193 protein-coding genes, 2 tRNA genes, 1 rRNA gene, 2 pseudogenes and 1 riboswitch (2 of these 199 cut by a window edge) are annotated in these 230,218 nt (G+C 58.8%); of the genes and pseudogenes, 100 read left to right on the top strand and 98 right to left on the bottom strand.

Annotation, left to right across the window (positions count from 1 at the left end; all coding sequences use genetic code 11):
* The 7 genes from V6L79_RS01020 to V6L79_RS00990 all read left to right on the top strand — a co-directional run.
* Positions 1 to 170: the 3' portion of a carbamoyltransferase gene (locus tag V6L79_RS01020; RefSeq protein WP_261740013.1), read on the top strand. It extends 1,588 nt beyond the left edge of the window; only the last 170 of its 1,758 coding nucleotides appear in the window; the start codon falls outside the window, past its left edge; it ends in the stop codon at positions 168 to 170.
* Positions 154 to 1,284 (top strand): glycosyltransferase, encoded by a 1,131-nt coding sequence (locus V6L79_RS01015; RefSeq protein ID WP_321837266.1) that lies wholly within the window; start codon positions 154 to 156, stop codon positions 1,282 to 1,284. Before V6L79_RS01020 ends, V6L79_RS01015 begins: the two co-directional genes overlap by 17 nt.
* On the top strand, positions 1,284 to 2,180 hold the full coding sequence (locus V6L79_RS01010; RefSeq protein WP_261740011.1) for an antimicrobial resistance protein Mig-14: 897 nt from the start codon (positions 1,284 to 1,286) through the stop codon (positions 2,178 to 2,180). The genes V6L79_RS01015 and V6L79_RS01010 overlap by 1 nt, the downstream gene beginning before the upstream one ends.
* A 123-nt stretch (positions 2,181 to 2,303) precedes the next feature.
* Positions 2,304 to 3,758, top strand: coding sequence for a PIG-L family deacetylase (locus tag V6L79_RS01005; protein WP_338579692.1), 1,455 nt, complete (start codon positions 2,304 to 2,306; stop codon positions 3,756 to 3,758).
* Positions 3,755 to 4,906, top strand: coding sequence for a glycosyltransferase (locus tag V6L79_RS01000; RefSeq protein ID WP_261740009.1), 1,152 nt, complete (start codon positions 3,755 to 3,757; stop codon positions 4,904 to 4,906). The genes V6L79_RS01005 and V6L79_RS01000 overlap by 4 nt, the downstream gene beginning before the upstream one ends.
* Complete coding sequence (locus V6L79_RS00995) at positions 4,903 to 5,787, top strand: glycosyltransferase (protein ID WP_261740008.1); 885 nt, start codon at positions 4,903 to 4,905, stop codon at positions 5,785 to 5,787. The genes V6L79_RS01000 and V6L79_RS00995 overlap by 4 nt, the downstream gene beginning before the upstream one ends.
* A gap of 15 nt (positions 5,788 to 5,802) precedes the next feature.
* Positions 5,803 to 6,423: a CatB-related O-acetyltransferase gene (locus V6L79_RS00990; protein WP_321834897.1), complete on the top strand. Its 621-nt coding sequence runs from the start codon at positions 5,803 to 5,805 to the stop codon at positions 6,421 to 6,423.
* Positions 6,424 to 6,468: 45 nt separating this feature from the next.
* Here V6L79_RS00990 and V6L79_RS00985 read toward each other — a convergent pair whose 3' ends face one another.
* Entirely contained in the window at positions 6,469 to 8,331 is a 1,863-nt protein-coding gene (locus V6L79_RS00985) for an O-antigen ligase family protein (protein ID WP_338579691.1), read from the bottom strand.
* A gap of 157 nt (positions 8,332 to 8,488) precedes the next feature.
* Here V6L79_RS00985 and msbA point away from each other — a divergent pair, with 157 nt between their 5' ends.
* Complete coding sequence (gene msbA / locus V6L79_RS00980) at positions 8,489 to 10,297, top strand: lipid A export permease/ATP-binding protein MsbA (protein ID WP_338579690.1); 1,809 nt, start codon at positions 8,489 to 8,491, stop codon at positions 10,295 to 10,297.
* 222 nt (positions 10,298 to 10,519) lie between these two features.
* Positions 10,520 to 11,941 carry a bifunctional D-glycero-beta-D-manno-heptose-7-phosphate kinase/D-glycero-beta-D-manno-heptose 1-phosphate adenylyltransferase HldE gene (gene hldE / locus V6L79_RS00975; protein ID WP_261740004.1) on the top strand — a complete coding sequence of 474 codons (1,422 nt, stop codon included), beginning with the start codon at positions 10,520 to 10,522 and terminating at the stop codon, positions 11,939 to 11,941.
* Between the two features lie 48 nt (positions 11,942 to 11,989).
* Here hldE and V6L79_RS00970 read toward each other — a convergent pair whose 3' ends face one another.
* From V6L79_RS00970 to V6L79_RS00955, 4 genes are all read right to left on the bottom strand, one after another.
* Positions 11,990 to 12,943, bottom strand: coding sequence for a metal ABC transporter ATPase (locus V6L79_RS00970; protein WP_261740003.1), 954 nt, complete (start codon positions 12,941 to 12,943; stop codon positions 11,990 to 11,992).
* Positions 12,944 to 12,984: 41 nt separating this feature from the next.
* A complete protein-coding gene (locus tag V6L79_RS00965) occupies positions 12,985 to 13,797 on the bottom strand; it encodes an aldo/keto reductase (RefSeq protein WP_261740002.1) in 813 nt (270 codons plus the stop codon).
* Complete coding sequence (locus V6L79_RS00960) at positions 13,794 to 14,969, bottom strand: FAD-binding oxidoreductase (protein ID WP_261740001.1); 1,176 nt, start codon at positions 14,967 to 14,969, stop codon at positions 13,794 to 13,796. The genes V6L79_RS00965 and V6L79_RS00960 overlap by 4 nt, the downstream gene beginning before the upstream one ends.
* A 201-nt stretch (positions 14,970 to 15,170) precedes the next feature.
* Positions 15,171 to 15,503, bottom strand: a complete 333-nt coding sequence (locus V6L79_RS00955) for a multidrug efflux SMR transporter (protein WP_261740000.1) — start codon at positions 15,501 to 15,503, stop codon at positions 15,171 to 15,173.
* Positions 15,504 to 15,648: 145 nt separating this feature from the next.
* Here V6L79_RS00955 and waaA point away from each other — a divergent pair, with 145 nt between their 5' ends.
* Positions 15,649 to 16,926, top strand: coding sequence for a lipid IV(A) 3-deoxy-D-manno-octulosonic acid transferase (gene waaA / locus V6L79_RS00950; protein ID WP_338579689.1), 1,278 nt, complete (start codon positions 15,649 to 15,651; stop codon positions 16,924 to 16,926).
* Here the strand turns inward: waaA and V6L79_RS00945 are convergent.
* The 3 genes from V6L79_RS00945 to V6L79_RS00935 form a co-directional block, all read right to left on the bottom strand.
* The gene (locus V6L79_RS00945; RefSeq protein ID WP_338579688.1) at positions 16,891 to 17,682 is read right to left on the bottom strand and encodes a hypothetical protein; all 792 of its coding nucleotides are present in this window, start codon (positions 17,680 to 17,682) and stop codon (positions 16,891 to 16,893) included. The two genes, waaA and V6L79_RS00945, sit on opposite strands and share 36 nt — an antisense overlap.
* Position 17,683: 1 nt before the next feature.
* A complete protein-coding gene (locus tag V6L79_RS00940; RefSeq protein ID WP_338579687.1) occupies positions 17,684 to 21,019 on the bottom strand; it encodes a dermonecrotic toxin domain-containing protein in 3,336 nt (1,111 codons plus the stop codon).
* A 299-nt stretch (positions 21,020 to 21,318) separates the two neighbouring features.
* Positions 21,319 to 22,755: a TolC family outer membrane protein gene (locus V6L79_RS00935; protein WP_261739997.1), complete on the bottom strand. Its 1,437-nt coding sequence runs from the start codon at positions 22,753 to 22,755 to the stop codon at positions 21,319 to 21,321.
* Between the two features lie 172 nt (positions 22,756 to 22,927).
* Positions 22,928 to 23,033, top strand: a riboswitch (TPP riboswitch).
* A 154-nt stretch (positions 23,034 to 23,187) separates the two neighbouring features.
* Between V6L79_RS00935 and thiC the strand changes: the two genes are divergently transcribed.
* Both thiC and cytX read left to right on the top strand, forming a co-directional pair.
* Positions 23,188 to 25,077, top strand: a complete 1,890-nt coding sequence (gene thiC, locus V6L79_RS00930; protein ID WP_321834889.1) for a phosphomethylpyrimidine synthase ThiC — start codon at positions 23,188 to 23,190, stop codon at positions 25,075 to 25,077.
* 138 nt (positions 25,078 to 25,215) lie between these two features.
* Positions 25,216 to 26,508, top strand: a complete 1,293-nt coding sequence (cytX, locus tag V6L79_RS00925) for a putative hydroxymethylpyrimidine transporter CytX (RefSeq protein WP_338579686.1) — start codon at positions 25,216 to 25,218, stop codon at positions 26,506 to 26,508.
* 117 nt (positions 26,509 to 26,625) lie between these two features.
* On the opposite strand, the gene V6L79_RS00920 is transcribed toward cytX, so the two are convergent.
* Complete coding sequence (locus tag V6L79_RS00920) at positions 26,626 to 27,372, bottom strand: RsiV family protein (RefSeq protein WP_261739994.1); 747 nt, start codon at positions 27,370 to 27,372, stop codon at positions 26,626 to 26,628.
* 221 nt (positions 27,373 to 27,593) lie between these two features.
* Between V6L79_RS00920 and V6L79_RS00915 the strand changes: the two genes are divergently transcribed.
* The 9 genes from V6L79_RS00915 (at position 27,594) to V6L79_RS00875 (ending at position 36,890) form a co-directional block, all read left to right on the top strand.
* Entirely contained in the window at positions 27,594 to 28,211 is a 618-nt protein-coding gene (locus V6L79_RS00915; RefSeq protein WP_261739993.1) for an NUDIX domain-containing protein, read from the top strand.
* Complete coding sequence (locus V6L79_RS00910; RefSeq protein ID WP_261739992.1) at positions 28,202 to 28,654, top strand: DUF1249 domain-containing protein; 453 nt, start codon at positions 28,202 to 28,204, stop codon at positions 28,652 to 28,654. Before V6L79_RS00915 ends, V6L79_RS00910 begins: the two co-directional genes overlap by 10 nt.
* Positions 28,655 to 28,755: 101 nt before the next feature.
* The gene (gene cpdA / locus V6L79_RS00905) at positions 28,756 to 29,571 is read left to right on the top strand and encodes a 3',5'-cyclic-AMP phosphodiesterase (RefSeq protein WP_261739991.1); all 816 of its coding nucleotides are present in this window, start codon (positions 28,756 to 28,758) and stop codon (positions 29,569 to 29,571) included.
* 95 nt (positions 29,572 to 29,666) lie between these two features.
* The gene (locus tag V6L79_RS00900) at positions 29,667 to 30,275 is read left to right on the top strand and encodes a YqiA/YcfP family alpha/beta fold hydrolase (protein ID WP_261739990.1); all 609 of its coding nucleotides are present in this window, start codon (positions 29,667 to 29,669) and stop codon (positions 30,273 to 30,275) included.
* 52 nt (positions 30,276 to 30,327) lie between these two features.
* On the top strand, positions 30,328 to 32,232 hold the full coding sequence (gene parE, locus V6L79_RS00895; protein WP_261739989.1) for a DNA topoisomerase IV subunit B: 1,905 nt from the start codon (positions 30,328 to 30,330) through the stop codon (positions 32,230 to 32,232).
* Positions 32,232 to 33,212, top strand: a complete 981-nt coding sequence (locus tag V6L79_RS00890; protein ID WP_261739988.1) for an esterase-like activity of phytase family protein — start codon at positions 32,232 to 32,234, stop codon at positions 33,210 to 33,212. Before parE ends, V6L79_RS00890 begins: the two co-directional genes overlap by 1 nt.
* Positions 33,209 to 33,730: a TIGR02281 family clan AA aspartic protease gene (locus V6L79_RS00885; RefSeq protein ID WP_261739987.1), complete on the top strand. Its 522-nt coding sequence runs from the start codon at positions 33,209 to 33,211 to the stop codon at positions 33,728 to 33,730. Before V6L79_RS00890 ends, V6L79_RS00885 begins: the two co-directional genes overlap by 4 nt.
* An 11-nt stretch (positions 33,731 to 33,741) precedes the next feature.
* Complete coding sequence (gene parC / locus V6L79_RS00880) at positions 33,742 to 36,006, top strand: DNA topoisomerase IV subunit A (protein ID WP_261739986.1); 2,265 nt, start codon at positions 33,742 to 33,744, stop codon at positions 36,004 to 36,006.
* Between the two features lie 179 nt (positions 36,007 to 36,185).
* The gene (locus tag V6L79_RS00875; RefSeq protein ID WP_261739985.1) at positions 36,186 to 36,890 is read left to right on the top strand and encodes a membrane integrity-associated transporter subunit PqiC; all 705 of its coding nucleotides are present in this window, start codon (positions 36,186 to 36,188) and stop codon (positions 36,888 to 36,890) included.
* A gap of 68 nt (positions 36,891 to 36,958) precedes the next feature.
* Here the strand turns inward: V6L79_RS00875 and V6L79_RS00870 are convergent, their stop codons facing one another.
* A complete protein-coding gene (locus V6L79_RS00870) occupies positions 36,959 to 38,509 on the bottom strand; it encodes an AhpA/YtjB family protein (protein WP_338579685.1) in 1,551 nt (516 codons plus the stop codon).
* Between the two features lie 132 nt (positions 38,510 to 38,641).
* Here V6L79_RS00870 and serB point away from each other — a divergent pair, with 132 nt between their 5' ends.
* The gene (serB, locus tag V6L79_RS00865; RefSeq protein WP_261739983.1) at positions 38,642 to 39,853 is read left to right on the top strand and encodes a phosphoserine phosphatase SerB; all 1,212 of its coding nucleotides are present in this window, start codon (positions 38,642 to 38,644) and stop codon (positions 39,851 to 39,853) included.
* 109 nt (positions 39,854 to 39,962) lie between these two features.
* On the opposite strand, the gene asd is transcribed toward serB, so the two are convergent.
* The 3 genes from asd to V6L79_RS00850 are packed head-to-tail and all read right to left on the bottom strand — an operon-like array spanning position 39,963 to position 43,242.
* Positions 39,963 to 40,829, bottom strand: a complete 867-nt coding sequence (gene asd / locus V6L79_RS00860; protein ID WP_261739982.1) for an archaetidylserine decarboxylase — start codon at positions 40,827 to 40,829, stop codon at positions 39,963 to 39,965.
* Positions 40,830 to 40,838: 9 nt separating this feature from the next.
* Positions 40,839 to 41,666 (bottom strand): rhodanese-like domain-containing protein, encoded by an 828-nt coding sequence (locus V6L79_RS00855; protein WP_321837253.1) that lies wholly within the window; start codon positions 41,664 to 41,666, stop codon positions 40,839 to 40,841.
* 37 nt (positions 41,667 to 41,703) lie between these two features.
* Positions 41,704 to 43,242, bottom strand: coding sequence for an HDOD domain-containing protein (locus V6L79_RS00850; RefSeq protein ID WP_261742511.1), 1,539 nt, complete (start codon positions 43,240 to 43,242; stop codon positions 41,704 to 41,706).
* A 166-nt stretch (positions 43,243 to 43,408) separates the two neighbouring features.
* On the opposite strand from V6L79_RS00850, the gene motA reads away from it, so the two are divergent.
* Positions 43,409 to 44,260: a flagellar motor stator protein MotA gene (gene motA, locus V6L79_RS00845; protein ID WP_261739980.1), complete on the top strand. Its 852-nt coding sequence runs from the start codon at positions 43,409 to 43,411 to the stop codon at positions 44,258 to 44,260.
* Between the two features lie 3 nt (positions 44,261 to 44,263).
* A complete protein-coding gene (gene motB / locus V6L79_RS00840; protein ID WP_261739979.1) occupies positions 44,264 to 45,244 on the top strand; it encodes a flagellar motor protein MotB in 981 nt (326 codons plus the stop codon).
* 111 nt (positions 45,245 to 45,355) lie between these two features.
* Here motB and rsgA read toward each other — a convergent pair whose 3' ends face one another.
* Positions 45,356 to 46,387, bottom strand: a complete 1,032-nt coding sequence (gene rsgA / locus V6L79_RS00835) for a small ribosomal subunit biogenesis GTPase RsgA (RefSeq protein ID WP_019826259.1) — start codon at positions 46,385 to 46,387, stop codon at positions 45,356 to 45,358.
* A gap of 106 nt (positions 46,388 to 46,493) precedes the next feature.
* Here rsgA and orn point away from each other — a divergent pair, with 106 nt between their 5' ends.
* Positions 46,494 to 47,036: an oligoribonuclease gene (orn, locus tag V6L79_RS00830; RefSeq protein WP_133076648.1), complete on the top strand. Its 543-nt coding sequence runs from the start codon at positions 46,494 to 46,496 to the stop codon at positions 47,034 to 47,036.
* A gap of 180 nt (positions 47,037 to 47,216) precedes the next feature.
* The gene (locus V6L79_RS00825; RefSeq protein ID WP_016783297.1) at positions 47,217 to 47,828 is read left to right on the top strand and encodes a trimeric intracellular cation channel family protein; all 612 of its coding nucleotides are present in this window, start codon (positions 47,217 to 47,219) and stop codon (positions 47,826 to 47,828) included.
* A 34-nt stretch (positions 47,829 to 47,862) separates the two neighbouring features.
* On the opposite strand, the gene queG is transcribed toward V6L79_RS00825, so the two are convergent.
* A complete protein-coding gene (gene queG / locus V6L79_RS00820; RefSeq protein ID WP_261739978.1) occupies positions 47,863 to 48,930 on the bottom strand; it encodes a tRNA epoxyqueuosine(34) reductase QueG in 1,068 nt (355 codons plus the stop codon).
* Positions 48,931 to 48,992: 62 nt separating this feature from the next.
* Here queG and V6L79_RS00815 point away from each other — a divergent pair, with 62 nt between their 5' ends.
* From V6L79_RS00815 to V6L79_RS00765, 11 genes are all read left to right on the top strand, one after another.
* Positions 48,993 to 49,853: an NAD(P)H-hydrate dehydratase gene (locus V6L79_RS00815; protein ID WP_338579684.1), complete on the top strand. Its 861-nt coding sequence runs from the start codon at positions 48,993 to 48,995 to the stop codon at positions 49,851 to 49,853.
* The gene (gene tsaE / locus V6L79_RS00810) at positions 49,841 to 50,311 is read left to right on the top strand and encodes a tRNA (adenosine(37)-N6)-threonylcarbamoyltransferase complex ATPase subunit type 1 TsaE (RefSeq protein WP_261739976.1); all 471 of its coding nucleotides are present in this window, start codon (positions 49,841 to 49,843) and stop codon (positions 50,309 to 50,311) included. The genes V6L79_RS00815 and tsaE overlap by 13 nt, the downstream gene beginning before the upstream one ends.
* Before the next feature lie 2 nt (positions 50,312 to 50,313).
* Positions 50,314 to 51,738 (top strand): N-acetylmuramoyl-L-alanine amidase, encoded by a 1,425-nt coding sequence (locus V6L79_RS00805; RefSeq protein WP_261742510.1) that lies wholly within the window; start codon positions 50,314 to 50,316, stop codon positions 51,736 to 51,738.
* Entirely contained in the window at positions 51,735 to 53,648 is a 1,914-nt protein-coding gene (gene mutL, locus V6L79_RS00800) for a DNA mismatch repair endonuclease MutL (RefSeq protein WP_405046607.1), read from the top strand. The genes V6L79_RS00805 and mutL overlap by 4 nt, the downstream gene beginning before the upstream one ends.
* Positions 53,648 to 54,628, top strand: a complete 981-nt coding sequence (gene miaA, locus V6L79_RS00795) for a tRNA (adenosine(37)-N6)-dimethylallyltransferase MiaA (RefSeq protein ID WP_261739975.1) — start codon at positions 53,648 to 53,650, stop codon at positions 54,626 to 54,628. The genes mutL and miaA overlap by 1 nt, the downstream gene beginning before the upstream one ends.
* Positions 54,629 to 54,718: 90 nt before the next feature.
* Positions 54,719 to 54,979, top strand: coding sequence for an RNA chaperone Hfq (hfq, locus tag V6L79_RS00790; RefSeq protein ID WP_003439025.1), 261 nt, complete (start codon positions 54,719 to 54,721; stop codon positions 54,977 to 54,979).
* 12 nt (positions 54,980 to 54,991) lie between these two features.
* The gene (gene hflX, locus V6L79_RS00785; protein WP_261739974.1) at positions 54,992 to 56,293 is read left to right on the top strand and encodes a ribosome rescue GTPase HflX; all 1,302 of its coding nucleotides are present in this window, start codon (positions 54,992 to 54,994) and stop codon (positions 56,291 to 56,293) included.
* A gap of 96 nt (positions 56,294 to 56,389) precedes the next feature.
* Positions 56,390 to 57,568: an FtsH protease activity modulator HflK gene (gene hflK, locus V6L79_RS00780; protein ID WP_261739973.1), complete on the top strand. Its 1,179-nt coding sequence runs from the start codon at positions 56,390 to 56,392 to the stop codon at positions 57,566 to 57,568.
* Complete coding sequence (hflC, locus tag V6L79_RS00775) at positions 57,568 to 58,446, top strand: protease modulator HflC (RefSeq protein WP_261739972.1); 879 nt, start codon at positions 57,568 to 57,570, stop codon at positions 58,444 to 58,446. The genes hflK and hflC overlap by 1 nt, the downstream gene beginning before the upstream one ends.
* 413 nt (positions 58,447 to 58,859) lie before the next feature.
* Positions 58,860 to 60,047, top strand: a complete 1,188-nt coding sequence (locus V6L79_RS00770; protein ID WP_261739971.1) for an ATP phosphoribosyltransferase regulatory subunit — start codon at positions 58,860 to 58,862, stop codon at positions 60,045 to 60,047.
* 54 nt (positions 60,048 to 60,101) lie between these two features.
* A complete protein-coding gene (locus tag V6L79_RS00765; RefSeq protein WP_261739970.1) occupies positions 60,102 to 61,391 on the top strand; it encodes an adenylosuccinate synthase in 1,290 nt (429 codons plus the stop codon).
* 269 nt (positions 61,392 to 61,660) lie between these two features.
* On the opposite strand, the gene V6L79_RS00760 is transcribed toward V6L79_RS00765, so the two are convergent.
* Positions 61,661 to 63,775: an FAD-binding oxidoreductase gene (locus V6L79_RS00760; RefSeq protein WP_338579683.1), complete on the bottom strand. Its 2,115-nt coding sequence runs from the start codon at positions 63,773 to 63,775 to the stop codon at positions 61,661 to 61,663.
* 757 nt (positions 63,776 to 64,532) lie between these two features.
* Here V6L79_RS00760 and V6L79_RS24720 point away from each other — a divergent pair.
* Together V6L79_RS24720 and V6L79_RS24715 are read left to right on the top strand one after the other, a co-directional pair.
* A pseudogene (locus V6L79_RS24720) lies at positions 64,533 to 65,243 on the top strand (methyl-accepting chemotaxis protein); the annotation flags it as partial.
* A gap of 21 nt (positions 65,244 to 65,264) precedes the next feature.
* A complete protein-coding gene (locus V6L79_RS24715; protein ID WP_395247920.1) occupies positions 65,265 to 66,149 on the top strand; it encodes a methyl-accepting chemotaxis protein in 885 nt (294 codons plus the stop codon).
* Positions 66,150 to 66,199: 50 nt separating this feature from the next.
* Here V6L79_RS24715 and V6L79_RS00750 read toward each other — a convergent pair whose 3' ends face one another.
* The 4 genes from V6L79_RS00750 to V6L79_RS00735 all read right to left on the bottom strand — a co-directional run bounded on the left by V6L79_RS00750 (position 66,200) and on the right by V6L79_RS00735 (position 69,326).
* Complete coding sequence (locus V6L79_RS00750; protein WP_338579682.1) at positions 66,200 to 67,753, bottom strand: iron ABC transporter permease; 1,554 nt, start codon at positions 67,751 to 67,753, stop codon at positions 66,200 to 66,202.
* Positions 67,753 to 68,775, bottom strand: a complete 1,023-nt coding sequence (locus V6L79_RS00745; RefSeq protein WP_261739966.1) for an iron ABC transporter substrate-binding protein — start codon at positions 68,773 to 68,775, stop codon at positions 67,753 to 67,755. The genes V6L79_RS00750 and V6L79_RS00745 overlap by 1 nt, the downstream gene beginning before the upstream one ends.
* Positions 68,776 to 68,978: 203 nt before the next feature.
* Positions 68,979 to 69,065 (bottom strand) — tRNA-Leu (locus V6L79_RS00740).
* A gap of 174 nt (positions 69,066 to 69,239) precedes the next feature.
* Positions 69,240 to 69,326: transfer RNA gene (locus V6L79_RS00735), tRNA-Leu, on the bottom strand.
* Positions 69,327 to 69,553: 227 nt separating this feature from the next.
* Here V6L79_RS00735 and rnr point away from each other — a divergent pair.
* From rnr to V6L79_RS00695, 8 genes are all read left to right on the top strand, one after another.
* Positions 69,554 to 72,217, top strand: coding sequence for a ribonuclease R (gene rnr / locus V6L79_RS00730; RefSeq protein WP_321834857.1), 2,664 nt, complete (start codon positions 69,554 to 69,556; stop codon positions 72,215 to 72,217).
* Entirely contained in the window at positions 72,214 to 72,981 is a 768-nt protein-coding gene (gene rlmB, locus V6L79_RS00725) for a 23S rRNA (guanosine(2251)-2'-O)-methyltransferase RlmB (RefSeq protein ID WP_048360323.1), read from the top strand. The genes rnr and rlmB overlap by 4 nt, the downstream gene beginning before the upstream one ends.
* A 303-nt stretch (positions 72,982 to 73,284) precedes the next feature.
* Positions 73,285 to 73,710 carry a 30S ribosomal protein S6 gene (rpsF, locus tag V6L79_RS00720; protein WP_003439045.1) on the top strand — a complete coding sequence of 142 codons (426 nt, stop codon included), beginning with the start codon at positions 73,285 to 73,287 and terminating at the stop codon, positions 73,708 to 73,710.
* Positions 73,711 to 73,738: 28 nt separating this feature from the next.
* A complete protein-coding gene (gene rpsR / locus V6L79_RS00715; protein ID WP_003171373.1) occupies positions 73,739 to 73,969 on the top strand; it encodes a 30S ribosomal protein S18 in 231 nt (76 codons plus the stop codon).
* Between the two features lie 36 nt (positions 73,970 to 74,005).
* Entirely contained in the window at positions 74,006 to 74,902 is an 897-nt protein-coding gene (locus V6L79_RS00710) for a hypothetical protein (protein WP_321837248.1), read from the top strand.
* A gap of 19 nt (positions 74,903 to 74,921) precedes the next feature.
* The gene (gene rplI / locus V6L79_RS00705) at positions 74,922 to 75,368 is read left to right on the top strand and encodes a 50S ribosomal protein L9 (protein WP_003439047.1); all 447 of its coding nucleotides are present in this window, start codon (positions 74,922 to 74,924) and stop codon (positions 75,366 to 75,368) included.
* A gap of 135 nt (positions 75,369 to 75,503) precedes the next feature.
* Complete coding sequence (dnaB, locus tag V6L79_RS00700; protein ID WP_338579681.1) at positions 75,504 to 76,898, top strand: replicative DNA helicase; 1,395 nt, start codon at positions 75,504 to 75,506, stop codon at positions 76,896 to 76,898.
* Between the two features lie 203 nt (positions 76,899 to 77,101).
* Complete coding sequence (locus V6L79_RS00695; protein WP_261742508.1) at positions 77,102 to 79,408, top strand: YgiQ family radical SAM protein; 2,307 nt, start codon at positions 77,102 to 77,104, stop codon at positions 79,406 to 79,408.
* 278 nt (positions 79,409 to 79,686) lie between these two features.
* Here the strand turns inward: V6L79_RS00695 and V6L79_RS00690 are convergent, their stop codons facing one another.
* The gene (locus V6L79_RS00690; protein ID WP_261739963.1) at positions 79,687 to 79,887 is read right to left on the bottom strand and encodes a hypothetical protein; all 201 of its coding nucleotides are present in this window, start codon (positions 79,885 to 79,887) and stop codon (positions 79,687 to 79,689) included.
* Positions 79,888 to 80,281: 394 nt separating this feature from the next.
* Here V6L79_RS00690 and azu point away from each other — a divergent pair, with 394 nt between their 5' ends.
* Complete coding sequence (gene azu, locus V6L79_RS00685; RefSeq protein ID WP_261739962.1) at positions 80,282 to 80,728, top strand: azurin; 447 nt, start codon at positions 80,282 to 80,284, stop codon at positions 80,726 to 80,728.
* A gap of 56 nt (positions 80,729 to 80,784) precedes the next feature.
* Here azu and V6L79_RS00680 read toward each other — a convergent pair whose 3' ends face one another.
* The 4 genes from V6L79_RS00680 to V6L79_RS00665 all read right to left on the bottom strand — a co-directional run bounded on the left by V6L79_RS00680 (position 80,785) and on the right by V6L79_RS00665 (position 85,287).
* Entirely contained in the window at positions 80,785 to 81,807 is a 1,023-nt protein-coding gene (locus tag V6L79_RS00680; protein WP_338579680.1) for a DUF1338 domain-containing protein, read from the bottom strand.
* A gap of 208 nt (positions 81,808 to 82,015) precedes the next feature.
* Positions 82,016 to 82,843, bottom strand: coding sequence for an ammonia-dependent NAD(+) synthetase (gene nadE, locus V6L79_RS00675; RefSeq protein ID WP_261739960.1), 828 nt, complete (start codon positions 82,841 to 82,843; stop codon positions 82,016 to 82,018).
* Positions 82,844 to 82,846: 3 nt separating this feature from the next.
* Positions 82,847 to 84,061 (bottom strand): nicotinate phosphoribosyltransferase, encoded by a 1,215-nt coding sequence (pncB, locus tag V6L79_RS00670; RefSeq protein WP_261739959.1) that lies wholly within the window; start codon positions 84,059 to 84,061, stop codon positions 82,847 to 82,849.
* A gap of 329 nt (positions 84,062 to 84,390) precedes the next feature.
* A complete protein-coding gene (locus tag V6L79_RS00665) occupies positions 84,391 to 85,287 on the bottom strand; it encodes a LysR family transcriptional regulator (RefSeq protein WP_261739958.1) in 897 nt (298 codons plus the stop codon).
* A gap of 156 nt (positions 85,288 to 85,443) precedes the next feature.
* Between V6L79_RS00665 and V6L79_RS00660 the strand changes: the two genes are divergently transcribed.
* The 9 genes from V6L79_RS00660 to V6L79_RS00620 all read left to right on the top strand — a co-directional run bounded on the left by V6L79_RS00660 (position 85,444) and on the right by V6L79_RS00620 (position 96,525).
* Entirely contained in the window at positions 85,444 to 86,934 is a 1,491-nt protein-coding gene (locus V6L79_RS00660) for an aldehyde dehydrogenase family protein (RefSeq protein WP_261739957.1), read from the top strand.
* 163 nt (positions 86,935 to 87,097) lie between these two features.
* Positions 87,098 to 88,381 carry an FAD-binding oxidoreductase gene (locus V6L79_RS00655; RefSeq protein WP_338579679.1) on the top strand — a complete coding sequence of 428 codons (1,284 nt, stop codon included), beginning with the start codon at positions 87,098 to 87,100 and terminating at the stop codon, positions 88,379 to 88,381.
* Positions 88,382 to 88,744: 363 nt separating this feature from the next.
* Positions 88,745 to 89,881, top strand: coding sequence for a branched-chain amino acid ABC transporter substrate-binding protein (locus V6L79_RS00650; protein ID WP_261739955.1), 1,137 nt, complete (start codon positions 88,745 to 88,747; stop codon positions 89,879 to 89,881).
* 236 nt (positions 89,882 to 90,117) lie between these two features.
* Positions 90,118 to 91,032 (top strand): ABC transporter permease subunit, encoded by a 915-nt coding sequence (locus tag V6L79_RS00645; protein ID WP_261739954.1) that lies wholly within the window; start codon positions 90,118 to 90,120, stop codon positions 91,030 to 91,032.
* A gap of 2 nt (positions 91,033 to 91,034) precedes the next feature.
* Entirely contained in the window at positions 91,035 to 92,318 is a 1,284-nt protein-coding gene (gene livM, locus V6L79_RS00640) for a high-affinity branched-chain amino acid ABC transporter permease LivM (protein WP_261739953.1), read from the top strand.
* Between the two features lie 11 nt (positions 92,319 to 92,329).
* Complete coding sequence (locus V6L79_RS00635; RefSeq protein ID WP_261742507.1) at positions 92,330 to 93,205, top strand: ABC transporter ATP-binding protein; 876 nt, start codon at positions 92,330 to 92,332, stop codon at positions 93,203 to 93,205.
* Positions 93,202 to 93,918, top strand: coding sequence for an ABC transporter ATP-binding protein (locus tag V6L79_RS00630; RefSeq protein WP_261739952.1), 717 nt, complete (start codon positions 93,202 to 93,204; stop codon positions 93,916 to 93,918). The genes V6L79_RS00635 and V6L79_RS00630 overlap by 4 nt, the downstream gene beginning before the upstream one ends.
* An 863-nt stretch (positions 93,919 to 94,781) precedes the next feature.
* Positions 94,782 to 95,549 (top strand): SDR family oxidoreductase, encoded by a 768-nt coding sequence (locus V6L79_RS00625; protein ID WP_261739951.1) that lies wholly within the window; start codon positions 94,782 to 94,784, stop codon positions 95,547 to 95,549.
* Positions 95,550 to 95,619: 70 nt separating this feature from the next.
* Entirely contained in the window at positions 95,620 to 96,525 is a 906-nt protein-coding gene (locus V6L79_RS00620) for a cation diffusion facilitator family transporter (RefSeq protein WP_261739950.1), read from the top strand.
* A 116-nt stretch (positions 96,526 to 96,641) separates the two neighbouring features.
* Here the strand turns inward: V6L79_RS00620 and V6L79_RS00615 are convergent, their stop codons facing one another.
* The 6 genes from V6L79_RS00615 to V6L79_RS00590 form a co-directional block, all read right to left on the bottom strand.
* Positions 96,642 to 97,775, bottom strand: a complete 1,134-nt coding sequence (locus V6L79_RS00615) for an AGE family epimerase/isomerase (protein ID WP_321834826.1) — start codon at positions 97,773 to 97,775, stop codon at positions 96,642 to 96,644.
* 169 nt (positions 97,776 to 97,944) lie between these two features.
* Positions 97,945 to 98,556 (bottom strand): urease accessory protein UreG, encoded by a 612-nt coding sequence (gene ureG, locus V6L79_RS00610; protein ID WP_261739948.1) that lies wholly within the window; start codon positions 98,554 to 98,556, stop codon positions 97,945 to 97,947.
* 9 nt (positions 98,557 to 98,565) lie between these two features.
* Positions 98,566 to 99,240 carry an urease accessory protein UreF gene (locus V6L79_RS00605; RefSeq protein ID WP_261739947.1) on the bottom strand — a complete coding sequence of 225 codons (675 nt, stop codon included), beginning with the start codon at positions 99,238 to 99,240 and terminating at the stop codon, positions 98,566 to 98,568.
* A complete protein-coding gene (ureE, locus tag V6L79_RS00600) occupies positions 99,237 to 99,737 on the bottom strand; it encodes an urease accessory protein UreE (protein WP_261739946.1) in 501 nt (166 codons plus the stop codon). The genes V6L79_RS00605 and ureE overlap by 4 nt, the downstream gene beginning before the upstream one ends.
* Positions 99,738 to 99,898: 161 nt before the next feature.
* Positions 99,899 to 100,531: a TetR family transcriptional regulator gene (locus tag V6L79_RS00595; protein ID WP_046809184.1), complete on the bottom strand. Its 633-nt coding sequence runs from the start codon at positions 100,529 to 100,531 to the stop codon at positions 99,899 to 99,901.
* A 162-nt stretch (positions 100,532 to 100,693) separates the two neighbouring features.
* Positions 100,694 to 100,966 (bottom strand): hypothetical protein, encoded by a 273-nt coding sequence (locus V6L79_RS00590; protein WP_261739945.1) that lies wholly within the window; start codon positions 100,964 to 100,966, stop codon positions 100,694 to 100,696.
* Between the two features lie 254 nt (positions 100,967 to 101,220).
* Here V6L79_RS00590 and V6L79_RS00585 point away from each other — a divergent pair, with 254 nt between their 5' ends.
* A complete protein-coding gene (locus V6L79_RS00585) occupies positions 101,221 to 103,287 on the top strand; it encodes an AsmA family protein (RefSeq protein ID WP_338579678.1) in 2,067 nt (688 codons plus the stop codon).
* Between the two features lie 124 nt (positions 103,288 to 103,411).
* Here V6L79_RS00585 and V6L79_RS00580 read toward each other — a convergent pair whose 3' ends face one another.
* The gene (locus tag V6L79_RS00580; RefSeq protein ID WP_261739943.1) at positions 103,412 to 104,287 is read right to left on the bottom strand and encodes a DMT family transporter; all 876 of its coding nucleotides are present in this window, start codon (positions 104,285 to 104,287) and stop codon (positions 103,412 to 103,414) included.
* A gap of 96 nt (positions 104,288 to 104,383) precedes the next feature.
* Between V6L79_RS00580 and V6L79_RS00575 the strand changes: the two genes are divergently transcribed.
* From V6L79_RS00575 to V6L79_RS00565, 3 genes are all read left to right on the top strand, one after another.
* Entirely contained in the window at positions 104,384 to 105,169 is a 786-nt protein-coding gene (locus V6L79_RS00575; protein ID WP_338579677.1) for a helix-turn-helix transcriptional regulator, read from the top strand.
* A 64-nt stretch (positions 105,170 to 105,233) separates the two neighbouring features.
* The gene (locus tag V6L79_RS00570) at positions 105,234 to 105,515 is read left to right on the top strand and encodes a PsiF family protein (RefSeq protein ID WP_261739941.1); all 282 of its coding nucleotides are present in this window, start codon (positions 105,234 to 105,236) and stop codon (positions 105,513 to 105,515) included.
* Between the two features lie 245 nt (positions 105,516 to 105,760).
* Positions 105,761 to 106,771, top strand: a complete 1,011-nt coding sequence (locus tag V6L79_RS00565; RefSeq protein ID WP_261739940.1) for an AI-2E family transporter — start codon at positions 105,761 to 105,763, stop codon at positions 106,769 to 106,771.
* A 170-nt stretch (positions 106,772 to 106,941) separates the two neighbouring features.
* Here V6L79_RS00565 and V6L79_RS00560 read toward each other — a convergent pair whose 3' ends face one another.
* Positions 106,942 to 108,207, bottom strand: a complete 1,266-nt coding sequence (locus V6L79_RS00560; protein WP_261739939.1) for an Hsp70 family protein — start codon at positions 108,205 to 108,207, stop codon at positions 106,942 to 106,944.
* A gap of 291 nt (positions 108,208 to 108,498) precedes the next feature.
* Between V6L79_RS00560 and cbpA the strand changes: the two genes are divergently transcribed.
* Both cbpA and V6L79_RS00550 read left to right on the top strand, forming a co-directional pair.
* On the top strand, positions 108,499 to 109,410 hold the full coding sequence (cbpA, locus tag V6L79_RS00555; RefSeq protein ID WP_261739938.1) for a curved DNA-binding protein: 912 nt from the start codon (positions 108,499 to 108,501) through the stop codon (positions 109,408 to 109,410).
* A 2-nt stretch (positions 109,411 to 109,412) separates the two neighbouring features.
* Positions 109,413 to 109,715 carry a chaperone modulator CbpM gene (locus tag V6L79_RS00550; protein WP_338579676.1) on the top strand — a complete coding sequence of 101 codons (303 nt, stop codon included), beginning with the start codon at positions 109,413 to 109,415 and terminating at the stop codon, positions 109,713 to 109,715.
* Between the two features lie 78 nt (positions 109,716 to 109,793).
* Here V6L79_RS00550 and V6L79_RS00545 read toward each other — a convergent pair whose 3' ends face one another.
* From V6L79_RS00545 to urtA, 12 genes are all read right to left on the bottom strand, one after another.
* On the bottom strand, positions 109,794 to 110,936 hold the full coding sequence (locus V6L79_RS00545; RefSeq protein WP_338579675.1) for a HAMP domain-containing sensor histidine kinase: 1,143 nt from the start codon (positions 110,934 to 110,936) through the stop codon (positions 109,794 to 109,796).
* Between the two features lie 105 nt (positions 110,937 to 111,041).
* Positions 111,042 to 112,742, bottom strand: coding sequence for an urease subunit alpha (gene ureC / locus V6L79_RS00540; protein ID WP_261739935.1), 1,701 nt, complete (start codon positions 112,740 to 112,742; stop codon positions 111,042 to 111,044).
* Positions 112,743 to 112,895: 153 nt separating this feature from the next.
* Positions 112,896 to 113,204: an urease subunit beta gene (locus V6L79_RS00535; protein WP_261739934.1), complete on the bottom strand. Its 309-nt coding sequence runs from the start codon at positions 113,202 to 113,204 to the stop codon at positions 112,896 to 112,898.
* Complete coding sequence (locus V6L79_RS00530) at positions 113,201 to 113,734, bottom strand: GNAT family N-acetyltransferase (protein ID WP_261739933.1); 534 nt, start codon at positions 113,732 to 113,734, stop codon at positions 113,201 to 113,203. Before V6L79_RS00530 ends, V6L79_RS00535 begins: the two co-directional genes overlap by 4 nt.
* Positions 113,731 to 114,264 (bottom strand): GNAT family N-acetyltransferase, encoded by a 534-nt coding sequence (locus V6L79_RS00525; protein WP_261739932.1) that lies wholly within the window; start codon positions 114,262 to 114,264, stop codon positions 113,731 to 113,733. Before V6L79_RS00525 ends, V6L79_RS00530 begins: the two co-directional genes overlap by 4 nt.
* Positions 114,265 to 114,273: 9 nt before the next feature.
* A complete protein-coding gene (gene ureA, locus V6L79_RS00520) occupies positions 114,274 to 114,576 on the bottom strand; it encodes an urease subunit gamma (protein ID WP_261739931.1) in 303 nt (100 codons plus the stop codon).
* Between the two features lie 138 nt (positions 114,577 to 114,714).
* Positions 114,715 to 115,554, bottom strand: a complete 840-nt coding sequence (locus V6L79_RS00515; protein ID WP_338579674.1) for an urease accessory protein UreD — start codon at positions 115,552 to 115,554, stop codon at positions 114,715 to 114,717.
* 33 nt (positions 115,555 to 115,587) lie between these two features.
* Complete coding sequence (gene urtE / locus V6L79_RS00510; protein ID WP_338579673.1) at positions 115,588 to 116,286, bottom strand: urea ABC transporter ATP-binding subunit UrtE; 699 nt, start codon at positions 116,284 to 116,286, stop codon at positions 115,588 to 115,590.
* A gap of 138 nt (positions 116,287 to 116,424) precedes the next feature.
* The gene (urtD, locus tag V6L79_RS00505) at positions 116,425 to 117,270 is read right to left on the bottom strand and encodes an urea ABC transporter ATP-binding protein UrtD (protein ID WP_261739928.1); all 846 of its coding nucleotides are present in this window, start codon (positions 117,268 to 117,270) and stop codon (positions 116,425 to 116,427) included.
* Positions 117,267 to 118,346: an urea ABC transporter permease subunit UrtC gene (gene urtC, locus V6L79_RS00500; protein WP_261739927.1), complete on the bottom strand. Its 1,080-nt coding sequence runs from the start codon at positions 118,344 to 118,346 to the stop codon at positions 117,267 to 117,269. The genes urtD and urtC overlap by 4 nt, the downstream gene beginning before the upstream one ends.
* Positions 118,346 to 119,848, bottom strand: a complete 1,503-nt coding sequence (gene urtB, locus V6L79_RS00495; protein ID WP_261739926.1) for an urea ABC transporter permease subunit UrtB — start codon at positions 119,846 to 119,848, stop codon at positions 118,346 to 118,348. Before urtB ends, urtC begins: the two co-directional genes overlap by 1 nt.
* Positions 119,849 to 119,996: 148 nt before the next feature.
* Positions 119,997 to 121,262, bottom strand: a complete 1,266-nt coding sequence (gene urtA / locus V6L79_RS00490; RefSeq protein ID WP_261739925.1) for an urea ABC transporter substrate-binding protein — start codon at positions 121,260 to 121,262, stop codon at positions 119,997 to 119,999.
* A gap of 361 nt (positions 121,263 to 121,623) precedes the next feature.
* Between urtA and V6L79_RS00485 the strand changes: the two genes are divergently transcribed.
* A complete protein-coding gene (locus V6L79_RS00485) occupies positions 121,624 to 125,055 on the top strand; it encodes a DUF4329 domain-containing protein (RefSeq protein WP_338579672.1) in 3,432 nt (1,143 codons plus the stop codon).
* Here V6L79_RS00485 and V6L79_RS00480 read toward each other — a convergent pair.
* The 14 genes from V6L79_RS00480 to cbiE all read right to left on the bottom strand — a co-directional run bounded on the left by V6L79_RS00480 (position 125,052) and on the right by cbiE (position 139,068).
* A complete protein-coding gene (locus V6L79_RS00480) occupies positions 125,052 to 126,062 on the bottom strand; it encodes an iron ABC transporter permease (protein WP_261739923.1) in 1,011 nt (336 codons plus the stop codon). The two genes, V6L79_RS00485 and V6L79_RS00480, sit on opposite strands and share 4 nt — an antisense overlap.
* Positions 126,059 to 127,009 carry an ABC transporter substrate-binding protein gene (locus tag V6L79_RS00475; protein ID WP_261739922.1) on the bottom strand — a complete coding sequence of 317 codons (951 nt, stop codon included), beginning with the start codon at positions 127,007 to 127,009 and terminating at the stop codon, positions 126,059 to 126,061. Before V6L79_RS00475 ends, V6L79_RS00480 begins: the two co-directional genes overlap by 4 nt.
* On the bottom strand, positions 127,006 to 127,794 hold the full coding sequence (locus V6L79_RS00470) for an ABC transporter ATP-binding protein (RefSeq protein ID WP_261739921.1): 789 nt from the start codon (positions 127,792 to 127,794) through the stop codon (positions 127,006 to 127,008). Before V6L79_RS00470 ends, V6L79_RS00475 begins: the two co-directional genes overlap by 4 nt.
* A gap of 87 nt (positions 127,795 to 127,881) precedes the next feature.
* Positions 127,882 to 130,008, bottom strand: a complete 2,127-nt coding sequence (locus V6L79_RS00465) for a TonB-dependent siderophore receptor (protein WP_338579671.1) — start codon at positions 130,006 to 130,008, stop codon at positions 127,882 to 127,884.
* Between the two features lie 164 nt (positions 130,009 to 130,172).
* Positions 130,173 to 131,549: a PepSY domain-containing protein gene (locus tag V6L79_RS00460; protein ID WP_261739919.1), complete on the bottom strand. Its 1,377-nt coding sequence runs from the start codon at positions 131,547 to 131,549 to the stop codon at positions 130,173 to 130,175.
* A 140-nt stretch (positions 131,550 to 131,689) separates the two neighbouring features.
* Positions 131,690 to 133,768 (bottom strand): TonB-dependent copper receptor, encoded by a 2,079-nt coding sequence (locus V6L79_RS00455; RefSeq protein WP_338579670.1) that lies wholly within the window; start codon positions 133,766 to 133,768, stop codon positions 131,690 to 131,692.
* Between the two features lie 93 nt (positions 133,769 to 133,861).
* On the bottom strand, positions 133,862 to 134,233 hold the full coding sequence (locus V6L79_RS00450) for a DUF2946 domain-containing protein (RefSeq protein ID WP_338579669.1): 372 nt from the start codon (positions 134,231 to 134,233) through the stop codon (positions 133,862 to 133,864).
* 48 nt (positions 134,234 to 134,281) lie between these two features.
* Positions 134,282 to 134,776 carry a copper chaperone PCu(A)C gene (locus V6L79_RS00445; RefSeq protein WP_261739916.1) on the bottom strand — a complete coding sequence of 165 codons (495 nt, stop codon included), beginning with the start codon at positions 134,774 to 134,776 and terminating at the stop codon, positions 134,282 to 134,284.
* Positions 134,777 to 134,825: 49 nt separating this feature from the next.
* Positions 134,826 to 135,224 carry a DUF2946 domain-containing protein gene (locus V6L79_RS00440; protein ID WP_321834787.1) on the bottom strand — a complete coding sequence of 133 codons (399 nt, stop codon included), beginning with the start codon at positions 135,222 to 135,224 and terminating at the stop codon, positions 134,826 to 134,828.
* Between the two features lie 104 nt (positions 135,225 to 135,328).
* Positions 135,329 to 135,652: a DNA-binding protein gene (locus V6L79_RS00435; RefSeq protein WP_261739914.1), complete on the bottom strand. Its 324-nt coding sequence runs from the start codon at positions 135,650 to 135,652 to the stop codon at positions 135,329 to 135,331.
* 5 nt (positions 135,653 to 135,657) lie between these two features.
* On the bottom strand, positions 135,658 to 135,996 hold the full coding sequence (locus tag V6L79_RS00430; protein WP_321834785.1) for a type II toxin-antitoxin system RelE/ParE family toxin: 339 nt from the start codon (positions 135,994 to 135,996) through the stop codon (positions 135,658 to 135,660).
* 48 nt (positions 135,997 to 136,044) lie between these two features.
* The gene (locus V6L79_RS00425) at positions 136,045 to 136,773 is read right to left on the bottom strand and encodes a cobalt-precorrin-6A reductase (protein ID WP_338579668.1); all 729 of its coding nucleotides are present in this window, start codon (positions 136,771 to 136,773) and stop codon (positions 136,045 to 136,047) included.
* Positions 136,770 to 137,867 carry a cobalt-precorrin-5B (C(1))-methyltransferase gene (locus V6L79_RS00420; RefSeq protein ID WP_338579667.1) on the bottom strand — a complete coding sequence of 366 codons (1,098 nt, stop codon included), beginning with the start codon at positions 137,865 to 137,867 and terminating at the stop codon, positions 136,770 to 136,772. The genes V6L79_RS00425 and V6L79_RS00420 overlap by 4 nt, the downstream gene beginning before the upstream one ends.
* Entirely contained in the window at positions 137,860 to 139,068 is a 1,209-nt protein-coding gene (cbiE, locus tag V6L79_RS00415) for a precorrin-6y C5,15-methyltransferase (decarboxylating) subunit CbiE (protein ID WP_338579666.1), read from the bottom strand. Before cbiE ends, V6L79_RS00420 begins: the two co-directional genes overlap by 8 nt.
* Before the next feature lie 287 nt (positions 139,069 to 139,355).
* Between cbiE and V6L79_RS00410 the strand changes: the two genes are divergently transcribed.
* The 6 genes from V6L79_RS00410 to cobJ all read left to right on the top strand — a co-directional run bounded on the left by V6L79_RS00410 (position 139,356) and on the right by cobJ (position 148,985).
* Complete coding sequence (locus V6L79_RS00410) at positions 139,356 to 141,419, top strand: dermonecrotic toxin domain-containing protein (RefSeq protein ID WP_338579665.1); 2,064 nt, start codon at positions 139,356 to 139,358, stop codon at positions 141,417 to 141,419.
* A complete protein-coding gene (locus V6L79_RS00405) occupies positions 141,364 to 144,552 on the top strand; it encodes a dermonecrotic toxin domain-containing protein (protein ID WP_338579664.1) in 3,189 nt (1,062 codons plus the stop codon). The genes V6L79_RS00410 and V6L79_RS00405 overlap by 56 nt, the downstream gene beginning before the upstream one ends.
* A 90-nt stretch (positions 144,553 to 144,642) precedes the next feature.
* Positions 144,643 to 145,974: a precorrin-3B synthase gene (cobG, locus tag V6L79_RS00400; protein ID WP_338579663.1), complete on the top strand. Its 1,332-nt coding sequence runs from the start codon at positions 144,643 to 144,645 to the stop codon at positions 145,972 to 145,974.
* Positions 145,967 to 146,593, top strand: coding sequence for a precorrin-8X methylmutase (locus V6L79_RS00395; protein WP_261739908.1), 627 nt, complete (start codon positions 145,967 to 145,969; stop codon positions 146,591 to 146,593). Before cobG ends, V6L79_RS00395 begins: the two co-directional genes overlap by 8 nt.
* Positions 146,593 to 147,324, top strand: coding sequence for a precorrin-2 C(20)-methyltransferase (locus tag V6L79_RS00390; RefSeq protein WP_261739907.1), 732 nt, complete (start codon positions 146,593 to 146,595; stop codon positions 147,322 to 147,324). Before V6L79_RS00395 ends, V6L79_RS00390 begins: the two co-directional genes overlap by 1 nt.
* Positions 147,321 to 148,985, top strand: a complete 1,665-nt coding sequence (cobJ, locus tag V6L79_RS00385) for a precorrin-3B C(17)-methyltransferase (protein ID WP_338579662.1) — start codon at positions 147,321 to 147,323, stop codon at positions 148,983 to 148,985. Before V6L79_RS00390 ends, cobJ begins: the two co-directional genes overlap by 4 nt.
* 165 nt (positions 148,986 to 149,150) lie before the next feature.
* Here the strand turns inward: cobJ and V6L79_RS00380 are convergent, their stop codons facing one another.
* The 14 genes and pseudogenes from V6L79_RS00380 to V6L79_RS00315 all read right to left on the bottom strand — a co-directional run bounded on the left by V6L79_RS00380 (position 149,151) and on the right by V6L79_RS00315 (position 167,986).
* Positions 149,151 to 149,747 carry a MarC family protein gene (locus V6L79_RS00380; protein ID WP_261739905.1) on the bottom strand — a complete coding sequence of 199 codons (597 nt, stop codon included), beginning with the start codon at positions 149,745 to 149,747 and terminating at the stop codon, positions 149,151 to 149,153.
* Between the two features lie 57 nt (positions 149,748 to 149,804).
* Positions 149,805 to 152,585 carry a response regulator gene (locus V6L79_RS00375; RefSeq protein ID WP_338579661.1) on the bottom strand — a complete coding sequence of 927 codons (2,781 nt, stop codon included), beginning with the start codon at positions 152,583 to 152,585 and terminating at the stop codon, positions 149,805 to 149,807.
* Between the two features lie 99 nt (positions 152,586 to 152,684).
* Positions 152,685 to 153,983: a phosphoribosylamine--glycine ligase gene (gene purD, locus V6L79_RS00370; protein WP_321834774.1), complete on the bottom strand. Its 1,299-nt coding sequence runs from the start codon at positions 153,981 to 153,983 to the stop codon at positions 152,685 to 152,687.
* Positions 153,984 to 154,163: 180 nt separating this feature from the next.
* Positions 154,164 to 155,771 carry a bifunctional phosphoribosylaminoimidazolecarboxamide formyltransferase/IMP cyclohydrolase gene (gene purH, locus V6L79_RS00365; RefSeq protein WP_261739902.1) on the bottom strand — a complete coding sequence of 536 codons (1,608 nt, stop codon included), beginning with the start codon at positions 155,769 to 155,771 and terminating at the stop codon, positions 154,164 to 154,166.
* A gap of 81 nt (positions 155,772 to 155,852) precedes the next feature.
* A complete protein-coding gene (gene fis / locus V6L79_RS00360; RefSeq protein WP_019408796.1) occupies positions 155,853 to 156,173 on the bottom strand; it encodes a DNA-binding transcriptional regulator Fis in 321 nt (106 codons plus the stop codon).
* Positions 156,170 to 157,183 (bottom strand): tRNA dihydrouridine synthase DusB, encoded by a 1,014-nt coding sequence (gene dusB / locus V6L79_RS00355; protein ID WP_261739901.1) that lies wholly within the window; start codon positions 157,181 to 157,183, stop codon positions 156,170 to 156,172. Before dusB ends, fis begins: the two co-directional genes overlap by 4 nt.
* Positions 157,184 to 157,400: 217 nt before the next feature.
* The gene (locus tag V6L79_RS00350; RefSeq protein ID WP_338579660.1) at positions 157,401 to 158,627 is read right to left on the bottom strand and encodes a DUF3426 domain-containing protein; all 1,227 of its coding nucleotides are present in this window, start codon (positions 158,625 to 158,627) and stop codon (positions 157,401 to 157,403) included.
* Between the two features lie 77 nt (positions 158,628 to 158,704).
* Positions 158,705 to 159,583, bottom strand: coding sequence for a 50S ribosomal protein L11 methyltransferase (gene prmA / locus V6L79_RS00345; RefSeq protein WP_261739899.1), 879 nt, complete (start codon positions 159,581 to 159,583; stop codon positions 158,705 to 158,707).
* A 285-nt stretch (positions 159,584 to 159,868) separates the two neighbouring features.
* Positions 159,869 to 161,227 (bottom strand): acetyl-CoA carboxylase biotin carboxylase subunit, encoded by a 1,359-nt coding sequence (accC, locus tag V6L79_RS00340; protein WP_046810401.1) that lies wholly within the window; start codon positions 161,225 to 161,227, stop codon positions 159,869 to 159,871.
* A 17-nt stretch (positions 161,228 to 161,244) separates the two neighbouring features.
* Complete coding sequence (accB, locus tag V6L79_RS00335) at positions 161,245 to 161,703, bottom strand: acetyl-CoA carboxylase biotin carboxyl carrier protein (RefSeq protein WP_095001030.1); 459 nt, start codon at positions 161,701 to 161,703, stop codon at positions 161,245 to 161,247.
* 25 nt (positions 161,704 to 161,728) lie between these two features.
* The gene (gene aroQ / locus V6L79_RS00330; protein WP_048360251.1) at positions 161,729 to 162,184 is read right to left on the bottom strand and encodes a type II 3-dehydroquinate dehydratase; all 456 of its coding nucleotides are present in this window, start codon (positions 162,182 to 162,184) and stop codon (positions 161,729 to 161,731) included.
* 130 nt (positions 162,185 to 162,314) lie between these two features.
* Complete coding sequence (locus V6L79_RS00325; RefSeq protein WP_321837216.1) at positions 162,315 to 164,081, bottom strand: protein-disulfide reductase DsbD; 1,767 nt, start codon at positions 164,079 to 164,081, stop codon at positions 162,315 to 162,317.
* A 220-nt stretch (positions 164,082 to 164,301) separates the two neighbouring features.
* Positions 164,302 to 164,817, bottom strand: a pseudogene (locus V6L79_RS24710) (methyl-accepting chemotaxis protein); the annotation flags it as partial.
* Positions 164,818 to 166,342: 1,525 nt separating this feature from the next.
* Entirely contained in the window at positions 166,343 to 167,986 is a 1,644-nt protein-coding gene (locus tag V6L79_RS00315; RefSeq protein ID WP_338580292.1) for a PleD family two-component system response regulator, read from the bottom strand.
* 258 nt (positions 167,987 to 168,244) lie between these two features.
* Between V6L79_RS00315 and V6L79_RS00310 the strand changes: the two genes are divergently transcribed.
* The 4 genes from V6L79_RS00310 (at position 168,245) to speA (ending at position 172,644) form a co-directional block, all read left to right on the top strand.
* Positions 168,245 to 169,312 (top strand): DUF2333 family protein, encoded by a 1,068-nt coding sequence (locus V6L79_RS00310; RefSeq protein WP_261739895.1) that lies wholly within the window; start codon positions 168,245 to 168,247, stop codon positions 169,310 to 169,312.
* A 3-nt stretch (positions 169,313 to 169,315) separates the two neighbouring features.
* Complete coding sequence (locus tag V6L79_RS00305) at positions 169,316 to 169,858, top strand: NUDIX hydrolase (protein ID WP_261739894.1); 543 nt, start codon at positions 169,316 to 169,318, stop codon at positions 169,856 to 169,858.
* A gap of 288 nt (positions 169,859 to 170,146) precedes the next feature.
* Complete coding sequence (locus V6L79_RS00300) at positions 170,147 to 170,518, top strand: translation initiation factor Sui1 (protein WP_261739893.1); 372 nt, start codon at positions 170,147 to 170,149, stop codon at positions 170,516 to 170,518.
* A gap of 206 nt (positions 170,519 to 170,724) precedes the next feature.
* Positions 170,725 to 172,644 (top strand): arginine decarboxylase, encoded by a 1,920-nt coding sequence (gene speA, locus V6L79_RS00295; RefSeq protein WP_261739892.1) that lies wholly within the window; start codon positions 170,725 to 170,727, stop codon positions 172,642 to 172,644.
* Positions 172,645 to 172,721: 77 nt separating this feature from the next.
* On the opposite strand, the gene V6L79_RS00290 is transcribed toward speA, so the two are convergent.
* On the bottom strand, positions 172,722 to 174,065 hold the full coding sequence (locus V6L79_RS00290) for an MATE family efflux transporter (protein ID WP_338579657.1): 1,344 nt from the start codon (positions 174,063 to 174,065) through the stop codon (positions 172,722 to 172,724).
* Positions 174,066 to 174,314: 249 nt separating this feature from the next.
* Between V6L79_RS00290 and V6L79_RS00285 the strand changes: the two genes are divergently transcribed.
* Positions 174,315 to 179,204 carry an alpha-2-macroglobulin gene (locus tag V6L79_RS00285; RefSeq protein WP_261739890.1) on the top strand — a complete coding sequence of 1,630 codons (4,890 nt, stop codon included), beginning with the start codon at positions 174,315 to 174,317 and terminating at the stop codon, positions 179,202 to 179,204.
* A 180-nt stretch (positions 179,205 to 179,384) separates the two neighbouring features.
* Here the strand turns inward: V6L79_RS00285 and V6L79_RS00280 are convergent, their stop codons facing one another.
* Positions 179,385 to 179,678: a hypothetical protein gene (locus V6L79_RS00280; protein ID WP_261739889.1), complete on the bottom strand. Its 294-nt coding sequence runs from the start codon at positions 179,676 to 179,678 to the stop codon at positions 179,385 to 179,387.
* 12 nt (positions 179,679 to 179,690) lie between these two features.
* On the opposite strand from V6L79_RS00280, the gene pbpC reads away from it, so the two are divergent.
* The 3 genes from pbpC (at position 179,691) to V6L79_RS00265 (ending at position 185,525) form a co-directional block, all read left to right on the top strand.
* The gene (gene pbpC, locus V6L79_RS00275) at positions 179,691 to 182,054 is read left to right on the top strand and encodes a peptidoglycan glycosyltransferase PbpC (protein WP_338579656.1); all 2,364 of its coding nucleotides are present in this window, start codon (positions 179,691 to 179,693) and stop codon (positions 182,052 to 182,054) included.
* Between the two features lie 319 nt (positions 182,055 to 182,373).
* Positions 182,374 to 183,651: a collagen-like triple helix repeat-containing protein gene (locus V6L79_RS00270; protein WP_338579655.1), complete on the top strand. Its 1,278-nt coding sequence runs from the start codon at positions 182,374 to 182,376 to the stop codon at positions 183,649 to 183,651.
* A 191-nt stretch (positions 183,652 to 183,842) separates the two neighbouring features.
* Positions 183,843 to 185,525: a POTRA domain-containing protein gene (locus tag V6L79_RS00265; RefSeq protein ID WP_338579654.1), complete on the top strand. Its 1,683-nt coding sequence runs from the start codon at positions 183,843 to 183,845 to the stop codon at positions 185,523 to 185,525.
* Between the two features lie 133 nt (positions 185,526 to 185,658).
* Here the strand turns inward: V6L79_RS00265 and V6L79_RS00260 are convergent, their stop codons facing one another.
* Together V6L79_RS00260 and V6L79_RS00255 are read right to left on the bottom strand one after the other, a co-directional pair.
* A complete protein-coding gene (locus V6L79_RS00260) occupies positions 185,659 to 186,066 on the bottom strand; it encodes a response regulator (protein WP_261739885.1) in 408 nt (135 codons plus the stop codon).
* Between the two features lie 49 nt (positions 186,067 to 186,115).
* Positions 186,116 to 186,337 (bottom strand): Flp family type IVb pilin, encoded by a 222-nt coding sequence (locus tag V6L79_RS00255; RefSeq protein WP_261739884.1) that lies wholly within the window; start codon positions 186,335 to 186,337, stop codon positions 186,116 to 186,118.
* 330 nt (positions 186,338 to 186,667) lie between these two features.
* On the opposite strand from V6L79_RS00255, the gene cpaB reads away from it, so the two are divergent.
* From cpaB to V6L79_RS00215, 8 genes are read left to right on the top strand one after another with little or no spacing between them, the layout of a single operon-like run.
* Positions 186,668 to 187,594 (top strand): Flp pilus assembly protein CpaB, encoded by a 927-nt coding sequence (gene cpaB, locus V6L79_RS00250; protein WP_338579653.1) that lies wholly within the window; start codon positions 186,668 to 186,670, stop codon positions 187,592 to 187,594.
* Between the two features lie 39 nt (positions 187,595 to 187,633).
* Positions 187,634 to 188,860 carry a type II and III secretion system protein family protein gene (locus V6L79_RS00245; RefSeq protein ID WP_321834731.1) on the top strand — a complete coding sequence of 409 codons (1,227 nt, stop codon included), beginning with the start codon at positions 187,634 to 187,636 and terminating at the stop codon, positions 188,858 to 188,860.
* Complete coding sequence (locus V6L79_RS00240) at positions 188,857 to 190,056, top strand: pilus assembly protein (protein WP_261739881.1); 1,200 nt, start codon at positions 188,857 to 188,859, stop codon at positions 190,054 to 190,056. Before V6L79_RS00245 ends, V6L79_RS00240 begins: the two co-directional genes overlap by 4 nt.
* On the top strand, positions 190,053 to 191,327 hold the full coding sequence (locus tag V6L79_RS00235) for a CpaF family protein (protein ID WP_261739880.1): 1,275 nt from the start codon (positions 190,053 to 190,055) through the stop codon (positions 191,325 to 191,327). The genes V6L79_RS00240 and V6L79_RS00235 overlap by 4 nt, the downstream gene beginning before the upstream one ends.
* 9 nt (positions 191,328 to 191,336) lie before the next feature.
* A complete protein-coding gene (locus V6L79_RS00230; RefSeq protein WP_321834727.1) occupies positions 191,337 to 192,221 on the top strand; it encodes a type II secretion system F family protein in 885 nt (294 codons plus the stop codon).
* 1 nt (position 192,222) lies between these two features.
* A complete protein-coding gene (locus tag V6L79_RS00225) occupies positions 192,223 to 193,107 on the top strand; it encodes a type II secretion system F family protein (protein WP_261739878.1) in 885 nt (294 codons plus the stop codon).
* Between the two features lie 14 nt (positions 193,108 to 193,121).
* Positions 193,122 to 193,811, top strand: coding sequence for a lipopolysaccharide assembly protein LapB (locus tag V6L79_RS00220; RefSeq protein WP_261739877.1), 690 nt, complete (start codon positions 193,122 to 193,124; stop codon positions 193,809 to 193,811).
* A 17-nt stretch (positions 193,812 to 193,828) separates the two neighbouring features.
* On the top strand, positions 193,829 to 194,095 hold the full coding sequence (locus tag V6L79_RS00215) for a DUF3613 domain-containing protein (protein ID WP_261739876.1): 267 nt from the start codon (positions 193,829 to 193,831) through the stop codon (positions 194,093 to 194,095).
* A gap of 118 nt (positions 194,096 to 194,213) precedes the next feature.
* Here V6L79_RS00215 and V6L79_RS00210 read toward each other — a convergent pair whose 3' ends face one another.
* Together V6L79_RS00210 and V6L79_RS00205 are read right to left on the bottom strand one after the other, a co-directional pair.
* A complete protein-coding gene (locus V6L79_RS00210) occupies positions 194,214 to 195,002 on the bottom strand; it encodes a response regulator transcription factor (protein ID WP_321834725.1) in 789 nt (262 codons plus the stop codon).
* A 117-nt stretch (positions 195,003 to 195,119) separates the two neighbouring features.
* Positions 195,120 to 195,593: a prepilin peptidase gene (locus V6L79_RS00205; RefSeq protein ID WP_261739874.1), complete on the bottom strand. Its 474-nt coding sequence runs from the start codon at positions 195,591 to 195,593 to the stop codon at positions 195,120 to 195,122.
* Between the two features lie 71 nt (positions 195,594 to 195,664).
* Between V6L79_RS00205 and V6L79_RS00200 the strand changes: the two genes are divergently transcribed.
* Together V6L79_RS00200 and V6L79_RS00195 are read left to right on the top strand one after the other, a co-directional pair.
* Positions 195,665 to 196,111 (top strand): TadE/TadG family type IV pilus assembly protein, encoded by a 447-nt coding sequence (locus V6L79_RS00200; protein WP_321837208.1) that lies wholly within the window; start codon positions 195,665 to 195,667, stop codon positions 196,109 to 196,111.
* Positions 196,098 to 198,845, top strand: coding sequence for a PAS domain S-box protein (locus V6L79_RS00195; RefSeq protein ID WP_338580291.1), 2,748 nt, complete (start codon positions 196,098 to 196,100; stop codon positions 198,843 to 198,845). Before V6L79_RS00200 ends, V6L79_RS00195 begins: the two co-directional genes overlap by 14 nt.
* 36 nt (positions 198,846 to 198,881) lie before the next feature.
* Here the strand turns inward: V6L79_RS00195 and V6L79_RS00190 are convergent, their stop codons facing one another.
* From V6L79_RS00190 to V6L79_RS00160, 7 genes are all read right to left on the bottom strand, one after another.
* Positions 198,882 to 200,801 (bottom strand): pilus assembly protein TadG-related protein, encoded by a 1,920-nt coding sequence (locus V6L79_RS00190; protein ID WP_338579652.1) that lies wholly within the window; start codon positions 200,799 to 200,801, stop codon positions 198,882 to 198,884.
* 244 nt (positions 200,802 to 201,045) lie between these two features.
* Complete coding sequence (locus V6L79_RS00185; RefSeq protein ID WP_261739871.1) at positions 201,046 to 201,633, bottom strand: DUF4136 domain-containing protein; 588 nt, start codon at positions 201,631 to 201,633, stop codon at positions 201,046 to 201,048.
* 20 nt (positions 201,634 to 201,653) lie between these two features.
* A complete protein-coding gene (locus tag V6L79_RS00180; protein ID WP_261739870.1) occupies positions 201,654 to 202,268 on the bottom strand; it encodes a DUF4136 domain-containing protein in 615 nt (204 codons plus the stop codon).
* Between the two features lie 20 nt (positions 202,269 to 202,288).
* Positions 202,289 to 203,038: a methyltransferase domain-containing protein gene (locus tag V6L79_RS00175; protein ID WP_261739869.1), complete on the bottom strand. Its 750-nt coding sequence runs from the start codon at positions 203,036 to 203,038 to the stop codon at positions 202,289 to 202,291.
* Entirely contained in the window at positions 203,035 to 203,340 is a 306-nt protein-coding gene (locus V6L79_RS00170; protein ID WP_261739868.1) for a nucleotide pyrophosphohydrolase, read from the bottom strand. Before V6L79_RS00170 ends, V6L79_RS00175 begins: the two co-directional genes overlap by 4 nt.
* A 154-nt stretch (positions 203,341 to 203,494) precedes the next feature.
* Positions 203,495 to 204,349: a MaoC/PaaZ C-terminal domain-containing protein gene (locus V6L79_RS00165; protein WP_338579651.1), complete on the bottom strand. Its 855-nt coding sequence runs from the start codon at positions 204,347 to 204,349 to the stop codon at positions 203,495 to 203,497.
* A gap of 3 nt (positions 204,350 to 204,352) precedes the next feature.
* On the bottom strand, positions 204,353 to 205,705 hold the full coding sequence (locus V6L79_RS00160) for a 3-oxoacyl-ACP reductase (RefSeq protein ID WP_338579650.1): 1,353 nt from the start codon (positions 205,703 to 205,705) through the stop codon (positions 204,353 to 204,355).
* 122 nt (positions 205,706 to 205,827) lie between these two features.
* On the opposite strand from V6L79_RS00160, the gene V6L79_RS00155 reads away from it, so the two are divergent.
* Entirely contained in the window at positions 205,828 to 207,102 is a 1,275-nt protein-coding gene (locus tag V6L79_RS00155) for an acetyl-CoA C-acetyltransferase (RefSeq protein ID WP_338579649.1), read from the top strand.
* A 138-nt stretch (positions 207,103 to 207,240) separates the two neighbouring features.
* Here the strand turns inward: V6L79_RS00155 and V6L79_RS00150 are convergent, their stop codons facing one another.
* Positions 207,241 to 208,293: a bile acid:sodium symporter family protein gene (locus V6L79_RS00150; protein ID WP_338579648.1), complete on the bottom strand. Its 1,053-nt coding sequence runs from the start codon at positions 208,291 to 208,293 to the stop codon at positions 207,241 to 207,243.
* 82 nt (positions 208,294 to 208,375) lie between these two features.
* Between V6L79_RS00150 and V6L79_RS00145 the strand changes: the two genes are divergently transcribed.
* Together V6L79_RS00145 and V6L79_RS00140 are read left to right on the top strand one after the other, a co-directional pair.
* The gene (locus V6L79_RS00145) at positions 208,376 to 209,170 is read left to right on the top strand and encodes a helix-turn-helix transcriptional regulator (protein WP_321834712.1); all 795 of its coding nucleotides are present in this window, start codon (positions 208,376 to 208,378) and stop codon (positions 209,168 to 209,170) included.
* 126 nt (positions 209,171 to 209,296) lie between these two features.
* Positions 209,297 to 210,190: a PA4780 family RIO1-like protein kinase gene (locus tag V6L79_RS00140; RefSeq protein ID WP_261739862.1), complete on the top strand. Its 894-nt coding sequence runs from the start codon at positions 209,297 to 209,299 to the stop codon at positions 210,188 to 210,190.
* Positions 210,191 to 210,288: 98 nt separating this feature from the next.
* Here the strand turns inward: V6L79_RS00140 and V6L79_RS00135 are convergent, their stop codons facing one another.
* Positions 210,289 to 211,152, bottom strand: a complete 864-nt coding sequence (locus V6L79_RS00135; protein WP_261739861.1) for an MBL fold metallo-hydrolase — start codon at positions 211,150 to 211,152, stop codon at positions 210,289 to 210,291.
* Positions 211,153 to 211,244: 92 nt separating this feature from the next.
* Here V6L79_RS00135 and V6L79_RS00130 point away from each other — a divergent pair, with 92 nt between their 5' ends.
* From V6L79_RS00130 to V6L79_RS00120, 3 genes are read left to right on the top strand one after another with little or no spacing between them, the layout of a single operon-like run.
* Positions 211,245 to 211,574, top strand: coding sequence for a metalloregulator ArsR/SmtB family transcription factor (locus tag V6L79_RS00130; RefSeq protein ID WP_133079610.1), 330 nt, complete (start codon positions 211,245 to 211,247; stop codon positions 211,572 to 211,574).
* A gap of 43 nt (positions 211,575 to 211,617) precedes the next feature.
* Positions 211,618 to 213,183 (top strand): TIGR01244 family sulfur transferase, encoded by a 1,566-nt coding sequence (locus V6L79_RS00125; RefSeq protein WP_338579647.1) that lies wholly within the window; start codon positions 211,618 to 211,620, stop codon positions 213,181 to 213,183.
* A gap of 8 nt (positions 213,184 to 213,191) precedes the next feature.
* The gene (locus V6L79_RS00120) at positions 213,192 to 213,989 is read left to right on the top strand and encodes a sulfite exporter TauE/SafE family protein (RefSeq protein ID WP_338579646.1); all 798 of its coding nucleotides are present in this window, start codon (positions 213,192 to 213,194) and stop codon (positions 213,987 to 213,989) included.
* Between the two features lie 158 nt (positions 213,990 to 214,147).
* On the opposite strand, the gene cueR is transcribed toward V6L79_RS00120, so the two are convergent.
* From cueR to V6L79_RS00105, 3 genes are all read right to left on the bottom strand, one after another.
* Complete coding sequence (cueR, locus tag V6L79_RS00115) at positions 214,148 to 214,564, bottom strand: Cu(I)-responsive transcriptional regulator (protein WP_261739858.1); 417 nt, start codon at positions 214,562 to 214,564, stop codon at positions 214,148 to 214,150.
* Between the two features lie 13 nt (positions 214,565 to 214,577).
* Positions 214,578 to 216,965: a heavy metal translocating P-type ATPase gene (locus V6L79_RS00110; protein WP_338580290.1), complete on the bottom strand. Its 2,388-nt coding sequence runs from the start codon at positions 216,963 to 216,965 to the stop codon at positions 214,578 to 214,580.
* An 84-nt stretch (positions 216,966 to 217,049) separates the two neighbouring features.
* Positions 217,050 to 217,430 (bottom strand): hypothetical protein, encoded by a 381-nt coding sequence (locus tag V6L79_RS00105; protein WP_338579645.1) that lies wholly within the window; start codon positions 217,428 to 217,430, stop codon positions 217,050 to 217,052.
* A 146-nt stretch (positions 217,431 to 217,576) separates the two neighbouring features.
* Between V6L79_RS00105 and V6L79_RS00100 the strand changes: the two genes are divergently transcribed.
* Positions 217,577 to 217,777: a heavy-metal-associated domain-containing protein gene (locus tag V6L79_RS00100; RefSeq protein WP_261739856.1), complete on the top strand. Its 201-nt coding sequence runs from the start codon at positions 217,577 to 217,579 to the stop codon at positions 217,775 to 217,777.
* A 264-nt stretch (positions 217,778 to 218,041) separates the two neighbouring features.
* Positions 218,042 to 219,238: a multidrug effflux MFS transporter gene (locus V6L79_RS00095; RefSeq protein ID WP_321834703.1), complete on the top strand. Its 1,197-nt coding sequence runs from the start codon at positions 218,042 to 218,044 to the stop codon at positions 219,236 to 219,238.
* Between the two features lies 1 nt (position 219,239).
* On the opposite strand, the gene V6L79_RS00090 is transcribed toward V6L79_RS00095, so the two are convergent.
* Together V6L79_RS00090 and V6L79_RS00085 are read right to left on the bottom strand one after the other, a co-directional pair.
* Entirely contained in the window at positions 219,240 to 219,410 is a 171-nt protein-coding gene (locus tag V6L79_RS00090) for a hypothetical protein (RefSeq protein WP_261739854.1), read from the bottom strand.
* 123 nt (positions 219,411 to 219,533) lie between these two features.
* On the bottom strand, positions 219,534 to 220,547 hold the full coding sequence (locus V6L79_RS00085; RefSeq protein WP_321837201.1) for a zinc-binding alcohol dehydrogenase family protein: 1,014 nt from the start codon (positions 220,545 to 220,547) through the stop codon (positions 219,534 to 219,536).
* A 124-nt stretch (positions 220,548 to 220,671) separates the two neighbouring features.
* Between V6L79_RS00085 and V6L79_RS00080 the strand changes: the two genes are divergently transcribed.
* Positions 220,672 to 221,577, top strand: coding sequence for a LysR family transcriptional regulator (locus V6L79_RS00080; protein ID WP_261739852.1), 906 nt, complete (start codon positions 220,672 to 220,674; stop codon positions 221,575 to 221,577).
* Between the two features lie 124 nt (positions 221,578 to 221,701).
* Here the strand turns inward: V6L79_RS00080 and V6L79_RS00075 are convergent, their stop codons facing one another.
* From V6L79_RS00075 to V6L79_RS00055, 5 genes are all read right to left on the bottom strand, one after another.
* The gene (locus V6L79_RS00075) at positions 221,702 to 222,655 is read right to left on the bottom strand and encodes an adenosine deaminase (RefSeq protein ID WP_261739851.1); all 954 of its coding nucleotides are present in this window, start codon (positions 222,653 to 222,655) and stop codon (positions 221,702 to 221,704) included.
* A gap of 95 nt (positions 222,656 to 222,750) precedes the next feature.
* Positions 222,751 to 223,437: an SDR family oxidoreductase gene (locus V6L79_RS00070; protein WP_321834700.1), complete on the bottom strand. Its 687-nt coding sequence runs from the start codon at positions 223,435 to 223,437 to the stop codon at positions 222,751 to 222,753.
* A 157-nt stretch (positions 223,438 to 223,594) separates the two neighbouring features.
* A complete protein-coding gene (locus tag V6L79_RS00065; protein ID WP_338579644.1) occupies positions 223,595 to 224,197 on the bottom strand; it encodes a YigZ family protein in 603 nt (200 codons plus the stop codon).
* A gap of 13 nt (positions 224,198 to 224,210) precedes the next feature.
* Entirely contained in the window at positions 224,211 to 224,861 is a 651-nt protein-coding gene (locus V6L79_RS00060; protein ID WP_261739848.1) for a TetR/AcrR family transcriptional regulator, read from the bottom strand.
* 42 nt (positions 224,862 to 224,903) lie between these two features.
* Positions 224,904 to 225,824 (bottom strand): LysR family transcriptional regulator, encoded by a 921-nt coding sequence (locus V6L79_RS00055; RefSeq protein WP_019825763.1) that lies wholly within the window; start codon positions 225,822 to 225,824, stop codon positions 224,904 to 224,906.
* Between the two features lie 124 nt (positions 225,825 to 225,948).
* Between V6L79_RS00055 and V6L79_RS00050 the strand changes: the two genes are divergently transcribed.
* From V6L79_RS00050 to V6L79_RS00040, 3 genes are all read left to right on the top strand, one after another.
* Entirely contained in the window at positions 225,949 to 227,298 is a 1,350-nt protein-coding gene (locus V6L79_RS00050) for an aspartate aminotransferase family protein (protein WP_261739847.1), read from the top strand.
* 82 nt (positions 227,299 to 227,380) lie between these two features.
* On the top strand, positions 227,381 to 228,874 hold the full coding sequence (locus V6L79_RS00045) for a CoA-acylating methylmalonate-semialdehyde dehydrogenase (protein WP_261739846.1): 1,494 nt from the start codon (positions 227,381 to 227,383) through the stop codon (positions 228,872 to 228,874).
* A 567-nt stretch (positions 228,875 to 229,441) separates the two neighbouring features.
* Positions 229,442 to 230,218: ribosomal RNA gene (locus tag V6L79_RS00040) — 16S ribosomal RNA — on the top strand (it continues 760 nt past the right edge of the window).

The following is a 230,218-nucleotide window of genomic DNA, read 5'->3' as shown; positions in this document are numbered from 1 at the left end:
CCGGCAACGGCGTGTCGCTGAACACCTCGCTCAACCGCCGTGGCGAACCGATGGTTTGCTCGCCGACCGACGCGCTGAACATGTTCTTCGGTTCCGATCTGCAGTACCTGATCATGGAAGATATTTTGGTAGTTAAAGACGGCGCCGAGACTTATGAATCGCTCGACTGAGCGTCATGTGCTGCAGTTCTGCCACGGCTATGACGGGCCGTTTCTGGACTGCGCGCGCCAGTACGCCAGCCTGTTTGCCGGCACCGGGTACAAGGTCACCACGGTCTTTTTGACCGGGGCGGCCGACCCGCAAGTGGCCGCAGGCTGTGCGTCTGATGAAGTGCTGTTTATGGAGTTCAGCTCCAAGGCCATTCGCGGCCTCAAGCTGGGCGCCATCCGCGAGCTGCGCAAGATCGCCGCTTCGCGCAATTTCAGTTTTTGCATCGCCCACCGCTTCAAGCCGATTTATGTCGCCTTGTTGGCCACCGGCTTGCCGGTGATCGGCGTGCATCACGCGTTTGGCGACTATCAGCGTCGCAGTCGCAAGCTGTTTGCCCACCTGTTTCGCAAGCGCCTGAGCCTGCTCGGTGTCTCGGACGCGGTGCGTGACGACATGCGCAAGTGCCTGCCCAAGTGGCCAACGGGTCGCATCAGCACGCTCTACAACCGCATCGATATCAATACCGTGCAAGCCGAGCAATTGTCTGGCACTCCGGCGCGTGAAGCGCTGGGGCTGTCGGTCGATGGCTTTATTGTGGGTAATGTCGGGCGTCTGCATCCGGACAAGGACCAGGCCACGTTGATCCGTGGTTTCGCCAAGGCGCTGCCCAATCTGCCGACTGACAGTCAGTTGGTGATTATGGGCAAGGGCCGTTTGGAGCAAGACCTCAAAGAGCTGGCCAGAGAACTCGGGGTCAGCCCACAGGTGCTGTTTCTGGGCCAGGTGCCCGATGCGCGGCGTTATTTCCGGGCCTTTGATGTGTTTGCGTTGAGTTCCGATCACGAACCGTTCGGCATGGTACTGCTGGAAGCCATGGCGGCTGGCGTGCCGTTGCTGGCCACGGCCTGTGGCGGCGCCAAGGAAGTGGTCGAGGGCGTGGGGGTATTGTTCCCGCTGGGCGATGCCGAGCATCTGGCCCAAGGCCTGCAACACTTGGCGCAACTCGATGACGAGCAGCGCCTGGCCTGCGCCGAACTGATGCTTGAACGCTTGCACGAGCGCTTCAGCGATCAGGCGGTACGCAATACATTCTGGCACTTGGCGCAAGTCACCGACCTGACTGCGGAGTCCTGATGCTCAATCGATTTCAAGGCTGGCGCGAGCGCGGCTGGAGCGTTGTGGATGCTGGCACCTATGCCGATGCCTGGCAGCGTTTTGGTGGCAGTGTTGCCACCCATCCGCTGGTGGTCGAGCGTTTGGCTCAGTTGGCTGGCATCCCGGTGCGCTATCTGGCCTGGGAGCAGGGCGGCGAGCTGAAAGCGGCAATCCCGACCTGGGGTCGCGACCTGGCCCTGTCCAAGGACGTGCTCAAGCGTCACGGCAAAAAAGGCCTGTTCGATCTGGGCAATGCTGAGCTGATCCTGCCTGCAGCGGCTGATGCGGCAGCGCCTTTGCGTCACCGTGGGCGTTATCTGTCGCAGCTCTGCGAAGGCCGGTTCAGTACCCTCAAGCCACAGGCCGAGCAGTTGGCCATGGCTCGCACGCCCGAAGAGCTATCGAAGAAATTCCGCTATAACCAGCGCCGCGAACTGCGTTTGCTGGAAGAGGCGGGCGGCGTTGTGCGCCCGGTTTCGGAGTTTTCCAGCGTTGAACTGGCGAGTATCTATTGCGATTTGTTTCTGCGGCGCTGGGGTTTTGTCGCCACGGGAGCCGAGCGTATGGCTGAGGTCATTGAGCTGTTGCGCGAGCTATTGATTGGCTCGGTGGTTTTCCTCAATGATGCGCCGATAGCCATTCAGCTGGTGTACCGCGCTGAGTCGCCAGAGTGGATCAGTGTCGAATACGTCAATGGTGGCGTCGATCCCCAAACCCGCGAATTCAGCCCTGGTAGCGTGTTGAGCTTTATCAATACCCAGGCTGCCTGGGAGCAGGCCCGTAGCGTCAACAAGCCTTTGCGCTTCTCGTTCGGCCGTGCCGATCGCGAGTACAAGGAGCGTTGGTGTAATCCGGTGCCGGTATTCAGGGTCTGAAACACAAATCTTGTGGGAGCGGGCTTGCTCGCGATGGTATCACTGCGATCTTTCATGCATAGCGCAGCGCCTGCATCGCGAGCAGGCTCGCTTCCACAGGAGCTTAATCACAAGAGCCGAACTATGAGCCAACCCGCCTCGCGCAAACAACAGCTCCTCAAGCGTCATCGGCGCAACAAGCGCATCAGCCTGCTGATCGGCCTGCTGGTGCTGATTGCCAGCGGTGTGCTGCTGGCCTGGTGGCTGCCGCCGGTACTGGCGGTGCTGGGCTGGGTGGCCCATGAAGCCTGGTTTGCCGACCATCTGTTCTATTCGCCCAAAGACGATTACCAGTACAACTTTGCGGCAGACAGCCAACGCCCGCCCGTACGTCTTGTGGGCGAAAAACTGATTGTGGATCAGCCGCTGAGCCTGGCTGGCGACGAAACCCTGATCCTGGCGATCAAGGTTAAAAGTGGCTGGTTGGGGCGTTTTCTCGATCCGTACGTGCAGCTGTCGGACGGTGAGTCGGCTGACCGGCAGACCTTCGAGCGTGGGCTCAATGGCCTGCGCTACCTGAACTTGAGCGGTTTTGGGGCAGCCCTGATCGACGGCAAACTGCATATTCGCGGGCGTTTTTGCCGCGTTATGGGCTCGCCGCAGTTGTGGGTGTTCAGCCAGCCCGACTACCGCAATCAGCGTGTGATGGTGATTGCGCCCCACGCCGACGATGCTGAACTGGCCGCTTTTGGGCTGTACAGCCAAGCCAGGGAAGCCTGGATTGTGACCCTGACCGCAGGCGAAATCGAAGCCGAGCATTATCAGCAGATGGGCCTCGAGCGCGCCCAGGCGGCTCGTCTCAAGGGTCGTTTGCGTGCTTGGGACAGCATGGCCGTGCCGCGCTGGGCCGGTGTGCCGCAAGACCATTGCGCGCAGCTGGGGTACTTCTGCCTGCAGTTGCCTGCCATGCAGGCCGCGCCCGACCAGCCGATGGCTTCGCGAGAGGCTGACTTGAACGACATTCGCCTGTTTCGCCAGTTCAACCCGTTCCCGCTGCCCGGTGATCTGGACGGCGCACCGACCTGGCTTAACTTGCTGGCTGATCTGCGGGCGTTGATTCTGCGCGCCCGCCCTGAAGTGATCGTGCTCCCGCACCCGTCAATCGACCCGCACCCGGATCATATCTGTGCGCACGCGGCAGTGATCGAAGCCCTCGAAGGCCTGGAGTGGCAACCGACCACCGTACTCGGTTACGCCAACCATCTGCATGACAACGACCGTTGGCCAATGGGCAATAGCGGCGATGGCATTGCGTTGCCGCCGGTATTCGATGCCTCGCTCAGCCTGCGCCCTTGCAGCCTGGCGCTCAACCTTGAGCAGCAGCGCGACAAAGCGATGGCGTTGGGCATGATGCATGACTTGCAGCCCCGAGCTGTGCTCAAGCGTCGAGTGCGCCGTTCGATACAACAGCTCTTGGCAGGCAGAAAACCATCGCCTTATGGCGAAAATGAATTTTTTCGCAAAGCGGTTCGGCGTCATGAACTGTTTTGGGTATTGAAAGAACATGCTGCAAACGGACTTCATCGGGGAGAGTTATGAAGCGTTCCAAGGTTTTGCAATTACAGCCCGATTACAACGTCAAATCCCATGACTTTGCCGACCTTGCCGAGCAGATCGTGCGGGCGCTGCCCAGTGAACGTTACGAAGTGACGGCGGCATTCTTGCGTGGTCGTCCAGGCCCCGGCGAACCGGTGAGCAAGGCCGATCATTCGGTGTATTTCGAGTTTAGCGACAAGTCGCTCAAGGGCATGCGTCTGCGCGCCATGTGGGCGTTGTACAAGTTCTGCCGCAAAGAGCAGTTTGATGTGGTGATTTGCAACCGCTTCAAACCGGTAAACATGATGTTGCAGCTTAATCGTTGGCTGAAAATCCCGCTGTGCGTGGGTATCTCCCATGGATTTGGCGAATACGACCGCTTTTATCGGCGCAGTCAGGCTAAACGCCTGATCGACAAGGCCTGGCGCTTTGTCGGGGTGTCACCTGCGGTCAAACAGTACCTGCTGGACTGCAAGTGCGGTTTCACTGAGCAAAATACTTTCGCTATCACCAATGCCATCGATATCGAGCAAGCCGAAGCCTTGCAGCTGCCACGCCAGCAGGCGCGTGAAAAGCTTGGTCTGGATCAGGATGCACGGATGATTGGCGCACTGGGTCGACTGGTGCCGATCAAGGGTCATCGCTTTTTGCTGCAAGCCTTCGCTGCGCTGAAAGACAAATACCCCAAGGCACAACTGGCAATTATTGGTGCTGGGCGTGAAGAGACGCGCTTGCGCGAGCAGATCGGGCAGTTGGGTCTCAATGGCCGGGCGCATCTGCTGGGCTTTCAGGAGAACGCCCTGCAGTACGTTCGTGCTTTCGACATCTGGACCATGCCTTCGCTGGCTGAAGGTCTGGGGTTGGCACTGCTCGAAGGCATGAGTGGGCACTTGCCGGTGATTGCCAGCGATGTGCCAGCCATGCTGCCACTGATCGAGGGGGCCGGTGGTCTGGCCGTCAAGCCCAGCGATGTGGCAACGCTGACGGCCGCGCTGGATGAGTACCTGGCCTTGTCGGATGAAGCATTGCAGGCCAAGGGCGAGCAGGCATATCGCTACTTGCAGGAACACCACGATATTGAGGTGTTCCGTCAGGAGTATCTGGATTTGATCGACTCGGGATTGAGTCAGGCACGCAAGGAGCATTCATGACCGACTCGCAACCTTTGGTGACGGTAATTATCGCCTCCTACAACCATGGCCCGTATATCGAGCAGAGCATTCAGAGTGTTCTGGATCAGACCTATCCCAATATCGAGTTGTTGGTGATTGATGACGGCTCGCCTGATGACAGCGTGGAGCGTATTCAACGTTTGCAGGCCGCGCATGGTTTTGATTTTCGGGTGCAGCAGAATCAGGGGCTGACCAATACGCTTAACGGCGCTATCGCCCGGGCCAAGGGCAGTCTGATCGTACCGTTCGGCTCCGATGACATCATGATGCCGGACCGCATAGCGGTTCAGGTTGCCTACATGGATGGCAAACCTGAAGTGGGCATTTGCGCGGGCAATATCGAGTTGATCGATGCTGATGGCAATCTGTTTCCGGAAAAGCGTCAGCGCCGTGATGTGCCGTTCCGGCGTCTGGATTTCGATGACATGTTCCTGGAGCGCAAGCCTTATCCGCCCGCACCTACCCTGATGATCCGCCGCGAAGCGCTGGACAAGGTGGGGGGGTTTGACCCGAGTATTCGCCTTGAAGACTTGTATATCGAGCTGAAAATTACCCATGCCGGGTACTTTATCGACGGCCTGAACGTGGTGATGGCACGCTATCGCAAGCACGCCACCAATTCGTACAAGAATCATCGCTTCATGATCGACAGCATCTTGCGCATCTATGCTCAGTTCAGCGATCACCCGCTCTATGACGAGGTGCGCTACAAGTTCCTCAACTCCATGTTCCTGAAAACCTCCAACCGCAATCGCGCTCTGGCCCGTGAGCTGTTGGCGCAGATCCCGTTCAAGCACTGGACGGGTAAAACCTGGCGTGGCCTTGGGCGGTTGTATTTTTCGCCGTTGGAAAAAGACTAAGACGAGGGGCGCGCTGTGGGCTGGATTGAACGTTTTCGGGAGAAGCGCGCCAAGCGTGCGATCCGCAAATTACCGAAAATCGAGCGGGGAGTGGCCCGTTTCAAACAGTGCTATCCCGACTACGAGATCGGCCGGGGCAGCTATGGCCTGCCCTTGGTACACGACTGGAAAGAAGGCTCAACCCTGCGCATCGGGGCGTTTTGCTCGATTGCCGAAGGGGTGAATATCTTTTTGGGCGGGCACCATCGGGCCGACTGGGTTACGACCTATCCCTTCCCGGCCATGCTCAAGGCGGCGCAGCACATTACCGATTACAACGGCACCCGTGGCGATGTGGTGGTGGGCAGTGATGTGTGGCTGTGCTCCAACAGCACCGTGCTGTCGGGCGTCACCATCGGCCACGGCGCAGTTGTGGCGGCCGGTGCGCTGGTCACGCGTGATGTCGAGCCGTATGCGGTGGTGGGTGGTAACCCGGCAAGGTTTCTGCGCTGGAGGTTCCCGCAGGAGCAGCGTGAGGCCTTGTTGCAGGCAGCCTGGTGGGAATGGCCGCAAGCCGATATCGAGCAAGCGGTCGGCCAACTGTGCAGCGACAATATTGAAGGTTTTTTGGCTTACGCCGCCAAGCGTCAGGCCTGATCGCGGTCGGGGCAGGGAGCACCTGGAGGTGCTCCCTTTAATGTGTCAGACCGCAGCTTGCGCAGTACTCAATTGCTTGATCTGCTGGCTCAGGCTGTTAACGGCGACAGGGTCCGCGAGGCTGGCGTAACCGTCGAGCAGCGCTTGCAACTGCTCATCGAACAGCCAGCGACGGTCTTCCGGGTAACGCTGCATGTGGCGCAAGTTGCGCTGGCGCAATGCGATCCTCAGCGGTGACGGGTAGAGGTGCAGGTCGGCAATGTCGATCAGGGCAAACTCGCCGTCGTCCATCAGCAACACATTGCCCAAGTGCAGGGAGCGGAAGTAAACGCCCTTGTCGTGCAACACCGCGAGGAACTTGCCGAAGCGCTCCACCAGTGCATGGCGAACGGCCGGCGAACCCATCGATTGCATTACCTGACGCAGGGTCTGGCCCGGCAGCGGCTGGTACAGAACAGCCGTGCTGCCATCGCGCAATTGATACAGGTCGAGGATCTTCGGCGCGGGGATACCCATGCCCTGCAAGCGTTCGCTGTTGATGGCAAAACGTTCTGAGTACGGGTTGAAGCTGCCGGAGGTATAGCATCGGCGCTGGCGGAACAGCTTGAGGAAGTTGCCGTTTTCCAGACGCAGGACTTTTGGCCCCAGGCCGTCTTCTTCAATGATCTGAGCATGCGCCTGAAGCGTGTTGAGCGCCGCTGCAGAGAGGCTGCGTACAGGTCGGTCGCGCAGAATCCTGAGGCGCTGGTTGATGCTTAGTGCAGCGATCAAGGCCAGAGGGATCCACAGCAGATACCAGTGTTCCTTGGGCCTCGGCAGTATGCCGCCGCCTTCGGTCAGCCCGGCGCCAATGCCGTACACCAGCAATGCCGAAGCCAGGATGAACAACGGCTGCACGCGATGGCGCCAGCTGCTGTACAAGGCCCAGACCTGCATGAACAGCCAAGGCGTGAAGCCCAGAATGCCGGTGTAATACAACACGCCCAGGGCGAAGTTGTGAGGCTCGCTCAGCAAGAAGCCCGCCCCAGGGTCCAGGCTCAGGGTCGATTCGTAACCATGCCCGATCCAGGGCATCAGCTTGATTTGCTCCAGCACCAACTGCCACAGCTCAAAGCGGAACGAGCTGCCACGGCTCATGATCATTTCGGAGAACAGTGCCATCACCAGGATGCCGCCTGCGACCAGCATGCTCATCAGTGCGAGTGAGCGTCGGTTCCAGCAGACCAGGCTCAGCCAGATCATGGCCATGACCACGGCCACTAGCGGGGTTCTGGAGCCGGTTGCCAGTAGCGCAGCGAACATGATGGTAAAGGCAGGTACTGCGATAAGCAGGGTGTACGGGCGTTTGCAGGTCATGCTCAGCGTGAGCCAATAAATGCAAAAGAAGCCAAACGCGTGGGAGCTGAGCAGTGGGTTGTCGAATGCACCAGCGCCGATCATCCGGTCTTCCGGGGCGTAATGGCTGATGAACATGTACAGGTTATAAAGGGTAGCGATCAGGGCAATGATTGCAGCAGCAAAGAACACCGGCTGCAGGCTTTCACTGCGATATTTGGTCAGCAGCGTGCAGCCCCAAAACAGCATCAGCAAGTGCAGGGCCGGTTTGAGCGAGCCCATGACGTCTTCTTCGCCGTTGGTCCAGATCAAGGTGACCATCGCCCACGCGGCAAACAACATAAAGCCCAGGATGAGCGGTTCACGCAACATGTCCTTCAGCTCTTTAGGCCGCAAGATGATCGCGATCAGGGTCGGAATGCTGAACAGGGCGTAATACAGCTTGTGATGAATACTTCGCCCAGGCAGGAAATAAAGGTCGGATAAGAGTAATAAAAGGCCAACGGGGAGCAGCCATAGGCAAATGAAATCAAACACCCGCTGCTTTGAATAATTTAAGTAACTGAATTGCATGCTGAAAGGTTCATTCCAGGTTTTGGACGGCCATACTAGCGTACTGGCCCTGTGGTGTCGTTTTTACTGCCCCACGAAGGCGGGCTTCAAGCGTTAGGCAGTACACCAGAGAAGCTGTGATAAAGTCAGCTTCCTTTTTGACTAACCGCCGCGTGATATGACCGAATCCAGCCCCAGCACAAGCGAATCGAGCTTGAAGATATATCTGCGCCTGCTCAGCTATGTCCGGCCTTATGTCGGCCTTTTCCTGCTGAGTATCGTCGGGTTTCTTATTTTCGCTTCGACCCAGCCAATGCTTGGTTACATCCTCAAGTATTTTGTCGATGGCCTCTCCAACCCGGACGCAGTGCTGTTTCCCACTGTCCCATATTTGCGTGACCTGCGCCTGTTACAGGTCGTGCCGATACTGATTGTATTGATCGCCGCCTGGCAGGGCCTGGGTTCTTTCCTGGGCAACTACTTCCTGGCCAAGGTCTCCCTGGGTCTGGTGCATGACTTGCGGGTGCAGTTGTTCAACAACCTGCTGGTACTGCCCAACCGCTATTTTGACAAGCACAACTCGGGCCATCTGATCTCCCGTATCACCTTTAACGTGACCATGGTCACCGGCGCTGCCACCGATGCGATCAAGGTCGTTATTCGTGAAGGCATGACGGTGGTGTTCCTGTTTGGTTCGTTGCTGTGGATGAACTGGCGCCTGACGCTGGTAATGGTCGCGATCCTACCGCTGATCGCGGTTATGGTGAGTACTGCCAGTAAAAAATTCCGCAAGCAAAGCAAGAAAATCCAGGTGGCGATGGGCGACGTGACGCACGTGGCCTCGGAAACCATCCAGGGCTATCGCGTTGTTCGCAGCTTTGGCGGTGAGGCTTACGAGCGTAAACGCTTCCTGCAGGCCAGCCAGAGCAACACCGACAAGCAACTGCGCATGACCCGCACTGGTGCGATTTATACGCCGATGTTGCAGTTGGTCATCTACGTCGCGATGGGCGTGCTGATGTTCCTGGTGCTCTACCTGCGCGGCGATGCTTCGCCGGGCGACATGATTGCCTACATCACCCTGGCCGGTTTGCTGCCCAAGCCGATTCGTCAGTTGTCCGAAGTCAGCTCGACAATCCAGAAGGGTGTGGCGGGCGCTGAAAGCATCTTCGAGCAACTGGACGAGAAGCCGGAAGTCGACACCGGGACTATTGAGCGTGACCAGGTCAGTGGTCGTCTCGAAGTGCGTAACCTCAACTTCACCTACCCGGACACCGAGCGCCAGGTGCTCAAGGACGTGACGTTCACGGCTGAGCCAGGGCAAATGGTGGCACTGGTGGGGCGTTCCGGTAGCGGCAAGTCGACACTGGCGAACCTGATTCCGCGCTTCTATCACCACACTTCGGGCGAAATCCTGCTGGATGGTGTGGATATCGAGGACTACCGCCTGCTCAACCTGCGTCGTCATATCGCCCAGGTGACGCAGCATGTGACCCTGTTCAGCGACACCGTGGCCAACAACATTGCCTACGGCGACCTGGCGGGCGCCCCGCGTGCCGACATCGAGAAAGCCGCGCGTGATGCCTACGCGATGGACTTTATCGAGCAATTGCCACAAGGCCTGGACACTCAGGTCGGCGAGAACGGCGTACTGCTTTCCGGCGGTCAGCGCCAGCGTCTGGCCATTGCCCGTGCATTGCTCAAGAACGCACCGTTGCTGATTCTCGATGAAGCGACCTCGGCGCTGGATACCGAGTCTGAGCGTCACATCCAGGCGGCACTCGACCACGTCATGAAAGGTCGCACCACACTGGTGATCGCGCACCGTCTGACCACCATCGAGAAAGCCGATCTGATCCTGGTGATGGATCAGGGCCAGATTGTCGAGCGCGGCACCCATGCCGAGCTGATGGCGCACAACGGTTACTACGCGCGCCTGCACTCGATGGGCCTTGATGCCCCGCAAACCTCTGGCGATATCGCCTAGCAGGTGCCGTCGCCGCAATCCATTTGCAGTCGCTGGCGCAGGCTGCGATGGATTGCGCAGCGATCCTGACCTGGAGCCTGCGGCCCGTCGCAGTCTTTGGCAGCGGCTACAGATAACTTTCGCTTTGCCTGATTCTCATTCGCTGCGATTAATACCGTGAACTGACCAGCGTTCACCCTGTGTTAATATCGCGCCCCTGTTCATTTTGTATGTGGGTTCTCCATGAAGTTGTCCATGCCGCGATTCGATCAAGCCCCTGTCTTGGTGGTAGGCGATGTCATGCTCGACCGTTATTGGCATGGCGGGACCTCACGGATTTCCCCTGAGGCGCCGGTGCCGGTGGTCAAGGTCGAGCAAATCGAAGACCGTCCAGGCGGCGCTGCCAACGTTGCGCTTAACATTGCTGCTCTCGGTGCGCCTGCTTCGTTGGTAGGTGTGACCGGTGACGACGAAGCTGCCGACAGCCTGGCCAACAGCCTCAAGGGCGCGGGCGTTCATGCACTGTTCCAGCGCATTGCGCACCAGCCGACCATCGTCAAACTGCGGGTCATGAGCCGTCACCAGCAACTGCTGCGTATCGACTTCGAAGAACCGTTCGCCACCGACGCTCTGGCGTTGGGTGCTGAAGTTGAAAACCTGCTTGAAGGCGTCAAGGTGCTGGTGTTGTCCGACTACGGCAAAGGCGCCCTGAAAAACCATCAGGTGCTGATCCAGGCCGCACGTGCCAAAGGCATTCCGGTGCTGGCCGATCCCAAGGGCAAGGATTTTTCGATCTACCGTGGCGCAAGCCTGATCACGCCAAATCTCAGTGAGTTCGAAGCCATTGTCGGTGGCTGCACGGACGAGGCCGATCTGGTGGCCAAAGGTGCCAAGCTGATGTCCGACCTGGACCTTGGAGCCTTGCTGGTTACCCGTGGCGAGCATGGCATGACCCTGTTGCGTCCGGGCTTTGCGGCCATGCACTTGCCGGCCCGGGCCCGTGAAGTGTTTGACGTTACCGGGGCTGGCGATACCGTTATTTCGACCTTGGCCGCGGCCATCGCAGCCGGTGAAGAACTGCCGCACGCCGTGGCGCTGGCTAATCTGGCGGCCGGTATTGTGGTTGGCAAGCTGGGTACGGCGGCCATCAGCGCGCCGGAACTGCGCCGGGCGATTCAACGCTCGGAAGGTTCGGAGCGCGGTGTTCTGAGCCTCGACCAGCTGTTGCTGGCCATCGAGGATGCGCGGGCGCACAACGAGAAAATCGTCTTCACCAATGGTTGCTTCGACATCTTGCATGCCGGGCATGTGACCTATCTGGAGCAAGCGCGGGCCCAGGGCGATCGTCTGATCGTTGCGGTCAACGATGATGCTTCAGTGAGCCGTCTGAAAGGCCCTGGGCGCCCGATCAACAGTGTTGACCGGCGCATGGCGGTACTGGCAGGTTTGGGCGCGGTGGACTGGGTTATCAGCTTCCCCGAGGCTACCCCGGAAAACCTGCTGGCCCAGGTCAAGCCTGATGTGTTGGTCAAGGGCGGTGATTACGGGATCGACCAGGTAGTCGGCGCCGATATCGTGGCGGCTTATGGCGGCACGGTGAAAGTGCTGGGGCTGGTTGAAAACAGCTCGACCACGGCGATTGTCGAGAAAATCCGCGGTCAGTGAATGCAGCCCTTACCCTCACCCTCTCCCGGAGGGAGAGGGTGAGAGGCTTTAGCTCTTCACCACTTTCCTGAAAATCTGCCGCGCCTTGCCGGTCAGGCGCTTGAGCCTGGACTCCGGTGTCGGCGGGTTCAGGCCCTGTTGCTTGACCCAATCCTTCCAGCGAATCCGCTCGTCGTGCACCACCCAGCCGTCCTGCGGTGCAAAGCTCTCGGCCAAGCGCACGCCCCGAGTACTGGCTGGCTGTAACCGATCTTTGCTCAGGGTGTATAACTCGGCGCAGGGCTGGCCCTCGGTCAGCGGGATCAAGTACAGGTCCGGGCGCTGGCGATCAAGGCGAGCGACCAGTTGATCGCCCTCCAGCCGCTCGTCGACATGAAACAGGCTCAGGGACTTGGCCTCTTTGGGCACTTCCAGACGCAGGTCGTAAATCAGTTGCAACGATGCAGTTGGCAGGTGTACGTAGGCCCGTGGTCGCTCCAGCAGTGGCTGAGCGCCACAGCGAACGGGCCGCGCTGCACCAGACAAGGGCGTAAGACGAAAGGGCAGAGCTTCACGGTAATGCAGCGCTGCGGAGTAGGGCGCCGGTAACCATGTGTCGTTGAAGCGCCCGCTTAGCCAACCCTCCGGGGTTTCCAGCAAGCACTCTTCGGCAATCTCCTGGATGGCCGTATGCAGGGGCAGGTTGACCTCATGGGCAGGCACATAGCCCGAAATCAGTTTGAGCACCACATCACCCCGATCCTGGCGCCGCTGGCGCACCAGCACCCAGTAATCGCGGCCTTGCCAGTTCAAGGTCAGGCGGACCGATACCCCAAGGTTGGCCAGTTCCAGCGAAAAGCGCTCAGTGTCGGCAACCTTCACCGGCCGGCGCTTTTGCAGGGTTTGGGTAAAGTTCAGGGGCATGCCAACGCTTTGGTAGCTCAGGCCCTCGGGTGTTGCTTCGACATACAGCGGCAGGGTCTTGAAGTCACTGGGGTTCTTGCGGATCAGCATGCGCGGCATGTCGGCTCCTCCTTGCGTCGGGGTCGGCCGCCTTGGCGGCTTCAGGTTTTACGCAGAACCTGCGCAACAGTCGCCACGTTATGGGCCAAGTGCAGCGGATTGATGGTGCCGACAATAGCACTGGCAACCCCGTGATGGCCAAACACCAGTTCGAAGCTGGCACGCACCGGATCAACCCCTGGGCTCAAGCAGACATGCCCGCTGGCCAGGGCCTTTTTAACCAGAATGGCCTTGCCGTGGGTAGCGGCGTAATCGATGACAGGCCGCTCGGCCTGTTCATTGAGGTTGTAGGTGACCATCGCGCAGTCACCGGTTTCAAGGGCTTTGAGCCCGCCTTCAACAGTTTTGCCCGATAAGCCGAAGCCGCGAATTTTGCCTTCACGTTTCAGTTCGGCCAGCGTCTCGTAGACCTCGCACTCGTTGAGAATCGCAAGGTCATTGCCGTCTGAGTGAACCAGCACCAGATCGATAAAATCCGTTTCCAGACGTTGCAGGCTGCGCTCCACCGAGCGCCGTGTATGGGCCGCGCTGAAATCGTGGCTCGACTGGCCGTCGACGAACTCTTCGCCCACTTTGCTGACAATCACCCAGTCCTGACGCTGGCCACGCAAAAGCGGGCCAAGGCGTTCTTCACTGCGCCCGTAGGCGGGTGCGGTGTCGATCAGGTTGATGCCCAGGTCGCGGCTGAGCTTGAGCAACATCCGCGCTTCGTCGTCGTCCGGGATCTGAAAGCCGCTGGGGTATTTAACCCCTTGGTCGCGGCCCAGCTTGACAGTCCCCAGCCCCAGTGGCGAAACCAGCAGGCCGGTACTGCCCAGCGGGCGATGCAGTTCGTGCAGCGTCGGCTGGCTCATGGCAACAGTAGCTCCCAGGCAGTTTTGCCCAGAGGCGGGCGCGGCAGCGGCGGCAGGGCCGGGGCATTACTCGGTTGGATAGCGTCTTGCTCCAGCGCTTTGAGCACCCGGTCAGCGAAGTCAGGTGCGAGTGCCAGCTTGGTCGGCCAACCCACCAGCAGACGGCCTTGATCCGCGAGGAAGGCGTTGTCCGGACGCACCAGGCCCGACTGCGCGGGCTCGGCCCGGTTAACCCGAAACGTGGCCCACTGTGCCTGGCTCAGGTCGACCCACGGTAGCAAATTGCCCAGTTCTTTTTGCGCCACGGCGATTTGCTCGGCCGGTTCGCGGGCAACGCCATCAGCCTCGGCGATTTCACCGCCCAGATACCACACCCACTCGCCATCGGCGGCCGGGTGGGTGGTCACGGTAACGCGCGGTTTGGAACCACCGCCCAGGCAGTGTGCATACAGTGGCTTGAGGCTTGGGCCCTTGACCAGCACCATGTGCAGCGGGCGCAGTTGCTGGGCCGGGACGCTGATACCGGCGCAGGCCAACAGTTCGGCATTGCCTGCACCTGCGCTGAATACAATGCGCTGGGCATGAATATCGCGTCCATCGACCCGCAGGCCGATCAGTTCGTTGTTTTCAAGCAAAGGTTCGATGGATTGACCAGCCAGCAGGCCATCACCGGCCAGTTCGGCCAGACGCTCGATCAGGCTCGGGACATCGACTACCAGCTCCGCCAGGCGATAGACCTTGCCCTTGAAACGCGGATTCTGCAGGGCGGGCGGCAATTGGTCGCCCTTGACCTGATCAACCCGGCCGCGCACAGCCTTGCTGGCAAAAAAGCTGGTGAGATTGCCCGCCAGCGTGCCGGGCGACCACAGGTAATGGGCTTCGGAGAGCAGGCGCACGCCGCTCAAATCCAGCTCGCCGTTACCGGCAAGGGCTTCGCGCCAGCGGCGTGGCATATCGGCAATGGCTTCGGAAGCACCGGTCAGGGCACCGTGCAGCGCGTATTTGGCGCCGCCGTGAATGATCCCTTGGGATTTCAAACTTTGACCGCCGCCCAGGCTTTCGCGCTCGACCACCACCGTGGAAAACCCCAAGCGGCGCAGGCGGGCATTGAGCCAGAGGCCGGCAACACCAGCGCCGACAATCAGCACGTCGGTGGAAATAACAGATGGCATGGGCGACCTCAGCGTTTAAAGACAAAGCTGAGAGTATACAGCCAGATCTTGAAGCTGGGTCTGAGTGCACAAAACCGTGTTGATACTCTGTTCCAGGTCAAGCCCCGCAGTGGGAGCGAGCCTGCTCGCGAATGATCTTCGCGAGCAGGCTCGCTCCCACGCTTGAAGTATCTCTGCCGCAGGCAAAGGGACGAGTCGGGCTCAGTGTCCCGCCGTTTTCGAGAACAGCTGGATCACCACCACGCCCAGCACGATCAGGCCCATGCCGAGCATTGCCGGGATGTCGAGCTTTTGCCCGTAGATAAACAATGCCGCGATGCTCACCATCACAATCCCCAGGCCCGCCCATACGGCGTAGGCCACGCCCACGGGAATGGTGCGCACCACCAGGGTCAGCATCCAGAACGCTGTGGCGTAACCGGCGATGACCAGAATAAGTGGCAGCGGTGTGCTGAAGCCTTTGATCGCTTTCATGGAGACGGTTGCAATCACTTCGGCGCAAATGGCGATGGCCAAATAGTAGTAGGCGTTCATGGTGGAGTCCTGAGGTTGGTGCGGGGCAATTTAACAGCAAGACATTCTAGGGTCTGTAAAAGTGTGTAGTGCGTTCTGATTGCGACACGACGGAGGTGATTCGGTGCCATCATCGTGAATACTTTTTCAAGTAAACTCCGCGCCCATGAATAGAACTCTCTACACCTTGCTGTTTCATCTTGGGCTGCCGCTGGTGGCGATTCGTTTGTGGCTGCGGGCGCGCAAGGCGCCAGCCTATGCCAAGCGCATTGGTGAGCGTTTCGCCATCAATTTGCCTTCCATGCAGCCGGGCGGGATCTGGGTACATGCCGTGTCGGTGGGCGAGAGCATTGCCGCGGCGCCGATGATTCGGGCGCTGCTCAAACGTTATCCACAGCTGCCGATTACCGTGACCTGCATGACGCCGACCGGCTCCGAGCGGATCAAGGCCCTGTTTGCCAATGAGCCGCGTGTTCAGCATTGCTACCTGCCTTACGATTTACCGTGGGCGGCGGCGCGCTTTCTGGACCGGATCAAGCCCAAACTTGGCGCCATCATGGAGACCGAGTTGTGGCCCAACCATATCCACCAATGCGCCAAGCGTGGCATTCCGGTGGCGCTGGCCAATGCCCGACTTTCCGTACGCTCGGCCAAAGGCTATGCCCGCTTTGCCGGTCTTACCCGGCCGATGCTTGAGGAAATGAGCCTGATCGCGGTGCAGACCGAAGCTGAAGCCGAGCGCTTTCGGCTGCTGGGCGCGCGACCGGAATGCGTTGAAGTCACGGGCTCGATCAAGTTCGACCTGAGCATTGATCCGCAACTGCTGATCAATGCCCGGGAATTGCGTGAGCAATGGCATGCCCAGCAGCGTCCGGTGTGGATTGCTGCCAGTACCCACGAGGGCGAAGACGAGGTGGTGCTGGCGGCTCATCGGCAATTGCTCGGCCATTACCCTGATGCGCTGCTGATTCTGGTACCGCGTCATCCCGAGCGTTTCAATTCGGTTTTCGAGCTGTGCCAGCGCGAAGGTTTTGCCACCGTGCGCCGTTCCAGTGGCGAGGCGGTTGCCGCTCATACGCAAGTGCTGCTGGGCGACACCATGGGCGAATTGCTGTTTTTGTATGCTCTGGCAGACACCGCCTTTGTTGGCGGCAGCCTGGTGCCCAACGGCGGGCACAACCTGCTGGAACCGGCAGCGTTGGCCAAGCCGGTGCTGAGCGGGCCGCATCTGTTCAACTTCCTCGAAATCGCCGCCAAGTTGCGTGAAGCCGGGGCACTTGAAGAGGTCGATGACGCGCAAGGCCTGGCCGTTGCGGTGCAGCGTTTGTTTGAATTGCCACAAGACGCGCAGCGCATGAGCGACGCGGGTCTGAAAGTAATGCTGGCCAATCAGGGTGCCTTGCAACGTTTACTGGACGGGTTGGGGCGCCTGTTGTCGCGCTGATCCATCCAGCGGCAGGAACCAGCGCTCGGCCAGCGCTTTACCGATCTGGCCACGATGTACGTTGACAATGGCTTGCCCGCCTTGTGCATTGGCCAGTTGCGAGTAGTAGCTCAGCTTGCGTTGTGCTTTGGTTTTCAAATGGGCGACGGTGTAGTTCTGCCTGGGAGCATCCGCCTGCTCATAATGAAAATGCGCATACCAGAGCGGATAACCCTGAGAGTCGTTGATGGCGTACTCCTGGATAAAGTCCCGGTTCTCACCCTGCAGCTGTATCCGCTCGCCCAGCCCCGCGATCTGCACCCGCTCATGAGCCAGCAGGTAGCGCAGGTTACCGTCGGTCGGCGGCAACTGCAGACTCAACTGGGTGCGCAATTCCTGGCCTTGGCTGATCAGGCGCCTGGCACCGTCGCGCATATTGTCGACCAGCACTTGGTCGCTGGGTAGGCGTGATGCCAGTGGCTGCGACTGAAGGGCAAAGTGCAGTTCGGTGGCCAGCTTGTCGAGTTTCGTGGCCTCATGAGTGTGCAACTCTTCGACTTCTATGGGGTGTCTGCAACGGACCTTGAACTGCCGACCTTGGCGCAGAAGCTCGTCAAACCGGTCGAACAATTTTCGCGCATCGCCCTTGATCACATTCAATGCGCGTGTCGCTGGCGGTATTTCAGGTTGCACGGTGCGGATTTCAACCCACTCGTCGCCGTGCTGCGAGTAAGTCGAGAGCAATTGGTTGTCGTAGCCGGAGCGTATTTCAATCACCTCAATCGGCCACTCGTTCCCGGCGGGTTCGCAGTTCGAGCCGGTCAATGGTGCGCTCGTTGAGTGCAACCAGAGCCTTGATAAACAGTCTGAAGCCTTGAGGATCCAGGTCAGCCGCTTGTTCCATCTCGGGCCCCGGTCTGGTGAACTGCGGCCATTGCTTGATGATGGTTTCTTTCTCGTATTTCGAACTGGCCAAGGCGCTGACCCGGTTGTCGAACAGGCTTTCCAGCAGGGAAATCACAATCCTTTCGTGAAAGGGTATCTGCAGTTCAATACGCTCCTGGTTGCTATCAAGCATGTGCTGGTAATAGTTGAGTGACGCTTGCAACGCGTCGTCGAATTTTTCGCGAAACCTGGCGAGTTGTTCATTGGTAAAACGCGTATCGCCCTGGGCGCGTTGCAGGGCCGCATGTGTTATCTCGACGGCTTTTTGCAGCGGGTCTTCCTGTCTGAAGGAAGCTTGCAACTCGGCCTCCAGTTGTTTTATGCGCTCTGCCTTTTTTTGTTGAAGAGCGGCTATGCGGCTGGGGGCCATGCCTCCTTGCAGTCGCAGGCGCAAGTCCAGCGACCAGTTGCCGTTGCCATCCGATTTCAACGCAGGGCCTTGTTGGCGGGTATCCGTGGGGGCCACGATCACGGCCGAGCCTCCCTGATCGATATAAACCGGGTACAGCTCATGATCGAGCAGGACGTGCCAAGACTGTTGAATGCGGTATAGACCTTTGTGCGCTCCGTTCAATGCTGCGGGGGGCAGTGAACCGCGAAGCGCCACCTTGAACCGATCCAGTCGCTCACGCTGGCTGGGGGTCAGACGATTACGGGCACTGCTGAAACTGAAGTCGAGCACCGTGCTTTGCGCATTGGGAAATTCGCCCGCCAGGGTCACGGCTCCCTCGACGATTTTGGGCGGTGGCGGCTCGGGCCACTGCTCGGCGATACGAGCAGGTGCGAAGGGGCGCAAGGCTTTGGCCTTCAGCGCCTTGGCCCGGTGTGTGTCACGGGTTACTGCGCCTGCGGCCAAGTGGAACAGCAGCATGCCGACGTTGAGCAACACATCGGCCGCCGCCAGTTCGCGTGCGCTCGGGTCATCACTGGCGAGTTCGGGGATATCCTGGCTGGCCGAACTCGCCAGGCTCAGCAGCCAACCTGTCAGCATCAGTGGTCGTGGCAACGCAGGTAACAACAAAAGGCTGTTGAAAATCAGCCCTGCGCCCTCAAGTAACACGCCCCAGCGGCTTTCACTGTTGGACACTGAATCGGCATTCGCCTGGTCCACCAGGGCCCGGGCGGTATTGCCATATAAAAGCTGCATCAACTGACCGTTATGCAGGTATTGCAGCAGTTCGTTATTGCTGGCGCTGGTCGCAAGCCGGGCGGGCTGCGGGACTTCGATGGGTGCGAATTCACTGCCCAGGCCAAACCGCACGTAATGGGGCTCCTTGAACCCGCCGTTGTCGTAGATCGGCCGGGCGAGGTCACTCAACCAGATCAGGACGCTGTCTTGCACCTCGCCAGGTTGCGCGATAGCGTCCAACAGCGCGGCGCGAGTAGGGTATTGGATCAATGATTGCGCGTAGAGCGGCCGATACAGCAGGTGCGGGCCGACATCCATGTTGTCGGGTTCAATGATGTACATATTGCTCACGACATCTGCCACAGCCTCGGGTTTGCGCGCCAGTGCCAGGTTTCTGATGACCACCGGTTGCCCATCAACCTCTCGATCCTCGGCCAGGGTTTTGACCAGTGCACCGACATGGCGTGCGCCGAGCGGGGTCACTCCACTCTCTTGTTTGAGGCTCAGTTCCAGAGCCTGTAACGGCAGTTGCACACGCAAGTGCCGGGCGAACAGTTGCTCGCGCTTCCTGGCATCGAGGGTGTTGCCCAGTAGCAGGTCTTCGAGCCGTTGGGGGTAAACCTTGCCGATGTCGACTTGTTCGATAAGGCCATTACGCCGAGTGATGTAATCGGGCGTAAGCCATTCGGGCAGCGAAAGTCCAAGACGATGTCGCAGGGTTAATGAGCCTTTTGGGCGTGCGAACAAGTTTTTCAGGGCCAGGTCGGTCAGGCTCATCTTGACCCGTTCCACCATGCCGATGGTGCCCGCAAACCCGGCCGCGGTATGAAAGGTCAGTTCAATATCGTCGGGATTCAGGGTTTGTTTGGCGGCATGCAGGTCCAGGTGTTGCTCAAACCGTAGCTGTTCACGTTGCATCTGCTGCTGCAGGGCATCGGCGGCGTAGCTGCGAATGTCGGCGATGTCGCTGAGGAAGGTGCGTCCGTTACTGCTTTTTTTTGTGCAGGCCCAGGCCACGCTGTATTGGCGGTAAAGGGCTTGCTCTGCAAGGGATGCATTTTTCAGCCATGCGGGCAGAAGCTGCTTTAGCGCTTCAAGGGTTTGCGGACTGGCTTGCGGGGCGTTGAGAAAAAACGCCGAGGGATCGGTGATGTCCCGATAGACCGTTTGCAGCGCCTGCCAACCGATACCGGCTGGCAGTTTCAGGTTGCTCAGATCCTCCAGTTGACGGTTCAGCAGGGCGGCGGCATGGGCGTCAAACACGTTGCCGTCAATCTCGAAGGATCTGACGCGAATTTCTTGCGCCACATATCTTTTACCGATCCAGGAGGACCAGTCTTTGGCAACCTGGTCCAGATTTTTGAATAACAAGGTGCTGGCGTTCGCTTTCCAGATCAGTGCCAGGTCTGTGCCTGTCAGTACGATTCTTTGGCTCAGTACGGATTTGCTCACCCCGGCATTGATGATTGTCACCCTGAGCCAATAGGCGCGGATCGCGTTTTCACCGTATTGACGGATTCGATCTTCGCGCTCTGGGCAATTGATCACCTGGTCAATGGCCTGGCGAGCCTTGTCAGCCAGATCGGGTTGTTGCAGGGCGCCGATGCTCAGGGTGTCCCTGATTACATCGCTGAGCCACTGCCAGCGGCTGATGCCAGTGTCGGAGCGGTCTGCCCAAAAATCGCTCAGTGCATTCTGCAAGCTCAGAGGCAAGCGCCAGCTCAGTTGTTTGACCAGGGTCTCGATGACTTTCATGTCCGGTTCATCTTCACCGGATTTGAGCCATGCGGGTGGGGCATCGGACAGGTAGAAGGATTGAGCGTTGACGGGGCTTAAGTCCAGCGCAGTGCCGCTGCCCAGATAGTCCAGAACCCGTGGCATGAAAGGCTCCATAGCCCAACCGCCTTGCGCGCGGGGAGTGGCCAGCCGGGTGCGCTGCAGGTCGATTTTCAGTGAGGGATACTGGTGTGCAATGGCCTCGCCGAGCACTGTACGCACGATTGATTCGAGGTCGGGAGGGTTGGCGAATTGGGCCTTCACGGCGTTTATCGCGGGTACTACAGACGGTAAAGAGGGTTGAGCCGAAGAGGGTAGTGACATGGGAGTGCCTGTCTTGAGTTCAAGGAGGTCAACAGACCGGAGTCGTATTTACCTCTGGAGCTCTCAAAAACAGGTGGTATCGGGATATACCGGCACAAACGTGGGAGCGAGCCTGCTCGCGACGCTCTTGAGAGCTTCGCGAGCAGGCTCGCTCCCACAGTTGCGGTCACACGGCGCTTAAGTGAACAGCACTGCGCAGGTTGCGATCTTTGCAGCGAAAAGATCGCAACCTGCGCCAGTCAATTACCCGGCGAACGCATATTGGCTTCGGCCGCCTTGGCCAGATCCGGTGGCAGGAAGTCCTTGTCCGGGTTGTAGTCGGCTTTCAGGTAACGCGACAGCGCTTCCAGATCCCCAGGGTTCAGGGTGCCCGCTGCCTGCTTGAGGCGCAGGTTATCGAGGATGTAGTCGTAGCGGCTGTTGTTGTAATCACGCACCGAGTTGTACAGCTGGCGTTGGGCGTCGAGCACGTCGACGATATTGCGTGTGCCGACCTGATAGCCGATTTCCGTGGCTTCCAGCGCGCTCTGGTTGGAGATGATCGACTGTTTGCGTGCTTGTACCTGCTCAACGTCGGTGTTCACCGCACGGTGCAGGTTACGGGTGTTTTCGACCACCTGGCGACGCAGGGCTTCACGCTGCTGCTCGGTCTGGTCCAGGCGCGAGTACGACTCGCGAACCTGCGAACTGGTCAGCCCGCCGCTGTAGATCGGGATGTTCAACTGCACGCCAATGCTGCGTTGTGACACATCGCCGCCATAGCGCTGGTTGAGGGCGTTGGGGTTGCTCAGGCCAAAGGCGTCGTTGTCCCCGGTCTTGTACTGCACCACGGCATCAAGGGTTGGCGCGTGGCCGGCCTTGCGTTGCTTGAGGGTTTCTTCGGCGGCATCCACCGCGTAATTGCTGGCCAGCAGGTTGAGGTTCTGCCGGCCGGCGGTGTCGACCCATGCCTTGGCGTCATTGGGCGTCGGGGGCAAGATCGGCAAGGTATGGCGCATGCCTTCAATGGCGTTGTACTGACGGTTGGTCAGGGTAATCAGCGACTCAAAGGCGTCTTCGACCTGGCGCTGAGCGAGCATCCGATTGGCGCGTGCCGTGTCGTAGCTGGCCTGGGATTGCAACACGTCAGTCTTGTCCGACAGACCCACGTCAAAGCGCTCGCGGGACTGGTCCAGCTGGCGCTTGAACGCGGCCTCTTCGGCTTTGGTGGCTGCCAGTGTGTCCTGGGCGCGCAGTACCGAAAAATAGGCATTGGCGCTTTGCAGGATCAAGTTCTGTTCGGTGGCCGAGAGCTGCAGTGCAGCCTGTTCATTGACCGATTCGGCCGCCTTGAGCTGGAACCAGCGATCAATCCGGAAGATCGGTTGTGCCAGGGTCGCCTGATACACCACTGCGCTGCGGGTGGTCGTCAGTGACGGCTGGTCGATGGAGGTGCGCACATTGCTCGACTCGGCACCCCCCGACAGGTTGGGCAGCAAACCGGCGCGGGCCTGGGGCACGATTTCCTTGCGTGCGGAGTAATCGGCGCGGGCAGCCGCCAGATCAGCGTTGTTATCCACAGCCTCCTGGTAAACGCTGACCAGGCCGTTTTGGTTGGACAATGGGGCGGTGGTATCCAGAGCCATTGCGCTGGTCGCCCAAGACACGGCTAGAGCCAGTGATAGTTTGCGCAGCATGAGCGATCCCTAGTTCAAGAATGCGAAAAATGAAAGCCCGAGTCCGACTCGCGTTTTCAAGAAGTAGCGAGTGTAGTAGTGGTGGCACCTTGCAACAATGGCGTTGTTGCGCCTTTTATCACCCGCTTGATTGTGGTGTTGGCGTTCTGTCTCACTCTTGTCTAGACTGGCCGGGTTCTTGTCGGGGTGCCTTGCTATGAGGCTGAGATCGAATAATTTCGGATCCCGTTGAACCTGATCAGGTTAGCGCCTGCGTAGGGAACAAGATTTCTCGTCTCCCGGCGAGTCCTCTTGAGTGCTGTCCGGGATCGATTGGTCAAAAAATGATCAGTCGTTCGAGGCCGTCACTCAGCATCCAGTCCTTGGGTGCATCCGTACATTTTTCAGGTTCTCCCTCCGACAATCCGCCTGGATGCAGTCTGGAGAGCCGTGATGAGTACAAAACCAAAAAACGCGATCAATCTCAGTGATTCGGCCAAGGTCGATGAGCAGTCGGTCAAGCCGTTTACCCGCTCGCAAAAAGTCTACGTACAGGGTTCGCGCCCGGACATTCTGGTGCCGATGCGTGAAGTCAGCCTGGATGTCACACCTACCGATTTTGGCGGCGAAGTGAACGCCCCGGTATTGATCTACGACACCTCCGGCCCGTATACCGACCCGTCCGTGCAGATTGACGTGCGCAAAGGCTTGGGTGACGTGCGTTCGGCGTGGATCGATGACCGGGCCGACACCGAACGCCTGTCGGGCCTGAGTTCGAACTTCGGGCAAATGCGCCTGGACGATGCAGAGCTGACCAAGCTGCGTTTTGCCCACGTGAAAAACCCGCGTCGGGCCAAGGCCGGGGCTAATGTCACCCAGATGCACTATGCGCGTCAGGGCATCATCACCGCCGAGATGGAATACGTCGCCATCCGCGAAAACATGAAGTTGCAAGAAGCCCGCGCCGCCGGTCTGCTGGATCAGCAGCACCCTGGCCACAGCTTCGGCGCCAGCATCCCGAAAGAAATCACTGCTGAATTCGTGCGCGAAGAAATCGCCCGCGGTCGCGCCATCATCCCGGCCAACATTAACCACGTTGAGCTGGAGCCGATGATTATCGGCCGTAACTTCCTGGTGAAGATCAACGGCAATATTGGTAACAGTGCGTTGGGCTCGTCGATCGAAGAAGAAGTGGCCAAGCTGACCTGGGGCATTCGCTGGGGTTCGGACACGGTGATGGACCTGTCCACCGGCAAGCACATCCACGAAACCCGCGAGTGGATCATCCGCAACTCGCCGGTGCCGATCGGCACCGTGCCGATTTATCAGGCGCTGGAGAAGGTCAACGGCGCCGCCGAAGACCTGACTTGGGAGTTGTTCCGCGACACTCTGATCGAACAGGCCGAGCAGGGCGTCGACTACTTCACCATCCACGCCGGTGTGTTGCTGCGCTATGTGCCGCTGACCGCCAAGCGCGTGACTGGCATCGTGTCCCGCGGTGGTTCGATCATGGCCAAGTGGTGCTTGGCGCACCACAAAGAGAACTTCCTTTACACCCATTTCGACGAAATCTGCGAAATCATGAAGGCCTACGACGTCAGCTTCTCGCTGGGCGATGGCTTGCGTCCGGGCTCGATTGCCGATGCCAACGACGCCGCGCAGTTTGGCGAGCTGGAAACCCTCGGCGAGCTGACCAAAATCGCCTGGAAGCATGATGTGCAATGCATGATCGAAGGCCCTGGCCACGTGCCGATGCAGTTGATCAAAGAGAACATGGACAAGCAGCTGGAGTGCTGTGACGAGGCGCCGTTCTACACCCTCGGCCCACTGACTACCGACATTGCTCCGGGTTACGACCACATCACCTCGGGTATCGGTGCGGCCATGATCGGCTGGTTCGGTTGCGCCATGCTTTGCTACGTAACGCCCAAGGAACACCTGGGGTTGCCGAACAAGGATGACGTGAAGACCGGGATCATCACCTACAAGATCGCGGCCCACGCTGCCGATTTGGCCAAGGGCCATCCGGGGGCGCAAATCCGTGATAACGCGTTGAGCAAGGCGCGGTTCGAGTTCCGCTGGGAAGACCAGTTCAACCTCGGCCTGGACCCGGACACCGCGCGCTCCTACCACGACGAAACCTTGCCCAAGGATTCGGCCAAGGTCGCGCATTTTTGCTCCATGTGCGGGCCGAAATTCTGCTCGATGAAAATCACCCAGGAAGTGCGCATCTACGCCGCTAACCAGCGCATCGATGCTATCGACGTGGACGTTGCCAAAGGCCTGGCTGAACAGGCTGAGCGCTTCAAGCAGGAAGGCAGTCAGCTGTACAAAAAAGTGTGATCTGAAACGCGCCAGCCCTGCTGGCGCAAATCTCTGTAGCCGCTGCTGCAGGCTGCTAACAAGCGAAGGTCGCTGCGCAACCTATCGCAGCCTGCGGCAGCGGCTACAGGGTTTGTCCTTCTTTTTGAGACTCATTCCTTGAACACACCCGGCACTTACTCCCCCGACCTTGCTGTCCCTCTGGACAGGCGCGTATTCGGCGGTCGTGATTTGTTTTCCCTGTGGTTTTCCCTTGGCATTGGCCTGATGGTGTTGCAGACCGGCGCGTTGCTTGCACCGGGGCTGGGGCTGACAGGTGCGTTGCTGGCGATTTTTCTCGGCACGCTGGTGGGCGTGTCGCTGCTGGCCTCGGTCGGCGTGATTGGTAGCGATACCGGCTTGTCATCGATGGCTGCGCTAAAGCTCAGCCTCGGCAGCCGCGGCGCCATGCTCCCGGCCATGCTCAATGTGTTGCAACTGATTGGCTGGGGCTCGTTCGAAATCATCGTGATGCGCGATGCGGCCAGCCTGCTCGGTGCCCGGGCCTTCAGCGAAGGCAGCCTGCTGAGCAACCCCTTGTTGTGGACGCTGTTCTTCGGCGCTCTGGCTACCTTGCTGGCAGTCAGCGGGCCATTGACCTTTGTGCGTAAGGTGTTGCGCAAATGGGGTATCTGGCTGCTGCTGGCGGCTTGTATCTGGCTGACCTGGAACCTGTTTTCCAAAGCCGACCTGCCTGCGCTGTTGGCACAAAAGGGCGATGGCTCGCTGCCATTTGCCGTGGGTTTTGATATCGCCATCGCCATGCCGCTGTCCTGGCTGCCGCTGATTGCGGATTACTCACGCTTCGGCAAACGCGCCAAAAGTGTATTCGGCGGCACGGCACTGGGCTTCTTTATCGGTAATTTCTGGTTGATGAGCCTGGGCGTGGCTTACACCCTGGCGTTTGCGCCGAGCGGTGAAGTCAATGCGCTGCTGTTGGCGCTGGCGGGTGCAGGGTTGGGTATTCCGTTACTGCTGATTTTGCTCGACGAGTCGGAGAACGCTTTTGCCGATATTCACTCGGCGGCGGTGTCTGGCGGGATATTGCTGCGTTTGAAAGTTGAGCATCTGGCCTTGGCTATCGGTGTGATCTGCACCCTGATCGCTTGCTTCGCGCCGCTGGCGCAGTACCAGAACTTCCTGTTGTTGATCGGCTCGGTGTTCGCGCCATTGTTCGGTGTGGTGCTGGTGGACCACTTTGTCCTGCGCAAGCGCAGCGCCCAGGTGATGCCAACTCTGTTTCGCTGGCCTACCTTGCTGGCCTGGTTGGGCGGGGTGGTGACTTATCACCTGCTGGCCAATTTATTGCCGGATATTGGCGCAACCTTGCCTGCGTTGTTGCTGGCCGGGGTGTTGCAGTGGGTGTTGGGGCGCGCTGCAAAAACGCCCTTAACCCTGAGCACGGAGCACTAAATCTGTAGCCGCTGCCGCAGGTTGCGATAAGGCCCCGAAGGGCCTTTGCTTTCGACCTCGAAGGCAGGGGCCGCTGCGCTGCCCGTCGCAGCCTGCGGCAGCGGCTACAGGTTGTGGTTAGCCTTGGGCCGGGAACCACTCAGGTTTAAAAATCCCTTTCAGGCGCGAGTAGGGGATCTTCAGCTCAACATGACCTTCGGAGTACGGCGCAATGCTGTACACGTCATATTTGAGCACGACGTTGTCCTTGAGCAGCGCTACGTGCGGGGTCTTCTCGAACGGCCAGTTTTTTACGAACTCCGGATCGCTGCCATAGTGGCTGCTGATCAACCAGTTGTTGTGGGCCACTTTGGCGGCGCCCCAAAAGGCTTGCTCCTGACCCGGCAGCAGCATGTCCTGCAAGGTCACGTCTCTTTGTTCTTTGCGTGAATAGTTGATAAAGCCACGCCCCGGCATGCCATGTGCGCCGCCGGTGTCCAGGTAGCTCGACAGCTCGACAATCACCAGACCGTCATGTTGTTCGCGTACCTTGGCTTGCAAATAGGTGCTGTTGCGGCTGTCGGCGGTACGCAGGAAATGCTCGCGGTAGGCGTTGAGCGATGGTGCCATTTTTTCGTCAGGGGAGCTGACGGTCATTCTCAACAGGCGGCTTTCAATCAGCGCGTCGAGCTTGGGCGCGTCGGCGAAGTGCAATGTGTCGATATTCACCAGTGGGCAGTCCTGGCCGCTGCAGCCGGCTTTGACTTGCTCCGAGGCATCATTGGTAAACCCCAGCGGTTTTTGTACCGAAGGTTGAAACATGCTTTGGCAAGCGCCCAGGGTCAGGGCGATGCAAGTCATGGAAGCAAACTTTAAAAGCGACATGGTCGTCCTTCATCGTCGAAAGAAAGGGGAAATAATGGTGGTTCGACTGCCAGCATGGGCATCGGTTCGCCACTAAGCTTACATAGAGCCAATTAGAGTTGTTTTGCAGGCAATCCGTCTATCCCCGCGTCATAAAAGAGGCTGCATCCGCAGGTGCAGGCGCGTTAGGATGCGCGATGCCGAGGGCCACCCCGGTGAAATTCGCCAGCAAGGGGTTTGCAATGACTGATATCACCAAGGCCACGCCGAGCGCCGTTGAGATCGTAAAACGCGAGAACGGTTATCAGGGTTTTTACAAACTTGATCGCGTGCACCTGCGCCATGAACTCTTCGCCGGAGGCATGAGCCGTGAGATCAGTCGCGAAGTGTTTGTGCGTCATGACGCGGTGTGCGTACTGCCTTATGACCCGCAGCGCGATGAAGTGGTACTGATTGAGCAATTTCGGGTTGGGGCCATGGGCAAGACCGAAACCCCGTGGCTGATCGAGCTGGTTGCCGGGTTGATCGACAAGGCCGAAGTGCCTGAAGAGGTCGCTCACCGTGAAGGCGAGGAGGAGGCCGGACTGACGTTCTCGTCACTGTGGCCGATCACCCGTTATTTCCCGTCACCGGGCGGCAGCACCGAGTTTGTGCATTTGTACCTGGGGCGATGCAGCACCGTGGGTGTGGGTGGCTTGCATGGCCTCGAAGAAGAAGCGGAAGATATCCGTGTAACGGTATGGGCGTACGAAGATGCGCTGCAAGCAGTACGTGATGGACGTATTTCCAATGCAGCGAGCATTATTGCCCTGCAATGGCTGGCGCTTAATCGCGCTGAAGTGAGGGGGCTATGGTCGTAAATGGGGTTCGCGATCGTTATCGAGTTGATCTGATCGGGCTGCAAGCAGCTTGCGAGGCCAACTACGCGCGGCTGATGCGTTTGTTGCCAGAGATGCGCGAGCAACCTGGCCCGCGTCGGATCGCTGTGACCCAGGGTGATCAAATGCTGGGTGTACTGACGCTTGAGGTGATTCTCGACTGCCCGTACACCACCACCCTGCGGGTGCGTCAGGAACACAGCTTGCCCTGGTTGCCGGTGCCCGAGTTGCAGGTGCAGGTGTATCACGATGCGCGTATGGCCGAAGTAGTCGCTGCCGAGCATGCCCGGCGCTTTCGCAGCATCTATCCTTATCCCAACATAGCCATGCACCAGCCTGACGAAAAAGCCCAGCTCAATGTGTTTTTGGGTGAGTGGCTGAGTCATTGCCTGGCGTGTGGGCATGAATACGCTGAAGTGCGCTGAGCCAGCGCTTTTGCTCGTTGCAGCCTTCGGCAGCGGCTACAAAAGTTTGAGCGGTGGCTGCATAATCGAGCCATTCATTGACCCCTCCCGGGAGAGCCACCTTGCCCAATGTATCCACGCTGACCACCGAAGATCCGGTGCTGCTGGTGCAGCTGTCTGACAGCCATTTGTTTGCTGATCCAGACGGTTCGCTGCTGGGGCTCAAGACGGCGCAGAGCCTGCAACAGGTCATCGATCTGATCCGCGCCGAGCAACCGCATATCGACGGCGTACTGGCCACTGGCGATTTGACCCAGGACGGTAGCGTCGAGGCTTATCAGCACTTTCGCAAACTGACGGCGCAACTGGCACCGTTTGCCCGTTGGATCCCCGGTAATCACGATCAAATACCGCAAATGCGCGAAGCCGCCGTACAAAGTCGTCTGTTGGAGGCGGTGGTTGATATCGGCAATTGGCGCATTACGTTGCTCAACTCGGCGGTGCCCCATTCCACTCCCGGTTATCTGGAAGACGACCAACTGCAACTGCTGGCGCAATCCTTGAGTGAAGCGCCCGAACGTCATCATCTGGTGTGCTTGCATCACCATCCAGTGTCGGTGGGGTGTGAGTGGCTGGAGCCGATTGGCCTGCGCAACGCCAAGGAGTTCTGGGCGGTGCTGGATCGTTATCCACAGGCCCGGGCGGTGCTCTGGGGGCATGTGCATCAGCCGTTCGATCAGCAGCGCAACGATGTCCGGCTGCTGGCATCGCCGTCGACCTGTATCCAGTTCGCAGTTGGCAGCCAGGACTTCAAGGTCAGCAACGAGGCACCGGGCTACCGCTGGTTGCGCCTGCAACCTGATGGCACGTTGCAAACCGGCGTGTCGCGCCTGGCCGGTTTCACTTTCGAGCCGGATTACAGCGCCAATAATTACTGAAATATCTTGAAGCGAGTCATTGCCCTTGAGTCAGGCTAAACTGCGCGTCTTTCTTGATGCTGTGTTCAGCTTAATGTGTCTTCGGGGGTCATCACATGTCGGGTTCAATCTTGTATATCCACGGGTTCAACAGTGCCCCCGAGTCCAAGAAGGCCACGCAGTTGACGACAGTGATGCAGCGCATCGGGCAAGGCGAGCAGTTGCGGGTGCCAGCCTTGCACCACCATCCGCGTGAGGCCATGGCCCAATTGCAGGCCGCGATCAGCGAGCTGGGCAGGCCATTGCTGGTCGGTAGCTCGCTCGGCGGCTACTATGCGACCTGGTTGGCCGAGCAACATGGCCTCAAAGCCTTGCTGGTCAACCCGGCCGTCAGCCCGCATCGGATGTTCGACGGTTATCTGGGCACGCAAACCAACCACTACAGCGGCCAAACCTGGGAACTGACCCACGATCATGTGCAGGCGTTGGCCGAGCTCGAAGTGGCAGCACCCCAAGACCCGCAGCGGTATCAGGTGTGGTTGCAAACAGGCGATGAAACCCTGGACTACCGCTACGCTGAAAAGTACTACGCGGCCTGTACATTGCGTATTCAGGCGGGTGGCGATCACAGTTACCAAGGTTTCGCCCAGCAACTGCCAGAGCTGTTGAGCTTTGCAGGGATAGGCGCCGAACAGTTTCAAACCATCGACTTTGCGGCCCTTTAAGGCGCCCGTCGAATGGCCCTTATTTTTCACTTACGACTAACGACGAGACCCTATGGCCACTCCCAGCGCTAGCTCTTATAACGCCGACGCCATCGAAGTCCTCTCGGGCCTCGACCCGGTGCGCAAACGCCCTGGCATGTACACCGACACCAGTCGGCCCAACCACCTGGCTCAGGAAGTCATCGACAACAGCGTCGACGAAGCCCTGGCCGGTCACGCCAAGTCGGTGCAAGTCATTCTGCACGCCGATCACTCACTGGAAGTCAGCGATGACGGGCGCGGCATGCCGGTGGACATCCACCCGGAAGAGGGTGTGTCAGGTGTCGAGCTGATTCTCACCAAGCTCCACGCGGGTGGCAAGTTCTCCAACAAAAACTACCAGTTCTCCGGCGGCCTGCACGGCGTGGGGATCTCGGTGGTCAACGCGCTGTCGACGCTGGTGCGGGTCAAGGTCAAGCGCGACGGCAACGAATACCAGATGACCTTCGCCGATGGCTATAAAGCCACCGATCTGGAAGTCATCGGTACGGTCGGCAAGCGCAACACCGGCACCAGCGTGTACTTCGCGCCGGACCCCAAATACTTCGATTCGCCCAAGTTCTCGGTCAGCCGTCTCAAGCACGTCCTCAAGGCCAAGGCCGTACTGTGCCCGGGGCTGCTGGTCAGCTTTGAAGACAAAGGCACCGGCGAAAAGGTCGAGTGGCATTACGAAGACGGCCTGCGCTCGTATCTGGTCGACGCGGTCAGCGAATTCGAACGCCTGCCGGATGAGCCGTTCTGCGGCAGCCTGGCCGGTAATAAAGAAGCCATCGACTGGGCCTTGCTGTGGCTGCCTGAAGGGGGCGACAGCGTTCAGGAAAGCTACGTCAACCTGATCCCTACAGCTCAGGGCGGTACTCACGTCAACGGTTTGCGCCAGGGTTTGCTCGACGCAATGCGCGAGTTCTGCGAGTTCCGCAGCTTACTGCCGCGTGGCGTGAAGCTGGCGCCCGAAGACGTGTGGGAACGCATTGCGTTCGTGCTGTCGATGAAGATGCAGGAACCGCAGTTCTCCGGCCAGACCAAAGAGCGACTGTCCTCCCGTGAAGCGGCAGCATTTGTATCGGGCGTGATCAAGGACTCCTTCAGCCTGTGGCTCAACGCCAATCCCGAGATGGGCATGCAGCTGGCCGAACTGGCGATCAACAACGCCGGACGTCGGCTCAAGGCCAGTAAAAAGGTCGAGCGCAAGCGCATCACCCAAGGCCCAGCCTTGCCGGGCAAACTGGCCGACTGTGCCGGGCAGGACCCGATGCGTTCCGAACTGTTCCTGGTAGAGGGTGACTCCGCTGGCGGCTCAGCCAAGCAAGCACGGGACAAGGAATTCCAGGCGATCCTGCCGTTGCGCGGCAAGATCCTCAATACCTGGGAAGTCGACGGCAGTGAAGTGCTGGCCAGTCAGGAAGTGCACAACATCGCCGTAGCCATCGGTGTCGATCCGGGCGCAGCCGATATCAGCCAGTTGCGCTACGGAAAAATCTGCATCCTGGCCGACGCCGACTCCGACGGTCTGCACATTGCGACCTTGCTCTGCGCGTTGTTCGTGCAGCACTTCCGTCCGCTGGTGGACGCCGGTCACGTGTACGTGGCGATGCCACCGCTGTACCGCATCGACTTGGGCAAAGAGATTTTCTACGCCCTGGACGAAGCAGAACGTGACGGCATTCTTGACCGGCTGGTGGCCGAGAAAAAACGTGGCAAGCCACAGGTCACGCGATTCAAAGGTCTGGGTGAGATGAACCCGCCACAGTTGCGCGAAACCACGATGGACCCAAATACCCGTCGTCTGGTGCAACTGACGCTGGAAGATTACGCTGCTACCAGCGAAATGATGGATATGCTGCTGGCCAAGAAGCGCGCCGGTGATCGCAAGTCATGGCTCGAATCCAAAGGTAACCTGGCGCAGGTGCTGGCCTGATGCGCAGTGCCTTGCTGGGCTTGCTCTGGTTGGGTGCTGCGCCAGTCATGGCCAATACCTGGCCAGAGCTGGTGCTGCAGTCAGAGCACCCGGTTGCAGGCATGCGCGGTGGCAATCTGTCTGGCCTGGCGCTGTGTTCAGGTGAGTTGTGGACCGTCTCGGATCGCGATGATGATCAGATTTATCGCCTTGATCAGCGTACTACCGTGTGGCAAGCCGAGGCCCTGAGCATTGAAGTTCCGCCGCCGCCGGAAAGCGGCTTGCCGTGGGGTGTACGGATGATGGGTAAAGCCATCAGCCCGTTGCGCGGCGGTGCTCTGGATTTTGAAGGCATCACGTGCGACGACGCGGGCAACCGCTATGTGGTCAGTGAAGCCCATGCCGCTGTGTTGCAAGTTCCGCTGACGGGCGCGCCGGCCTGGCTCAAGATTGACCCGACGTTGGTGCGTCAGGCCCGTGCCAGTGGCATGTTGCTGCATTTTAATGCGTTGTTTGAAGGCATCGCCATCAACCCGCAGGGCAACCAGATCTGGCTGGCGGCGGAGCGTGAGCGCCGTGGCTTGCTGACCATCCGCAAAAAACAGAGTGTGTGGGATTGCGCAGGCGGTTGCGTACTCATGAGTGAAGGCGGTCTTGAACAGGCGCCGCCTCAGCTCAAGGCCAGGGCCCAGCAAAAGGATTTTGCCGATCTGGCGCTGTTCGAGGGCAAGCTGTTTACCCTTGAGCGCATGGCCTATCGCATTTGTCGGCGTACCCCGGATACGGGTGAAATCGAGCGCTGCTGGTCATTTGGCAATGATGCTTTGACCGAAGGGCGGCTTTATAACAGCGCCTATGGCAATGCCGAGGCCTTGAGCCTGGATGCCAAAGGCGCCTGGATCGGTGTCGACAACGGCAACCATGTCCGTGCCGATGGCGAGAAGCGCCCCATCGTCTGGCGCTTTGCTGCCCCGCAAGGTGGTTGGAGTGTCAAATCATGAGCCAGCAAGCACCGGGTAAAGGTGTCGGTCGCGTCTTCATGATCGTGGCTTGGTGTGCCGGGCTGTACCTGGCAGCGCAATTTTTCGGGCGCTGGGAACAGCGTCAGGCAAACCCCAATACCGAAGTCACCTCGCAACAAGGCGAGGGTTATATCGAGGTCAAACTGCTCGGCAACGCGCAGGGTCACTTCGTCGCCAGCGGCCGGATCAACAACGTGCCGGTGGAGTTTTTGCTGGATACCGGCGCCACCGATGTGGCAGTGCCGATGGATCTGGCCAGACAACTGGCGTTGCCCAAAGGTGTCCCCGTGACCCTGAACACCGCCAATGGCCGCACCCAGGGCTATCAGACCCGCATCGACCGGCTGCAACTGGGCGCCATTGTGTTGCGCGACGTGCGTGCAGTGGCGGCTCCGGGGCTGGAAGGCGAGCAAGTGCTGCTGGGCATGAGTGCGCTGAACAAACTTGAATTTACCCAGCGCGGCGGCACCATGCTGCTGCGCCAGACAACGAACTGAATGAGGTCCGCATGAGCGACTCCCTTGAACTCAGCCTGGACGGCGTAGAACGCCGGTCACTGGCCGACTTCACCGAACAGGCCTACCTCAACTACTCCATGTACGTAATCATGGACCGGGCCCTGCCGCATATCGGCGACGGCCTTAAGCCCGTACAGCGGCGTATTATTTACGCCATGAGCGAATTGGGGCTGGACGCTGACTCCAAGCACAAGAAATCGGCGCGTACCGTCGGTGACGTCCTCGGCAAGTTCCACCCCCACGGCGACTCGGCGTGCTACGAAGCCATGGTGTTGATGGCGCAGCCGTTCAGCTATCGCTACACCCTGGTCGACGGTCAGGGCAACTGGGGTGCGCCGGACGATCCCAAGTCGTTCGCGGCCATGCGATACACCGAAGCGCGCTTATCGCGTTACTCCGAAGTGCTGCTCAGCGAGCTGGGCCAGGGCACTGCGGACTGGGTGCCAAACTTTGACGGCACCCTCGACGAACCTGCGGTATTACCCGCACGTTTGCCGAACATCCTGCTCAATGGCACCACCGGTATCGCCGTGGGCATGGCCACCGACGTGCCGCCGCACAACCTGCGTGAAGTGGCAGCGGCTTGCGTGCGCTTGCTCGACGAGCCCAAGGCCACCGTTGAGCAGCTGTGCGAGCACATTCAGGGCCCGGACTACCCGACCGAAGCTGAAATCATCACCCCCCGTGCTGACCTGCTGAAGATCTACCAGACCGGCCGTGGTTCGGTGCGCATGCGTGCCGTTTATCACATTGAAGACGGCGACATCGTGGTCACCGCGCTGCCGCATCAGGTATCCGGTGCCAAGGTGCTGGAGCAGATCGCGGCCCTGATGCAGGCCAAGCCGACCAAGCTGGCAATGGTCACTGACCTGCGCGACGAATCTGACCACGAAAACCCGTGCCGTATCGTGATCATTCCGCGTAACAACAAGGTCGATCTCGACGAACTGATGCAGCACTTGTTCGCCGTAACCGAGCTTGAGTCCACGTTCCGGGTCAACATCAACATCATCGGTCTGGACGGTAAGCCGCAGCTGAAAAACCTGCGCGCTTTGCTGGTGGAATGGCTGGAGTTCCGGGTTAATGTGGTGCGCCGCCGACTGCAGTTTCGCCTCGATAAAGTCGAGCGTCGCCTGCACCTGTTGGACGGTTTGCTTACCGCGTACCTGAACCTCGATGAAGTGATTCACATCATCCGTACCGAGGAACACCCCAAGGCCGAGTTGATTGCGCGCTTTGCCCTGAGCGAAATCCAGGCTGACTACATTCTCGACACGCGCTTGCGCCAGTTGGCCCGCCTTGAAGAGATGAAGCTGCGCACCGAGCAAGATGCGCTGCGTAAAGAGCAGGCCAAGCTGCAAACCCTGTTGGGCAGCGAAACCAAGCTTAAAAAATTGGTCCGCACCGAATTGCTGGCCGATGCCGAAACTTATGGCGACGACCGTCGCTCGCCAATTGTGTCTCGTACTGAAGCCAAAGCCCTGTCGGAAAACGAACTGGTGCCGACTGAATCGGTCACGGTTGTTCTGTCTGAAAAAGGCTGGGTGCGTTGCGGTAAAGGTCACGACCTGGATGCGACAGGTTTGTCCTATAAAGCGGGGGATGGTTACAAAACCGCCGCGGCCGGACGTTCCAATCAATTTGCGGTGTTTATCGACTCCACAGGGCGCAGCTACTCGGTGGCGGCGCACACCTTACCGTCGGCCCGTGGCCAGGGTGAGCCGCTGACCGGCCGCTTGACTCCACCGCCCGGCGCAAGCTTTGAATGTGTGCTGTTGCCGGAAGACGATGCGCTGTACGTTATCGCCTCTGATGCTGGTTACGGTTTTGTGGTCAAGGGTGAAGACCTGCAAGCCAAAAACAAGGCTGGCAAGGCATTGCTCAGCCTGCCCAAAGGCGCGCAAGTCATGCAGCCAAAGCCCGTCAACGACCGCGAGCACAACTGGCTGGCAGCCGTGACTACCGAGGGCCGCCTGCTGATTTTCAAAGTCAGCGACCTGCCGCAACTGGGCAAGGGCAAGGGCAACAAGATCATCGGTATTCCCGGCGATCGCGTGGCCAACCGTGAAGAATATGTGACTGACCTTGCCGTGCTCCCGGACAACGCCACACTGGTGTTGCAGGCAGGCAAGCGCACCTTGTCGCTCAAGGCGGATGATCTTGAGCACTACAAAGGTGAGCGTGGCCGGCGGGGTAACAAACTGCCGCGAGGCTTCCAGCGTGTGGATGCCTTGTTGGTAGAAATACCCAATTAAGCCTGTTTAGGTGCCCGATCTGCGTTTTTTACGCGCAGATCGGCGCGACAGCGCTGGAGTCAGGTCCAATATTCGCGGATGATATGCCGCGTTTGCGACACGGCTCATGGCAATGTGCCTTGCGAACCTTTCGAGAATCACACTGCGGCCTGCCATATGGCGGCCACCTGGATGGAATGATGAACGTTCTACGCCTTCCCTTAATTGCGTTGCTGACCGGTGTGTTGGGTCTGGCGGGGTGCAGCACGCACCAGCCCGCGGCCTTGTACCAACTGGACAGCGGCACCCCCGGCCAGCCTGCGCAAAGCGCCGGCATGGCCGTGGTACTTGGCCCGATCAGCGTGGCCGACTACCTGCAACGTGAAACCCTGCTGCAACGTCAACCCGATGGCAGCCTGAGCGCCGCAACCGACGGTCGATGGGCTGGCAGCCTGTCGTCAGATATCGATCAACTGCTGGTGCGCCAGCTGGCGTGGCGTCTGGACAGCCAGCGTGTTGTTCTGGCGCCTGCCACTGCGGGCTTCAGCCCGGATGTACAGGTACTGCTGTCGATCACTCGCCTGGACTCGGGCAAGAACCTGCCCGCAGTGCTGGATGCGCAATGGCGTTTGATTGACCGTCGCGGGCAGGTGCGTGACAACCGTATTGTTCACCTGGAGCAGCCGCATGCGGGCAGCACGGCTGATCAGGTCAAGGCGCAAGGCAAGTTGCTGCAGCAGTTGAGCGAGCAATTGGCAGTGGCGCTTAAACCACTGGCCAACCAGCCACCGCTGGTTGAACCGCGCAAACCAGCGGCCCGTGCCGAGCCGAAGCAAGAAGCGGAAAAGCCGAAAATCCCTATGGCTTCACCGATTCGTACGGACATGGAAGTGTTCCGCTTCTAGGTTAAATGCCAGAAACAAAAAATCCCGCACATGTGCGGGATTTTTTATGGAAGGTCAAAAGCCCTCTTCTATACCCGGCTCTCGTGCATCCGCGCCAGTTGGCGTTCCAGCATGGACGGGTAGGGCTCCATCAGGCGCTCAACACAGCAGGCGCCTTCAGGGCTGGCAATCGGACGAATGCGGGCACGCTGACGAATCAGCGAGTCGTCGCTGATCTTGCGCTCAACCAGCAGCAGGTTGCGGCTGTGTTGCGACAGGGCAAGGGCGTCCTGCGCGGTTTCAGTCAGCAGCAGGTCAATCTGGCTGATGCCGCTCAAGCCTTCGCCCAGTACCAGGCCGAGTTGCAATTGCAGGGTGATGCCGCTGTCCGCGACTTCGATCTGCAAGGCGTGACCCAGGGCTCGCAGCAGTTCGCCGCAGCAAATGGCGTTGGTCAGGTAGTCTTCGCCGCTGTCTTCGCTGTGGAACAACATCAGCGTGCTGCCATCGTTCAGTGTGTGCAGCTCGCTTTGATACAGCGAAGCCGCCTGATTCAGGCAGTCGCGATAGCGCTCCAGCAGCTCCATCAACCGGGCGCGGGGTAGGCGACGCAGTTGTTCTTGTGCGCCCAGTTGCACTGCGAGCACGGCACTTGGCTGTGGCGCTGTGGACGCGGCCGGTTTGGGCTTGGCCAGCACAACCGGCGCCGCTTTGGTGGTGCCAGTGTCGCGCAGATCGGCGAACGGATCTTCGTCGTCGTTCTCGTCTTCTTCGGTGTTGATCAACTGCCGGGGTGCTGCTTTAGGGGCAGGGGCAGGTGGGGTCTCATCGAAAGTAGGGTCGCTCAGGTTGCGTACTTCGAAAGTAGGCTCGTTGTCTTCGGCTTCTTCGTAGTCGCTGTCGTCGTAGTCTTCTTCCGGTTCTGGCTCGGGTTCCGGCTCGGGTGCCGGAGGGGCCAGGCGGGAGTGAAGCTGGCGGGCCAGATCACCGATTTCATCCTGGCGCTGAATGGCCGGGGTGTACGGGTCGGGTTCGCGCAGCCATACCCGCAGTTGCAACAGCGGTGTGGTGATATGGCGACCCAAACGCAAGCTCAAGGCCAATGCCAGGGCCAGTAATATGGCGCTCAAGATGCCCATGCTCTGCAGGCTGATGGTCATCGGCTGCTCAAACTGGTTCATATCCAGACTGATACGCAGATGCCCAGCGGTCACATCCTGAAAGGTGATCTTGGTTTGATACACGCCCTCGGTTTCGCCCAACAGGCCGTTCTTGGGACGTTGCCCGGCTTCGGCGAGGATGCGGTTATCGACACTATAGATAGCCGCGTGGGCCACCAGTGGATTTTTGGTCAGGTTGTTGAGCAGCACGTTGAGGCTGAGGATGTCGTTGGACACCAGCAGCTCGGTCGCCGAGGTAGCGGTTTGCGTGGTCAGGCTCTGACCCAGGGCATCGGCCTGTTCGTGCATGGCCTGCTTGAATTGCAGTCCCATCACTACGGCGTAGATGACCAGCGCCAAGGCGACCAGAATCACGTTATGGGTGGCAATGCGCAGAGCAAGCGGAACGCGACGATCGCGCAGGGCCCGGAAGATCAGCAGGAAGAAGTTATCTGTTTTGACAGGCAATGGCCGGTTCACTGAGCGCGGCTCTTAGTCCGTTAAGTTGGTGCGCAGTATAGCGAGCAGCCCGGAGACGGCAAAGCCTTGGCGGTGCCCGATGGTCACTGAAAGTGGGTAGAATGCGTTTTTTTTAGCGAATGGGGGTGTGCCTTGCGCGAAATCGTCCTGATAAACATCACCGGTGAAGATCGTCCGGGTCTCACTGCGGCCATTACCGGTGTACTGGCCAGCAATGGTGTGAATATTCTCGACATCGGTCAGGCCGCCATCCATGGCGTTTTGTCGTTGGGTTTTCTGGTGGAAATTCCGCAAGCAGAGCTGGTTTCGGCGGTGCTCAAAGACTTGCAGCCATTGATTGCCCAGGAAGGCCTGCAACTGCGCTTTGACCCTATCAGCGAAGAGCATTACCAGCGCTGGGTCAACGAGCAAAGTCAGACCCGTCATGTGGTAACGCTGATGAGTCGTCAAGTGACGGCCTGTGAGTTGCAGCGTGTGACCTCGATCATCAGCCAGCATGGGCTGAACATCGAGCAGACGGATCGCCTGTCAGGCCGTGTGCCGCTGGATGCGCCGACTGCGTTGAGCAAAAGCTGCATCGAGCTGCGTGTTTGCGGCGAGCCTGTAGATGTGGATGCGCTGCGTGCCGACTTCTTCAACCTGGCGCAGGAACTGAGCGTGGACATCGCGCTTCAGGAAGACACCCTGTTCCGTCGCAATCGCCGTCTGGCGGTGTTCGACATGGACTCCACGCTGATCGAAGCCGAAGTGATCGACGAGTTGGCCAAGGCTGCGGGTGTCGGTGAACAGGTGGCTGCAATCACCGAGCGTGCGATGGCCGGTGAGCTGGACTTCAAGGCCAGTTTCAAGGAGCGCATGGCGCTGCTCAAAGGTCTGGATGTGGGCGTGCTGGATGCCATCGGTGCCTCGCTGCGCCTGACCGAAGGCGCCGAAGTACTGTTTGCTGAGCTCAAACGACTGGGCTACAAGACTGCCATCCTGTCGGGCGGCTTTACCTACTTCGCCAAGCAGGTCCAGGCGAAGCTGGGCATCGACTATGTGTTTGCCAACGAGCTGGAAGTGGTGGATGGCAAGGTGACCGGTGTCGCGGTCGAGCCGATTGTTGACGCACAACGCAAGGCGGACTTGCTGCGTGAACTGGCGCAAAAGGAAGGCTTGAGTCTGGAGCAGACCATTGCGGTCGGGGATGGTGCCAACGACTTGCCGATGCTGGCGATTGCCGGGCTGGGTGTGGCATTCCGTGCCAAGCCGCTGGTTAAAAAGTCGGCCAAGCATGCCATTTCGACCCTGGGTCTGGATGGCGTGTTGTATCTGCTGGGCCAGCGTGATCGTAAGGGCCTGTAAATAAACTGTGGGAGCGGGCTCGCTCGCGATGGCATCACCTCGGTGATTCAGATGTACCGAGTTGACAGCATCGCGAGCAAGCCCGCTCCCACAGGGTAAGGTTTATGTTTTATTCGGCGTGAGCCGGCGCACCAATGCTCTGCCCCATCATCACCGGCGAGCCCGCCGTCAGGCCTTCAGCCCATTTCACCTGGTCCGCGCCGAACAGCACGATGGCGGTAGAACCCAGTTTAAAGCGACCCAGCTCGGCACCTTTCTCCAGATGGATCGGCGCACGGGCAGCTTCGTCGTAGCGGAAGGTTTTCAGCTCGCGTTTAGGCGGCGTTACCAGACCGGCAAACACGGTTTCAATCGATGCCACGATCATGGCGCCAACCAATACCACGGCCATCGGGCCACGCTCTGTATCAAAAATGCACACGGCACGCTCGTTGCGGGCAAACAGCTCCGGCACGTTTTCGGCCGTGGTCTGATTAACCGAGAACAGGCGGCCCGGTACGTAGATCATTTCGCGCAGGGTGCCCGCCAGTGGCATGTGGACGCGGTGGTAGTCCTTGGGCGACAGGTAAATGGTGGCAAAGTCGCCGCCAGTGAACTGTGCCGCCACAGCAGGATCGCCACCCACCAGCTCCAGCACGCTGTAGCTGTGACCTTTGGCCTGAAACACGCGACCGTGCTCAATCGGGCCCAACTGGCTGACTGCGCCATCGGCAGGGCTCAACACCGCGCCGGGGGTTTGATCCAGCGGGCGGGCACCGTCTTTCAAGGCGCGGGTGAAGAAGGCGTTGAAGTGCTCGTAGGCGGTAACGTCCTCAACCAGTGCCTGGGACATATCCACTTGATAACGCTTGGCGAACCAGGTGGTGAACGCATTCTTGAACCAGCGCACGCGGCATTCGGCAATGCAGCCGGCCAGACGTGAGAGCAGGTGATGCGGCAACAGGTACTGACTGAGGAGGAACAAACGCTTTTTCATTCAAGGTCCTTAATTTTTTACAGGCAGCTCGACAGGCGTATCGGGATGGTTGCCCCATTCGCCCCAAGAGCCGGCGTAGCCTTTGACGCGCGGATAACCGAGCGATTTGGCGACGAGATAAGTAAAGCCAGAACGGTGGTGAGTCTGGCAGTGGGTAATCACTTCTTTGTCTGGCGTGATGCCCAGATCCTTGAGGATCTGCGCCATGTCAGTGCGGATTCGCAAGCTGCGGGCTTTATCCATGCCAGCGGTCCATTCAAAATTCTTCGCTCCGGGGATATGCCCGCCCTTGGCCGCCAGCACTTTTTCGCCCGTGTATTCGGCTGCGGTGCGCGCATCCCAGATTGCCAGGTCGGCAGCGCCCAAGCGGCTTTGCAGGTACTCGCGGGTCGCGGTAGGCTCGTCGTGCAAGGTCAGTGACACTGTGCCATTGGCGGCTGGCGGTACGTCCTGGCTGACTGCGTAACCGTCGCCAATCCAGGCGTGTATGCCGCCATCCAGATAGTGATAAGCCTTGTGCCCGATCACATCCAGCAGCCAGATAAACCGCCCGGCCCAACCACCGCCTTCGTCGTCATACACCACGTAGACCGCATTCGGGTTATGCCCCAGTTCACCGAACAGCGTCTCGAGCGCAGCCTGGGACGGCAGCAAGCCGGGTGCCGGTGGCAGTCCCAGTTGTGTGCGCTTGGGATCGACGAAACGAGCCCCCGGAATATGCCCGGCTTCGTAGCGCGCGACGCTGGTCAGGTCGACCAGAATCAGTTCGGGGGCGTCGAGCCGGGCGAGCAGGTCGCTGGGCTCAATCACTAACGGCAAGCCAGAGAAGCCAGGCATGTGAAGCCTCCAGAGCAAAAAAGGGGGGATTGTAGCGCTAGCGCCCGCGAGTACTAAAGCTATTCAGGGCTTTCTCGATACATTGGGCGGTTTTGCCAAATGCCTGCACGCTGGTTTCAGAAAGTGGCCCGCCGCCCTGATCCGCGAGGATCAGCATGACTACGCGACCGTTGCTGCTCAGCGAGCGTAGCAGCAGATGCTCGCCAGGGAACAGGCTGCGCAGGCTATAGGGCAAAACAGCGGATATCACGGCGTTGTTCTCGGGCGTCAGGCGTACTTGCGCCGGTTGCGTCATCAAGCGTTGCAGCGCCGTGCTCTCACTGATGTTCAGATTCAGGTCGAGGGCGGTCTTTGCCAGTCCTGCCATCTGGTTGACGCTCAGAGTCGTCGAGGTTTTATCGGGGGTCAGCAACATCATCCGGCGCATGCCGCACGCGAGCAAGGCTTCACGGGCGCAGGTGGTCAGGTGCATCGGGTTAGTAAACGCGCTCGGTTGCTCCAACAGTTCCCCACAATGCTTGCGCCACGCGGTCAGTGCCTCGGCCGATGGCGGTGGTGCAGCCAGCGCGGCGGGGCCGGTACGGCGTGCATCCCACGGCCAGAGCAACGCCTGGGCCGGGTGCCAGAGGTCTGGCAGCGAGTGGTAGCGTGCGCTGCTCACGGCCTGTTGGTGCGCCTGCTGTTGCACTTCATCCAGCGGCATTTGCAGGTACAGGCTGGTGATAAACTGCCAGCGCAAATTATGCGGTGTGTCCCAGGCCTGCTGGGCCGACAGCGCCAGGCAGTTGGCCAGTAACACGCTGTTGGCGGGATGGTTGAGCCAGCGCCGCAGTGCCGGCTCTGCGTCCAGCTGCTGTTGCTGGCGCAGCGGATGATGAGTGTCGCGTGCAATGTGCAACACCTTGACCAGCGTGCGACGCTCGTTGGTGATTACCGTATGACTATGCGTCACCCAGGCCGGCAGTCGCCACAGCTCGGCCAGCGTGCGGCAGATCTCAAACAGCGGTACACCAAACAGGGCCAGCTCGACTTTTTTGGCGCACTCGCCTTGCTCGATTACCCGTCGTTCCCAGGCTTCAAGCAGTAGCGGGTGGGCAAGCGCCAGGGCCCACAGCGGCGACAGAAACAGCAAGCTGCTCCAATAAATTTCTTGCCAGAGCCGCGCCAGACGATTGCCGAACAGGCCAATGGCTTGTTGTGCCGCATGCTGGCTGATGAGCTGGATTTGCCGATAGGCCAGCGGGATTTCTTCGATTGCCAGGGCGGGTACGTTTTCGAGCAATGCTTGCGTACGTTTCAGGCCCAGGCGATTGATGGCCACTTCAAGGCTTTCGGCCGGCTCGCTCAGGCTGCTCTGGGCTTGCTGATTAGCCTCGCGAATCAGCCTAAGCGCGAGTGCCGGGCTGTCCTGCATGACCTCGGCAATCTCGCGCAATGAGCGTCGATTGTCGTTGATTGCCTTGTATGCCCGCAGATGGCTGTTCTGCGGAATCGGCAGATCAACAGCGTCCAGGCGTGCGACCCAGGCATCGAGGGTGGTGGGTGTAGATGTCGGTGCGCAGGTTTCGTTGGCCATGGTGGGAACGCGGTCATCATCGATTGTGGACACGCCCGTAATGGGTTGAATGGCTTTTCGGCTTTACCGCCTATAGTCTGGCGCAGATTCGCCGATAAGGAGAAGAAGAGTTTTAGCTTCGCTGGAATATGACCTCGACCCCGACTTACTAAGTACCTTTATATCTATGGCTAAAATTATCGGCATCATTGTTGTGTTCGCGAGTGTGCTCGGCGGATACGTGCTTTCCCACGGCAAGATCGGGGCGCTGATCCAGCCGTTCGAGGTTTTGATCATCGGTGGGGCGGCCTTTGGCGCGTTCCTGCAAGCCAACCCCGGTTACATGACCATGCATGTGATCAAAAAATCACTCGGCATGTTTGGCTCGCGGTTCTCCCACGCTTTTTACCTGGAAGTACTGGGGCTGGTTTACGAGATTCTGAACAAGAGTCGCCGCGAAGGCATGATGGCCATCGAGAGCGATATTGAAGACGCGGCTGCAAGTCCGATCTTCTCCAAATACCCCACGGTACTTAAAGATGAGCGCATGACCGCGTTTATCTGTGATTACCTGCGCATCATGTCGTCGGGCAACATGGCACCCCACGAGCTGGAGGGGCTGTTCGACATGGAACTGTTCAACCTCAAGGAAGAACTGGAGCATCCTTCCCATGCCGTTACCGGGATCGCGGACGGCATGCCCGGCTTCGGTATTGTGGCGGCGGTATTGGGTATTGTCGTGACCATGGCTTCGCTGGGTGAAGGTGATCAGGCGGCAATCGGCATGCACGTTGGTGCGGCCTTGGTGGGGACGTTCTTCGGTATTTTGGCTGCGTACGGTTTCTTCGGGCCTTTGGCGACGTCCTTGGCTCACGACGCCAAGGAAGAGCTCAACGTGTACGAGTCGATCAAGGCTTCGCTGGTAGCTTCGGCCTCGGGCATGCCGCCGTCACTGGCAGTCGAATTTGGTCGTAAAGTGCTGTATCCCAAGCATCGACCAAGTTTTTCCGAGCTCGAACAAGTGGTTCGCGGTCGCTGATTTATGGAAAACAACCAACCCATCATCATCAAGCGCGTCAAACGCTACGCTTCAGGCCATCACGGTGGTGCCTGGAAAATTGCCTTCGCTGACTTTGCCACGGCAATGATGGCGTTCTTCCTGGTGATGTGGCTGATGACGGCCGCCACTCCAGAGCAAAAAATCGCCATTGGCGGGTATTTCAAAGACCCGATCGGTTTCAGTGAGAGCGGCACGCCGTACATCATTGATTTGGGCGGCACGCCCGCGTTGGCGCCGGAGAACACCCTCAATCCTGAAGAAAAACTGCAGCCGCAGCCCGACAAGATCAAGGTCGATGCGGAGCAGGTTGAGAGCATGGCCGAACAAGTCGAGAAAGAGCGCCTTGAACTGCTGCTTCAGGAGTTGCAGAACAAGGTCGAAGAAAACCCGCAACTGCGCAAATTCAAGGATCAGCTGCTGTTCGAGATCACCCCTGACGGTCTGCGAATTCAAATCACCGACGCGGCAAACCGGCCGATGTTTGATGTTGGCAGTGCGCGGCTCAAGCCGTACTTCGAAGATATCTTGCTGGCCATGGCTGACACCATCAAGGCTGTGCCCAACAAAGTCAGCATCAGCGGCCACACCGATGCCATGCCCTATGCGGGAGGTGGTGATTTTGGCAACTGGGAGTTGTCGGCCAACCGCGCCAATGCGGCCCGGCGTGCCCTGGTGGCGGGCAGCTACCCGGAAACGCAGATTGCCCGGGTAGTGGGTTATGCCTCGTCAGTGTTGTTCGACAAGGCCGACCCCTATAACCCGATCAACCGCCGAATCGATATCGTGGTACTGACCAAAAAGGCCCAGCAAGCGATTGAGGGTGAGCAAGGGGCCGAGTCGGTGAAGCCACAGGATCTGCCCAAAGAGCCGGTCGATCCGATCAAGCTTCCTGCCGATAAACAGCCGATGCCGATGCATGAAGAGCGCCAGAAGCTCAACTTGTTTGACGACAAGGCACCGTAACTTTGTAGCCGCTGCCGCAGGCTGCGATAAGGTCCGAAGGACCTTCGCTCTGAAAAGCGCGACCCCTTCGGGCTCGATCGCAGTCTGCGGCAGCGGCTACATTTATGCGGCTTAGTAACTCGACTCAGGCAAGCTGGCAATGATCGAGCGATAGCTGTTCATGCGTTGCTGCTGCACGCGGCCATCTTCAAGAGCCATCAGCAAAGCACAGCCCGGCTCGCGGTCGTGTTTGCAGTCGCGGAAGCGGCAAGTGCCGATCAAGTCGTTGAACTCGATAAAGCCCGCCTCAACATCGGCGCGGCTTACGTGGCCCAAACCGAACTCGCGAATACCCGGGGAGTCGATCAACTCGCCACCGCCCGGGAAGTGGAACAACCGCGCCGTGGTGGTGGTGTGCGTACCTTGGCCGGAGACTTCCGACAACGGCCCAACCCGCAGGTTGACCTCTGGTAGCAGGCTGTTGACCAGGGACGACTTGCCCACGCCCGACTGGCCCACAAACACGCTGATATGGCCATCCAGTTGCGCTTGCAACTGCTGCATGCCGTCGCCGTGATGGGCTGACACTTCCAGCACCGGATAACCCAGCTGGCGATAAACCCCCAGCAAGGCATTGAGCGCCGGTGAGTTTTGGTCGTCGATCAGGTCAGCCTTGTTGAGCAGCAACAGCGGGCGAATCCCGGCGTGCTCGGCGGCCACCAGATAGCGGTCGATCAGGTTGGCGTGCGGCTCGGGCATGGGCGCGAACACAATCACGATCATATCGACGTTGGCGGCGACCGGCTTGAGTTGGCCACGGCTGTCAGGACGGCACAGCTCGGTTTTACGCGGCAACTGGGCGACGATAACGCCGATGCCCTGATTGCCTGCGCGCCATACAACCGTGTCACCGGTGACCAGTGCGGGCAGGTTTGCACGCAGATGGCAACGGAACATCTGGCCTTTGAGCTCGCCTTCCTGGGCTTCGACTTCGACCTGCACACCAAAGTGCGCGATCACCAGACCGAGTTGCTCGGGGCCTAAATCACCGCCTTCAAGCGCTTCGACGGCACTGGATTCGCGTTTGGCGGCGCGGGCAGCGCGCTCGCCCTGGATCTTTTCGATGCGCCAATTCTGACGACGATTGAGCTGGCGTTTGGCCATGGGTGTTCCGTGTTGATAAAACGATAAGGAAGGTAAAACGCTGGCGAGTTTAGCACGAGGGCCGCATGCCTAAGCTAAACTGCGCGACTAAGCACTGGAGGCCATTATGCAAAACGCGCAGAACCTGATCTGGATCGACCTGGAAATGACCGGTCTGGACCCTGACAACGACGTCATTATTGAAATGGCCACCATCGTCACCGACAGCAACCTCAACACCTTGGCTGAAGGCCCTGTGATTGCCATCCACCACAGTGATGAAGTGTTGGCCCGCATGGACGAGTGGAACACCCGCACCCACGGCGGCAGCGGCCTGACCCAACGGGTCAAGGACAGCACCACGACCATGGCTGAAGCCGAAGCGCAGACCATCGCGTTTCTGGAACAATGGGTACCAAAAGGCAAATCGCCGATCTGCGGCAACAGTATCTGCCAGGATCGCCGCTTCCTGTACACCCACATGAAAGCCCTCGAAAGCTACTTCCACTATCGCAACCTGGACGTCTCGACGCTTAAAGAGCTGGTAGCTCGCTGGGCCCCGGAAGTGCGCGACAGCCTGGTGAAAAAGGGCACGCATCTGGCGCTGGATGACATCCGCGAATCGATTGCCGAGTTGCAGCACTACCGCAAGCACTTCATCAAGTTCTAATCAGCGCTCTGTAGCCGCTGCCGCAGGCTGCGATGGGGCGCGTAGCGGCCCTGCTGTTGAAGGTCCTTCGGCCCTTATCGCAGCCTTCGGCAGCGGCTGCAGAAGCAGAGTCCCGGCTGCCCCCTTTTGGTGCCCGCACCAACTGAGTAGACTGCGCGCCTTATTGCAAGGATCGCCGCCATGTTGTTGATGCTCTATTTAGTTGCCATTACTGCTGAAGCCATGACTGGCGCGCTGTCTGCCGGGCGTCGGGGCATGGACTGGTTCGGGGTGGTGCTGATTGCCTGCGTCACCGCGTTAGGCGGCGGCTCGGTGCGCGACGTGCTGCTGGGGCATTACCCGCTGACCTGGGTGAAACACCCGGAATACCTGGTGTTGACCACTTTCGCCGCACTGGTGACGATCTTTATCGCGCCATTGATGCGCCATTTGCGCTCGCTGTTTTTGGTCCTCGATGCGTTGGGACTGGTGGCGTTTACCTTGATTGGCTGCATGACCGCCCTGGAAATGGGCCAGGGCATGCTGGTGGCTTCGGTGAGCGGGGTGATTACCGGGGTTTTTGGTGGCATCTTGCGTGACATCTTCTGCAACGACATTCCGTTGATCTTCCGCCGCGAGCTGTATGCCAGCGTGTCGTTTGCAGCGGCCTGGTGTTTCTTGCTGTGTACTTATATGGAAATGCCCAATGAACAGGCGATTTTCGTCACGCTGTTCGGTGGGTTATTGCTGCGCTTGCTGGCGATTCGCTTTAACTGGGAAATGCCCAAGTTTGTTTATAACGATGAGCATTAAGCTGCAGGCACGAACCTGGGGGAGTGGCGGTGTGTCAGGCACGTTGGGCGTGCTGTTCAAGCGCCCACTCCACATGCTCTTGTACCAGCTCTGACGGGTAGTCACGCCGAGCCTTCAGCGCTTCCAGTACCGGGATCGTTGAAGGCGCATTGCCCAACCCTACCGCCAAATTACGCAACCAGCGCTCATACCCCGCCCGACGTAGCGGTGAACCCTCGGTGCGGCTCAAAAACGTGTCTTCATCCCACATAAACAGTTCGGCCAACCCTGCGTTGTCCAGGTTATGCCGGGGCTTGAAGTCACCTTCAGTCGTGGTACGGGCAAAACGGTTCCACGGGCACACGATCTGGCAGTCATCACAGCCAAACACCCGATTGCCGATCATTGAGCGTAGTTCTTCGGGGATCGCGGTTTTCAGCTCGATGGTCAGGTACGAAATGCATTTGCGTGCATCCAGCACATAGGGCCCGACAAAGGCATTGGTGGGGCAAATGTCCAGGCAAGCGGTGCAGCGCCCGCAGTGTTCGGTCTCGTGGGGTGGGTCGACCGGCAGCGGCAAGTCGACAAATAACTCGCTCAAGAAGAAGTAACTGCCCGCCTTGCGGTTGAGCACCAGGGTGTTTTTGCCGATCCAGCCCAAACCAGCTTGTTGGGCGATGGCTTTTTCCAGCACCGGGGCGCTGTCGACAAAGGCGCGGAAGCCAAACGGGCCAATATCCGCCTGAATGCGGTCGGCCAATTGCTGTACGCGCTTGCGGATCAGCTTGTGGTAGTCGCGGCCCAAGGCGTAGCGCGACACGTAGGCCTTTTCGGGTTGGGCCAGTAATTGCGCCATATGGGTGTCGCCGGGCAGGTAGTCCATGCGCAGGGAAACCACGCGCAATGTGCCGGGTACCAGCTCGTCAGGGTGTGAGCGCTTGCTGCCGTGGGCGGCCATGTAGTCCATGTCGCCGTGATAGCCCGCATCGAGCCAGCGTTGCAGATGGTGTTCGTGTTCTCCCAGGTCGAGGCCAGCAATGGCGACTTGTTGAAAGCCCAACTCACGACCCCATTCCTTGATGGACTGAGCGAGAGCGGGGAGATCGGCAGTAATAGCAGGCATGAGGCAAGAGAAACCGGAGCTGAGATGCGTATAATTCTGCCAGACATCGGAGCTCGACACGCATGCCCCAGACCAAACACCTGTCAGTTGGACCCAAAGCCCTTCGCGCAGATAACCTGCCACGGCTGCCTGCACGTGCTCCAAGTGCCCATAAAGGCCAGTTCGGGCATGTGCTGCTGGTGGGCGGCGACCGTGGGTTTGGCGGCTCGATTGCCTTGAGCGCACACGCAGCATTGCGCTGTGGCGCAGGGCTGGTATCGCTGGCTACGCGCCCCGAGCACGTGCCCGCAGCCTTGGTCCGCGTGCCTGAGGTGATGACCCTGGGGGTCTCGTCGGCCAATCAGTTGATGGGCGTTTTGGCGCAGGCCTCGGTGGTTGTAGTCGGGCCGGGGTTGGGCCAAGGGCCTTGGGGGCGTAGTCTGTTGTCGGCTGCTGCGCAGGCAAAAATGCCTCAGGTGTGGGATGCCGATGCACTGAATCTGCTGTCCAACTCAGGTATTGAGCTGGCGCCCGGTTCGGTAATCACCCCGCATCCTGGTGAAGCTGCGCGTTTATTGGGTATCAGTACCGAACAAGTACAGGCTGATCGCCCGGCAGCGGCTCGCGCCCTGGTTAAAAAGTATTCAGTTGTGTGCGTCCTTAAAGGTGCAGGCAGTCTGGTAGCAGGGCTGCCTGGCGAGTTGGCCATTTGTAATGACGGTCACCCGGCGATGGCCACGGCCGGTTTGGGTGATGTGCTGGCAGGCGTGATTGGCGCGCTGCTGGCTCAGGGCATGAGCGCTTTTGATGCGGCGTGCCTGGCGGTGTGGCTGCATGCCCGCGCCGGAGAACAACAAGGACAATTGGGCCGTGGGCTGGCGGCCAGTGATTTGATTCCAGCCATTCGACAGTTGTTGGAGGAACACGCACCGTGCACGAAATAACACTGCAACTGGCCGATGAAGAGGCAATGAGCGCATTTGGCGCGCGACTGGCGACGGTTACTCAAGGACACGGCCTGATCTTTCTGGACGGCGACCTGGGCATGGGCAAGACGACCTTGTCCCGCGGCCTGATTCGCGGCCTTGGTCATACCGGTTCGGTTAAAAGTCCGACCTTTACCCTGGTTGAGCCTTACGAAATTGGCGATATTCGCGTTTTTCACTTTGACTTGTATCGCCTGGTCGACCCTGAAGAGCTGGAGTACATGGGGATTCGCGACTATTTCGACGAAGACGCCCTATGCTTGATCGAGTGGCCCGATAAAGGTGCAGGCTTTTTGCCAAAGCCCGACCTGACCATTACCATTAGCCCGCACAACACCGGGCGTTTTCTGAAACTGACGCCCCAAGGTTCACGTGGCGAGTCTTGGTGTGCCGCATTGGCACCGGAATACAAATAATGATGGGGTTTGGTATGCGCTTTCGCGCGTTAGTAAGTGTGGTGGGTGTGTTGCTCAGTGTCATGGCGGTCAATGCTGTGGCGGCAACACAGGTCAAAAGCGTGCGGTTGTGGCGGGCGCCGGACAACACACGACTGGTATTTGATCTTACTGGCCCAGTGCAACACAGCGTATTTACCCTGACGGCGCCTGATCGTCTGGTGATTGATATCAATGGCGCGACCCTGGCCGGGCCGTTGAATGTAGCGACGGCCAACACACCGATTACCAGCATGCGCTCGGCGCAACGAACCCCAACAGATTTGCGCGTGGTGATCGACCTGAAAAAGGCCGTCACTCCCAAGAGCTTCGTTCTGGCGCCCAATGCACAGTACGGCAACCGTTTGGTGGTCGACCTGTATGACCAAGGTGCCGACCTCACACCAAGCTTGCCTGCCACCAACGTGGCGACGGTGCCTGTGGTGCCGGTCACTCCGGCTCAACCTGACGTGAAACTGCCGCCGATTCCGAGTGGCAAGCGCAGTGTCGTGGTTGTGATTGACGCCGGTCACGGTGGTGAAGACCCGGGTGCTTCGGGCTCGGCAGGGCAGCGCGAGAAAGACGTGGTGCTGGCGATTGCCAAAGAGCTGCAGCGCCAGATCAACGGCATGAAAGGCTTCCGGGCTGAGCTGACGCGCACGGGCGACTACTTTATTCCGCTGCGTGGCCGTACCGAAATCGCCCGCAAGAAGGGCGCCGACCTGTTTGTGTCGATTCACGCTGACGCCGCACCGTCCAAGGCAGCCTTTGGTGCTTCGGTGTTTGCCTTGTCTGAACGTGGCGCGACTTCCGAGACCGCCCGTTGGCTGGCAGACAGCGAAAACCGTTCTGACTTGATCGGTGGTGCGGGTAACGTGAGTCTCGATGACAAGGACCGCATGCTGGCAGGCGTATTGCTCGACCTGTCGATGACGGCTTCGCTGACTTCCAGCCTGAACGTGGGGCAAAAAGTCCTGAGCAACATCGGTCGGGTGACACCGTTGCACAAGCAGCGCGTGGAGCAGGCCGGGTTTATGGTGCTCAAGTCGCCGGATATCCCTTCGATCCTCGTCGAAACAGGGTTTATCTCCAATAGCAATGAAGCCTCCAAGCTGGCGTCGAGCAGTCACCAGCAAGCGTTGGCCCGTTCGATCAGCAGCGGCGTGCGCCAGTTCTTCCAGCAAAACCCGCCACCGGGCACTTATATCGCCTGGCTGCGTGATACCGGCAAAATTGCCCAAGGCGCCCGCGAACACACGGTTCGCCCTGGCGAAACTCTGGCGATGATTGCTGTGCGTTATCAGGTGGGCGTGGCGACACTGCGCTCGAGCAACGGTTTAAAAACCGATGAGTTGAAAATCGGCCAGAACCTGAATATTCCGGCCACCGCCCTGGCGGCTCAACAATGAGTGACGCGGTATTGAACAGCAGCGCACGGATTGAGCTGCTCAGCCCGCGCCTGGCCAACCAGATTGCCGCGGGCGAGGTGGTTGAGCGCCCGGCATCGGTGATTAAAGAGTTGCTGGAAAACAGCCTGGACTCCGGCGCCAAGCGTATCGACGTGGACGTCGAGCAGGCCGGGATCAAGCTGCTGCGGGTGCGTGACGATGGCAGCGGTATTTCCAGCGACGACTTGCCGTTGGCGCTGGCGCGTCACGCCACCAGCAAGATTCGTGACCTCGAAGACCTTGAACGGGTGATGAGCCTGGGCTTTCGCGGTGAGGCGCTGGCTTCCATCAGCTCCGTTGCTCGTTTGACCCTGACTTCGCGTACCCGTGGCGCCGATCAGGCGTGGCAGGTTGAGACCGAAGGGCGCGATATGGCACCGCGGGTTCAACCGGCTGCACATCCGGTGGGTACCTCGGTTGAAGTGCGCGACCTGTTTTTCAATACTCCGGCGCGGCGTAAATTTCTTAAAACCGAAAAAACCGAGTTCGATCACCTGCAAGAAGTGATCAAGCGTCTGGCGCTGGCGCGGTTTGATGTGGCGTTCAATCTGCGCCACAACGGCAAGACTATCCTCAATCTGCATGAGGCTCACGACGATACTGCCCGCGCCCGGCGTGTGGCAGCGGTGTGCGGCTCGGCGTTTCTGGAGCAGGCGCTGCCAATCGAGATTGAGCGCAATGGCCTGCATCTGTGGGGTTGGGTCGGCTTGCCGACCTTCTCGCGCAGCCAGGCCGACTTGCAGTATTTCTATGTAAATGGCCGTGCGGTGCGCGACAAACTGGTGGCCCATGCGGTGCGCCAGGCGTATCGCGATGTGCTGTTCAACGGTCGGCATCCGACCTTTGTACTGTTTTTTGAAGTCGACCCTTCAGTGGTTGACGTCAACGTGCACCCGACCAAACACGAAGTGCGCTTCCGCGACGGGCGCATGGTGCATGACTTCCTGTACGGCACTTTGCACCGCGCCTTGGGCGATGTGCGCCCGGAAGATCAGTTGGCTGCACCTGCGCCCGTACCGGGGGCTGATCGGCCAACGGGTCTGGATGCCGGTGAGTTTGGCCCACAAGGTGAAATGCGCTTGGCGGCCAACGTACTGGAGCAGCCGCAATCTGCGCCGACCCAGCATGTAGCGGGTTCGGGGGCCGGGGCAGGTTATCAATATCAGTACGGCCCTCAGTCTTCCGCGCCTTCGGTTCCTGTCGAAGAAGCACGCAATGCCTATCGTGAATTCTTTGCGCCATTGCCCGAGGCCGGCGCTGCGCCGTTGCCGGACGGGCAGGGCGATATCCCGCCGCTGGGCTTTGCCTTGGCGCAGCTCAAAGGGATTTATATCCTCGCTGAAAACGCTCAAGGGCTGGTGCTGGTGGATATGCACGCGGCCCACGAACGGATCATGTACGAGCGCCTGAAAATCGCCATGGCCAGCGAAGGTCTGAGCGGGCAGCCGCTGCTGGTGCCGGAATCGATTGCGGTCAGTCAGCGTGAAGCCGATTGCGCCGAAGAACACGCCGAGTGGTTCCAGCGCCTGGGCTTTGAGCTACAACGCCTGGGCCCGGAAACCCTCGCCATCCGCCAGATTCCGGCGTTGCTCAAGCAGGCTGAAGCGCAGCGTCTGGTACATGACGTACTGGCCGACTTGATGGAATACGGCACCAGTGACCGGATTCAGGCTCACCTCAACGAGCTGCTCGGCACCATGGCTTGCCACGGTGCAATCCGCGCCAATCGCCGTTTGGCGATTGCGGAAATGAACGGCTTGTTGCGTGACATGGAAAACACCGAGCGCAGTGGTCAGTGCAATCATGGTCGTCCCACCTGGACCCAAATGGGCCTGGACGACTTGGACAAACTCTTTTTGCGCGGTCGCTGATGACAGGTTCCAACGCTTTACCCCCGGCCATATTTTTGATGGGGCCGACTGCTGCCGGTAAAACCGACCTGGCGATCGAGCTGAGCAAGGTACTGCCATGCGAGCTGATCAGTGTCGATTCGGCGCTGGTCTACCGCGGCATGGACATCGGTACGGCCAAGCCCTCGAAAGAGATTCTGGCCGCACATCCTCACCAACTGATCGATATTCTCGACCCGGCGCAAAGCTATTCGGCGGCTGACTTTCGCCGCGACGCGCTCAAGGCCATGGCCGAAATCACCGCGCGGGGCAATATTCCGTTGCTGGTGGGCGGCACCATGCTCTATTACAAGGCCCTGATTGATGGCCTGGCAGATATGCCTCCAGCTGACGCTGAAGTGCGGGCGCAGCTCGAAGAAGAGGCCCAACGCCTTGGCTGGCAAGCCCTGCACGACCAGTTGGCGGCCATCGACCCCGAGTCTGCGGCGCGGATCCATCCCAATGATCCGCAGCGTCTGACGCGAGCTTTGGAGGTTTATCGGGTCAGTGGGATGAGCGTGACGGAGCATCGGCAAAAACAATCTGAGCAAACGACTAAAGCAGCGGCTTCTGGGCACAGCCAATTGCCCTATACTGTCGCGCATCTGGCCATCGCTCCGGCGAATCGTCAGGTGCTGCATGAACGAATTGCACAAAGATTCGGGCAGATGCTGGAACAGGGGTTCATTGACGAGGTCATAAGCCTGCGCCGTAGAAGTGACCTGCATTCAGGGTTGCCGTCTATACGTGCTGTAGGCTATCGCCAAGTCTGGGATTACCTGGACGGCAAGCTGACAGCGGCCGAGATGCAGGAGCGCGGCATCATTGCTACGCGCCAATTGGCCAAGCGTCAGTTCACCTGGTTGCGTAGTTGGGACAACCTGCATTGGTTGGACAGTCTGGACTGCGACAATCTGCCACGAGCCTTGAAATACCTGGAATCGGTCTCCATATTGAGCTGAGTCTTGGCAAATGCCGTCTATCCTATGGATGTGGCGACAGCGGTCATCTAATTTTTGTTTCTATTTTTTATCCTTACAGGAGTGCGGCATATGTCAAAAGGGCATTCGCTACAAGACCCTTACTTGAATACTTTGCGTAAAGAGAAGGTTGGCGTTTCCATCTATCTGGTCAACGGGATCAAGCTGCAGGGGACCATCGAGTCTTTCGACCAGTTCGTGATTCTGCTGAAAAACACCGTCAGCCAAATGGTTTACAAGCACGCTATCTCGACAGTCGTACCAGTACGTCCGATTCGTCTGCCAAGCGCAGCTGAATCTGAACTGGCAGACGCTGAACCAGGTAACGCTTGATAGGAGTCTGCTTTGTTCTTTGAGCGCCACGGTGGTGGTGAGCGGGCAATCCTCGTTCACTTGGAAGGACAGGACCCTGAGGCGCGCGAAGATCCGCAGGAGTTCCAGGAGTTAGCTGTATCGGCCGGCGCCGAGACCGTCGCGTTTTTTAACGTGCCGCGTCATCGGCCATCGGCCAAGTACCTGATTGGCAGTGGCAAGGTCGAGGAGTTACGCGACCTGGTCAAGGCCGAAAAGGTCGACATCGTGATTTTTAATCACGTGCTCACGCCCAGTCAGGAGCGAAACCTCGAACGTGTTTTCGAGTGTCGCGTACTTGATCGTACCGGGCTGATTCTCGATATCTTCGCTCAACGCGCCCGTACCCATGAAGGCAAGTTGCAGGTCGAACTGGCCCAGCTTGACCACATGAGCACGCGTCTTGTGCGTGGCTGGACTCACCTTGAGCGTCAAGGTGGCGGCATTGGTATGCGCGGGCCGGGTGAAACCCAGCTCGAAACCGACCGCCGTCTGTTGCGCGTGCGCATCAGCCAGATCAAATCCCGTCTGAAAAAAGTCCGCAGTCAACGCGAGCAGTCCCGTAGAGGGCGCCAACGCGCCGATATTCCTACAGTGTCGCTGGTGGGCTACACCAACGCCGGTAAATCCACGCTGTTCAACAAGGTCACCGGTTCTGACGTATTCGCCGCTGACCAGTTGTTCGCCACGCTCGACCCGACCTTGCGCCGTCTGGATCTGGACGACCTGGGGCCGATTGTACTGGCCGATACCGTGGGCTTTATTCGTCACCTTCCGCACAAGCTTGTTGAGGCTTTCCGGTCTACGCTCGAAGAGTCGAGCAATTCCGATTTGCTGCTGCACGTAATCGATGCGCACGAACCTGAGCGCATGGCGCAGATCGAGCAGGTGATGGTGGTTCTGGGCGAAATTGGTGCACAGGACTTGCCGATCCTCGAGGTCTACAACAAAATCGATTTGCTTGAAGGTGTCGAGCCGCAGATCCAGCGTGATGCCGACGGCAAGCCGCAGCGGGTCTGGTTATCGGCCCGTGACGGTCAAGGGCTGGAGTTGCTTGAGCAGGCCATCGCCGAGTTGCTGGGCAATGATTTGTTTGTTGGCACCTTGCGCTTGCCGCAACGTTTTGCTCGACTGCGTGCACAGTTCTTCGAACTGGGGGTTGTGCAGAAAGAAGAACATGACGACGAGGGCTCCAGTTTGCTGGACGTACGCCTGCCGCGATCCGAGCTCAATCGCTTGGTCAGCCGCGAAGGGATGCAGCCGCTGGAATTCATCGAAGAACACACTTTGCAATAAAAGCCTCGCAAAGCGGTCGTGCCGCTGTGATAGGCATTCTGTAGCATTGGTCGGCGCGCCGTGGGCGCGTCTTTGCTTTATCAGATGGAGAGCGCTATGGCTTGGAATGAGCCGGGTGGCAACTCGAATAATCAAGATCCTTGGGGTGGCAAACGCCCTAATAATGGCGACCGCAAGGGACCACCAGATCTCGACGAGGCCTTCCGAAAGCTGCAGGAAAGCCTGAATGGGTTGTTCGGTGGTGGAAAAAAACGTGGTGGCAGTAGCGACGGTGGATCGAACGGCGGTAAAGGTGCTGGTTATGGCCTGCTGGGGATCGGCCTGGTCGTACTGGCTGCCGCTTGGCTGTACAGCGCGGTCTATGTAGTCGATGAGCAGGAGCAAGCCGTGGTGCTGCGCCTGGGCAAGTACTACGACACCGTTGGGCCGGGTCTGAACATCTACTTCCCTCCGTTCGATAAAAAGTACCTGGAGAACGTGACGCGTGAGCGTGCGTACACCAAGCAGGGCCAGATGCTCACTGAAGACGAGAACATCGTCGAAGTGCCGTTGACCGTGCAGTACAAGATCAGCAACCTGCGCGACTTCGTGCTTAATGTCGATCAGCCGGAAGTCAGCTTGCAGCAGGCCACCGACAGCGCCTTGCGTCACGTAGTGGGTTCCACTGCGATGGATCAGGTTCTGACCGAAGGCCGCGAACAAATGGCTGTAGATATCAAAGAGCGTCTTCAGCGCTTCCTCGATACCTACAAGACCGGTATCACCGTGACTCAGGTGAACGTGCAGAGCGCAGCGGCACCGCGTGAAGTGCAAGAAGCCTTTGATGACGTGATCCGTGCCCGTGAAGACGAGCAGCGTGCCCGCAACCAGGCTGAAAGCTACGCCAACGGCGTAGTGCCGGAAGCGCGTGGTCAGGCTCAGCGCATCATCGAGAACGCCAATGGCTATCGCGATGAAGTGATCTCTCGTGCCAAGGGTGAGGCAGATCGCTTTACCAAACTGGTAGCCGAGTATCGCAAGGCTCCGGACGTCACGCGTGACCGTCTGTATCTGGACACCATGCAGGAAGTCTTCAGCAACACCAGCAAAGTACTCGTGACCGGTAACAAGAACGGCCAGAGCAACCTGTTGTACTTGCCGTTGGACAAAATGATCGAAGGCCGTAATGGCAGCACCCCGGCAACGGGTTCAGCCGCCGCGGCGGGCAATAAGGATTCGGTATCCCATGCCAATCCGGACCTGCCGACACCACCGCGTACCCGGGAGAGTCGCTGATGAGCAATAAATCGCTGATCGCCCTTATTGTTGCCGTTGTCGTGGCGATTGTTGCCTGGAACAGCTTCTACATCGTCTCGCAAACCGAGCGCGCCGTTATGTTGCGCTTCGGCCGCGTGGTTCAGGCCGATGTTCAGCCTGGCCTGCATGTGAAGATTCCTTACGTTAACCAGGTGCGCAAGTTTGACGCTCGCCTGATGACGCTGGATGCTCCGACGCAGCGTTTCCTGACGCTGGAAAAGAAAGCGGTAATGGTTGATGCCTTCGCCAAGTGGCGCGTAAAAGATGCCGAGCGCTTCTACACTGCGACCTCGGGTCTGAAGCAGATTGCTGACGAGCGCTTGTCGCGTCGTCTGGAATCGGGCCTGCGTGACCAGTTCGGCAAGCGCACGCTGCATGAGGTTGTGTCCGGTGAGCGCGATGCGCTGATGGCTGATCTGACGGCATCGTTGAACAAAATGGCCGAAAAAGAGCTGGGCATCGAAGTGGTTGATGTTCGGGTCAAGGCCATCGACCTGCCTAAAGAAGTAAACCGCAGTGTGTTCGAGCGCATGAGCAGTGAGCGTGAGCGTGAAGCTCGTGAGCACCGCGCCAAGGGTAACGAACTGGCAGAAGGCATTCGTGCTGACGCCGATCGTCAAGCCCGTGTGCTGTTGGCTGAGGCGTATCGTCAGTCCGAAGAAGCTCGCGGTGATGGTGATGCCCAGGCTTCCGCAATCTACTCCAAGGCTTATGGCCAGGATCAGGAGTTCTACAAGTTCTATCGCAGCTTGCGCGCATACCGCGAAAGCTTTGCGAACAAGAGCGACGTTCTGGTACTGGATCCAAGCAGTGATTTCTTCCGCTACCTGGAAAAATCCAAGCCTTCGCAGCAGTAAAAGCGCTTCAAGCCAGTGGGAGCTGGCTTGCCAGCGATGCAGCCAACTCGATCTGTCTGACAAATCGAGTCGATGCCATCGCCAGCAAGCCGCTCCCACACTGTTTTCAGAGGGTATTGCATGCTCATCAGAGGGCATGTATTCACTCCGCCGGGCGGGCAAATTGCCTGGCGGGGTGATCCTTTTAGAAAACGAGTGTATGATGCGGCAGCCGGGAAATTCCCGGCTTTTTTGCGTCTGTATGTTTGATTGACCGAATGGCTGTTACAGCATCGGCAGATTTTTCGAGGAATGTGCTGTGTAAGCCTGTCGCTTGGGCTTTTTTGCTGTGCGCGCTCAAGACGCAGCCACGTTCTGCTTTACTCAAGGCTCGCCTGCTTGGCTGGCCGCCCGGATCATAGGGGAATGGCGTAATGGCAACGGTAGACCGCTGGCTCTTGCCAGATGGCATCGAAGAAGTACTTCCACCTGAGGCTGCCCGCATTGAAGTGGCGCGCCGTCAGGTGTTGGATCTGTTCCAGAGCTGGGGCTATGAGTTCGTCGTCACCCCGCATATCGAATACCTGGAGTCCCTGCTGACAGGGGCTGGCCAGGATCTCGATTTGCGTACCTTCAAGGTTATTGACCCGCAAACGGGTCGCCAGATGGGTTTTCGTGCCGACATCACGCCGCAAGTGGCGCGCATCGATGCGCATACCCTGCGTCGCGAAGGCCCGAGTCGTCTGTGCTACGCCGGCAGCGTGCTGCATGCTCAGCCGCGTGGTTTGTCATCCTCGCGTAGCCCGATCCAACTGGGCGCCGAGTTGTATGGCGATGCCAGCCCGAGCAGCGATGTTGAAGTGATCAGCCTGATGCTGTCCATGCTGCAACTGGCCGACGTGCCGGATGTGCACATGGACCTTGGGCATGTTGGTATTTACCGCGGTCTGGCCCGTGCGGCCAACCTGTCGGTTGAAGTGGAACAACAATTGTTCGACGCCCTGCAACGCAAGGCGATCGACGAAGTAACGGCCTTGACCGAAGGTTTGCCGGCTGATTTGGCAGGCATGCTGCAGGCATTGGTTAGTTTGTGTGGCGGCCGCGAGGTGCTGGTTGCTGCGCGTGAGCGTCTGGCCAAGGCTCCGGCCCCGGTTGTGGCTGCTCTGGACGACTTGCTGGCGATTGCCGAGCGGTTGTCTGTGCGTTTCCCGCAGTTGCCGTTGTATTTTGACCTGGGTGAGTTACGTGGTTATCACTACCACACAGGTGTGGTGTTTGCGGTCTTTGTACCGGGCGTTGGGGACTCCATCGCCCAGGGCGGTCGTTATGACGATATCGGTGCTGTTTTCGGACGTGCCCGTCCGGCTACCGGTTTCTCGACCGATTTGAAAACCCTGGTGACCCTGGGGCGTGCTGAAGTCGAGCTACCGTCTGGCGGTATCTGGATGCCTGACAGCACAGATGCGGCACTCTGGCAGCAGGTTTGCCAGCTTCGCAGTGAAGGTCAGCGTGTGGTTCAGGCATTGCCTGGGCAACAGCAGGCTGGCGCCCAAGAGGCAGACTGCGACCGCCAATTGATTCAGCAGAACGGCTTGTGGCAAGTAGTGCCACTGGTTTCTTGAGTTTTCCTGCCGGCGGCTGCCGGCACCAAGTTTGCGCGAATGAGGACAAGTGTTATGGGTAAGAATGTCGTAGTCCTGGGCACCCAATGGGGTGATGAGGGCAAAGGCAAGATCGTTGATCTGCTGACCGAACATGCTGCCGCTGTAGTGCGTTACCAAGGTGGCCACAACGCTGGCCACACACTGGTAATCGACGGCGAAAAAACCGTATTGCACCTGATTCCGTCGGGCGTGTTGCGCGAAGGCGTGCAATGCCTGATCGGCAACGGTGTCGTGGTTGCTCCCGACGCCCTGCTGCGTGAAATCATCAAGCTGGAAGAGAAAGGCGTACCGGTGCGCGAGCGCCTGCGTATCAGCCCGTCCTGCCCGCTGATCCTGTCGTTCCACGTGGCGCTGGACCAGGCCCGTGAAAAGGCCCGTGGCGAGCTGAAGATCGGTACTACCGGTCGCGGCATCGGCCCGGCTTACGAAGACAAGGTTGCCCGTCGTGGCCTGCGTGTTGGCGATCTGCTGAACATGCCGCGCTTTGAAGCCAAGCTGCGTGAACTGGTGGATTACCACAACTTCATGCTGGTCGGTTACTACAAAGAGCCAGCCATCGACTTCGACAAGACCCTGGCCGAGTGCAAGGAATACGCCGAGCTGCTCAAGCCGCTGATGCTGGACGTGACTGCCGAGCTGCACGACCTGCGTCGCGCCGGCAAAGACATCATGTTCGAAGGCGCTCAGGGTTCGTTGCTGGACATCGACCACGGTACATATCCGTACGTGACCAGCTCCAACACCACTGCTGGCGGCGTTGCTACTGGTTCGGGCGTTGGCCCGATGTTCCTGGACTACATCCTGGGCATCACCAAGGCTTACACCACACGTGTAGGTTCGGGCCCGTTCCCGACTGAGCTGTTCGACGACGTTGGCGCTCACCTGGCCAAGCAAGGTCACGAGTTCGGTGCTACTACCGGCCGTGCTCGTCGTTGCGGCTGGTTCGACGCCGTTATCCTGCGTCGTGCTATCGATGTGAACAGCATCTCGGGCATTTGCCTGACCAAGCTGGACGTACTCGACGGTCTGGAAACCATCAACATCTGCGTAGGCTACACCGACGCAAATGGTGTTGAAATTGCACCGACCGATGCTGACAGCTACGTAGGCCTGCAGCCTGTGTACGAAGAAGTGCCGGGCTGGACTGAATCGACCGTGGGCGCCAAAACCCTGGAAGAGCTGCCAGCTAACGCTCGCGCTTACATCAAGCGTGTAGAAGAGCTGATCGGCGCGCCGATCGATATCATCTCGACTGGCCCGGATCGCAACGAGACCATCGTTCTGCGTCACCCGTTCGCTTAAGTCGCAGCTGATGTAAAGCAAAAGGCCCTTCGGGGCCTTTTGTTGTTTCAGGCATGCTGCGCTGCTTTTTTATAAACATCACAAGGCACTACAAAATCTTCACGTATTGAACGTTTGAATGCTGGAAAAGACTCGCATACATGGCTATCGGATTATGCAGGCTCAAGAGCCTCCTGCGATATACGCCCTGTTGAGTTGAGCGTTGAGGGGGTGTTTATATTAAACCTGCAAGAGCAACAGTCAGTCCTGAAGCCGGGAGATACCAATAATCAAGAGTTGTGCGAGTTGTAATACATTCCTGAAACTGCAGGACCTTTTGCCTGGATGATTTCCTGGACTAAAGAGGCCCACACTAATCCCTGTGTTGTGCCCCCGGCATAAGTACCGCCGGCTACTATTTGGTTGTGTGCGGAGCAGTGAACTATTGACAGTCCATCTGAAGTGCCGGGCCGAGCACAATCAGTAATGTGCAAGTCACCACGTTCTATCGCCCTTTGGTAGGACTTCGGGAAGTGCCGAGAAACAGCGGCCAGACACGCCGCGAGTATCTGTTTCTTATCCTCCGGCGTTGAGTCGGGTGGAACCTGCCCGCCAGAGACAAGAATGTGGTCGCCGTCCAAGCGGCAATTCATGACGCCGATTGGCAGATCGTACTGCAGCTTGAGCCCGCGCATTTGTGCACCTTCATTCTCGACAGCGCGCAGTTTGAAAAACCAGCCAATGATCGCTCTTACTTCTGGTTCCTCTACTCCCATGGCAGTGACGACGAAGTGTTCTCTACTCAGCTCGGCAATTTGAATCCGACTCAGATGCCGGGGCAGGAACTGAACCCCGGAGCGCTGTAAAAGCGCCTCTAACCCATCCATTACATGGAGAAACTCCAGGTCGTAGCCAGATACCTCAATAGCCCGCCCGATTTCGGGGATTCCATAACGTGTCTGGAAATGCAGTTGACTGATTTCTACGGGCTCGCTTCCCGGCTTGCCACTGGGCCAAGGCCTGCTTTCGATATCGCGCTGCTCGAGGATAGCGGCCTCTACGCCATCGGCATCTGCCATATAGGCTCGTATAACCCGTGCTTGGGCGAATGGTGCCAACGATGGGTTGTCGGCCAGGAGCTTTTCAAACAGCTCTATGCCTGCGCGATTGCACTCAACGGCCAAATACTGATTTGCGGGGAGTAGGTAGTCGTTATGTAGCGGCTTTGCAGTCGTCTCCGTTGCTGATAGATGGCGCATGTTCACATTCTTGTGACTGGCGCCATCGCTCTCCTGAGCTCTGCCGTAGACAGTGACCTGATAATTCGCCAGGCGGCACATCACCGCCTGGAGCAGGCCATTGATCCCTCTGCCGATGATCGACACGCGGGGTGCCCCGGCATCTACCGGCTCAGAGGGGATCGTCAATGGCTGTGCAAGTTTGCGCCTGACAAGGCCACGCAAGGCCATCAAGCTCAGATGAACTGAGACGGCATAGTCCAGGTCGCAATTGTAGGCTTCGGTTGTTGCCGCCTGTGTAGTCAGCGTCGCAGGTTTGCGCCACATGGAGGCGCAGTAGCCGAGCGCTTGTGTGCGCAGACAAAATGCATCCAGTGTCATAGGCCCGTAGTCCAGGATCAGTTGGATGCCTTCAGCCTCTGCCAGGGTCTGCAAAGCATCATCGCTAAAGACATCCGGTTTGGCGACACAGACCAGGCGGGCCTGTCTGTGCATACGCCGAATGAGTGTCTGATCAATGCAGTGAACGGATTCATTATTCAGCGATACGCATACGGCGACAGCACGGGCGCCCTCCAGTGCTTCGAGCCAGTCCGAGACAAAGGACACTCTGCTATCGGAAAAGGCTTTCCCGGTATCGTCCGGCGTTTGAGCGTATCGACTCAGCACCTTGATCCGAACATTTGGATCTCGATTAAGTAGCAATTCAACAAGCTCTTTGCCGACATTGCCGTATCCCAACACTGAAATATCATGGGGTATGGCCCCGTCGGCCAGTGTCAGCCAGTGCGCAATATAGGCAGCGACATGCGGTGCGTTAACCCCTGGCGTATTGATCACTCGAATGTGGTTGGATTCGCACAGGTCCAGCCGCACTTTATCCAGACTCGTACCTCTGCGAATCAGGAAGAGGTCCCCGAACGGGTGGGATATGCGCCATTGGTTGATAACGTCTGCATCGATGACCTGGTCTCCTGCAACGATAGTTGATGGGCGCAGGAGTCCGATTTGTATAAGCAGAGTTTGTTTGGTTAATGTCGGGGGGAGAAACACGACATTGCTGGGTGCATCAGCTTTCCAGTATCTCGATACAGGTGCGATATGTAAGATATTTTCGGTTGTGGCAATGAGTGATGCGGCGACTGGCGGAACGGAAGAGTGCATCATGGCCTTGGCTCCAGCAATTTTGACCTGCGAATGCCCTGCAGAGAAGAACTCAATAAAGTTGGGGTGTTGCGGAGATATATTTAAACCTTGTTTGATAGAAGTTGCCTTGCCTTAACGATTTCCCACTCTTTAATTGGATTTCGATCGGGTTGTAATGGTGCCCGAGGTTTGCCAAGTAGTTAGGGGAGTCTTGATCTTCTTAATATTTGAATCCTTTCATTTATTTTGGCTTATAACTGCATCACCTAAATGGTTTCGACAACGCTATCAGGAACTGGCAATCAGATATGTAGGACGCTTCCCTAATTTCTGAATCGCTCTGTTTTTGGGTGGCGCAATCGCGGAGTAGGGCGAAACCAGCGATACGGCACGAGCCTTGCTGTGAAAACTGTCAATAAGCGTGCTATCAAAATAATGGCACCCAAGTGGAGGGTTTTCTGTGTCTGCCGTTCTCTCACTGTTACAAAGCCGTCTACTGCGGCCAGTATTCGTTACCCTTGGTATCGCTCTTTTGGTGCAAGTGCTGGTGGCTGTTGCACTGACACGAAGCACGGTGACGGCATTAGAGTCTGATCTGGACACGCGCCTGGGGGTCGACAGCCAAAAGCTGACTGCTGAACTGGAGCAGGCCGGGCGTGAAGTCAAAGGCAGTCTGGACGGACTCTCCGCCAGTACCCGTCAGCGGCTGACGGCGGGCCTGGCGCCGCGCTTGAAAGAAGAGCAGGTGCAGGTGCGAGCGGCCCTGGAGAGAAGCTTGATGGATTCGGCCAACGACATGGCGCAACTATTGGCCGCCGTGGCACCGCGGGCCATGTGGGACAGTGATGTCCCGACACTATCCGAATTCGCACGCCGCGCTCAGCGCAATCCCAATGTGTTGTTCGTGGTGTATGACGACGCCGCTGGTCAGCACCTGACGCGTTACTTGAATCGCGATAATCCCATCAACAAGGCCCTGTTGGAGAAAGGGCAGGGTGAGCGTGCCCTGGATAAAGTACTGGATGCTGCTCGGCATGACCCTTCGGTGTATTACCTTGAAGCCTCCATTAGCCCAAATGGCGTTGAGATTGGCAAAGTGCTGATGGGTGTCTCAACGGCGTCGATCGAACAAGACCTGGTGGCCCTGGATCAGCGATTCAACGGGTTGATCGCCAGCAGTGATCAGTTGGTCGGTGCAAGCCTGCAAGGCGCGGCCAGTGATAGCGCGGGGGTTTTGCGCACTCGCCTGGAGTCCGCGCAGGCTGCGGCGGCACAGATGCAAGTCAACACCGCGCAGACCGTGCGCGAGGCGGCTGACACCTTGCGCTGGCGTATTGGCCTGGGGTTGGCGATTGTTGGTCTGGGGGTGTTGCTGTTGCTGGCCGTGGTGCTGGGGCGGCGTGTGGTCAACAAATTGTTACTGCTGATCGCCGCGCTGGATGATCTGGCGGCAGGCGAGGGCGATCTGACCAAGCGCGTGGGTCTTAACAGCAAGGATGAAATCGGTGACATGGCGGCGGCGGTCAATCGCTTTGTCGACAAGTTGCAGCCCATCGTGCGTGAGGCGGGGGATGTGGCGCAGCGTACTGGGGTCGAGATCGGCGTGATGACTTTGCGCAATGCCGGGGCGGATGCTGCCGCGCAATTGCAGCGTGATGAAGTCGCACAAAGTCTGCATGCGCTGTCGACCATGGCGGATGCTGCGCAATCCGAGAGCCAGGCGATGCAGGCCGCGCTCAAGCAGGTGGTGGATATCCGTCAGGCCACCGATGAAAACACTCGTACCTCGGCCAAGGTCGGCGGCCTGATTGAGGCGCTGGCGGGGCAGGTGGGCGAGGGTGCCAAGGTGATTGAGCGGTTGGCGCAGCAAAGCGAGCAAATCGAAGTGGTCCTGACCGTTATTCACGGCATTGCCGAGCAAACCAATCTGCTGGCCCTCAACGCGGCGATCGAAGCGGCGCGGGCAGGGGAGACGGGTCGGGGGTTTGCCGTGGTGGCAGATGAAGTGCGGGCACTGGCCAGCAAGACCCAAAGCTCCACTGGCGATATTCAGGCGCATATCGTGGCGTTGCAGCAGGGTGCGAAAGAGGCGGTGGCGGCGATTGGTCTGGCGGGGCGTCAGGCCGATGAGGGGTTGGCGGTGCTGCGTGGCAGCGTGCAATTGCAGAAAACCATGCAGACTTCAGTCGAGCAGGTGCATACCGCCATTGGTGAGGCGACCAAAGCGGCAGAGCATCAGGCGCAAGGAGCGCATGCGGTACGTGGGCGGGTTGAAGTGATTCATGCTCAGGCCGAGCGTGCTGCGCAGGCGGTGACCCAAACCACGGCCAGCGGCAAGGTGCTGGACGGGTTGGCGGCGCAGCTTAAAGCGAGTTTGGGGCAGTTCAGGGCGTGAGATAAAATCTGCCCTCGCCCTCTCCCTTTGGGAGAGGGTTGGGGTGAGGGTCAGCGGCTCAAATACATCTTCGTGGTCAGCAGATACACCGGCAGCCCCGACACGAGAATCAACAGCGCCGCATAAGGCGCGGCTGCGGCAAACTCGATGTTCGAGGTATGCGACCAGACCTGGGTCGCCAGGGTGTTGAGTCCGGTAGGGCTAAGCAGCAATGTCGCCGTCAGTTCTTTCATCCCGTCCAGAAACACCAGCGCAAACGCTGCGCCCAGAGCTGGGAAGATGATCGGTAGCGTCACCCGGCAAAATGCCGAGAACGACGTGGCGCCCAGGGTTCGTGCTGCTTCTTCCAGTTGCGGTGCTGCCTTGTTCAGGGCTGTGCGGATCGGTGCCTGCGCCAGTGGCAAAAACAGCAGCGCATAGGCAATCAGCAACAAGGCCGAAGTCTGATACAGCGCCGGTACGTAGTGCAGGGCGAAGTACACCAGTGCCAGGGCGATCACCAGTCCCGGCAGCGCATGCAGCAGGTAGGGCAGGCGTTCGGCCCAGATTGCCAGCGGGCCTTTATAGCGCACCACCAGCAGCCCGACCGGTACAGCCAGCACCAGGCACAATGCAGCCCCGCCCAGCGCCAGGGACAGCGAAGAAAGTAGCGCTTCGCCAATCTCGGCCACAGGGAAGGCCGCGGAGCTGCCCTTGACCAGCCAGTACACCAACATCCCCAGCGGGATGCCGCTGCCAACCACCGCCAGTGCCAGGCAGTACAGTTGCCCTGCCAGTGACCATTTACCCAAATGTACTTGCTCGGCCCGCCGTGCAGCGCCTTGGCCGATACGAATGTGGCGGCCCTTGCCGCGCACTTTCAGCTCCAGCCACAGCAGGCTCAAGCACATCACCAGCAATACTGCCGAGAGCATCGCCGCATTGGCGTTGCTGAACTCCAGCTCGAACTGCTGATAAATCGCCGTGGTGAAGGTCTGCAGGCCGATGATCGACAGTGCACCGAACTCCACCAGCATGTGCAGGGCAATCAGCAGCGAACCGGCCAGCAACGAGGGCCATAGCAGCGGCAGGGTGATGTTGTAAAACACTCCCCAGCGGTTCTGGCCCAGGGTACGGGCCGACTCCTCAAGCGCCGGGTCAAGGTTGCGCAGTGTGGCCGCTACCGGCAGAAAAATCAGCGGGTACTTGGACAGGCTCATCACCAGAATCGCTCCGCCCAGGCCTTCAAAGCTGGCGCTGAGCGAGACCCAGGTAAAGCTGCTGACAAACGCCGGTACGGCAAACGGCAGGCACAGGATTACGCCCCACAGGCGCCGTCCCTGCAGGTTGCTGCGTTCCAGCAACCAGGCCAGGGACAGGCCGACCACAGCGCAGGTCACGGTGACGCCGACCATCAGCAGCAAGGTGTTGCGCATCAGGCCAAAGACATAGGGCCGCCACAACAGGTGCAGCGCTTCAGACCACCCGGCTTGCCAGGCTTTGGTGCCGACATACAGCAGCGGCAGCAGGCTCAGGCCCACCAGTAGCAGAACGGGCAACAGCAGCCAGATCGAAGGCCGTTTACGGGTGGGCATAAAGCGTGCAGGTTGGGCGGCAGACAGCATCAGAGCAGGCCTACATCGCGTTCCAGGTCCAGGGCTTCTTCCGCGTTGCCCAGGTCGGCAGGTGTCACTTTTGGCGGTTGCAGCTCTTCAAATGGCTTGAGGCCACGTTCGGAAACCATGCCTTTGCGCATCGGGTATTCAGCGGTGGTATTGGTGATCACACGCTGGCCCTCTTCGCTGGCCATGTAAGCGAGCAACTGCTGGGCCTCTTTCGGATGTTTGCTGGCCTTGAGTACGCCAGCACTGGACACGGTGATCAGGCCGCCGGCATCGCCATCGGTGAAGTAATACAGCTTGGAATCCAGCTGGCCCTTTTCGCGCTGCAAGGCAAACCAGTAGTAGTTGTTGACCAGTACGGCGGCCACTTCACCGTTTTCTACCGCTTTGAGCGCCACCATATTGTTGGTGTAGGTCTTGCCGAAGGCACGCAGGCCGGTCAGCCACTCTTCTGCGGCTTCACGTCCGTGCAGTTTGATAATGGCAACGGCCTGTTCCTGGAATGCACCGCTGGTAGGTACGAAACCGATCTTGCCTTGCCACTCGGGGTCGGCGAAATCCATTACCGACTTGGGTAACTGGTCTTCGCTGATCTTCTTCGGGTTGAACGCGACAACGCGGGTGCGCGCAGTTACGCCGATCCAGGTGCCGTTAGCGGCCACGTACTCCTTGGGCAGCACTTGCAGGGTGCTGTCATCGGCCTTGGCCAGAAAACCCTGCTCGCCCAGATTGTTCAGGGGCGGCGACTCTTCGGCGTAGAACACGTCAGCAGGCGAGCGGTCGCCTTCTTCCATGATCTGGCTGGCCAACTGGTTGCTGCTGCCCTTGCGCACATTGACGTGAATCCCGGTTTTGGCTTCGAAGGCCTTGGCGAGGTTATCGCCGACTTCCTTGTGTTGGCCGTTGTACAGCGTCAGCGATACAGGATCGGCAGCATGGGCGGGGGCGGTCAGTGCAAGACCGAGGATGGAGAGAGTCAGACCGCGCAGTAGAGATGTCGCAAGCCGGGTATTTCGGAGCATCATTCGCTGGGTTCCTCGCTTGGGTACTACAAAACTTGTAACAATAATAAACGATATTGTTTCTCAAGTGCACTTGACGGCGAGGTCGATGGTCGTAAGCGATGGTGTGCCAGGGGGTGATGCGTGCCCCTGAAACGCAAAAACCCGCTTTCGCGGGTTTTTGTGAGGTTTCAAATGTATTCGATGAAAACACTTGAAACTTGAATTGGTGCCCAGAAGAAGACTCGAACTTCCACGACCTTGCGGTCACCAGCACCTGAAGCTGGCGTGTCTACCAATTTCACCATCTGGGCAGTATCAGCAACGTTGCCGCTGTTGATGTGGCGCATAATACGGAGAGCTTTTGGATCTGTAAACCCCTGTTTTAATTTTATTAAATCAGCGGCTTAGAAGATCTTAAATGCAAAAACCCGCTTTCGCGGGTTTTTGTGTGAGGCTGAAGAGTGTACTACTCTGCAATCTCGAATTGGTGCCCAGAAGAAGACTCGAACTTCCACGACCTTGCGATCACCAGCACCTGAAGCTGGCGTGTCTACCAATTTCACCATCTGGGCATTATCTTCAACGCTGTTGCCGTTGTCGATGGCGCGCACTATACGGATGACCCTTTGACCTGTAAAGCGTTGTGATTAAAAATATTGAAAATTTTTCGCGAACGGTTGGGCTGCAGCGTCAAAGCGGGTCAGAAAGGACTATTAAGGCCCAGTGTGTGCCTGAAATTTCCCGTTTCAATACGCGTATGCCAAACTAACCCGCATATAGACAAGGTGAAAACTATCTAATGGCCGATTGGCAGACCCTCGATCCCGAGGCCGCACGTGAAGCGGAAAAATACGAAAACCCTATCCCTAGCCGTGAACTGATCCTTCAGCACCTGGCCGAGCGTGGCTCGCCTGCTGCTCGTGAACAGTTGGTGGAAGAGTTCGGTCTGACTACAGAAGACCAAATCGAGGCCTTGCGTCGTCGCCTGCGTGCGATGGAGCGCGATGCCCAGCTTATTTACACTCGTCGGGGCACTTATGCGCCGGTGGACAAGCTCGACCTGATTCTCGGCCGCATCAGTGGTCACCGTGATGGCTTCGGCTTCCTGATCCCGGATGATGGTAGCGACGACCTGTTCATGAGTCCGTCGCAAATGCGCCTGGTGTTCGATGGCGACCGTGCGCTGGCTCGTGTTTCGGGTCTGGACCGTCGTGGTCGTCGTGAAGGCGTGATCGTCGAAGTGGTGTCGCGTGCTCACGAAACCATCGTGGGTCGTTACTTTGAAGAAGGCGGCATCGGCTTTGTAGTAGCCGACAACCCGAAGATCCAGCAAGAAGTGCTGGTCACGCCGGGCCGCAACGCTGGCGCGAAAGTTGGCCAGTTCGTTGAAGTGAAGATTACTCACTGGCCGACGCCACGCTTCCAGCCGCAAGGCGATGTGCTTGAGGTCGTAGGCAACTACATGGCTCCGGGCATGGAAATCGATATTGCCCTGCGTACTTACGACATTCCTCACGTCTGGCCCGAAGCTGTCCTTAAGGAAGCAGGCCGGTTGAAGCCGGAAGTCGAAGACAAAGACAAAGAGAAGCGCATCGACCTGCGTCATCTGCCGTTCGTCACCATTGACGGCGAAGATGCGCGCGACTTCGATGACGCCGTTTTCTGTGAAGCCAAGCCTGGCAAGTTGCGCCTGTTCTCCGGCGGTTGGAAGTTGTACGTGGCGATTGCCGACGTTTCCAGCTACGTGAAAATCGGTTCGGCACTGGATGCCGAAGCGCAAGTTCGCGGTAACTCGGTGTACTTCCCTGAGCGCGTGATCCCGATGCTGCCTGAGCAGCTGTCCAACGGCCTGTGCTCCCTGAACCCGAAAGTCGACCGTTTGGCCATGGTTTGCGAGATGACTATCTCCAAAACCGGCGAAATGACCGATTACCAGTTCTATGAGGCGGTGATTCACTCCCAGGCGCGCCTGACCTACAACAAGGTCAGCACCATCCTGGAACAGCCGAAAACCAACGAAGCCAAGCAACTGCGCAGCGAATACGCTGATGTAGTGCCGCACCTCAAGCAGCTGTACTCGCTGTATAAAGTGCTGCTGGCTGCCCGTCATACTCGTGGCGCGATTGATTTTGAAACTCAGGAAACCCGAATCATCTTCGGTTCCGATCGCAAAATCGCCGACATTCGCCCAACCACCCGTAACGACGCGCACAAGCTGATCGAAGAATGCATGCTGGCCGCTAACGTAGCCACAGCTGAGTTCCTCAAGAAGCACGAAATTCCTGCACTGTATCGCGTTCACGATGGTCCGCCGCCGGAGCGTCTGGAAAAGCTGCGCGCGTTCCTCGGTGAGCTGGGTCTGAGCCTGCACAAAGGCAAGGATGGTCCGTCGCCGAAGGATTACCAGGCATTGCTGGCCAGCATCAAGGATCGTCCTGATTTCCACCTGATCCAGACCGTGATGCTGCGTTCGTTGAGCCAGGCGGTATACAGCGCTGATAACCAGGGTCACTTCGGCCTGAACTATGAAGCCTATACCCACTTCACCTCGCCGATTCGTCGCTACCCGGATCTGTTGACGCACCGCGCAATTCGCAGCGTGATCCATTCCAAAATGGACACCCCGCACGTTCGCCGTGCTGGCGCGATGACCATTCCGAAAGCGCGTATCTATCCGTACGACGAAGCGATCCTGGAGCAGCTCGGCGAGCAGTGCTCCATGAGCGAGCGCCGTGCTGATGAAGCTACGCGTGACGTGACCAACTGGCTCAAGTGCGAGTTCATGAAGGATCGCGTCGGCGAGTCGTTCCCGGGTGTAGTAACGGCAGTCACCGGTTTTGGCCTGTTCGTGGAACTGACCGATATCTACGTCGAGGGTCTGGTTCACGTGACCGCCTTGCCGGGTGACTACTACCACTTCGATCCTGTGCATCACCGCCTGGCGGGCGAGCGCACCGGTCGCAGCTTCCGCTTGGGCGACACCGTTGAAGTGCGGGTAATGCGCGTCGATCTCGACGAACGCAAAATCGACTTCGAAATGGCGGAAAAAACCCTCAGCGCGCCGATTGGTCGTAAAAATCGCACTGCTGATGCGCCTAAAGCTAAAAATGCAGGCAAGTCGGGCACCAAGCCGACTGAAAAACCAGTCGAGCCAGCACCTGCTGCACGTCGTAGTGCGCCAGCCAAGGCTGTCAAGAAGTCCACCGACGACACCTATCGCCCTAGCGATGCTGCGGCGAAAAACGCCGAGCTGCGCAAGAGCCGTGAATTGAAGCAGGCGTTGCTGGCCGAATCAAAAAGCGGCGGTCGGACATCGGAGCCGGGAAAGTCGGGTAGGGCTGCACCTGCTAAAGATGCAGGCAAGCCCTCCAAGCCGAGTAAACATCGTAAAGGCCCGCCAAAATCGGGCGCCGCTCCTGCTGCCAAAAGCGGCGGGTCGCGCAAACCTAAGGCCAAGTCATGAGTCAGTTGGAAAAAATCTACGGCATTCACGCTGTAGAAGCGTTGCTTCGTCATCACCCAAAGCGCGTCAAGCAGGTATGGCTGGCGGAGGGTCGTAGCGATCCTCGCGTTCAGACCCTGATCGCGCTGGCTGATGAAAGCCGGGTAGCGGTGGGCAATGCTGAGCGTCGCGAAATGGACGTTTGGGTTGAGGGCGTGCACCAGGGTGTTGTGGCTGATGTAAGCCCGAGCCAGGTGTGGGGTGAGGCCATGCTCAACGAATTGCTGGATCGCACCGAAGGTGCTCCGCTGATTCTGGTGCTGGACGGCGTAACCGACCCGCACAACTTGGGTGCTTGCCTGCGTACGGCCGATGCTGCCGGTGCGTTGGCGGTTATCGTGCCCAAGGACAAGTCTGCAACCTTGACTCCGACTGTACGGAAAGTGGCCTGTGGTGCAGCGGAAGTTATTCCGTTGGTTGCAGTTACCAACCTTGCGGCCACCCTGAAAAAGCTTCAGCAGCGCGGTCTGTGGATCGTCGGCACTGCTGGTGAAGCCGAGCAGGAACTGTACGAGCAAGACCTGACTGGCCCGACCATCCTGATCATGGGTGCTGAAGGCAAGGGCATGCGTCGCCTGACGCGTGAGCATTGCGATTACCTGGTGCGCCTGCCAATGGCCGGTAGCGTCAGCAGCCTGAACGTATCGGTTGCGACAGGCGTCTGCCTGTTCGAAGCCCTGCGTCAGCGCAGCGTCAAAGCCAAGACTTCTTCGAAGAAGAAGTAAGCAAGACTTGTAGTCGCTGCCGCAGGCTGCGATCGGGCGCGAAGCGCTCGGCCTGACTGTCTGCGTTTGAGGGCCTTCGGCCTTATCGCAGCCTGCGGCAGCGGCTACAGAGTTTTGGTGATTAAAGATTGTTCAAATAATCACCAATTGCCTTGCGCCTCTGTTGTCCCTTCTCTACAATTGCGCCCCTTGCCGTCATGGCGGGCGCATATGTGCCTCTCTAGGCAAGACACACAAGTGTCATTCACTCCTTGTCTGACCGCTTTTTAGTTAGCGGCAGGCTACAACCCGTAAGGAGCATTCATGCGTCATTACGAAATCATCTTTTTGGTCCACCCGGATCAAAGCGAACAAGTCGGCGGCATGGTAGAGCGTTACACCAAGCTGATCGAAGAAGACGGCGGCAAAATCCACCGTCTGGAAGATTGGGGCCGTCGTCAACTGGCCTACGCAATCAACAATGTTCACAAGGCTCACTACGTGATGCTGAACGTTGAGTGCACTGGCAAAGCCCTGGCTGAGCTGGAAGACAACTTCCGTTACAACGATGCTGTGATCCGTAACCTGGTCATCCGTCGCGACGAAGCCGTAACTGGCCAGTCCGAGATGCTCAAGGCTGAAGAGAACCGCAGTGAGCGCCGTGAGCGTCGTGACCGTCCTGAGCATTCTGACAGCGCCGATGGCGATGACAGCGATAACAGCGACGCCAGCGATAACGCTGACGAGTAATCCACGGACCTTTTGAGGAGCCAATTACATGGCACGTTTCTTCCGTCGTCGTAAATTCTGCCGCTTCACCGCAGAAGAAGTGAAAGAGATCGATTACAAGGATCTCAACACTCTGAAAGCTTACGTATCCGAGACCGGCAAAATTGTTCCAAGCCGCATCACCGGTACTAAAGCTCGTTATCAGCGTCAGCTGGCCACCGCTATCAAGCGCGCCCGCTTCCTGGCCCTGCTGGCCTACACCGACAGCCACGGCCGCTGAGACCGGGCAGTCGACAAGTAGTAAAGGATTGAAAGCATGCGTGCCTTAGCTGAGTTCATCATGCGAGGCCGTGTGCAGGCCACGTTAATCGTGGCCGGATGTGCGGCATTGCCGTTTTTGTTCTGGTTGAGTGCTGCTGCAGGTTGCCTTGTGCTCCTGCGGCGCGGTCCGAGAGATGCCTTGAGCATCCTCTCATGGGCTTTACTACCGGCCTTGGTCTGGTGGTTTATCGGAGAACCTCGCACCCTTATGGTGTTGCTGGGAACTCTGGGGTTGGCGTTGATGTTACGCGCCGGCCAGTCCTGGAATCGCGTGCTGCTGGTCAGCGTAGCGTTGGGTGTGGTGTATGGCGTGATCCTGGGTACGGTTTTCCGCGAACCCATTGGTGCGATGGCGCAGGAGTTGGAAAAACTTCTGCCGCAGGTCCTCAATGGTCTCTACGACAAGTTATCTGCCGTAGAGCGAGCGCGCCTTGGAGCACTGATTGCACCCGTCCTCACCGGTTTGATTGCAGCTTTGATGCAGGTCGTCAGCGTGCTTAGCCTGATGCTTGGGCGTTATTGGCAGGCGTTGTTGTATAACCCGGGCGGTTTTGCCAGCGAATTTCGCAGCATCCGCCTACCGCTGGGACCAGCGCTCGTATTGCTGGCGTGCATGCTTATAGGGCCGAATTTCGGTCCTGAAATGGCCATGCTTACGCCGTTGTGCAGCGTAGCGTTGTTCTTCGCCGGGCTAGCCCTGATTCACGGGCTGGTGGCGCAAAAGCGACTGGCCAAGTTTTGGTTGGTGGGGTTGTACGTCACGCTGTTGCTATTTATGCAGCTGATCTATCCGTTGCTCGTGGTCTTGGCCATTGTCGACAGCCTGATTGATTTTCGTGGACGTCTGGCACCGAAAGGTGTCGATAAAGACTCTGCGGACGGTGAAGGTTAAAAGTTAAGAGGATTTTCACATGCAACTGATCCTTCTGGAAAAAGTCGCGAACCTGGGCAACCTGGGCGACAAAGTAAATGTTAAGGCCGGTTACGGTCGTAACTACCTGCTGCCGTACGGCAAAGCTACCGCTGCAACCGCTGCCAACCTGGCTGCGTTTGAAGAGCGTCGTGCTGAGCTGGAACAAGCTGCTGCAGACAAAAAAGCTTCGGCTGAAACACGCGCTGCCCAACTGGCTGAGCTGGAAGTGACTATCACTGCCACCGCTGGCGACGAAGGCAAGCTGTTCGGTTCGATCGGTACTCACGACATCGCTGATGCACTGACCGCCTCCGGCGTTGAAGTTGCTAAAAGCGAAGTTCGTCTGCCGAACGGCACTATCCGCAACGTTGGCGAATTCGACGTGGCTGTGCACCTGCACGCCGAAGTTGAAGCAACCGTACGCGTTGTTGTGGTAGCTGCTTAAGCAGTCTTAACTGACTGGCACCTTGTGTGTCAGACGGTTAACATCGGGCACGATCCTGTTTACAGGTCGTGCCCTTTGTCTTTCTGCAGTTTCTGATTTTCAAACCCCCTGTTTTTACAAACAACTCAAGTGGCCATGAACGATATCTCCGCTCCTGAGCAATACGACCTACAAACCGCAGCCCTGAAGGTGCCTCCGCATTCCATCGAGGCCGAACAGGCCGTGCTCGGTGGTTTGATGCTGGATAACAACGCCTGGGAACGCGTGTTGGATCAGGTCTCGGACGGCGATTTCTATCGGCATGACCACCGCCTGATCTTTCGGGCCATCGCCAAGCTGGCGGACCAGAACTCCCCGATCGACGTCGTGACCCTTGCCGAGCAATTGGACAAGGAAGGTCAGACCTCGCAAGTCGGTGGCTTGGGTTATCTCGGTGAGCTGGCAAAAAACACCCCGTCGGTCGCTAACATCAAGGCCTATGCGCAGATCGTTCGCGAACGCGCCACCTTGCGTCAGCTGATCGGCATCAGCACTGAAATCGCCGACAGCGCGTTCAACCCCGAGGGGCGCAATGCGGCAGAAATTCTCGATGAGGCCGAGCGTCAGATTTTTGCGATTGCCGAGGCCCGGCCAAAAACCGGCGGCCCGGTCAGCGTTAACGATCTGTTGACCAAAGCTATCGACCGCATCGACACCCTGTTCAATACCGACAACGCGATCACTGGCCTGTCCACCGGTTATACCGATCTGGACGGCATGACCAGTGGCTTGCAACCGTCGGACTTGATCATCGTTGCTGGTCGTCCATCGATGGGTAAAACCACCTTTGCGATGAACCTCGTTGAAAACGCCGTTCTGCGCAGTGAAAAAGCGGTACTGGTTTACTCCCTCGAGATGCCAGGCGAATCGCTGATCATGCGTATGTTGTCGTCGTTGGGTCGTATCGACCAGACCAAGGTCCGTGCCGGTCGCCTCGAAGACGACGATTGGCCGCGCCTGACGTCGGCGGTCAACCTGCTCAATGACCGCAAGCTGTTTATCGATGACACGGCCGGTATCAGCCCATCGGAAATGCGCGCGCGGACCCGACGCCTGGTGCGTGAGCACGGTGAAATCGGTATGATCATGATCGACTACCTGCAACTGATGCAGATCCCGGGCTCGGGCGGTGACAACCGGACCAACGAAATTTCCGAGATTTCGCGATCTCTCAAGGCCCTGGCCAAGGAATTCAACTGCCCGGTCGTGGCGTTGTCGCAGCTCAACCGTTCCCTTGAGCAACGGCCCAACAAGCGCCCGATCAACTCCGACTTGCGTGAATCCGGAGCCATCGAGCAGGATGCCGACGTCATCATGTTCGTGTATCGGGACGAGGTGTACCACCCCGAAACCGAGCACAAGGGCATTGCCGAAATCATCATCGGCAAGCAGCGTAACGGCCCGATCGGTACTACGCGCCTGGCGTTTATCGGCAAATACACGCGCTTTGAAAACCTGGCGCCGGGCAGCTACAACTTCGACGACGATTAATCTGCCTGGCTCCTGTGGGAGCTTTCAGGCACACCGCAGTGATGCCATCGCCAGCAGGCTGGCTCCCACGGTTAATCAACGTGTGCCAATCAATTCCGACCATTGCCGTCGGAATTGATCATTTTTTGTGCTATATTCCGCGCCCGCGAATTTCTTAGTAAATGACGCGCCCCCATTTTCTGTACTCAACACCGGTCATCGACATGCAAGCAGCCAAGCCTCTATTTGACTATCCGAAGTACTGGGCCGAATGTTTCGGTCCAGCGCCATTCCTGCCGATGAGCAGGGAGGAGATGGATCAGCTTGGCTGGGATTCATGCGACATCATCATCGTCACCGGTGATGCCTATGTCGATCACCCCTCGTTCGGTATGGCGATCATTGGTCGTCTGCTGGAGTCCCAGGGCTTCCGTGTGGGCATCATTGCCCAGCCGAACTGGCAGTCCAAAGACGACTTCATGAAGCTGGGCGAGCCGAACCTGTTCTTCGGCGTCGCAGCCGGCAACATGGACTCGATGATCAACCGCTACACCGCTGACAAAAAGATCCGTTCCGATGACGCCTACACCCCTGGTGGCATGGCTGGCAAACGTCCGGATCGCGCCAGCCTGGTGTACAGCCAGCGCTGCAAGGAAGCCTATAAAAATGTACCGATCGTGCTCGGTGGCATCGAGGCTTCCCTGCGCCGCATCGCGCATTACGACTATTGGCAGGACCGCGTACGTAACTCGATCCTGATCGACGCCTGCGCCGACATCCTGTTGTACGGCAACGCCGAGCGCGCCATTGTTGAAGTGGCTCAGCGTCTGTCCTACGGTCACAAGATCGAAGACATTACTGACGTTCGCGGCACCGCGTTCATTCGCCGTGACACGCCGAAAGACTGGTACGAAGTCGACTCCACGCGTATCGACCGTCCGGGCAAGATCGACAAGATCATCAACCCGTACGTCAATACCCAGGACACCCAGGCCTGCGCTATCGAGCAGGAAAAGGGCCCGGTCGAAGATCCGAACGAAGCCAAGGTTGTGCAAATCCTGGCTAGCCCGCGCATGACCCGTGACAAGACGGTTATCCGTTTGCCATCGGTTGAAAAAGTGCGTGGTGACTCGGTTTTGTATGCTCACGCCAACCGTGTATTGCACCTTGAAACCAACCCGGGCAACGCCCGTGCGCTGGTGCAAAAGCATGGCGAAGTGGACGTGTGGTTCAACCCACCACCGATCCCGATGACCACCGAAGAAATGGACTACGTGTTTGGCATGCCATACGCACGTGTTCCGCACCCTGCGTACGGCAAGGAAAAGATCCCGGCTTACGACATGATTCGTTTCTCGGTGAACATCATGCGTGGCTGCTTCGGCGGCTGCACCTTCTGCTCGATCACCGAGCACGAAGGCCGAATCATCCAGAACCGTTCTGAAGAGTCGATCATTCGCGAAATCGAAGAGATTCGCGACAAGGTGCCAGGCTTCACCGGCGTCATTTCCGACCTCGGCGGTCCGACCGCGAACATGTACCGCATCGCCTGCAAAACGCCTGAGATCGAATCCGCGTGCCGCAAGCCGTCCTGCGTATTCCCCGGTATCTGCCCGAACCTGAACACCGACCACTCGTCGCTGATCCAGCTGTATCGCAGTGCCCGCGCCTTGCCGGGCGTTAAGAAAATCTTGATCGCATCCGGTCTGCGCTATGACCTCGCGGTCGAGTCGCCGGAATACGTGAAAGAGCTGGTAACTCACCACGTTGGTGGTTATCTGAAGATCGCCCCGGAACACACCGAGGAAGGTCCGCTCAACCAGATGATGAAACCGGGCATTGGCAGCTATGACAAGTTCAAGCGCATGTTCGAGAAGTACACCAAGGAAGCAGGCAAAGAGCAGTACCTGATCCCGTACTTCATCGCCGCTCACCCCGGCACCAAAGACGAAGACATGATGAACCTGGCCATTTGGCTCAAGACCAACGGGTTCCGTGCCGACCAGGTGCAGGCGTTCTACCCGTCGCCGATGGCTACTGCCACCGCGATGTACCACTCGGGCAAGAACCCGCTGCGCAAGGTCACGTACAAGAGCGACTCGGTGACTATCGTCAAGAGCGAAGAGCAGCGCCGTCTGCACAAGGCGTTCTTGCGCTACCACGACCCGAAAGGCTGGCCAATGCTGCGTGAAGCTCTGACCCGCATGGGTCGTGCTGACCTGATCGGTTCGGGCAAGGATCAACTGATCCCGCTGCATCAGCCCGCGACTGACAGCTACCAGAGTGCGCGTCGCAAAAACTCGACGCCTGCTGGCAGCCACAAGGTAGCCGGTGAGAAAACCACCAAGATTCTTACCCAGCACACCGGCCTGCCGCCGCGTGCCAGCGATGGTGGTAACCCGTGGGACAAGCGTGAACAGGCCAAGGCTGCGGCATTTGCCCGTAACAAGCAGGCTGCTAAAGAGCGTCACGAAGCAGCCAAGGGCGGCAAAAGCCAAAAGCCGACCCGCAAGCCGGTAGTGCCTCGCTAACTCTGGCTCCGTAGCAGCTGCCGAAGGAACGAGGCAGCTGCTACGGAGTTTGTGTATTAAGTGGCACATCAACGCCAGCCTTAGGGCTGGCGTTGTGCTTTCTGCGCGCTGAGAAGCCTGCCTGGCGTGCGTAGGCTGTTTGCTGAGCAAAGGGTAGGGCGTGCGCTTTAAAGCGTCTGAGGGCGTTCTGGCTAACTGCGAGGATCAGCAGCCGGGCTGCTGATCCTGATCACAGATCCTGTGGGCCGGGTTGTGGATAACCGGGCCGAGGGGGGAGCTTAAGCAGTTGGAGCTTTATCTTCTGTAGCGCCGGTATCTTCTGCGGCGACTTCACTTTCGGCGTCGACTTCGTCATCCAGTTCGGTGTCTACGATGCCACTTTCAGCAGCCGCTTTCTTGCGGGCAAGCTTTTCCTCTTTCTTCTGCTCTTTAGCCAAGTCTCTTTGACGCTTAGCGAAGTTATAGTTTGGTTTGGCCATGGGCGATCCTCTTGGGGTCGAAGGTGAGGTTAAGCGGCGCGTATTCTGCCCTGTATTAGTGCTTAGCCGTTAGCTGGGTTTTTGCAAGGTTGTATTTTGCGCTGAAAATACGACTCTACACCCACCCAAAAACCGGTTGTGGATTAAATCTCGTCGCGACCACAGGCGCCACAGGCATAGGCGGCCAGCAAACAGGTCATTAATGCAGGAAGTCTCATCACTTATTCCCCAAAAATCAAAATGATGACCTAAGGTTATATGCGCTATGTCCGTTTTACAGATCAATTGTCTCGATCATAGCGATAGACCATGACCCAGATCATATGAATCGATACAATTTTCAGGCAATCTGTATACAGATTTTGCTTTTCATACCCTGCCTTGGAGATCCACCATGTTTGCCAAAGTTGTTGCGGTATCCCTTTTGACCTTGGCCAGCGGCCATTTGTTGGCGGCTGAGTGCGCTGTGACTGTCGATTCGACTGACCAGATGTCTTACAACACCAAAGAGATCGTCATCGACAAATCCTGCAAGACCTTCACTGTGAACCTGACGCACTCCGGCAGCCTGCCGAAAAACGTCATGGGTCATAACTGGGTCCTGGGCAAAAAGGCAGACATGCAGGCAATTTCGACTGACGGTATTGCAGCTGGCCTGGATAAAAACTACCTCAAAGACGGTGACGAGCGCGTAATTGCCCACACCAAAGTGATCGGCGCCGGTGAGAAAGACTCGGTGACTTTCGACGTGGCCAAACTCAAGGCGGGCGAAGAGTATGAATTCTTCTGCACCTTCCCGGGCCACAACTCGATGATGAAAGGCGCCGTGGTTCTTAAATAAGACCCCGCAGCCCACCAACAGCCCTGGCCTTGTGTCAGGGCTGTTTGCATTCAGGGTCAGGCTTTTGAGTCGGTCATCTTGAAAATGCCTTGGGCGTTGCTGCTGTCGAAGTTCAGATCAATGCGGTCAGTCTCGGGGTCGACCTTGCGCTGAATAAACTCCACAAACGACCCGGGCACAGTGTGCTCGCGGTACACCCCGGCGCTATCGATCAAGCCTCGGGTGACGGTGCAGGCACGATACGCGGTCTGCATGACTCTGCCCGAGGCCGAGACTTCGATGCTGTCCTTCATTGGCCGCTGCAGGTCACGTTGCTGCGCGACGCAGGCTTCAAGATCCTCTACCCGGTCGGTGAGGTGGTTGAAGCTGTTGCCCTCGGTGGCAATCCAGGCCATTTCGGCACTTTCATTGAGCAGGCACTGATAGTCCGCTTCGTGTACCACGCCATGTTGACAGCCGAATGCCTGATACAGCGCCGGTAACAGGGTTTGGGCTTCGCTCAGGCTGCAATGGCGGGTAAGGCTCAGGCGTTTGAGGATGCTTTCGTGCTCGGCTTGTAGCGGGTCGAGGCTGGAGCCGACCACACGGCTGACGGCTTGTTGAAAGGCTTCGCTGAAACGCCCCGGATGCAGTTCCGAGACAAAGAACTGCGCAATGTCCTCGGGCAGGTCCATTTGTCTGTAGCCCCAGCCAGTCATGTTCAGTTTGGTCAGGGGGTAGGTTCGTACATCGGTAAAGCCCAAGGGCTCAAGCAAACGGGAAAATGCCTGACGGCCACGGGGCAGCTCGCCGTTTGCGGGCCAGTCCACCGTGCGGATAGCTCCGTGGTCAAACACCACCTTGCGCCCGTGTTGAGCCTGTTCTTGCACATAGCGTCGACCATCCGGTACGGCCTCCACCAGCTTGTGCAGCAGGCACAGGTTCAATGCCTCGGCGAGCCATGCCCGGTGCAGCGCCTGCTCATGCCAACTGAAACGCAGCAGCCCTTCAGGCACCTCGACATGCTTGCGCAACCATGTGGATGCCGGTTGACCGAGCAAAGACTCGACAAGGGAGAACAAACCATCGAAAGAAGACATGGGGCAGGGCTCTGGCGACGAAATAGACGTATATCAAAGCCTGTGCAAGAGGGGGCGACAAGCGAAAAAAAACGCGGGGTTCATTCCGTTTTTTCGTATTGCCTATGATGAAACCACTGTAGGAGCGGGCTTGCTCGCGATAGCACCACCTCGATTTGCCTGACAAATCGCGGCGCCTGCATCGCGAGCAAGCCCGCTCCCACAATGATCAAGGCGCGAACGGCATCTCACGCTTGTGGTGGGTCTTTTCGTACGTGCTGCGGATGATGTTGAACGCTTCGTCGCTCACCGGTTCGCCATGCAGGAAGGCATCAATCTCGGCATAGGTCACGCCGTGGGATGCTTCATCAGGTTTGCCCGGCTCCAGGTCTTCAAGGTCGGCAGTAGGGACTTTCTCTACCAGTGATTCCGGGGCACCAAAGTGCCGCGCAATTGCCCGCACCTGATTTTTTACCAGCCCGCTGAGCGGCGCCAGGTCACAGGAACCGTCACCGAACTTGGTGAAGAAGCCCATCACCGCTTCGGCCGCGTGGTCGGTGCCGATCACCAGCCCGCCAGTCGCGCCGGCGATGGTGTATTGCGCCACCATGCGCATCCGCGCCTTGGTGTTGCCCAGCACAAAATCCACGGTGGCTGGCGGCTTGCCGTCAAAGGCGCTTACTTCAGCGGCCAGGGCCTTGACGGCCGGGCCGATGTTTACGGTTTGACGCTCATCCGGGTTGATAAAGTCGACTGCCGCCGTGGCGTCGACTTCGTCGTGCTGCACGCCGTACGGCAAGCGCACGGCAATAAAGCGGTACGCCTGATCGCCGGTCTGCTCGCGCAACTGCTCGACCGCGCGCTGTGCCATCAAGCCTGCGGTCAGTGAGTCGACCCCGCCGCTGATACCCAGTACCAGGGTCTTGAGCCTGGCGTTGTGCAGGCAGCACTGTATAAAAGTGATGCGTCGGGCGACCTCGGCCTCAAGGGCGGCGATGTCTTTAAACGGCGGCTGGACCTTGAGGTCTTCAGCAATCTGACGCTGTATGGCCTGCATGATTCACTCCTTGGAAGACTGTTCAGGAACTTGGAAAACGTGGCGCAAGTAGGCGGCGAAGTTTGGGTCGGAGCAATGGGTCTTGCCCGGCTCATCGGAAATCTTGGCCACTGGCGAGCCATTACAGGCGGTCATTTTAAGCACGATGCTCATCGGCTCAACCCCCGGAATGTCGCAGGTCAGGTTGGTGCCGATGCCGAAGCTGACATTGATCCTGCCGCGCAGTGCGCGGAAAATTTCCAGCGCCCGGGGCAGGGTCAGGCTGTCGGAGAACACCAGAGTTTTGCTCATCGGATCAATGCCCAGCTTGTGGTAATGGGCAATGCATTTTTCAGCCCACACTACGGGATCGCCCGAGTCGTGGCGCAAACCGTCGAACAGCTTGGCAAAGTACAGATCAAAATCTTTCAGGAAGGCATCGGTGGTGATGCAGTCCGTCAAGGCTATCCCCAGTAAACCGCGATATTCCCGCACCCAGCAGTCGAGCGCTGCACTCTGGCTGTCGATCAATCGCGGCCCCAGTTGTTGGTGCGCCATGATCCACTCGTGGGCCATGGTGCCCAGCGGTTTCATGTCCAGCTCGCGGGACAGATTGACGTTGCTGGTGCCGACAAAGCGCCCGGGGAAATCGTGTTTGAGTACGCTGACCACTTCTTCCTGCACGCGATACGAAAACCGTCGGCGAGTACCGAAGTCGGCGACCTGCAACTCGGACAATTCTTCGGTGCTGGCGTTGGCCTGCAGCCAGTCGAATTTGCGATACAGCTGCTCGCGGGCCTGGGACAGCACCGTGTCTGCATAACGCGAGCGGTTACGTACTTCGCTGACAATCGCCAGCATTGGCACTTCAAACAAAATCACATGCAGCCACGGCCCACGCAGGCGGATAACCAGCTCGCCGTTTTCGATAGCGGTGTGAACGTAGCGCATATTGAAGCGAAACAGGCCCAGGAAGCGTATGAAGTCGGGCTTCATAAACGTGATTCGCTCCAGAAACCCCAACTGGTCCTGAGTCATGCTCAGCTCGCCCAGACGTTCGATCTGGTGGCGAATCTCGTTGAGATAGGGGCGTAAATCCTCGCTGTTGCGGCAGCGGAATTCCCACTCGACTTCAACGTTGGGGTAGTTGTGCAGCACCGCCTGCATCATGGTCAATTTGTAGAAGTCGGTGTCGAGCAGGTTCTGCACGATGCGATCGGCAAATACACTCTCGCTCATAGCGGCAATCTCCATGCTGCCCGTGCCTTATTACCACGGTGTTCAGCTTTTTCAATGAATGGCGCTAGTGGCGCATATCCGCAGGCGCTTTTGCCAGCGGTTTTTATATTTGAAGCAACGAGACGAGCAAAACCCTGTAGCAGTTGACGAGCAGTGCGAGGCTACGTCCGGCTGCGCAGCAGTCGTAAACCCGGTGTGCACGATGTATCTGAAACACCACAGCTGAATGGCTTTATGACTGCTGCGCAGCCGGACGCAGCCTCGTTCCTTCGTCAGCTGCTACGAAGATTTGCGTACCTCACTTGACCTGCAACCGAGTATATAGAGGCTCACTGGTCATTCAGTTGCTCCATCATCCAGCTCACAAACGCGCGCACCTTGGGCACGCCTGCCGAATGTTCAGGATACGCCAGGTAATACGAGTCGCGACTCGGCATCAGGTGTTGCCAGGCGATCACCAGTTTGCCGTCGGCCAATTCTTCTTCCACCAGGAATTTGGGTAGCAGCGCCACGCCACATCCCTCCTGCGCGGCACGGATGCACATATAGAAGGTATCAAAGCGTGGCCCGTGATAGCTGTGGTCGGTGCAATACCCCTGATCCTCGAACCACTCGTGCCAGGCCTGTGGCCGCGAAGCGTTTTGCAACAGCACCAGATCCGTCAGTTGGGTTGGGTCCGTCATTGGCGTGCGCGGCAGGCTTGCGGGTGCACACACGGCCACCAGTTCCTCGCCAAACAGCTTCAGACACTCACTGCCCGGTCGTGAACCCTGGCCGAAATAAAACGCTAGATCGCTGCGCCCTTGCAGCAGATCGTCGCCTTGTTGCTCGTTGCACAGGTCCAGATGGATCTGCGGATGGCGAATCCCCCAGCCCTTGAGGCGCGGCACCAGCCAGCGGGCACCGAAGGTTGATGGGGTCGAGACCCGCAATACTTCTGTTTCACCGCCATAGGAGCGCAGGGTGTGGGTCGACATCTCGACCTGGGTCAGGATTTTTCGGACTTCTACCAGATACAGATCGCCGGCGGGTGTGAGCTGAAGGCGGCGGCGCACACGGCGAAACAGCAAGTGCTGCAGCAACTCTTCGAGCTGCGCGACCTGTTTGCTGACGGCACTCTGGGTCAGGTTCAGCTCTTCGGCGGCGCGGGTGAAGCTCAGGTGACGGGTCACTGCTTCAAAACACTGCAACGCCGTGATCGAGGGGAGATGGCGCTTGTTGAGCATAAAAAGGGCCTTGATTCTTGTTGTCAGGCAACGTTACCAGCGCAGCATGAATTTTCGGAATGATATCTCGCTTAAAGGTCGTTTGTTGCCGTCATGGGAGCCAGCTACAACTAACGGCCTGCGAATTATCTTTCTCAAGTTCAAGGAGTGCCCCCAATGGTTGCTGCATTACTGGATCGTCTTGGTGTGAATCCCGCGCTGTATCAGCAGGGTAATCAGCCGGTATACACGCCGATTGATGGCAGCCAGATTGGCGCCGTGCACTGGGAAGGTGCCGCCGAAACCGAACAACACGTGACCCGCGCCGAGCACGCATTCGAGGCCTGGCGCAAAGTGCCAGCCCCGCGCCGTGGGGAGCTGGTGCGCCAGTTCGGGGATTTGCTGCGTGAGTACAAGGCCGATCTGGGCGAGCTGGTGTCGTGGGAAGCGGGCAAGATCACCCAGGAAGGCTTGGGCGAAGTGCAGGAAATGATCGACATCTGCGACTTTGCCGTCGGCCTGTCGCGCCAGCTCTATGGCTTGACCATCGCTTCGGAGCGTCCGGGCCACCATATGCGTGAGACCTGGCACCCGCTGGGCGTGATTGGGGTGATCAGCGCATTCAACTTCCCGGTGGCGGTCTGGGCGTGGAACACCACGTTGGCGCTGGTATGCGGCAACTCTGTGATCTGGAAGCCGTCCGAGAAAACCCCGCTCACCGCGCTGGCCTGCCAGGCGCTGTTTGACCGGGTCCTGAACTCATTCAGCGACGCACCCAAGTACCTGGCCCAAGTGATTATCGGTGGCCGTGAGGCCGGTGAAGCACTGGTTGAAGACCCGCGTGTCGCGCTGATCAGTGCCACCGGCAGCACCCGCATGGGCCGTGAAGTGGCGCCAAAAATCGCCGCCCGCTTTGCCCGCAGCATTCTGGAACTGGGCGGCAACAACGCAATGATCCTTGCCCCGAGTGCCGATCTGGACATGGCCGTGCGCGCCATTCTGTTCAGCGCCGTCGGCACTGCCGGTCAGCGTTGCACCAGCCTGCGCCGTCTGATCGCCCATGAGTCGGTCAAGGAAGAAATCGTCACCCGGCTCAAGGCCGCCTATTCCAAAGTGCGTATCGGTCATCCGCTGGAAGGTAATTTGGTGGGGCCGCTGATCGACAAGCACAGCTTTGAAAACATGCAGGATGCGCTGGAGCAAGCCCTGAGCGAAGGCGGCCGGGTGTTTGGGGGGGAACGTCAATTGGCTGGCCAGTACCCTGGCGCTTACTACGTGGCCCCGGCGATTGTGGAAATGCCCGAACAGAGCGATGTAGTGTGCGATGAAACCTTCGCTCCGATCCTGTACGTGGTCGGTTACAGCGACTTTGCCGAGGCGCTGCGCCTGAACAACGCCGTGCCCCAAGGCCTGTCGTCGTGCATTTTCACGACCGACGTGCGCGAGGCTGAGCAATTTATGTCCGCTACCGGCAGTGACTGCGGGATCGCCAACGTCAATATCGGGCCCAGCGGCGCGGAAATTGGCGGCGCATTTGGTGGTGAGAAAGAAACCGGCGGCGGCCGCGAGTCGGGCTCTGATGCGTGGCGCGGTTATATGCGCCGCCAGACCAACACCGTGAACTACTCGCTGGAGTTGCCGTTGGCGCAGGGGATTACCTTCGATTGAGTGAGAGGAGTACACCCCTGTAGCCGCTGCCGAAGGCTGCGATAAGGGCCGCAGGACCTTCTTTCATTCATGAAAGCCAGGGTCGCTGCGCAACCCATCGCAGCCTTTGGCCGCGGCTACAGGTGATTTGCGTTTGGTTGGGTTTCATTTCTGGAGCTTGGCAATGCCTCTACAAGAACAATGTCTATGGGAAAACCTCACCCCACAACGCCCTCAGGCGCCCACTTTCAAGGGTGAACTCAGCGTTGATGTCTGTGTGATTGGTGCCGGAATCACCGGCCTGTCAGCCGCCATCCATTTGCTTGAGCAGGGCAAAAGTGTATGTGTGCTCGAAGCGCATCGCACCGGGCATGGCGGTTCGGGTCGTAACGTAGGACTGGTTAACGCCGGGATGTGGATCGCGCCGGATGATATTGAAGCCGGTTTCGGGGAAGCGGTCGGTAGCCAGCTCAATCGCATGCTCGGTGCCGCGCCCGCGCTGGTATTCAGCCTGATCGATAAATACCGCATCGACTGCCAGTTGCGCCGCGAAGGCACACTGCACATGGCCCATAACGCCAAGGGCGAAGCCGATCTGCGCAGCCGCGAGCAGCAATGGAAGCGCCGCGGGGCGCCTGTGGAATTACTCACCGGCGCTGCGTGCGAAGCCGCCACCGGCACCACCAAAATTGCCGCTGCCTTGCTTGACCGTCGCGCGGGAACCCTCAACCCGATGGCCTACACCTCGGGCCTGGCCAAGGCTGCCGGTGATCTGGGCGGGTGCTTGTTTGATCACTCGCCCGTAACCGGGCTTGAGCGCCAGGGCCAGCGCTGGTCGGTGCAAACCGTATTGGGTGCGGTGAATGCCGAACAGGTGGTGCTGGCGTCCAATGCCTACACCGAAGGCGAATGGACTGACTTACGCCGCAACTTTTTCCCCGGTTACTACTACCAGGTTGCCTCCAAGCCGCTGACTGACGCCACTGCCGCCCGGATCTTGCCCGGCGGCCAGGGCTCATGGGACACCCGGCAGGTGTTGAGCAGCATCCGCCGCGATGCCGAGGGCCGCTTATTGCTGGGCAGCCTGGGCAATGGCAATCAAAAGCCTGCCTGGTTTCTCAAAGCCTGGGCCGACCGTGTGCAACAGCACTACTTCCCGTACCTCAAGGGCGTGGAGTGGGAATGCACCTGGACCGGTTGTATCGCATTTACCCCTGATCACTTGATGCGTTTGTTCGAGCCAGCACCCGGTTTGGTGGCAGTTACCGGGTACAACGGTCGGGGCGTGACCACTGGCAGTGTGGTGGGCAAAGCGTTTGCCGACTACTTGTGCAGTGGCGATGCCAAGGCTTTGCCGATTCCTTTTGCGCCAATGCGACCACTGTCTGGCACGGGGCTACGCAGCTGTTTATACGAAGCCGGTTTTTCGCTGTATCACGCCGGACAATGTTTAAGAATTGTGATCTGACGGGGTTTTTTTCTGGATGGCACCGCGTTTCTTCGTGTAGCGACTAGCCTCTAATGGTGCGGCCTGTAGCAGTTACGCACCGAGAGTGTGCACTTCGGTGACGCACGGGGTTACAGGGCGGTTGCACAGTGCAGGGCAACCCGGTTGCAACGTTTGTTGCGATGGGTGGCGCCAGCAAATAAACAATGGTTTCACCTTCCTTGGTTTAGACGGTTGCACGCCCAATGAAAATGGGCCCGAAACAGTCGATATAACAACAACACAGCGGCTTTTTTAAGAATAAAAAACCAATGGCACGCGCCTTGCTCAGCGCTTTATGTGAAGTCGCAGTGCCAACTAAAAAAACCTCAGGAGCACCACCTCATGTCGCAGACGTTCTACAAGAAAGGTTTTCTGGCCCTCGCAGTGGCTGCTGCTTTGGGCGTGTCCTCGTTTGTTCAGGCAGATGTGAAAATTGGTGTGGCGGGCCCGATGACCGGCGCCAACGCGGCATTTGGTGAGCAGTACATGAAGGGTGCGCAGGCGGCTGCGGATGCAATCAACAAGGCTGGCGGGATTAACGGCGAGAAGATCAAGCTGGTTGCTGGCGACGATGCCTGTGAGCCCAAGCAGGCCGTGGCCGTGGCCAACCGTCTGGTCGATCAGGACAAAGTGATCGGTGTGGTCGGTCACTTCTGCTCTTCGAACACCATTCCTGCTTCCGAGGTGTATGCCGATGCGGGTGTGATCATGATCACGCCGGGCTCGACCAACCCGCAGGTCACTGAGCGTGGGCTGGATGCAGTGTTCCGTATGTGCGGGCGTGATGACCAGCAAGGCATCGTTGCAGGCGACTACATTGTCGACGTGCTCAAGGGCAAAAAAGTAGCAGTCATCAACGACAAGGACACATACGGTAAAGGTCTGGCCGATGCCACCAGTGCACAGCTGACCAAACGCGGCGTGAAACCTATTCTGGAAGAAGGCCTGACCCGGGGTGAGAAAGACTTTAGCGCGCTGGTCACAAAAATCCGCGGCGCCGGTGCTGATGTCGTGTATTTCGGTGGTCTGCACCCAGAAGCCGGTCCGCTGGTCCGCCAGTTGCGTGAAGCGGGTCTCAAGGATGTGAAATTCATGTCGGACGATGGCATCGTGACCGACGAGTTGGTGGCCACTGCCGGTGGCCCGCAGTATGTCGATGGCGTGTACATGACCTTCGGCGCCGACCCGCGCCTGCTGCCGGACAGCAAGGTGGTGGTTGAAGAGTTCCGCAAAGCCGGCACCGAGCCAGAAGGCTACACCCTGTATGCCTATGCTTCGATCCAGGCCCTGGCTGACGCCTTCAATGGCGCTAAATCCAATAAAGGTGAAGACGCAGCCAAGTGGCTCAAGGCCAACCCGGTTAAAACCGTGATGGGTGAAAAAGCCTGGGACGGCAAAGGCGACCTGAAAGTCTCTGACTACGTGGTTTATCAGTGGGACAAAAGCGGCAAATATCACCAGTTGGAAAAACAGAAGTGAGATAGATCGCTCCTGCTGATTCCCTGATTCCTTAGGAACTGGCCAAGCCTGCGATCTTTTAAACACTCAAAAGATCGCAGCCTGCGCCAGCTCCTCCGGATCCAAGGGCATCGGAGGCAAATCGGCATCACCTGTCTTCTTTTCCAGGAGTCGCGTACACCCTGCCAGCCAAGCTGTCCTCTGACGGCGTGGACGGCTTGCGTCTGCGCAACGGCTCAAGTGCGTGAGATTGCGTTATGGATGGTATTTTCCTACAGCAACTGCTGAACGGCCTGACCCTCGGGTCTGTCTACGGCCTGATCGCCATCGGCTACACAATGGTCTATGGCATCATCGGCATGATCAACTTCGCCCATGGCGAGGTGTACATGATCTCTGCTTACCTCGCGGCGATCAGTCTGGCTCTGTTGGCATACTTCGGTATTGAATCCTTCCCGCTACTGATGTTGGGCACCTTGGTTTTCACCGTAGTGGTGACTGGCGTGTATGGCTGGGTCATCGAACGCGTGGCTTACAAACCTCTGCGAAACTCCACACGGCTGGCGCCGCTGATCAGCGCCATCGGTATTTCCCTGATCCTGCAAAACTACGTGCAAATTGCCCAAGGCTCGCGTCAACAGGGGGTTCCGACCCTCCTTAGCGGTTCCTGGCGCGTGGATATTGGCACCGGTTTTGTACAACTCACCTACACCAAAGTCTTCATTCTGATTGCAGCCTTCGTAGGCATGGGTCTGCTGACCTACATCATCAAGTACACCAAGCTGGGCCGCATGTGCCGCGCCACCCAACAAGACCGCAAGATGGCCTCGATCCTGGGGATCAACACCGACCGGGTGATCTCCTACGTATTTGTGATCGGCGCTGCCATGGCCGCGTTGGCCGGTGTGTTGATCACCATGAACTACGGCACGTTCGACTTTTATGCCGGCTTTATTATTGGCATCAAGGCGTTCACTGCTGCCGTGCTCGGCGGGATTGGATCATTGCCTGGCGCCATGCTCGGCGGGATCATCCTGGGTATTTCCGAGTCACTTTTTGCCGGGTTGGTTAACTCGGATTACAAGGACGTGTTCAGTTTCTCACTGCTGGTGCTGATTCTGATTTTCCGTCCCCAAGGCCTGCTGGGTCGTCCTCTCGTGGCGAAGGTGTAAGTATGTCTGCAGCCATTAACAAACCAATTGATATCAAAAAAAGCGTTATCGACTCGATCCTTGCCGGGTTGATTTCATTGATTGTGTTCGGACCGATCGTGGGGGTAGTGCTCGACGGCTATAGCTTCAACCTGCAGCCGGCGCGTGTTGGCTGGCTGGTGGCGATTGTGATGGTGGGACGCTTTGTCCTGAGCCTGTTCCTGCAAACGTCCAAGGGCCTGAAAATTCTTCAGAGCTTTGAGTCCACCGGCTCTGGTGTGCACGTGCTGCCACCCGATTACAAATCGCGGCTGCGCTGGATCGTGCCGCTGCTGATCGTGATTGCCATCGTGTTCCCGTTTTTTGCCAACAAATACATCCTGACCGTGGTGATCCTCGGCCTGATCTACGTGCTGCTCGGCCTGGGCTTGAACATCGTGGTCGGGTTGGCGGGCTTGCTCGATCTGGGGTACGTGGCCTTCTACGCCATCGGTGCTTATGGCCTGGCGCTGGGCTATCAGTATCTGGGGCTGGGCTTTTGGTCGGTGCTGCCGCTGGCGGCCATTACGGCGGCGATGGCGGGGTGCATTCTCGGGTTTCCGGTATTGCGAATGCATGGGGATTACCTGGCCATCGTGACCCTGGGCTTTGGTGAAATCATTCGCCTGATACTCAACAACTGGCTGTCGTTCACTGGTGGGCCCAACGGTATGCCGGTGCCTTCACCGACGTTTTTCGGGCTGGAATTTGGCCGTGTTGCCAAAGAAGGCGGGGTGCCGTTTCATCAGTTCTTCGGCCTGGACTACAACCCCAACATCAAATTCCTGTTTATCTACATCGTGCTGTTTCTGGTGGTGCTGCTGGTGCTGTACATCAAGCATCGATTGACCCGCATGCCGATCGGTCGTGCCTGGGAAGCGTTGCGCGAAGACGAAATCGCCTGCCGCTCCATGGGGCTTAACCATGTACTGGTCAAACTCTCGGCGTTCACCATTGGCGCGTCTACGGCAGGTCTGGCCGGGGTGTTCTTCGCCAGCTACCAGGGCTTTGTTAACCCGTCCTCGTTTACCTTCTTTGAGTCGGCGCTGATCCTCGCGATTGTGGTGCTTGGTGGCATGGGGTCGACGGTGGGTGTGGTAATTGCTGCGTTCGTACTGACCGTGGCCCCTGAATTGCTGCGCAGCTTTGCCGAGTATCGGGTGCTGCTGTTTGGTGTCTTAATGGTGTTGATGATGATCTGGCGACCGCGAGGCCTGATCCGGATCAGCCGTGTCGGTGTTACGCCACGCAAGGGAGTCGCGCCATGAATGAGCCCATCATGAAAGACGACGTGGTGCTTTCGGTCGACAAGCTGATGATGCATTTCGGTGGGATCAAAGCCCTGAGTGATGTCAGCCTCAAGGTTAAACGCAACTCGATCTTTGCCTTGATCGGCCCCAACGGTGCCGGTAAAACCACGGTGTTCAACTGTCTGACCGGGTTCTACAAGGCCAGCGGCGGCAGGATCGAACTCAATGCCCGGGGCGCACGTACCAATGTGATCAAGCTGCTGGGCGAGCCGTTCAAGCTGACCGACTTTGTATCGCCCAAGGCGTTCGCCAGTCGGCTGTACTACAAAATGTTCGGTGGTACACATCTGGTCAACCGCTCGGGTCTGGCGCGAACTTTCCAGAACATTCGCCTGTTCAAGGAAATGTCGGTACTGGAAAACCTGCTGGTGGCCCAGCACATGTGGGTCAACCGCAACATGCTCGCCGGGATCCTCAACACCAAGGGCTATCGCAAGGCCGAAAGCGATGCGCTGGACCATGCGTTTTACTGGCTGGAGGTAGTGGATCTGGTGGACTGCGCCAACCGCTTGGCCGGTGAATTGTCATACGGCCAACAGCGGCGTCTGGAGATCGCCCGGGCCATGTGTACGCGTCCGCAAATCATCTGCCTGGACGAACCGGCAGCCGGTCTTAACCCACAGGAAACCGAAGCGCTGAGCGGGATGATTCGCCTGCTGCGTGACGAACACGACCTTACCGTGGTGCTGATCGAGCACGACATGGGCATGGTCATGAGTATTTCTGATCACATCGTGGTGCTCGACCACGGCAACGTGATCGCCGAGGGCGGGCCTGAGGCTATTCGTAACGACCCGAAAGTGATTGCTGCCTACCTCGGCGCAGACGAAGAGGAGCTGATATGACGAGCACGATCCTCGAACTCAAGGAACTGGATGTCCACTACGGTCCGATCCAGGCACTGAAAAAAGTCTCGATGCACATCGAAGAGGGCGAAACCGTGAGCCTGATCGGCTCCAACGGCGCGGGTAAATCTACGCTGCTGATGTCGATATTCGGCCAGCCCAGGGCCAGCGGCGGGCAAATCATTTATCAGGGCGTGGACATCACCCAGAAGTCCTCGCACTACATTGCCTCCAACGGCATCGCCCAGTCGCCGGAAGGCCGTCGCGTGTTTCCAGACATGTCGGTGGAAGAAAACCTGCTGATGGGCACCATCCCCATTGGTGACAAACATGCCGACGCAGACATGCAGCGCATGTTCGAGTTGTTCCCAAGGCTCAAGGAGCGGCGTAACCAGCGGGCCATGACCATGTCCGGGGGCGAGCAGCAAATGCTCGCCATCGCCCGCGCATTGATGAGCCGCCCCAAGCTACTGTTGCTGGATGAACCTAGCCTGGGGCTGGCGCCGATTGTGGTGAAGCAGATCTTTGCCACCCTGCGCGAGCTGGCCACTACCGGCATGACCATCTTTCTGGTGGAGCAAAACGCCAACCACGCCCTGCGCTTATCGGACCGCGCCTACGTAATGGTCAACGGTGAAATCCGCCTGACCGGCACCGGCAAGGAGCTGCTGAGTAACGACGAAGTGCGCAACGCCTATCTGGGTGGGCACTGACCGAACTGCCTAAACCCTTTAGATACTCTATTCCAGGTCAAGCCCCCCTGTGGGAGCGAGCCTGCTCGCGGATGATCTTCGCGAGCAGGCTCGCTCCCACGCTTGAAGTATCTCTGTAGCGGCAGCGGCTACACAATTGCGCAAGTTGCTTATCCCTCATGTTTTTTGTTCGACAATTTCCTCTCCGTACAGCCCCGCCGCAAATTGTGGAAAACATTATTTCAACTCTGTGAAACCGCGACATAAAGACGCTGTAATTGCCTGTTTTGTCATCAATTTGACTTGTCCCCGTTTGCTGTGGAGGTGGCTGTGGGTAACGTGGGAGTAGTTGGCTGTAGGCCTTTACTTACACGGTGTCCAGCGGTGTGGTTATTTTTCGATCAGTGGTTTTTGCTTGGCCGCTCCGGTGATTTGTCAACAGGTTTGTTTAGTTTTAAAGAGCGCTCGAAATACATGACTAACCTGTGGATAAGTCTGTGGTTAAACTCTGGAAAGAATGCGCTAGACGGCGTAATTACTGGCCTGTGGCTATGTGCCGGGTTTTACCTGGTTGCACCCTTTTGGGGCGTGTGCATGTGGGGCAGGTTCAGGTCAAGTTAAAAACACCTCGTTCTGTGCTCTACCCCTTGTGAATAGCGGCTTCGAGCATTTTCGACTTACACCCAAAGACTGTGGACGGGCCTGTGGATAAGGTGAGCGCATATGGCTCCAGGCCTTATGCATCATGGCTTGTCGGAGTTTGATCGTTTTTTGTACAGTTAAAGTCCGCCAGCATGACCGGGTTGCCGCTGGAACCCAGCCGGGGCATTCTGCTCAACGTCCAATTCAACGGCGGCCGATGCCCGCCAGCCAAGGAGAACACGATGACTTCCACCCTGTTTATTACAGGCGCGACTTCCGGATTTGGTGAGGCGTGTGCGCGCAAGTTTGCACAGGCAGGCTGGAAACTGGTGCTGACAGGTCGGCGCGAAGATCGCTTGAAGGCACTGTGCGAAGAGTTGTCCAAGCAGACCGAGGTCCATGGCCTGGTGGTAGACGTGCGTGACCGTGCGGCGATGGAGGCGGCGATTGCCGATCTGCCGCCCTCGTTCAGCAAGTTGCGTGGGCTTATCAACAATGCTGGCCTGGCGCTGGGAACCGACCCGGCCCCCAAGTGTGATCTCGACGACTGGGACACCATGGTCGACACCAACATCAAGGGCCTGCTTTACACCACCCGCTTGCTGCTGCCACGCCTGATTGCCTACGGACGCGGTGCCGGGATCGTCAACCTGGGTTCTATCGCTGGCAGCTACCCGTACCCCGGTAGCCATGTGTATGGCGGCACCAAGGCTTTTGTAAAACAATTCTCCCTGAACCTGCGCTGCGACTTGCAGGGCACTGGCGTGCGAGTCAGCAACGTTGAGCCGGGCCTGTGCGAGAGCGAATTCTCGATGGTGCGCTTCGGCGGCGACAAGGCGCGGTACGACGCGACCTACCAGGGCGCCGAACCGATTCAGCCCCAGGACATCGCCGAGACCATTTTCTGGGTACTCAACACCCCGGCGCACATCAACATCAACCGCCTTGAGCTGATGCCCGTTACGCAGTCCTGGAGCGGTTTTGCCATCGAACGCCATACCAAGGAGTAAACTCACGCCTGGCAGCCCACCTGCGACCTCCTGAGGGGGTCGCATTCAATCGGGCTGAAAAGGAGTTTTTGTGAGTAACCGTGGTGAGCAGCAACTGCTCAAACAATCGACTGTTCTAATGTTCGCGGTGGCCATTGCTGGCATCGCAACGGGTTTTATTTCGGGTTCCGAATCCATCCTGTTCGATGGTTTTTTCTCTTTGATCGCAACTTTTATCAAAGTGTTGATGCTGATCACAGCGCAACTGATCGCCAAGGAAAGCAACCAGCGTTTCCAGTTCGGCTTCTGGCACCTAGAGCCAATGGTGCTGCTGATTGAAGGCAGCTTCCTGTTATTGATTGCGATCTACGCATTTCTTAACGGCGTGTTCGGCATTATCAATGGCGGGCGCGACATCGAATTGGGCATGGTGATCGTCTACGCGGCGGTGTTTACCGTGATCGAGTTCGCCTATTACTTCTGGGTACGGCGCAAAAACCGCAAGCTCAAGTCAACCTTGATCCAGTTCGATAACATCAGTTGGCTGGTGGACGCGATGCTGTCGGTGGGGCTGTTGATAAGTTTCGTCACCGCGCTGGTGCTCAAGCAGCAGGGTTATGCACAGTGGGCGGCTTACGTTGACCCGGCAATTCTGATTTTGCTGGCGCTGAGCATGTTGGCCCCGGCGTTCAAAATCCTTAAACCGGCCTTGCGTGACGTACTGGGCATTGCCCCGGACAAGCTCGATGACAAGGTTCGGGACGTGCTGGAGGACATGTCGGCGCGCCATGGTTTTGAAGGCTACAAAACCTATGTGCAAAAGCATGGGCGGGCGCGGTTCATCGAGATTCATATCGTGCTGCCAGCAGGTTATCCACTGATCAGCGTGAAGACGCTTGATGCGTTGCGCGAAGAAATATCCGAGCTGCTGGGGGCGGCTGACAGTGCACGTTGGCTGACGATCAGCTTTACCGGGGATCGCAAGTGGATTGCGTAACTCAAGGCAAGTAACTTTTTGTGGGAGCGGGCTTGCTCGCGATCGGATCGGCGCGGTTTATCTGATAAACCGGGTCGCCTGAGTCGCGGGCAAGCCCGCTCCCACAGTTGTTAGTGTTAGCTGAGGAATTGCGCCAACCCGCTGTAGCACGTCGCCAGGTGATACGGCGTGGTCGACGGCATATCTTCGCGGCTGACCTTGCCCGCGCCATCCCGGCATTCATACCAGCCACCGGCATGTAAAAAGTTCTGTTGCAGCGCCAGCAATTGGCGTTGCAGGCGTGGCTGGCTGTCCGGGCGTAAGGTCAGTGCGCGCAGGTACTCGGCCTGTGCCCAGATACGCTGGGTGCCATCACGCAGGCTGCCATCGGCGGCCAGCATGCCGCAGACCGCGTCGCTCTGTGGATCGACCCCCACCTGCTCAGCAAAGCCAAAGGCGCGATCCAGTGACCCGTGTAGCGGGGTCTGGCGCAGCAGGGGCGAAGATTGCAGCAAAAAGAACCACTCAAACTGATGGCCTGGCTCAAACCAGTTATCCACAGCCCCGTGCGGTTTTTCCAGCATGACGTTATGCACAGGCTCGATAAACCGCTGCTGCATGCCCGCCGCCAGTGCCAGCAGTGCGGCGTGTACCGGGGCATCGTCGCGGACCGACAGGGTGGCCAAAAACGCTTCGGCCAAGTGCATCAACGGGTTTTGCAACGGGCCGCTGCCCAGTGATGACCAGTCCCGGTCCAGGCTGGCTTCATACAGACCGTCGCCATCGCTGAAACGCTCGGCTACCACTTGCAATGCGCCATTGAGCGCCGACTCTACCAGCGGTTCGCGCACTTTGGCCCAGTAATGGGCACAAGCGAAGATGATAAAGGCGTGGGTGTAGAGGTCTTTGCGTTGATCCAGCGGCGCGCCGTGAGGGTCGATGCTGTAGAACCAGCCACCGTGTTCGGCGTCGTGAAAATGCTGGTGCAGCGAGCGAAACAACTGAGCTGCGCGCTCCGCCGCGCCGGGGAAGGCCGGGTCGTCGATCAGGCTGGCGAACAGGTACAGTTGCCGTGCACAGGCCATGGCGCGGTAGCGCTGGGGTGGCAACGGCTGGTGCTCGGGGCTCAGGGCCTCATAGGGCAGCGCCAGTTCGGCATTCCAGCCGGGGCCTTGCCAGAGCGGCACAATGACCTGGCGAAAATGCTGCTGCACTGCCGCAAAGGTGGCGGTCAGTTCAAGCGGGAAGTCGGAGCTGGCTACATCAGGCATCGGCGGGCGTCGTCACGGCTGGGGCGTTTGCGCGACATGATACACCGTGATTCCTGGATGATCTCAACTCTGTTGGAGCGAGCCTGCTCGCGATGGCATCACTGCGTTTTTATGATGTACCGCGTCGCGGCCATCGCGAGCAGGCTCGCTCCCACAGATGATTTCAGCACTATTTGACCAGCAACCCCTGACGCTCGATAAACGCCACGATGGTGTCCAGGCCCTGCCCGGTCTTCTGGTTGCTGAACACAAACGGCTTGTCTGCGCGCATGCGCCGGGTGTCGCTGTCCATCAGTTCCAGCGACGCGCCCACCAGCGGCGCCAGGTCGATCTTGTTGATCACCAGCAAGTCCGACTTGCAGATTCCCGGCCCGCCCTTGCGCGGCAACTTGTCCCCCGCCGACACGTCGATCACGTAGATCGTCAGGTCGGACAGTTCCGGGCTGAAAGTCGCCGACAAGTTATCCCCACCCGACTCCACAAGAATCAGGTCCAGCCCCGGAAAACGTCGGTTCAGTTGATCCACGGCTTCCAGATTGATCGACGCATCTTCGCGAATAGCCGTATGCGGGCAACCACCGGTTTCAACTCCAATAATGCGCTCCGGAGCCAGCGCCTCGTTGCGCACCAGAAAATCGGCATCTTCTCGGGTGTAGATGTCGTTGGTCACGACAGCCAGGTTGTACTTTTCGCGCAATGCCAGGCACAGGGCCAGGGTCAGTGCGGTTTTGCCGGAGCCCACCGGGCCACCGATGCCAACTCGCAAAGGCTGTGTGTTCATTACATTCTCCTAGGAACGAAATAGGCGGCTGTACTGGCGCTCGTGGGCCATGCTCGCCAATGACAGGCCGAAAGCGGCGCTGCCCAAGTGGGATAAGTCGAGAGTACTGGCGTGTTGTTGTGCCTGCTGCAAGGCGGGGGACAACTCGCTGGTCATGCGCTGGGCTGCCTGTTGGCCCAATGGCAGGGTTTTCATCAGCACCGCCAGTTGGTTTTCCAGCCAGCTCCAGAGCCAGGCAGCCAGCGCATCCTGTGGGCTGATGCTCCAGGCGCGGGCAGCCAATGCCCAGCCCAGCGCCAGATGCGGTTCAGTCTGTTGTGCGAGAAACATCCGCGCGGGCTCGTCCAGTTCCGGCAAACCAGTGAGCAATTGTTGCAGGGAGTAGCCCATTTGCCGGCTTTCCTGATGCAACTCACGGGTTTCACGGCTGGCGCGATGCTCATCGCACAAGCGCTGCAAGGCACTCCAGTCCTGATCGGCCGCTGCTTGGCAATGGGCCAGCAGCAACGGCGCTTCGAAACGGGCCAGATTGAGCAGCAGTTGATCACTGATCCAGCGTGAAGCCGCGACCGGATCACCTACGCTGCCATTCTCGACGGCCATTTCCAGCCCTTGGGAGTAGCTGTAGCCGCCAATCGGCAACTGCGGGCTGGCCAGGCGCAGCAGCGCCCAGGCCGGGTTCACAAGCGCACACCAAACTGATGCAGCTTCGGGGCGTAGTTGAAGTCTTCTTCGCCCGCACGGGAGTGGTGGTGACCGCCGCCGTAGGCGCCGTGTTCCGGTTGAAACGGCGCTTCAATGGCTTCGGTGTGAGCGCCCAACTGCTCGAGCATGGCCTTGAGCACGTAGTCATCGAGCAGGCGCAACCAGCCATCACCCACTTGCAGGGCGACGTGACGGTTGCCCAGGTGATAGGCAGCGCGGGTCAATTCAAAGGCATTGCTGCAGGTGACATGCAGCAGTTTTTCGGGGCTGGCGCAGACGCGCACGATGCGCCCGTCCTGGGCCTGGAGAAATTCGCCGTCATGCAAGGGCGCCTGACCGCGCTCAAGGAACAGGCCGACATCTTCGCCACTGCTGCTGAAGCAGCGCAGGCGGCTCTTGCTACGGGCTTCGAAGTTGAGGTGTAGCTCGGCGCTCCACACGGGGTGGGCCTGGATTCTGCGATGAATCACCAACATCGGAAAGCTTCCTGCAATTGACATTACCTGGGTCAGAGCAAGGGGCTTGCCAACCCGGGTGTAAACCGCAAATGCAGGCCCAAAAAGAGTGCAGGAAGATGAAGCTGTTCTAAATTAGTGCGTAATGGGTGCCATGGCGCACCAACAGAGTGCGCTTGCAATTATTCAGTGCTGCCCAAGCCTTTCCAATGCTTGAGCCCGATAAAGATAAAGCGCAGTTGTTGGCTGATTTTGGCTTGGGGTTGCAGGTGGTCGGGCAGGGTGTCTGCAGGCGGGTCGATGACATCGGGCAGGGCGGCAAACACGCTTTTGACCACCAGATCGGCGATCACGGTCAGGCCCGCGTGGTCCAGATGCTGCAATTTTGGCTTGGAGCCAAGGTCTGCCGCGAGGTCCGAGGTGATGTCTTCGCGCAGGGCGCCAATGGCCTGACGAACCGGTTGGGAACCGCCGTACTGCTCGCGGGCCAGAAACAAAAACTGCGAGCGGTTGGCCTCGACCACGTCGAGAAAAATACGCACGGAGGCGTTGATCACGCCGCCCATGAACAGTTCGTTGTGACGCACCAGGCGAATGGTTTCGCGAAAAGTCTGGCCGACTTCACTGACCAGCGCCAGGCCCAATTGGTCCATGTCGCTGAAGTGGCGATAAAAGCCGGTGGGCACGATGCCAGCCGTTTTGGCGACTTCGCGCAGGCTCAGGCTGCCAAAGCCGCGACCCGACTCCATCAAGTGGCGGGCAGCATCCATCAGCGCAAGGCGGGTTTGTTGTTTCTGTTCGGCGCGAGGGAGCATCGGGGCTGGTATTCCAGACAAGTACAGCGGCGCACTCTAGCAAATTTGATCAATCCCTTGTAGCCGCTGCCGAAGGCTGCGATGGGGTGCGTAGCAGCCCCAGGATGTTGAAGGTCCTGCGGCCCTTATCGCAGCCTGGCGGCAGCGACTACATGGATCGATTTAGCTGGCACGTTGATTCCTTTCTGCCAAACGATCAGCGCCACCTTCGGCAACAAACTGATTGCTTGGGGTGCGATCGTAGCCATCTTCAGCAACGCTTTTTTGCTGATCAAGGGTACGTTGTGCGCCGTCTTCAGCAACCGGGTTGAGCGGTTGGCTCAGAGTGCTTGATGCAGGCTGTACCATTGGGGTTGGCTCTTCGTCGGCAGGCATAGCGAAAGCGTTGAAGGCCATAAGTGAAAGGGAAAGACCAAACAATACTGGGCGTTTCATGGTGTGTGCTCCGTAGCAGTGCAATCAAGTAGGTGTGGTGGCAATGCTACGCTTGGCTACCGGATATCAAAGTTCATACGGCCAATGGTGATAATCGACAGAATTGATTGTTCAGGATCGGTGGCTCTAGCCTGCGGTTCTTGAGGTTTTTTTCACGAAAGACGTGGCAGGGTTAAACCTTGAGACGTCTTTGCCAGTCGTACATTTACAGGCGTCGTAACTGGGACGTTCAGTCGTAATCAAGGAGCCGTGACATGACGCGCACCCGTAAAACCCTTGCCTGGACAGGCTCTGTATTCGTTCTGCTGGTCGCTGTGCTGGTGGTGGTTCTCGCTACTTTCGACTGGAACCGCATCAAGCCGACCATCAACACCAAAGTGTCTGAAGTCCTTCATCGCCCGTTTGCCATTAACGGTGACCTGGCTGTGCGCTGGCAGCGTGAAGAGGACGAAGGAGGCTGGCGTGCCTGGGTGCCGTGGCCGCATGTGATCGCTCAGGACCTGACGCTGGGCAACCCCGAGTGGGCGAAAACCCCGCAAATGGCCAGCCTGAAAAAAGTAGAGCTACGCCTGTCGCCGCTGGCGCTGCTGACCCAAACCGTGGATATCCCGCGTATAAACCTGACCGAGCCCAGCGCCAGCCTTGAACGGCTGGCTGATGGCCGGGCGAACTGGACCTTTACCTTCGACCCCAAGGACCCGAACGCCGAGCCCTCGAGCTGGACGCTAGATATCGGTGCCATTGGGTTCGACAAGGGGCACGTGACCCTCAATGACCAGATCCTCAAAACTCAGCTGGATGTGTTGATTGACCCATTGGGCAAGCCGATCCCGTTTAGCGAAATCGTCGGCGAAACTGACGCGAAAAAGGTCATGGAAAAAGGCGCCAAGCCGCAAGACTATGCGTTCGCCCTGAAGGTCAAAGGCCAGTACCACGGCCAGAAGCTCAGCGGCGCTGGCAAAATCGGCGGCCTGCTGGCGCTGCAAGATGCCAATCAGCCTTTCCCGCTGCAAGCTCAAGTCAGCATTGCCGATACCCAGGTGGCGCTTGCCGGGACCTTGACTGACCCATTGAATCTTGGGGCGCTGGACCTGCGCCTGAAGCTGTCCGGCACCAGCCTGGCTAACCTGTATCCGCTGACCGGCGTGACCTTGCCCGATTCGCCGGCGTACTCAACCGATGGGCACTTGATTGCCAAGCTGCATGAGCCGGGTGGTGCGACCTTCACTTATGAAAACTTCAACGGCAAGATCGGCAGCAGTGATATTCACGGCGATCTGCAATACCTGGCCAGCCAGCCGCGGCCAAAGTTGTCCGGCAAGCTGGTCTCCAACCAATTGCTGCTGGCTGACCTGGCGCCGCTGATTGGTGCTGACTCCAACACCAAACAAAAAGCCCGTGGCGGCGAGAGCAAACAACCGGCTGGTAAGGTACTGCCGGTCGAAGAGTTTCGCACTGAGCGCTGGCGCGACATGGATGCCGACGTTGAACTCACCGGCAAGCGCATCGTGCAGAGTGCGGAGCTGCCATTTACCGACCTTTACACTCATCTTGTGCTCAATGACGGTGAGCTGAGCCTTGAGCCGCTGCGCTTTGGCGTGGCAGGCGGCAAGCTGGATGCGCAGATTCGACTCAATGGCCGTGTCACGCCGTTGACAGGCAGCGCCAAATTGACTGCCCGTAACTTCAAGCTCAAGCAGCTGTTCCCCACCTTTGAGCCGATGAAAACCAGCTTCGGCGAACTCAATGGTGATGCCACGATTGCCGGCACCGGCAATTCGGTCGCCAAGTTGCTGGGCACCGCCAATGGTGATTTGAAAATGATCATCAATGACGGCGCCATCAGCCGCAGCCTGATGGAAATTGCCGGGTTGAACGTGGGTAACTATGTGGTGGGCAAAATCTTTGGCGACGAAGACGTCAAGATCAACTGCGCAGCAGCAGACCTGGGGATCAAGAGTGGTCTGGCCAGCACCCGGCTGTTCGTGTTCGATACCGAGAACGCGATTATCTACATCGACGGCACGATCAACCTGGCCACCGAACAGCTCGACTTGAAGATTACCCCTGAGTCCAAAGGCCTGCGTTTGTTCTCGCTGCGCTCACCGCTGTATGTGCGCGGCACCTTCGCCAGTCCGTCGGCGGGTGTGCAAGCGGTGCCGTTGCTGTTGCGTGGTGCAGGCATGGTGGCGTTGGGAGTGATTGCAGGCCCGGCGGCAGGGTTGCTGGCATTGGTTGCGCCAAGCGGCGGCGAACCTAACCAGTGCGCACCGCTGCTGCAACAAATGCAGCAGGGCAAAGTGCCTAAAACGGTGAAGTAAACACTGCAGAACTAATGTAGCCGCTGCCGAAGGCTGCGATAAGGGCCGTAGGCCCTTCGAGGGCCGCTGCGCTGCCCATCGCAGCCTGCGGCAGCGGCTACAGGTTGTGGGTTCAGAAGTGTTCTCAGGTTTTTCTAAGTGGCGTAGTCCAGCGCTCCGAAAGAATCACCCCGCCCAGCGTCAGCGCACCGCCAATCAGGTGGTAGGCATGCAACTGCTCTTTCAATACCAGCGCCGCAATCAGCGCGGTAATCAGAGGCAGCAGGTTGAAAAACAGCGTGGTGCGGCTCGGGCCAAGTGTGGCCACGGCTTTCATCCAGGCCAGCGGCGCGATCATTGACGCCAGCACACAGGCATAAAGCACCAGCCCCATGTTGTGCACCGTCGGGCCGACCTTGGGGGAGGCCAGGTACAGCGGAAACAACACCACAATTGCCACCAGCACCTGCATATACAACATTTGCAGCGGTGGCAGGCGCAACTGCCATTTCTTCAGCAAGGTGCTGTAAATCGCATAGGCCAGGGTGGCGATCAGCATCATCGCATCGCCCAGGTTAAGGCCGTGATCGAGCAAGGCTGCAAGGCTGCCGCTCGATACCACCACCAGTACCCCGGCAAACGACACGATGGCCCCCACCAATGCCCCGGCAGTCAAGCGTTGCCCCAGGCTGATGATCGACATGGCCAGCACCATCAGCGGCATCAATGACAGGATGATCCCCATATTGGTCGCTGAAGTTCTGGCCGCCGCGTAGTAAGCCAGGCTTTGGTACACGGCCATGCCCAGCACGCCGAGGACGAAGATCTTGCCTAGATTGGGGCGGATAACAGGCCAATTGGCTATAACCGGCTTGAGCATAAACGGGGTAAACAGCAGGCCAGCCAGCAGCCATCGGTAAAAGCCGATCTCGGACGGAAAGATCGCTCCTACAGCCAGTTTGTTGATAACGGTATTGCCGGCCCAGATAAAAATGGCCAGTAGGGGATAGGCGTATTGCATCAGTGACAACTACAGAATTAATAAGCGCTGATTATCCGCCTGTCTGTCTGCAAGCCTATACTTCGATCCAGCCAACCTCATGCCGAATCCAGACACATGCGCAAGAATCTGATCAGCGTCCCCGAATTTGATGGCTTGCCTGCGCCGGTTTACTTTCGCTACGCCGAGATCGAAGCCCATAGCCATGCCATACCGCACGAGCATGCCTGGGGTTCACTGGATTACGTGGCCCACGGGGTGATGCGCTTTGAGGTCGATGGTCGGCGCTTTATGTCGCCGCCGCAGTACGCAGTCTGGGTCCCGCCCAACACCGAGCACAGTGCCTATAACGCTCAGGCGATTGTTTACCGTTCGGTGTATCTGGATGCCATTCATTGTCAGCACTTGCCGAGCACCCCGGTAACCCTGGCCATCAGCGATATTCTCAAGGCCATCCTCAGCGACTTCGCCCGTCGTGATATCAATATCCCTGAGAGCGAGGCGGATATTCGCCTGGCGCAGGTGCTGGTCGACCAATTGCGCCAGGCACCGGTGCATCAGTGCTACTTGCCCTATGCCAGCCATCCAGGTTTGTTGCAGGTGCTCCAGGCGCTGCAACAGGCACCTGGTGATAACCGATCGTTAGGCCAGTGGGCGCAGCAGGTACATGTCAGCGAGCGCACGCTGGCGCGGCTGTTTGTACGCGAGTTGGGCATGAGTTTTGGCGAGTGGCGTCAGCGCCTGCGCTTTCTGGCGGCGATCGAGGCGCTGGAGTCTGCACGCAGCGTGCAGGACGTGGGGTTTGATCTGGGTTACAGCACCTCATCGGCGTTTATCGCAATGTTTGCGCGTCAGGCCGGGTGTACGCCAGAGCAGTATCGGCGCCAAGCACGTGTGCTGTAACAGAGTTTGTCTACACTTCAGGAGATCGCGCTGCAATCTGGCGCGCCAATAAGGAGAAAACTCCATGAAAATGCTGCGTGTGCCTCTGCTGTTGATCGGTTTGCTGCTGTGTTCCCAAGGTTTTGCGGCCACCGCTCAACAAAACAAAATGACCACCTGTAACGCTGACGCCAGTGCAAAAACCCTCAAGGGGGATGAGCGCAAAGCCTTTATGAGTACCTGCCTCAAAGCCAAACCGGCAACCCAGCAGGACAAGATGAAAACCTGCAACGCTACGGCTGGCACCCAGGCCCTCAAGGGTGACGCACGCAAAGCCTTTATGAGTGATTGCCTGAAGAAAAAATAGCTTCAAAGGCCTGCACGTATCTCGTAGCTGCCGAGGAACGAAGGCTGGGTTCGGCGACGAAGTCGTCGTAAACCCTGAGAGCCGGGTTTGACTGGTGCACCGCAGTGCCTGATTTTACGACGGCTGCGCCGCCGAACGCAGCCTCGTTCCTTCGGCAGCTGCTACGGTAAAGTTTGAAATTCTAGTGCTCCCCGCCGAAGGCTGGCAGACTGCCTGTCCTTTCACGCTGTCAGTTTTGAGGCTGTATGCCAACGTTTTCTCAGCGTCACATCATATTGGCCAGTTACATCATCATTGCTGGCGGCCTGTTACTGGTTTTTCCTTTGCGTTTGTTGCCCAGTCTGCTGGCCGGGTTGTTGGTATTCGAACTGGTCAACATGCTCACCCCCCAATTGCAGCGCCTGATTGCCGGGCGACGTGCGCGCTGGTTGGCGGTGGCGTTGCTGGGCACGGTAATCGTCAGTGTGCTGGCGCTGATCTTTGCCGGGGCGATCAGCTTTTTGCTGCATGAAGCCGAAAACCCAGGTGCCTCACTGAATAAATTCATGGTCGTGGTTGACCGGGCACGCGGGCAATTGCCGCCGTTTCTGGACAGCTACCTGCCAGCCAGCGCAGCAGAGTTTCGTGTCGCCATTGGCGAATGGATGAATAAGCACCTCAGCGATTTGCAACTGGTGGGCAAAGACGCTGCGCACATGTTCGTGACCTTGCTGATCGGCATGGTGCTGGGGGCAATCATGGCCTTGCAGAGCATTCCCGATATCAGCCGCCGCAAGCCGCTGTCGGCTGCTCTGTTCGAACGTTTGCACCTGCTGGTACAGGCGTTTCGCAATATCGTGTTTGCTCAGATCAAGATCGCACTACTCAATACTGCGTTTACAGGGATATTCCTGGCCGTGATCCTGCCGCTGCTGGGTGTACACCTGCCGCTGACCAAAACCCTGATCGTGCTGACCTTCCTGCTGGGCTTGCTGCCGGTGATCGGTAATCTGATCTCCAATACCTTGATCACCATCGTCGGGCTGTCGTTGTCGATCTGGGTGGCGGTGGGCGCGTTGGGCTATCTGATCGTTATCCACAAGCTGGAATACTTTCTCAACGCCAGAATCGTGGGTGGGCAGATCAGCGCCAAATCCTGGGAATTGCTGCTGGCGATGCTGGTATTTGAGGCAGCCTTCGGCCTGCCGGGTGTGGTGGCTGGACCGATTTACTACGCGTATTTGAAGAGCGAGTTGAAGCAGGTGGGGTTGGTTTAACGGTTAACGCACATCCTCGTAGCAGCTGCCGAAGGAACGAGGCTGCGTTCGGTTGCGTAGCGACCGTAAACCCGGAATACCGAGTTCAAGTGACACTCGGCAGTGCCCGGTTTCACGACGGCTTCGCCGCCGAACGCAGCCTCGTTCCTTCGGCAGCTGCTACAGAGGGATCAGCCGTAACGTTTTTTAGCTTCAATCGCCAAACCGCTGCCGATGCTGCCAAAAATGTTGCCTTCAACATGGTTGGCATTAGGCAACATGGCCGAGACGCTCTGGCGCAACGCCGGAATACCGCTCGAACCACCGGTGAAGAACACCGTATCGACTTGCTCGACACCCACGCCCGCACTGGTGAGCAGGTTGGTCACGCTGTTGCGGATACGTTCCAGCTGGTTGTCGATGGACGCTTCAAACATTGCCCGGCTCAGGTCCACGCTCAGTCCCGGCTCAACCCGATCCAGCAGCAAGTGACGGCTGTCGTTATGGGTCAGTTCGATCTTGGTTTCTTCGATTTCCATCGCCAGCCAGTGACCGGCACGTTGCTCGATCAGCTTGAACAGGCGATCGATACCGCCGGTGTCGACGATGTCGTAACGCATGCTGTTCAGGGCGATCTGGGTTTTTTGCGCGTACACCGAGTTGATGGTGTGCCAGGTCGCCAGGTTCATGTGGTGGCTGGTAGGCATGTAGGCACCGCTTTTCATGCGGCTACCGTAGCCGAACAGCGGCATCACGCCTTGCAGGCTCAGTTGTTTGTCGAAGTCGGTACCGCCCACGTGCACACCGCCGGTGGCGAGAATGTCGTCCTGGCGGTTGTCCATGCCACGGCGCTCGGGCGACAGGCGCACCAGCGAGAAGTCGGACGTACCACCGCCGATGTCGACGATCAGTACCAGCTCTTCGCGCTCAATGGTTGACTCGTAGTCAAATGCCGCAGCGATTGGTTCGTACTGGAAGGACACTTCCTTGAAACCGATGGCGCGGGCCACGTCGGTCAGGGTGTTTTCGGCTTCCTGGTCGGCCAGGGGGTCGTCATCGACGAAAAATACCGGGCGGCCCAGTACGACTTCTTCAAATTCTCGACCGGCGGTTGCCTCGGCGCGCTTTTTAAGCTGAGCGATAAACAGCCCCAGCAAGTCCTTGAAGGGCATAGCTGTGCCCAGAACGCTGGTGTCGTGCTTGATCAGCTTGGAGCCCAGCAGGCTCTTGAGCGAGCGCATCAGGCGGCCTTCATAGCCTTCCAGGTACTCATGCAGCGCCAGACGGCCATACACCGGGCGGCGTTCTTCAATATTGAAGAACACCACTGAGGGCAGGGTGATCTTGTCGTCCTCCAGCGCGATGAGGGTTTCCACGCCTGGGCGCAGCCAGCCGACGGTGGAGTTGGACGTGCCGAAGTCGATACCGCAGGCACGTGCTGGAGAGGCGCTTTTCATGTCTTTCGTGTTCCGGTTAAAAAACGGCCGCGCAGTGTATGTCAGACGCTCAAAGAATCGAAGCACGACTAATCGTTAAATCGCAGGTTTTAATCCACTTGAAAGACTATCCTTCATCCCCAAACTTCCAGTCATTGGCTTGGTAGTTAGCAGGCGATTGCGTGAAGCCCGTAGGCTGCCGATAAACTTTTGCAGCGCTGCTCTTGAGATCGGTCAATCGACAGGCCGGTCAACTGGAGCATTCTGGGTGACCGGAGCAGCGCGATATTGATAACGGATGGTGATCCTTACATGGACTTCAAAGACTATTACAAGATCCTGGGTGTCGAGCCCACGGCGGACGATAAGGCGATCAAGACCGCCTATCGCAAGCTGGCGCGCAAGTATCACCCGGATGTGAGCAAGGAAAAGGACGCCGAGAGCAAGTTCAAGGACGTCAACGAAGCGTATGAAGCGCTTAAAAGCGCCGAAAAGCGTGCTGAATACGATGAAATTCGTAAATATGGTCAACATGGTCAGCCGTTCCAGGGGCCGCCTGGCTGGCAGGGTCACTCCAGCAGTGGCTTCGAGAATAATGGCGATTTTTCGGACTTTTTCAGCTCGATCTTCGGTTCGCGCGGTAATGGCTTTGGTGGGCAGTCGGGCCGCAGTGCGGGCCGTCGCGGGCAGGATGTAGAAATGGAATTGCCGATTTTTCTTGAAGAAACCCTGTCTGGTGAGTCGAAGCAGATCAGCTTCCAGATCGGCGATACCAGCAAGACCCTGAGCGTGAAGATTCCGGCCGGTGTGACCGACGGCGAGCGCATCCGCCTTAAAGGGCAGGGCGCGCCGGGCATGGGTGGTGCAGCCAATGGTGATCTATACCTGATCATTCGCTTTGCGCCGCACCCGAAATTCGATGTCGAAGGCCACGATCTGGTCATCACTGTGCCGCTGGCACCGTGGGAAGCTGCGCTGGGCACCAAGGTGGCGATACCGACCCTGACCAGCAAGGTGATGATGACCATTCGCCCAGACAGCCAGAGCGGTCAGCGTATGCGCATCAAGGGCCACGGTTTGAGCGACAAGCAAGGCCAGCGTGGTGATTTGTATGCCCAATTGAAAGTGGTCATGCCGACCCATGGCGACGAAGCCACCAAAGCGTTGTGGCAAGAACTCGCCGATAAAGCCGCATTTGACCCGAGAGCCCAATGGAGTAACTGATCATGAGCAGCACCCTGATCGTTCAGCTGGACATGGAAAGGTTCTGCGAAGAGGCCAATATCTCGGCCACTTACGTGATAGAGATTGTCGAACACGGAATTATCGAACCTCAGGGCCGCACGCCAGACGTGTGGCGCTTTGAAGACTACGAACTGGTCACCGCCAGGCGTGCGGCCAAGCTGCGGGATGATTTGCAAATGGAATGGGAAGGCGTCGCCCTGGCGCTGGACCTGCTCGAGGAAGTGCAGCAGTTGCGCGCTGAAAACCAGCGGCTGAAGCAGCAACTGGGACGGTTTGTGATGTAGCCGCTGTCGAGGCACGAAGACTGCGATGGGGCTGCGAAGTGCCCCCAAGCGCTCGCAGCCTTCGTGCCTCGTCAGTGGCTACACAGCCTTAACGTTCCTGGGCAGCACCACGGTAAACGTCGTGCCCTCGGCTTCGGTCGAAATCACGTCAATGCGCCCCTGGTGGGCGTCCACCACTTCCTTGATGATAAACAGGCCCAGCCCCAGGCTGGTCGACGTACCCGGCTGGCTGATGTCTTCGCTCGGGCTGCGCACCAGTGGGTCGAACAAAGTGGCAATCGCGTCCTCGGCAATGGGTTGGCCCAGGTTGTGGACGCGCAAGGTCACTTCATCGCCATCCCCGCTCAGGGTGAGTGTCACTTTGTCCCTGCGGGCGCCATGTTGCAGTGCGTTGCCGATCAGGTTTTGCAGCATTTGCCCCAACCGGCGCGGGTCCCAATGGCCCTGCACGTCGCCCTCTACGTGCAATGTCGGAGCGCAGTCGGGCTGCCCGGCGCAGGCTTCATCCAGAGCTACCTGGCAGGCGAGGGCCAGATCCATGGCCTTGGGCTCTATCGGCAGGCTGCTGCCCAAGCGGCTGCGCACAAATTCCAGCAGGTCGTTGACCATTGCGCCCATATGGCGCGCGCCAGTTTTGATTGCCCGTACATAAGTCTGCGCATCGGCATCGAGCCTGGCTTTGCGCTCCAGCATTTCGGTGGACATGCTAACGGCCTGCAGCGGCGCGCGCAGGTCGTGACCGAGAATGGCCAGGAAGATGTCCCGCGAGCGACTGACCTGCTCGGCATAGGCTGCCGTGGACTCTGCCAACGCCTGATCAATGGCTTCGTTGAAACGGATCATGTCCTGCATGTGGGAGAGGGCCGGGGTGTCGATGCTGGCGACCCACAGGCGAATCACGCAGGCGCGCAAGTGGCGGAACTCCGAGGTCATCTGCACCAGATCAAAACCCACGGTATGGCGCAGCTCGCCGTGGCTGGCAGCAGCTTCATCCAGGGCCGGGCTGGTTTCGGGCCCTTCGCCCTCGGCTTTGGCCTGCTGCTCGCTGGCGGTTTGCGCGGTGTTCATGTCCCGCGATGCGGCCAGCAGGATCTCTTTGGCATGGTCGCGCAGCGCCAGGCTGTTCATGGATTCAGCCGCGGGCGTGATGGTTTCGGCAAACTGCTCCCATTCATCGACGATACGGTCAACATTGTGCACGATGAATTCTGATAGGCGCATGGCCACGAACCTTGCTGCAAGAGCGGCTGTATTGAAAGGTGACGCATCTTAGCGCCAAACGGGTCTTTTCAATACAGCCGCCAACCTCCTGCAAACACGGGGGGGTCAGAACAAGAAATAGCGCTGTGCCATCGGTAGCACATCGGCGGGTTCGCACCACAGCAGCACGCCGTCGGCCTTGACTTGATAGGTCTGCGGGTCGACTTCGATAGTGGGCAAATAGCCGTTGTGGATCAGATCGGTTTTTTGCACATCGCGACAACCTTTGACCACTGCAATCTGTTTTTGCAAACCCAGGGCCGCAGGTACGCCTGCGTCAAAGGCGGCCTGGCTGATAAACGTCAGACAAGTGGCATGGCGCGAGCCGCCGTAGCTGGCGAACATTGGCCGGTAGTGAACCGGTTGCGGCGTCGGGATGGAGGCGTTGGCATCGCCCATCAAGCTGGCGGCAATCGCCCCGCCCTTGAGAATCAGCGTCGGCTTGACCCCGAAAAACGCTGGACGCCACAGCACCAGGTCAGCCCACTTGCCCACCTCGATAGAGCCCACCTCATGGCTTACGCCGTGGGTGATCGCCGGGTTGATGGTGTACTTGGCGATATAGCGCTTGGCGCGAAAGTTATCGTTGCCCGGGGTATCTTCGGCCAGCGGGCCGCGTTGTTTTTTCATCTTGTCGGCGGTCTGCCAGGTGCGCGTGATGACTTCGCCCACCCGGCCCATGGCCTGGCTGTCGGAGCTGATCATGGAGAACGCACCGAGATCATGCAGGATATCTTCGGCGGCGATGGTCTCGCGGCGAATGCGGCTTTCGGCGAAGGCCACGTCTTCAGCGATGCTCGGATCGAGGTGATGGCAAACCATCAGCATGTCGAGGTGTTCGTCGATGGTGTTGCGGGTAAAGGGTCGGGTCGGGTTGGTGGAGCTGGGCAGCACGTTGGCCAGGCCGCAGGCCTTGATGATGTCCGGGGCATGCCCGCCGCCGGCGCCTTCGGTGTGATAGGTGTGGATGGTGCGACCTTTGAAGGCAGCCAGGGTGGTTTCGACAAAGCCCGATTCGTTCAAAGTGTCGCTGTGAATCGCCACTTGCACGTCATACAGATCGGCCACATTCAGGCAGTTGTCGATGGAGGCTGGTGTGGTGCCCCAGTCTTCGTGCAACTTGAGACCGATGGCCCCGGCTTCGACCTGCTCGATCAACGGCTGTGGCAGGCTGGCGTTGCCCTTGCCGGTAAAGCCCATGTTCATCGGGAATGCGTCAGCGGCTTGCAGCATGCGCGCCATATGCCACGGGCCCGAGGTGCAGGTGGTGGCATTGGTGCCGGTGGCAGGCCCGGTGCCGCCGCCGATCATGGTGGTTACGCCGCTGTTGAGCGCCTCTTCGATCTGCTGCGGGCAGATGAAGTGGATATGGGTGTCGATGCCGCCCGCGGTAAGGATCATGCCTTCACCGGCGATCACTTCAGTGCTGGCGCCAATCGCGATGGTCACATTGGGCTGGATATCCGGGTTGCCGGCTTTGCCGATGGCGTGAATCCGGCCGTTTTTCAGGCCCACATCGGCTTTGACGATGCCCCAGTGGTCGATGATCAACGCGTTGGTGATCAGCGTGTCGACCACCTCGCTGGCCAGCAACTGGCTTTGGCCCATGCCGTCACGAATCACCTTGCCGCCGCCAAACTTCACTTCTTCGCCATAGGTGGTGAAGTCCTGTTCAACCTCGACCCACAGCTCGGTATCGGCCAAACGAACCTTGTCGCCCACGGTGGGGCCGAACATGTCGGCGTAGGCCTGACGGGATATTTTCATTGTGCGTTCCTGAAAATTAAGACGAATCGTTAACGCCGAAAACCTGTTGTGGGAGCGGGCTTGCTCGCGATTCAGGCAACGCGGTCTTTCAGCACAACCGTGTAGATGCCATCGCGAGCAAGCCCGCTCCCACAGGGGGAAGATGTGTTGTGGTCAATCCAGATCCCCCATGATCCGCCCGGCAAAGCCGAACACCCGGCGCAGTCCGGCCAGCTCTACCAGTTCCACTTCACGGGTCTGCCCCGGCTCGAAACGCACCGCCGTACCCGCCGGGATGTTCAGGCGCATGCCGCGGCTGTCGCCACGGTCAAAGAGCAGGGCGTCGTTGGTTTCGAAAAAGTGATAGTGCGAGCCCACCTGGATCGGGCGGTCGCCACGATTGGACACGCTCAGGCTCAAGGTGCGGCGGCCGACGTTCAGCTCGATCTCACCCGATTCAATGCGATATTCGCCTGGAATCATTGCGGCTCACTCAGGGTTTTAAAGTAAATGGCGGTCGGGCTGTAATGGCCGTTGGGGCTTTGGCAGTAGTTGGGCAGTTCGCCGACGCGGGTATAACCCAGCGCACTGTAGAAGTTCTCGGCGGGTGAGCCTGCTTCGGTGTCCAGATGCAGCAACCCGCGTTTCTGTTCGCGTGCGCCTTGCTCCAGAGCGTGGATCAGTACCTGGCCTAACCCGCGGCGGCGGACTTCATTGAGTACCAGCAGTTTTTGCACTTCAGCGCGGTTCAGGCCATTGGCCTTTTGACACAGGATCAGTTGCACGCTGGCCAGCACGCGCTGATCTTCGACCAGAACCCACAGCAGCAGGTTGCCTTGCTCCAGTTGCGCGTGAACCTCGTTGAAGTAGCGGCTAGCCTGGGGTTGATCCAGGTCGTTCATAAAACCCACCGATGCACCGTGCTGCACGGCGTCGAGCAGCAGCGCAATCAGGTCTTCGCGGTATTGGGCAAAGCTCTGCGCCGTGACGCGCACCACCTGTTCGCTGTTCATTGCACGGGCTCCTTGGGTGGCAGTGCGCCGGGGTTGAGCATCAGTTGCATAAAAGTCAGGTCTAGCCAGCGCCCGAACTTGATTCCCACTTGTGGCATGCGCCCGCTGGTAACAAAACCAAGCTGCTTGTGCACATGGATCGAAGCCGCGTTGGCGCTTTCGATAGCCGCAACCATCACGTGTTTGTCGCAGGCCCTGGCACGGTTGATCAGTTCAGTCAGCAACTGCGGGCCAAGGCGTTTGCCGCGTTGCTCGGGGTGGACGTACACCGAGTGCTCGACGGTGTGGCGGAAGCCTTCAAACGGGCGCCAGTCGCCAAAGGAGGCATAACCCAGGGCGATATTGGCGGCGTCGACGATCACCAGAATCGGATAGCCCTGGGCCTGACGGGCGTTAAACCATTGCTGGCGGTTGTCCAGGTCGACGGTTTGTTCGTTCCAGATGGCGAGGGTGTTGAGCACCGCATCGTTGTAGATATCGCGAATCGCAGGCAGGTCAGCCGCGACGGCATCACGAATAACGTAAGACATGGTGCAGCCTCAGGCGATGGGTTGATGGACAGTGACCAGTTTGGTGCCATCCGGGAACGTGGCCTCGACCTGGATATCGGGGATCATTTCCGGGATACCTTCCATCACCTGCTCGCGAGTCAGCAGGGTGGTGCCGTAATGCATCAGTTCGGCGACGGTGCGGCCATCGCGGGCGCCTTCGAGCAGGGCTGCCGAGATATAGGCGATGGCTTCCGGGTAGTTGAGAATCACGCCGCGGGCCAACCGCCGCTCAGCCAGCAGGCCGGCAGTGAAGATCAGCATCTTGTCTTTTTCGCGTGGAGTCAGGTCCATGATGGAGTCCGTATCAAATAAGTTAAAAGTGCCCTGTGGGAGCGGGCTTGCTCGCGATGGCATCACCGCGGATTCACTGGCAGACCGCGGTGTCTGCATCGCGAGCAAGCCCGCTCCCACAGTTGAATTGCATTGTTCTCAAGTACTCCAGATCCTCGGTGCCAGCGCCTCGCGCCCCAGCAACGCCGGGCGCAGCAAACGCCATAAGTCGATCAACCAGGCCCGTGCCTGCAAGGCTTCACCCGCCAGACAGCGGGCTACCAGCAAACCCGGTAATTGGGTCAAGTCACCGCGTACCGGATTGGGCAGCGAGCGACAGGTTTCCAGCAGCTCGGCACTGATTTCACCTGTCACCAGCAAGGTGGCGAACACCGGGTTGCCGTCCAGGCCTATCGGTGAATCCAGCAACCCGTCGCCACCCACAATGCGCTGGCGCTCATGCCAGAGCAACTGGCCATCGCGGCGAATATCCAGCCGCGATTGAAAGTGCCCGCGCTCAAAACGCTCGCCGCTGGCCAGTCGTCCCAGCGCTACCATGTCCCAGTAAAACAGCCGCGCATCGCCTTCAAGGTCGATGCGGGTGGTGAGCTCGGCCTGGGCGGCGCTGAACACGATGGTTTCTTGCGGTAGCCATTCGAGGGTCGCACCTGCGGCCACTTTCAAGCTTACGTTCTGATAGGCAGGGCCCGCTGCGCGATACCACTTGGCCGCGCCGGGGCTGGTCAGTTGTGCCCAGGCACCGGGGCCGACACTGGCGCTGATATTCAGCTGGTCGCCACCGGCAATCCCGCCCGGTGGGTGGACGATGATGTGCTGGCAAACTTCAGGGCCTTCGGCGTACAGGTGTTTCTGCACCCGCAGCGGGCCAAGGTGGCGGCGCAGGACAGGGCGCGTGCTGTCGCCAAAACGGCCATAGCCCAGCTCCAGCTCGGCATGCCAGCTGGGGGTGAACAATGCAGTGTTGGCGGGTAAGTTCATATGTAGGACTTTTCGCATAGAGAACGTCGAAGATTAAATCGTAACCAGCCCGCGCACACCCTCTGTCTGCATATTTTCACCGCGGCCTTGCTGCACGATTTCGCCCCGCGACATCACCAGGTACTGGTCGGCCAATTCTTCGGCAAAATCATAAAATTGCTCCACCAGCAAAATCGCCATGTCCCCGCGTGCGGCGAGCATTTTGATTACGGCGCCGATTTCCTTGATCACCGAGGGCTGGATGCCTTCGGTGGGCTCGTCGAGGATCAGCAAGCGCGGGCGGCTGGCCAGGGCACGGCCGATGGCCAACTGTTGTTGCTGGCCGCCGGACAGGTCGCCGCCACGTCGATGCTTCATTTGCAGCAATACCGGGAACAGTTCGTAGATAAACGCAGGCACCTCTTTGGCCTCGCTGCCTGGGAAGCGCGACAGGCCCATCAGCAGGTTTTCTTCTACCGTCAGGCGTCCGAAGATCTCCCGGCCTTGAGGTACGTAAGCGATCCCGGCGTTTACCCGCTGGTGAGGCTTGAGTGTGGTGATGGTTTGGCCTTCCCACTGCACATCGCCTTCCTTGACCGGCAGCAAACCCATCAGGCACTTGAGCAAGGTCGTTTTGCCCACGCCATTACGGCCCAGCAGGCAGGTGACCTCGCCGACTTTTACCTCGAAGGACAGCCCACGCAGAATGTGGCTGCCGCCGTAGAACTGATGCAGTTTTTCGACTTGAAGCATGTTTGGATTCCTTTTTAACTGCACCGAACCTGTAGCCGCTGCCGCAGGCTGCGATTGAACGCGAGCGGTCGCGCTCTTGAAGTGGTTGAAGCCCCTGCGGGCCTTATCGCAGCCTGCGGCAGCGGCTACGGCTATTCGTCAGCGGCCCAGATAAACCTCAATTACCCGTTCATCCGCCTGCACCTGCTCCAGCGAGCCTTCGGCCAATACACTGCCTTGGTGCAACACGGTGACGTGGTCGGCAATCGAGCCGACAAAGCCCATGTCGTGCTCCACCACCATCAGCGAATGCTTGCCTGCCAGGCTTTTGAACAGTTCTGCGGTGAACTCGGTTTCAGCGTCGGTCATGCCCGCCACCGGCTCATCCAGCAGCAACAGTTGGGGGTCCTGCATCAGCAGCATGCCGATCTCCAGAAACTGTTTCTGGCCGTGGGACAACAGCCCGGCCGGTCGATGGGCCGAGGTAGTCAGGCGGATGGTGTGCAGCACTTCGCCAATACGGTCTTTCTGCTCGCCACTCAGCTTGGCGCGCAGGCTGGCCCATACCGACTTGTCGGTTTTTTGCGCCAGCTCCAGATTTTCAAACACGCTCAGGGCTTCAAACACCGTGGGCTTCTGGAATTTGCGGCCGATTCCCGATTGCGCAATCTGCACCTCGCTCATCTGGCGCAGGTCGAGGGTTTCGCCAAACCAGGCTTGCCCTGCGCTGGGGCGGGTCTTGCCGGTGATCACGTCCATCATCGTGGTCTTGCCCGCGCCATTGGGGCCGATGATGCAGCGCAGTTCGCCCACGCCGATATACAGGTTGAGGTTATTCAGCGCTTTGAAACCATCGAAGCTGACGCTGATATCTTCCAGGGTAAGGATGGTGCCGTGACGGGTATTGAGCCCCGAACCGGCGGCCTTGCCCAGACCGATAGCATCGCGGCTGCTGCCTGCGTCCTTGTTTGGTTCGAGGATAGGTTCGAGCATGAAATGCCTCATTGGTCGGCCCTTTTCTTCAGCAGGCCGATCACGCCTTTGGGCAGGTACAGGGTCACGACGATAAACAGCGCCCCCAGAAAGAACAGCCAATACTCAGGGAAGGCCACGGTGAACCAGCTCTTCATGCCATTGACCACCCCTGCGCCCAGCAGCGGGCCGATCAGGGTGCCGCGACCGCCCAAGGCGACCCATACCGCAGCCTCGATGGAGTTGGTCGGCGACATTTCACCGGGGTTGATGATGCCCACTTGAGGCACATACAAGGCCCCGGCCAGGCCGCACAGCACTGCGCTCAGCACCCAGACAAACAGCTTGAAGCCGCGCGGGTCGTAGCCGCAGAACATCAGGCGGTTTTCCGCATCGCGCAGGGCGGTCAGTACGCGGCCGAACTTGCTGCGCGCCAGGCGCCAGCCGAGAAACAGGCTGACGACCAGTAACAGCACGGTGGCGAAAAACAACGCAGCGCGGGTGCCGGGCTCGGTGATGCCAAAGCCCAGAATGCTGCGAAAGTTGGTAAAGCCGTTGTTGCCGCCAAAGCCGGTTTCGTTGCGGAAAAACAGCAACATCCCGGCGAAGGTCAGGGCCTGGGTCATGATCGAGAAGTACACGCCCTTGATCCGCGAGCGAAAGGCGAAAAAGCCGAACACCAGCGCCAGCAAACCGGGGGCCAGCACCACCAGGCACATGGCCCACCAGAAATGCTCGGTGCCGACCCAGTACCAGGGCAATTCGGTCCAGGACAAAAAGGTCATGAATGCCGGTAGCTCATCGCCCGAGGCCTGACGCATCAAGTACATGCCCATTGCGTAGCCGCCCAGGGCGAAGAACAAGCCGTGGCCCAGGGACAGCAGCCCGGCGTAGCCCCACACCAGATCCAGCGCCAGCGCGACGATGGCGTAACAGAGAATCTTGCCCACCAGCGTCAGGGTATAGGCCGAGACCTGGAATGGGCTGTCGGCGGGCAGCAGCGAGAGCAGCGGCAATGCCAGCAGCACCAGCAGAATCAAGGCGCCCGCCAGGGTTGTGAGCCTGGGTCCGGCTTTTTGTGCAGCAGTGACCATCAGAGGCTGATTCATCAGTCGATCACCCGTCCTTTTAGCGCGAAGAGCCCTTGCGGACGCTTCTGGATAAACAGAATGATCAGCCCCAGGATCAGGATTTTGCCCAGTACGGCGCCGATCTGCGGTTCAAGAATCTTGTTCGCGATACCCAGGCCGAAGGCCGCGTAAACCGTGCCCGCCAGTTGCCCGACGCCGCCCAGTACCACCACCAGAAACGAGTCGATGATGTAGCCCTGGCCCAAGTCCGGGCCAACGTTGCCGACCTGGCTCAAGGCCACGCCGCCCAGCCCGGCGATCCCCGAGCCCAGGCCGAAGGCGAGCATGTCCACGCGCCCGGTGGGTACGCCGCAGCAGGCGGCCATGTTGCGGTTCTGGGTCACGGCGCGCACGTTGAGGCCCAAGCGGGTTTTGTTCAGCAGCAGCCAGGTCAGGAACACCACGGCCAAGGCGAAAACGATGATCACCAGCCGGTTGTACGGCAGCACCAGGTTAGGCAGCACTTGCAGCCCGCCCGACAGCCAGGCCGGGTTGGCCACTTCGACGTTTTGCGCACCGAACATCACCCGCACCAGTTGGATCAGGATCAGGCTGATACCCCAGGTCGCGAGCAGGGTCTCCAGCGGTCGGCCGTAGAGGTGACGAATGATGGTGCGCTCCAGCACCATGCCCACAACCGCGGTGACGAAGAACGCCACCGGCAATGCGAGCAACGGGTAGTACTCGATGGCACCGGGGGCAAAACGCTGGAACAGCAACTGCACGCAGTAAGTGGAATAGGCGCCCAGCATCAGCATTTCGCCGTGGGCCATGTTGATCACGCCCAGCAGGCCGAAGGTGATAGCCAGGCCGAGGGCCGCCAGCAGCAGGATCGAACCCAGGGACAAGCCGCTGAAAGCCTGCCCCAACAGGTCGCCGATCAGCAGTTTGCGTTTGACTTGCGCCAGGCTGGTTTCGGCTGCGGTGTGCACCGTGGCATCAGTTTCGACACCCGGTTGCAGCAGGGCTTCAAGGCGGGTACGAGCCAGTGGCTCGCCGGTTTCACCAAGCAGGCGCACGGCGGCCAGACGCACGGCCGGGTCGGCATCGACCAGTTGCAGATTGGCCAGCGCCAGGCTCAGTGCCGCATGTACATCACTGTCGCTTTCGCCAGCCAGTTGCTGGTCGAGGAATTTGAGTTGTGCAGGCTTTGCGGACTTTTGCAGCTGCTGTGCCGCGCTCAAGCGCAGCGTCGGATCGGCTGCCAGCAACTGATGACTGGCCAGCGCCGTATCGATCAGGCCGCGCAGGCGGTTGTTCAGGCGCAGGGTTTTGGTTTGGCCATCGACGGTGAGCTGGCCCTGTTGCAGGCTGTTGATCAGTTCGATGCGGGCAGGAACGGGTTGTGCCGCCCAGCTTTCCAGCAGTTGGGCTTGCTGGCTGTTGTTGGCGACGGCGAAGTCGCTGGCGTCATCGGCGTTGGCGGCCAATGGCAGCAACAGCAGCAACGCCAGAATGAGGCGGTAGAGGGCAGTAGGCATAACAAATGTCCTGATCATGCACGGACGTTGTGGGAGCTGGCTTGCCTGCGATGGCATCGCTGCGGTGTATCAGATACACCTAGTTGTTTGCATCGCAGGCAAGCCAGCTCCCACATTGACCGCACCAGACAAAAAAGTGTGGCGGGGCTTAGTTACTCTTCACCGCGTAATCCGGCTTTTTGTCATTGCCAGGAATGTATGGGCTCCACGGCTGGGCGCGGACCGGGCCTTCGGTTTGCCACACCACGCTGAACTGACCGTCAGGCTGTATCTCGCCGATCATCACCGGCTTGTGCAGGTGGTGGTTCGTCTTGTCCATAGTCAGGGTGTAGCCCGATGGCGCGGCAAAGGTCTGGCCGGCCAGCGCTTCGCGAACCTTGTCGACATCGGTGGACTTGGCTTTTTCTGCCGCTTGGGCCCACATGTGAATGCCCACGTATGTAGCTTCCATCGGGTCGTTGGTTACCGCTTTGTCAGCGCCCGGCAGGTTGTGCTTCTTGGCGTAGGCTTTCCAGTCGGCGACGAATTTCTCATTGACCGGGTTCTCAACCGACTGGAAGTAGTTCCACGCCGCCAGGTTGCCCACCAACGGTTTGGTGTCGATACCGCGCAGTTCTTCTTCGCCCACCGAGAACGCGATGACCGGAACGTCGGTGGCCTTCAGGCCCTGGTTGGCCAGCTCTTTATAGAACGGCACGTTGGAGTCGCCGTTGACCGTGGAGATCACTGCGGTTTTGCCGCCCGCCGAGAATTTTTTGATGTTGGACACGATGGTCTGGTAATCGCTGTGGCCGAACGGGGTATAGACCTCGTCGATATCCTTGTCGGCTACGCCTTTGGAGTGCAGGAAGGCACGGAGGATTTTATTGGTGGTGCGCGGGTAAACGTAGTCGGTACCCAGTAATACAAAGCGCTTGGCGCTGCCGCCATCTTCGCTCATCAGGTATTCAACCGCCGGGATCGCTTGCTGGTTGGGCGCAGCCCCGGTGTAGAACACGTTGGGTGACATCTCTTCACCTTCGTATTGCACCGGGTAGAACAGCAGGCCGTTGAGCTCTTCGAATACCGGCAATACCGATTTGCGCGACACCGACGTCCAGCAGCCAAACACCACGGCCACCTTATCCTGGGTCAGTAACTGGCGACCCTTTTCCGCGAACAGCGGCCAGTTGGATGCCGGATCGACCACGACCGCTTCGAGCATCTTGCCGTTGACCCCGCCCTTGGCGTTGATCTCGTCGATGGTCATCAGCGCCATGTCTTTAAGTGAAGTTTCAGAGATCGCCATGGTCCCGGACAGCGAATGCAGAATGCCGACCTTGATGGTCTCGGCAGCCTGAAGGGTCCAGGACATACCCATGGCGGCAATCGAGGCCGAAAGGGTGAAAGCTTTGATCAAGCTGCGACGCTTCATGGTGCGATCTCCAGGTATCTGATTTTTTAGTGTCGATCCGAATACCTGAAGGTATTTGCAAGGGGTGTGCCGTGATGGGAAAAAGGCTCTGCAACAGGGCTTTGCGCGAAAAAAAGGCGTGCTCGCGCACCAAGTGGGGGCTTTAAAGGCAGGTGGGTGCACGGCGTGCGCTGCCTTGGTGCTGCGTGCACCAGGGCAGGGAAATATTTAGTTAATACCGATCCATCGAGGTACCGGCGAAGGATGAAGCTTCCCTCTATCCAGAGAAAAGCCAAATGGAACTTTCAGATCAGTTGTCCCGTGACAAGACCGTACAACTGCCGAGTCTGAGCCCGCCCTTTTTAATCAAGGAAGCACAGCCATGAACACTTCTCGCAACCGCGAAAAACGGCTTGCCCGACCCGCTATAACGGCCCGGCTCCCGGCGTTGAGTCCGGCCTTTGTCAGCGCCGATGATGCCGCCCGGTTCGCTCATCGGTTGATTGGTGATTTTCGCTCGGCCGAATATGGCGGCGTCATCTTGAAAGACGCGCAGGGCTTCTACTATGCGACCCGCCCGGTAAAAGGCAAAACCGGTGCTTTCGATCCGACACTGGTGATCTCAACCAACCCGCAAGGCCACTTTATCCAGCCCTCTGGTTACACCTGTTATGCCTTGTATCACTCGCACCCGGATAACTATGACGCGTTGAAGCGTGGCTTCGGGCGCTGGACCGAGTCGCAGGTGCATATCGCAGTGAATTTCTTTTCCAGCATTGATGTATTGCTCAACAGTCAGAATGCCTATTTTGCGCGGGTGCACTATTTGTCGGGGGTCAATGGCTCACTGATCAAATATGTCGCCAGCGGATCAGCTCGGGAACGAGCATTGGCAGTGCGTATCGGCGAGGATTCGAGCAAGGGGATTTTAACCTTCAACAGCGCCGTGGGGTTTGTTGAGGCCGCCGCGGCAGCCGGTGACCTGAGCGTGGTTCAGTCCAGCGAAGTCTGGGACGGAAAACTCGGGGTGCTGGACGCCGATTACCGGCCATTCACGCCCAAGGCCCTGCAGGATATTGCGCCGGTCATCATTGCCCAGCCTGCCTTTGGCCCGACATTCAGCAGCGCGGAGCTGGCGCTCAAGGATGTCAGGGCGCGCATTCATCAAACCAGCGAGAGCCTCTATGGGGTGATTCTCAAGCGCAAGGGGGTGGGGTTTTTCATCGCTTCTGAGCCGGTCACCGGCGAAACGGATTTTGCATTGCAGCGCATCTTCGGTCGTGACACGGCAGGCAGGTTGCGATTTCCTGAGCAGTTTGACTTGATTGGGGTTTATTGCAGCGATGGCTTTTATCGCGACCCCAGCCTTATGCCCGCCGAAGAAGTGTCGATTTTCAAAAATTTCGTATACCCGCAAACCCTGGCCAAAGGTATTGAGGCGGTCCGGTCGCTGGCGGGAGTAGGGGCCAAACGGTCGCTGGCGCTGTATATCTCGACCCGCGACGGCGCGCTGTTGAAATACGTATCGACCTTTGCCTCGAGCGAACAGAAATTTCTGGCCCGGTTGCCCGAAGGCGAGGGCCAAGGCCTGGCCATTTTGCGTGACATGCTGGGGGGCGTTTATAAAACGACAACCTGTATTCGTGAGCTGGCCGGTGCGGGTGAGTTGAGCGTGCTGCACAGTAGTGACCTGTGGCGCTCTGAAGGCCGGGTTGATGCTGGCTGGGAACCCTATGAAGGGTTTTACCGTCGAGACATGGGGCCGTCCTTTGTCACCCCGGACGATGCTGCCCGCTACGCTCACAAACAAATAGCCAGTCGCACAGCCAGTGTCTATGGCGGCTTGATCTACCAGCGGCTGGATAACCGTTTTGTCGCGACTGAACCCTTGAAGGGCAAAAACGAGACTTTTGACGCCTCGATGGTGTACCCGACCGAGTTGGCCAGGTTCGTGCCTGCGGGCTGTTCTGTGGTGGCGGTCTATCACAGCCACCGTGTGCATCCGTTGCAATTATGGCGCTCAAAAGATGAAGAAAAACTGTTTCGCAACATGCTTGAGCCCCATGAGGTTTACGACGCAATCCGCAATCGTGACTGGGCCGCAATCCGATATTTTTCAGCGCAGGACGGTGCTTTGCTCAAGTACACCCCCAGCGGCTCACCCCAGGAAGCCGTGCTTGGGGCGCAGCTCGCACCTCCTGCTGACCATCCCGAACGCGTGCGGCACAACACGATGGCAATGGCCATGCGCGGCAACTCGAAAAAGCCCAGCGAGTACATCGCGCTTGTGGCCAAAACCGGGGATTTGCAACTTGTGGTTGGCAGTGCCCTGTGGGGTAGCCCCGGTAAAATTACAGATGGATGGCGGCCTGGAATCGACAGTGGGCAGGCAGTGCGACCGCCGGCACTGAGCCCGGTTTTTGCGCAATCGGAAGACGCCGTGCGCCATGTCCATGAACAGATGGGCGCCCGCCAGTCCGGTCAGTACGGGCTGGTCCTGCGCAGCACTCACAGCGAGGAGTATGTGACGACGCTGGCGCTGGAGGGCGGCGACTTCAGTATGGATCGGCTGTATCAGCGGGATGATCTGACCGGCAGCTACAAACTGCCTGCGGGTTTTAAACCGTTGGCGGTGTATGTGGCAGCGCCTGGGCAGATCGACCTGCAGGGCCATCTCCCCGACAAGCGGGTTTACGAAGGGTTTATTTCACCTTTGGATCTGGTCAAGGGCTTGCAGCTGGCGATCAATCTCCAGAGCCAGACCGATTTTTTGGGGGGTAATTCGGTCCTGTATATCTCGACTGCAGACGGGGCCTTGCTGCGGTTTGCCAGCGCTCTGGATGCGACCCAATTGTCTGCGGGAATATTCAAAAACGCCGGGCAAGTGCTGCTGGACCAATTGACCGCGCGTAGGCTGACGCCCGTTGAATATGTGCGCCAGGTAGCAATGGCGGGGCGTCTTGAGGTGCTGGTAACCAATGGGGTCTGGGCCCATGCCGGCCCGGTATTGGGCGGCTGGCAACCCTTTGGTGCGCAAGTCGGGGGCAGGCCCGAGCGTTCGATCAGACAGTTTCCCGCGAGCCCGGTGTTCAGCTATCCAAACGATGCGGCCCGTTATGTACATGGCAAGATCAAACAACCCCATACACTCAATATCCTTGGGGGGATTTTGCACCACCCGGCTTACAACACTTACGTAGCGCTCGACCCGGTGGTAAATGGCGAGCCGGTAAATGTCGCAGAAACCCTGCTTGAAACTCATCGCGTCACTCCCGGTGCGTCTTCGCCCAGGGTAGTGCTGCCCGAAGGATTCAAGCTGGCCAGCCTGTATTTCTCGCGCGATATGCGTAACCGCAATGCTGCGGGAGAAGTTGAAACCCTGCTGTTGCGTAACATCCCATGGCCGGAAGATATCTGTTACGCCACCCATACCCTGGACCTCAGGGGGCTGGGAGTCGCTTACCTGTATGTGTCGACCGACGATGGTGGGCTTTTGAGGTATTGGCGGGGGAGCCAGGAGGCCAGGTTCCAGCTGTGCAACACAGTGATTGGCGATGGCTGGTCAGCCTTGGGGTATTTCGAAGAGAACAGTCAGGCGACGCCAGTGAACATGCTGCCCAGCGATATGCTGACCCATGTACTCAATTCTGGTGGGATGCATGTTTTGGTGACCAGCAGCAGTTGGCCACTTGCCGGGATTATTGCTTCAGGGCACACAGTTCGGGCTCAGCCCGAGGCATTCGATTACGAGGGCACGACGCCGGGCCTGCCAGTGGCAGACTTGAAAGTCGGCCCCCTGCGTGACGAGCTTTAACGCTTGCGCATCAAGCCAATAAAAAACAGGCCGCCAATCGCCGCCGTGGCCACGCCAATGGGCAGGTCCTCGGGGGCGATCAGGGTGCGCGCAGCCACATCGACCCACACCAGAAACACGCTACCCAGCAGTGCCGATACAGGCAGCAAACGCCGATGCTCGGCGCCCACCAAGCGCCGGGCGATGTGCGGGATCATCAGGCCGACAAAGCCGATCGAGCCGCTGATGGCCACCAGTACGCCGGTCATCAGAGAGGCGATCAGAAACACCCGCAGGCGCACGTTGCGCGCATTCAAACCGAGGGTGACGGCGGTCTGTTCGCCCGCCATCAGCGCGTTCAGCGGGCGGGCCATGCCGAGCAATAACACCAGCCCCAGCAGCACGCTGGCGCTGGGGATGGCCAACAGTTCCCAGCGTGCCAACCCCAGGCCGCCGAGCATCCAGAACAGCACGGCGGAGCTGGCGCGATGGTCGCCCAGAAACAGCAGGGTATTGGCCACAGCCATCATTACAAACGACACGGCCACACCGCACAGCAGCAGGCGGTCGCTGTCGAGCCGGCCGTGACGGCTGGCGATGGCCAGCACCAGCAGCATGCTCAACAGGGCGCCGATAAAGGCAGCGATGGGCAAGGTCAGCAGGCCGACGATTTCACCCACATGCAGCACCACAATCACCGCACCCAGGGTGGCGCCGCTGGTGACGCCGAGCAGGTGCGGGTCGGCCAACGGATTGCGCGTCACGGCTTGCAGCACCGCACCGATCAACGCCAGTCCGGCGCCGACCAAGGCCCCGAGCAACATGCGCGGCACCCTGATCAGCCACACGATATGTTCCTGGCCAGCGCTCCAGTTCACCTCGCCAATGCCGAACAATTTGCTCAGCAAAATGTGCCACACCACCTCCACCGGCACCCGCGCCGGGCCAAAGCCCAGTGACACCACGCACGACACCAGCAGCAATGCGCCGAGGCCGATCAGCAACAGGGCGTAGCGGCGAGCCATCATTGTGGGTGGAAACCTTTGGCCAGGGTTTCTATCGCCAGCACGTTGTCGATGCCCGGTGTGGCTTGCACGTAGGGAATGACGATAAAGCGCTTGTTGCGGATCGCGTCCACCGATTGCAGGGCCGGATTGGTTTCAAGGAAACGCTGTTTTTGTTCAGCGCTGACTTCGCTGTAATCGACGATCACGATGACTTCGGGGTTGCGCTCGACCACGGTTTCCCAGTTGATGCGGGTCCAGCTGGCGTCGATGTCGCTGAGGATATCGTTGCCGCCGGCGGCTTCGATCAGCGCATGAGGGATGCCCAGTTTGCCCGAGGTCATGGCGCGGTCTTCGCCGCTGTCATATAGAAACACCCGCGGCTTCGTGGCGGGCAGGGACTTTTGCACCTCGGCGATTTTTACCTGCATTTTCGCGATCAACGTATTGGCGCGCTCTTGTACGTCGAAGATTTTGCCCAGGTTGCGCAGGTCGTTGTAGGTGTCTTCCATGCTGGCGGGTGGGCGTTTCATCACAAAGGCGCAGGACTCGGTCAGCTCATAAACATTGATGCCCAGCGGGGTCAGGGTTTGCGGCGTCAAGTCGCCGCCCACGCGCATGCCGTAGTCCCAGCCAGCGAAGAAGAAATCGACGTTGGCATTGAGCAGGGTTTCAACCGAGGGATATTTGCTCGCCAGTTCCGGCAAGCCGTCGAGGATCACTTTCATCTCGGGAGTTACCGCCTTCCAGCCACTGATGCCACTGTAGCCAGCCATGCGCGGCTTGAGGCCCAGGGCGAGCATCATCTGCGTCATGTTGATGTCATGGCTGACCGCGTGTTTCGGCGCTTGGTTGAAGGTTACGTCACGGTTGCAGCTTTTGATCGTCAGCGGGTATTTCGTGGCGTCGGCCTGGGCCAGTTGGGCGCCCAGCAAAATGCAAAGGCCGAGTGCAAGGGAGGTCAGCTTCATGGTCGGGTTATCCAGGTGATGCGCGGGTAGCCGGACAGCGGGTGATCGTCGATCAAAGCCGCAACGCCAAACACATCGCGCAGCAGTTCGACGGTCAGCACCTCGCGTGGAGTGCCGCTGGCGATGATTTTGCCGTGGTCGATCACATACAGGCGGTCGCAAAATGCGGCAGCCAGATTGAGGTCGTGGATGCTGGCCAAGGTGCCGATGTTCAGGCGTTTGACCAACTGCAGCAACTCCAGCTGATAGCGCGGGTCGAGGTGATTGGTCGGCTCGTCGAGGATTAGCAGTTCGGGCTGCTGGGCCAGGGCGCGGGCGAGGATCACCCGTTGCTTTTCACCGCCCGAGAGGGTGGCGAAGGCGTGGTCCTCAAAGCCGCTGAGGCCGACTGACTGCAGCGCGTTCCGGGCCAGTTGGCGATCGGCTTCGGTATCACCGTCGAACAGGCCTTTGTGCGGGGTGCGGCCCATGGCGACCACTTCGTCGACGGTCAGGCCAAAGGCGTCAGGGAATTCTTGCAACACCACGGCAATGCGTTGCGCGCACCAGCGCGGTGATTGCTGCCAGAGGCTGTGCGGGCCGAGGTGGACCGCGCCTGCCTCGGGTTTGCTGAAGCGATAGGCACAGCGCAACAGGCTGGTTTTACCGCTGCCGTTGGGCCCGATCAACCCCACAAACTCACCTGCCGCGACGTGCAGGTTGGCATCACGCAGCTGGAACTGGTGATGACAATGGCCATGGCCCAGAGGGGTCCAGGCGAGTTGGGTGAGGGTGAGGCGGGTCATAAATATCCGGTTGTGTTCTCGAAGAATCAAAAGCCCCTCAAACCGTCCCCTCTCCCGGAGGGAGAGGGGACGGTTTGAGGGCAGCGCTTAAAATGCGTAATCAGCCGTCACAAAGAACGAGCGCGGTTCGCCCATGATCCACTGTTGGCCGCCATTGTATTGGCTAACAGCGTACTGGCGGTCGAACAAATTGTTCAGGCGCAGTCCCAGGGTGGTTTTGGGCAGGGCTTTCCAGCTCACGGTAGCGTCGACCACGGTGTAGCTCGGCACTTCGACGTTGTTGGCCGTGTCGGCATAACGCGAGTCGACATAACGCACACCGGCTCCGGCATTCACGTCATCGGTAATGGCCTTGCTCAACCACAGGTTGGCGGTACGTCGCGGTACATCCGTAGGGCGATTGCCTTTGCGTGACACGCCTTCGTCATTAAACGTGTCGTACTGGGCGCGTACCACAGAGGCATTGGCTTGCAGCTGCCAGCGGTGCGGCAGTTGCAGATCAAGGCTGGCTTCCAGGCCATTGGAGGATTGCTCGCCGACTTGCAGGGTACGGGTGGAATCATTCGGGTCGGTGGTCAGCAAATCCTTTTTGATGATGTGGTACGCGGCGAGGGTCCATTCGCCTCGCTGGTCCCAGAACATCTGCTTGAAGCCGATTTCGGTCTGGCGGGCATGGGCCAGGCTGAAGTCTTGCTGCTTCTGATCCAGACTGATCAGCCCACCCACGCCATCTACGCTGGTGGCCTGCTGGACATAGACCGACATGTCTGGTGTCAACTCGTATACCAGGCCGACTTTCCAGCTATTGGCCGACAGGCCTCGGTCGCTGCGTTCGGTGGCTTTATCCAGAAAGAAATTGTCGCGATCCAGATGCACGATATCGCGGCGCACGCCGGTGACCAGCGACAGTTGATCGGTCAGCTCGGTGCGATTTTCAGCGAACAGTGAAACCTGCTGCGTAGTGGTGGTGAATTGGTCGCGGTATGGCGACTGACTTTCAAACTCGCCCCGGTCCGGGTGGTACAGGTCGATTGGCTGGCCGTTTGTGTTCACATCTGTATACGGCGAGTTGCTGTGCAGGTTGAAGTGGATACGGTTGTAGTCCGCGCCGACCAAGGTTCTGCTTTTAAGGCCGAACAGGTCGTGGTTGAGGATGAAGGTCTGGCGATCACCGACCTGTTCCTGTTCGTGCTTGATGCTGTAGTAACCGCTGCGCAGCAAGGTTTGCTGGCTTTCATTCCATGCGTGGTTTTCGGCGTTCTGCCAGCGGCGCTGGGCCTTGAGGTAGTACAGCTCGTTGCTGGCAGTGAGGTTGTCGTTGATCTGCCATTCGCTGTTCAGGCGCGTCCACTGGTCGTTGTAGTGCAGCTTGGCGTCACGCACGTTGTAGTTTTTGTCACGCAGGCTTTGGTGATATCGGCCATTGATCAGCGGTACACCGAAGTTGTTTTGCGGCTCCTGGTCGCCATAGTCGTGGCTCAGGGTGAATGCCAGATCATCATTGGCCTGCCAGCGCAGGGCGGCGCTGATAAAGGTGTTTTCAGAGTTGCCGTGATCGATCCAGCCATTGCTCTGGTTGTGATTGATATTCAAGCGGTAGCTCAGGGTGTCGGTCAGCGAACCGCCGCTGTCCAGCGCCTGTTGGCGGGTGTCGTAGGAGCCGTAGCCGACGCGCAGGTGGTTTTCGATTTCGCCGCTGAACGGTTTTTTCGGGAGCACGTTGATCACCGCACCCGTAGCGCCTTCGCCATACAGCACCGAAGCCGGGCCGCGCAGTACGTCGATGCGCTCAACCGACCAATCGTCCACCGGAAAGGTCACGGTGCCCGCGCCGCTGTACATGCGCACGCCGTCATACAGCTGCATCACCGAGCCTTCCCCGACAAAGCCGCGGGCCGAGTAGGCCGAGCCGCCGTTACCCGGCGTGCCGGTGTTGCTGATACCGGTGCTGCGGGTGACGGCGCTTTGCACACTGCGATCACCGCGGGCGCGGATTTGCGCACCCGTCAGGCTCTCAACGCTGGCCGGAGTTTCGAGGCTGTTGAGGTTCAGGCGCGAACCGGCGCTGGTGGCGGTCTTGAGGTCGATGCTTTCAAGATCGACTTCAGGGGCGGTAATGCTCGCGGCTGGCAACATCAGGGACGGGGCGCTGTCATCGGCCTGGGCGCTGTTTATCGCCAGCAGGCAGAGGCTGGACACTAGGTACTTGTTCATCGTGGCAGTGAGTCGCTTTTTTCGAGAGGTGTGCCCGCTGCCTCCTGGCGGCGGGTAATGGAGCTTAAATAGATTGTTATACAGTAACAACTATTTTGTGTCCGATACTGGCGCGCCAGTATAGGGAATGCTCTGGAATGCGCCTCTCGGATGACTCACGTTAGTTATGAGGAGTGCTCATGTTGGGGTTTTGAGCGAAAAACCATCAACAGGCGATCAAGCACCCAAACAGCGATCAACGATGCCCCCACCAGCGGAAACATCACGGCGAGGGCGAGCATGATCACAACCCCGGTCTTCCAGGTCGGCAATTCGTGACGTAGCGGCGGCACGCCCAAACGACCCTGCGGGCGACGTTTCCACCAGATCACCAGGCCGCTGACCGAGCTGAGCAGGATCATCAGGCACACCAGCAGAATCGCGATCTGGTTCAGTGAGCCGAAGAGCTTGCCCTCATGCAGCATCACGCCCATTTCCGTGGCGCGGGCAACGTTGCTGTAATGCTGCCAGCGCACGTCAGCCAGGACCTCGCCGGTGTATTGATCGACATGCAGGGTGGCGTCGTTGCGCGGGTCGTCGGCGAATACCGCGATGGTAAACACGCCGGTTGCGGTGGTGGGCAGGGTGATGCTGTAACCGGGTTCGACCTTGCGCTGGCTGGCGATGTTGACCAGATCTTGCAGCGTGATCTTGGGAGCAGCAGGGCCGCTGGGCATGGCGCCGTGGCCCATGTGCTCGGCGTGGGCGCCGGAGACTGGCATCGGGGTATTTTCCAGCGCCCAGGGCACGGTCTGGCGGGTGGCAGTATTGAGGCTGCGGGCTTCAACATCAGACTTGGGCACGTTGTTCCACATCGCTGCCGGAAACTGGTTCCAGACATCGGCGTATTGCTTGCCCCAGAAGCCGGTCCAGGTCATGCCGCTGACCAGCATAAATAGCAACAGGGCTGCGCCCCAGAAACCGGTTACGGCATGGAAGTCACGCCACAGCACCCGCCCGCGTCGGCCCAGGCGCGGCCACAGTATTCCGGCGGCCGATTGCCCGCGTGGCCACCACAGGTACAGACCGGAAACCACCAGCACCACGCCCCAGCCAGCAGCCAGTTCCACCAGCCGGTCGCCGAGGGTGCCGATCATCAACTCGCCATGCAGTGCCCGAGCCACGGCTTGCAGATTGAGCTTGGCATCCTGCTCGCCCAGCACTTCACCGCTGTAGGGGTTGATAAACACGTTAAGCTCGCGCCCGCCGTTGTGGATCACAAATTGAGCGCTGCGCTCCGGGTTGATTGGCGGCAGGTACTGGCTGATATGGCCCTGTGGATAAGCGGTTTGCACGCGCAGTAATTGCTGGTCGGCGCTGAGGCTGTGATGGCTGGGGCTGACGTTGAGCAGGTGGTCGTAGAGCAGGGGGTCGAGCTGGGGTTTGAACAGGTAAATAATCCCGGTCAGTGCCAGCAGGATCATGAATGGAGCAACAAACAGCCCGGCATAGAAATGCCAGCGCCAGGCCAGGTTGTAGAAAGACGGTGTTGGTTGGCTCATGTGAGCGGCTCCGCAAGGCTAAATACTTTTTGTTGAATCTGGATCCTGTGGGAGCGAGCCTGCTCGCGATTCAGACGACGCGGTGTAACTGACACTCCGCAGCGATCCCATCGCGAGCAGGCTCGCTCCCACAAGGCGGGTTAGAAGCTCACATCAACCTTGGTCCACAACGTGCGGCCCGGTTCATTGATCGGGGTCGGGTCGTTGGCCGGGAAGCCGTAACCGGCGTTGCCCGCCATGTTCAGGTGCTCGCTGTAGTTTTTATCCAGCAGGTTGTCGACCCCGGCGCTGACCTTGAGGTTCTTGTTTATGCGGTACGCGCCATTGAACGAGAACACGCCAAACCCGGCGCTCTTGTCGAAGTCCTTGCCCACCACGTTGCCCGCGTTACGGTCGATGCGGCCCTGGGGTGCCACTACTCGCCACAAGGCGCCCGCGCTCCAGTCGTCTTCGCTGTAGGTCAGGCCCAGGCGGGTGTCCAGCGGCGGCATTTGTGGCAGAGCCTTGCCGTCGGTGGTGTTTTTGCCCCAGGCATAGGCCTGGGTCGCGTCGGCTTTCCAGTTGGAGGTCAGTTGATAGGCCGCGCCCAGTTCACCGCCCATGATCCGCGCGTTGATGTTCTGTGCCTGGGACGCGCCCCTGGCGTAGTCGAACAGAATGTAGTCGCGGACTTCACCGGCATACACCGAGGCCCAGGCTTCCACGGTTGCGGTTTTGTATTGCAGGCCCATATCGAGTTGGGTGGTCTTTTCTGGTTTGATTGCATCGAACGCGTTCACTGAACCGGCAGGGCCCGAGCTTGGCGAAAACAGTTCCCAATAGTCCGGGAAACGCTGCACATGGCCCAGACCTGCATACAAGGTGGTCGGGCTGTCGGCCAGGTCATGCTCAAAACGGACAAAGCCGCTGGGCAGGGTGTCGGCGCGGGTCTGGTCGAGGGTCGGGTTGGGTTTGCTCATCATCCCCGAGCCGAGGCGGGCGCGGTAATCCTTGGCTGATGCACGGTCCAGGCGCGCGCCGGTAATTACCCGATCACGTTCGGCGGCGTACCAGGTCAGCTCGCCAAAGGCACCGTAGTTGTGGAAGTCGGCGTCCTTGCTCCAGTTCTGCTCCTTGTAGGTATCGATGCCCATACCCATGCGTTTGCGGTGTTCGTTGGTCTGTGCGTCGATGCCGCTGATCAACTGGTAATCGGCCCAGCGCCAGGTGGCCTTGATCCGTGCGCCGAGGGTGCGGCGGTCGACGTTGGACGCCATCGGCCCGGCCATCATGCCGGTGCCCGACGGGGTGCGCAGGGTGTAGTTGTCCATCACGTGGTCGGCGTAGTTGTAGTAGACCTGTGCTTCGATCTTGTCGAGAACGTCGCCGATATTGGATTTTTCAAAGCGCAGGCCAAGGCTTTCGCGCAGGTATTGGCTGCCGTCCATGCCGCGCCCGGCCGAACGTGCTTCGCCATCGCCCTTGCCGGCGGTGAGTTCCAGCAGGGTATCGGCATCCGGGGTCCAGCCGAGGGCGATATCACCGTTCCATTTGTCGTAGCGCGACGGCACGGTGTCGCCATTGCCGTCCTTGTAGTCGTCGGAGTGGGCCGTGTTGCCGATCACCCGTACATAGCCCAGCGGGCCACCGGCGGCGGCATCGATGGTTTTGTCGAAGCGGCCGTTGGAGCCTGCCAGCAGGCTGGCGTTGACCCGTGTGCCCAGTTCACCGAAGTGCTCGGGCTCACGCTCGAACAGGATGGTGCCCGCCGAAGCGCCAGGGCCCCAGAGCACGCTTTGCGGGCCTTTGATCACGGTGAGCTTGTCGTAGGTTTCCGGTGAGATATAGGACGTTGGTGCGTCCATGCGCCCGGGACAGGCGCCGAGCATTTCGCCGCCGTTGGTGAGGATCTTCAGGCGCGAGCCGAACATGCCGCGCAATACCGGGTCGCCATTGGTGCCGCCGTTGCGGATCATGGCGAAGCCTGGGATGGTCTTGAGGTAGTCGCCGCCGTCACTGGCGGGCACCGGCTGGCGCGGGTCCTTGGGGTTGGTGACCACGGTCAGGGGCGAGCTGGGGGCAATGGCGGTAATCACCAGCGGGCTCAGTTCATTAGTGTGCCCTGCATGTTCGTCGGCCAGTGCGGTGGACGCCAGCAATGCGCAGCACAGGGTGCTGAGGGCAAAGGGCAAAACCGCCTGGGCGTGAGGCAAACGGGAGGCAGCAGTAAAACGGGACATAAGCATTCCAATATTCAAGCGAATACAACCCGGCACCTGCGGCTGTCTAAAGCAGCGTATGCAGGTCGGCCAGATAATGAGTTGTGTCGAGGCTTAAAAGAATGCGGGTGGGGCTCGCGAGCGCGATCCGGGGAAGACCGGTTGCCGGGCATGGCCCAGCCGGGGGTTGGACGCCAGATAGCGCTTGGGCGCAGGCGCATCAAACAGGTTCAGGTCAACGCTGCCGGGCAGCGCCGGGCAACTGAACAGCAGGGTGCAGTATCCGCACTTTTCCCAGATCGCGTGGTGGTCGGTGGCAGGCTGTTTATGTTCGGCGTGCGCAGACATGTCCATGCTCATATCCATCGACATGGGCATGGACATGGAGCCGTGATGATCCATCGGCATCGCTTGGGAAATCAGCGGGCCGATAAAAATCATCAACATGGCAAACAGGCTCAGCCAACTGCCGCGAATTTGCGACATGGAGTGCCTGGCGCGAGGTTCGCGCACGGGGTTCAGAAACCTTGGCCGTTAGTGGGCGTGCATGTGTTCCATGCTGTCGGCCGGGGCTGTTTTCTGCACGTTGACTTCAACCGGCACCGCACCGGCTTTTTCAAAGTGCAGGGTCAGCGGGAAGTGCTTGCCGTCCTGCAGCAGGCTGCGATCCTTGAGGCCGAACATCATCACGTGGTACGCCATGGGCGCAAACGTCACGGTGCCGCCCGGCGGGACTTCGACGCTGGCCACCGGCAGCATTTTCATCAAGTCGCCCTCCATCACGTGCTGATGCAGCTCGGCCTTGTCGGCAATAGGGGTGTCGACACTGACCAGGCGATCGGCAGTGGTACCGGTGTTGTGGATGACAAAATACGCGGCCACGGTCGGCGCGTTGGGCGGCAGCTCTTGTGACCACGGGTGGGCAATTTGTAGCGTGCCGCTTTTGTATTCGTGGGCGTTGGCAAAACAGGCAGGCAGCAATACAGCCGCCGCGATCAGGGCGTGCTTGAGCAGTGAGCGGTTCAACATGGCGATTCTCCGGAACGATTCAAAACGCAAAAGGAGTTGCGAGGCGCAATCAGACCAGAGGTGAGGCGCGGGGGTTGAGGCTCGGCCATTGCTGGCGCGGGGTAGGGCGTTTGAGGTGGTCGGGGATCAGGCTGTGGCCATGTTCGATGGCCGCAAAATACAAGGTGGGAATATGCGCGGGCAGAGCCACCAGCGGCGCAGAGCCCGAGCAGCACCAGCAATGCTGCATGGTGGAGTGATCGTCTTGCTGGCTGTCACCCGCGTCAACCGTGCCCAGCGACACGGCAACCATCTTGGTGCCGGTTGAGGTGCAAAAGCTGCTCCACATAAACTGTTCGGTGGCAGCAGGTTTAGCGTTACCCATCGCTCCGGCCGTCGACATGGCAAGCATGTTGAACAGCACTGCAAAGCAGGCGATCCAGGCAAATGCAAACCGTTGTCGGGACATGAGCAATTCCATGAGTGAGGCGATCAAGGTGGCTATTAAGCCTGAATGATCGGCGTAAGTAAAAAGAGCGGGTGCGGCTGAGTGTCACCGCACTGGAGTACGCGTCAGTGCGCCGGCACCGCATGTACCTCTATTTGAACCCCGAGATTGCTACGGATAACGGCAAAGATGGCCGCCAGATTGTCCATGCTCGGGTTGCCACTGACCGAGAGCATTCTATGCAGGCTCTTGCTGGGCTTGGCTGTTTCTTTGGACAGGCCTTCAAACCCCACGGTGGCATTGACCAGATCGCGAAGAATGACCCGCGCCATTTCTGGCTCGCCATTCAGGAAAAGAGTAGCGGCTTCATCGAGCAGAGCTTGAGCAAATGCGGGGTCGCGTTGGGCTCGCTCAGCAATTGTTTGCTTGAAACTTCTTGTGAGAGCCATAGCAATTACCTCGTGTGTTGCGTGGTGTTTTTTCGGCTTTTGTACTCGGCAATGAGTTTTTTAGCCTGTTTGATATCGTGTTTCTGGCTGGACTTGTCGCCACCGCCAAACAGGATGATCAAGCGTTTTCCTTCCTGTAACAAATAGATTCTATAGCCGGGGCCCCAATCGATGCGGTACTCCCCCAAGCCTTCAAACCACTTTATGTTCGAAGTGTTGCCCATCTCCATGCGCAAAATTGCTGTGGATACCTTAGCTGCAGCATGGGCATCCAATGACGAAAACCAGCGCTCGAAAGGGCTGGTTTTATCTTGACCGCAATATTCTTCTACGGAGATCGTCATGCCGCTAAAGGTAACAAATAAGTTACCATATGGCAAGGGCGATGAAATTCATGCGTAATGAAGTGCTCTTAAAGTCGTCAGTAACTCATCAGCCAGCACAAACTCCCGATCAACTCTCGCCAGCTCCGGCCGCTTGAGGATCAACACCGGTACTCCACGCTCGCGGGCGACTTCCAGTTTGGGTTCGGTGGCGCTGCTGCCGCTGTTTTTGCTGATCAGTACATCAATCTGGCGCTGCTCGAACAATGCTCGCTCTTCGTCGAGCAGAAACGGCCCGCGTGCGCCGATCACCTCGCAACGCTTATTGCCGGGGTACTGATCCAGAGCGCGCAAGGTCCAGAACTGGTGCTCGGGGATCTGATGCAGATGCTCCAGCGGTTCGCGACCCAGGGTGAACAGCGGGCGTTTGAATGGTCTCAAGGCTTCGACCAGTTCGGCCCAATCCGCCACTTCCCGCCAGTCATCACCGGCTTGTGCAACCCACGCCGGGCGCCGCAGGGCCCAGCACGGGATGGCGCTGGCTGCAGCGGCAAGAGCTGCGTTACGGCTGATTTGTGCCGCGTAGGGGTGGGTCGCATCCAGCAGCAGGTCGATGCCCTCGTCGGCAATATACCGGGCCAGACCTTCTGCGCCGCCATAACCACCAACCCGTACTTCACAACGCAAATCGGTAGGCACGCGACCGACCCCGGCCAGGCTGTAGACGTGTTGGGGGCCGAGCGTGCGGGCGATGGCCAGCGCTTCGGTGACGCCACCGAGCAACAATATCCGTTTCATGCAAAAGCTCCGGCGTGGCCAACGATGCCGCCTTGGCGGTCGATGGCGAACACTTCAATCTGTACCTGGGCAGGCACCACGCTGCGGGCAAAATTCAGCGCGTGCTGGCATACCGCATCGCCCAAGGCGATACCGACCGCACTGGCCATCGCCAAGGCTTGTTGGCTGGTGTTGGCCTGGCGAATGGCTTCCTGCAGTTGTAGGTCGGCACCAACGGCAGCGGCCCATTGCGCCAGTTGCGGCAGGTCGATGCTGGAGTGACGGCTGTGCAGGTCCATATGGCCCGCAGCCAGCTTGCTGATCTTTCCGAAACCGCCGCAAATGCTCAACTTATCCACAGGGACTTTGCGCAAATGCTTGAGGACCGCGCCGACGAAGTCGCCCATTTCGATCAGGGCAATTTCCGGCAGGTTGTAGACCCGGCGCATGGTGTCTTCGCTGGCATTGCCGGTGCAGGCGGCGATATGCAGGTAGCCGTTGGTTTTGGCCACGTCGATGCCCTGGTGGATCGAGGCGATATAGGCCGCACACGAGAACGGGCGCACGATGCCGCTGGTGCCCAGAATCGACAGCCCGCCGAGAATCCCCAAGCGCGGGTTCATGGTTTTCAGGGCCAGTGCTTCGCCGTCTTGCACGTTTACGGTCACTTCAAAGCCGCCGCCGTAATTCAGCTCGGATGCCAGTTGCTGCAAATGGTCGGTGATCATCTTGCGCGGTACCGGGTTGATTGCCGGTTCGCCCACGTTCAGTACCAGCCCTGGGCGGGTCACCGTACCGACGCCCCGCCCGGCGACAAAGCCGATGCCCGCTTCGGGCCGCAGGCGCACCCGCGAGTAGAGCAGTGCGCCGTGGGTCACGTCCGGGTCATCGCCTGCGTCCTTGATGGTGCCCGCTTCGGCACCTGCTTCGCACAGGCGGCAGAATTCCAGACGCATCTGCACCTTTTTGCCTTTGGGCAGGGTGATCTCAACCGCGTCATGGCAGACGCCGCTGAGCAGCAAGCGGGCGGCGGCCAGGCTGGTGGCGGTGGCGCAGCTGCCGGTGGTCAGGCCACTGCGCAGCGGTGCGGGTTGTTCGGCGGTTTCGTCACGCATCGAGGGGCTTGGTCATGTCCAGAAGGGTAATCGGCAGCGCCTGGCGCCAGGTGTCGAACTCGCCCAGCGGTTGCGCCTGAGCGATATGAACCCGCGTCAGTTCGCCGCCGTGGCGTTCGCGCCAGCTCATCAGGAGCATTTCACTTTGCAGGGTGACGGCATTGGCCACCAGTCGCCCGCCGGGCTTGAGTTGCTGCCAGCAGGTGTCGAGCACGCCCTCGCGGGTCACGCCGCCACCGATAAAAATCGCGTCCGGGCGCTCCAGCCCGGCAAGGGCTTGCGGGGCCTTGCCGCGAATCAGTTGCAGGCCGGGAACGCCCAGAGCATCGCGGTTGTGTTCGATCAGTTGTTGGCGGCCCGCATCGGCTTCAATCGCCAGTGTGCGGCAGCTTGGCCAGGTGCGCATCCACTCGATACCGATCGAGCCGCTGCCCGCGCCCACATCCCACAGCAGTTGGCCGGGCAAGGGCGCAAGACGGGCGAGGGTGATGGCCCGCACATCGCGCTTGGTCAGTTGGCCGTCATGCTTGAAGGCCGAGTCAGGCAAGCCGCCACGGGATAGGGGCTGGGTCGAGGCATCGGCCTGGCATTCAATAGCGATCAGGTTGAGGGCTGCGATCGGCGGGTCGCTCCAGGCATTGGCGCAGGCTTCAACCCGGCGTTCCAGTGGGCCGCCAAGATGTTCCAGCACCGTCAGCCGGCTCGGGCCAAAACCCTGTTCGCGCAGCATCGCAGCAATAATGGCCGGGCTACTGCCATCGTTGCTCAACACCAACAAGCGCACGCCGCTGTGCAGATGGGCATTGAGAGCGGCTACTGGGCGCGCTACTACGGACAGCGTGACCACGTCCTGCAAGGCCCAGCCCAGTCGGGCGGCTGCCAGCGAAAAGGACGAAGGCGCTGACAGAACCTGCATTTCATCGCTCGGGACCAATCGTGCCAGGCTGGCACCGACGCCAAACAGCATCGGATCGCCGCTGGCCAGTACGCACACGGGTTCGCCGCGCATTGCCAGTACGGGGGCCAATGAAAACGGGCTGGGCCAGGTTTGGCGCTGGCCACGGATGCAGGCGGGCAGCAGGTCGAGCTGGCGCTGGCCGCCTATCACGGTGCCAGCACTCAACAGCGCGCGGCGCGCAGTTTTGCCCAGACCGCTGAAGCCGTCTTCACCGATTCCCACAATTGTTAGCCAGGGCGACATGCCGATCCTCTTGGTGAACGCTGATTTATCCAACTGCCAGCGGGTTTCAAAGGCCCGTAGGCAGGGCACGCATGATAGCGCGCCTTGGCCTGCAGGTGCCTTGCGCATAAAGCCACCGGGTGCAATGACGTGACCTTGGCGAAGATTGGGCGGGGCGCTGCAGCCGCGGTTACAACGGTTTGGTGTCGATAAGTATGTAATGCCTTTGCAATGGTGCCGTGGCTTAGCGTTTGAGTTCATTTTCAGGGCGCCCTTCAGGCTCGCCCGTCACGCTTGCGAGATGAACGATGAACGCTATCCCACGCCCGTTTTATGCAGAGCAGGCCTTGTATGAATGCTTCATGAACAGCCTGTCGCTCGCCGAGTTGGCGGGTGACCTCAGTGCGGCCGAAAGCAGCGCGCTGCGCAGTGCGGTAAAGGAAGACCACCCCACCGGGTCGGCGCAGGTGCACAGCCTGTTTGTGTCACGCAAGCAATGCCGACCGGTGCACTGGGCGGGTGCCCTGCTGTGCCGACCAGGCAATGCCCCAGGCAGCGCCGTATTTTTATTTACCGTAACGGGCACGTTGCGACGGTTCGCCGACGAAAGTGCTTTGCGCCAGGCGCTCGAGCAGCAACTGGACGATCCCGAACAGCGCAGTGAGTTGTTGCGCTTGACCCCTCTGGACGTGCGCGCTGCTCTGATCACGCCTGGTGCGCTGACGCTCGACACCCGGCAGGTGCAATCACCGGTGATGCAGAATGTCAGTCAGGGTATTAGCGACTTTTTAGTCAGTTGCCGGGTGCAGGCATTGGCCAGTTTGATCACTCTGCCTTCGTTACGCTCGGTCCTCGATACGCAGTTGAGTCGTGCGCTGGCGCGGGAGTATCCAGGCTGGCTATTGGATTTTCAGACGATCTGGCTTCGCAGCAGCAGACGTGGGGAACACCCCACGCAGGAAGACCAGGTCACGACAGTAAGCTTGGGCACGGCGGCGCTGGATTTTTACCTGAAGGGTGAATTGCCCGATGCCGATAGCCGAGAGTTTTTGGGGTTGCCTGAGGGCGGCACCCATGAAGTTGAAACGCGCCTTGTTCGAGTGCTGTCGAGTGCGACCAAAGACCTGCCAAAGCGCATGCAGGCGGCTCTGGACACGTATTGGCAGGAGGCGGGTGCAGCGCAAGTCAGCCCGTTTGACCATTGTGTCGCCAGGCTCGGCGACCTGTTTTATCACCAGACGCTACAAGCCCTGCATGACCAGCAGATTACCCGGGAACAATTTGGCCATTTGCAGCAGATGTTTTCGGACGTTAATAACAACGCCCAGGTACAGGCTGCGCGTTTGGCGGTGTTTGATCCGACCAAGGGCGAGTTAGCTTTGTCAGGGGTGTTCAGTGTGTTTTTTCCGAAGCAGGAGAGCCCGGTTTTTTCATTTAGCGCAGCCCAAGGGTTGATCAAGCATGGCACTCGGGCGCGGTTCAAGAGTTGGCTGCTGTCGAGTTTGAGAACCCCTGCGACGTATGCATCGATTGCGCGCTACATCGCTCTGGATCAACGTGAGTCGCTCGCGGCAATGTCCGAGCTTCGATTGAGTGTCGAGCATATTTCCAGCGATGTATTCGCCGCTTGCGTGCAATCAATTCGCACCCGGCAGTCCAGCGATTTCAATTTTCTGTTGCAGCAGCTCCGGGCCGGGCATGTCGCGCTGGCGGCGGTCGATCATGCACTCGATGTGCGGCAGTTGATCGACCCTGATCTGTTGGCGTTGAACAGCGGCGGGCGTTGGAGCAGCCGTTATGTGCCGGGTGCAAGCGGTTTTACCCCAGTACCGGACAGCCCCAGTGAGGTCGCCGATGTGCTGGGTTTGAAGTTGATGAACCTGAAGGCTCAGCGGGATGAGCTGCTGCGTTATTGGCCAACCCCATACTCATTTGCCTTGGCCAGGTTGCAGGAACCCATGATCCGGGCCGGGCATGGACGTCTGGATTTCTCCTGCGTGGTGATACAAGCTCGGGACGGCCACACGCCCGTTCGATCAGTGATGCTTGTCGATGCGCTATTGGAGCGGGTGACCGGTTATCGTCCGCTGCCGCTCAACCCTCAGGCGGTTGAGGCCGCTTTGCAATCAAGCAGCAGTGCCGAAGCCAAACTGCTGAAAACCTTTGCCGGGACCAAGGTGCTGACGGTGCTGGATCAGGCCGCAATGGATTTCAGCGCCCAGTTCAAACAGCGGCTCCGGGGGTTCTTTTTTTACCCCTTACAGCCCGCAGGGTCCGGATGCGCTGGCGCTCAGGCTAGCCACCTTGAGGGGCGTGATGTTGCGTGCCGAGCTGCGGCTCATGCATCTGGACAACGCTCTTGGCTCGACTGACCGGGCAATCCTCAACACCGTACTGGACTATCCGGTGAGTGATCAGCGCCCGGCACTCAATCAGTTCGTACCGGATGTGCATGGCATCAGCTTGTCGTTTAACGGGGGGCAGGGGGCAATGGCTGTGGCCAATTGTTTTCTGGTCACCGAACGCGGCGGGCTTGAGTCTGCCAACGCAGGTCGTGCAATTGTCTGGACTCCGGCAGCAGGCTTTGAAGGATTTAATTGTTTGGACCATTGCATGGCGCACCTTGAAGCGCTTTTGCTGAGCAAGGTCCGGCGCTGGGAGTTGCTGGACAATGTGAGCACTGCCGAGCAGTCGGGCGTGTCGACGTATCTGGACGGCACGCGTTACTGGAAAGTGGCCGGGCAAAATCGCTGGCTTTACCTGGAGCCGATCGAGCAGGACTTCATCAGCCAATGCCAGATAGCTGCCATCAACAAGGTGCTGCAGGACATCGAACATGTGTGCCGTCTGGCCCGAAATACGCCGTTGTCGGCGCAGGCTTTTGAAAATACGGTGCAGAGCGCGTTGGTTGCAGGCCGGGCCGGGGTAATGCTGGAGCGGGTGATCGAAACGGCTCGTCTGCAACAGTTCAATACCTTGCTGCCCGCCTGGCTGAAAGCGGCCGCGCCAGACGAGCAACAGCAATACGCTCACCTGTTGCAGCGCTTTCAGAGTGCCGGGCAAGCCGATCAGAGTTACTTGCATGACATCCCGGAAATCACCGAGTTTTCACGAGCGGCTCTGGCGTCTCGCCTGGACACCGACTTTCCTGGCCAAGGGCTGCAGCCGGATGCGATTGAGGTGGTGATCGACACCTATCTTGGCGCTCCTGTAGGCGTGGGCAATATTCCGTCTTTTTTGCCCGCGGCCACAACGCGTACTCACCAGAGCCTGACGCAGTTTGCCTTGAATGCTTTTTACCGGCTCAACGCCGGGACGATGTCCTTGCACGGCCACGATGGCCGGGCGCTACCTGCGTTGCTGGACGCCGCTTATGTGCGTCAGTTAACCCGGCAACTGGATATCGGCGCTCAGTACCAAACCTTGCTCAAGACCAGACTTGCGCCCGGTAACGATGGCGTTGCACTGCGCCAGCAACAATTTGCCGAGCATTTGCGGCTGCAAGTGATTGAGCAGGCATTGCGCGAGAAGCTGATCGACCCGAGAAAGGAAACCTCCTGGCGCTATTTGCAGCATGTGATGGACATGCCCGATGGCTCGGCCCGCGAACCGCTGGACGGTGGCACGATCATCATTCGGCCCTTCGAGTTGATCGCAGAAGAGGGGGATGACCCGGACCGGGTCGCGGGTGTGTACCTGATCGGCCCCGCGGCACCCGAGGCCGGGCCGCAGATTTTGTGGGTCAACTACAGCGAGCAGTTTACGTTCCAGTCTTACGACAGCGACGCCGACGTGCTCGAAGACCTGCGCACCTCCACGCCTATGCAAAATCTGCTGCTGTCACGCATGTCAGCCTTTACCCGCAAGACTTACGCCAATGGCGGTTTTGTCGAACCGCATCTGGTGCGTTATATCAGCTCACCCATACCCGGTCTGTTGCTCAAGGCTTTGCCACCCACTCTGGCTAACCGCCCCATCGCGGGCAATTTGTTTCATGAACTGTACAAGGATAACTACCAATTGCTGCTGGAAATGGCTGCGGAGCAATCGAAAACGACGGCCGAAGCGAATTGGGAGTCTTTCAAGTACCTGTTCAGCCTGATCGTGCAGACTGCGCTGATGTTTCTCCCGGCCAAACTCAGTATTCCGTTGGTGGTTTGGCAGAGCATGGGGGCGCTAAATGAGGGCGTGGCCGCGGCAAGGCGGGGCACGTGGGGCGAGGCCGTGGGGGATTTTGCCCAGGCGCTGCTGATAACGGCCTCCCGTCAACGCAGCGGCAAACATACCGAAGGCGTGACGCCGGAGCTGGCCCCACAAGCCGAGTTACAGCCTTTTCAGGTCAATGATGTGGCCCTGAAAGATCTGCACAGAGACCCCTCCACTCATGTTTACAGCGACCCGCGCAGCGGCTTCAACTATGTGCAGTTGGCCGGGCAAGTGTTTCGTCTCAAGGCCTGGCGCGAGCGCTGGCGCATTTTTATCGACGAACAGCTCGACGGCCCACTGCTGAAACTCGACGACAAGCAGCAGTGGGTTCTGGACACCCGCGAGCCGCTGTTGGGCGGCGGCCCGGTGTTTTCCAGAGCGATCATGGGCGGGTATGCCTTTACCTATGAAATGGAAGCCATTGGCATGGACAGTATTCAACGGCGTTTTCCTGAGAAGGCATTGAAGATCCGCGAGGCTCATGAGCTGGCGACTCTCTACCTGCAACGCAGTCAAAACGCACTGCATACGCTGAACGAGGCGGGTGAGGTAAATGCTGACAACCGCGAGCTGCTGGAGATTTTCTTTGATGTTGAGGCAATTGACCAAGCGATGCTCGAGCGGCTCAAACAAACGGTTGAGCCCATGCTTGCACGGTTTTTACATCCCGATATGGCGCCACTGACGTCAAGCAAATACGTGGTGTGTCGATCCCGGTTTGCGAACAATACTGTGGCTTTTGTCAACCTTGCGGACCCGAGCAAGCGTGTCTATTTGGCCGAGAAGTTCTTCGCCTCGGTGTTTGAATTACCCTATGCGTTAAATCACCCGTACTTGAAGCAGACCGAGCCACCGTTTGCGGTCAACCAGCACTATCGCGCCTCGTTCCTGTTGCACGAGATCAACCATCAAGTACTGAACACGGACGATATTTTTTATTCGAACCCGGGCTTCCCCTATCCCGATCTACTGGATGAGCGTACGGCCTATGGCAGCCGTCTTAAACAGCTCTGTGACGTCGCTCAGCAGTGCCATTCGCCGTACGTGGAGGAGCAGAGGCTGTTTCAGTCGTTCAATCCCGATACCCAGCAGTGGAGCGATATACCAAACGGTCCGGCCAAAAGCCATGTGAAAAAAATTGCCGGGGTGCAAACGCTGGCGCAAGCCCGTGAGGTATTCACCAAGGACCCCATGAAACGTATCGATTTGATGCTGGCCAATGCTGACACGGTAGTCTTGCTGATCAGCCGTCTGGGCCGTGTTCACCCGGTGTTCGCTGAGCCGCCTCAACCCATGTAGGTATTCCGTCCGGCAAGCTTTTCATGGGATTGCCCAAAGCAGGCATAATGCGCCACCTGCAATAGCCCATTGCCTGTTCTGGATAGCCCATTGACCCTGCCACTTGAATTGCCTGTCACGACTTCTGTGCGCCCTTCGGCTTGCCCGGGGTTACTGCGCATCGTTGCCGCGCTGGATGGCGGGATCTGCCGGGTCAAGCTGGACGGCGGCTCGATCACTGCACGGCAAGCCCGGGCGGTGGCTGATGTGGCCCAGCGTTATGCCAGCGGCGTGATCGAGGCGACCAATCGCGCCAACCTGCAGATTCGTGGTGTTGGGCCCAGGCAGCGTGAGCTGATTGAGCCCCTGCTGGCGGTGGGCCTAGGGCCTGCGACCGCAGCGGGTGATGATGTGCGCAACCTGATGCTCAGCCCTACTGCGGGCATCGACCCGCAGATGCAGTTCGATACGCGCCCGCTGGCCCGGCAAATACTCGCGAGTTTGCAAAGTACTGCGCGGTTTGCCGAGTTGTCGGCCAAGTTCGCGGTGCAACTGGACGGCGGCGAAGCATTGGCCATGCTCGAACACCCCCACGACCTGTGGTTGTCGGCGTTCGAGCACAATGGCCAGACGCTGCTGGCCTTTGGTCTGGCCGGGTGCCCGGGCCATGACCGGGCGCTGGCAGCGGTGCCGGTTGAGCACGGGCATGCGCTGGTGCTGGCAGTGTTGACGCTGTTTCTTGATCTGGCCCGCCCGGAACACACGCGGATGCGTCATTTGCTCAAGGAAGTTGCGCTCGCGGATTTTATGGCGCAGTTGGCGCAACGCCTCAGTGTGCCGCTGATGGTGCTGGCACAATGGCGGCGCGAAGGCACTAACGGGTTACGGCACATCGGGACTTATCCACAGATCGAGCAAGGCCGGGTCCATATCGGCGCCGTGCCTGCGCTGGGTCGGCTGGATGCCGCGACCCTGGCCGGGCTGGCTCAACTGGCAGAGACGTTCGGCGACGGCACGTTGCGCTTCACCCCTTGGCAAAGTGTGTTGCTGCCCAATGTTCAGGCGCAGGCTGCGCTCACGGTTACACGACAGTTAGAAGCCCTGGGGTTGCTCTGTGATGTACAGACCCCGCTGGCGCATCTGCTTGCCTGTACCGGTTCAAGCGCCTGCGCCAAAGGCCTGGCCGATACCAAACAGGACGCGCGTCAGCTGGCGGCCGTTTTGCAGCAACCGCACAACATACATCTGACTGGCTGCCTGCGCTCTTGCGCGGCGGCCCACGTTGCGCCGGTCACTTTGCTGGCCGTGGCGCCCGGTCATTACGACCTTTATTTACGTGCCCCAGAACAACCGGGTTTCGGTGTTCTGCGCGAGCGCAACCTTACTATTGAAGCGGCGGGCGCCTGGCTTGAGGCCCGCCAACGGAGCAACACCGATGATTGATTACATCCGCGATGGTCAAGAGATCTATCGCAACTCGTTCGCCATTATTCGTGCCGAGGCCAACCTCGCCAGTATCCCGGCGGATCTGGAAAAACTCGCGGTGCGAGTGATTCACGCCTGCGGCATGGTCGACGCTATCGAGGACCTGCGTTTTTCGCCGGGCGCGGGCAAGGCCGGACGTGATGCACTGGCTGCTGGCGCGGCAATCTTGTGCGATGCGCGCATGGTTTCCGAAGGTGTGACCCGTACCCGTTTGCCGGCCAACAACCCGGTGATCTGTACCCTGCGTGAAGAAGGCGTGCCAGAGCTGGCGCTGGAGAAGGGCAACACCCGCTCGGCGGTGGCCCTTGAACTGTGGCGTCCGTATCTGGAAGGCAGCGTGGTGGTGATCGGAAACGCGCCGACCGCGCTGTTTTACCTGCTGGAAATGATCGATGCCGGGGCACCTAAACCGGCGCTGATTCTGGGCTTTCCGGTCGGCTTTGTCGGCGCAGCTGAATCCAAGGCCATGCTCGCGGCGGACAGTCGCGGCGTACCGTTTGTGATCATGCAGGGCCGCCGAGGCGGCAGCGCGATGGCTGCCGCCGCGGTCAACGCACTGGCGACGGAGATCGAATAATGACGCAACCAGGACGTTTGATCGGTTTGGGCGTTGGTCCCGGTGACCCGGAGCTGATTACCGTGAAAGCCTTGCGCTTGCTGCGCGAGTCGCCGGTGGTGGCGTACTTCGTCGCCAAAGGCAAAAAGGGCAATGCTTTCGGCATTATCGAAGCCCATCTGCAAGACGCGCAAACGCAGATGCCGCTGGTGTACCCGGTGACTACTGAAGTGTTGCCGGAACCGTTGTCGTACGAACAAGTGATCAGCGATTTCTACGATCAGGCGGCTGTTGAAGTGGCCGTGCATCTGGAAGCCGGGCGCGATGTGGCGGTGATCTGCGAAGGCGACCCGTTCTTCTACGGCTCCTATATGTACCTGCACGACCGTCTGGCCCAGCGTTTTGAGGCTCAGGTGGTGCCGGGTGTGTGCTCGATGTTGGGCGGTGCTTCGGTACTGGGCGTGCCGCTGGTGTATCGCAACCAGAGCCTGTCGGTGCTCTCGGGTGTGCTGCCCCACGACGAACTCAAGTCGCGCCTGGCGGTTGCCGATGCGGCGGTGATCATGAAACTGGGGCGCAACTTTCATAAAGTGCGCGAAGTACTGGGTGAACTGGGCCTGGCCGAGCGTGCGCTATACGTTGAGCGCGCCACCATGAGCAATCAGAAAATCGTGCCGCTCAATGAAGTGGAACCGATGTCCTCGCCGTACTTCTCGCTGATTATCGTGCCGGGCGAGCGGTGGCAAGGATGAGTCGACCAGCACCGGCCATTGTCATCCTGGGCAGTGGCAGCTTGAACACCGCTCGGCGTATTCAACAGTGCTGCTCAGAGGCGCTGATTTATGGTCTGGCAGGGCGGGTTGAGGACGTTGACCGCAGTTACAGTGATTTTGGTGCCACCCTGCGTGAGCTGTATCAGCAGGGCACACCGATTATTGCGTTGTGCGCGGCGGGAATTGTGATTCGCACGCTGGCGCCGTTGCTGCTGGAGAAGGGCGCCGAGCCGCCGGTACTGGCCGTTGCCGAAGACGCCAGCGCGGTCGTACCGCTGCTGGGCGGGCTGGGCGGGGTGAACGATCTGGCACGGGAAATCGCTGCCGGCTTGGGCATTGCTCCTGCGATCACCACCAGCGGTGAACTGCGCTTTGGCACCTGCCTGCTTAACCCGCCGAGCGGCTACGCCTTGGGCGATCTGGAATTGGGCAAGCGCTTTGTGTCTGACCTGCTGGCGGGCGAGCCGGTGCGTATCGAAGGTGATGCACCGTGGCTGGCCAGTGCGCAGTTGCCTGAAAGTCAGCAGGCACGTCTGAGTATTCATATCGGCAGTGCCGAGCGTGAACCGGCGGCTGATGAGCTGTTGATCTATCCGCGCAATGTGCTGCTGAAGGCAAGTGCTGAAGTCTCGGCGCAGACGATTCGCGAGGCTTTGCACGAGGCGAAGCTGGCCTGGCAATCGCTGGCGTGCATCGTTGCGCCCGACACCTTGATGGGCAGCGCGCAGTTGCGTGAAACGGCCCTCGAATTGGCTGTGCCGCTTCGGTTTGTCAGCGCTGCCGAGCAACTGCCTGTGGACTGGCGCGAGTCGGGTAGCGGGCTAAAGTTGGGCGTAGCACTCGCACCACTGGACCCACAGCAGATTGGCCGGACGCGTGGACGCTTGGCCGTTATCGGCCTGGGCCCCGGCGCTGCCGAGCTGATGGTGCCTGCGGTCAAAGCCGAACTGGCCCGGGCCAATGATGTGTTGGGTTACGAAACCTATGTGCGCATGGCCGGGCCGTTTCGCGCCGATCAGGTGCTGCATTGCACCGATAACCGAGAAGAAATGCAGCGTGCCCGACATGCCTTTGAGCTGGCGGCACAAGGTCGTTCGGTCGTGGTGGTGTCTTCGGGTGATCCCGGCGTATTTGCCATGGCCGCTGCAGTGCTTGAGGCCTTGCACGAGTCTACTGAACCGCAGTGGCACAGCGTCGACCTGGAGATCCTGCCGGGCGTATCGGCTTCGTTGGCAACTGCTGCACAGGCGGGTGCGCCGCTGGGGCATGACTTCTGCGTAATGTCGCTGTCGGACAACCTCAAGCCGTGGAGCATCATTGAAAAGCGTCTGGACCTGGCATCCGAGGCGGACCTGGCCCTGGCGTTCTACAATCCGATCTCCCGTTCACGACCGTGGCAGTTGGGGGTTGCGCTGGATATCGTGCGCCGTCATCGCACGGCGCAAACGCCTGTGGTGCTGGGGCGCGATATCGGCCGTCCAGGCCAGACCCTGCGCGTGATTACGTTGGGTGATTTGACGCCGGATCAGGTAGATATGCGCACTATGGTGCTGATTGGTTCGTCGACCACCTGCACCTTCCCGCGTGCCGATGGCACACAGTGGGTGTATACGCCGCGCTGGTATGGCGAAAAGCCTTGAGCACAACCGTAGCAGCTGCCGAAGGGACGAGGCTGCGTCCGGCTGCGAAGCAGTCGTAAAACCATTCGGCTTTGGTGAATCAGATGCACCGTGCTTGCCGGTTTTACGACGATTGCATCGTCGAACGCAGCCTCGTGCCTACGGCAGCTGCTACGCAGACTTTGTTCAAGGGACCATATAGCCCCGAACCCCGGTAAAGATGATTTGCGCTGCGAGGGCGCATACAAACAGGCCCATCAGGCGGCTTACGATCTGTAAGCCCTGCTCGCCCAGAATTCCCTCGATCTTGTTGGAAAGGTAAAGCACCACGCCGACCGTCAGGCTGGCCAGGGCAATACTGACGATAGCCATGAGCTTGTCGTCCCAATGGGGCTGGGTGATGCCCATGACCAGCAGCGCACCAATGGTGCCGGGGCCAACGGTGAGCGGGATGGTCAACGGTACAATGGTTACGTCTTGCTGCACGTTGTCAGTCTGAACCACAGACTTGCCTTGGGCCATGCCCAGTGCCGAGATAAACAGCACGCTGCCGGCACCGATGCGGAACGCGTCAACGGTGATGCCAAACACGCTGAAAATGGTGCGCCCGAACAGATAGAGCAGCACGCTGGAGATCAGCGTGGCCAGGGCCACTTTCCAGGCCAGGCGGCGGCGCTCCTTGTTCGAGTAACCCCGGGTCAGGCTGATAAAACACGACAGTACGAAGAACGGGCTATAGAGCACCAGCATCTTCAAATACACACTGAACAACACATGGAGCATGGTCTGAGCTCACATCGAAGGGGGGCGCGCAAAGTTTATCAGGGGATTGAGTGTATGTTAGGACAGTTGTGCCCTGGATTGACGCAACTCACGCTGTTCGACCCAGAATTCCACCAGTTCACGCAGTTGCGACAGCTCCACGGGTTTTGACATGTGCCCGTCCATGCCTGCCTGTCGAGCGCGTTCCTTGTGCTCGGTAAGGATGTGCGCGGTCAACGCAACCACCGGGGTGCGTACACGCTGATGGCTGACTTCCCAAGCGCGCAATTGCTCGGTAGCGGAAAAACCGTCCAGTACCGGCATTTCACAGTCCATCAGAACCAGGTCGTAGCGCTGGGTTTTCATCGCTTTCAGCGCTTCCTCGCCATTGCAGGCGGTGTCCGGGTGCAGGTTGAGCTTGCCAAGCATGCCGCGAATGACCTTGGTCGAGATGTTGTTGTCTTCGGCCACCAGAATACGGAAGTCACCGGGCACTGATACGGGTACGGCCGCCGGGCCATTGGCAGAGGTGTGCGCGGCGGTATGCCCCTTGTTGCGCTGGGTCAGTTCATCGGCCAAGGTGGTTTTGAGGGTGTAACCGGCCACTGGCTTGGCGAGGATGCGCTTGATCCCGCAGTTGCGCGCAATGATCTTGCTCGGCGCGTTGCTGATACCTGTGAGCATGACCAGCAGGATGTCGTGGTTGAGGCTCGGGTCTTCCTTGATCTTGGCGGCCAGTTGCATGCCCGTCATGCCAGGCATGTTCTGGTCCAGCAGGACGATGTCGAAGTAATCACGCAAGTGCGCCTTGGTGCGCAGCAAGGCCAGAGCCTCCTTGCCCGATGCCGCGGCACTGACGTTCAGGCCCCAGGCGGAGCACTGTTGCACCAGCACTTTGCGGCAGGTGTCGTTGTCGTCGACCACCAACACCCGTGCGCCCTTGAGCGGGCTGTCCAGATCGGAAGTCGGGTGCTCAAGGTGTTGCGGGTCCAGAGGCAGGGTCAGCCACAGATTGCTGCCGGTGGTTTGCCCGGGTTTGATCCCGAACTCGCCGCCCATCAACAGGATCAGCTGGCGCGCGATGACCAAGCCCAAATGGCCACCGAGGCGGGTTGCCGCGAGGAAGTTCTTGCTGTGCAACTCGGCATGCAACAGGGCGTCACGCTCCTGCTCATCCATCGGTTGGCCGGAGTCTTGAATGGCAATGCGCAGGCGTGGCGGGCCGCTGCGCTCCTCCAGTGCGACAACGATAAGAATCTCGCCCTCGTCGGTCTTTTTCAGGGAGTTCTCGAGCAGGCTGAGCAAGGTCTGGCGCAGGCGGGTGGGGTCACCGCTGATCACCCGTGGCACTTGTGGCTGGATAAAACTGATGAGCTCGACGTTCTGCTGTTCGGCTTTGGTGCGGAAAATACTCAGGCAGTCTTCGATCAGGGCATTGAGGTCGAACTGTACGTCGTCGAGCTCGATTTGCCCCGATTCGAGCTTGGAGATATCGAGAATTTCGTTAATCAGCGTCAGCAGCTCGTTGCCCGCACTGTGGATGGTTTGTACGTAATCGCGTTGTTTGACCGACAGTGGTGTACCCAGCAGCAGTTCGGTCATACCCAGCACGCCGTTCATGGGGGTGCGGATTTCATGGCTGATCTTGGCCAGGAACTCGGCCTTGGCACTTACCTCGGCGTTACTGGCAGCCAGGTCGCGGCTGATGCTGAATTGCGCATCGGTGATGCCGCGATTGCGCTCGCTCAAGGCGATGCTCATCAGCAAACCGCTGGTGCAGATCACCATCATCAGCGCCAGAACCAGCTCCTGCGGTGCGATCAGGGTCAGGCCCAGCAGTGCGGGGAGGATCACCAGGGTGCCGATATTGAAAAACACCATCGCCATGACAAACATGCGCGCCGGTCGGTAGCCTTTTTGCCAGTGGTAAACCGCAACCGCCAGAATGCTCAGGCTCGCCAGTCCGACCAGAGCGTAGGTCATCAGGTTCAGTGGCAGGTCATCGATAAACAGCAGTAGCAGGCCGCCGAGGCTGATGATCAGAATGTTTAGCAACAGCAGTTTGTGCAGCGGATGTGAGCCACGGTTCGAGAAAAAGTGATAGGTAAACATCAACCCGCAAGGTGCGGTCAGCAGCAGGGCCAGGTAGGCACCGGGGATTTGTGCGCCTTGCCACTGCGGGAGCCAGGGGTCCAGCAGGTTCAGGAACAGCGCCGAACTGGCCATGAGCAGGATTTCACAAATCGCAAGCCACAGGCTGCTGGGCGAGCGGCTAAAGGAAAAGCGAATCAGGTTGTGCAACACCAGCATTGCCATGCAGCCGAGCAACAGACCATAGAGCAAGGGCTTGCCCTGGTTGGCGGCCAGCATGACGGCAGTGTCGAGGGTAATGTGGGGACGTAACTGGTGGTCCGAGACCATGCGCAGGTAAACATCCAGGGCTTCATGACTTTGCGGTAAAGGCAGTAGGTAGTCACTGCTTGGCACAGGCTTGCTGCTGAGGGGCAGTGAGTTGCCGGTGACGATTTCGCTGATCAGCTTTTGATCGTCAAAGACATACATGTCCAGGCGCGAGAGGTCGGGGGCGAACACCCGCAGAATTTGTTCGTGCCTGTCGGGTTGCAAGCGTACCCGCAGCCATAGGGCTTCACCGGGCTCAGCAGGGGTTAGCCGGGCAAGATCGACGGGACTGAACTGGCTGGATAGCCGTGCGGAGCGCACATCGCTCAGTTGCAGTGTGCCCTGAGGGTCAGAGAGGACCGACCAACTGGTAGCTGATGCCGCCTGCACCGACGTTATACCGAGTACAGAAGCCATCAGAGCGACGGTAAAAGCTATGGCAATCCTGAGCCAGCGCACGGCGAAATCCCTTCGTAAAGTGAAGCCAGATGATAACTATGCGCGGGCCTGGAATAGTTAGGCAAGGGCCAATGGCCCTTACCTATCCATGTGGATTGCTTATTCCTGGTTCTCACCGCGTTCGCGTGCAATGGCTCGGTAGCCAATATCGTTGCGGTAGAAACAACCGTCCCACTCGATGGCCTTGGCCAGCGCGTAAGCTTTTTGCTGCGCCGCTTCAACGGTGTCACCCATTGCGGTTGCGCACAGTACGCGGCCGCCCGAGGTCACGACTTCACCGGCTGCATTAAGCGCAGTACCGGCATGGAACACTTTGCCTTCCAGCTTGGCGGCTGCGTCCAGACCGTGGATTACTGCGCCTTTGGCATAATCGCCAGGGTAGCCGCCAGCAGCCAGGACAATGCCCAGGCTTGGACGCGGGTCCCATTGTGCTTCAACCTTGTCCAGCGCTTGAGCCAGTGCGGCTTCGATCAGCAGTACCAGGCTCGATTGCAGGCGTAGCATCACCGGCTGAGTTTCCGGGTCGCCAAAGCGGCAGTTGAACTCGATGACTTTCGGGTTGCCGGCCTTGTCGATCATCAGGCCTGCGTACAGGAAGCCGGTGTAGACGTTGCCTTCTTCAGCCATGCCGCGCACGGTCGGCCAGATCACCAGATCCATCACGCGCTGGTGAACTTCGGCGGTGACTACCGGGGCCGGGGAGTAAGCACCCATGCCGCCGGTGTTCGGACCGGTGTCAGCGTCGCCAACACGTTTGTGGTCCTGGCTGGTGGCCATTGGTAGAACGTTCTTGCCGTCGACCATCACGATAAAGCTGGCTTCTTCGCCGTCGAGGAACTCTTCGATGACCACGCGCGAACCGGCTTCGCCAAACGCATTGCCCGCGAGCATGTCGCGTACGGCGTCTTCGGCTTCGGTCAGGGTCATGGCGACGATCACGCCTTTGCCCGCGGCCAGGCCGTCGGCCTTGATCACGATTGGCGCGCCGACTTTTTGCAGGTAAGCCAGAGCTGGTTCGATTTCAGTGAAGTTCTGGTAGTCGGCAGTCGGGATCTTGTGACGCGCCAGGAAGTCCTTGGTGAATGCCTTGGAGCCTTCCAGCTGAGCGGCACCAGCGGTAGGGCCGAAGCAGTCCAGGCCACGGGCACGGAACAGATCAACCACACCGGCAACCAGTGGCACTTCCGGGCCAACAATGGTCAGGGAAACATTTTTCTCGGCAAAGTCAGCCAGTTGCTCAAGGGCCAGCACGTCGATGGCGACGTTCTCGCACTTGGCTTCGATGGCGGTGCCGGCGTTGCCCGGGGCAACGAATACTTTGGCGACACGTGGGTCCTGAGCTACTTTCCAGGCCAGTGCGTGTTCGCGGCCACCGCTGCCAATGATCAAAACATTCATTTCAAAAACCTCGGATGACGCTGAATTCTGTGGAAACGCGGGTCAGACCTTGTAGCCTCTGCCGCCAGGCTGCGATCAACCGCGAAGCGGTTGCAGGATGTTCAGATCGCTGAAGACCTTTTGGGTCTTATCGCAGCCTTCGGCAGCGGCTACATGGTTCGTGGCGTCTGCAAAAAGTGTTTAGTGACGGAAGTGGCGCATGCCGGTGAAGACCATGGCAATACCAGCTTCGTCTGCTGCTGCAATCACTTCGTTGTCACGCATCGAGCCGCCCGGCTGGATCACTGCAGTGATACCGGCCTTGGCTGCGTTGTCGATGCCGTCACGGAACGGGAAGAATGCGTCCGATGCCATTACGGCGCCTTGTACTTGCAGACCCGCGTGTTCAGCCTTGATCGCGGCAATACGGGCCGAGTTTACGCGGCTCATCTGACCTGCGCCGACACCGATGGTCTGACGGCCCTTGGCGTAGACGATGGCGTTGGACTTCACGTATTTGGCTACTTTCCAGGCGAAGATCAGGTCGTTGATCTCTTGCTCGGTCGGTGCGCGCTTGGTCACGACTTTAAGGTCTTCACTGCCGATCATTTCGATGTCACGGCTCTGAACCAGCAGGCCGCCGTTAACACGCTTGAAGTCCCAGGCCGGGGCACGGTCTGCGCTCCACTCACCGCAGGCCAGCAGGCGTACGTTGGCTTTGGCTGCCACGATGGCGCGGGCTTCTTCGCTCACGGACGGGGCGATGATCACTTCAACGAACTGACGCTCAACGATGGCCTTGGCCGTTTCAGCGTCCAACTCGCGGTTGAAGGCGATGATGCCGCCGAAAGCCGATTCGGTGTCAGTGGCGTAGGCCAGCTCGTAGGCTTGGCGAATGCCGCCTTCTGCGTCCGGGCTTACGGCCACGCCACACGGGTTGGCGTGCTTGACGATCACACAGGCTGGCTTAACAAAGCTTTTTACACATTCCAGCGCAGCGTCGGTGTCGGCTACGTTGTTGAACGACAGCTCTTTGCCTTGCAGCTGGGTCGCGGTGGCGATGCTGACTTCAGTCGGCTTGGCTTCAACGTAGAACGCCGCTTTCTGGTGCGGGTTCTCGCCGTAGCGCATTTCCTGGGCCTTGATGAACTGGCTGTTGAAGGTACGCGGGAACAGGCTGCGATCTTCTGTGCTCAGGGTCTCGGCGGCCTGGTTCACTGTACCCAGGTAGTTGGCGATCATGCCGTCGTAGGCAGCGGTGTGCTCGAAGGCCTTGAGCATCAGGTCGAAACGCTGTGCGTAGGTCAGGCCGCCGGCCTTGAGGTTTTCCAGAACGTTGGCGTAATCGCTGGCATTCACCACGATGGCCACGTCTTTGTGGTTTTTGGCCGCCGAGCGAACCATGGTCGGGCCGCCGATATCGATGTTCTCGATGGCGGTCGGCAGGTCGCAGCCTGGTTTGGAGATGGTGGCTTCAAACGGGTAGAGGTTAACGGCTACCAGGTCGATCGGCTTGATGCCGTGCTCGTTCATGATGTCGTCGTCGATGCCGCGACGGCCCAAAATGCCGCCGTGGATTTTCGGGTGCAGGGTTTTAACCCGACCGTCCATCATTTCTGCAAAACCGGTGTAGTCAGCGACTTCAACAGCGGCTACGCCGTTGTCTTGCAGCAGCTTGAACGTACCGCCTGTGGACAGGATCTCGACGCCGAGGGCTTCCAGTTCACGGGCGAAATCAAGGATTCCGGTTTTGTCGGAAACGCTGATTAGAGCGCGGCGGATCGGCAGGCGGGTAGTCTGATCGGTCATCTCGATTTCCATCAAAAGCAAAGGAGTCAGCAAAAAAGGCGGCCTGTTTTATCAGGACGCCTTTCAGGTTTGATTGAATGCTTACAGCAGATCGTACTGTTTGAGCTTTTTGCGCAAGGTGCCGCGATTGAGGCCCAGCATCTCGGAGGCCTTGGTCTGGTTGCCCTTGACGTAGTTCATGACGCACTCGAGAAGGGGGGCCTCGACTTCGGAAAGTACCAGGTTGTAGACGTCCGTGACTTCAGCGCCCTCCAGGTGGGCGAAATAATTGTGCAGCGCCTTCTCGACACTCCCGCGAAGGGTCTGACCTTCTTCGCTCGGTGTATTGAGGTGCTGTTTCAAGTTGACGTTGTCGCTCACGGGCGTTGTTCCACTCACTAATGTCTCGGTCATCATCGTCATGCGGCCACCCATCCCTCGTCCCCTGTCACCAGGCTCTTGTGTCGTTCGGCGAAAAACGCCTGAACGTTGGCGCATTGTGCTTCCGTATCTTCTAAACGATTGAAGTGGGCGCGAAACTCCTTGGCGCCCGGCAAGGTTGCCAGATACCAGCCGACATGCTTGCGGGCGATGCGTACGCCCAAAACCTCCCCATAGAAGGTGTGCAATGCAGTCAGATGCTCTAGCAGAATACGTTCCACTTCGCTCATCTGCGGTGCCGGCAGCAGTTGCCCGGTACGCAAAAAATGATCAACTTCGCGGAAAATCCAGGGCCGCCCCTGGGCTGCCCTGCCAATCAATAGTCCGTCAGCCCCGGTTGCGTTCAACACATGCAGGGCCTTTTGCGGTGAATCGATGTCGCCGTTGGCAAAAACCGGTATCGACACCGCCTGCTTGATCGCGGCGATGGTGTCGTACTCGGCTTCGCCGGTGTACAGGTCGGCACGGGTTCTGCCGTGTACCGCCAGAGCAGTGATCCCGGCTTGTTCGGCGATTTTTGCCACCGTCAGGCCGTTCTTGTTGTCCCGGTCCCAGCCGGTACGGATCTTCAGGGTGACCGGCACATCAACTGCAGCCACAACGGCCTGCAGGATCTCGTTCACCAATGCTTCATCTTTCAGTAACGCGGAGCCGGCGGCCTTGTTGCAGACCTTCTTCGCCGGGCAACCCATGTTGATATCAATAATCTGTGCGCCCAGTTCCACATTGGCCCTGGCGGCGTCTGCCAGCATTTGCGCGTCACCGCCGGCGATCTGTACCGAGCGCGGCTCGGGATCACCGTCGTGAATCATGCGCAGGCGCGATTTGCGGCTGTTCCAGAGACTCATGTCGCTGGTGACCATTTCCGAAACAACCAGGCCTGCACCCATCCGTCGACAAAGCTGACGAAAGGGCTGGTCGGTGACGCCCGCCATAGGGGCGAGAATCAAACCGTTGTGCAATGTATATGGGCCGATGCGTACCGCCGACATAGGACTTCCCTGTTGTGGGGCCGGATCTTGGGAGTTCGAAAAAGGGTTGGCATGATACCCGCTCTCGATGACTGGTTAAAGACGCAATTGGATGAATTTTGAACAATTGGAGCTGAAGGTTAGCTACAAGCCTCAAGCGACAAGCTGCAAGACACAGCAAATTTGCATTTCGCTTCTAACTTGCCGCTTGAAGCTAGCAACTAAAAGCGCAGCGCGCTCATTCCGGGGAATGAAAACTCAGGCTGTAGTTAACGGCCTTTGGACCCGGGTCGAGGATGTCCAGGGCAATGTGGATAGGGGTTTGCGGGGGCATCTCGGCCTTGGGCAGATCGCCGCTCAGGTATTCGCCGGGCTTGAACCGACGACTGGCGATCATTTTGCCGTTGAGGTCAGCAAAGCGCAGCTCCAGCAGCGGGAAAGGTTGGGAGAAGGGCGCGCGGTTGTAGAGGATTGCATCCACCACCAGCGCTCCGGCGAATTCGGGGTGGCTGCGTACCACCAGATTGCTGCTTTTGATCCGGTCGATATCCACTTTGGACGGCACTGTACAGCCGATTTGCGGGCACAGTTGCTGGAAGATCGGACGGTATTGGTCCTGACGCGCCAGCTCGTCGAAGTGATTGGCAATGTACTGCCCGGCCAGTGCCGCGCCAGCCAGGAGTGCCAGCAGGGTCCAGAGCAGGCGTTTGCCCCACGGCGAGCGGCGTTTTTGCCAGTCCAGGTGCAATGGGTCGTCGACCAGGTCAAGCAACGCTTCTTCGCGCATGCCCGGTTCGTTGCGCTTGCGTTTGCCTTTGCTGACAGGTGCCAGTTCAGGGAGTTCGTCGTCCTCGTCATCGGTGGCCGACAGGTGTTCGCCCGGCAGCGGATCGAGGTCGTCGTCCAGCGAAAGCTGGAGTGGCGGGGTATCGTCCGGTTCGTCAATGTCCAGTGACAGGGACGGCTCGGTCCGTCCGGTTTCAGCGAGCTCTACGGCTTTTTCGGCAACTTTGGCGGTCTCTGCACGGTCTGCCGCTGATTCACTGAACAGGCTATCAGACCATTCACCTTCTTCAGTGTCAGGGGTGTCGCGACGAGCACTCAGTGAGCTGCTTTTTGGATTGTGCGGCTGGCCGAAGCTTTTGCTGGGCTGGATTTCACGCTCTTCGAGCCTGGCCAGTTCTTCGTCCAGATCCAGATGGTCGAGGTCCAGTTCGCTCGCTTGCCAAGGGGCCGGACTGGCCGCCTTGGGGGTGGCGGGCGGCTCGACCGCCTCGGGTTCTGGCGTTGCGACTACAGGCGGCTGCTCTGTTTCAGTGCTGCTGTTGAGCAGTTGCTGTGCAGCGTTGAACACTTGCAGGCAGGCGCCACAGCGCACCACTCCGCGTGCCACGCTCAATTGAGCGTGGCTGACGCGAAAGCTGGTCTGGCAATGTGGGCACTGTGTAACGAAGCTATCGCTCATGCGGCCATCCGAATTAGGCAAGCGTGCATTGTAGGGGCTGTACCTGCTTCATTGCGAGCCGAGTGCGCGGATTGAACTTAGCGCCGACGGCCGCTGATGCGCACCCAGCCATCGCGATTGGCAATCGGGTCCAGATCGAAGTCTTTGGCGTATGCCGCAGCGACTTCTTCGCCCTGTTCGGCGAGGATGCCCGACAGTGCCAGACGGCCGCCCGGCTTGACCAGACTCGACAGTTGCGGGGCCAGGGAAACCAGCGGGCCAGCCAGAATATTGGCAACCACTACATCGGCCTGAACCTGTGGCAGGTCCTCGGGCAGGTACAGTGGGAACAGTTCTTCGGCGATGTTGTTGCGCCCGGCGTTATCGCGGGAGGCTTCCAGCGCCTGCACGTCGATATCGGTGCCGATGGCCTCTTTGGCGCCCAACAGCAGGGCGGCAATCGCCAAAATCCCCGAGCCGCAGCCGAAGTCCAGCACGTTGCAGTCTTTCAGGTCCTGACCGTCGAGCCATTCCAGGCACAGTGCGGTGGTCGGGTGGGTGCCGGTGCCGAAGGCCAGGCCCGGATCGAGCAACAGGTTGACCGCGTCAGGCTCGGGAGCAGCGTGCCAGCTTGGCACGATCCACAGGCGCTGGCCGAAGCGCATCGGGTGGAAGTTGTCCATCCAGCTGCGTTCCCAGTCCTGGTCTTCGATAACTTCTGCGTGGTGTTCAGGCAGTGGCGAGCCGGTCAGCAGTTCCAGATGGGACAGCACGAGTTCGGCTTCGGTGCCGCCTTCGAACAATGCCAGCAAGTGGGTGTGCGACCACAGCGGTGTGGTGTTGAGCTCAGGTTCGAAGATTGGTTGGTCTTCGGCGTCCATGAACGTAACCGAAACAGCGCCGACTTCGAGGAACGCGTCTTCGTAGGTTTCGGCTTGTTCCGGGCTGATGGCGAGGCGTACTTGCAGCCAAGGCATGGCGGGCACCTTTGAAAAATAGGAGTGTGCAGCCGGTCGGGCTGCGAGAAGCGCGCAAGTTTACGCGAGCGGGCTGGCGGTGGGGTAATCAAAAACGATGAAAAGCCAGGTAGCCGCAGTTGTCCTGTTGTGGGAGCGGGCTTGCTCGCGATGGCATCACCTGCGGTCGACCTGCAATGCCAGGTCGTTTGTATCGCGAGCAAGCCCGCTCCCACAACGGCGGTTGCGAGCCTCCCGCAAACAACAAAGCCGCTCGAAAGCGGCTTTGTTGACGGGAATACAAACTTACTTGTTAGCCAGTTTGTGTTCCAGGTAGTGAATGTTGACGCCGCCTTTACAGAAGCCTTCGTCATTCACCAGGTCGCGGTGCAGCGGGATGTTGGTTTTGATCCCGTCGACCACGATTTCGTCCAGGGCATTGCGCATGCGCGCCATGGCTTCGTCACGGGTCGAACCCCAGGTGATCAGCTTGCCGATCAGGGAGTCGTAGTTGGACGGAACCTTGTAGCCGCTGTACAGGTGCGAATCGACGCGAACGCCGTTGCCGCCTGGAGCGTGGAAGTGCTTGACCATGCCAGGGCTCGGCATGAACGTCGCAGGGTCTTCCGCGTTGATCCGGCACTCCAGCGAGTGACCGTGAATGTTCACGTCAGCCTGGGTGAAGGACAGCTTGTTGCCGGCTGCGATGCTCAACATCTCTTTCAGGATGTCGATGCCAGTGACCATTTCGGACACCGGGTGCTCTACTTGCACACGAGTGTTCATCTCGATGAAGTAGAAACGACCGTTCTCGTACAGGAACTCGAAAGTACCCGCGCCGCGGTAGTTGATGTCAACGCAGGCCTTGACGCAGCGAGCCAGAACTTCAGCGCGTGCGGTTTCGTCGATACCCGGTGCCGGAGCTTCTTCCAGAACCTTCTGGTGACGACGTTGCAGCGAGCAATCGCGGTCGCCCAGGTGGATCGCGTTGCCCTGACCATCGGAAATTACCTGAACTTCCACGTGACGCGGGTTGGTCAGGTATTTTTCGAGGTAGACCATCGGGTTGCTGAACCAGGCGCCGGCTTCTTCGCGAGTCTGCTTGGCTGCTTCGATCAGGTCTTCTTCACGATGCACAACGCGCATGCCGCGACCACCGCCGCCGCCAGCGGCCTTGATGATCACCGGGTAGCCGACTTCGCGGCCGATGCGCAGCGCGGTTTCTTCGTCTTCCGGCAGTGGGCCGTCAGAACCTGGAACCGTGGGTACGCCTGCAGCGATCATGGCGTGCTTGGCCGATACCTTGTCGCCCATCAGGCGAATGGTGTCGGCTTTCGGGCCGATGAAGGCAAAGCCGGATTTCTCGACTTGCTCGGCGAAATCGGCGTTTTCAGCCAAAAAGCCGTAGCCCGGGTGAATCGCCGTGGCGCCGGTCACTTCAGCGGCCGCGATGATGGCCGGAATGTGCAGGTAAGACAGGTTGGCCGGTGCCGGACCGATGCAGACGGTTTCGTCTGCCAGGCCCAGGTGCATCAGCTCTTTGTCGGCAGTGGAGTACACCGCGACAGTCTTGATCCCCATTTCCTTGCACGCCCGCAGGATGCGCAAAGCAATCTCGCCACGGTTGGCGATCAGGACTTTTTCCAGCTTCTGAGGCTTCAACATCGTTGGCTCCCCGTGGTTCAAACGATGGTGAACAGCGGTTGGTCGAATTCAACCGGCTGACCGTTTTCTACCAGGATGGATTCGATAACACCGGCTTTTTCAGCCGTGATGTGGTTCATCATTTTCATCGCTTCAACGATGCAAATGGTGTCGCCGACCTTGACGGTCTGGCCAACTTCAACGAAGGCAGGCGAGGTTGGCGCCGGGGTACGGTAGAACGTACCGACCATTGGCGACTTGACCACAAAACCGTTCAGTTTTGGTGCGGCAGGTGCTTCAGTCACGGTAGCAACCGGAGCAACAGCTACTGGAGCTGCGGCAGGCGCTTGCATTGGAGCCGGAGCGTAGTACTGCTGAGCAGGAGTCTTGCTGTGACGGCTGATGCGTACGGACTCTTCGCCTTCTTTGATTTCCAACTCGTCGATGCCGGACTCTTCCAGCAGCTCGATCAGTTTCTTAACTTTACGGATATCCATGAATCGTCAACTCCCAATGGGTCTGTCAGGGGCGTTTAGCTTGTAGTTCAAGCTGTTCCAGGGCGGCCTCCAAGGCCAGTCGATAACCGCTGGCGCCAAGGCCGCAGATCACACCTACCGCAACGTCGGAGAAGTAGGAGTGATGGCGGAAAGGTTCGCGTTTGTGCACGTTAGACAAATGCACTTCGATAAATGGGATGCTCACTGCCAGCAACGCGTCACGTAATGCCACGCTGGTGTGAGTAAAAGCCGCCGGGTTGATCAGAATAAAGTCCACGCCTTCGTTGCGGGCAGCGTGTACGCGGTCGATCAATTCATACTCGGCATTGCTTTGCAGGTAGAGCAAATGGTGACCGGCATCACGCGCCCGTTGTTCCAGGTCCTGATTGATTTGCGCCAGGGTGGTTGCGCCGTAGACGCCCGGCTCGCGGGTGCCGAGCAGGTTCAAGTTGGGGCCGTGTAGAACCAGGAAAGTCGCCATCTGCTGTTCCTTATTATCTGTGTGCAGTTGTCAGTGCCGGGCGACTATGCCGAAAACCGGATTCGCTGTCCAGTTAACTGCAATAGCCAGCACGATGACCGATGTTCGCGAAAAGTTTGTGACTGAAGCTCTAGATCTGGTCATTCGCGATGGCGACACGTTCGGCGAAGTCCGCTGCATTGATCTCACCGATGACCCGTTGGTCACTTTTTTCGGAACCGTTTTTGCCGAAGAACATCAGCGCAGGCGGGCCGAACAATGTGTAGCGGTCGAGCAGGGCGCGTTGCTCGGCATTGCTGGCAGTGATATCGAAGCGCACCAGCCGGTAACCCTTGAGCAGATCCAGCACGCGGGGGTTGTTCAGCACTTCGTGCTCAATCACTTTGCAACTGATACACCAGTCGGCGTACCAGTCCAGCAACAGCGGCTGGCCCGCGGCTTTGGCCTCGGCCAGTGCGTTGTCCAGCTCGGCCGCAGTACTGACGGTGAGCCATTGGCCGGCTGGTTGTACGGCGCTGGTCACTGCCGGGTTGGTGGGTTGCGCATGGCCGATGGGGTTGAATGGATCGCTTTGCCCGCTCAGGGCGCCGTACCAGCAGGCCAGCCCGTAGACCAGCAAAAACAGCCCCAGCAACTGGGCCAGACGCTGGCGCGGAGCTTTATAGGCGAACTCCAGGGTGCCGAGAAACAGACTCACGCCCGCCGCCAGTGCACCGATCAACAGCAGGGTCACTGGCCCAGGCAGCACGCGGCTGAGCAAGCCGATAGCCAGACCGAGCAGCAGCACGCCGATGGCGTTTTTCACACTCACCAGCCACGGCCCGCTTTTCGGCAACCAGGCCGCGCCACCGGTGGCGACCAGCAGCAGCGGCGCACCCATGCCCAAGCCAAGAGCAAACAGCTTTAAGCCACCGCCCAGAGCATCGCCACTGGCACTGATATACAGCAAGGCTCCGGCCAGCGGTGCGGACACGCAAGGTGAAACCAGCAAGCTGGAGACCACTCCCAGCACGGCGGCGCCCCAAAGTGAGCCGCCTTGGGTGCGGTTGGCCACACGGTCGAGACGGTTGCTGATGGCTTGCGGCAGTTTGAGTTCAAACACGCCAAACATGGCGAGGGCAAAAATTCCGAAGAACAGCGCAAATGGCGCCAGTACCCACACTGATTGCAGACGCGCCTGCAGATTGAGTTGCGCGCCGAACATGCCCATCAGTGCGCCCAGCAGGGCAAAACATGCCGCCATCGGCAGCACATAGGCCAACGACAGGCTGAAGCCGCGCAGGCCGCCGACCTGACCACGCAGCACCACGCCGGACAGGATCGGCAACATTGGCAGCACGCAGGGGGTAAATGTCAGGCCAAGCCCTGCGAGGAAAAACAGTGCCAGTTCGCGCCAGTTCCACGATTTTGTCGGTTCGTCGGAGGTCGTGACGGCGCTGCCATCGATGCTCAGGCGTTCGGTTTCAGGCGGGTAGCACAGGCCCTTGTCGGCGCAGCCCTGGTAGCTGACCACCAGCGTAAAGGGGCGTGAGTCGTTTGCCGGGCGCGGGATGTCTACATCGAGAATGCCGTGATAGACCTCGACGTCGCCAAAGTACTCATCGTGTTTCGCCTCGCCGGGTGGCAGTTGCGCAGTGCCCAGAGCGATATCGGCGGGTTCGGTCTTGAAGGCGAACTTGTGTCGATACAGGTAATAGCCTTCGGTAGGCACAAAGCGCAGCTTGATCGACTCGGGCGTGCTGCTGATCAGATTCAGCTTGAATGCTTCGCGTACCGGCAGAAAGTCGCTGCTGTTATTGATTGCGCCCAGGGTTGCACTGGGTCGGTTATCCAGCAACCCCGCGCCCATGGCAGGCACGGCAAACAGCAAACACAGGAGCAAAAACAGACGGCGCATAGGAATCTCGCAAAGCAAACGTGCGGGCATGATAGCGGAGTTTGTGCGATGAAAACCGCGTAGCAGCTGCCGAAGGAACGAGGCTGCGTTCGGCGGCGAAGCCGTCGTAAAATCGGCAAATTCGGTTTGCCAGGTAAACCGCGCTGCCCGGTTTTACGATTGCTGCGCAATCGAACGCAGCCTCGTTCCTTCGGCAGCTGCTACGAATTTTGCCGGTGGCTTACACCCGAAACGCCTGCACGGCGGTGTTGAGCTCTGAGCCCAGCTCGAGCAATTGCTGGCTTTGGTTGCGGGCGATGCCGATACGTTGCAGGTTTTCGTCGCCCAGCACGTGAATGCGTTCACTGTGATCGCGGATCTCGCTGACCGCCCCGGTTTGTTGGGCGGTAACGTCGGCAATGCGCACGGCGGTGTCTGAGATGGTTGCTATCGCCGCGACAATTTCATCCAGTGCACCGTCTGCGGCCTGGGCTTGCTGCGCGGTGGCCTGGGCGTGGGTCACTTGTGCGCGGATGCCTTCAACTGATTGCCGGGCGGCCAGTTGAAGCCCGCCAATCAGGGTCTGGATCTCGTTGGTTGCACCTGCGGTGCGTTGCGCCAGGGAGCGGACTTCTTCGGCGACCACCGCAAAGCCACGGCCCATTTCACCGGCGCGAGCGGCTTCAATGGCGGCGTTGAGCGCCAGCAGGTTGGTCTGATCAGCAATGGAGCGAATCACCGTGAGTACCCCGCCAATGGTGGCCGACTCTTCTGCCAGACGCTCGATTGTCTGCGCGTTGCCTTGCACTTCGCCGACCAATGCGTGCAGCCCGGTCAGGCTCTGGCCGATCACCCGCTGCCCCTGAGCCACGGCCAACCCGGCGCTGCGACTGGCATCGGCGGCCTGGCTGGCATCCCCTGCGACCTGAGAGATGGTCGCCTCCAGCTCACCCAGAGCATCGCGGATTTGTGCGCTATCACCGGCCTGACGTTCAGCGCCGCCATGCAAGCCCGTGCTCAGCTCGGCCAGGGTCTGGCTGCTGCCGGCAACCTGCTCGGCATTCAGGCGCAGGGTGCCCACCAGGTTCACCAGATAGCTGCGCAAGCGATTGAGTGAGGATTCGATATCACGTAACTCGCGATTGGTTTTGCCCAGTTGAATGTCGTGGCTGAAGTCGCCTTCGGCCCAGGTCGACAGCAGCGGCGCCAGGTATGTCAGTACCCGCGCCAGTTTGCGCTGCAGGGTGTCGATCAGGAGTGCGATGAGCAGGATCAGACCAATCATCAGGCCCTGGATCAGCCGAACTTCATTCTGGATTTGCCCATGCTCGGCGCGCACCACGGGTTCCAGCTCGGCGATGGCCTGTTGTACGGCGTCCAGTTTGAGGTGGGTGGCGGCGCTGAGCCGGGCACGTTGCTCGATTTGCGTGCGGGTGCGCTTGAGTTCCGCCGGGTAGCGGCTCAACAGGCTGTTGAGTTCGCGCTTGAGACCCACTCCGGCGTCCTCGGCTTGGGCCGTGTCGCTGGTTTCAAGGCCCATCATCGCGGCAAAGTCGTCAGTGCCCGAGGCGCTTTTGCTGCTGACGCCCAGCAGGGGCAGGGCGTCGATTTGTCGGGCCTGAAGCTGAATGCTGTCCAGCTCGCGCTCCACATCACCGGCCAGTTCACTGCGCCCGCTGCTGACCAGCTTGTCGCGGGCTAGGGACAGCTTGGCCAAGTGCTGCGAGGCGGTCAGCAGCAAAGGCAGATAGGCGCGGGCCTCGGTCGAGGCCGGATCGCTGGCATATTGGCTGAGCTGTTCGAGGCCGGCCCCCAGCTCACGTTCAGCTTGCAACAGCAAGGCCTGCGGGTCACCGGCCAGCTTGCCGGCGGCCAGCAGTTCGGTATTGCTGTAGGTGCTCAGGTTTTCGAGGCTGGGCCGCAGCGCATCGGCCAGTGCTGGTGGCAAAGGCTTGAGTTCGGCCTTGAGGGTCTCGAGCGCGCTGTTGGCATCGCTCAGGCGCAGGGCATCGCCGCTGGCAAGGTAGTCCTCGATATTGCGTGCCACTTTGTTCTGAAACTGCTGCGAGAGGCTCAAATAGCGCTCCATCAACAGAAAAGGGCGCTCCAGCGCCTGCTGCGACCACCACAGGTTTGCGCCCAGAGCGAGGCACACGGCGACCAGCAGCAGCGTATTGAGGTTGGTTAGCAGCTTCAGGCGCATGTGGATTCTTGCCTACTACACAGTCAGAAGCGGCAAAAGTTATTGCACTTGAGTTACAGCGGTGTGACGTGGGCGGGGATTACGAATAAATAGTGGCAATAGGCCTTAACTGGTGAAAGGGTTGCACCCGATTGCGGCCATTGTTCTTGGCCCTATACAGCGCTTCGTCGGCCTGGGAAGCCATCAGCAGGCTGTCTGCCTGGTCCTGCATCTGCACCAGGCCCGCGCTGAATGAGCACGCCAGGTCGGTGGGCTGCGCGGGGTAGAGAATCTCGGCGAAGCGTTGGCGAATCTGATCAAGCACCTTGTAGGCCGACTCCTGATCGGTGTCCGGCATCACAATCGCAAACTCTTCACCACCATATCGGCCAATAAAATCGGTTTTACGCAGTCGTTGCTTGAGAAACAGCGCCAAGCTTTTGATCACTCTATCGCCCATCGGATGGCCGTAGCCATCGTTGACGCGTTTGAAGTGATCCAGATCGAGCATGGCGAAACTCAGCGGACGATTTTCGCGGCGGGCGCGAAAGGTGCAGTCTTCAAGCAATTGCAGGATATGGGTGTGGTTGTACAGCCCGGTCAGGCTGTCACGTACCATCCGCGCCTTGAGGTGGCGAGCACGGACGGCGCGGTTGCGCACGGTGGTAATCAGATGGCGCGGCTGGATCGGTTTGGTCAGAAAGTCATCACCGCCCTCGCTCATGGCATCGAGTTGTTTGTCCATGTCGTCTTCGGCCGACAGATAAATGATCGGCACACTGACGTAGCGGTCGTTGTGGCGGATCACCTTGGCCAACTCAGTGCCAGTACAGGTGGGCATATACATATCGAGGATGATCAGGTCCGGCTGGAATTGCGCCAGTTCGGCCATGGCCTGAATCGGATCAATCAATGTGCGGGTGACAATCCCGGCGCCGTTGAGCAAGCGCTCGGTGTGCAATGCCTGAGCCCGTGAGTCGTCGATGATCAGAACCCTGTAGGGTTCGTATTGGGCCACGCAGGTCAGTACCTCGATTTTTTCCATCAGGCTTGAAGCTTCGAGGGTGCCGGTAAAAAACGCTTGTCCACCTGCGCGCACGGCGGCCAGGCGGGTCGGAGTGTCGGTTTCTTGCAAGCTGAAAAACAGCAGCGGGAGCTTTTGTTCGAGACCGACCTGGGCTTCGGCCGCCAGCTCCAGGCCCATTCCGGGGCCACTGAAGTCGACATCCATCACAATTGCTGCTGGATGGCGCTCCGCCATGGCGTGGCGAAAGGCGGTCAGGTTGCCGAATGCTTGGGCGCTGAGCTCAAAAAAATCCAGTTGCTTGGCCAGTCGGTCCGCGCGCTCCAGGTCTTGTAGCAGGATATACACCGGCTTGCGCAGCGGTGGCAGGCAGACGTGGGGCATCAGATCGTCCTGGCGCAGACCGGTGCGCGACAGGCGCTGCATCAAACGGTTGAGCTCGGTGATGATCTTGCTGCTCAGGCGACTGTGATTGGCCGCCATGCCTTGTAGTGCAACGTTGATGCCCCGGGCCAGCTCGATGTGTTCCGGTTGCTCGAAGCGTTCGGCAAAACGCAGCAGGCGCGAATTGGCGTCGTCGAGTTCTGCCAGCCCTGCAGCGGACCATTGGTTGGCCTGCAAACGTTGCCATATCTCAAGAATCTGGCGTGCCTGATGCGTGACCCGTTGGGCAAAGTGGTTTTTCAGGCGTTCGCGACTGGGGTCTTCTTGCTCGGTCATATCCTGGCTGCTGGGCAAAGAGGGCATGCTCAAATCGAATGATGGCCATATGCTAGCACCTCGCTCCAAATGTACGAGTTTCTCCTTGAAATTAACTGTCGGGCAGCCATGTTGCCCATCCATGTTCTATAGTGCCGGGCGTATATGGCCCCTGCGATCCTGCAGATAACCTGGCCTCGATTTAAAAGCGTGCAGCAAGGCACGATGGGTTAGGGTTGTGGTCGAACCGTTGAATCAAGCATTTGAAAGGACATAGCCATGCTGGACTGGAAAAAACGTGAGGGCACAGCCCGCGAGTCGGTCAAAGAGACGAAAACACAGTCGCGTGGTTATTTCAAAAGCATCCTGTTGAGCCGCTCAATCGCAGTGCTGGTAGGTATCTATGTCGTGGTCTGCCTGGGATTTGGCTGGTACTGGAGCCAGGAGCCGGACCTCTTTCCCGTGCAGCAAAACGCTCAGTTAGCTGCCGAGAAAGAAGGCAAGCAGATGGTGCCGGGCTTCACGACCGTCGAAACCCTGAAAACCGTCGCCGGGACATTGCTCAACAAGCCGGGCGGCTATCTGTCCAATGACCGTTTTCCACCGGGCATTTTTCTGGACAACATTCCAAGCTGGGAATATGGCGTGCTGGTGCAAGTGCGCGACTTGACCCGCGCCCTGCGCAAGGATTTCGCCCGTTCGCAGTCGCAGTCGGCTGAAGACGCGGATCTGGCCAAGGCTGAGCCGCGCTTCAACTTCGACAATAAAAGCTGGATGCTGCCTTCCAGCGAATCCGAATACCAGGAAGGCATCAACTCCCTGAGCCGTTATCAGGCGCGCCTGTCTGACCCGAACCAGAAAAATGCACTGTTCTATGCCCGTGCCGATAACCTGAACAACTGGCTGGGCGATGTGGGTACCCGCTTGGGTTCATTGTCGCAACGCCTGTCGGCCAGCGTAGGGCGGGTCAAGCTCAACAGCGCGCTGAAGACTGAAAGCCTGCAACCTGGTCAGGTTCCAGTGGTTGACGAAGAAGTGGTCGAAACACCGTGGATGCAGATCGATAACGTGTTCTACGAAGCCCGCGGTCAGGCCTGGGCCTTGTCGCACTTGCTGCGCGCCATTGAGGTCGACTTCGCTGATGTGCTGGCCAAAAAGAACGCCACGGTGAGCGTGCGCCAGATCATTCGCGAGCTGGAAGCAGCGCAAGAGCCGGTCTGGAGCCCGATGATCCTTAATGGTAGCGGTTATGGTGTGCTGGCTAACCACTCGCTGGTCATGGCCAACTACATTTCCCGCGCCAACGCGGCGGTCATGGATCTTCGTCAATTGCTGTCGCAAGGCTAAATCATGCCTATTTCAGCCTTGGAGGCCGCGCACCGTGCGGCCTCCGATGTCGAGCAAGTGGCTTGGGTCGATCGCGACGACCACCTGCTGGGCGGCTTGCCGCGCCGCGAACTGCGTGAACGCGGCCTGATCGGTCGCGGTACGTTCATCCTCTTGTTCAACTCTGCCGGGGAACTCTGCGTGCATCAGCGCACCCTGAGCAAAGCGTTATATCCCGGATTTTGGGATGTGGCGGCGGGCGGTATGGTCGGGGTTGATGAAACCTACGCCGAATCAGCCGCCCGTGAACTGGCAGAAGAACTGGGCGTGAGTGGTGTGGCGCTGACGGCTCACGAACGGTTTTACTTCGAAGGCCCGCAAAACCATCTGTGGTGCGCGGTGTTTTCGGCCGTGTGGGACGGCCCGCTGCAGGTGCAACCCGAGGAAGTCCAGAGCGCCTGCTTTATGCCGGTGGCCGAGGCGTTGCGCCTGAGCGGGCAGCAGCCTTACTGCCCGGATTCGCTGGATGCGCTCAAGCGTTACCTTACCCAAATCAACACGGCGTAGGTCGCTGCGCAGTTGCCCCTGTGGGAGCGAGCCTGCTCGCGAATGCCGTTCGCGAGCAGGCTCGCTCCTACGGTTGAAGTCCATGTGGCCCTTGCGCAGATTTTTACGCCGATTGGCTATTGGGCAGCAGCGATTTTGTCGTTACACTGCGCGACCTTTTTCAGGCTCAGGCGTTTTTCCCGCTTGAGTTGCGCTGCCCCTGCCAGAGTGGGGCTTCGCGGTCGGTATACCTTGGCGCAACAGCGTCATGCACCGGCCAATTATTTGTCCTCCGAATGAGGATTGCCGGTGGCCAAAAAAGCCGCATCCTTCGCCGCCCTTGGTGGCTTGGTATTTTCCACCGACGCAGGTCGTCACTGTCCGGACTGTCGCCAGCCAGTAGACGCCTGTACCTGCAAACAAACCCTGATCCCTGAAGGTGATGGCATTGCTCGCGTGCGTCGCGAAAGCAAGGGCCGTGGCGGCAAGACGGTGACCACCATCACCGGCGTGCCGCTGCCTGAAGACGCGCTCAAGGAGCTGGCCACCACGTTGAAAAAACGTTGCGGTACCGGCGGGGCGCTGAAAGACGGGATCATCGAGATCCAGGGCGATCACGTCGAGCTGTTGCTTGGCGAGTTGCTCAAACACGGATTCAAAGCCAAGAAATCCGGCGGCTAGCAGCCTCTGTGAAAACCACCGCGCAGTTGGTCTGACGCCTTCAAGGGCTGTCAGATTGTGCTCGCCATGGTTTTCACAGAGCCTGTTATCACGGGTTTCTAAACTCGGCGCTGTTGTCAGGGTCTGACTAATCGTCACTTTCACACTTTAGACTGCACCAGCCTGCTTTCAGGCTGGGCTATTTGACTTATTTATAGGGGACTTCGATGTCCGTACGACGCACACGCAAAGACGATGGCAGCCAATGGACAGTTGCGGACAGCCGCAGCGTTTATGGGATTCGCCATTGGGGGGCCGGGTATTTCGCGATCAATGAAGCCGGTCGCGTAGAAGTCCGTCCGAACGGCCCGAACAGCTCGCCCATCGACCTGTACGAGCAAGTCGACGAACTGCGCAAGAACAGCGGTTTGTCCTTGCCGTTGCTGGTGCGTTTCCCGGATATCCTGCAAGACCGTGTACGCCAGCTGACCGGCGCCTTCGATGCCAATATCGAGCGCTTGGAATACCAGAGCAAGTACACCGCGCTGTACCCGATCAAGGTGAACCAGCAAGAAGCCGTGATCGAAAACATCATCGCCACCAAAGATGTGTCGATTGGCCTTGAAGCCGGCTCCAAGCCTGAGCTGCTGGCCGTGCTGGCGCTGGCCCCGAAAGGCGGCACCATCGTCTGCAACGGTTACAAGGACCGCGAGTTCATCCGTCTGGCACTGATGGGCCAGAAGTTGGGCCACAACGTCTTTATCGTGATCGAGAAAGAATCCGAAGTAGACTTGGTGATCGAAGAAGCGGCCTCGCTCAAGGTCAAGCCACAGGTGGGTCTGCGCGTACGTCTGTCGTCCCTTGCTTCGAGCAAGTGGGCTGACACCGGCGGCGAGAAATCCAAGTTCGGTTTGTCTGCCGCGCAGTTGCTGTCGGTGGTTGAGCGTTTCCGCACTGCGGGTCTGGATCAAGGCATCCGCCTGCTGCACTTTCATATGGGCTCGCAGATCGCCAACCTGGCGGACTACCAGCACGGTTTCAAGGAAGCGATTCGTTACTACGGTGAACTGCGCAACCTCGGCCTGCCGGTTGACCATATCGACGTGGGCGGCGGTCTGGGCGTGGACTACGACGGTACGCACTCGCGCAACGCCAGCTCGATCAACTACGACATGGACGATTACGCCGGTGTTGTAGTGGGCATGTTGAAGGAGTTCTGCGATGCGCAAAACCTGCCGCACCCGAACATCTTTTCTGAAAGCGGTCGCTCCCTGACCGCACACCACGCCATGCTGGTGGTGCAAGTGACCGACGTCGAGAAGCACAACGACGACGTGCCGGTTATCGAGAACAAGGAAAACCTGCCGGAAACCGTGCAGTGGCTGGTGGACCTGCTGGGCCCGACCGACATTGAAATGGTCACCGAAACTTACTGGCGTGCCACGCACTACATGAGCGACATCGCCGCCCAGTACGCCGACGGCAAAATCAACCTGGCGGAAAAAGCCCTGGCCGAGCAGTGCTACTTCGCTGTGTGCCGTCGCCTGCATAACTCGTTGAAAGCGCGTCAACGTTCCCACCGTCAGGTGCTGGACGAACTCAACGACAAGCTGGCCGACAAGTACATCTGCAACTTCTCGGTGTTCCAGAGCCTGCCGGACACTTGGGCGATTGGCCAGGTACTGCCGATCCTGCCGCTGCATCGTCTCGACGAAGAGCCGCTGCGCCGTGCTGTGCTGCAAGACCTGACCTGCGACTCCGACGGCAAGATCAAGCAATACGTCGACGAGCAGAGCATCGAGACCAGCCTGCCGGTTCACGGGTTGAACGAAGGTGAAGACTACTTGCTGGGCATCTTCCTGGTGGGCGCTTACCAGGAAATTCTCGGTGACATGCACAACCTGTTCGGTGATACCGACTCGGTGAACATCTACCAGAACGCCGATGGCAGCGTGTACCACGCCGGGATCGAGACCCACGACACCATCGAAGACATGCTGCGCTACGTGCATTTGTCGCCTGAAGAACTGATGAACCACTACCGCGACAAAGTGGCCAGTGCCAACATCAGCGCCAAAGAGCGTACCCAGTACCTGGATGCGCTGCGTCTGGGCCTGACCCGTTCGTCGTACCTGTCGAGCCACTGATTGCCCGACACAGTCCTCGCTGACTGAAAAACGCTGACCTGCGCACTGCGCGGGTCAGCGTTTTTTTTTGCCTCGGTTCAGGCGCCGAACCATTGATCCTTGCGCTGCATGCGCCACGCATAAACGCCCAGGGTCAGGCTGCGCAGCACCATAAACAGCAGAAAACTTATCCACAGCCCGTGGTTGCCATAGCCGTGCAGCGCCCAAGCGACGGGGAGGGCGATAATCACGCTGATGACCATTGCATCGCGCATTTCCCGGGCGCGGGTGGCGCCGATAAACAGCCCGTCGAGCAAATAGCTCCACACTGCAATCAGCGGCAGCAAGGCCAGATACGGCAGGTACTGGAAGGCTGTTTCACGCACGCTCGGGATGTCGCTTTGCATCTCGATAAACAGATGCCCGCCCAACAGGAACAGCAGCGCAAAGGCCAGGCTGGCCAGCAACGACCAGCCGCAGGCCACCACCATCGAACGGCGCAAAGCAGTGCGATCGCGAGCGCCGATTGCATGTCCGCATAGCGCCTCGACGGCGTGCGCCAGACCGTCCAGGGCATGGGCGGCCAACAACAGGCCATTGAGCAACAGCGCATTGGCCGCCACCGTGGCGTCGCCCAAGCGGGCACCTTGCAAGGTGATGGCAAAAAACACCGATTGCAGCAGCAGGCTGCGGATAAAAATATCGCGGTTGACCCCCAGCAGTGGCTTCCAGTTGTGCCAAAGGCGCAAGGCGGCCCACACCAGCGTGCCGGGAAATTTGCGCAATGCTCCGCGTGTCAGCCACAAACCGAGCAGGGCGCCGCTCCACTCGGCAATCACCGAAGCCCGCGCCGAACCGGCCACGCCCCAGTCCAGACCGAGTACAAACCACAGGTTGAGTGCGATATTGACCAGATTGGTGGTCAATAGAATCGCCAGTGGCGCTCGGGCGTTTTGCGTGCCCAGAAACCAGCCCACCAGGGCATAACTGGCCAGGGCAGCCGGTAAGCCAAACAGGCGGATATAGAAGAAGTCCAGGGCCAGGGCGTGCAGTTCGGCCGAGGGCTGCATCAGGCTCAGCGCCACCCCGCTGAATGGAATCGCGATGGCCCCCAGCAGCATCGACAGCAATACACTGAGCAACAAGCCTTGCAGCAGGATTTGCCGCAGAGCGGTGCCATCTCCACGGCCTGCGGCCTGCGCGGAGAAGCCGGTGGTGCCCATGCGCAAGAAGCCCATCATCCAGGCCAGGAAGATATACAGGCTGGCGCCCACGGCCACCGCGCCCAGTTGATGCGCGTGGGGCAGGTGGCCGATCACGGTGCTGTCGACCAGCGCCACCAGCGGCACGGAAATATTCGACAGGATCATCGGCGCTGCCAGCGCCCACACTCGGCGATGGGTCGGTCGGTCGCGCCAGTCGGCGAGTAGAGAAGATGACATGCAGGCTCCTTTGGGGAGCGTGATTGTAACCTGTGGGAGCGGGCTTGCTCGCGATGCAGACAACGCGGTCTGATCGGTTGGCCGCAGTGATACCATCGCGAGCAAGCCCGCTCCCACCCAAAAGCCGGGCCAGCATCTGCGGGGGAGAACCAATCCCCTGTTCCACAGTCAATCTGACCAGTGCGCCTGTGGTTCATGGCGCGCTGTTATATAGTCGACCCCTTCAATGCCCAGTCAAACGAGTACACCATGCTTAACAAAGGATTGTTCCTGGCCTGCACGCTGGCGCTGTTGAGCGCTTGTGATTCTTCCAGTGTCGACAAACCCGCAGCGCCCAAGGTTGCCGCGAGCCAGTCGGCCAAACCGGTGCAGGACGTCAAGGTCCTGGCCGAACGCTATGCCGGGCGCGAGTTGAGTGTGGTGGATGTGTCCGAAGTGCAACTGGACGGTGCCAGCACCTTGTCCGTCAGCTTTTCGGTACCACTCAATCCAGAGCAGAACTTCGCGGACACGCTGCATCTGGTGGATGCCAAAACCGGCAAGGTCGATGGCGCCTGGGAGCTGTCGGATAACCTCATGGAGCTGCGCCTGCGCCACCTTGAGCCACAGCGCAAACTGATCCTCACCGTTGACCCCGGTCTGCGCGCCGTCAACGACGCCAAACTGGCCGCCGAATACGTCAGCCGCCTTGAAACCCGCGACCTGCAGCCCACGGTCGGTTTCGCCAGTCGTGGCAACTTGCTGCCCACCCGTTTGGCCGAAGGCCTGCCGGTGATCGCGCTGAACGTCGACAAGGTGGATGTCGAGTTCTTCCGGGTTAAACCCGAATCACTGCCGGCATTTCTTAGCCAATGGGGCCGCAACAGCAGCCTGCAAAGCTACGAAGCCAAAGATCTGCTGAACATGGCCGATCTGGTGTACGGCGCTCGCTTTGACTTGAACCCGGCGCGTAATACCCGTGAAACCCTGATCCTGCCGACTTCCGGGATCAAGCCTTTGCAGCAACCGGGGGTGTATCTGGCGGTGATGACTGCGTCGGGCAGTTATAGCTATTCGACCCCGGCGACCTTGTTCACCCTCAGCGACATTGGCCTTTCCGTCCATCGCTACCAGAAGCGCCTGGATGTCTTCACCCAAGCGCTGGAAGGCGGCAGCGCCCTGGCCGGTGTCGAGCTGGAGTTGCTCGACGGCAAAGGCCAGATGCTTGGTCAGGGTAAAACCGCCAAGGACGGTCACGCGCAACTGGCCCTGCCACCCAAGGCCGAAGTGCTGGTGGCGCGTCAAGGTGATCAGACCAGCTTGCTGCGTTTGAATACGGCAGCGCTGGACTTGGCCGAGTTCGATATTGGTGGCCCGCAAGCGCACCCGTTGCAGTTCTTTGTGTTTGGCCCGCGGGATTTGTATCGTCCCGGTGAAACCGTACTGCTCAATGCCTTGCTGCGCGACCGTGACGGCAACCCGGTCAAGCCGCAGCCGGTCAGCGTTGAAGTGCGCCGTCCGGACGAACAGGTCAGCCGCAAGTTTGTCTGGTCGCCGGATGCCTCGGGTCTGTATCAGTACCCACTGCAACTGGCTAGCGAAGCACCGACCGGGCGCTGGCAACTGGTGTTCGATTTCGGCGATGGCAAGCCGCAGCTGTATGAGTTTTTGGTCGAGGATTTTTTGCCCGAGCGCATGGCGCTGGAGCTTAAAGGCAGCGACACGCCGCTGAGCCCTGAGCAAACGGCTGAAATTCAGGTGACGGGCCGTTACCTGTACGGCGCTCCGGCAGCGGGCAATCGCTTGAGCGGTCAGGTCTATGTGCGGCCATTGCGCGAGGCGGTCAGCGCCTTGCCGGGTTATCAGTTTGGTTCGGTAACAGAAACCGAACTGACTCAGGATCTGGAACTGGACGAAAGCGTCCTCAATGCCGAAGGCAAGGAAACCATCAGCCTTGAAAGTCAGTGGAGCGATGCCAAATCGCCGCTTCAATTGATTGTTCAAGCCAGCTTGCAAGAGTCTGGCGGGCGCCCGATTACTCGGCGTCTGGTGCAGCCGGTGTGGCCTGCGGAACGACTACCGGGGATTCGCGGTTTGTTTGAGGGCACTGAAACCGATGGCGATGGTCCGGTTGAATTTGAACTGTTGGTTGCCGACAGCCAGGGCAACAAGCTGGCCGCCGATAACCTCAAAGTGCGACTGGTGCGCGAGCGCCGCGACTACTACTGGAACTACTCGGACAACGATGGCTGGAGCTATCACTACAACGAGAAGTTTTTGAACCTTAACGAAGAAACCCTCAGCCTCAAGGCGGGCGACACCGCCAAGGTCAGTTTCCCGGTGGAGTGGGGCCCTTACCGGGTTGAAGTCGAAGACCCGAAAACCGGCTTGATCAGCAGCCTGCGTTTCTGGGCTGGTTATCGTGCCCAGGACAACGCCGAAGGTGGTGCCGTGCGCCCCGATCAGGTCAAGCTGGCGCTGGACAAGGCCGCCTATGCCGATGGCGACACGGCCAAAGTCACGGTCACACCACCTGCGGCAGGTAAGGGTTACTTGTTGGTTGAAGGCAGTGATGGCCCGCTGTGGTGGGAAGAAATCGAAGTGCCCGCCGAAGGTAAAGCCTTCGACATCAAGCTCGACCCGAGCTGGGCGCGTCACGACTTGTACATCAGCGCACTGGTCATTCGCCCCGGTGAACGCAAGACCAATATCACCCCTAAGCGTGCTGTTGGTGTATTGCACCTGCCGATCGATCGCAGCCAGCGCAAGTTGGCGCTGAGCCTGGACGCGCCGCAAAAAATGCGTCCCAAGCAACCGCTGACGGTAAAAATTCAGGCTAAAAACGCCGATGGCAGCATCCCCAAGCAAGCCCATGTACTGCTGGCCGCAGTGGATGTGGGCGTACTCAATATCACTGAATACCCAACCCCTGACCCATTCGCCAGCCTGTTTGGGCGCAAGGCCTATGGCGCGGACCAACTGGATATCTACGGGCAACTGATCGAAGCCGGGCAGGGCCGTCTGGCCAGTCTGGCGTTCGGTGGTGATGCGGCGCTGGCCAAGGGCGGCAAGCGACCTGCCACCAGCGTGACCATCGTCGCGCTGCAAAGCGCACCGGTGACGTTGAACGAACAGGGCGAAGGCCAAATCAGTGTGGATATCCCCGACTTCAACGGCGAACTGCGGTTGATGGCCCAGGCCTGGACCGATGATCGTTACGGCATGGCCGAAGGTAAAACCGTGGTCGCCGCGCCGCTGGTGGCCGAGCTGGCCGCACCGCGCTTTTTAGCTGGTGGTGACGAGACCCGGCTGGCGTTGGACTTGTCCAACCTCACCGACAAACCGCAAACCCTGCAAGTGAAGCTCAACACTGAGGGCCAACTGAGCCTGCTGGGCGATGCGACGCAAAACGTGACGCTGAGCCCCGGCCAGCGCAGCACCTTGCAGGTGCCGGTCAAGGCCCTTGGTGGTTATGGCACGGGTCAGGTCAAGGTGACGGTCAACGGTCTTGATCTGCCGGGTGAAACCCTGGCACCGTTCACCCGAGAGTGGACCCTGGGTGTACGCCCGGCGTATCCAGCTTTGCTCAAGCATTACCGCGCTGTGCTCAACGATCAACCGTGGAGCCTGCCCGACGTCGAGCTGCAAGCCTTTGAACCGGCCGGGCGCGAAGCCTTGCTCAGCTTGTCGAGCCGTCCGCCGCTGAACCTTGGCGAGCAGATCCGGGCGCTCAAGGCCTACCCGTACGGCTGCTCCGAACAAACCACCAGCGGCCTGTACCCGGCGCTGTATGCCGATGCCGCGTTACTGCAACGGCTGGGCCTTGAAGGCGAGCCGGACGCGGAGCGCAAACGCAAAATCGAATTAGGCATCGAGCGCCTGCTGGGGATGCAGCGTTACAACGGCAGTTTTGGCCTGTGGGGTGCAGACGGTCAGGAAGAATACTGGCTCAGCGCCTATGTCACCGACTTCCTGCTACGCGCCCGCGATCAAGGCTACGCGGTGCCGCCCGAAGCGCTGAAAAAGGCCAGCCAGCGTTTGCTGCGCTATGTGCAGGAACGCAACCTGATCGAAGCCGACTACAGCGAAAACCTCGAACACACCCGCTTTGCGGTGCAGGCGTATGCGGCGATGGTTTTGGCCCGTAGCCAGCAAGCTCCGCTGGGGGCCCTGCGCAGCATCTTTGAACGGCGCAGCGATGCCCGTTCGGGCCTGCCATTGGTGCAGTTGTCGATTGCCCTGCAGAAGATGGGCGATCAGCCGCGAGCCGATCAGGCGCTGGTGGCAGGCCTGGCCGTGACTCGCAAGGCGGATCAATGGCTGGGCGATTACGGCAGCCCGCTGCGCGATCAGGCGTTGATTTTGGCCCTGCTGGAAGAAAACAACCTGATGAGCGGCCAGCGCGAGCAACGTTTATTCGATCTGTCCGATCAACTGGCGGCGAGCCAATGGTTGTCGACCCAGGAGCGCAATTCGTTGTTCCTCGCCGGTCGCGATCTGCTGAGCAAACCTGAAGCCAGCTGGACAGCGCAGCTCACCAGTGGCAGCCAGACCCGCGAGCTGAACAACGCCCAATCGGGCATCAAGCTCGATGGGCCGTTGCTGGCCTCGCCCCTGACCTTGCGCAACCAGGGCAGCACGCCGATTTATCAACAGCTGACGATTTCGGGCTATCCACAGCAAGCCCCGGCGGCGGGTGGCGAGAACATGAGTATTCGCCGTGATTATCTAGGCATGAACGGTGAGCCGCTGGACCTCAAGGCGCTGAAAAGTGGTGATCTGGTACTGGTGCATCTGGCCGTTACGGCCAAGCAGCAGGTGCCGGATGCGCTGGTGGTCGACTTGCTGCCTGCGGGCCTGGAGCTGGAAAACCAGAACCTGGGCCAGAGCGCGGCCAGCCTTGAAAACGCCAGTACCCAGGTCAAGCAATGGCGTGAGTCGATGCAGAACGCCAGCGTAGAGCATCAGGAATATCGCGATGACCGTTACGTGGCGGCACTGAAACTGGATGGCTATGGCACCACGCACCTGCTGTACCTGGCCCGTGCCGTGACCCCAGGGACATACCGCGTACCGCCACCACAAGTGGAATCGATGTACCGTCCCAACTGGCAGGCCGTGGGCGAAACACCAGGGGATATGGTGATCAAGGGCCGGTAATCATGTTTGTGTAGCCGCTGCCGCAGGCTGCGATGGGTTGCGAAGCAACCCCAAACAAAGTCCTGTGGCCCTTGGCGCAGCCTTCGGCAGCGGCTACAGAGATACTTCAAGCGTGGGAGCGAGCCTGCTCGCTCCCACTGGGGCTTGACCTGGAACAGAGTATCTACGGGGTTTGGGTGTTTAGCTGATGATCCAGCTAAGTACCCACAACCCCAGTAGTAACCAAATCACCCCGCCGATGATCGAGGCGCGCATAAAGGCGCGTACGGCGTTGTATAAAAACAGTAGGCCGATCACCAAAATGGCAATGCTGATAATCGAGGTTTCCATGCCCAGCGCACGGCCAAGACCGTCGACAAAGTTACTGCCGGCGTGGCTCAGGCCACTGAAAATGCCACCCAATCCTTCAACGATAAAGCGAATGATGGCCCCGAACATTTGCCCCAGGCTTTCGAAAAACCCTTCAACTTGCATGTGTGTATCCCGATGAGTAAGGCGGCCACTTTGCCAGATATCGACCGTGGGCGGCTACGCATCGTGAGCTGGATAGTCGCTAGCCTGTTGCTGGTGTGCACATTGCTGTGGCTGGCTGACCGAATTTGGCCGCTGCCCTTGCCCCAGGATGATCAGGCCCGCGTGGTGTTGGCCGAAGACGGTACGCCGTTATGGCGCTTTGCCGATGCCAACGGCGTGTGGCGCTACCCGGTGCAACCCAGTGAAGTATCGCCGCTGTACCTGGATGCCTTGCTGACTTACGAAGATCGCTGGTTTTATCAGCACCCAGGGGTCAACCCTTTGGCGCTGGGGCGCGCGGCCTGGCAAAACCTTACCGGCGGGCGGGTGTTGTCGGGCGGCAGCACTCTGTCGATGCAGGTTGCGCGTTTGCTTGATCCCCACGAGCGCACGCTGCCCGGCAAACTGCGTCAGCTGTGGCGCACCGCGCAGCTGGAATGGCACCTGTCCAAGGATCAAATTCTCACCCTGTACCTCAATCGCGCACCGTTTGGCGGCACTCTGCAGGGCGTTGCGGCGGCCAGTTGGGCGTATCTGGGCAAGTCCCCGCTGCAGCTCACCCATTCTGAGGCCGCGTTGCTCGCTGTGTTGCCGCAAGCGCCGAGCCGTCTGCGCCCCGACCGTCACCCGGGGCGGGCGCAAGTGGCGCGGGACAAAGTGTTGCGCCGCCTGGCCGAGTACCGGGTATGGCCGCAGTCGGCCGTGAACGAGGCGCTGGAAGAACCGCTGCTGCTGGCGCCGCGTCTGGAACCGAGCCTGGCGCCGCTGCTGGCGCGGCGGCTTAATCGGCCCAACAGTCCAGCGTTGATTCGCACCACGATTGACGCCAACTTGCAGCGCCGACTCGAAGACCTGTTGTTGGGCTGGCGCGCCCGTTTACCCGAGCACACTTCGGCGGCCATCGTAGTGGTCGAAACCGAGAGCATGGCGGTCCGCGCCTATCTGGGCTCGGTGGATATCAACGATACGCGCCGCTTTGGCCACGTCGACATGATCACAGCCATGCGCTCGCCGGGCTCTACGCTCAAGCCGTTCTTGTATGGGATGGCTATGGATGCCGGGCTGATCCACTCCGAATCGCTGCTGCAGGATGTACCCCGACGCTATGGCGACTACCGTCCGGGCAATTTCTCCATGGGCTTTAGCGGGCCGGTCTCGGCCAGTGCGGCGCTGGTCACTTCGTTGAATCTGCCCGCCGTGCAGTTGCTGGAAGCGTATGGCCCCAAGCGCTTTGCCGCCGATATGCGCAATGGAGGTGTGCCATTGAGTTTGCCGGCATTGGCCGAGCCCAATCTGGCGTTGATCCTCGGCGGTGCCGGCAGTCGTCTGGAGGATCTGGTCAGCGGCTACAGCGCCCTGGCGCGAGAAGGACGCAGCGCCAATTTGCGTCTGCAACCGAGTGACCCGTTACACGAGCGACGCATGCTCTCGCCCGGTGCAGCGTGGATTATCCGGCGCATCCTCAGTGGTCAGGCGCGCCCCGATCGCGACCCGCACGCCGAATTGGTGCAGCGCCCCCTGCTGGCGTGGAAGACCGGAACCAGCTACGGCTTTCGCGATGCCCTCGCGATAGGGGTAGCGCCGCGCTACTTGATCGGCGTGTGGATCGGCCGCCCGGATGGCACGCCCGTGCCGGGGCAGTTTGGTCTGGCGTCGGCGGCGCCCTTGATGTTGCAAGTACACGATGTGCTGAGTAACCGCGACAGCCAGCGCGGTATTGTCGCGCCAGTGCAGGCCGTGCCGGCCAGCGTCGCAGTGGCTGCGATTTGCTGGCCGCTGGGTCAGCCCATGAACAAGGGCAATCCCGATTGCCGTCGCCAGCGTTTTGCCTGGACGCTGGATCACACCACGCCCCCGACCTTGCTTGCAGCGGATCAACCACTGGGTGTGGGCCTGCGTGAAACCATTTGGGTCAACCCGCAGGGCTTGCGCGTGGCAGCGCAATGCGCCGGTGCGCAGCTGCGTGAAGTGGTGTTATGGCCTGCACCGCTGGAACCCTGGCTACCCCGTGTCGAACGGCGTGAGGCGCGGTTGCCGCAGGCCTCCAGGCAATGCCCGCCCCCGGCCTTGAATGCGGCTGCGCCGCTGTCGATTGTTGGCGTACGCGACGGTGACCGCCTGCGTCGTCCGGCAGCCAGTCAGGAAGTGTTGCGCCTGGCGTTATCGGCCTTGGGCGGAGACGGTCGGCGCTGGTGGTTTATGAACGGTGCCCCGTTGGGTGTCAGCACTCGGCAAGAGGTGCTCAACACCACGCTGCAACAGACGGGCCGTTATGAACTCAGTGTGCTCGATGAAACCGGGCAGACGGCGCGTGTTGAATTCAGCCTGGTGGAATAAGTGGCAGTTTCCGGTTTTTTGCACCCTACGCGTCAGCGGGCAGGCCATTAATTATGCCTATATCTAAAGTGGGCTTGTCGCGCTCGGTTACTTGTTGGGTGAGCAATAACATTGATAAATAAAGTTGTTTTGTCGTCGAGTAGATCCAAAGTATTAGTCCATAAGGTGGATGCGCTCGTCTGTATATAAGGGGTTAATACCAAGTTGTGAATTGTTTGATTTTGCTCGTGGCGTTGTCATGTCTGTAACCGATGAAATTATCCCTGACGCAGAACAGGGAAGTTTCGAACTCAGGCATAACAGGTGCAGGGCATTGATCATGAACACTCAACTTTGGTTGAAAACCAGTACGGCTTTGCTGTTGGTAATGACCGTCAGCCTGTCAGGTTGCAGCAGCGGCGGTGGCGGTTCCAAGAGCTATGTGGCTAGCAATAGCGGCTCTGGCGGTGGTGGCACCGGTGGTGGCGGAACTGGCGGTGGTGGCACTGGTGGTGGCGGAACGGGTGGCGGCGGTACAGGCGGTGGAGGTACTGGTGGTGGAGGTACTGGTGGTGGCGGCACGGGCGGTGGCGGAACCGGTGGTGGTACAGGCGCCACGCCTCTGGTGACAGGTCAGGTCGTAGGGCAAGTCGGTACAGCCGTAGGTGGCGTGGGCAGTACGGTCAGCGGTCTGGGTAGCACGTTGAACGGCGTCCCGGTCGTCGGCACCCTGGGTGGCGGTCTGGTGGTGAACACTGGCAATGCGGTGACCTCCGTGACGGATGGTCTTACCCACGGTCTGGGCACACTGGGCACCGACAAGGACTCGCTTGGCCTTACCGTGGCGGGTGCCACCCATGCGGTCAGTGATGTAGGCAAAGGTGTCTCGTCAGTCGGTACTGGCTTGAGCACTGTGCTCGATAACACCCCGATCAGTCAGATCCCGCTGGTGGGCGGCGTCGTCGGTAAGGTGACCGACACCACAGGCGGACTGGTAAATAAAGTGGGCACTACCGTGACCATGCTCGGCAATACACTGACCACCAACGTGACCAGTGGCCAATTGGGGCAGGTCACCGGTGGTGTGAATGACAAAGTCCTGGTGCCGGTCATTTCACTGGTGGAAAACGTCACGGGCAAAGTGGGCACGACCACAGGTCTCGGGGCTCCCGTGGACGGTTTGTTGAACAAGGTCGGCGGCGTTGTCGGTGGGCTCGGCACCAAAGTGGCAACAACCGGCGACAACAACCCGGTGACCTCCCTGGTTGGCGGCGTGCTGATCGGTGTGGGCGGTGTGGCTGACAAGGCGGGTGGTTACGTGAACCCGGCGTCCGGCAATGGCACAGGTACGGCTACTGGTCTGGGTGGTCTTGGCGGATTGTTGGGTCTTGGAGCAGTCGCCGGTACAGGTTCAGGTAGTGGTACTGGTGCTGGCCAAGGCGGCTTGCTAGGTCTGGGCGGTGGTGGCTTGCTGGGTATCAAACTGGATTCAAGCAACAACAACTCAGTGGGTGCGACGGTAGGTGCGGGTGGTGGTGCAACAGGTGGTTTAGGTGGTCTGGGTGGTGCTCTTGGGGGAGTGCTTGGCGGGTTGGGCAACTTGGGCAAGAAAAACTGACGCTATTGCACCTGGCCGGTTCGACGGCCGTATCTACAGCGCCTACGCTTGGTTGGGACGGGAGATTCGGATGAGTCTCTCGTCTTTTTTCATGTACAGGTTGTAGGACTGATGCTGGGGCAACTTCACGAAACACTCAAAAAAGATGAAGTCCCTTCGTCATGCCGCTGTAGTTGAACATGGAGAGTCTTATGCGTAATTGCATTCCTTTTTTATTCTTGGCACTGGCCCCGCATGCCGGTGCCGACATCCTTCCGCGTTTCCTCAACAGCAACGACAGTATGCAAAGCTTGCCCACGCCCAACTTGCCGGTAGACGCTTATCGCCCGTCAGCGCCTGCGCTGGAGTTGCCCAAGGCGGGTGCCGCCGAGGCTCAGCCATTGTTGATGGGTACCCGGCTGACCATCCGCAAGTTGCAGATTGAAGGCGGTACGGTCTACCCACTGCCGGAATTGGCCGCGGTGTTCAAGCCGTTGTTGGGCCATGAAATCACCTTGGCGCAATTGATTGAGGTGACGCGCGGCATTACCCAGCGCTACCAGACTGACGGCTATTTGCTCTCGTATGCGTTTTTGCCACAGCAGGATTTCGATCAGGGGCTGGTACGTGTGGTACTGGTAGAAGGCTATATCCGTGATTACCAGGTTGACGGTGATGTTGGACGGGTCAAAGGCTTTATTGATGAGCTGGTAGACAAGCTCAAGGGCGAGCGCCCGCTGACCCGTAAAACCTTTGATCGCTATAGCACGCTGATGAGCCGGATTCCCGGCGTGACCTTGCAGGCGCAAGTACCTCCGCCTGGCACCACCGACGGTGCATCGACATTGCATATTGGTGCCAGCCGTAAACCGTTCACTACCAGCATGAGCTTTGTCGAAGGCAGTCGCGATAGTACTCAGGCACTGTTCGGGGCCAGCAGCAACTCGCAAACGGCCATGGCTGAACAGCTGACCCTGAGCGGTTTGTTTCCCCCGGGCAAAGACAAGGAGCACTACTACCGCCTCGATTACAGCCAGTACTTGAACGCCGAAGGCACACAGCTAAGCGTGTATGGCGCCAGTTATCGCAGTGATCCGAGCACCAGTATCGCTACCAGCGATGGTTTTGAGCTCAAGCCCCATCGTGAGAATGACCGTTTCTCGATAGGCGTCAGCCATCCGCTGATAGCCGCGCCTGATCAATGGCTGAGCGTCGCCGCCCGGTTGTATGGGGTGAACGACACTACTGACTACAACGTGGTCGGTTATGGGCAGACCATCAGCGAAAAAACCAACGTACGCGCACTGGCGTATGAAGGCGATTGGCGCAAGTCCGATGCCAGGCAGTTACGCATCTTGAGTGCCGGTGTGTACCAAGGGATCGATGGTTTGGGGGCCAAAAGCGAGAGTAATCTGACCGGCAGCCACTACGATCTGGACTTCTTCCGGTTGCGTTTGTCGGGGGTGCAAAGTGACGGCTTTCTGGATAACTGGCAGGGCGTAATGTCAGGTGCCTTGTACTGGACCGGCGACAGTTTGCCTGACAGCGAGCGCGCGGTATTTGGCGGGCAGAACTTCGGCCGTGGCTATCCGGACGATCAGGCTTCGGGGGACAAGGGTTGGGGGGTGGCCTATGAACTGAACTACAGCTTTAACCGTGACGGGGAATGGGTGAAGTTGCTGCAACCTTATGCGGTACTGGACAGGGCCAAGACCTGGTGCAACGAACTGCCATTAAAAGGTTCAGACATGTCTTCGGCGTCCGTGGGGATGCGTTTTGGTGACAGGCGTTATTACAACATTGCTCTGGAAGTTGCCAAGCCGATGTCTGATATTGCGCTGGACAGCTTTAACCGTAGCCCGCGTTACACGTTGAGCTTTAGTTACCAGTTGTAGGGGCATATATGTAGCTTGGCGGAACCGTTTAACCCCACGGAAGTTGTTGGTAATTGTGGTCTTTCAAGAGTTGGAGGATTACGGTTTTCGGCAACTTTTGTGGGGTTTTTGTACGGCGAAAATATAATTAAGATCAGGGTTGGTGCAACGGGGGAGGCGAGGGGAAGAGGGTGTTTAGAGTATCTAGCAGACGCACGTGGTAGATGGGTTTGCGGAACAGATCCAGTACGTGCAGGCGCAACAGATCGCTGACATCGCCCATGTCGGCGTGCCCGGAAATAACGATGACCGGTAAATGCTGGCGCGATGCATGTTCCTGCAGGCGCTTGATCAGCGCTATGCCGCTTTCTTCCGGCATGCGCAGGTCAGTGATGACCAGTGCAATATCCGAATGCCGGGCCAACTGCTGAAGGGCGAGTCTGACTGACGTTGCCGTAAAGCAACCAAAGCCCTCGCCCTCCAACAGCTCAGCCAACTCCAGCAGTGCGTCCTCTTCGTCATCCACCAGAAGGAGCTGTTGGCGCGGCGAAGAGGTGCTCATAGTAATGACTCATAGTGAGTTATAAAGTTGGCGGCCCCACTAAACGTTATCAGGCCGGAGGTGTGAGTCCGGTTTTAATAGTGGTGAATACGTTTTTTACAGCAGTTTGTATGTCGGGTGAGAAACCGGCAATAACGACGGCTACCATCGCAGCAATAACAGCGTACTCAATACCCGAAGCACCGTCAGTACGTTGGACGAACTGTTTGACTTGGCGCGACAAGAATACCTGAGTAGGTACGTACACTCTCAGAACAGTATTTAACATCATCTGACTTCTCCTTAGTGCGCCGAGGTGGGCACTGCAATGGTGCGGCTTGATTGCGATCTGCCATCACAGCATTGGCAATAAAGTATTTTAAAGCAACTGTAACAATGGACTAATCATAAAGTATTAATTCTAATTAGCCGTCGAAAAGTGTGTGTTAAATCAAATTATTAAAAATTAAGTAAAGATTTTTAGTTCCAATAATGGCATTTTGATTTCTCTGCGCTATTTTCAAGTAACGAAGTGGGTTGCATCGGCGTTATTTGTTCATAGCTGCCTGATTGCGAATTGGTTTTTTAGTCTGCAGTACGCCGTAAGAAAGGGAGTTTGTGCATGAACAATCGACGCAGTTTAATACTCGCCGCGATTTTGTTTGTTGGGGCTATTGCTGCCGGTTATTGGGGCCTGGTATTGAGTCGGCAACAGCCGATAGCTGCACTTCCGGTCACTCAGGTAATCGAGCAGGGAGTGGTGGCGGCTGAAGACACGACCCGCAAGCCAGTGGTGGTTTTAGCCCATGACGTGCCTCCGCATGTGGCCTTGACGGCCGCCGATGTGACCCTGGAGAAATTGACCACTGTGCCTGCCGGCAGCCTCACCGCGATTGATCAGGCGGTGGGCCGTACCCCTTGGCGTAGCCTGAGTGCAGGTACTTGGCTCAATGAGCAGAGCTTTGATATGGGCGGCCCGTTGGCGCGGATGATTCGCCCCAATGAACGCGCACTGGCGGTAGCGATTGACGAAGTGACCGGCGCGGGCGGGCAGCTAACGCCGGGTGACTACGTCGATATCCTGCTGTTTCTGCGGCAGGACACCGCCAACCCGCAGCAATCGGCTCAGGTGGTATTGCCTGCGGTTCGTGTGCTGAGTGTGGGGGATGATTTGGGTCTGACCAACGATGGTCAACTGGCCTCCCAACCGAAGAGTGCCGAGGAAGCGCTCAAGCAGGAACAGCGTCGTGCCAGCGCGCGCACCGCAGTACTGGCGGTTCCGGAGCCACTGCTCAATCAACTGATGCTTGCCACACAGGCCGGCACTCTGCGTCTGGCGGTGCGCAGCGCTCAGGAGCAGCGTTTGAGCAAGTATTGGGCGGGCGAACAGGAGGTTTCCAATAACCTCGATAACGCCAAGCGCAGCCTTTATCAGTTCAATCAGTTAGCCATGTCCGGCCCGGTAAAAGGCCCTGTCACTGGCAACCCCGGCGGCGCCCCTCGTGTGCGCGGTATCGAAATTATTCGCGGCAACCAAACGGCTAAGTAGCCTGCCCGATAAAAATCCTGATCTTCAAGGAAGCCCAGCATGAGCCATCGTTGCGTTCCGTTGTACAAGCGTGCTGTCTGGACTCTGATCTTGAGCAGCCTGCCTTTCGAAATGGCCTTGGCCGTTCCAAATAATTGCGCGGCACTCAGCCAGTTTCCAGCGGTACTGGAAGTGGCCCAGGGTGGCCAGCAGGCACTGGATTCGCCAGTCAGCATTTCCCGTATTGCGGTGGGTGACCCGACCATCGCCGATGTTCACGCCAATGGCAGTAATGCCTTTTTGCTCACCGGCATGGCGCCAGGTACTACCAGCCTGATGGTTTGGACCGCCTGCTCGAAAACCCCTCGCCAGAGCATGATATTCGTCAAGGGCAAGGCCACCGGGGGCTTTACCAGTGCCTCACTGTCACCGTCAGAAGACTCCACGCTGCCGGTACAGGTACAAACCGATATTCGCTTTGTCGAAGTCAGCCGCACCAAGTTGCAGGAAGCCAGTACCTCGATCTTTGGTATGGGCAGCAACTTTTTGTTCGGCTCTCCGGGTTCATTCCTCAGTACGGCTGAGGGGGTGATCACGGGCGGTCCTGTTGCCAACAGCAAGTATTTCAACATCGGTTTTGGCGGTGGCAAGGTCAAGGCCATGATCAACGCTCTGGAAGGCAGCGGTTTTGCCTACACCCTGGCGCGACCAAGCCTGGTGGCAATGAGCGGGCAGAGTGCGACCTTTCTCGCTGGTGGTGAAGTGCCGATTCCTGTGCCCAGCAGCGGCAGCGATAACGTCTCGATCGAGTACAAGGAGTTTGGTATCCGTCTGACGCTGACCCCAACCGTGGTCGGGCGTGATCGCGTCATGCTTAAAGTGGCGCCAGAGGTTAGTGAACTGGACTACACAAATGCGGTGAATATCGCCGGGACGCTAGTACCGGGCCTTACGGTTCGTCGTACGGACACCAGCATCTCCCTGGCCGACGGCGAGAGCTTTGTGATCAGTGGTTTGATCAGTTCGCGCAATACCTCACAGGTGAATAAATTCCCGGGGCTGGGAGATATCCCGATTCTTGGCGCGTTTTTCCGCGACTCCAACATCAGTCGCGAAGAGAAAGAGCTGCTGATGATCGTGACGCCGCACCTGGTTCAACCGTTGGCGGCCAATGCGCAGCTGCCGTCCTTGCCCGGTGAAAATCTACGCAATTACGACCCTAACTGGTATCGCTTGTATTTCCTCGACAACGGCAATGCCAATCGCCGTAGTGGGTTATCACAATGAGCCAAAACCTGAGCCAGACGTTTCTCGCGCTAACGCGCAACAACACCGATCTTGAATGGTTGCAAGGTGCGCTGGCGCCGCTGGGGCAAGTGGTAGGTGCAGGCAGCAGTAGCCTGGACGAACTGCTGGCATTGGTGGATGTGACCTTTGCCGGGTTGATTTTTGTCGGCCTGGACCGCGACAAGGTGGTGGCCCAGTGCGCGCTGATTGAAGGCGCACTGGAAGCCAAACCGATGCTGGCCATAGTTGCCCTGGGCGACGGCATGGACAACCAGTTGGTGCTGAACGCCATGCGTGCGGGCGCCAGGGATTTTGTGGCCTACGGTTCGCGTTCCAGTGAGGTGGCGGGGCTGGTTCGGCGCTTGAGCAAGCGCTTGCCTGCAGTCGCGCCGAATGCTGAGCTGGGTGGCCTGAGTGTGCTGTTCAGTGCGCAATGCAATGCCGACGGCGCGTTGCTCGCCAGCCACTTGGGGCTGGTGGTGCAAAAGCATGATCAAAAAACCCTGTTCCTGGACCTGGGTGTGCCCCGTGGTGATGGCCTGGCATTGATGGGGCTTGAGAGTTCGTTCTTTTTTGGCGATGCCTTGCGCCATCTGCGACGCCTGGACAGCACCTTGATTGACAGCGCCTTTACCAAGGCCGCGGGCGGTCTGCGGATTTTGGCCCACAGTGACAACGACGAGCCTCTGGAACTTACCAGCGCTGCCGAGTTGTATATGTTGCTTAGCGCCTTGCGTCAGCACTTTCAGCACATTGTGGTGAACCTCACGGGGCAGCCCGACAGTGAGGCATTACGCACGTTCGTCAGTCATTGCGACACCCTGCTCTGGTACACCGACCAAAGTGTGCTCGACTGCCGTCGTAACCTGGACGTGCTCAGCCTTTGGCGCGCCAAGGGCATGAAGCTGGAGCACGCGGGGTTGTTGGTCGATCGTTATCTGCGCGGTGTGGCACCTGATGCCAACGCGCTGGCCAAGAGTTTTGGCTTCCCGGTTCTGGCAACGCTGCCGTTGAGCCCGGAACTGCGGATCAATGCCAAAAATCAGGCCGCCACCTTGTTTGATCTGGGCCCGCGAGAAGCCCTGAGTCTGGGCCTGAAAAAACTCGGTGAGCGGCTATCCAGGCGTTCGCAGTTGCCCGGGCAGGTATCGTCCGGGCCTGCTATGTGGTTGAACCGCCTGTGGGGCTCAAAATGACCAATGAACAGTTGTTCGGCTCTGGCCTGTACAAAGACGGTCATGCGGATCACGACGGGCTGAAACTGGTACTGCATCGCTACATCATTGATGCCATTGAGGAGACCGGGAAAAACCTGCTGGAGGATTCGCGTCTGGTTCTGGCGCAGTTTGTCACCGAGCGGGTTGCGGAGTATGTGTCGCGCCTGCACCTGGCTATTTCCCGTTATGAGATGGAGCGGCTGGCCGAAGAAATCGTCGATGAATTGACCGGTTTCGGCCCGCTTGAAGTACTGCTGCGAGACCCTGCCGTTACCGAAATTCTGGTCAACGGCCCGTATCGGGTGTTCGTTGAGCGCGAGGGTTTGCTGAGTCAAAGCGACCTGCGTTTTATCGACGATCATCACGTCGAACGGGTCATGCAGCGCATCCTGGCACCGCTGGGTCGGCGCCTGGACGAATCCTCGCCGATGGTCGATGCGCGCATGCCCGATGGCAGCCGGGTGAACGCGATCATTCCGCCGATTGCGCTGGATGGTCCTTGCCTGTCGATTCGAAAGTTTCGCAAGGACATGCTTAAAAGCAGCGACCTGGTGGCGATGCAAACCATCGACCAGTCGATCTTCGAGTTTTTCCAGGAGTCGGTGGGCAAGCGCTGCAATATCTTGATCAGCGGCGGTACTGGCACCGGTAAAACCACACTGCTGAATATTTTGAGCCAGCTGATCAACCCTCACGAACGGCTGGTCACCATCGAAGACGTGGCTGAATTGCAGCTGGGTCACCCTCACGTAGTACGCCTTGAAACGCGTCCGCCAAATGCCGAAGGGCATGGCGAAGTCAAAGCCAGCGACTTGATTCGCAACGCCCTGCGGATGCGTCCGGACCGCATCATCCTCGGCGAGATCCGGGGTGTGGAAGTGCTTGATGTGTTGACGGCGATGAACACCGGTCACGATGGTTCGATGAGCACCGTGCACGCCAACACCGCGCAGGATGCGTTGTTGCGTCTGGAAACTCTGGTCGGCCTGACGGGCCGCACAGTGGCGGAAAAAACCTTGCGCCAGATGATCTGCGCCGCACTCGACGTGATCATCCAGCTCACGCGTATGCCGGATGGCCGGCGTTGTGTCAGTGAGGTGCTGGAGGTGGTGGGGGTGCGTGACGATGTGTATGTGACCAACACCCTGTTCCGGCTGGATAAGCGCACTGGTTTTGGCTTTATGCGTGAAGCCGTGAACCCGGCAGGCGACAAGTTGCGTCGTGATCCCATTTTGAATGCTCACGGCTGAGGTGCACCCATGATCCCGGCCTTACTGCTTTTTACCATCAGCTTTTTGATGTTCGCGTTTTCGCTGAGCTTGGTGTACCGCGCTCTGCGTGACCCGACTACCAGCCGGGTGCTGGACCGTCTGGGTGTCGACCAGCCGCAACTGGCGGAAAAGATCCAGGGCGTGGCTTGGCTGGATCGGGCTTTTTTACAGGCCGGTCTGGGCCGCCCTTCCGAACGCCTGGGTTTATGGTTGGGGCTCTGGGCCGCTGCGGTAGTGGTGGGTGGTTTGCTCGGTGGCTGGGTGTTTTTACTCGCGCTGCTGGTGTTGCCGCCGTTGTTGGTGTGGCTATTTGTCAGATGGCGATATCACCGCCGGGTGGGGCGCATGGTGGGACAGCTGCCACAGTTGCTCGATCACTGTGTCCGTAGCCTGAAGGCGGGGCGCACCTTGGTCGATGCGGTACTGCATGCCATAGATTCATCCCGTGATCCGCTCAAAAGCAGTATCAGCCGGGTGTCGCGAAATGTGCAGTTGGGGGCGAGTTTACCCGAGGCGGTGCAGGACTTTGCCGAACTGTATGAGCGCGATGAATTTCGCATGTTTGCCCTTGGCCTGAAGGTTAACCATCGCTACGGCGGTAACGCCAGTGAGTTGCTGGACAACCTGATCGTGCTGATTCGAGAGCGTGAACAAGGGGCCCGCAAGTTGAAGGCCATGACGGGTGAAACCCGCGTGACGGCGCTGGTACTGGGCCTGTTGCCGCTGTTGGTGTGCGGCTTTTTTCTGGGTACCAACCCGACTTACATGGTCAAGATGTGGCAAGACATTAGTGGTCAGCACTTGCTGCTATCGGCCTTGGCCATGCAGGTATTTGGCAGTCTAGCGCTGTGGCGCATGGTGCGGAGCGTATGACATGGCCTATTTGATTTGCGCAGTTTTACTGTTGGGCGCTATGGCGCTGTTGCTAAACAACGTGATCCAGGATCGCCTGCGTCAGCAGCGGGTGATGCAGCGCCTGGAAGGTGACAAGACCGGGCCGGGCAAACTCAGCCTGTGGATGCGGGCGGTGGGCAACAGCAAGTTTGGTCAGCGCTCGGTTTCGCTGGATAACGAGACCCAGATCCTGCTCAACCGCGTGGGTTGGCGCACGGCCAGTCAGCGTTCGTTGTTTGCCGCCTTTCAGGTATGTACGCCGGTGGCCTTTGCCGGGCTGGTGTTTCTGGGGCATGAGTTGTTCTTTCCCAAGGCAGGCAACCTGTTGGCGGTACTGCTGTTGGCTTTGGCATTGGGGTATTTGATCCCCAAGCGGTTGTTGGCCTACGCGGCGAAACAACGGCAGCAGGAAGTGGCGGTGGAGGTTTCAACCTTTATCCCGTTACTGCGCATTCTGTTTGAGTCGGGCATGGCGGTTGAACAGGCGTTACGCGTGCTGAGCCAGGAGGCCAGGCAACTGCTGCCGGTGCTGACTGGCGAGTTGCGGGTAGTGCTGGCCCGAGTGGACTCGGGGCTGGAGTTGAGCCAGGAGCTGAGCAAGACCGCGAGCTTGCTGGAAGTAGATGAGTTCAATGACACCTGCGTGATCCTGCTGCAGTTGATTCAACAGGGTGGCGGCGCGATGAAATCGCTGCAGGCGCTCAAGGAGTTGCTCGACGATCGGCGCATGACACGTATGGAGGAATACATCTCCAAGATGTCCGCCAAGATGTCGGTAGTGATGATGGTGTTTCTGTTCCCCGCGCTAATGATCGTATTGGCCGGGCCGAGTTTTGTCGCGATCTCACGAGCCTTTGCCTCTTGATCAGGAGTATGAGCATGAAACTTGTCATCGTCGTGTGTGGGCTGCTGATGCTGGGTGGCTGTGCGACAGGGGGGCAGAGCAATCCGCCGTGGCTGGCCATGAGCGGTAGCTGCGCCAAATTGAGTAGCGAGCAGGAACTGTCGCTGAACCTGGCGGATGACATGGCCAAGGAGGGCAAGCTGCACGCCAGCCTGGCCAATCTGCAAAACCTGCCGGAGCGTTCCGCGCAGGTACAACTACGCAAGGCGCGGATCTATCGCCAGTTGGGCCGAAGTGAAGCTGAACCCTTGTACCGGGGGTTGTTGGGGGGGTGTCTGGCCGCTGAAGGGGAACATGGGCTAGGCCAGTTGGCAGCGGGGCGCGGCGATAACGCACTGGCAACCACCTATCTTGAGCGTGCGTCGCGACTGGCGCCGACCGATGCCAAGATTCGCAATGACATGGGGGTGGTGTACCTCAATCAACGCCGGGTTGATGAGGCCCGGTTTGAGTTTTTGACTGCTCTGGAGCTCAAGCAGGACGACTCGCTGGCGGCGCTGAATCTGGTGACCTTGCTGATTTACCAGGATCAGTGGAAACAGGCTGCCGAACTGGTGACCCGTGCCGGATTGACACCCGAGCAGGTGAGTGATGCTCAGTCCCGGGCACAGGAATTGAAGACCCAAGCCAAGACAGCCAGCAACCAGGTGGCTGCAATCAAATAATCTGTTGGAGGTTTGCCATGACTTTTTCTATTCGTGTGGGGGTGCTGTTGGCCCTGCTGCCGCTAGGCGCGCTGGCCATCGAGCCTGGCCCTGCGGCCAAAAACCAGCAGCAAACCGAAAACTGGTTGCAGCTTCAGATAAGTGGTCAGGCCCAATCGCCGATACGCCAGGTTGCCACCCCGGCAGAGCGAGAGCTAAGCCTGCAACGCTGGTTGGACAGCTACAAGCATCCAATTCCCGAGTATTACAAACAGGATGAAGGGGGTACAGCCAAGCAGAATTGAGTGTGCACTTTGTGGGGGGGCGGCTGTTTTAGTGATTTAGTCCGGCTCCCACAGTTGTTGTGCAACAACACATTCTGTGGGAGCTGGCTTGCGAGCTATTCAGGCCGCTAGTCAGCGATTAATACGCAGTCTGTCGGTGGTGATTGGAAGGGGCATTAGGGGACAGGGCAAGAGCCAGTTGGGTGCGATTGTTCATGTGGGTCAGGCGCAGTACTTGAGACACGTAGAGCTTGACCGTGTTTTCAGTAATGCCCAGATCGCAGGCGATCTGGTAGTTGGTCTGGCCTTTGCTGACCAGCTTGGCGACGTCCAGTTGGCGCGGCGATAGTTGTTTGAAAATCGTCGGGATCTGTTGCCAGGTGCCCTCATTTGAGTCTTGTGGACTTGAGGGTTGATAGTCGGATTGCGGAGGGCGTCTAGCAGACTCCATGTCTTGATACAGGTCGTCAATCGACTCTGCCAGGTTCTGCAGTTTTTGGTTCAGGTGGCCCAGCTGATCGCTCTTGTGGCGTTCGCGCAAGCTGGCTTCCTGACGCTGGAGGCCCTCAAGCAGCTCATTCAGATCGACCGGCTTTTGATAGTAGTCGGCAATGCCGATACGCAAGGCTTTGATCACATCCTGTTTGTCTGCTCGACCGGTCAGCAAAATGCTTTCAAACGCGCGGTGTTTACCGGCGAGTTTTTGCAAGTGCTGGGTCAGTTCGATGCCATTCATTTCTGGCATGTGCAGGTCGCACAGCACCAGACCTATCAGTGGGTCGGCAACGAAGGCACTGATGGCTTCACTGCTTGAGTTGCAAGGCACGCAACGGTAACCGCTGCTTTCCAGAAACTCGCACAGCTCTTCGACAATCAACGGCTGATCGTCTACCACGAGTATTTTTATTAGAGTTTGGGACTTGTTCACACGCTTCTCCTTCCTGGTAAACCAATCAGGGACTTCTTTGTCCACTCATTTGAGGCGACTGATTTAAACGTAGACCTACTTTACGACTATGTACAAGGCGTTAACCCCGCAAATCAATTAGTTAAGAAGCACCATTGTCAGGGTAAATCCCCCTAACAGGAAGGGCGCAAAGGGATGCTTTTTTGACGCAAGGCCTTTCATGTCAAATGAATGGATCTTAACTCGTTGATTCACTAAAGGCAGGGCTTTTGACGCGAGCAACCACAACACACCGGCACACAGACCGGCACCGATAATGGTGCCCAGAACTGTCGGACGATCGGTTGCCAGCGCGAGTGCAATGAGTAGTTTTACATCACCGGCACCCAGCTTGTTCAGTGCATAACCGGGCAGTGTCAGCAACAGGACAATCAGCAACGCCCAGCCTCCTTCGGCTGCGCTTGCCCCGAGCCAGGTATGGCCTGTCCAGAGTAAATACAGCAACGCCAGAGCCGCCGCCCCAAAGGTCAGGATATTGGCAATCTGGCGTTGGATAAGGTCTTGAACGGAGCAAGCAGCGAGCCACAGAAATACAACACATAACGGAATCACGTAAATGGCCTCCCTTTTTTACCAGTGATTCTATGATGATATTAGTTTTGATTGTCAGGGTAGATGCAGTCATGAAAACAAGACTTCCCAAAAAGCAGAAAGGCGCCGCTGCGATCGAGTTCGCCCTGGTGTTTGTGATTTTTTTTACGGTGCTTTATGGCGTGCTCAGCTACAGCTTGCCGCTGTTACTGATGCAGTCATTCAACAATGCGACCGCCGAAGCGGTGCGTCGCAGCATGGCGGTTGATCCGGCGGCAGCGAACTATGGGAGTGTGGTGGAGACGTTGGCCAAAAGCGTTCTGAGCGAGAAGCTGACCTGGGTGCCTGCCGCGTTGAAAGACAGTCTGGCCCCGGCCGCTTCTTACAACGACGCCACCAAGATACTGACAGCCAGCGTTAGTCTGCCGGCCGAGGCCCTGAACTCCATCATGCCTGTGCTCAAACTGGGGAGCATCACCGTGCCTGACCTGCCAGCCAATCTGATGGCCCAATCGAGTGTCAAACTTGTCAACCCGTGAAGGGCTGTTCGGGCGGTTGTTGGGGCGGACCAACGAGCGCTTGCCTGAATCCAGCGGGCCGCAATCACGTACCGATACGGGCATCCAGTTGCTGCTCGATCAGCAGGGCTACGTCATTGAGATTCGTGGCCTGCAGCGTTACGGCCTGGCGCGGGCTACCGGCGACGGCGCACCGCGTTTGTTGCTCAGCTATCTGGTGCCGGGCAGTACGCAGGCACTTGAAGGCGTACCGGCAGACTGGGTGGGGCACAGCCTCGACCTGGACTTTCAATGCGCCGGGCTGCGGGTGGTGCATACCCGGGGCTGGATTCAGCCTCAGGCCGAGGGCTGGCTTTTACAGTTGCTGGATATCAGCGACTTACGACTCGGCAGCCAGCAGGCCCGCAGCCGTGAGCGCTGTACACAATTGATTCTCGGTTTGAGCGCACAATTGCGCCAGTGCAGTGTGGTGCGTTTGCCTGAAGTGATGCACGAGGCGCTACGCAGCGTGGCCCAGCATGGGCGTGTGCCCTGCATGGCATTGGCTCTGCGTGATGATGCGCAGTCTGCCTGGCACATGCACAGCACTTATCACGCCTTTGATGCACCGCAACTGTGGATGCCAGAGCAAAGCCTGGGCAGCCTGTTCGACCCGCTCAGTGGGGCCTCGACCATGCGTGTTGAGCGCGACGGCAACCCGAGGCTCAACGACCTGTTTGGTAATGCCGACGGCGTGCTGGTGCCCTACAGCGATCAGCAAGGCCTGTGTGCCTGGCTGATGCTGGGTTTTTACCCGGCCTCCTTGCATGGCCCGCAGATGAGCGAAAGTGACTGGCTGCAGGTGTGTGCCACGTTGGCTGCGCCGCTGCTGGATCGCTTGCGTGAGCAGCAGCACCTGCAACAGCGCGAGCGCATGGACGCCCTGCAAGGACTATTGGGCACGGGCTGGTGGGAGTGGTCGACAACCAGCGAGCTGTTGCAACTGGCTCCGCAGTTGGCCGCAAGCCTGGCGTCTACAGCCGAACAGCAGGTGTTGACCCGCGAGGCATGGTTGGCGCTGTTTCATCCTGCTGATCGGGATGAACTCAGTGGCCGCTTTAATGAACTGCTGGAACATGGCAAGGATCTGCTGTTGTTCGCGCGGGTGCATCAAACGCAAAGCGCGCAACCCACCCAGTGGTATCGGATACAGGGCCAGGTGCTGGGGAGCGGCACGAGACGGCGCATCGTGGGTTTTATGCTGGATGTCAGCGACATCAAAAACCAGCAGCAGCAAGTCGCTGCCGCCCATGCTCGGCTGGACAACCTGATAGCCAGTTCGCCTGCGGTGATTTACGTCCAGCGTTATGTCGAAGGCGCGCTGTTGCCTGCATTTTTCAGCGATAGCCTCAAGCCCCTGCTGGGCTGGACGTTACAAGAATGCACGGGTGCCACGTTGATCGAGTGGGTCCACCCCGATGATCGCGAGCACTATTTTGAGCGTACGCGCCAGTTGCTGCGCGAAGGCAGCACCCGTAGTCGGTATCGGCTGCGCGATCGGCGCGGCGATTATCACTGGCTGCTGGACGAGGCCAAGCTCTTGCGCGACGACCTGGGCTTGCCCGTTGAAGTAGTCGGCTTGTGGCTGGATATCACCGAGGCCACCGAAGCCGCCGAGCGGGTCAAAAACAGTGAAGAACGCTATCGGATTCTGGTCGAAGATTCGCCGGCCATGATCTGCCGTTACCTGCCTGACCTGACCCTGACCTTCGGCAATCAGCCGCTGGCCAGCTACCTGGAATGCACGACCGAGCAACTGCCGGGGATCAACCTGAGCAGTTGGCTATCGTGCGAACAGCGCGAGGCTTTTGTGCAGCGTATTGGTGGTTTGACTCCAGAGTCTCCCGTCAGCTCAGCTGAAATCAGCCTGCAACTGCCGGGTCGCGAATACGCCTGGTGGGTATGGTCGGACCGGGGCATCTTTGACGCCCAAGGCAACTTGCTGGAAGTGCAAGCCGTGGGCCGCGACAACACCGAGGTGCGCCGCTCGCAACAGCAACTGACCCACAGCGCAAAAATGGCCACCCTTGGCGAAATGGCCACGGGCCTGGCGCACGAAATCAACCAGCCGTTGAACGTGATCCGCATGGCCGTAGTTAACGTGCTCAAGCGTCTGAGCAGCGGTGATATACCCCTCGTTTACCTGCACGAAAAACTTACCCGTATCGATGGGCAGATCCAGCGTGCAGCACGTGTGGTAGACCACTTGCGCGTGTTTGGCCGCCGTTCCGAAATCGAACAGCAAGTGTTCAACCCGACACAGGCGATGGAAGGTTCCGTGGCCTTGCTCGGCGAAGGCTTGCGCGGCAAAGGCGTGGAACTGCGCAGCGAAGGCCAGGTGTGTGCCGTGCTGGTGCGTGGCCATATTGATCAGCTTGAGCAGGTGTTGATCAACCTGATGGTCAATGCCCGTGATGCGCTGATGAGCAAGCGCGAAACTGACCGCGACTTTGAGCCCTGGATTGTCCTTAGCGTCGAGTCCGATGCCCGGAGCGTGCGCCTGCAGGTAGATGACAACGCAGGTGGTATCGACCCGCGCCTGCTGGAGCGGATCTTTGAACCGTTCTTCACCACCAAGCCCATCGGGTTGGGCACAGGCCTGGGGTTGTCTGTGAGCTACGGCATTATCGACAACATGGGCGGGCGTCTAAGCGTCAGCAACACCGGGCACGGAGCCCGGTTCTGCGTGGAATTGCCGGTGGTCGAAGCGAGCTGACCTGTAGCCGCTGACGAGGTACAGGCGCGTTGTTGGTTAAAGCACCAGTTGGGCACGACCGCCTTGGTTGCAAGTGAGGTTGGCATCGACTTCTGTGGCCATAAGGTTGATGCCCAGCAGCGAGAGCACATTGTTGAGGATAGGGTCGAGCAAAGGGCTCAAAACCCCTGTAATTAACCCTGAAGCAATATTAACTACCGCTAGAAGCGTCGTATTGACAGCGGTTGTTATTCCCGTCGCAAGAGCGCTCAGGATGCCCGTGCCATCCACGGGCGCATACAGCTGAATAGGTACATGGCTTAGCGTGCTTTTAAGGCTGGCAACCACATTGGTGGTTGGGCTGGCATTTTTTGCCATGGGCGGGAGTTTCAGGTTGGGCGGAACGGTGTTCGTGGCCGCTGAATAAACCAATGTGCTGGGTGTTTTGGCAATTGGTAGCTCTGCCATGAGCGCAATGCCACCGCCGCCATAATCTTTTGTGATGCAGAGGAGGCAGGCTTTGCTTGTAATGTTGACGATGGGGAAAGGGGTGACAGTCACTGGGGCTGAAGAGGAAAAAACTTTGCTGGCATCAATCTGTCCGATGTTCAAATTCGCTAATGCAGTATTTGCCTGAACCGTCAGGCTTTTACTGCCGGAGCTTCCGGAGGGACAGGTAAACCCGGTCACCAGGGCATCCGCTCCTCCGGCATCCAGATTGATACTGAGAACTAATGGGGAAGGCAGTATCTTATAGCTGTATGTAGTGCCGAGGCCGAGAAGCCCCTGAAGAAGCCCAGTCAGGCCCGAAAGAAGATCTGAAACTGTATTTACAAGTGTACTTACCGCGCTGAGAATCGGCAGCTCAATGGTGATTAACGATCTTATTTGGGCCGTGCGCACATATATTCTGTCGGTGGCCGGGTTGCCGATGGCAGAGAATTGTGGGGGCTCAATAACTTTGATCGTGGTCGTAACTTTGGCGAGTCCCAAGACGTTAACAGGAAGGCTGGCAGAAACGGCGTTGTTCTTGTTGGCGATTTGAATGGCGGCTTGTATCACTGAAAATAAATTAAGGTTCGCATCCATGCCTGCCGTTGAGGTGCCTGTTTGCAGTTGTAATAAATCGCCAATTCTGACGGGAGTGTCCTTGATGGCAGCCACTTGCAAGTTGGCAAGCGCGGTTTGAACATCCAGCGTTGCACCGTTGAGTGCAGCAGCGGTTGCAGCAGCTTTTATAAGCTGAGTCACAGTGGCATTGGTATTAAGCAGTTTGGTGTAGTCCCCTGCAGTGACATCCAAGTTGATTGCCAATTGATTCAGGTATTGCAGCAAGTTGATGTCGGCTTTTACCAGACCGTCCCAGCCAACGGCCGAGATGGCAACATTACCGCCTAACAGGCCTGTGAACAGATTGTTGAGCAGCGGAGACTGCGCCGTGTCGACCGAGGCCAGAGTTGTTCGAATACTGATTTGCGCCAACGTAGGACCTGGCGAAGCTCCTACAGCACTTGCTGTCAATTTCGTATCAAGATTAAACCCGTCCTTCGAGAATATGCTCCACAACCCCCCTGCCACGCTGGTGGGAACGGTGGTGGTTGCAATAACCCGGATAGCGTCGGATTTGTTCGCGTCTAGGATGAAGACGCGCACCTGATCGCTGCCGGTCTTCAGGGTGCCGCAGGTAGGGGTTACCGTTTGCACGCTGTCGGGTTTAAAGCCATTGAGGTTGGCGCTCTGCTCGACGTAGAGCTTGGCGCTACCGTCAATACAATTGCCCCCCCGACTCACCACTTCCAACGCAGCCATATCCGCCACCCGTTGCAACTTGCGTTGCTCCAGGTACAAACGCCCGCTGTCGATTACCAACAGCATAAACAGCAGCACCATGCCAAGGGTGACGGCGGCCATCAAGCCGATTGCGCCACGCTGTTGCTGTGGACCAGTGAAACCCATACCGCGTAGTTGGGGAGACATCGAGCACTCCTGATGCTGGTATATGAACCAGCGCTAACTCTTCAAAGTTTCAGCGAGTGTAGCCAATAAGTGATCAGTGCGCTGGCCAGTTGCCAGTTTTATAGGCGCGATGTGAGCGATTAATCAAAAGCCAACGATAAATGACTTAAAATTTAGTGTGGGAGCTAACGTGTTCGCGAAAGTATTAATGCCAACTTACTTATATACATCGCGAACACGTTAGTGTTGTGTAAAACAGTCAGGCTTACTTGGGTGGGTAAGTACTCAGGATTTTAGTTACCGCGTCGCGGATCGCGGCGTCGCGTTCCGCTGGGGTCGGGCTGTTGTCGACGACTTTTTCGGCACTGCCGCGCCACACCAGTTTGCCGTCTTTGGCATCGATCAGGTCAATTTGCAGCGTGCCCACCTGATAGACCACATTGCGGGTTTCGTTGTACATCGGTGCGCCCCAGTTACCTTCCCACGGGCCACCCCAGTAACCACCCCAAGGTCCACCCCATGCACCGCCGTAGCCGTAATGGGTCACCACTTGTTCCTGGCGGTTGGCGACGATCAGCCAGGCCTGCACCAGAAGGTCCGGTTTGTTGCCCGCAGCCACCGGGCGCAGACCACGCTGGTCAAGTTGAGCGCTCACGGCCTGAATGATTCGTTGCTCGGTCAGGTCGCTTCTGAGCATCGGGCTATTGGGCTGATATTGCACGGCCGGCTCTTTCCAGGCCCAGGACTGGAATTTGGCGAAATCGACCGCAGGGTTGTAGTCGTGGCTGACCTGCAGGGTCTCGCAGGCGCTGAGCAGCAGGGCCAGGCCCAGTAATGCAATGCGACGTAGCATGATGCTTTCTCCGCTTCAACTTAATGGGGAGGATATGCCTGCACTGCCTTGTTCAGTGATTCGCGCAGGGCGTCACCGCGTTCGCTCAGGCTGCCTTTACTGCTGGTTTCTGCACTGGAACTCCATACGGGTTGGCCAGTTTTGCCGTCGTACAGGTTGAGCCGCACCACCATGACTTCTACCTCGTAGGTGCGTACTACGGGTACAGAGTTGTACATCCCGTACTGGTTGCCGTAACGGCCGTAACTGTTCCCATATCCGGTTCCATAACCATAGTCGTCCTGCACCTGACGCAGACGTTTTTCAGTGTGCAAATCAGCGCTGACCCACAGGTCCGCCGCCCGGCCGGGTTGTGCCGGGCGCAAGCCGCGCTGGTCCAGCGCATTGTTCACGGCTTCGGCGATTTGCGCCGAATCGGCCCATGCCGTGCCAACCGGCAAGCGGCCATTGAGCCAGGCCCAGCTCTGGTAGCGCCCGTAATCCCGCGGTGCCGCGGGGTAGGCACTCAGGTCCAGAGTATTGGCCGCTTGCGCCGGGGCTGGCGGCATAGGCATGGCACTTGCGGTGTATGGGTTAGGGCTTTGGCAAGCGCCCAGTCCCAGGCTTAAAACGATTAAGGCAGCGCGGCGATACATGATGTTCTCCCCAAGGCGATTCAAACCGGACGGCAAACCCAATGCAGATAACGTCCCAGCCCGGCAAAGGCAGGATGGCGACGGTGGGCCAGCTCCATTTCAACCAACGCATCAAGCTCTGCGCGAGCCTGAAACTCCACAGGCATGTAGTCGTGAAACACTCGTACGCCGCTTTGGGTTTCGACCTGCCACATGCCTTCGAGTGCCGTGGCCAGTTCCCGTGGATCGAGTGGCTGTTGCGGGGTAAGGCTCTGTTTTTCGCCAGCCATGTCGTTCTTGCGCATTTTGCGGAAGTGGCCTTTGAGCAGATTGCGATAGATCAACGCGTCGCGGTTGTAAAACGCCAGTGACAGCCAGCCGTCCTTGGCCGTCAGTTGGTGCAGAACAGGCAGGATCGCGTGGGGTTCGGCCAGCCATTCCAGTACGGCGTGACACAACACCAGATCGTAGGGTTCGGTCAGCTGCCCCAGCAGTTCTTGCCACGGAGCCTGAATAAACGTACCGGTCTGGCCTGCCTCGGCAAAGCGCTGTCGAGCGCCTTCAAGCATGGGGGCGGCCGGCTCGGCGAGGGTTACATCGTGACCTTGTTGGGCCAGCCACAAAGACATATGGCCCAGCCCGGCGCCGATATCCAGCACCCGCAGCGGGCGCTTGGGCAGTGTTTGTTCGAGGTCGGCTTGAAGCACGGCCAAACGAATGGCTCCCTTGGCGCCGCCGTAGATTTTCTCGGCGAAGCGGGTGGCCAGTTGATCGAAGTGACGGTCACTCATTTGCTGAAACGCCTTTCGTTGTCGGCCAATTTGTTGCGCACCACTTCATTCATGTCCAGGCCCAACTCGGCGCACAGCAATACCAGGTACAGCACGATATCGCCCACTTCCTGGCCGGCGTGGGCGAGCTTGTCGGCGGGGAGCTGACGGGATTGGTCTTCACTCAGCCACTGGAAAATTTCCACCAGTTCGGCCATTTCGACACTGGCGGCCATGGCCAGGTTTTTCGGGCTGTGAAATTGCTTCCAGTCGTTGTTATCGCGGATGCGGTGCATGCGTTGCGTGAGTTCGTCGAGGTTCATCGAGGGTGTGCTCTCCAGAAGGCGCAAAGCTTGCGGCGGAACGAGCATTGGCGCAAGTGAAAGGCACTACTCCCCCTGTGGGAGCGAGCCTGCTCGCGAAGGTCGGCGAACCCTTCGCGAGCAGGCTTGCTGCCACAGCGGAATTAGCGATGAATCAACTGATCGGTCGCCAGTTACCGATCAAATGCACCAGGTCGTCATGCCCGTTGAGCTGGAAGTCACCACTGGAGCCCGCTTCGCTACAGAGCAGGATCACCTCGGCAGGCAAGCGGACCGGTTTTTTGAACGCGACGAAAATTTCCACATTGGCGGCTGGCAGGTGTGAGTTCAGAGCCGCCAGGGCGCGAGCCTCTATCCACAGGCCGTGGGCGATGGCGCTGGGCAGGCCAAACAGTTTGGCGCTGGCGGCGCTGAGGTGGATGGGGTTGTAGTCGCCCGACACTTTGGCGTACCGGCGCCCAATGTCGGCGGGCGCGTACCAGCGGGTCAGCTCGCCCAGGGAGACTGGCGCAGGCACTACGGGCTGCGGCACTTCGCCCGTCAGCTCAACACCTTTGCACAGCAGCGTGCTTTCGGCCTCCCATAATGGTCCCAGCTGGTCGTCGACCTGAGTCACCACATCGAAGGTTGCGCCCTTGGGATGCTTTTGCAGGTTGTGCACAGATACCCCGATGCGTAGCTGCGTCACGTTGCCCATGGGGCGCAGTAGCCGAATCCGATTTGTCAGATGAATCAGCCCAAGCAGTGGGAAGGGGAAGTCCTTACTGGTCAGTAATTGCATTTGCAGCCCGAAGGCCAGGACATGGGGGTAGGTAGGAGGAAGTAATGGGCTTGGCCCCAACGCGCACACATCGCGAAAGGCTGCCAATGGCTTGGCTTCAACCTCGACCCAACAGCGCACCCCCTGTTCTGGCAAGGTGCTGCCGGTGATCTTGCGCCGGGCTGCGGCGCGAGTGTACAGCGTGGGCAAGTGCGGCGGGCTGCTGAGGTCGAGCCACTTCACAGTCATGGTTCATGCTCCCAAAATGCTTTGCCCGCACACCCGCAGCGCCTGGCCACTGACTGCGCCCGTACCCGGCTGGCCGAGCCAGGCCACCGCTTCGGCGACGTCCTGCGGCTGGCCACCCTGGCCCAGCGAGCTCATGCGTCGACCCGCTTCGCGCAAGGCAAAGGGAATATGCGCGGTCATTTGGGTTTCGATAAACCCTGGGGCCACGGCGTTGATGCTGATCCCACGCTCGCCCAGGAGTGGTGCCCAGGCTTGGGCCAGACCGATCAGCCCGGCCTTGCTGGCGGCGTAGTTGGTCTGGCCGCGGTTACCGGCACTACCGCTGATGGACGCGAGCAGAATCACCCGGCCGTTAGCACGCAGGGTGCCACTGTCGAGCAGGGCTTTGGTCAGCACTTGCGGGGCGTTGAGGTTGACAGCGAGCACCGCATCCCAGAACTCGGGGGTCATGTTGGCCAAGGTTTTGTCGCGGGTAATACCCGCGTTGTGCACCACGATATCGACGCCGTCTGCTAGGTGCTCGATCAGTTGTGCAGGGGCGTCGGTGGCACAGATGTCCAGCGCGATACTGCGCCCGCCCAAGCGTGCGGCCAAGGCATCAAGGTCGTTTTTGGCTGACGGCACGTCCAGCAGGATAAGTTCGGCGCCATCCCGGGCCAGGGTTTCGGCAATCGAGGCACCAATCCCGCGGGCGGCGCCGGTAACCAATGCCTTGCGCCCGACCAGAGGGCGCGTCCAGTCCTGCACCTGAGCGGCGCAGGCGTTCAGACGCAGTACCTGGCCACTGATAAATGCACTTTTGGGCGAGAGGAAAAACCGCAGTGCGCCTTCAAGCTGGTCTTCGGCCCCTTCACCGACATACAGCAGTTGCAGGGTGCTGGCGTTGCGCAGCTCTTTGGCCAGCGAACGGCTGAAGCCTTCAAGCGCACGTTGGGCGCTGGCAGCGAATGGGTCACTTAGTGTTTCAGGCGCTCGGCCCAATATCACCATGTGCGTGCAGTCCTGCAGACTGCGCAGCAGTGGCTGGAAAAATTCGCGCAGTTGCTTGAGCTGATCGGTGTGCAGCAGCTCGCTGGCGTCGAACACCACGGCTTTGAGCTTTGGCCCCTGGCCAGGAATCCACGGCGTGGCGAGCAACGGTTCGGGACCATAGCTGAACACCGCATCGGTGAGCTTGTTAGCGAAGCGGTTAACCTTTTCGGCCAATGCGCCGCCGCCAATCAGCAGAGGCCCTTCGATGGGGCGCAGGCGCCCGGCTTGCCAGCGTTCCAGTCGTCCCGGTGACGGCAGCCCCAAAGCACCGACCAGACGCTGGCCGAGGGCTGAGTTGACGAAGTCGATATAACGGTCTGACATGGAACACTCTCCGACAGTTGGGGTTCAAAGGGTTGACCACAAACATGCCGTGGTCGTTCGTTATCAGCGATAAGGCCTACGCTTGTAACGATTAATGGATTTAAGAGAATAGGGTGAATCTTATGAGTCTGCGTCGTGTAGCAATTATTGGTGGTAACCGAATCCCGTTTGCCCGTGCCAACGGACCTTATGCGACCGCCAGTAATCAAGACATGCTGACGGCGGCGCTGGAGGGTTTGATCGAGCGTTACCACCTGCACGGGCTGCGCATGGGCGAGGTGGTAGCCGGGGCGGTGCTTAAGGACTCTCGGGACTTCAGCATGACCCGTGAGTGTGTACTGGGTTCGCGGTTGTCGCCGCAAACACCGGCCTATGACCTGCAGCAAGCGTGCGGCACCGGTCTTGAAGCCGCGTTGCTGGTGGCCAACAAGATTGCTCTGGGGCAGATCGAGTGCGGCATTGCAGGGGGAGTGGACTCCGCCTCCGATGTGCCGATTGGTCTCAATGACGGGCTGCGTAAATGGCTGTTGCAGTTCAATCGCATCAAAACGCCTGTGGATAAGCTCAAAACCCTGCTGCAATTGCGTCCTGGCTTCTTGAAACCCGAGTTTCCCCGTAATGGCGAGCCGCGTACCGGGCTGTCGATGGGCCAGCACTGCGAGTTGATGGCACAGGCCTGGAACATCCCTCGGGTCGAGCAGGACGAACTGGCCCTGCACAGTCATCAGGCGCTGACGGCGGCTTATCACGCGGGCTGGGAAGATGATTTGCTTACGCCTTTTCTGGGCTTGAGTCGCGATAACAACCTGCGGGCCGATCTGACCCTGGAGAAGCTGGCGGCGCTTAAACCGGTGTTCGAGCGCAGTGCCAAGGGCACGCTAACGGCGGGTAACTCCACGCCGCTGACCGATGGCGCGTCGACGGTATTGCTGGGCAGTGAGGAATGGGCCAAGGAGCGGGGGGTGCCGGTTTTGGCGTACCTGCGTGATGGCGAAACAGCCGCTGTGGATTTTGTGCATGGGGCCGAAGGTTTGCTGATGGCCCCGGTGTATGCCGTCCCACGGCTGCTGGCGCGTAATGGCCTGACCTTGCAGGACTTTGACTACTACGAGATTCACGAGGCATTTGCCGCGCAGGTGTTGTGCACCTTGAAGGCCTGGGAAGATGCAGCCTACTGCAAAAGCCGTCTGGGTCTTGATGCACCTCTGGGCTCGATTGATCGCAGTAAACTTAACGTCAAAGGCAGCTCACTGGCGGTGGGGCACCCGTTTGCGGCGACGGGCGGACGCATCGTGACCAATATGTCCAAACTGCTGGCCACTGCCGGGCAGGGCCGAGGTCTGATCTCGATCTGCGCGGCGGGTGGGCAGGGCGTGACGGTGATAATTGAGCGGTAGGAGAGCTGCCCCCCCTGACTTCCTGAGCCCTTGTAGCCGCTGAGGAGCGAAGCGAGGCTGAGTTCGGCGACGAAGTCGTCGTTAAAGTCAGGTTGTGCGGTGTGTCAGGTGCTCCCGGTTCTCAGGATTTACGTTCGCTTAGCGCCCGATCGCAGCCTCGCTTCGCTCCTCAGCGGCTACAGGAGTTGTGCGTGCGCGAACCTCCAGGCGGCTGCGAGTGGCGTAGCTTTCAGCCATCACCGAACACACGATCAGCTGTAACGGGTGGTAGATCATGATCGGCAGCAGAATCAGGCCCAGCCCAGGGTTGGCGCCGAAGATCAGGGCGGCCATTGGCGCACCGGCAGCCAGGGACTTTTTGCTGGCGCAGAACACCGCGGCGATTTCGTCGCTGGTGCTGAACTTCAAGGCGCGAGCAGTACGGGTGGTCATCCACAGGATGACGGCGAGCAGCACCGCACTGCCGATCAGTGCGCTGAAAATCACCGAAGTGCCTTGTTGTTGCCACATCCCCGAGACCATCGAGTTGCAGAACGCGGCGTAAACCAGCAGCAGAATCACCACCTTGTCGCAGATGTTGGTGTAGCGCTTGTGGCGGGCGAAAAAGCGCCCGAACAGCGGGCGTACCAGTTGGCCCAGCACCAGAGGCAGCAGCAGCATGGCGCACAGATCGAGCAGGGTTGAACCCAGGTCGATGCCGCCCGCGCCGCTCCCCATCACAAAGCTGACCAGCAAGGGCGTGATGAAGATCCCCAGCACACTGGACAGGCTGGCGTTGAGAATCGCCGCCGGGACGTTGCCGCCTGCGCTGCCGGTGAGTGCCACCGAGGAGGAGATGGTCGAAGGCAGGGCGCACAGGTAGAAGAAGCCCAGCATCAATAGCGGCGGGATATGCGCACCCAACAGCTTGTTGGCGATCACCCAGATCAGCGGGAAGACGATAAAGGTGAAGCCCTGCACCATAAAATGCAGGCGGATGTTTTTCAGACCGTGGCTGATTTGCTCGCTGGACAGGTTGACCCCATGCAGGAAAAACACCAAAAACACGCCAATATTGATGACCCACTCGGCGTGCATCCCACCGCCGGTGCTGCCGAAATGTGGAAACACATAAGCCAGGAATGTCGCCAACAACATGCCGCACAGAAACCAGTCGGTGAACATTCGTTTGAGGTGTTTGAGCACAGGCATCGTTGCCACCGGAATATTGTAAGAATTGATGACTTAGCCTAACGTCGCAGGTATCAGACGTCTTGCGACATAAGGCCAATCAATGCCGCCAAACGGACAACGTGGGCCCCAGCGTGCCATTCCAGTGCTCGATGAGTTGCCGCGGCCGCTCTATGCCCGGGCTGAGAGTCTGGGGGCGGGGTCGTGGACGCCCCGTCATCGCCATGACTGGGTGCAATTTTCGTACGCTATCAGCGGTGTTCTGGGGGTGCATACCGACGAGGGCAGTTTTTTTGCGCCGCCGCAGTGGGGAATCTGGATTCCGGCCGGGCTGGAGCACGAAGTCATTACCTCGATGCGTGCTGAAATGCGCAGTCTGTATGTGCGCCGTGAAGACTGTCGGTGGGCGCCGCAGCATTGCCGGGTGTTGGAGGTCACGCCGCTGGCCCGGGAGTTGATCAAGCGATTTTGTGAATTGCCGGTGGCCTACCCCGAAGGCGCAACCCCCGAACAGCGTCTGGTGCAGGTGTTGCTCGATCAGCTTGCGAGCTTGCCCGAGGTTGGGTTCTCGTTACCGTTGCCGCGTCATGCGCGGCTGCTGGCGTTATGCAATGAGTTGATCGAAAGTCCGGATACGGTAGTGACCTTAAGCCTGTGGGCTGAGCGCTTGGGAACGTCGGAAAAAACCCTGATGCGTTTATTTGCCCGAGAAACCGGTTTGAGCTTTCGCAGCTGGCGTCAGCGCATGCGTTTGCTCTCCTCGTTAAAAGGGCTGGAGGAGGGCGCCAGCGTAACCAGCGCGGCGTTGTCCTGCGGTTATGATTCGACCTCGGCCTTTATTGCCGCGTTTAAGAAAATGTTCGGGTTTACCCCTGGCGAGTTATTTCGTCAGGGCTGAGTCGGTGCTCAAAACGGGTTGCTCGTCTATCATTCAAATCGTTTGCCCTCTCCCCGTGGTGAGTGGATTGCCGTATAACGAGTGACATTCGCGTGTTTGGTAATAAAGGACCCACAATAAAAGCTGATGAAGACTCCAAAACGCTTAGAACCCCTGATCGAAGACGGTCTGATCGACGAGGTGCTGCGCCCACTCATGAGTGGTAAAGAAGCAGCTGTGTACGTAGTCCGCTGCGGCAATGAGCTGCGATGCGCCAAGGTTTACAAGGAGGCTAACAAACGAAGTTTTCGCCAGGCTGCCGAATATCAGGAGGGCCGCAAGGTTCGCAACAGCCGTCAGGCTCGCGCGATGGCCAAGGGCTCGAAGTTCGGTCGCAAAGAAACCGAAGACGCTTGGCAGAACGCCGAAGTGGCTGCGCTGTTTCGTTTGGCTGGCGCTGGTGTCCGGGTTCCAAAACCGTTCGACTTCCTGGAAGGCGTGCTGTTGATGGAGCTGGTGGCGGATGAGTACGGTGATGCCGCTCCGCGATTGAATGACGTGGTGCTGGAACCGGATCAGGCGCGCGAATACCACGCCTTCCTGATTCAGCAGATCGTGCTGATGCTGTGTACCGGTCTGGTTCACGGCGACTTGTCCGAGTTCAACGTACTGTTGACGCCGACCGGCCCGGTGATTATCGACTTGCCGCAGGCAGTCGATGCCGCGGGCAACAACCATGCATTCACCATGCTGGAGCGTGACGTCGGCAACATGGCTTCTTACTTCGGGCGTTTTGCACCGGAGCTGAAGGGCACCAAGTACGCCAAGGAAATGTGGGCGCTTTATGAAGCAGCCACCTTGCACCCTGGCAGCGTGTTGACGGGCGAGTTTGACGAGCCGGACGAACTGGCTGATGTCGGCGGTGTAATGCGCGAGATCGAAGCTGCACGCCTGGACGAAGCCTTCCGTCAGGCAGTACGTGCTGCGGATGATGCTCCACCGAGCAAGGCTGAAGAGCCGCCGCCACCGTGGATGCAGTAATTGGCTAAATAAAAAATCCGGCTCAGGCCGGATTTTTTATGTGCTCGAATCGTGTGCCTTGTGGGAGCGAGCCTGCTCGCTCCCACAAAGAGGGGATTTCAAAACCGGTTCAGTGGGATTTTCAGGCTGCACAAGCCACTTTCATCTGCGGGTGGCAGGTTGCCAGCGCGAATGTTGATCTGAATGGCCGGGATCAGCAGTGCAGGAACCCCAAGAGTGGCGTCGCGTGCCGTGCGCATGTCGACAAAACCCGTCAGATCGATGCTGTCGTTCACATGGATATTTCTGGCGCGTTGTTCGCCTACCGTCGTTGACCAGGTAGCTGCGCGCCCGGCTGGCGGGTAGTCATGGCACATGAACAGTCGGGTCTGTGCGGGTAAGGCCAGCAGGCGCTTGATCGATTGATACAACTGGCGTGCATCGCCCCCCGGAAAGTCGCAGCGGGCCGTGCCCACGTCAGGCATAAACAGGGTATCGCCGACGAACAGGCTGTCGTTCTCAACCTGATAAGCCATATCGGCCGGGGTGTGCCCCGGCACATGCAGTGCCTGTACCTGTAGTCGCCCGATGTGGAATAACTCGTCCGGTTCGAACAGCCGATCGAACTGCGAGCCGTCCAGTTTGAACTCGGGCTCAAGGTTGTAAATATCGCGAAATACCCCTTGAACCTGGGTGATAGCAGCGCCGATGCCGATCTGGCCGCCCAGTTTACGTTTCAGATAGGCGCTGGCAGACAAGTGGTCGGCGTGGGCGTGGGTTTCCAGTAGCCATTGCACCTTCAGCCCCTGTGCCTGCACGAACGCGGCGATATTGTCGGCGCTGGCGGTACTGATGCGACCGGCGGCGGCATCGTAGTCGAGCACCGGATCGATGATCGCGCACTCGCTGGCGCAGGCTTCATAGACCACGTAGCTCACGGTTGACGTCACTGGGTCGAAGAAACCTTGAATTTCGGGGAGCATGAGAGTCCTCGTGCAAGTCAAAAAATATTCAATATATTGAAACATATATTATCGGGTCGTAGACTGTCGACCATCACGCCCCGGAGCTTTTCATGACTGCTCAGCTAACTAGCGAAGAAATCGGACTTCTGCGCGATTCTGCCTCCAAAGCCTGCACGCTTCTCAAGGCCTTGGCCAATGAAGATCGACTGCTGCTGCTCTGCCAACTGACCCAGGGTGAGCGCAATGTTGGCGAACTTGAAGCGTTGACGGGCATCCGTCAGCCCACCCTCTCGCAACAGCTGGGCGTGTTGCGCGATGAAGGCATGGTCAACACTCGAAGGATGGGGAAATATATTTTCTATTCACTCGCCAGCTTTGAAGTGGTTTCTGTGATGCAAACCCTGTCGGGTCTGTATTGCGGGCAGGCACTCAAAAAGTAACGCGCTCTCAATCCATTCATTTTTGTTGTGCCTGGAGTGCTCAATGGAGCAAAGCATCAAGCGAATCGACGCGTCATTTTCTGTGACCGGTCAGATCGAGCAGTCTGATCTCCAATTTTTGGCTGCGCAGGGTTTTGCCAGTGTGATCTGCAACCGCCCGGACCATGAAGGCGGACCAGAGCAACCGGAGCACGCATCCATGCAACAGGCAGCCCAGGCCCTGGGACTGAGCTTTGCCTACCTGCCGGTGCCGACCACTGGCGCGACACCCGAGCAGGCGCAGCAGTTGCGTCATTTGCTCAGCGAGCTGCCCAAACCTGTTCTGGCGTACTGCCGCACGGGCAATCGTTCTTCAAAACTCTTTGAGGCGGCCACCCAAGGCACGCGTGAGGCCAGGCAGTACGATGTGGTCGTGGTGGGCGGTGGTTCAGCCGGTATCTCGGTGTCGGCGAGCTTGTTGAAGCGCAACGCGGCGTTGCGTATCGCCGTGATCGAACCCAGTACCGAACACTATTACCAGCCCGCCTGGACGCTGGTAGGGGGCGGTGCCTACGATGTCAAAAATACGGTTCGGCCTACTGCTGCGGTGATGCCCAAAGGCGTTGCCTGGATCAAGGCGTCGCTGTGTGCGTTCGCCCCGCAGCGCAAGGTTGTGCTGCTCAGCGATGGTACTGAGCTGGGTTATCAGCAATTGATCGTTTGCCCAGGGCTGCAACTGGCCTGGGAAAATATCGAAGGTCTGGAAGAGACTCTGGGCAAAAACGGCGTCACATCCAACTATCGCCACGATCTGGCGCCCTACACTTGGGAGCTGGTGCGCAGCTTGCGTGATGGCAAAGCGCTGTTTACTCAGCCGGGTATGCCAATCAAGTGTGCAGGCGCCCCGCAAAAGGCCATGTACCTGTCCTGCGATCATTGGCGCAAGCGTGGTGTTCTGGATTCGATTGCAGTGGAATTCAATTTGGCCGGGGCGGTGCTGTTTGGCGTCCCGGCTTTTGTCCCGCCGTTGATGAAGTACGTTGAGGCCTATAACGCCCAACTGGCTTTTCAGTCCAATCTGGTCAAGGTCGACGGGCCGGGCAAGACTGCCTGGTTTGATGTGATTGCCGCAGACGGTAGCGTAACCCGCGTCGAAAAAACCTTCGACATGTTGCATGTGGTGCCACCGCAGCAGGCCCCCGACGTGATCCGCCGCAGTGAGTTGGCTGACAAGGCGGGCTGGTTCGAAACCGACCCGGCAACCCTGCAACACCCGCGCTACCCTGAAATTTTCGCCTTGGGTGATGTTTGTAACACGCCCAATGCCAAGACCGCAGCGGCGACCCGCAAGCAAGCGGTCGTGGTGGCCGACAACCTCCTGGCACTGCGCAAGGGGGCGGTCTTGCCCAAGCGCTACGACGGCTACGGCTCCTGCCCGTTGACCGTGGAAAACGGCAAAGTGATCCTGGCCGAATTTGGCTATGGCGGGAAACTGCTGCCCACCTTCGCCCTTGACCCGACGGTGCCGCGCAAATCGGCCTGGCTGCTCAAGGCAACCTTGCTGCCGTGGTTCTACTGGCACGGCATGCTCAAAGGGCGCGAATGGTTCACTGACTGCAAGCCGGACTGAGCCTGACCATGTTGATTATTCTGTTGGGTATGTTGGTGGGTGTGGTACTCGGTTTGACGGGGGCCGGTGGCGGCATTTTGGCTATCCCGGCACTGACCCTGGGGCTGGGTTGGACCCTGGCGCAAGCCACACCGGTGGCATTGCTGGCGGTCGGTACGGCTGCGGCATTGGGCGCCCTGGATGGTCTGCGTAAAGGGTTGGTGCGTTACAAGGCCGCCGCATTGATGGCGATTGTGGGCTCGACGACCTCGCCGATCGGGCTTCACCTCGCCAGAATGATGCCCGCCAGGGTGCTGGTTTTGATGTTTAGCGCGGTGATGATGTTCGTCTCGGTGCGTATGTTTTTGCAGGCCAGAGCCGATGCGCGTGATGACGGCAGCATGGGGGCAATAGAAAAAAACTGCATGCTCAACCCGGCTACCGGGCGGCTGACCTGGAATGCTCGCTGCAGCATGACGCTGGTGTCGATTGGCGCCACCTCGGGTCTGCTGACGGGCTTATTGAGTGTGGGTGGCGGATTTTTGATCGTGCCTGCGTTTCGCAAATTCAGTGATGTGCGCATCCACGCCGTGGTGTCCACCTCGCTGATGGTGGTGGCGTTGGTATCGCTGGGCACATTGGGCAACCTGATGAGCCAGGGCGTAAGCCTGTCGAGTGAAGGCGTGGTGTTTATCGCGGCAACCCTGGCCGGGATGATTGCCGGCCGAGTGATTGCCCCCAAGGTTTCGGCCCAATGGCTACAGCAAGGCTTCGCGGCACTGTGCGCCGCGATCGGCCTGTTGATGCTCGCTAAAGTGCTCCTGTAGAGGCGTTACGGACTCCCGTAGCAGCTGCCGAGGAACGAAGGCTGCGTTCGGCGGCGAAGCCGTCGTAAAACCTGAGGTCGCGGTCTACCAGTTAAACTGTGGGCTCAGGTTTTACGATTGCTTCGCAATCGAACGCAGCCTCGTTCCTTCGGCAGCTGCTACAGGGCTTTCGCTCTGTTGAGGCAGCAGGCGCTCTCCAGATCTTTGAGAATCGGGCAGTCAGGGCGATGATCGCCCTGGCAGTTCTCGACCAGATCCTGCAGCGTGTCGCGCAGGCTGGTCAGTTCGGTAATCTTTTGATTCAACGCATCAATATGCTGGCGCGCCAGTGCCTTCACATCGCTGCTGGCGCGCTGGCGGTCTTGCCAGAGGGTCAGCAGCTTGCCGACTTCTTCCAGCGAAAACCCAAGGTCACGCGAGCGTTTGATAAACGCCAGGGTGTGCAGGTCGTCGTTGCTGTAAAGGCGGTAGCCGCTGTCACTGCGACTGGCGGGTTTGAGCAGGCCGATGGACTCGTAATAACGAATCATCTTGGCGCTCAAGCCGCTGTGTTTGGCGGCCTGGCCGATATTCATGACAGTTGCCTCCTTATTCAAGATCCTTGGGTTTCCAGAATTTGAGCAACAACGCGTTGCTGACCACGCTGACGCTGGAAAAGGCCATTGCCGCGCCCGCCAGCACCGGATTCAAAAAGCCGAAGGCGGCCAGTGGAATGCCGATTACGTTGTAGATAAACGCCCAAAACAGGTTTTGCCGGATTTTGGCGTAGGTCTTGCGGCTGATTTCCAATGCCGCAGGCACCAGTCGCGGGTCGCCGCGCATCAGGGTGATGCCCGCCGCATGCATTGCCACATCGGTGCCGCCGCCCATCGCGATGCCAATATCGGCCGCTGCCAGTGCCGGGGCATCGTTGATGCCGTCGCCGACCATCGCCACTACACCGGTTTTCTTCAGCTCAGCCACGGTTGCGGCCTTGTCGGCGGGCAACACTTCGGCGTGGACATCGGTAATCCCCAGCGCCTCGGCAACCACCTTGGCGCTGCCACGGTTGTCGCCGGTCAGCAGGTGGCTGCTGATGTGGCGTGCATTGAGCTGCTCGATGGCCGACAGGGCGCCCGGTTTCAGCGTGTCACCAAAGGCGAACAGGCCCAGCACTTGCGGTTGCGGGCTTTGCTCGATCAGCCACGACAGGGTACGACCTTCGGTTTCCCAGGCCTGGGCAGATTCGGCCAGCGACCCCGGGTTGAGGCCGGTTTCTTCCAGCAGACGGCGGTTTCCCAGTGCCAGGCGGCGGCCCTCCAGAGTGCCGGCAATGCCGCGTCCGGTCAGCGATTGGCTGTCGATCACATCCGGTACATTCAGACTGCGTGCGGCGCAGACATCCAGAACGGCTTTGGCCAGCGGGTGTTCGCTACCGCGTTGCAGGGCTCCCGCGGCTTGCAGCAAGTGCGCCTCATTACCGTCGAGTGCGCTGAAGTGGGCAATTTGCGGGGTGCCGGAGGTCAGGGTGCCGGTCTTGTCGAAAACCACGGCACTGACTTCGTGGGCGCGCTCGAGGGCTTCAGCGTCCTTGATTAAAATCCCGTGGCGAGCGGCGACACCGGTGCCGGCCATGATTGCGGTAGGGGTCGCCAGGCCTAGAGCGCAAGGGCAGGCGATAACCAATACCGCCACGGCGTTGATCAGCGCGGTTTCGATGGGGGCACCATAAAGCCACCAGCCGAGCAGCGTGGCGAGGGCGATCAGCAGTACCACGGGGACGAATACCTGGCTGACTTTATCCACCAGTTTCTGGATCGGCGCCTTGGCTGACTGCGCGTCTTCGACCAAGCGGATGATTCGCGCCAGTACGGTTTCAGTGCCCAGAGCCAGGGTCTTGATGATCAATCGGCCTTCGCCATTGATGGCGCCGCCGGTGACTTTATCCCCAGGCTGTTTCGGCACCGGCAGGCTTTCGCCGCTGATCAGGGCTTCGTCGGCATGGCTCTGGCCTTCAACCACTTCGCCATCCACCGGGAAGCGTTCGCCGGGTTTGACCAATACCAGATCATTGAGGCGCAGGTCGCTGATGGCAACGTCTTGTTCCTGTCCGTCGATCACGCGCAAGGCCCGTTCCGGGCGCAGGGCTTCCAGGGCGCGGATGGCGCTGGCAGTCTGGCGTTTGGCGCGGCTTTCAAGGTATTTGCCCAGCAGCACCAGAGCGATCACCACCGCCGAGGCTTCGAAATACAGATGCGGCATGCTGCCGGGCTCGGCGATGGCCCACTCATAAAGGCTCAGGCCATAGCCGGCGCTGGTGCCCAGAGCAACCAGCAGGTCCATATTGCCCGCACCGGCTTTGACGGCTTTCCAGGCGGCGACATAAAAGCGCGCACCGAGAATGAATTGCACCGGGGTAGCGAGCAGAAACTGGGCCCAGGCAGGCAGCATCCAATGCACGCCAAAAGGCGCGAGCAGCATCGGCAGTACCAGCGGCAATGCCAGCACAATGGCCAAGGTCAGCGCCCAGCGTTCGCGGTGCAGGCGTTTTTGCTGATCGTCTTCAGTGGCTTTTTCGGTTTGGTGCACGCTGGCGCCATAACCGGCCTGGCTGACAGCGTTTATCAGCAAACTTGTATCGACCTGGCCGAGTAGCTCGACATGGGCACGTTCTGTGGCGAGGTTAACGCTGACGCTTTTGACCCCCTGCACCTTGGCCAGGGCCTTTTCGACCCGCCCCGCACACGAGGCGCAGGTCATGCCGCTGATGTCCAGTTCCAGGCTATGGGCGGGCACGCTGTAACCTGCCTGATGCACGGCTTCGACCAATGCCGGCAAACTGTCCACAGGCGCTTCGATACGTGCCTGTTCAGTGGCCAGATTGACGCTCACTGAGCGCACGCCAGGGACTTTGGTCAGGGCTTTTTCTACACGCCCTGCGCAACTGGCACAGGTCATTCCATCAATCGGCAGATCGAATTGGGTGGGCACGAGCAGTCCTCCTCAAGAAGTTATCTATCCATAGAATCGACCTTGACCCCATGGGAAGGTCAAGGCTTCTTGCTGTTCGTTATCGCCCGCTCAATATTCCAGTTTGGCAGGCTTGAGGTACATGCCTTGTTTACCCAGGGCGATGCGGTATTTACGTACGTCACCGGTCTTGAGGGTGAATTGCTGTGCGGGTGGGACCAGCATGCCTGGCAAGCAACCGGGAGCTTGCCCGGGCAGCAGCTTGAGGCGGATATCGACGCTGGCCGCCGGCAAGTTAAAGGACAGCGCCTGCTCCTGAAACAATCGCCCGGCCAGTTGATCGTCGATATACACGCCGACCTCGCAGTTGGTCGGCACTTCAAGGCGCTCGCGAGAAATGATCAGCACGCCGTAGTCCTGATCGGCATTTGCCCACAGCGGCAAATTGGCAAGAGCCAAAAGGCTGACTAGGCTCAAAGCGGTCCAGCGCATGGCTAGGTATCCTGTTTTCAATCGCAAGGCCTGCAGCTTGGCCGAGCAGGGGATGGATTGCCAGTAAGCGAGTAAAACAACGGGCTTGACCTTGCCACAGTGGCAAGGTCGAAGCTTTAGTCATCACTCAGATAGGAGGCTTGATCATGCAAACGTTCAAAGTAGACGGTATGACCTGTGGTGGCTGTGTGGCTGCGGTGACCCGTGCGGTGCAGGCTGTGGATAAAGACGCGAAAGTCGACGTGGACCTGGCGAGCAAAACCGTCAAGGTGGACAGCAAGGTGTCGCCTTTGCAGATTATCGACGTGATCACCAATGCCGGGTTTGAAGCGCGTACAGCGCACTGATGTTGCGTAGCAGCTGCCGAAGGAACGAGGCTGCGTTCGGCGACGAAGCCGTCGTAAAACTTGCGTTCGCCTTCTATTCAGTTAAACGGCGGGTTCAGGTTTACGAGCGCTTCGCACTCGAACGCAGCCTCGTTCCTTCGGCAGCTGCTACAGGGATTTGTATCAAGCACTAAATATTTATTAGCTAGCTATCTTTATGTTCAAGTTCAGTATCCGCGGCTAGACTATCGGGCTGCACTAATTGCAGCACGATCTGGATACCTGATGAACCTTAGAACGATTCTGATTCTTGGCGCCTTGAGCGCTTTCGGTCCCCTGGCGATCGACTTTTATCTGCCTGGCTTTCCGGCGATGGCGCAAGCCTTTGCAACAGATGAGCAACATATTCAGCTCACGCTGGCGGTCTACTTTTTGGGCTTGTCCATCGGCCAACTGGCCTATGGCCCGATTGCTGACCGTTTCGGTCGACGCATTCCGCTGCTGGTGGGGGTTGGCCTGTTTACGCTGGCATCGTTGGCTTGCGCGTTTGCCCCAACTCTGGAATGGCTGATCGGTGCCCGATTCGTTCAGGCACTGGGTGGTTGCGCGGGTATGGTGCTGTCGCGGGCAATTGTCAGCGACAAGTGTGATGCTGTGGGTTCGGCCAAGGTCTTTTCGCAATTGATGCTGGTGATGGGGCTGGCCCCGATCCTGGCGCCGATGCTCGGTGGTGTGCTCGTCAACCTGCACGGCTGGCAATCGATTTTTATCGTATTGACCGGGTTCAGTGCCCTGGCCGCCCTTGCCGTGGCGTTGGGCTTACCGGAAAGCCTGCCGGCCAATGTACCGCGTCAGCCTCTGTCGGGAGCGTTGCGCCAATATGGTCGTTTGCTCAAGGACGGTGAATTTCTGGGGCATGCGCTCACCGGGGGGATCGCTATGGCCGGGATGTTTGCCTACATAGCCGGTTCGCCTTTCGTCTTTATCAAACTCTATGGCGTACCTGCCGAGCATTACGGCTGGCTGTTTGGCAGTAATGCTGCGGGCTTCATTCTGGTGGCGCAGGTTAACGCCCGCTTACTGGCCAAGCGCGGTCCGGCTTTTTTGCTGGCGCGTACGGTGTGGGTCTATCTGGCGGCGGGCCTGGTGTTGCTGGGGATCAGTGCGCTGCACACGGAGCAATTGTGGCCGCTGTTGATTCCGCTGTTTATCTGCATCGCCAGCTTGGGCTGCATCATTCCCAATGCTTCAGCCTGTGCCATGAGCGGGCAGGGCGCGCGAGCCGGTAGTGCTTCGGCGATGCTCGGCTGTTTGCAGTTCAGCGTGGCTGCGGCTGCAGCTTCATTGGTGGGTGTGTTGCACGATGGCAGCGCGATGCCGATGGCGCTGGTCATTACGTTATGCGGGGTTTTGGCTGTGGCTATCGCGATGGCGACCCGGCGTTTGTACACCGCCCGGATCGCCGCAGAGCAGTCGATCTGATTCAGCCTGCCAAACGTTCGGGCAGCCTGTGCGGGGCTTGCAGGCGAGATTGCAACTTATCCACAAAGGCACGGGCCTCGGATTCGCTACGAAAGTTAACGGCTTGCTGGTCGATTTGAACTTGCCATTGGCAGTCAGGGGATCTTGCTAACGCTTTTATCAGGATTTTCATTACGGGCCTCCTTCAGTTCGCAAAGGAGGCCAGTGTATGCCGAAATACTTGGGTAAATATGTCAGGGGTCAAGTCTCTGACTGACGGTTGAACGTTGGCCGCATCAGTCCCCTGACAGTTTTTTCAGAACCCCTCGAGCACAATTTTGCCTTTGGACTTACCGCTTTCCAGCAGTGCATGGGCGCGGCGCAGGTTGGCGGCGTTGATGGTGCCAAAGTGCTCGCCGACGGTCGTGCGCAAGGTGCCAGCATCGATCAGCTCGGCGACGCGATTGAGCAAGCGATGTTGCTCGATCATGTCCGCAGTCTCGAACAGCGAGCGGGTGTACATGAACTCCCAGTGCAGTGACAGGCTCTTGCGCTTGAGCTTGGTGATATCCAGCGCCTTGGGATCGTCGATCAGCGCAAGTTTGCCTTGTGGTGCCAGGGCTTCGACCAACTGATCCAGATGCTGATCGGTTTGGGTCAGGCTGGCGACGTGGGTGACGGCGTTGATGGCGTGGCGCTTGAGTTCTTCGCTCAACGGCTGGCTATGGTCGACAACAAGATCGGCACCCAGCTCGCGGACCCAGGTTTGGGTTTCAGGACGTGATGCGCTGCCAATCACCTTGAGTGCGGTCAGTTGGCTGGCCAGTTGCGTCAGGATCGAACCGACGCCACCTGCCGCGCCGACAATCAGCAGGCTTTGCTGCTCATCGGTTTTGCCCTCGGTTACGCCAAGGCGATCAAACAACAGTTCCCACGCGGTGATGGCAGTCAGCGGTAACGCTGCAGCCTGGGCGAAGTCGAGGCTTTTTGGCATGTGCCCGACGATCCGCTCATCAACTACGTGGCGTTCGCTGTTGGCCCCGGCACGGGCAATGGAGCCTGCGTAAAACACCTTGTCGCCAACTTTGAACAGGCTGACATCGCTGCCGACAGCCTTGACCACCCCGGCGACATCCCACCCCAGTACTTTCGCGCAGGCGCCTTCGGGCTGTACGTTCTGGCGGACTTTGGTGTCCACCGGGTTAACGGAAATGGCTTTGACCTCGACCAGCAAATCGCGCGGACCGGCAACCGGCTCAGGCAATTCGATGTCTTGCAGGGCCAGCGGGTCTTGAATGGGCAGCGAATGGTAGTAGGCGACAGCTTTCATGGGACATCTCCTGAAAATGGGTAAGAATCTGGTGATGATGATTAGCTATTTATCAGAATGATAAAACCGGCTAAAACAGCAGTCTCTTTCAATATTTTTTTGATAATGGCCGAGTGAGTCCTGGATGCTGCGTTTCGATGACCTGCAACTGTTTGTTCGCGCCGCCGATTTGGGCAGCCTCTCTGCCGCCGCACGGGTGATGGACATGTCACCCGCAGTGGCCAGTGCGGCACTCAAGCGGATAGAGGCACAGTTGGGTGCGCGACTGCTGGCGCGCTCTACCCGTAGTTTGCGCCTGACAGCTGAAGGCGAAGGTTTTCTCGAGTATGCCCGTACGGCGCTAAGTAGCCTGGATGAAGGGCGGCGTTTATTGGCGCGTGGGCAAGATCAGGTCAGCGGTGTGTTACAGCTGTCGGCACCGTCCGACTTCGGGCGTAATTTGTTGCTGCCCTGGCTGGATGAATTTCAGCGTGAGCATCCGCAACTGACGGTGCGGCTGTTACTCGGTGACCGGATTGCCGATCTGTTTCGCCAGCCGGTGGATATTGCCTTGCGCTATGGCGAGCCGGAGGACTCCAGCCTGGTGGCATTGCCGGTGGCGCCGGACAATCGCCGGGTGCTGTGTGCATCTCCCGCCTACCTGGCGCGCAAGGGTGAGCCGCATCAGCTCGAGCAACTGCTGCAACACAACTGCCTGCTGTACATGCTCGGCACGCGGGTCCACGACCATTGGCAATTCAATGATGGCAAGCGCGAGTTGGGGCTGACGGTGAGTGGCAATCGTTTTAGTGACGATGCCGATGTGGTGCGCCTGTGGGCGGTGGCCGGGGAGGGCATTGCCTACAAGTCGTGGCTGGATGTGGCGGGGGATGTGACAGCAGGCAGGCTCAAGGTGCTATTGCCTGAACTGTTGTGCGAACGGGCTCCGCTCAATTTGCTCTGTGGTCATCGTGCGCAGTTGAGCAAACCGGTGAAGCTGCTGCGCGACATGCTCAGTGAGCGATGTAGGGCGTTATCTAGAACCCTGTAGATACTCTGTTCCAGGTCAAGCCCCTTGTGGGAGCGAGCCTGCTCGCGAAGAGCATTCGCGAGGAGGCTCGCTCCTACGCTTGAAGTATCCCTGCGGCAGCGGCTACAGGTCTGATCGGTTGGTATTAAGGCTTGACCAACCGCGCATCCAGGCTGTTTTGCGCCAGGCGTTTGGCCTGGTCCTGGGTCATGCCCAGATCGGTGTACAGCGCATGGAAGTTCTCGGTCATGTAGCCGCCGAAGTAGGCCGGATCATCGGAGTTGACGGTAACTTTCACGCCGCGCTCAAGCATGTCGAGAATGTTGTGCTGCGACATGTGATCGAACACGCAGAGCTTGGTATTGGACAACGGGCACACGGTCAACGGGATCTGCTCGTCGATGATGCGCTGCATCAGGCGCTCATCTTCAATGGCGCGTACACCGTGATCGATGCGCTGGATTTTCAGCAGATCCAGGGCTTCCCAGATGTATTCCGGTGGGCCTTCTTCACCTGCGTGGGCAACGGTCAGGAAGCCTTCATGGCGTGCCCGGTCGAATACGCGCTGGAACTTGCTCGGCGGGTGGCCCATTTCTGAGCTGTCGAGACCAACGGCGACAAATGCATCGCGAAATGGCAGTGCCTGATCGAGGGTTTTTTCCGCTTCTTCTTCACTCAAGTGGCGCAGGAAGCTCAGGATCAGACCGCTGGTGATACCCAGTTGCTGCTCGCCATCCTTGAGTGCACTGGCGATGCCGTTGAGCACGACTTCGAACGGAACACCTCGGTCGGTATGGGTTTGCGGGTCGAAGAAGGGTTCGGTGTGAATGACGTTCTGTGCCTTGCAGCGCAACAGGTAGGCCCAGGTCAGGTCGTAGAAGTCCTGAGAGGTGCGCAGTACGTCCGCCCCTTTGTAATAGAGGTCGAGGAATTCTTGCAGGTTGTTGAAGGCGTACGCCTTACGCAAGGTTTCAACGTCGTTCCAGGGCAACGCGATCTTGTTGCGCTCGGCCAGCGAGAACAGCAACTCAGGCTCCAGAGAACCTTCAAGGTGCATGTGCAGTTCAGCTTTTGGCAGGGCGTTCAGCCAGTCATACATAAAAAATCTTCTCATCAAATCGGGTACAGATGGCGACATTCTACAGGCGGGAGGTGACACAAGTGAAAATCCCCCCGCCATTTGTCGCAGACCGCTTACCAGGGAATAGTTTGACCCTTGTAGTCGATAAAGTGATGGCCGCCTTTACCGGCAAAGACTTTGACCTGTTCAACCAGGCCGCGGGTGCTGGTTTGTACATCAATGTCGGCACCTTCGCCGCCCATATCGGTTTTTACCCAGCCCGGATGCATGGACAGCACGGTTGGATTGTTGTCACCCAATTCGTAGCGCACAAAGGTGTTGGTCATTGAGTTGAGCGCTGCCTTACTGGCCTTGTAGAGGGCCATCTCGGGGGCATCAGGGTGAGTGACGCTGCCGAGTACCGAACTCATAAATGCCAGGACACCACTGTCTTTTCGGACTTTGCTGACAAATTCGCGGGCCAGGTTGATTGGAGCCACGCTGTTGGTGAAAAACAACTGCCCCACTTCGGCCAGCGTGGCATTGCCCGACAGTTGATCATCCGGGCCTTTGACGCCGGCATTGATAAACAGCAGGTCGAAAACGTCGCTGTGCAACGTATTGCTCAATGCCTTGATGGCCTGCTTGCTGTCCATGTCCAGTCGCTCGATGCGTACCGGCCCCAGGGCTTTCAGTGCTTGCGCTTTACTGGGATCGCGGACTGTCGCCGTGACGGTCCAGCCATCGGCGATCAGCTCTTTGACCAGACCCAGGCCCAAGCCACGTGAAGCTCCGATGATCAGTGCGTGTTTTGCTGTCATGAGTAGCGTCCTATAGAACGGTGATGGGGGTTGGTTAAAAAGCGTACAAGTGTGTCAAGCGCACACGGCACAAGGGCTGCAGCGGTATGTGCTCAGGTTATCCACAGGTGGGTGCACAGTGCCTGTGGGCAACTATTGATGCAGGAAAATAGCACTTTTATTCGTCAGCCTTAAAGGCGTGGCGGTGTAGCAAAATTCTGCCGCGACTGAGGTCGGCCAGTTGCTGTTGCGCAAGAACAATCTGTTCTTCGGCTAATGCCAGTCGCAGGTCAACGCCATTGGCGGTGAATGCCTCGTCGATGACCAAGCCGTTCAGTTCGGCCAGGCGCAGCTTTACCAGTGCCAGCTCGCTGAAACTGCACGAACAGTTGAGCACTACCCGGCTGACCAAAGGCAGTTTTTCGGCGCTTTGCAGGCATTTGTTCGCGCCGCCGCCATAGGCGCGAGCCAGCCCGCCGGTGCCGAGCTGGATACCGCCATACCAGCGGATGACCAGCACGGCGACCTGATCGCAGTCCTGGGCCTCAATGGCCGAGAGTATCGGGCGTCCTGCTGTGCCGCCGGGCTCGCCGTCATCGCTGCTGCGGTATTGATCCCCAAGCTTCCAGGCCCAGCAATTGTGCGAAGCATTCAGGTCACTGTGCAGCTCGATGAAGTCGAGAGCCTGTTGGGCGCTGGTGATAGGCGCGGCAAAGGTGATAAAGCGGCTTTTACGGATTTCTTCGCGGTATTCGCAAAGTCCCGTGAGGGTAGAAGGCATGTCGGTTCCAGGCTCAGGCAGTGGGCGTCAGGCCGCAGCCTTTGAGAATGATGCGAGTCAGGTTGTCACTGGCCACTTGCATGTCCTGTTTGGTCAGGTGCGTGCGGCCTGATACGCGGCAAATCTGGGTCGAAAAGTCGGCGTAATGCTGGGTGCTGCCCCACAGCAGGAAAATCAGGTGTACCGGGTCGACCGGATCCATCTTGCCAGCGTCGATCCAGGCTTGAAACACCGCCGCTCGACCTTGAAACCAGGCTCTGTAGTCTTGAGTGAAGTACTCGGTCAGACAGGCCCCGCCGCTGATGATTTCCATCGCAAATACACGCGAGGCCTGGGGCTGTCGGCGTGAGAACTCCATCTTGGCGTGAATGTACTGAGTCAGTGCTTGAGCCGGGTCATCTTCAGCGGTCAGGGCATTAAAGGTGCTGTCCCATAATTCGATGATATTGCTCAGAACAGCGATATACAGCCCCAGCTTGTTGCGGAAGTAGTAGTGCAGATTGGCTTTGGGCAGCCCAGCGCCAAGGGCGATGGCATTCATGCTGGCGCCTTTGAAACCATAACGGGCAAATTCATCCTCGGCGGCCTTGAGAATGGCCTGTTCGTTTTTCTGGCGAATACGACTGGGAGGCTTGCCATCATGGGCGGGGACTTCAAAGGTCATGGGCGTTCCAGGCAATCTGTGGGTGTAGCGAAGTTTTTCACGTTAGCGCGTCGCTTCCAGGCTCTCAAGAAAACTTTCCAGTACCAGATGCGGGCGACGACCTTTACGCGTGACGGATGCCAGGCTCAAATCATAAAAGCGCGTTTTGGCTTTCAGCGCTCGTAGTCTGCCCTGCTGAACCCACAGGCTGGCGTAATGGTCGGGCAAGTAACCAATATAGCGCCCGGTCAAAATCAAAAAAGCCATGCCTTCGCGGTCTGAAGCGCTGGCGGTGCAGTTGAGCGCTTGATAGTGAGCCTGAATATCGGAGGGCAAGCGGAAGGTGGGAGCGATGGCGTCTTGATCATTGAGCCGCGCATCCTCCAACTGCCGGTCGTCGACATAAAACAGCGGATGGCCCACTGCGCAATACAGCAGGGAGCGCTCGCTATAGAGCGGCTGATATTCCAGCCCGGACAAGGTGCTGGCCTGCGGCACAACGCCCACATGCAGACGCCCGTCGAGTACCCCTTGTTCGACTTCGTGGGGCGAGATCATGCGAATGTGGATTTGCACATCGGGGCCGCGCTCCTTGAGCTGGGCCAAGGCATGGGTGATGCGCATATGGGGCAGGGTGACGAGGTTGTCGGTCAGGCCAATGGTCAGTTCGCCGCGTAAATGCTGGTGCAGGCCGTTGACCTCTGTACGAAAACTTTCGAGCGCGCCGAGTAACTGCAAAGCTGACTGATAGACCTCGCGGCCTTCTTCTGTCAGCGAAAAGCCCGCCCGCCCACGTTGGCAAAGGCGCAAACCCAGGCGTTGCTCAAGATCACTCATCTGCTGGCTGATGGCTGAGCGCCCGATGCCCAGCACGGTCTCAGCCGCCGAGAACCCACCGCACTCCACGACACTGCGGAAAATACGCAGTAATCGAATATCAAAGTCGCTGACCTGGGCCAGTGCATCCGGACGACGGCTGCTCATAGTTTAGTGAACGCCTAACTAAAGGTTAGAAGAGTTGGATTTCATCGACTTTATAGGCGTGGCAATTTAGGTGCAACAACGCTTTCAACATCCCACGCCGCTTTTGCCTTGCGAGGTTTTGCTGATGAACATGCCCGAGAATGCCGAATTGAACGTGACCAGCCAGCTAAAGCTGGATGCTCACTGGATGCCTTACACCGCCAACCGTAACTTCCATCGTGACCCACGCTTTATCGTGGCCGCCAAAGGCAGTTATCTGACGGACGATAAGGGTCGGCAAATTTACGATTCACTGTCTGGTCTTTGGACTTGCGGTGCAGGGCATACCCGGACGGAAATCCAGGAAGCAGTGGCCAAGCAATTGGGCACCCTCGATTATTCTCCGGCGTTCCAGTACGGCCACCCACTGTCCTTCAAGCTGGCAGAGAAAATTACCGAGCTGACGCCGGGCAATCTCAATCACGTGTTCTTCACCGACTCGGGTTCGGAGTGTGCGGACACTGCAGTGAAAATGGTGCGTGCTTACTGGCGCCTGAAAGGCCAGTCGAGCAAAACCAAGATGATTGGTCGTGCTCGTGGTTATCACGGTGTGAACATCGCGGGCACTAGCCTGGGTGGTGTAAACGGCAACCGTAAATTGTTCGGTCAGGCGATGATGGACGTTGATCATCTGCCGCATACGCTGCTGGCGAGCAATGCGTTTTCTCGCGGCATGCCGGAGCTGGGCGGGATTGCTCTGGCCGATGAGCTGCTCAAACTGATCGAACTGCACGATGCCTCGAACATTGCAGCGGTGTTTGTGGAGCCGATGGCCGGTTCTGCCGGTGTTCTGGTTCCGCCGCAGGGTTATCTGAAACGTCTGCGTGAAATCTGCGATCAACACAACATCCTGTTGGTGTTCGATGAGGTGATTACCGGGTTTGGTCGTACAGGTTCGATGTTCGGTGCTGACAGCTTCGGTGTGACACCTGACTTGATGTGTATTGCCAAGCAAGTCACTAACGGTGCGATCCCTATGGGCGCCGTGATTGCGACCAGCGAGATTTATCACACGTTCATGAATCAACCGACACCTGAGTACGCGGTTGAATTCCCGCATGGCTATACCTACTCGGCTCACCCAGTAGCGTGTGCTGCCGGTCTTGCTGCGCTTGATCTGCTGCAAAAGGAAAACCTGGTGCAGAGCGTGGCTGAAGTCGCGCCGCATTTTGAGAATTCGCTGCATGGTTTGAAGGGCGTGAAGAACGTCATCGATATTCGCAACTATGGCCTGGCAGGTGCGATTCAGATTGCACCGCGTGATGGCGATGCAATCGTGCGTCCATTCGATGCTGCGATGAAGCTGTGGAAAGCCGGTTTCTACGTGCGCTTTGGTGGAGACACCTTGCAGTTCGGGCCAACCTTCAACAGCAAGCCGCAAGAGCTTGATCGTTTGTTCGATGCTGTCGGCGAAGCTCTGAACCAGATCGACTGATCCTTCTATATAGAAGCGACACTAATTGCATTCACCCAGGCGCGCAGCGTTCGCGCCTGTGGACAACTTTTCTGGAGCATCCATGAGCACCATTCAACACTTGATCAATGGCGAACTGCTGAACGACTCCGGTCGTACCGCTGACGTGTACAACCCGTCGACCGGTAAAGTGATTCATCAGGTTCCATTGGCCAGCCGCGAGACCATTCAACAAGCTATTGATGCAGCCAAGGCCGCATTTCCGGCGTGGCGCAATACGCCTCCGGCCAAGCGTGCCCAGGTGATGTTCCGTTTCAAGCAATTGCTGGAGCAGAACGAAGCGCGGATCTCGCAGTTGATCAGCGAAGAACATGGCAAGACCCTGGAAGACGCAGCGGGTGAATTGAAGCGTGGTATCGAGAACGTCGAGTACGCCTGTTCAGCTCCTGAAATCTTGAAGGGCGAATACAGCCGCAACGTAGGGCCGAACATTGATGCCTGGTCGGACTTCCAGCCACTGGGCGTGGTTGCGGGCATTACGCCTTTCAACTTTCCGGCCATGGTTCCGCTGTGGATGTATCCATTGGCGATCGTGTGCGGTAACTGTTTCATTCTTAAGCCGTCGGAGCGTGATCCAAGCTCGACGCTGTTGATTGCTCAATTGTTGCTGGAAGCCGGGTTGCCAAAAGGCGTGATGAACGTGGTGCACGGCGACAAGTCTGCTGTGGATGCACTGATCGAAGCGCCAGAAGTCAAAGCACTCAGCTTTGTAGGTTCAACGCCGATCGCCGAGTACATCTACGCGGAAGGCACCAAGCGCGGAAAGCGCGTGCAGGCACTGGGCGGGGCGAAGAACCATGCGGTACTGATGCCGGATGCGGACCTGGATAACGCAGTCAGCGCATTGATGGGCGCGGCGTATGGTTCGTGCGGTGAGCGCTGCATGGCCATTTCGGTGGCTGTGTGTGTGGGCGATCAAGTGGCAGATGCCTTGGTGGCCAAACTTGTTCCGCAAATCAAGGCGCTCAAAATCGGTGCGGGTACTTCGTGCGGTCTGGACATGGGGCCATTGGTCACTAGCCAGGCGCGTGACAAGGTCAGCGGCTATGTCGATGATGGCGTGGCGGCAGGTGCCGAGCTGGTGGTAGATGGTCGCGGCCTGAGCATCAAGGATCATGAAGAAGGCTTCTTCCTGGGTGGCTGCCTGTTTGATCGCGTCACCCCTGAGATGCGTATCTATAAGGAAGAGATCTTCGGTCCGGTGCTGTGCATCGTACGGGTCAAGAGCCTGGAAGAGGCGATGCAACTGATCAATGATCACGAGTACGGGAATGGCACCTGCATTTTCACTCGTGATGGTGAAGCGGCTCGTTTGTTCTGCGATGAGATTGAAGTCGGGATGGTGGGGGTTAACGTTCCGCTGCCAGTACCTGTGGCATACCACAGCTTCGGCGGGTGGAAGCGCTCGTTGTTTGGCGACCTGCATGCTTACGGCCCGGACGGCGTGCGCTTTTACACGCGTCGCAAGGCGATTACTCAGCGCTGGCCTCAGCGGGCCAGTCATGAGGCATCGCAGTTTGCCTTCCCGAGTCTGTAAAGCTAACGGTAGCGCTATATAGAAGAAGAGAGGCCAGCCGTCAGGCTGGCCTCTGCTTTTAGGGCGCTTTTAAGGCTATATGACAGAAATGTGAAGCAAGTGCTTGACCCAGAATTCTAACGGCCTATAATTCGCCCACTTCCGGCGCAGTCGAAACGGAAAACTCCTTGAGTTTCAATGAGTTGGATTGGTTTTCGGCAGTGTTAGCTTCAAGTCATCGAAGCAGGAAATGAGGTGTTGACAGCAGCGTGTAACGCTGTAGAATTCGCCTCCCGCTAACGAGAGATCGAAAGCGCAAGTGGTTGATGTTACAGAGGAAACTTTGAAAACATCTTAAAATAACCGCTTGACAGCAACAGAGGCTGCTGTAGAATGCGCGCCTCGGTTCAGCGAAAGCTAACCAACCGCTCTTTAACAACTGAATCAAGCAATTCGTGTGGGTGCTTGTGGAGTCAGACTGATAGTCAACAAGATTATCAGCATCACAAGTTACTCCGCGAGAAATCAAAGATGTAACCAACGATTGCTGAGCCAAGTTTAGGGTTTCTTAAAAACCCAAAGATGTTTGAACTGAAGAGTTTGATCATGGCTCAGATTGAACGCTGGCGGCAGGCCTAACACATGCAAGTCGAGCGGTAGAGAGAAGCTTGCTTCTCTTGAGAGCGGCGGACGGGTGAGTAATACCTAGGAATCTGCCTGATAGTGGGGGATAACGTTCGGAAACGGACGCTAATACCGCATACGTCCTACGGGAGAAAGCAGGGGACCTTCGGGCCTTGCGCTATCAGATGAGCCTAGGTCGGATTAGCTAGTTGGTGAGGTAATGGCTCACCAAGGCTACGATCCGTAACTGGTCTGAGAGGATGATCAGTCACACTGGAACTGAGACACGGTCCAGACTCCTACGGGAGGCAGCAGTGGGGAATATTGGACAATGGGCGAAAGCCTGATCCAGCCATGCCGCGTGTGTGAAGAAGGTCTTCGGATTGTAAAGCACTTTAAGTTGGGAGGAAGGGCAGTTACCTAATACGTGATTGTCTTGACGTTACCGACAGAATAAGCACCGGCTAACTCTGTGCCAGCAGCCGCGGTAATACAGAGGGTGCAAGCGTTAATCGGAATTACTGGGCGTAAAGCGCGCGTAGGTGGTTTGTTAAGTTGAATGTGAAATCCCCGGGCTCAACCTGGGAACTGCATCCAAAACTGGCAAGCTAGAGTATGGTAGAGGGTAGTGGAATTTCCTGTGTAGCGGTGAAATGCGTAGATATAGGAAGGAACACCAGTGGCGAAGGCGACTACCTGGACTGATACTGACACTGAGGTGCGAAAGCGTGGGGAGCAAAC

Origin of the sequence: Pseudomonas sp. ML2-2023-6 (genome assembly GCF_037055265.1) — a bacterium.
In the GTDB taxonomy this organism is placed as follows: domain Bacteria; phylum Pseudomonadota; class Gammaproteobacteria; order Pseudomonadales; family Pseudomonadaceae; genus Aquipseudomonas; species Aquipseudomonas kulmbachensis.
The sequence above is the reverse complement of the archived record's forward strand: the minus strand, read 5'-3'. Positions and strand labels throughout refer to the sequence as shown.

What these genes read in the sequence shown, in the direction of transcription:
- V6L79_RS01015 (WP_321837266.1), top strand. Translation starts at nt 154, where the DNA reads ATGAATCGCTCGACTGAGCGTCATGTGCTGCAGTTCTGCCACGGCTAT.
- V6L79_RS01010 (WP_261740011.1), top strand. Translation starts at nt 1,284, where the DNA reads ATGCTCAATCGATTTCAAGGCTGGCGCGAGCGCGGCTGGAGCGTTGTG.
- V6L79_RS01005 (WP_338579692.1), top strand. Translation starts at nt 2,304, where the DNA reads ATGAGCCAACCCGCCTCGCGCAAACAACAGCTCCTCAAGCGTCATCGG.
- V6L79_RS01000 (WP_261740009.1), top strand. Translation starts at nt 3,755, where the DNA reads ATGAAGCGTTCCAAGGTTTTGCAATTACAGCCCGATTACAACGTCAAA.
- V6L79_RS00995 (WP_261740008.1), top strand. Translation starts at nt 4,903, where the DNA reads ATGACCGACTCGCAACCTTTGGTGACGGTAATTATCGCCTCCTACAAC.
- V6L79_RS00985 (WP_338579691.1), bottom strand. Translation starts at nt 8,331, where the DNA reads ATGCAATTCAGTTACTTAAATTATTCAAAGCAGCGGGTGTTTGATTTC.
- msbA (WP_338579690.1), top strand. Translation starts at nt 8,489, where the DNA reads ATGACCGAATCCAGCCCCAGCACAAGCGAATCGAGCTTGAAGATATAT.
- hldE (WP_261740004.1), top strand. Translation starts at nt 10,520, where the DNA reads ATGAAGTTGTCCATGCCGCGATTCGATCAAGCCCCTGTCTTGGTGGTA.
- V6L79_RS00970 (WP_261740003.1), bottom strand. Translation starts at nt 12,943, where the DNA reads ATGCCGCGCATGCTGATCCGCAAGAACCCCAGTGACTTCAAGACCCTG.
- V6L79_RS00965 (WP_261740002.1), bottom strand. Translation starts at nt 13,797, where the DNA reads ATGAGCCAGCCGACGCTGCACGAACTGCATCGCCCGCTGGGCAGTACC.
- V6L79_RS00960 (WP_261740001.1), bottom strand. Translation starts at nt 14,969, where the DNA reads ATGCCATCTGTTATTTCCACCGACGTGCTGATTGTCGGCGCTGGTGTT.
- V6L79_RS00955 (WP_261740000.1), bottom strand. Translation starts at nt 15,503, where the DNA reads ATGAACGCCTACTACTATTTGGCCATCGCCATTTGCGCCGAAGTGATT.
- waaA (WP_338579689.1), top strand. Translation starts at nt 15,649, where the DNA reads ATGAATAGAACTCTCTACACCTTGCTGTTTCATCTTGGGCTGCCGCTG.
- V6L79_RS00935 (WP_261739997.1), bottom strand. Translation starts at nt 22,755, where the DNA reads ATGCTGCGCAAACTATCACTGGCTCTAGCCGTGTCTTGGGCGACCAGC.
- thiC (WP_321834889.1), top strand. Translation starts at nt 23,188, where the DNA reads ATGAGTACAAAACCAAAAAACGCGATCAATCTCAGTGATTCGGCCAAG.
- V6L79_RS00920 (WP_261739994.1), bottom strand. Translation starts at nt 27,372, where the DNA reads ATGTCGCTTTTAAAGTTTGCTTCCATGACTTGCATCGCCCTGACCCTG.
- V6L79_RS00915 (WP_261739993.1), top strand. Translation starts at nt 27,594, where the DNA reads ATGACTGATATCACCAAGGCCACGCCGAGCGCCGTTGAGATCGTAAAA.
- V6L79_RS00910 (WP_261739992.1), top strand. Translation starts at nt 28,202, where the DNA reads ATGGTCGTAAATGGGGTTCGCGATCGTTATCGAGTTGATCTGATCGGG.
- V6L79_RS00900 (WP_261739990.1), top strand. Translation starts at nt 29,667, where the DNA reads ATGTCGGGTTCAATCTTGTATATCCACGGGTTCAACAGTGCCCCCGAG.
- parE (WP_261739989.1), top strand. Translation starts at nt 30,328, where the DNA reads ATGGCCACTCCCAGCGCTAGCTCTTATAACGCCGACGCCATCGAAGTC.
- V6L79_RS00890 (WP_261739988.1), top strand. Translation starts at nt 32,232, where the DNA reads ATGCGCAGTGCCTTGCTGGGCTTGCTCTGGTTGGGTGCTGCGCCAGTC.
- V6L79_RS00885 (WP_261739987.1), top strand. Translation starts at nt 33,209, where the DNA reads ATGAGCCAGCAAGCACCGGGTAAAGGTGTCGGTCGCGTCTTCATGATC.
- parC (WP_261739986.1), top strand. Translation starts at nt 33,742, where the DNA reads ATGAGCGACTCCCTTGAACTCAGCCTGGACGGCGTAGAACGCCGGTCA.
- V6L79_RS00875 (WP_261739985.1), top strand. Translation starts at nt 36,186, where the DNA reads ATGAACGTTCTACGCCTTCCCTTAATTGCGTTGCTGACCGGTGTGTTG.
- asd (WP_261739982.1), bottom strand. Translation starts at nt 40,829, where the DNA reads ATGAAAAAGCGTTTGTTCCTCCTCAGTCAGTACCTGTTGCCGCATCAC.
- V6L79_RS00855 (WP_321837253.1), bottom strand. Translation starts at nt 41,666, where the DNA reads ATGCCTGGCTTCTCTGGCTTGCCGTTAGTGATTGAGCCCAGCGACCTG.
- V6L79_RS00850 (WP_261742511.1), bottom strand. Translation starts at nt 43,242, where the DNA reads ATGGCCAACGAAACCTGCGCACCGACATCTACACCCACCACCCTCGAT.
- motA (WP_261739980.1), top strand. Translation starts at nt 43,409, where the DNA reads ATGGCTAAAATTATCGGCATCATTGTTGTGTTCGCGAGTGTGCTCGGC.
- motB (WP_261739979.1), top strand. Translation starts at nt 44,264, where the DNA reads ATGGAAAACAACCAACCCATCATCATCAAGCGCGTCAAACGCTACGCT.
- rsgA (WP_019826259.1), bottom strand. Translation starts at nt 46,387, where the DNA reads ATGGCCAAACGCCAGCTCAATCGTCGTCAGAATTGGCGCATCGAAAAG.
- orn (WP_133076648.1), top strand. Translation starts at nt 46,494, where the DNA reads ATGCAAAACGCGCAGAACCTGATCTGGATCGACCTGGAAATGACCGGT.
- V6L79_RS00825 (WP_016783297.1), top strand. Translation starts at nt 47,217, where the DNA reads ATGTTGTTGATGCTCTATTTAGTTGCCATTACTGCTGAAGCCATGACT.
- queG (WP_261739978.1), bottom strand. Translation starts at nt 48,930, where the DNA reads ATGCCTGCTATTACTGCCGATCTCCCCGCTCTCGCTCAGTCCATCAAG.
- V6L79_RS00815 (WP_338579684.1), top strand. Translation starts at nt 48,993, where the DNA reads ATGCCCCAGACCAAACACCTGTCAGTTGGACCCAAAGCCCTTCGCGCA.
- V6L79_RS00805 (WP_261742510.1), top strand. Translation starts at nt 50,314, where the DNA reads ATGGGGTTTGGTATGCGCTTTCGCGCGTTAGTAAGTGTGGTGGGTGTG.
- mutL (WP_405046607.1), top strand. Translation starts at nt 51,735, where the DNA reads ATGAGTGACGCGGTATTGAACAGCAGCGCACGGATTGAGCTGCTCAGC.
- miaA (WP_261739975.1), top strand. Translation starts at nt 53,648, where the DNA reads ATGACAGGTTCCAACGCTTTACCCCCGGCCATATTTTTGATGGGGCCG.
- hfq (WP_003439025.1), top strand. Translation starts at nt 54,719, where the DNA reads ATGTCAAAAGGGCATTCGCTACAAGACCCTTACTTGAATACTTTGCGT.
- hflK (WP_261739973.1), top strand. Translation starts at nt 56,390, where the DNA reads ATGGCTTGGAATGAGCCGGGTGGCAACTCGAATAATCAAGATCCTTGG.
- hflC (WP_261739972.1), top strand. Translation starts at nt 57,568, where the DNA reads ATGAGCAATAAATCGCTGATCGCCCTTATTGTTGCCGTTGTCGTGGCG.
- V6L79_RS00770 (WP_261739971.1), top strand. Translation starts at nt 58,860, where the DNA reads ATGGCAACGGTAGACCGCTGGCTCTTGCCAGATGGCATCGAAGAAGTA.
- V6L79_RS00765 (WP_261739970.1), top strand. Translation starts at nt 60,102, where the DNA reads ATGGGTAAGAATGTCGTAGTCCTGGGCACCCAATGGGGTGATGAGGGC.
- V6L79_RS00760 (WP_338579683.1), bottom strand. Translation starts at nt 63,775, where the DNA reads ATGATGCACTCTTCCGTTCCGCCAGTCGCCGCATCACTCATTGCCACA.
- V6L79_RS24715 (WP_395247920.1), top strand. Translation starts at nt 65,265, where the DNA reads ATGGCGGCGGCGGTCAATCGCTTTGTCGACAAGTTGCAGCCCATCGTG.
- V6L79_RS00750 (WP_338579682.1), bottom strand. Translation starts at nt 67,753, where the DNA reads ATGCTGTCTGCCGCCCAACCTGCACGCTTTATGCCCACCCGTAAACGG.
- V6L79_RS00745 (WP_261739966.1), bottom strand. Translation starts at nt 68,775, where the DNA reads ATGATGCTCCGAAATACCCGGCTTGCGACATCTCTACTGCGCGGTCTG.
- rnr (WP_321834857.1), top strand. Translation starts at nt 69,554, where the DNA reads ATGGCCGATTGGCAGACCCTCGATCCCGAGGCCGCACGTGAAGCGGAA.
- rlmB (WP_048360323.1), top strand. Translation starts at nt 72,214, where the DNA reads ATGAGTCAGTTGGAAAAAATCTACGGCATTCACGCTGTAGAAGCGTTG.
- rpsF (WP_003439045.1), top strand. Translation starts at nt 73,285, where the DNA reads ATGCGTCATTACGAAATCATCTTTTTGGTCCACCCGGATCAAAGCGAA.
- rpsR (WP_003171373.1), top strand. Translation starts at nt 73,739, where the DNA reads ATGGCACGTTTCTTCCGTCGTCGTAAATTCTGCCGCTTCACCGCAGAA.
- V6L79_RS00710 (WP_321837248.1), top strand. Translation starts at nt 74,006, where the DNA reads ATGCGTGCCTTAGCTGAGTTCATCATGCGAGGCCGTGTGCAGGCCACG.
- rplI (WP_003439047.1), top strand. Translation starts at nt 74,922, where the DNA reads ATGCAACTGATCCTTCTGGAAAAAGTCGCGAACCTGGGCAACCTGGGC.
- dnaB (WP_338579681.1), top strand. Translation starts at nt 75,504, where the DNA reads ATGAACGATATCTCCGCTCCTGAGCAATACGACCTACAAACCGCAGCC.
- V6L79_RS00695 (WP_261742508.1), top strand. Translation starts at nt 77,102, where the DNA reads ATGCAAGCAGCCAAGCCTCTATTTGACTATCCGAAGTACTGGGCCGAA.
- V6L79_RS00690 (WP_261739963.1), bottom strand. Translation starts at nt 79,887, where the DNA reads ATGGCCAAACCAAACTATAACTTCGCTAAGCGTCAAAGAGACTTGGCT.
- azu (WP_261739962.1), top strand. Translation starts at nt 80,282, where the DNA reads ATGTTTGCCAAAGTTGTTGCGGTATCCCTTTTGACCTTGGCCAGCGGC.
- V6L79_RS00680 (WP_338579680.1), bottom strand. Translation starts at nt 81,807, where the DNA reads ATGTCTTCTTTCGATGGTTTGTTCTCCCTTGTCGAGTCTTTGCTCGGT.
- nadE (WP_261739960.1), bottom strand. Translation starts at nt 82,843, where the DNA reads ATGCAGGCCATACAGCGTCAGATTGCTGAAGACCTCAAGGTCCAGCCG.
- pncB (WP_261739959.1), bottom strand. Translation starts at nt 84,061, where the DNA reads ATGAGCGAGAGTGTATTTGCCGATCGCATCGTGCAGAACCTGCTCGAC.
- V6L79_RS00665 (WP_261739958.1), bottom strand. Translation starts at nt 85,287, where the DNA reads ATGCTCAACAAGCGCCATCTCCCCTCGATCACGGCGTTGCAGTGTTTT.
- V6L79_RS00660 (WP_261739957.1), top strand. Translation starts at nt 85,444, where the DNA reads ATGGTTGCTGCATTACTGGATCGTCTTGGTGTGAATCCCGCGCTGTAT.
- V6L79_RS00655 (WP_338579679.1), top strand. Translation starts at nt 87,098, where the DNA reads ATGCCTCTACAAGAACAATGTCTATGGGAAAACCTCACCCCACAACGC.
- V6L79_RS00650 (WP_261739955.1), top strand. Translation starts at nt 88,745, where the DNA reads ATGTCGCAGACGTTCTACAAGAAAGGTTTTCTGGCCCTCGCAGTGGCT.
- V6L79_RS00645 (WP_261739954.1), top strand. Translation starts at nt 90,118, where the DNA reads ATGGATGGTATTTTCCTACAGCAACTGCTGAACGGCCTGACCCTCGGG.
- livM (WP_261739953.1), top strand. Translation starts at nt 91,035, where the DNA reads ATGTCTGCAGCCATTAACAAACCAATTGATATCAAAAAAAGCGTTATC.
- V6L79_RS00635 (WP_261742507.1), top strand. Translation starts at nt 92,330, where the DNA reads ATGAAAGACGACGTGGTGCTTTCGGTCGACAAGCTGATGATGCATTTC.
- V6L79_RS00630 (WP_261739952.1), top strand. Translation starts at nt 93,202, where the DNA reads ATGACGAGCACGATCCTCGAACTCAAGGAACTGGATGTCCACTACGGT.
- V6L79_RS00625 (WP_261739951.1), top strand. Translation starts at nt 94,782, where the DNA reads ATGACTTCCACCCTGTTTATTACAGGCGCGACTTCCGGATTTGGTGAG.
- V6L79_RS00615 (WP_321834826.1), bottom strand. Translation starts at nt 97,775, where the DNA reads ATGCCTGATGTAGCCAGCTCCGACTTCCCGCTTGAACTGACCGCCACC.
- ureG (WP_261739948.1), bottom strand. Translation starts at nt 98,556, where the DNA reads ATGAACACACAGCCTTTGCGAGTTGGCATCGGTGGCCCGGTGGGCTCC.
- ureE (WP_261739946.1), bottom strand. Translation starts at nt 99,737, where the DNA reads ATGTTGGTGATTCATCGCAGAATCCAGGCCCACCCCGTGTGGAGCGCC.
- V6L79_RS00595 (WP_046809184.1), bottom strand. Translation starts at nt 100,531, where the DNA reads ATGCTCCCTCGCGCCGAACAGAAACAACAAACCCGCCTTGCGCTGATG.
- V6L79_RS00590 (WP_261739945.1), bottom strand. Translation starts at nt 100,966, where the DNA reads ATGAAACGCCCAGTATTGTTTGGTCTTTCCCTTTCACTTATGGCCTTC.
- V6L79_RS00585 (WP_338579678.1), top strand. Translation starts at nt 101,221, where the DNA reads ATGACGCGCACCCGTAAAACCCTTGCCTGGACAGGCTCTGTATTCGTT.
- V6L79_RS00580 (WP_261739943.1), bottom strand. Translation starts at nt 104,287, where the DNA reads ATGCAATACGCCTATCCCCTACTGGCCATTTTTATCTGGGCCGGCAAT.
- V6L79_RS00575 (WP_338579677.1), top strand. Translation starts at nt 104,384, where the DNA reads ATGCGCAAGAATCTGATCAGCGTCCCCGAATTTGATGGCTTGCCTGCG.
- V6L79_RS00570 (WP_261739941.1), top strand. Translation starts at nt 105,234, where the DNA reads ATGAAAATGCTGCGTGTGCCTCTGCTGTTGATCGGTTTGCTGCTGTGT.
- V6L79_RS00565 (WP_261739940.1), top strand. Translation starts at nt 105,761, where the DNA reads ATGCCAACGTTTTCTCAGCGTCACATCATATTGGCCAGTTACATCATC.
- V6L79_RS00560 (WP_261739939.1), bottom strand. Translation starts at nt 108,207, where the DNA reads ATGAAAAGCGCCTCTCCAGCACGTGCCTGCGGTATCGACTTCGGCACG.
- cbpA (WP_261739938.1), top strand. Translation starts at nt 108,499, where the DNA reads ATGGACTTCAAAGACTATTACAAGATCCTGGGTGTCGAGCCCACGGCG.
- V6L79_RS00550 (WP_338579676.1), top strand. Translation starts at nt 109,413, where the DNA reads ATGAGCAGCACCCTGATCGTTCAGCTGGACATGGAAAGGTTCTGCGAA.
- V6L79_RS00545 (WP_338579675.1), bottom strand. Translation starts at nt 110,936, where the DNA reads ATGCGCCTATCAGAATTCATCGTGCACAATGTTGACCGTATCGTCGAT.
- ureC (WP_261739935.1), bottom strand. Translation starts at nt 112,742, where the DNA reads ATGAAAATATCCCGTCAGGCCTACGCCGACATGTTCGGCCCCACCGTG.
- V6L79_RS00535 (WP_261739934.1), bottom strand. Translation starts at nt 113,204, where the DNA reads ATGATTCCAGGCGAATATCGCATTGAATCGGGTGAGATCGAGCTGAAC.
- V6L79_RS00530 (WP_261739933.1), bottom strand. Translation starts at nt 113,734, where the DNA reads ATGAACAGCGAACAGGTGGTGCGCGTCACGGCGCAGAGCTTTGCCCAA.
- V6L79_RS00525 (WP_261739932.1), bottom strand. Translation starts at nt 114,264, where the DNA reads ATGTCTTACGTTATTCGTGATGCCGTCGCGGCTGACCTGCCTGCGATT.
- ureA (WP_261739931.1), bottom strand. Translation starts at nt 114,576, where the DNA reads ATGGACCTGACTCCACGCGAAAAAGACAAGATGCTGATCTTCACTGCC.
- V6L79_RS00515 (WP_338579674.1), bottom strand. Translation starts at nt 115,554, where the DNA reads ATGAACTTACCCGCCAACACTGCATTGTTCACCCCCAGCTGGCATGCC.
- urtE (WP_338579673.1), bottom strand. Translation starts at nt 116,286, where the DNA reads ATGCTTCAAGTCGAAAAACTGCATCAGTTCTACGGCGGCAGCCACATT.
- urtD (WP_261739928.1), bottom strand. Translation starts at nt 117,270, where the DNA reads ATGAGGCATTTCATGCTCGAACCTATCCTCGAACCAAACAAGGACGCA.
- urtC (WP_261739927.1), bottom strand. Translation starts at nt 118,346, where the DNA reads ATGAATCAGCCTCTGATGGTCACTGCTGCACAAAAAGCCGGACCCAGG.
- urtB (WP_261739926.1), bottom strand. Translation starts at nt 119,848, where the DNA reads ATGCCTACTGCCCTCTACCGCCTCATTCTGGCGTTGCTGCTGTTGCTG.
- urtA (WP_261739925.1), bottom strand. Translation starts at nt 121,262, where the DNA reads ATGAAGCGTCGCAGCTTGATCAAAGCTTTCACCCTTTCGGCCTCGATT.
- V6L79_RS00485 (WP_338579672.1), top strand. Translation starts at nt 121,624, where the DNA reads ATGAACACTTCTCGCAACCGCGAAAAACGGCTTGCCCGACCCGCTATA.
- V6L79_RS00480 (WP_261739923.1), bottom strand. Translation starts at nt 126,062, where the DNA reads ATGATGGCTCGCCGCTACGCCCTGTTGCTGATCGGCCTCGGCGCATTG.
- V6L79_RS00475 (WP_261739922.1), bottom strand. Translation starts at nt 127,009, where the DNA reads ATGAAGCTGACCTCCCTTGCACTCGGCCTTTGCATTTTGCTGGGCGCC.
- V6L79_RS00470 (WP_261739921.1), bottom strand. Translation starts at nt 127,794, where the DNA reads ATGACCCGCCTCACCCTCACCCAACTCGCCTGGACCCCTCTGGGCCAT.
- V6L79_RS00465 (WP_338579671.1), bottom strand. Translation starts at nt 130,008, where the DNA reads ATGAACAAGTACCTAGTGTCCAGCCTCTGCCTGCTGGCGATAAACAGC.
- V6L79_RS00460 (WP_261739919.1), bottom strand. Translation starts at nt 131,549, where the DNA reads ATGAGCCAACCAACACCGTCTTTCTACAACCTGGCCTGGCGCTGGCAT.
- V6L79_RS00455 (WP_338579670.1), bottom strand. Translation starts at nt 133,768, where the DNA reads ATGTCCCGTTTTACTGCTGCCTCCCGTTTGCCTCACGCCCAGGCGGTT.
- V6L79_RS00450 (WP_338579669.1), bottom strand. Translation starts at nt 134,233, where the DNA reads ATGTCGCAAATTCGCGGCAGTTGGCTGAGCCTGTTTGCCATGTTGATG.
- V6L79_RS00445 (WP_261739916.1), bottom strand. Translation starts at nt 134,776, where the DNA reads ATGTTGAACCGCTCACTGCTCAAGCACGCCCTGATCGCGGCGGCTGTA.
- V6L79_RS00440 (WP_321834787.1), bottom strand. Translation starts at nt 135,224, where the DNA reads ATGTCCCGACAACGGTTTGCATTTGCCTGGATCGCCTGCTTTGCAGTG.
- V6L79_RS00435 (WP_261739914.1), bottom strand. Translation starts at nt 135,652, where the DNA reads ATGGCTCTCACAAGAAGTTTCAAGCAAACAATTGCTGAGCGAGCCCAA.
- V6L79_RS00430 (WP_321834785.1), bottom strand. Translation starts at nt 135,996, where the DNA reads ATGACGATCTCCGTAGAAGAATATTGCGGTCAAGATAAAACCAGCCCT.
- V6L79_RS00425 (WP_338579668.1), bottom strand. Translation starts at nt 136,773, where the DNA reads ATGAAACGGATATTGTTGCTCGGTGGCGTCACCGAAGCGCTGGCCATC.
- V6L79_RS00420 (WP_338579667.1), bottom strand. Translation starts at nt 137,867, where the DNA reads ATGCGTGACGAAACCGCCGAACAACCCGCACCGCTGCGCAGTGGCCTG.
- cbiE (WP_338579666.1), bottom strand. Translation starts at nt 139,068, where the DNA reads ATGTCGCCCTGGCTAACAATTGTGGGAATCGGTGAAGACGGCTTCAGC.
- V6L79_RS00410 (WP_338579665.1), top strand. Translation starts at nt 139,356, where the DNA reads ATGAACGCTATCCCACGCCCGTTTTATGCAGAGCAGGCCTTGTATGAA.
- V6L79_RS00405 (WP_338579664.1), top strand. Translation starts at nt 141,364, where the DNA reads ATGTTGCGTGCCGAGCTGCGGCTCATGCATCTGGACAACGCTCTTGGC.
- V6L79_RS00395 (WP_261739908.1), top strand. Translation starts at nt 145,967, where the DNA reads ATGATTGATTACATCCGCGATGGTCAAGAGATCTATCGCAACTCGTTC.
- V6L79_RS00390 (WP_261739907.1), top strand. Translation starts at nt 146,593, where the DNA reads ATGACGCAACCAGGACGTTTGATCGGTTTGGGCGTTGGTCCCGGTGAC.
- cobJ (WP_338579662.1), top strand. Translation starts at nt 147,321, where the DNA reads ATGAGTCGACCAGCACCGGCCATTGTCATCCTGGGCAGTGGCAGCTTG.
- V6L79_RS00380 (WP_261739905.1), bottom strand. Translation starts at nt 149,747, where the DNA reads ATGCTCCATGTGTTGTTCAGTGTGTATTTGAAGATGCTGGTGCTCTAT.
- purD (WP_321834774.1), bottom strand. Translation starts at nt 153,983, where the DNA reads ATGAATGTTTTGATCATTGGCAGCGGTGGCCGCGAACACGCACTGGCC.
- purH (WP_261739902.1), bottom strand. Translation starts at nt 155,771, where the DNA reads ATGACCGATCAGACTACCCGCCTGCCGATCCGCCGCGCTCTAATCAGC.
- fis (WP_019408796.1), bottom strand. Translation starts at nt 156,173, where the DNA reads ATGACGATGATGACCGAGACATTAGTGAGTGGAACAACGCCCGTGAGC.
- dusB (WP_261739901.1), bottom strand. Translation starts at nt 157,183, where the DNA reads ATGTCGGCGGTACGCATCGGCCCATATACATTGCACAACGGTTTGATT.
- V6L79_RS00350 (WP_338579660.1), bottom strand. Translation starts at nt 158,627, where the DNA reads ATGAGCGATAGCTTCGTTACACAGTGCCCACATTGCCAGACCAGCTTT.
- prmA (WP_261739899.1), bottom strand. Translation starts at nt 159,583, where the DNA reads ATGCCTTGGCTGCAAGTACGCCTCGCCATCAGCCCGGAACAAGCCGAA.
- accC (WP_046810401.1), bottom strand. Translation starts at nt 161,227, where the DNA reads ATGTTGAAGCCTCAGAAGCTGGAAAAAGTCCTGATCGCCAACCGTGGC.
- accB (WP_095001030.1), bottom strand. Translation starts at nt 161,703, where the DNA reads ATGGATATCCGTAAAGTTAAGAAACTGATCGAGCTGCTGGAAGAGTCC.
- aroQ (WP_048360251.1), bottom strand. Translation starts at nt 162,184, where the DNA reads ATGGCGACTTTCCTGGTTCTACACGGCCCCAACTTGAACCTGCTCGGC.
- V6L79_RS00325 (WP_321837216.1), bottom strand. Translation starts at nt 164,081, where the DNA reads ATGCGCCGTCTGTTTTTGCTCCTGTGTTTGCTGTTTGCCGTGCCTGCC.
- V6L79_RS00315 (WP_338580292.1), bottom strand. Translation starts at nt 167,986, where the DNA reads ATGACCGAGCAAGAAGACCCCAGTCGCGAACGCCTGAAAAACCACTTT.
- V6L79_RS00310 (WP_261739895.1), top strand. Translation starts at nt 168,245, where the DNA reads ATGCTGGACTGGAAAAAACGTGAGGGCACAGCCCGCGAGTCGGTCAAA.
- V6L79_RS00305 (WP_261739894.1), top strand. Translation starts at nt 169,316, where the DNA reads ATGCCTATTTCAGCCTTGGAGGCCGCGCACCGTGCGGCCTCCGATGTC.
- speA (WP_261739892.1), top strand. Translation starts at nt 170,725, where the DNA reads ATGTCCGTACGACGCACACGCAAAGACGATGGCAGCCAATGGACAGTT.
- V6L79_RS00290 (WP_338579657.1), bottom strand. Translation starts at nt 174,065, where the DNA reads ATGTCATCTTCTCTACTCGCCGACTGGCGCGACCGACCGACCCATCGC.
- V6L79_RS00285 (WP_261739890.1), top strand. Translation starts at nt 174,315, where the DNA reads ATGCTTAACAAAGGATTGTTCCTGGCCTGCACGCTGGCGCTGTTGAGC.
- V6L79_RS00280 (WP_261739889.1), bottom strand. Translation starts at nt 179,678, where the DNA reads ATGCAAGTTGAAGGGTTTTTCGAAAGCCTGGGGCAAATGTTCGGGGCC.
- pbpC (WP_338579656.1), top strand. Translation starts at nt 179,691, where the DNA reads ATGAGTAAGGCGGCCACTTTGCCAGATATCGACCGTGGGCGGCTACGC.
- V6L79_RS00270 (WP_338579655.1), top strand. Translation starts at nt 182,374, where the DNA reads ATGAACACTCAACTTTGGTTGAAAACCAGTACGGCTTTGCTGTTGGTA.
- V6L79_RS00265 (WP_338579654.1), top strand. Translation starts at nt 183,843, where the DNA reads ATGCGTAATTGCATTCCTTTTTTATTCTTGGCACTGGCCCCGCATGCC.
- V6L79_RS00260 (WP_261739885.1), bottom strand. Translation starts at nt 186,066, where the DNA reads ATGAGCACCTCTTCGCCGCGCCAACAGCTCCTTCTGGTGGATGACGAA.
- V6L79_RS00255 (WP_261739884.1), bottom strand. Translation starts at nt 186,337, where the DNA reads ATGATGTTAAATACTGTTCTGAGAGTGTACGTACCTACTCAGGTATTC.
- cpaB (WP_338579653.1), top strand. Translation starts at nt 186,668, where the DNA reads ATGAACAATCGACGCAGTTTAATACTCGCCGCGATTTTGTTTGTTGGG.
- V6L79_RS00245 (WP_321834731.1), top strand. Translation starts at nt 187,634, where the DNA reads ATGAGCCATCGTTGCGTTCCGTTGTACAAGCGTGCTGTCTGGACTCTG.
- V6L79_RS00240 (WP_261739881.1), top strand. Translation starts at nt 188,857, where the DNA reads ATGAGCCAAAACCTGAGCCAGACGTTTCTCGCGCTAACGCGCAACAAC.
- V6L79_RS00235 (WP_261739880.1), top strand. Translation starts at nt 190,053, where the DNA reads ATGACCAATGAACAGTTGTTCGGCTCTGGCCTGTACAAAGACGGTCAT.
- V6L79_RS00230 (WP_321834727.1), top strand. Translation starts at nt 191,337, where the DNA reads ATGATCCCGGCCTTACTGCTTTTTACCATCAGCTTTTTGATGTTCGCG.
- V6L79_RS00225 (WP_261739878.1), top strand. Translation starts at nt 192,223, where the DNA reads ATGGCCTATTTGATTTGCGCAGTTTTACTGTTGGGCGCTATGGCGCTG.
- V6L79_RS00220 (WP_261739877.1), top strand. Translation starts at nt 193,122, where the DNA reads ATGAAACTTGTCATCGTCGTGTGTGGGCTGCTGATGCTGGGTGGCTGT.
- V6L79_RS00215 (WP_261739876.1), top strand. Translation starts at nt 193,829, where the DNA reads ATGACTTTTTCTATTCGTGTGGGGGTGCTGTTGGCCCTGCTGCCGCTA.
- V6L79_RS00200 (WP_321837208.1), top strand. Translation starts at nt 195,665, where the DNA reads ATGAAAACAAGACTTCCCAAAAAGCAGAAAGGCGCCGCTGCGATCGAG.
- V6L79_RS00190 (WP_338579652.1), bottom strand. Translation starts at nt 200,801, where the DNA reads ATGTCTCCCCAACTACGCGGTATGGGTTTCACTGGTCCACAGCAACAG.
- V6L79_RS00185 (WP_261739871.1), bottom strand. Translation starts at nt 201,633, where the DNA reads ATGCTACGTCGCATTGCATTACTGGGCCTGGCCCTGCTGCTCAGCGCC.
- V6L79_RS00180 (WP_261739870.1), bottom strand. Translation starts at nt 202,268, where the DNA reads ATGTATCGCCGCGCTGCCTTAATCGTTTTAAGCCTGGGACTGGGCGCT.
- V6L79_RS00175 (WP_261739869.1), bottom strand. Translation starts at nt 203,038, where the DNA reads ATGAGTGACCGTCACTTCGATCAACTGGCCACCCGCTTCGCCGAGAAA.
- V6L79_RS00170 (WP_261739868.1), bottom strand. Translation starts at nt 203,340, where the DNA reads ATGAACCTCGACGAACTCACGCAACGCATGCACCGCATCCGCGATAAC.
- V6L79_RS00165 (WP_338579651.1), bottom strand. Translation starts at nt 204,349, where the DNA reads ATGACTGTGAAGTGGCTCGACCTCAGCAGCCCGCCGCACTTGCCCACG.
- V6L79_RS00160 (WP_338579650.1), bottom strand. Translation starts at nt 205,705, where the DNA reads ATGTCAGACCGTTATATCGACTTCGTCAACTCAGCCCTCGGCCAGCGT.
- V6L79_RS00155 (WP_338579649.1), top strand. Translation starts at nt 205,828, where the DNA reads ATGAGTCTGCGTCGTGTAGCAATTATTGGTGGTAACCGAATCCCGTTT.
- V6L79_RS00150 (WP_338579648.1), bottom strand. Translation starts at nt 208,293, where the DNA reads ATGCCTGTGCTCAAACACCTCAAACGAATGTTCACCGACTGGTTTCTG.
- V6L79_RS00145 (WP_321834712.1), top strand. Translation starts at nt 208,376, where the DNA reads ATGCCGCCAAACGGACAACGTGGGCCCCAGCGTGCCATTCCAGTGCTC.
- V6L79_RS00140 (WP_261739862.1), top strand. Translation starts at nt 209,297, where the DNA reads ATGAAGACTCCAAAACGCTTAGAACCCCTGATCGAAGACGGTCTGATC.
- V6L79_RS00135 (WP_261739861.1), bottom strand. Translation starts at nt 211,152, where the DNA reads ATGCTCCCCGAAATTCAAGGTTTCTTCGACCCAGTGACGTCAACCGTG.
- V6L79_RS00130 (WP_133079610.1), top strand. Translation starts at nt 211,245, where the DNA reads ATGACTGCTCAGCTAACTAGCGAAGAAATCGGACTTCTGCGCGATTCT.
- V6L79_RS00125 (WP_338579647.1), top strand. Translation starts at nt 211,618, where the DNA reads ATGGAGCAAAGCATCAAGCGAATCGACGCGTCATTTTCTGTGACCGGT.
- V6L79_RS00120 (WP_338579646.1), top strand. Translation starts at nt 213,192, where the DNA reads ATGTTGATTATTCTGTTGGGTATGTTGGTGGGTGTGGTACTCGGTTTG.
- cueR (WP_261739858.1), bottom strand. Translation starts at nt 214,564, where the DNA reads ATGAATATCGGCCAGGCCGCCAAACACAGCGGCTTGAGCGCCAAGATG.
- V6L79_RS00105 (WP_338579645.1), bottom strand. Translation starts at nt 217,430, where the DNA reads ATGCGCTGGACCGCTTTGAGCCTAGTCAGCCTTTTGGCTCTTGCCAAT.
- V6L79_RS00100 (WP_261739856.1), top strand. Translation starts at nt 217,577, where the DNA reads ATGCAAACGTTCAAAGTAGACGGTATGACCTGTGGTGGCTGTGTGGCT.
- V6L79_RS00095 (WP_321834703.1), top strand. Translation starts at nt 218,042, where the DNA reads ATGAACCTTAGAACGATTCTGATTCTTGGCGCCTTGAGCGCTTTCGGT.
- V6L79_RS00090 (WP_261739854.1), bottom strand. Translation starts at nt 219,410, where the DNA reads ATGAAAATCCTGATAAAAGCGTTAGCAAGATCCCCTGACTGCCAATGG.
- V6L79_RS00085 (WP_321837201.1), bottom strand. Translation starts at nt 220,547, where the DNA reads ATGAAAGCTGTCGCCTACTACCATTCGCTGCCCATTCAAGACCCGCTG.
- V6L79_RS00080 (WP_261739852.1), top strand. Translation starts at nt 220,672, where the DNA reads ATGCTGCGTTTCGATGACCTGCAACTGTTTGTTCGCGCCGCCGATTTG.
- V6L79_RS00075 (WP_261739851.1), bottom strand. Translation starts at nt 222,655, where the DNA reads ATGTATGACTGGCTGAACGCCCTGCCAAAAGCTGAACTGCACATGCAC.
- V6L79_RS00070 (WP_321834700.1), bottom strand. Translation starts at nt 223,437, where the DNA reads ATGACAGCAAAACACGCACTGATCATCGGAGCTTCACGTGGCTTGGGC.
- V6L79_RS00065 (WP_338579644.1), bottom strand. Translation starts at nt 224,197, where the DNA reads ATGCCTTCTACCCTCACGGGACTTTGCGAATACCGCGAAGAAATCCGT.
- V6L79_RS00060 (WP_261739848.1), bottom strand. Translation starts at nt 224,861, where the DNA reads ATGACCTTTGAAGTCCCCGCCCATGATGGCAAGCCTCCCAGTCGTATT.
- V6L79_RS00055 (WP_019825763.1), bottom strand. Translation starts at nt 225,824, where the DNA reads ATGAGCAGCCGTCGTCCGGATGCACTGGCCCAGGTCAGCGACTTTGAT.
- V6L79_RS00050 (WP_261739847.1), top strand. Translation starts at nt 225,949, where the DNA reads ATGAACATGCCCGAGAATGCCGAATTGAACGTGACCAGCCAGCTAAAG.
- V6L79_RS00045 (WP_261739846.1), top strand. Translation starts at nt 227,381, where the DNA reads ATGAGCACCATTCAACACTTGATCAATGGCGAACTGCTGAACGACTCC.